This window comes from Enterobacter cloacae subsp. cloacae ATCC 13047 (assembly GCF_000025565.1).
GTDB classification, from domain to species: Bacteria; Pseudomonadota; Gammaproteobacteria; order Enterobacterales; family Enterobacteriaceae; genus Enterobacter; species Enterobacter cloacae.
On the sequence record NC_014121.1, the window covers coordinates 5052033 to 5282718 of the forward strand.

At 55.1% G+C, this 230686-nt stretch carries 195 protein-coding genes, 11 tRNA genes, 9 rRNA genes and 1 riboswitch (2 of these 216 only partly in view); of the genes, 76 read left to right on the forward strand and 139 right to left on the reverse strand.

Annotated features, from left to right (window positions below; translation table 11 throughout):
* The 4 genes in view from bcsB to bcsR are tightly spaced (at most 11 nt apart) and all read right to left on the reverse strand, a layout consistent with a single transcriptional unit that may run on beyond the window.
* Positions 1–1309: the 5' portion of a cellulose biosynthesis cyclic di-GMP-binding regulatory protein BcsB gene (gene bcsB, locus ECL_RS24555; RefSeq protein ID WP_013099217.1), read on the reverse strand. Its footprint begins 1115 nt before the window's first position; only the first 1309 of its 2424 coding nucleotides appear in the window; it begins with the start codon at positions 1307–1309; its stop codon lies off the left edge, out of view.
* A 10-nt stretch (positions 1310–1319) separates the two neighbouring features.
* Complete coding sequence (gene bcsA / locus ECL_RS24560) at positions 1320–3935, reverse strand: UDP-forming cellulose synthase catalytic subunit (protein WP_013099218.1); 2616 nt, start codon at positions 3933–3935, stop codon at positions 1320–1322.
* Positions 3932–4684, reverse strand: a complete 753-nt coding sequence (gene bcsQ / locus ECL_RS24565) for a cellulose biosynthesis protein BcsQ (RefSeq protein ID WP_013099219.1) — start codon at positions 4682–4684, stop codon at positions 3932–3934. The genes bcsA and bcsQ overlap by 4 nt, the downstream gene beginning before the upstream one ends.
* Positions 4685–4695: 11 nt before the next feature.
* On the reverse strand, positions 4696–4884 hold the full coding sequence (gene bcsR, locus ECL_RS24570; RefSeq protein WP_013099220.1) for a cellulose biosynthesis protein BcsR: 189 nt from the start codon (positions 4882–4884) through the stop codon (positions 4696–4698).
* A 173-nt stretch (positions 4885–5057) separates the two neighbouring features.
* On the opposite strand from bcsR, the gene bcsE reads away from it, so the two are divergent.
* From bcsE to bcsG, 3 genes are read left to right on the forward strand one after another with little or no spacing between them, the layout of a single operon-like run.
* Positions 5058–6620 (forward strand): cellulose biosynthesis c-di-GMP-binding protein BcsE, encoded by a 1563-nt coding sequence (bcsE, locus tag ECL_RS24575; RefSeq protein ID WP_013099221.1) that lies wholly within the window; start codon positions 5058–5060, stop codon positions 6618–6620.
* Positions 6614–6811 (forward strand): cellulose biosynthesis protein BcsF, encoded by a 198-nt coding sequence (gene bcsF, locus ECL_RS24580; RefSeq protein ID WP_028027931.1) that lies wholly within the window; start codon positions 6614–6616, stop codon positions 6809–6811. Before bcsE ends, bcsF begins: the two co-directional genes overlap by 7 nt.
* A complete protein-coding gene (bcsG, locus tag ECL_RS24585; RefSeq protein WP_013099223.1) occupies positions 6804–8483 on the forward strand; it encodes a cellulose biosynthesis protein BcsG in 1680 nt (559 codons plus the stop codon). The genes bcsF and bcsG overlap by 8 nt, the downstream gene beginning before the upstream one ends.
* A 101-nt stretch (positions 8484–8584) precedes the next feature.
* Here the strand turns inward: bcsG and birA are convergent, their stop codons facing one another.
* From birA to pepQ, 11 genes are all read right to left on the reverse strand, one after another.
* Positions 8585–9547 carry a bifunctional biotin--[acetyl-CoA-carboxylase] ligase/biotin operon repressor BirA gene (gene birA, locus ECL_RS24590; protein WP_013099224.1) on the reverse strand — a complete coding sequence of 321 codons (963 nt, stop codon included), beginning with the start codon at positions 9545–9547 and terminating at the stop codon, positions 8585–8587.
* Complete coding sequence (gene murB / locus ECL_RS24595) at positions 9544–10572, reverse strand: UDP-N-acetylmuramate dehydrogenase (protein ID WP_013099225.1); 1029 nt, start codon at positions 10570–10572, stop codon at positions 9544–9546. Before murB ends, birA begins: the two co-directional genes overlap by 4 nt.
* 126 nt (positions 10573–10698) lie before the next feature.
* A 5S ribosomal RNA gene (gene rrf, locus ECL_RS24600) occupies positions 10699–10814 on the reverse strand.
* 64 nt (positions 10815–10878) lie between these two features.
* Positions 10879–13783, reverse strand: a 23S ribosomal RNA gene (locus ECL_RS24605).
* A 172-nt stretch (positions 13784–13955) separates the two neighbouring features.
* Positions 13956–14031, reverse strand: a tRNA-Ala gene (locus tag ECL_RS24610).
* Positions 14032–14067: 36 nt separating this feature from the next.
* A tRNA-Ile gene (locus ECL_RS24615) sits at positions 14068–14144 on the reverse strand.
* Between the two features lie 69 nt (positions 14145–14213).
* Positions 14214–15753 (reverse strand): 16S ribosomal RNA (locus tag ECL_RS24620).
* The 16S, 23S and 5S rRNA genes sit together here with 2 tRNA genes alongside, the layout of an rRNA operon.
* A gap of 355 nt (positions 15754–16108) precedes the next feature.
* Positions 16109–16654 carry a menaquinone-dependent protoporphyrinogen IX dehydrogenase gene (hemG, locus tag ECL_RS24625; RefSeq protein ID WP_013099226.1) on the reverse strand — a complete coding sequence of 182 codons (546 nt, stop codon included), beginning with the start codon at positions 16652–16654 and terminating at the stop codon, positions 16109–16111.
* Positions 16655–16664: 10 nt separating this feature from the next.
* Positions 16665–18116 (reverse strand): Trk system potassium transporter TrkH, encoded by a 1452-nt coding sequence (gene trkH / locus ECL_RS24630; RefSeq protein ID WP_013099227.1) that lies wholly within the window; start codon positions 18114–18116, stop codon positions 16665–16667.
* 40 nt (positions 18117–18156) lie between these two features.
* On the reverse strand, positions 18157–18771 hold the full coding sequence (locus ECL_RS24635; protein WP_013099228.1) for an IMPACT family protein: 615 nt from the start codon (positions 18769–18771) through the stop codon (positions 18157–18159).
* Positions 18771–20102 (reverse strand): Xaa-Pro dipeptidase, encoded by a 1332-nt coding sequence (pepQ, locus tag ECL_RS24640; RefSeq protein WP_013099229.1) that lies wholly within the window; start codon positions 20100–20102, stop codon positions 18771–18773. Before pepQ ends, ECL_RS24635 begins: the two co-directional genes overlap by 1 nt.
* 190 nt (positions 20103–20292) lie before the next feature.
* Between pepQ and fadB the strand changes: the two genes are divergently transcribed.
* Together fadB and fadA are read left to right on the forward strand one after the other, a co-directional pair.
* Positions 20293–22482 (forward strand): fatty acid oxidation complex subunit alpha FadB, encoded by a 2190-nt coding sequence (gene fadB / locus ECL_RS24645; protein WP_013099230.1) that lies wholly within the window; start codon positions 20293–20295, stop codon positions 22480–22482.
* A 9-nt stretch (positions 22483–22491) separates the two neighbouring features.
* Complete coding sequence (gene fadA / locus ECL_RS24650; RefSeq protein WP_013099231.1) at positions 22492–23655, forward strand: acetyl-CoA C-acyltransferase FadA; 1164 nt, start codon at positions 22492–22494, stop codon at positions 23653–23655.
* 161 nt (positions 23656–23816) lie between these two features.
* On the opposite strand, the gene fre is transcribed toward fadA, so the two are convergent.
* Positions 23817–24518, reverse strand: a complete 702-nt coding sequence (fre, locus tag ECL_RS24655; protein WP_013099232.1) for an NAD(P)H-flavin reductase — start codon at positions 24516–24518, stop codon at positions 23817–23819.
* 30 nt (positions 24519–24548) lie between these two features.
* A complete protein-coding gene (gene ubiD, locus ECL_RS24660; RefSeq protein ID WP_161496900.1) occupies positions 24549–26051 on the reverse strand; it encodes a 4-hydroxy-3-polyprenylbenzoate decarboxylase in 1503 nt (500 codons plus the stop codon).
* Positions 26052–26224: 173 nt separating this feature from the next.
* Between ubiD and rfaH the strand changes: the two genes are divergently transcribed.
* The gene (rfaH, locus tag ECL_RS24665; RefSeq protein ID WP_013099234.1) at positions 26225–26716 is read left to right on the forward strand and encodes a transcription/translation regulatory transformer protein RfaH; all 492 of its coding nucleotides are present in this window, start codon (positions 26225–26227) and stop codon (positions 26714–26716) included.
* Here rfaH and tatD read toward each other — a convergent pair.
* The 9 genes from tatD to udp form a co-directional block, all read right to left on the reverse strand.
* Positions 26713–27495 carry a 3'-5' ssDNA/RNA exonuclease TatD gene (gene tatD / locus ECL_RS24670; RefSeq protein ID WP_013099235.1) on the reverse strand — a complete coding sequence of 261 codons (783 nt, stop codon included), beginning with the start codon at positions 27493–27495 and terminating at the stop codon, positions 26713–26715. The genes rfaH and tatD overlap by 4 nt on opposite strands.
* Positions 27496–27536: 41 nt before the next feature.
* The gene (gene tatC / locus ECL_RS24675; protein WP_013099236.1) at positions 27537–28307 is read right to left on the reverse strand and encodes a Sec-independent protein translocase subunit TatC; all 771 of its coding nucleotides are present in this window, start codon (positions 28305–28307) and stop codon (positions 27537–27539) included.
* Between the two features lie 2 nt (positions 28308–28309).
* Positions 28310–28852: a Sec-independent protein translocase protein TatB gene (gene tatB / locus ECL_RS24680; RefSeq protein WP_013099237.1), complete on the reverse strand. Its 543-nt coding sequence runs from the start codon at positions 28850–28852 to the stop codon at positions 28310–28312.
* A gap of 3 nt (positions 28853–28855) precedes the next feature.
* Positions 28856–29110, reverse strand: a complete 255-nt coding sequence (gene tatA, locus ECL_RS24685; RefSeq protein ID WP_013099238.1) for a Sec-independent protein translocase subunit TatA — start codon at positions 29108–29110, stop codon at positions 28856–28858.
* Between the two features lie 76 nt (positions 29111–29186).
* Positions 29187–30827, reverse strand: coding sequence for a ubiquinone biosynthesis regulatory protein kinase UbiB (gene ubiB, locus ECL_RS24690; protein WP_013099239.1), 1641 nt, complete (start codon positions 30825–30827; stop codon positions 29187–29189).
* Positions 30824–31429: a ubiquinone biosynthesis protein UbiJ gene (gene ubiJ, locus ECL_RS24695; protein WP_013099240.1), complete on the reverse strand. Its 606-nt coding sequence runs from the start codon at positions 31427–31429 to the stop codon at positions 30824–30826. Before ubiJ ends, ubiB begins: the two co-directional genes overlap by 4 nt.
* 13 nt (positions 31430–31442) lie before the next feature.
* Complete coding sequence (ubiE, locus tag ECL_RS24700) at positions 31443–32198, reverse strand: bifunctional demethylmenaquinone methyltransferase/2-methoxy-6-polyprenyl-1,4-benzoquinol methylase UbiE (RefSeq protein WP_013099241.1); 756 nt, start codon at positions 32196–32198, stop codon at positions 31443–31445.
* A gap of 66 nt (positions 32199–32264) precedes the next feature.
* A complete protein-coding gene (rmuC, locus tag ECL_RS24705; RefSeq protein WP_013099242.1) occupies positions 32265–33722 on the reverse strand; it encodes a DNA recombination protein RmuC in 1458 nt (485 codons plus the stop codon).
* Between the two features lie 138 nt (positions 33723–33860).
* Positions 33861–34622: a uridine phosphorylase gene (gene udp, locus ECL_RS24710; protein WP_003860792.1), complete on the reverse strand. Its 762-nt coding sequence runs from the start codon at positions 34620–34622 to the stop codon at positions 33861–33863.
* Between the two features lie 255 nt (positions 34623–34877).
* Here udp and ECL_RS24715 point away from each other — a divergent pair, with 255 nt between their 5' ends.
* Positions 34878–35684 carry a dienelactone hydrolase family protein gene (locus tag ECL_RS24715; protein ID WP_013099243.1) on the forward strand — a complete coding sequence of 269 codons (807 nt, stop codon included), beginning with the start codon at positions 34878–34880 and terminating at the stop codon, positions 35682–35684.
* Between the two features lie 59 nt (positions 35685–35743).
* Here the strand turns inward: ECL_RS24715 and metE are convergent, their stop codons facing one another.
* Complete coding sequence (gene metE, locus ECL_RS24720; protein ID WP_013099244.1) at positions 35744–38005, reverse strand: 5-methyltetrahydropteroyltriglutamate--homocysteine S-methyltransferase; 2262 nt, start codon at positions 38003–38005, stop codon at positions 35744–35746.
* A 115-nt stretch (positions 38006–38120) separates the two neighbouring features.
* Here metE and metR point away from each other — a divergent pair, with 115 nt between their 5' ends.
* On the forward strand, positions 38121–39074 hold the full coding sequence (gene metR, locus ECL_RS24725) for an HTH-type transcriptional regulator MetR (protein ID WP_013099245.1): 954 nt from the start codon (positions 38121–38123) through the stop codon (positions 39072–39074).
* Here the strand turns inward: metR and ECL_RS24730 are convergent.
* The 3 genes from ECL_RS24730 to pldB form a co-directional block, all read right to left on the reverse strand.
* Positions 38962–39861, reverse strand: a complete 900-nt coding sequence (locus tag ECL_RS24730; RefSeq protein WP_013099246.1) for a carboxylate/amino acid/amine transporter — start codon at positions 39859–39861, stop codon at positions 38962–38964. The two genes, metR and ECL_RS24730, sit on opposite strands and share 113 nt — an antisense overlap.
* 82 nt (positions 39862–39943) lie before the next feature.
* Entirely contained in the window at positions 39944–40744 is an 801-nt protein-coding gene (yigL, locus tag ECL_RS24735) for a sugar/pyridoxal phosphate phosphatase YigL (protein ID WP_013099247.1), read from the reverse strand.
* 25 nt (positions 40745–40769) lie between these two features.
* Positions 40770–41762 (reverse strand): lysophospholipase L2, encoded by a 993-nt coding sequence (gene pldB / locus ECL_RS24740; RefSeq protein WP_013099248.1) that lies wholly within the window; start codon positions 41760–41762, stop codon positions 40770–40772.
* Between the two features lie 111 nt (positions 41763–41873).
* Between pldB and rhtB the strand changes: the two genes are divergently transcribed.
* Entirely contained in the window at positions 41874–42494 is a 621-nt protein-coding gene (gene rhtB, locus ECL_RS24745; protein WP_013099249.1) for a homoserine/homoserine lactone efflux protein, read from the forward strand.
* On the opposite strand, the gene rhtC is transcribed toward rhtB, so the two are convergent.
* The 3 genes from rhtC to pldA form a co-directional block, all read right to left on the reverse strand.
* A complete protein-coding gene (gene rhtC / locus ECL_RS24750) occupies positions 42491–43111 on the reverse strand; it encodes a threonine export protein RhtC (protein ID WP_014833703.1) in 621 nt (206 codons plus the stop codon). The two genes, rhtB and rhtC, sit on opposite strands and share 4 nt — an antisense overlap.
* Before the next feature lie 61 nt (positions 43112–43172).
* A complete protein-coding gene (gene recQ / locus ECL_RS24755) occupies positions 43173–45002 on the reverse strand; it encodes an ATP-dependent DNA helicase RecQ (RefSeq protein WP_029883130.1) in 1830 nt (609 codons plus the stop codon).
* Between the two features lie 90 nt (positions 45003–45092).
* Entirely contained in the window at positions 45093–45962 is an 870-nt protein-coding gene (gene pldA / locus ECL_RS24760; RefSeq protein ID WP_013099252.1) for a phospholipase A, read from the reverse strand.
* Positions 45963–46124: 162 nt separating this feature from the next.
* On the opposite strand from pldA, the gene yigI reads away from it, so the two are divergent.
* Together yigI and rarD are read left to right on the forward strand one after the other, a co-directional pair.
* Positions 46125–46592, forward strand: coding sequence for an acyl-CoA thioesterase YigI (gene yigI / locus ECL_RS24765; protein WP_013099253.1), 468 nt, complete (start codon positions 46125–46127; stop codon positions 46590–46592).
* Between the two features lie 51 nt (positions 46593–46643).
* A complete protein-coding gene (rarD, locus tag ECL_RS24770; RefSeq protein ID WP_013099254.1) occupies positions 46644–47540 on the forward strand; it encodes an EamA family transporter RarD in 897 nt (298 codons plus the stop codon).
* Between the two features lie 62 nt (positions 47541–47602).
* On the opposite strand, the gene corA is transcribed toward rarD, so the two are convergent.
* From corA to lptM, 8 genes are all read right to left on the reverse strand, one after another.
* A complete protein-coding gene (gene corA, locus ECL_RS24775) occupies positions 47603–48553 on the reverse strand; it encodes a magnesium/cobalt transporter CorA (protein WP_008501540.1) in 951 nt (316 codons plus the stop codon).
* A gap of 151 nt (positions 48554–48704) precedes the next feature.
* A complete protein-coding gene (gene ysgD / locus ECL_RS27815; RefSeq protein WP_212743980.1) occupies positions 48705–48761 on the reverse strand; it encodes a YsgD/CorL family protein in 57 nt (18 codons plus the stop codon).
* Between the two features lie 149 nt (positions 48762–48910).
* On the reverse strand, positions 48911–51073 hold the full coding sequence (gene uvrD / locus ECL_RS24780) for a DNA helicase II (RefSeq protein ID WP_013099255.1): 2163 nt from the start codon (positions 51071–51073) through the stop codon (positions 48911–48913).
* A gap of 108 nt (positions 51074–51181) precedes the next feature.
* Positions 51182–51898 carry a 5-amino-6-(5-phospho-D-ribitylamino)uracil phosphatase YigB gene (gene yigB, locus ECL_RS24785; RefSeq protein ID WP_013099256.1) on the reverse strand — a complete coding sequence of 239 codons (717 nt, stop codon included), beginning with the start codon at positions 51896–51898 and terminating at the stop codon, positions 51182–51184.
* Positions 51898–52800, reverse strand: a complete 903-nt coding sequence (xerC, locus tag ECL_RS24790) for a tyrosine recombinase XerC (protein WP_013099257.1) — start codon at positions 52798–52800, stop codon at positions 51898–51900. Before xerC ends, yigB begins: the two co-directional genes overlap by 1 nt.
* Positions 52797–53504, reverse strand: a complete 708-nt coding sequence (locus ECL_RS24795) for a DUF484 domain-containing protein (RefSeq protein WP_013099258.1) — start codon at positions 53502–53504, stop codon at positions 52797–52799. Before ECL_RS24795 ends, xerC begins: the two co-directional genes overlap by 4 nt.
* Entirely contained in the window at positions 53501–54325 is an 825-nt protein-coding gene (dapF, locus tag ECL_RS24800; protein ID WP_013099259.1) for a diaminopimelate epimerase, read from the reverse strand. The genes ECL_RS24795 and dapF overlap by 4 nt, the downstream gene beginning before the upstream one ends.
* 35 nt (positions 54326–54360) lie before the next feature.
* A complete protein-coding gene (gene lptM / locus ECL_RS24805) occupies positions 54361–54564 on the reverse strand; it encodes an LPS translocon maturation chaperone LptM (RefSeq protein ID WP_013099260.1) in 204 nt (67 codons plus the stop codon).
* A 135-nt stretch (positions 54565–54699) separates the two neighbouring features.
* Between lptM and cyaY the strand changes: the two genes are divergently transcribed.
* Positions 54700–55020: an iron donor protein CyaY gene (gene cyaY, locus ECL_RS24810; protein WP_013099261.1), complete on the forward strand. Its 321-nt coding sequence runs from the start codon at positions 54700–54702 to the stop codon at positions 55018–55020.
* A gap of 95 nt (positions 55021–55115) precedes the next feature.
* On the opposite strand, the gene cyaA is transcribed toward cyaY, so the two are convergent.
* On the reverse strand, positions 55116–57659 hold the full coding sequence (cyaA, locus tag ECL_RS24815; protein ID WP_013099262.1) for a class I adenylate cyclase: 2544 nt from the start codon (positions 57657–57659) through the stop codon (positions 55116–55118).
* 350 nt (positions 57660–58009) lie between these two features.
* Here cyaA and hemC point away from each other — a divergent pair, with 350 nt between their 5' ends.
* Genes hemC through hemY form a run of 4 tightly spaced genes read left to right on the forward strand, consistent with a single transcriptional unit; the run spans position 58010 to position 62108 of the window.
* Complete coding sequence (gene hemC / locus ECL_RS24820; RefSeq protein WP_013099264.1) at positions 58010–58951, forward strand: hydroxymethylbilane synthase; 942 nt, start codon at positions 58010–58012, stop codon at positions 58949–58951.
* Positions 58948–59688, forward strand: coding sequence for a uroporphyrinogen-III synthase (hemD, locus tag ECL_RS24825; RefSeq protein WP_029883127.1), 741 nt, complete (start codon positions 58948–58950; stop codon positions 59686–59688). The genes hemC and hemD overlap by 4 nt, the downstream gene beginning before the upstream one ends.
* Positions 59689–59709: 21 nt before the next feature.
* Complete coding sequence (hemX, locus tag ECL_RS24830; protein WP_044159144.1) at positions 59710–60906, forward strand: uroporphyrinogen-III C-methyltransferase; 1197 nt, start codon at positions 59710–59712, stop codon at positions 60904–60906.
* A gap of 2 nt (positions 60907–60908) precedes the next feature.
* Entirely contained in the window at positions 60909–62108 is a 1200-nt protein-coding gene (gene hemY, locus ECL_RS24835) for a protoheme IX biogenesis protein HemY (protein WP_013099267.1), read from the forward strand.
* A gap of 538 nt (positions 62109–62646) precedes the next feature.
* Here the strand turns inward: hemY and ECL_RS24840 are convergent.
* The 17 genes from ECL_RS24840 to trxA all read right to left on the reverse strand — a co-directional run bounded on the left by ECL_RS24840 (position 62647) and on the right by trxA (position 77797).
* Positions 62647–62723: transfer RNA gene (locus ECL_RS24840), tRNA-Pro, on the reverse strand.
* Between the two features lie 42 nt (positions 62724–62765).
* Positions 62766–62852: transfer RNA gene (locus ECL_RS24845), tRNA-Leu, on the reverse strand.
* Between the two features lie 20 nt (positions 62853–62872).
* A tRNA-His gene (locus tag ECL_RS24850) sits at positions 62873–62948 on the reverse strand.
* Positions 62949–63015: 67 nt separating this feature from the next.
* A tRNA-Arg gene (locus ECL_RS24855) sits at positions 63016–63092 on the reverse strand.
* Between the two features lie 102 nt (positions 63093–63194).
* The gene (thrP, locus tag ECL_RS24860) at positions 63195–64580 is read right to left on the reverse strand and encodes a bifunctional threonine/serine APC transporter ThrP (protein WP_013099268.1); all 1386 of its coding nucleotides are present in this window, start codon (positions 64578–64580) and stop codon (positions 63195–63197) included.
* A 197-nt stretch (positions 64581–64777) separates the two neighbouring features.
* Complete coding sequence (wecG, locus tag ECL_RS24865; protein ID WP_013099269.1) at positions 64778–65518, reverse strand: lipopolysaccharide N-acetylmannosaminouronosyltransferase; 741 nt, start codon at positions 65516–65518, stop codon at positions 64778–64780.
* Between the two features lie 12 nt (positions 65519–65530).
* Complete coding sequence (gene wzyE, locus ECL_RS24870) at positions 65531–66883, reverse strand: ECA oligosaccharide polymerase (RefSeq protein ID WP_013099270.1); 1353 nt, start codon at positions 66881–66883, stop codon at positions 65531–65533.
* Positions 66880–67959: a TDP-N-acetylfucosamine:lipid II N-acetylfucosaminyltransferase gene (locus ECL_RS24875; RefSeq protein WP_013099271.1), complete on the reverse strand. Its 1080-nt coding sequence runs from the start codon at positions 67957–67959 to the stop codon at positions 66880–66882. Before ECL_RS24875 ends, wzyE begins: the two co-directional genes overlap by 4 nt.
* Positions 67956–69206 carry a lipid III flippase WzxE gene (gene wzxE / locus ECL_RS24880; RefSeq protein WP_013099272.1) on the reverse strand — a complete coding sequence of 417 codons (1251 nt, stop codon included), beginning with the start codon at positions 69204–69206 and terminating at the stop codon, positions 67956–67958. Before wzxE ends, ECL_RS24875 begins: the two co-directional genes overlap by 4 nt.
* 1 nt (position 69207) lies before the next feature.
* Positions 69208–70338 carry a dTDP-4-amino-4,6-dideoxygalactose transaminase gene (rffA, locus tag ECL_RS24885; protein WP_013099273.1) on the reverse strand — a complete coding sequence of 377 codons (1131 nt, stop codon included), beginning with the start codon at positions 70336–70338 and terminating at the stop codon, positions 69208–69210.
* Between the two features lie 4 nt (positions 70339–70342).
* Positions 70343–71020, reverse strand: coding sequence for a dTDP-4-amino-4,6-dideoxy-D-galactose acyltransferase (gene rffC, locus ECL_RS24890; RefSeq protein ID WP_013099274.1), 678 nt, complete (start codon positions 71018–71020; stop codon positions 70343–70345).
* Entirely contained in the window at positions 71017–72279 is a 1263-nt protein-coding gene (wecC, locus tag ECL_RS24895) for a UDP-N-acetyl-D-mannosamine dehydrogenase (protein ID WP_013099275.1), read from the reverse strand. Before wecC ends, rffC begins: the two co-directional genes overlap by 4 nt.
* A complete protein-coding gene (wecB, locus tag ECL_RS24900; protein WP_038985275.1) occupies positions 72276–73406 on the reverse strand; it encodes a non-hydrolyzing UDP-N-acetylglucosamine 2-epimerase in 1131 nt (376 codons plus the stop codon). Before wecB ends, wecC begins: the two co-directional genes overlap by 4 nt.
* Positions 73407–73462: 56 nt before the next feature.
* The gene (gene wzzE / locus ECL_RS24905; RefSeq protein ID WP_013099277.1) at positions 73463–74509 is read right to left on the reverse strand and encodes an ECA polysaccharide chain length modulation protein; all 1047 of its coding nucleotides are present in this window, start codon (positions 74507–74509) and stop codon (positions 73463–73465) included.
* A 12-nt stretch (positions 74510–74521) separates the two neighbouring features.
* Positions 74522–75625, reverse strand: coding sequence for a UDP-N-acetylglucosamine--undecaprenyl-phosphate N-acetylglucosaminephosphotransferase (gene wecA / locus ECL_RS24910; RefSeq protein WP_013099278.1), 1104 nt, complete (start codon positions 75623–75625; stop codon positions 74522–74524).
* Between the two features lie 242 nt (positions 75626–75867).
* A complete protein-coding gene (gene rho / locus ECL_RS24915) occupies positions 75868–77127 on the reverse strand; it encodes a transcription termination factor Rho (protein ID WP_001054528.1) in 1260 nt (419 codons plus the stop codon).
* 340 nt (positions 77128–77467) lie between these two features.
* A complete protein-coding gene (gene trxA, locus ECL_RS24920) occupies positions 77468–77797 on the reverse strand; it encodes a thioredoxin TrxA (protein ID WP_004386384.1) in 330 nt (109 codons plus the stop codon).
* 144 nt (positions 77798–77941) lie between these two features.
* Between trxA and rhlB the strand changes: the two genes are divergently transcribed.
* Both rhlB and gppA read left to right on the forward strand, forming a co-directional pair.
* Positions 77942–79207 carry an ATP-dependent RNA helicase RhlB gene (rhlB, locus tag ECL_RS24925; RefSeq protein ID WP_013099279.1) on the forward strand — a complete coding sequence of 422 codons (1266 nt, stop codon included), beginning with the start codon at positions 77942–77944 and terminating at the stop codon, positions 79205–79207.
* A gap of 6 nt (positions 79208–79213) precedes the next feature.
* A complete protein-coding gene (gppA, locus tag ECL_RS24930) occupies positions 79214–80698 on the forward strand; it encodes a guanosine-5'-triphosphate,3'-diphosphate diphosphatase (protein WP_013099280.1) in 1485 nt (494 codons plus the stop codon).
* 51 nt (positions 80699–80749) lie between these two features.
* Here gppA and rep read toward each other — a convergent pair whose 3' ends face one another.
* Positions 80750–82774: a DNA helicase Rep gene (gene rep / locus ECL_RS24935; RefSeq protein ID WP_013099281.1), complete on the reverse strand. Its 2025-nt coding sequence runs from the start codon at positions 82772–82774 to the stop codon at positions 80750–80752.
* 85 nt (positions 82775–82859) lie between these two features.
* On the opposite strand from rep, the gene ppiC reads away from it, so the two are divergent.
* Complete coding sequence (gene ppiC, locus ECL_RS24940; protein ID WP_013099282.1) at positions 82860–83141, forward strand: peptidylprolyl isomerase PpiC; 282 nt, start codon at positions 82860–82862, stop codon at positions 83139–83141.
* Positions 83142–83226: 85 nt separating this feature from the next.
* Here the strand turns inward: ppiC and ilvC are convergent, their stop codons facing one another.
* Complete coding sequence (gene ilvC, locus ECL_RS24945; RefSeq protein WP_013099283.1) at positions 83227–84702, reverse strand: ketol-acid reductoisomerase; 1476 nt, start codon at positions 84700–84702, stop codon at positions 83227–83229.
* A 152-nt stretch (positions 84703–84854) separates the two neighbouring features.
* On the opposite strand from ilvC, the gene ilvY reads away from it, so the two are divergent.
* Positions 84855–85745 carry an HTH-type transcriptional activator IlvY gene (gene ilvY / locus ECL_RS24950; protein ID WP_013099284.1) on the forward strand — a complete coding sequence of 297 codons (891 nt, stop codon included), beginning with the start codon at positions 84855–84857 and terminating at the stop codon, positions 85743–85745.
* 45 nt (positions 85746–85790) lie between these two features.
* On the opposite strand, the gene ilvA is transcribed toward ilvY, so the two are convergent.
* The 7 genes from ilvA to ilvL all read right to left on the reverse strand — a co-directional run bounded on the left by ilvA (position 85791) and on the right by ilvL (position 92341).
* Entirely contained in the window at positions 85791–87335 is a 1545-nt protein-coding gene (gene ilvA, locus ECL_RS24955) for a threonine ammonia-lyase, biosynthetic (RefSeq protein WP_014833732.1), read from the reverse strand.
* A gap of 2 nt (positions 87336–87337) precedes the next feature.
* A complete protein-coding gene (gene ilvD / locus ECL_RS24960) occupies positions 87338–89188 on the reverse strand; it encodes a dihydroxy-acid dehydratase (RefSeq protein ID WP_013099286.1) in 1851 nt (616 codons plus the stop codon).
* A gap of 60 nt (positions 89189–89248) precedes the next feature.
* Positions 89249–90178 (reverse strand): branched-chain-amino-acid transaminase, encoded by a 930-nt coding sequence (gene ilvE / locus ECL_RS24965; protein WP_013099287.1) that lies wholly within the window; start codon positions 90176–90178, stop codon positions 89249–89251.
* 18 nt (positions 90179–90196) lie between these two features.
* On the reverse strand, positions 90197–90460 hold the full coding sequence (ilvM, locus tag ECL_RS24970) for an acetolactate synthase 2 small subunit (protein WP_003860184.1): 264 nt from the start codon (positions 90458–90460) through the stop codon (positions 90197–90199).
* Positions 90457–92103: an acetolactate synthase 2 catalytic subunit gene (gene ilvG / locus ECL_RS24975; RefSeq protein ID WP_013099288.1), complete on the reverse strand. Its 1647-nt coding sequence runs from the start codon at positions 92101–92103 to the stop codon at positions 90457–90459. Before ilvG ends, ilvM begins: the two co-directional genes overlap by 4 nt.
* 2 nt (positions 92104–92105) lie before the next feature.
* Positions 92106–92156 carry a peptide IlvX gene (ilvX, locus tag ECL_RS24980; RefSeq protein ID WP_102046757.1) on the reverse strand — a complete coding sequence of 17 codons (51 nt, stop codon included), beginning with the start codon at positions 92154–92156 and terminating at the stop codon, positions 92106–92108.
* Between the two features lie 86 nt (positions 92157–92242).
* Positions 92243–92341 carry an ilv operon leader peptide gene (gene ilvL / locus ECL_RS24985; RefSeq protein WP_023620831.1) on the reverse strand — a complete coding sequence of 33 codons (99 nt, stop codon included), beginning with the start codon at positions 92339–92341 and terminating at the stop codon, positions 92243–92245.
* A 341-nt stretch (positions 92342–92682) separates the two neighbouring features.
* Between ilvL and ECL_RS24990 the strand changes: the two genes are divergently transcribed.
* A complete protein-coding gene (locus ECL_RS24990) occupies positions 92683–94203 on the forward strand; it encodes a YifB family Mg chelatase-like AAA ATPase (protein ID WP_013099289.1) in 1521 nt (506 codons plus the stop codon).
* A gap of 32 nt (positions 94204–94235) precedes the next feature.
* Here the strand turns inward: ECL_RS24990 and ECL_RS24995 are convergent, their stop codons facing one another.
* Together ECL_RS24995 and ECL_RS25000 are read right to left on the reverse strand one after the other, a co-directional pair.
* Positions 94236–94574, reverse strand: coding sequence for a MaoP family protein (locus ECL_RS24995; protein WP_013099290.1), 339 nt, complete (start codon positions 94572–94574; stop codon positions 94236–94238).
* A gap of 178 nt (positions 94575–94752) precedes the next feature.
* Positions 94753–95960, reverse strand: a protein-coding gene (locus tag ECL_RS25000) for an IS3 family transposase (protein ID WP_087776199.1) whose coding sequence is annotated in 2 segments (ribosomal slippage) — positions 94753–95639 and positions 95639–95960 — 1209 coding nt in all. Because the reading frame shifts where the segments join, the coding sequence is not laid out codon by codon here.
* 87 nt (positions 95961–96047) lie between these two features.
* Between ECL_RS25000 and hdfR the strand changes: the two genes are divergently transcribed.
* Positions 96048–96866: an HTH-type transcriptional regulator HdfR gene (gene hdfR, locus ECL_RS25005; protein ID WP_044159155.1), complete on the forward strand. Its 819-nt coding sequence runs from the start codon at positions 96048–96050 to the stop codon at positions 96864–96866.
* A gap of 102 nt (positions 96867–96968) precedes the next feature.
* Here the strand turns inward: hdfR and ECL_RS25010 are convergent.
* From ECL_RS25010 to btuB, 9 genes are all read right to left on the reverse strand, one after another.
* Positions 96969–97044 (reverse strand) — tRNA-Trp (locus ECL_RS25010).
* Between the two features lie 53 nt (positions 97045–97097).
* Positions 97098–97174: transfer RNA gene (locus ECL_RS25015), tRNA-Asp, on the reverse strand.
* Positions 97175–97229: 55 nt separating this feature from the next.
* A 5S ribosomal RNA gene (gene rrf, locus ECL_RS25020) occupies positions 97230–97345 on the reverse strand.
* A 64-nt stretch (positions 97346–97409) separates the two neighbouring features.
* Positions 97410–100318: ribosomal RNA gene (locus tag ECL_RS25025) — 23S ribosomal RNA — on the reverse strand.
* Positions 100319–100490: 172 nt separating this feature from the next.
* Positions 100491–100566, reverse strand: a tRNA-Ala gene (locus tag ECL_RS25030).
* Between the two features lie 36 nt (positions 100567–100602).
* Positions 100603–100679: transfer RNA gene (locus ECL_RS25035), tRNA-Ile, on the reverse strand.
* 69 nt (positions 100680–100748) lie between these two features.
* Positions 100749–102296 (reverse strand): 16S ribosomal RNA (locus ECL_RS25040).
* Positions 102297–102653: 357 nt separating this feature from the next.
* Positions 102654–103505 (reverse strand): glutamate racemase, encoded by an 852-nt coding sequence (gene murI / locus ECL_RS25045; RefSeq protein WP_032618543.1) that lies wholly within the window; start codon positions 103503–103505, stop codon positions 102654–102656.
* Positions 103450–105303, reverse strand: coding sequence for a TonB-dependent vitamin B12 receptor BtuB (gene btuB / locus ECL_RS25050; RefSeq protein WP_013099293.1), 1854 nt, complete (start codon positions 105301–105303; stop codon positions 103450–103452). Before btuB ends, murI begins: the two co-directional genes overlap by 56 nt.
* A gap of 66 nt (positions 105304–105369) precedes the next feature.
* A riboswitch (cobalamin riboswitch) is annotated at positions 105370–105545 on the reverse strand.
* Positions 105546–105649: 104 nt separating this feature from the next.
* On the opposite strand from btuB, the gene trmA reads away from it, so the two are divergent.
* Positions 105650–106750 (forward strand): tRNA (uridine(54)-C5)-methyltransferase TrmA, encoded by a 1101-nt coding sequence (trmA, locus tag ECL_RS25055; protein ID WP_013099295.1) that lies wholly within the window; start codon positions 105650–105652, stop codon positions 106748–106750.
* A gap of 79 nt (positions 106751–106829) precedes the next feature.
* Here the strand turns inward: trmA and ECL_RS25060 are convergent, their stop codons facing one another.
* Positions 106830–107189, reverse strand: coding sequence for a YijD family membrane protein (locus tag ECL_RS25060; RefSeq protein WP_008501783.1), 360 nt, complete (start codon positions 107187–107189; stop codon positions 106830–106832).
* Positions 107190–107198: 9 nt separating this feature from the next.
* Positions 107199–107837, reverse strand: coding sequence for an HTH-type transcriptional repressor FabR (gene fabR / locus ECL_RS25065; protein WP_008501784.1), 639 nt, complete (start codon positions 107835–107837; stop codon positions 107199–107201).
* 196 nt (positions 107838–108033) lie between these two features.
* Between fabR and sthA the strand changes: the two genes are divergently transcribed.
* Positions 108034–109434 carry a Si-specific NAD(P)(+) transhydrogenase gene (gene sthA, locus ECL_RS25070; protein ID WP_014833741.1) on the forward strand — a complete coding sequence of 467 codons (1401 nt, stop codon included), beginning with the start codon at positions 108034–108036 and terminating at the stop codon, positions 109432–109434.
* Here the strand turns inward: sthA and oxyR are convergent.
* The 4 genes from oxyR to argC form a co-directional block, all read right to left on the reverse strand.
* A complete protein-coding gene (gene oxyR / locus ECL_RS25075; RefSeq protein ID WP_013099297.1) occupies positions 109417–110334 on the reverse strand; it encodes a DNA-binding transcriptional regulator OxyR in 918 nt (305 codons plus the stop codon). The genes sthA and oxyR overlap by 18 nt on opposite strands.
* A gap of 326 nt (positions 110335–110660) precedes the next feature.
* Positions 110661–112034 carry an argininosuccinate lyase gene (gene argH / locus ECL_RS25080; protein WP_013099298.1) on the reverse strand — a complete coding sequence of 458 codons (1374 nt, stop codon included), beginning with the start codon at positions 112032–112034 and terminating at the stop codon, positions 110661–110663.
* A 74-nt stretch (positions 112035–112108) separates the two neighbouring features.
* The gene (gene argB / locus ECL_RS25085) at positions 112109–112885 is read right to left on the reverse strand and encodes an acetylglutamate kinase (protein ID WP_020686923.1); all 777 of its coding nucleotides are present in this window, start codon (positions 112883–112885) and stop codon (positions 112109–112111) included.
* Positions 112886–112891: 6 nt separating this feature from the next.
* Positions 112892–113896: an N-acetyl-gamma-glutamyl-phosphate reductase gene (gene argC / locus ECL_RS25090; protein ID WP_013099300.1), complete on the reverse strand. Its 1005-nt coding sequence runs from the start codon at positions 113894–113896 to the stop codon at positions 112892–112894.
* A gap of 88 nt (positions 113897–113984) precedes the next feature.
* Here argC and argE point away from each other — a divergent pair, with 88 nt between their 5' ends.
* The 5 genes from argE to gldA all read left to right on the forward strand — a co-directional run bounded on the left by argE (position 113985) and on the right by gldA (position 120824).
* Positions 113985–115136: an acetylornithine deacetylase gene (gene argE, locus ECL_RS25095; protein ID WP_013099301.1), complete on the forward strand. Its 1152-nt coding sequence runs from the start codon at positions 113985–113987 to the stop codon at positions 115134–115136.
* Positions 115137–115407: 271 nt separating this feature from the next.
* Positions 115408–118059 (forward strand): phosphoenolpyruvate carboxylase, encoded by a 2652-nt coding sequence (gene ppc / locus ECL_RS25100; protein WP_013099302.1) that lies wholly within the window; start codon positions 115408–115410, stop codon positions 118057–118059.
* Positions 118060–118152: 93 nt separating this feature from the next.
* The gene (locus ECL_RS25105; protein ID WP_013099303.1) at positions 118153–118917 is read left to right on the forward strand and encodes a helix-turn-helix transcriptional regulator; all 765 of its coding nucleotides are present in this window, start codon (positions 118153–118155) and stop codon (positions 118915–118917) included.
* 128 nt (positions 118918–119045) lie between these two features.
* Complete coding sequence (gene fsa / locus ECL_RS25110) at positions 119046–119708, forward strand: fructose-6-phosphate aldolase (RefSeq protein ID WP_013099304.1); 663 nt, start codon at positions 119046–119048, stop codon at positions 119706–119708.
* 12 nt (positions 119709–119720) lie between these two features.
* Positions 119721–120824 (forward strand): bifunctional L-1,2-propanediol dehydrogenase/glycerol dehydrogenase, encoded by a 1104-nt coding sequence (gene gldA / locus ECL_RS25115; RefSeq protein ID WP_013099305.1) that lies wholly within the window; start codon positions 119721–119723, stop codon positions 120822–120824.
* 39 nt (positions 120825–120863) lie between these two features.
* Here the strand turns inward: gldA and katG are convergent, their stop codons facing one another.
* The 4 genes from katG to metB all read right to left on the reverse strand — a co-directional run bounded on the left by katG (position 120864) and on the right by metB (position 127900).
* Complete coding sequence (gene katG, locus ECL_RS25120; RefSeq protein WP_013099306.1) at positions 120864–123044, reverse strand: catalase/peroxidase HPI; 2181 nt, start codon at positions 123042–123044, stop codon at positions 120864–120866.
* A gap of 147 nt (positions 123045–123191) precedes the next feature.
* Positions 123192–124079 (reverse strand): methylenetetrahydrofolate reductase, encoded by an 888-nt coding sequence (gene metF / locus ECL_RS25125; protein WP_013099307.1) that lies wholly within the window; start codon positions 124077–124079, stop codon positions 123192–123194.
* A 225-nt stretch (positions 124080–124304) separates the two neighbouring features.
* Entirely contained in the window at positions 124305–126737 is a 2433-nt protein-coding gene (locus ECL_RS25130; RefSeq protein ID WP_013099308.1) for a bifunctional aspartate kinase/homoserine dehydrogenase II, read from the reverse strand.
* A gap of 2 nt (positions 126738–126739) precedes the next feature.
* Positions 126740–127900, reverse strand: a complete 1161-nt coding sequence (gene metB, locus ECL_RS25135; protein WP_013099309.1) for a cystathionine gamma-synthase — start codon at positions 127898–127900, stop codon at positions 126740–126742.
* A 276-nt stretch (positions 127901–128176) separates the two neighbouring features.
* Here metB and metJ point away from each other — a divergent pair, with 276 nt between their 5' ends.
* Entirely contained in the window at positions 128177–128494 is a 318-nt protein-coding gene (gene metJ / locus ECL_RS25140; protein ID WP_003862042.1) for a met regulon transcriptional regulator MetJ, read from the forward strand.
* A 48-nt stretch (positions 128495–128542) separates the two neighbouring features.
* Here metJ and rpmE read toward each other — a convergent pair whose 3' ends face one another.
* Complete coding sequence (gene rpmE, locus ECL_RS25145; RefSeq protein WP_003862040.1) at positions 128543–128755, reverse strand: 50S ribosomal protein L31; 213 nt, start codon at positions 128753–128755, stop codon at positions 128543–128545.
* Between the two features lie 200 nt (positions 128756–128955).
* Here rpmE and priA point away from each other — a divergent pair, with 200 nt between their 5' ends.
* The 7 genes from priA (at position 128956) to rraA (ending at position 136926) form a co-directional block, all read left to right on the forward strand.
* The gene (priA, locus tag ECL_RS25150; protein WP_013099310.1) at positions 128956–131151 is read left to right on the forward strand and encodes a primosomal protein N'; all 2196 of its coding nucleotides are present in this window, start codon (positions 128956–128958) and stop codon (positions 131149–131151) included.
* 119 nt (positions 131152–131270) lie between these two features.
* On the forward strand, positions 131271–132296 hold the full coding sequence (gene cytR, locus ECL_RS25155; RefSeq protein ID WP_013099311.1) for a DNA-binding transcriptional regulator CytR: 1026 nt from the start codon (positions 131271–131273) through the stop codon (positions 132294–132296).
* 93 nt (positions 132297–132389) lie between these two features.
* Positions 132390–133394, forward strand: coding sequence for a cell division protein FtsN (ftsN, locus tag ECL_RS25160; protein WP_013099312.1), 1005 nt, complete (start codon positions 132390–132392; stop codon positions 133392–133394).
* 94 nt (positions 133395–133488) lie between these two features.
* The gene (gene hslV / locus ECL_RS25165) at positions 133489–134019 is read left to right on the forward strand and encodes an ATP-dependent protease subunit HslV (RefSeq protein WP_008501802.1); all 531 of its coding nucleotides are present in this window, start codon (positions 133489–133491) and stop codon (positions 134017–134019) included.
* Positions 134020–134028: 9 nt separating this feature from the next.
* A complete protein-coding gene (hslU, locus tag ECL_RS25170; RefSeq protein ID WP_013099313.1) occupies positions 134029–135360 on the forward strand; it encodes an HslU--HslV peptidase ATPase subunit in 1332 nt (443 codons plus the stop codon).
* A gap of 67 nt (positions 135361–135427) precedes the next feature.
* Entirely contained in the window at positions 135428–136348 is a 921-nt protein-coding gene (gene menA / locus ECL_RS25175) for a 1,4-dihydroxy-2-naphthoate polyprenyltransferase (protein ID WP_013099314.1), read from the forward strand.
* A 92-nt stretch (positions 136349–136440) separates the two neighbouring features.
* Positions 136441–136926: a ribonuclease E activity regulator RraA gene (gene rraA, locus ECL_RS25180; protein WP_013099315.1), complete on the forward strand. Its 486-nt coding sequence runs from the start codon at positions 136441–136443 to the stop codon at positions 136924–136926.
* 584 nt (positions 136927–137510) lie between these two features.
* On the opposite strand, the gene zapB is transcribed toward rraA, so the two are convergent.
* Positions 137511–137750 (reverse strand): septal ring assembly protein ZapB, encoded by a 240-nt coding sequence (gene zapB, locus ECL_RS25185; RefSeq protein ID WP_013099316.1) that lies wholly within the window; start codon positions 137748–137750, stop codon positions 137511–137513.
* 398 nt (positions 137751–138148) lie between these two features.
* On the opposite strand from zapB, the gene ECL_RS25190 reads away from it, so the two are divergent.
* The 4 genes from ECL_RS25190 to fpr all read left to right on the forward strand — a co-directional run bounded on the left by ECL_RS25190 (position 138149) and on the right by fpr (position 142501).
* Positions 138149–138994, forward strand: a complete 846-nt coding sequence (locus ECL_RS25190) for an MIP/aquaporin family protein (protein ID WP_013099317.1) — start codon at positions 138149–138151, stop codon at positions 138992–138994.
* Positions 138995–139015: 21 nt separating this feature from the next.
* The gene (gene glpK, locus ECL_RS25195; protein ID WP_013099318.1) at positions 139016–140524 is read left to right on the forward strand and encodes a glycerol kinase GlpK; all 1509 of its coding nucleotides are present in this window, start codon (positions 139016–139018) and stop codon (positions 140522–140524) included.
* 123 nt (positions 140525–140647) lie between these two features.
* Positions 140648–141658, forward strand: a complete 1011-nt coding sequence (gene glpX / locus ECL_RS25200) for a class II fructose-bisphosphatase (RefSeq protein ID WP_013099319.1) — start codon at positions 140648–140650, stop codon at positions 141656–141658.
* 96 nt (positions 141659–141754) lie between these two features.
* On the forward strand, positions 141755–142501 hold the full coding sequence (gene fpr / locus ECL_RS25205) for a ferredoxin--NADP(+) reductase (protein WP_013099320.1): 747 nt from the start codon (positions 141755–141757) through the stop codon (positions 142499–142501).
* On the opposite strand, the gene ECL_RS25210 is transcribed toward fpr, so the two are convergent.
* Entirely contained in the window at positions 142502–142921 is a 420-nt protein-coding gene (locus tag ECL_RS25210) for a DUF805 domain-containing protein (RefSeq protein WP_013099321.1), read from the reverse strand.
* Positions 142922–143033: 112 nt separating this feature from the next.
* Between ECL_RS25210 and ECL_RS25215 the strand changes: the two genes are divergently transcribed.
* Together ECL_RS25215 and tpiA are read left to right on the forward strand one after the other, a co-directional pair.
* Positions 143034–143630, forward strand: coding sequence for a DUF1454 family protein (locus tag ECL_RS25215; RefSeq protein WP_013099322.1), 597 nt, complete (start codon positions 143034–143036; stop codon positions 143628–143630).
* 111 nt (positions 143631–143741) lie between these two features.
* Positions 143742–144509, forward strand: a complete 768-nt coding sequence (gene tpiA, locus ECL_RS25220) for a triose-phosphate isomerase (RefSeq protein ID WP_003862019.1) — start codon at positions 143742–143744, stop codon at positions 144507–144509.
* 47 nt (positions 144510–144556) lie between these two features.
* Here the strand turns inward: tpiA and ECL_RS25225 are convergent, their stop codons facing one another.
* The 6 genes from ECL_RS25225 to cpxP all read right to left on the reverse strand — a co-directional run bounded on the left by ECL_RS25225 (position 144557) and on the right by cpxP (position 150703).
* On the reverse strand, positions 144557–145861 hold the full coding sequence (locus tag ECL_RS25225) for an SLC13 family permease (protein ID WP_013099324.1): 1305 nt from the start codon (positions 145859–145861) through the stop codon (positions 144557–144559).
* A 73-nt stretch (positions 145862–145934) separates the two neighbouring features.
* A complete protein-coding gene (locus ECL_RS25230; RefSeq protein WP_020686902.1) occupies positions 145935–146678 on the reverse strand; it encodes a CDP-diacylglycerol diphosphatase in 744 nt (247 codons plus the stop codon).
* Positions 146679–146788: 110 nt separating this feature from the next.
* Positions 146789–147778: a sulfate ABC transporter substrate-binding protein gene (locus ECL_RS25235; RefSeq protein ID WP_013099326.1), complete on the reverse strand. Its 990-nt coding sequence runs from the start codon at positions 147776–147778 to the stop codon at positions 146789–146791.
* Positions 147779–148013: 235 nt separating this feature from the next.
* Complete coding sequence (gene pfkA / locus ECL_RS25240; RefSeq protein WP_013099327.1) at positions 148014–148976, reverse strand: 6-phosphofructokinase; 963 nt, start codon at positions 148974–148976, stop codon at positions 148014–148016.
* A 174-nt stretch (positions 148977–149150) separates the two neighbouring features.
* Entirely contained in the window at positions 149151–150044 is an 894-nt protein-coding gene (fieF, locus tag ECL_RS25245) for a CDF family cation-efflux transporter FieF (protein ID WP_013099328.1), read from the reverse strand.
* A gap of 152 nt (positions 150045–150196) precedes the next feature.
* Positions 150197–150703, reverse strand: coding sequence for a cell-envelope stress modulator CpxP (gene cpxP / locus ECL_RS25250; RefSeq protein ID WP_013099329.1), 507 nt, complete (start codon positions 150701–150703; stop codon positions 150197–150199).
* A gap of 150 nt (positions 150704–150853) precedes the next feature.
* Here cpxP and cpxR point away from each other — a divergent pair, with 150 nt between their 5' ends.
* Both cpxR and cpxA read left to right on the forward strand, forming a co-directional pair.
* Positions 150854–151552 carry an envelope stress response regulator transcription factor CpxR gene (gene cpxR / locus ECL_RS25255; RefSeq protein ID WP_044159097.1) on the forward strand — a complete coding sequence of 233 codons (699 nt, stop codon included), beginning with the start codon at positions 150854–150856 and terminating at the stop codon, positions 151550–151552.
* A complete protein-coding gene (gene cpxA / locus ECL_RS25260) occupies positions 151549–152922 on the forward strand; it encodes an envelope stress sensor histidine kinase CpxA (protein WP_013099331.1) in 1374 nt (457 codons plus the stop codon). The genes cpxR and cpxA overlap by 4 nt, the downstream gene beginning before the upstream one ends.
* Positions 152923–153020: 98 nt before the next feature.
* On the opposite strand, the gene yiiM is transcribed toward cpxA, so the two are convergent.
* Positions 153021–153695, reverse strand: a complete 675-nt coding sequence (gene yiiM, locus ECL_RS25265) for a 6-hydroxyaminopurine reductase (protein ID WP_013099332.1) — start codon at positions 153693–153695, stop codon at positions 153021–153023.
* A gap of 66 nt (positions 153696–153761) precedes the next feature.
* Positions 153762–154382, reverse strand: a complete 621-nt coding sequence (gene sodA / locus ECL_RS25270; RefSeq protein WP_003861999.1) for a superoxide dismutase [Mn] — start codon at positions 154380–154382, stop codon at positions 153762–153764.
* A 288-nt stretch (positions 154383–154670) separates the two neighbouring features.
* On the opposite strand from sodA, the gene rhaT reads away from it, so the two are divergent.
* Positions 154671–155705 (forward strand): L-rhamnose/proton symporter RhaT, encoded by a 1035-nt coding sequence (gene rhaT / locus ECL_RS25275; protein ID WP_013099333.1) that lies wholly within the window; start codon positions 154671–154673, stop codon positions 155703–155705.
* Here rhaT and rhaR read toward each other — a convergent pair whose 3' ends face one another.
* Together rhaR and rhaS are read right to left on the reverse strand one after the other, a co-directional pair.
* Positions 155706–156554, reverse strand: a complete 849-nt coding sequence (gene rhaR, locus ECL_RS25280; RefSeq protein WP_013099334.1) for an HTH-type transcriptional activator RhaR — start codon at positions 156552–156554, stop codon at positions 155706–155708.
* A gap of 73 nt (positions 156555–156627) precedes the next feature.
* Positions 156628–157464, reverse strand: coding sequence for an HTH-type transcriptional activator RhaS (rhaS, locus tag ECL_RS25285; RefSeq protein WP_013099335.1), 837 nt, complete (start codon positions 157462–157464; stop codon positions 156628–156630).
* A gap of 301 nt (positions 157465–157765) precedes the next feature.
* On the opposite strand from rhaS, the gene rhaB reads away from it, so the two are divergent.
* The 5 genes from rhaB (at position 157766) to rhaM (ending at position 162944) form a co-directional block, all read left to right on the forward strand.
* Positions 157766–159235 (forward strand): rhamnulokinase, encoded by a 1470-nt coding sequence (gene rhaB / locus ECL_RS25290; protein WP_013099337.1) that lies wholly within the window; start codon positions 157766–157768, stop codon positions 159233–159235.
* Complete coding sequence (gene rhaA / locus ECL_RS25295) at positions 159232–160491, forward strand: L-rhamnose isomerase (protein WP_013099338.1); 1260 nt, start codon at positions 159232–159234, stop codon at positions 160489–160491. The genes rhaB and rhaA overlap by 4 nt, the downstream gene beginning before the upstream one ends.
* Positions 160492–160607: 116 nt before the next feature.
* A complete protein-coding gene (gene rhaD, locus ECL_RS25300) occupies positions 160608–161438 on the forward strand; it encodes a rhamnulose-1-phosphate aldolase (RefSeq protein WP_013099339.1) in 831 nt (276 codons plus the stop codon).
* Between the two features lie 46 nt (positions 161439–161484).
* Positions 161485–162633: a lactaldehyde reductase gene (gene fucO, locus ECL_RS25305; protein ID WP_013099340.1), complete on the forward strand. Its 1149-nt coding sequence runs from the start codon at positions 161485–161487 to the stop codon at positions 162631–162633.
* On the forward strand, positions 162630–162944 hold the full coding sequence (rhaM, locus tag ECL_RS25310) for an L-rhamnose mutarotase (protein ID WP_013099341.1): 315 nt from the start codon (positions 162630–162632) through the stop codon (positions 162942–162944). Before fucO ends, rhaM begins: the two co-directional genes overlap by 4 nt.
* On the opposite strand, the gene ECL_RS25315 is transcribed toward rhaM, so the two are convergent.
* From ECL_RS25315 to ECL_RS25330, 4 genes are all read right to left on the reverse strand, one after another.
* On the reverse strand, positions 162932–164209 hold the full coding sequence (locus tag ECL_RS25315; protein ID WP_013099342.1) for an MFS transporter: 1278 nt from the start codon (positions 164207–164209) through the stop codon (positions 162932–162934). The two genes, rhaM and ECL_RS25315, sit on opposite strands and share 13 nt — an antisense overlap.
* Before the next feature lie 44 nt (positions 164210–164253).
* On the reverse strand, positions 164254–166377 hold the full coding sequence (locus ECL_RS25320; protein ID WP_044159123.1) for an alpha-galactosidase: 2124 nt from the start codon (positions 166375–166377) through the stop codon (positions 164254–164256).
* A gap of 104 nt (positions 166378–166481) precedes the next feature.
* A complete protein-coding gene (locus ECL_RS25325) occupies positions 166482–167576 on the reverse strand; it encodes a LacI family DNA-binding transcriptional regulator (RefSeq protein WP_255250413.1) in 1095 nt (364 codons plus the stop codon).
* Positions 167495–168043, reverse strand: coding sequence for a helix-turn-helix domain-containing protein (locus tag ECL_RS25330; RefSeq protein ID WP_013099345.1), 549 nt, complete (start codon positions 168041–168043; stop codon positions 167495–167497). Before ECL_RS25330 ends, ECL_RS25325 begins: the two co-directional genes overlap by 82 nt.
* Before the next feature lie 101 nt (positions 168044–168144).
* Between ECL_RS25330 and ECL_RS25335 the strand changes: the two genes are divergently transcribed.
* Both ECL_RS25335 and ECL_RS25340 read left to right on the forward strand, forming a co-directional pair.
* Complete coding sequence (locus tag ECL_RS25335) at positions 168145–168804, forward strand: AzlC family ABC transporter permease (RefSeq protein WP_013099346.1); 660 nt, start codon at positions 168145–168147, stop codon at positions 168802–168804.
* Complete coding sequence (locus tag ECL_RS25340) at positions 168804–169127, forward strand: AzlD domain-containing protein (protein ID WP_013099347.1); 324 nt, start codon at positions 168804–168806, stop codon at positions 169125–169127. The genes ECL_RS25335 and ECL_RS25340 overlap by 1 nt, the downstream gene beginning before the upstream one ends.
* Positions 169128–169166: 39 nt before the next feature.
* On the opposite strand, the gene ECL_RS25345 is transcribed toward ECL_RS25340, so the two are convergent.
* The 6 genes from ECL_RS25345 to fdhD all read right to left on the reverse strand — a co-directional run bounded on the left by ECL_RS25345 (position 169167) and on the right by fdhD (position 175224).
* Entirely contained in the window at positions 169167–169757 is a 591-nt protein-coding gene (locus ECL_RS25345; RefSeq protein WP_013099348.1) for a DUF1120 domain-containing protein, read from the reverse strand.
* Positions 169748–172177: a fimbrial biogenesis outer membrane usher protein gene (locus tag ECL_RS25350; RefSeq protein ID WP_013099349.1), complete on the reverse strand. Its 2430-nt coding sequence runs from the start codon at positions 172175–172177 to the stop codon at positions 169748–169750. The genes ECL_RS25345 and ECL_RS25350 overlap by 10 nt, the downstream gene beginning before the upstream one ends.
* A 20-nt stretch (positions 172178–172197) precedes the next feature.
* A complete protein-coding gene (locus ECL_RS25355) occupies positions 172198–172881 on the reverse strand; it encodes a fimbria/pilus chaperone family protein (RefSeq protein WP_013099350.1) in 684 nt (227 codons plus the stop codon).
* 74 nt (positions 172882–172955) lie between these two features.
* Positions 172956–173654, reverse strand: coding sequence for a DUF1120 domain-containing protein (locus ECL_RS25360; RefSeq protein WP_013099351.1), 699 nt, complete (start codon positions 173652–173654; stop codon positions 172956–172958).
* 406 nt (positions 173655–174060) lie between these two features.
* Positions 174061–174273 carry a YdgH/BhsA/McbA family protein gene (locus tag ECL_RS25365; RefSeq protein ID WP_013099352.1) on the reverse strand — a complete coding sequence of 71 codons (213 nt, stop codon included), beginning with the start codon at positions 174271–174273 and terminating at the stop codon, positions 174061–174063.
* Positions 174274–174387: 114 nt separating this feature from the next.
* Positions 174388–175224, reverse strand: a complete 837-nt coding sequence (gene fdhD / locus ECL_RS25370; protein ID WP_013099353.1) for a formate dehydrogenase accessory sulfurtransferase FdhD — start codon at positions 175222–175224, stop codon at positions 174388–174390.
* A 383-nt stretch (positions 175225–175607) separates the two neighbouring features.
* Between fdhD and fdnG the strand changes: the two genes are divergently transcribed.
* The 4 genes from fdnG to fdhE are packed head-to-tail and all read left to right on the forward strand — an operon-like array spanning position 175608 to position 181131.
* Positions 175608–178658, forward strand: a complete 3051-nt coding sequence (gene fdnG / locus ECL_RS25375) for a formate dehydrogenase-N subunit alpha (RefSeq protein ID WP_086527976.1) — start codon at positions 175608–175610, stop codon at positions 178656–178658.
* Positions 178659–178670: 12 nt separating this feature from the next.
* A complete protein-coding gene (fdxH, locus tag ECL_RS25380; protein WP_013099356.1) occupies positions 178671–179573 on the forward strand; it encodes a formate dehydrogenase subunit beta in 903 nt (300 codons plus the stop codon).
* Entirely contained in the window at positions 179570–180205 is a 636-nt protein-coding gene (gene fdoI, locus ECL_RS25385) for a formate dehydrogenase cytochrome b556 subunit (protein ID WP_013099357.1), read from the forward strand. The genes fdxH and fdoI overlap by 4 nt, the downstream gene beginning before the upstream one ends.
* Positions 180202–181131, forward strand: coding sequence for a formate dehydrogenase accessory protein FdhE (gene fdhE / locus ECL_RS25390; protein WP_013099358.1), 930 nt, complete (start codon positions 180202–180204; stop codon positions 181129–181131). Before fdoI ends, fdhE begins: the two co-directional genes overlap by 4 nt.
* 42 nt (positions 181132–181173) lie before the next feature.
* Here the strand turns inward: fdhE and ECL_RS25395 are convergent, their stop codons facing one another.
* The gene (locus ECL_RS25395; protein ID WP_013099359.1) at positions 181174–181464 is read right to left on the reverse strand and encodes a helix-turn-helix domain-containing protein; all 291 of its coding nucleotides are present in this window, start codon (positions 181462–181464) and stop codon (positions 181174–181176) included.
* Positions 181465–181776, reverse strand: a complete 312-nt coding sequence (locus ECL_RS25400) for a hypothetical protein (RefSeq protein ID WP_013099360.1) — start codon at positions 181774–181776, stop codon at positions 181465–181467.
* Positions 181777–182005: 229 nt separating this feature from the next.
* On the opposite strand from ECL_RS25400, the gene ECL_RS25405 reads away from it, so the two are divergent.
* Positions 182006–182923 (forward strand): alpha/beta hydrolase, encoded by a 918-nt coding sequence (locus ECL_RS25405; protein WP_013099361.1) that lies wholly within the window; start codon positions 182006–182008, stop codon positions 182921–182923.
* Between the two features lie 12 nt (positions 182924–182935).
* Here ECL_RS25405 and fabY read toward each other — a convergent pair whose 3' ends face one another.
* From fabY to ECL_RS25435, 6 genes are all read right to left on the reverse strand, one after another.
* The gene (gene fabY, locus ECL_RS25410) at positions 182936–183877 is read right to left on the reverse strand and encodes a fatty acid biosynthesis protein FabY (protein WP_013099362.1); all 942 of its coding nucleotides are present in this window, start codon (positions 183875–183877) and stop codon (positions 182936–182938) included.
* A gap of 44 nt (positions 183878–183921) precedes the next feature.
* Complete coding sequence (dtd, locus tag ECL_RS25415; RefSeq protein ID WP_013099363.1) at positions 183922–184359, reverse strand: D-aminoacyl-tRNA deacylase; 438 nt, start codon at positions 184357–184359, stop codon at positions 183922–183924.
* Positions 184356–185237 carry a virulence factor BrkB family protein gene (locus tag ECL_RS25420; protein WP_013099364.1) on the reverse strand — a complete coding sequence of 294 codons (882 nt, stop codon included), beginning with the start codon at positions 185235–185237 and terminating at the stop codon, positions 184356–184358. Before ECL_RS25420 ends, dtd begins: the two co-directional genes overlap by 4 nt.
* On the reverse strand, positions 185231–185830 hold the full coding sequence (yihX, locus tag ECL_RS25425) for a glucose-1-phosphatase (protein WP_013099365.1): 600 nt from the start codon (positions 185828–185830) through the stop codon (positions 185231–185233). The genes ECL_RS25420 and yihX overlap by 7 nt, the downstream gene beginning before the upstream one ends.
* Positions 185831–185949: 119 nt before the next feature.
* On the reverse strand, positions 185950–186750 hold the full coding sequence (locus ECL_RS25430) for a DeoR/GlpR family DNA-binding transcription regulator (protein ID WP_013099366.1): 801 nt from the start codon (positions 186748–186750) through the stop codon (positions 185950–185952).
* Between the two features lie 34 nt (positions 186751–186784).
* The gene (locus ECL_RS25435; RefSeq protein WP_044159133.1) at positions 186785–187681 is read right to left on the reverse strand and encodes a sugar kinase; all 897 of its coding nucleotides are present in this window, start codon (positions 187679–187681) and stop codon (positions 186785–186787) included.
* Between the two features lie 155 nt (positions 187682–187836).
* On the opposite strand from ECL_RS25435, the gene yihU reads away from it, so the two are divergent.
* The 7 genes from yihU to ompL all read left to right on the forward strand — a co-directional run bounded on the left by yihU (position 187837) and on the right by ompL (position 196574).
* Positions 187837–188727 (forward strand): sulfolactaldehyde 3-reductase, encoded by an 891-nt coding sequence (gene yihU / locus ECL_RS25440; protein WP_013099368.1) that lies wholly within the window; start codon positions 187837–187839, stop codon positions 188725–188727.
* 17 nt (positions 188728–188744) lie between these two features.
* Positions 188745–189620, forward strand: a complete 876-nt coding sequence (gene yihT, locus ECL_RS25445) for a sulfofructosephosphate aldolase (protein ID WP_044159140.1) — start codon at positions 188745–188747, stop codon at positions 189618–189620.
* A gap of 14 nt (positions 189621–189634) precedes the next feature.
* The gene (gene yihS / locus ECL_RS25450) at positions 189635–190876 is read left to right on the forward strand and encodes a sulfoquinovose isomerase (protein WP_013099370.1); all 1242 of its coding nucleotides are present in this window, start codon (positions 189635–189637) and stop codon (positions 190874–190876) included.
* A gap of 17 nt (positions 190877–190893) precedes the next feature.
* On the forward strand, positions 190894–192918 hold the full coding sequence (locus tag ECL_RS25455) for an alpha-glucosidase (RefSeq protein ID WP_013099371.1): 2025 nt from the start codon (positions 190894–190896) through the stop codon (positions 192916–192918).
* 45 nt (positions 192919–192963) lie between these two features.
* The gene (locus ECL_RS25460; RefSeq protein ID WP_013099372.1) at positions 192964–194346 is read left to right on the forward strand and encodes an MFS transporter; all 1383 of its coding nucleotides are present in this window, start codon (positions 192964–192966) and stop codon (positions 194344–194346) included.
* Between the two features lie 42 nt (positions 194347–194388).
* Complete coding sequence (locus ECL_RS25465) at positions 194389–195813, forward strand: MFS transporter (protein WP_044159142.1); 1425 nt, start codon at positions 194389–194391, stop codon at positions 195811–195813.
* Between the two features lie 74 nt (positions 195814–195887).
* Positions 195888–196574, forward strand: a complete 687-nt coding sequence (gene ompL, locus ECL_RS25470; RefSeq protein ID WP_013099374.1) for a porin OmpL — start codon at positions 195888–195890, stop codon at positions 196572–196574.
* An 80-nt stretch (positions 196575–196654) separates the two neighbouring features.
* Here ompL and typA read toward each other — a convergent pair whose 3' ends face one another.
* Positions 196655–198478: a ribosome-dependent GTPase TypA gene (gene typA, locus ECL_RS25475; protein ID WP_013099375.1), complete on the reverse strand. Its 1824-nt coding sequence runs from the start codon at positions 198476–198478 to the stop codon at positions 196655–196657.
* A gap of 386 nt (positions 198479–198864) precedes the next feature.
* Here typA and glnA point away from each other — a divergent pair, with 386 nt between their 5' ends.
* The 4 genes from glnA (at position 198865) to ECL_RS25495 (ending at position 203154) form a co-directional block, all read left to right on the forward strand.
* Positions 198865–200274, forward strand: coding sequence for a glutamate--ammonia ligase (gene glnA / locus ECL_RS25480; protein WP_013099376.1), 1410 nt, complete (start codon positions 198865–198867; stop codon positions 200272–200274).
* Between the two features lie 185 nt (positions 200275–200459).
* Positions 200460–201509 carry a nitrogen regulation protein NR(II) gene (gene glnL / locus ECL_RS25485; RefSeq protein WP_008501857.1) on the forward strand — a complete coding sequence of 350 codons (1050 nt, stop codon included), beginning with the start codon at positions 200460–200462 and terminating at the stop codon, positions 201507–201509.
* An 11-nt stretch (positions 201510–201520) separates the two neighbouring features.
* Positions 201521–202933, forward strand: a complete 1413-nt coding sequence (gene glnG / locus ECL_RS25490) for a nitrogen regulation protein NR(I) (protein ID WP_013099377.1) — start codon at positions 201521–201523, stop codon at positions 202931–202933.
* 110 nt (positions 202934–203043) lie between these two features.
* A complete protein-coding gene (locus ECL_RS25495) occupies positions 203044–203154 on the forward strand; it encodes a YshB family small membrane protein (RefSeq protein WP_032618432.1) in 111 nt (36 codons plus the stop codon).
* A gap of 67 nt (positions 203155–203221) precedes the next feature.
* On the opposite strand, the gene hemN is transcribed toward ECL_RS25495, so the two are convergent.
* A complete protein-coding gene (gene hemN / locus ECL_RS25500) occupies positions 203222–204595 on the reverse strand; it encodes an oxygen-independent coproporphyrinogen III oxidase (protein ID WP_013099379.1) in 1374 nt (457 codons plus the stop codon).
* Positions 204596–204783: 188 nt separating this feature from the next.
* Entirely contained in the window at positions 204784–205299 is a 516-nt protein-coding gene (yihI, locus tag ECL_RS25505; RefSeq protein ID WP_013099380.1) for a Der GTPase-activating protein YihI, read from the reverse strand.
* Positions 205300–205878: 579 nt separating this feature from the next.
* Here yihI and yihA point away from each other — a divergent pair.
* Positions 205879–206508, forward strand: a complete 630-nt coding sequence (gene yihA / locus ECL_RS25510) for a ribosome biogenesis GTP-binding protein YihA/YsxC (protein ID WP_013099382.1) — start codon at positions 205879–205881, stop codon at positions 206506–206508.
* A gap of 98 nt (positions 206509–206606) precedes the next feature.
* Here yihA and spfP read toward each other — a convergent pair whose 3' ends face one another.
* A complete protein-coding gene (gene spfP / locus ECL_RS28065; protein WP_071892919.1) occupies positions 206607–206654 on the reverse strand; it encodes a small protein SpfP in 48 nt (15 codons plus the stop codon).
* 166 nt (positions 206655–206820) lie between these two features.
* Entirely contained in the window at positions 206821–209613 is a 2793-nt protein-coding gene (gene polA, locus ECL_RS25515) for a DNA polymerase I (protein WP_013099383.1), read from the reverse strand.
* A 439-nt stretch (positions 209614–210052) separates the two neighbouring features.
* On the opposite strand from polA, the gene ECL_RS25520 reads away from it, so the two are divergent.
* Positions 210053–210961, forward strand: coding sequence for an acyltransferase (locus tag ECL_RS25520; protein WP_013099384.1), 909 nt, complete (start codon positions 210053–210055; stop codon positions 210959–210961).
* Between the two features lie 23 nt (positions 210962–210984).
* On the opposite strand, the gene dsbA is transcribed toward ECL_RS25520, so the two are convergent.
* The 3 genes from dsbA to ECL_RS25535 all read right to left on the reverse strand — a co-directional run bounded on the left by dsbA (position 210985) and on the right by ECL_RS25535 (position 212967).
* Entirely contained in the window at positions 210985–211608 is a 624-nt protein-coding gene (gene dsbA / locus ECL_RS25525; RefSeq protein WP_013099385.1) for a thiol:disulfide interchange protein DsbA, read from the reverse strand.
* A 27-nt stretch (positions 211609–211635) separates the two neighbouring features.
* Positions 211636–212622, reverse strand: coding sequence for a serine/threonine protein kinase (locus ECL_RS25530; RefSeq protein ID WP_013099386.1), 987 nt, complete (start codon positions 212620–212622; stop codon positions 211636–211638).
* Positions 212623–212697: 75 nt separating this feature from the next.
* The gene (locus ECL_RS25535) at positions 212698–212967 is read right to left on the reverse strand and encodes a YihD family protein (protein WP_013099387.1); all 270 of its coding nucleotides are present in this window, start codon (positions 212965–212967) and stop codon (positions 212698–212700) included.
* Positions 212968–213035: 68 nt separating this feature from the next.
* Between ECL_RS25535 and mobA the strand changes: the two genes are divergently transcribed.
* Entirely contained in the window at positions 213036–213620 is a 585-nt protein-coding gene (mobA, locus tag ECL_RS25540; protein ID WP_013099388.1) for a molybdenum cofactor guanylyltransferase MobA, read from the forward strand.
* Positions 213617–214120: a molybdopterin-guanine dinucleotide biosynthesis protein MobB gene (mobB, locus tag ECL_RS25545; RefSeq protein WP_013099389.1), complete on the forward strand. Its 504-nt coding sequence runs from the start codon at positions 213617–213619 to the stop codon at positions 214118–214120. Before mobA ends, mobB begins: the two co-directional genes overlap by 4 nt.
* 79 nt (positions 214121–214199) lie before the next feature.
* Here the strand turns inward: mobB and rrf (ECL_RS25550) are convergent.
* The 4 genes from rrf (ECL_RS25550) to ECL_RS25565 form a co-directional block, all read right to left on the reverse strand.
* Positions 214200–214315, reverse strand: a 5S ribosomal RNA gene (gene rrf, locus ECL_RS25550).
* Positions 214316–214380: 65 nt separating this feature from the next.
* Positions 214381–217284: ribosomal RNA gene (locus tag ECL_RS25555) — 23S ribosomal RNA — on the reverse strand.
* A gap of 183 nt (positions 217285–217467) precedes the next feature.
* Positions 217468–217543 (reverse strand) — tRNA-Glu (locus ECL_RS25560).
* A gap of 84 nt (positions 217544–217627) precedes the next feature.
* Positions 217628–219167: ribosomal RNA gene (locus ECL_RS25565) — 16S ribosomal RNA — on the reverse strand.
* Between the two features lie 454 nt (positions 219168–219621).
* On the opposite strand from ECL_RS25565, the gene ECL_RS25570 reads away from it, so the two are divergent.
* On the forward strand, positions 219622–220329 hold the full coding sequence (locus ECL_RS25570; RefSeq protein WP_013099390.1) for a FadR/GntR family transcriptional regulator: 708 nt from the start codon (positions 219622–219624) through the stop codon (positions 220327–220329).
* Positions 220326–221759: a multidrug transporter subunit MdtD gene (gene mdtD / locus ECL_RS25575; RefSeq protein WP_013099391.1), complete on the forward strand. Its 1434-nt coding sequence runs from the start codon at positions 220326–220328 to the stop codon at positions 221757–221759. Before ECL_RS25570 ends, mdtD begins: the two co-directional genes overlap by 4 nt.
* On the opposite strand, the gene rbsR is transcribed toward mdtD, so the two are convergent.
* The 7 genes from rbsR to kup form a co-directional block, all read right to left on the reverse strand.
* Positions 221725–222717 carry a ribose operon transcriptional repressor RbsR gene (gene rbsR, locus ECL_RS25580; protein WP_013099392.1) on the reverse strand — a complete coding sequence of 331 codons (993 nt, stop codon included), beginning with the start codon at positions 222715–222717 and terminating at the stop codon, positions 221725–221727. The genes mdtD and rbsR overlap by 35 nt on opposite strands.
* A gap of 3 nt (positions 222718–222720) precedes the next feature.
* Positions 222721–223650 (reverse strand): ribokinase, encoded by a 930-nt coding sequence (gene rbsK / locus ECL_RS25585; protein WP_038982504.1) that lies wholly within the window; start codon positions 223648–223650, stop codon positions 222721–222723.
* Positions 223651–223757: 107 nt separating this feature from the next.
* A complete protein-coding gene (gene rbsB, locus ECL_RS25590; protein WP_013099394.1) occupies positions 223758–224648 on the reverse strand; it encodes a ribose ABC transporter substrate-binding protein RbsB in 891 nt (296 codons plus the stop codon).
* A 27-nt stretch (positions 224649–224675) separates the two neighbouring features.
* Entirely contained in the window at positions 224676–225641 is a 966-nt protein-coding gene (rbsC, locus tag ECL_RS25595) for a ribose ABC transporter permease (protein WP_013099395.1), read from the reverse strand.
* A 4-nt stretch (positions 225642–225645) separates the two neighbouring features.
* A complete protein-coding gene (gene rbsA, locus ECL_RS25600) occupies positions 225646–227151 on the reverse strand; it encodes a ribose ABC transporter ATP-binding protein RbsA (RefSeq protein ID WP_013099396.1) in 1506 nt (501 codons plus the stop codon).
* Between the two features lie 7 nt (positions 227152–227158).
* The gene (rbsD, locus tag ECL_RS25605) at positions 227159–227578 is read right to left on the reverse strand and encodes a D-ribose pyranase (protein ID WP_013099397.1); all 420 of its coding nucleotides are present in this window, start codon (positions 227576–227578) and stop codon (positions 227159–227161) included.
* A gap of 194 nt (positions 227579–227772) precedes the next feature.
* The gene (gene kup / locus ECL_RS25610; protein WP_013099398.1) at positions 227773–229641 is read right to left on the reverse strand and encodes a low affinity potassium transporter Kup; all 1869 of its coding nucleotides are present in this window, start codon (positions 229639–229641) and stop codon (positions 227773–227775) included.
* Positions 229642–229864: 223 nt separating this feature from the next.
* Between kup and ravA the strand changes: the two genes are divergently transcribed.
* Positions 229865–230686: the 5' portion of an ATPase RavA gene (ravA, locus tag ECL_RS25615; protein WP_013099399.1), read on the forward strand. 675 nt of this gene lie beyond the right edge of the window; 822 of the gene's 1497 nt are visible here — the first part of the coding sequence; the start codon lies at positions 229865–229867; its stop codon lies beyond the right edge, outside the window.

Genomic DNA, 230686 nt, shown 5'->3' on the forward strand with positions numbered 1-230686 from the left:
CGGTGGTGCGCAGCAGATACAGGTCCGGCGGCAGGTTCAGCGACAGGCTGACAGGAGACGGCTCAATCCCTGTCGACTGCAGCTGCTCTTCATAGGTTTTCAGCTCGCCGAAGGTGACGGCGCGGTCGGTACGTACCCAGTTTGGCGCGTCATAAGGTTTACGTGCCAGCAGCGGCTTGACCTCATCGACAATTACGCTGCTGCCGCGGAACAGGATATTCCCCTGCGCAATCGCTTTTGCCGCCTGCACCAGGTCTTTCTCATCACGCCCGAAAACCACCAGCAGCTTCACATACGGGTTATCCGGGTGGCTTATCATCTCAATGGTCGGCGCTTTGACATCCGGGTGCTCACGCAGGAAAGCAGGACGCTTCGCGTTGGTCGCAAAGATGATGGCATTTCTGTCAGGGATCTTGTCATACATAACCGGGAAGTTCTGCCCGCGCCAGCCGGAACGGGAGCCGAACCAGGAGGCCACGATGGTCGCTGCCAGTTGCTCCGTGACGTCCGGTGAGGACGCAAAGACCATCGGCAGGTTTAACGGGCGATTATCACGCGGATCGAAGAACGGCACCGGGAACGCGGAGAGATCGTTTTTCAGCGCCAGCGACTGGTAGGTCATCTGCAGCGATGAGTTACGCCCGACATCCATCCACAGCGTGTTGCTGGCCGGGTTTTCGCAGACGTCACGGTAATGGCCCACGAATTCCAGACGGATACGGTTAAAGTCGGTGATAAACAGCGGGTTGATCGGCACCTGAGCCAGGGTTTTCTTACCCAACTGCTCTTTGGTGACCGGCAGCACGTCCATCAGCTCGTCATTCAGGTAGACCTTCAGCTGAGACTGGGTCGGCAGCAGCGAAGGAGAAGGGGTATATTCCAGGTTCAGCACCGCCTTCGACACAACCTCATCGCTGCGCATACCAAACTCAACGCCGCCTTTAGGATTGACGCCGCGCAGCACCATGCTGCCCGGAGGCGGCGCAATTTGCGCAAAGGTGAGCTTCACGTCCCGCGACGGGGCATTCTCCGTGACAACAGGCGCATTAGCCCCCGGAACACCCGGCATCACCTGTCCCACAACCTGTGCGTCGGCCGGCAGGGTATTTCCCGCTGTCGGCTGGTTGGGAACGACGTTTTCTGTTTGACCGGGCGCCGCGGTGACTACCGGTTCGGTCGCTTGCGACACCACAGGCACCGTAGGAGCTGGCGTGGCCGTGGCGTTATCAGGCGCTGCGTTAGCCATTGTTGCAGGGAGCGTACTCATCCCCATTGCCACTGCACATAACCAGGAAAGTTTTGTTTTCATCGCGTTATCATCATTGTTGAGCCATAACCGGGTCCGCCTGCTTCGCCTCATCCCGCTCAGGACGACGAGGAATGAACGACACGACCCAGGAAACCAGCGAAGTAAGTGACCGGAAAATTATTTTCACCGACGACGGGGCAAATTCTGCAAGGTGACGATAGCCACGGAACCCCAGCTTCAGAATATCCAGCAGGCTTTCCAGAGGTTTATCTTCCGGGAAGCTGTCCTGCCAGAGAGCCCACGTATCCGCGCGGGCAAACGTACACTGCACAAAATCAATATGTTGCTTCCTGGTCAGCGGCATCAGCTGCAGACCCACTTCATTGCCTGCCACACGCACAACCTGTGTCGGGAAGACATACTCCTGCTGGCCACGCTTAAGCAACAGGTTAACCTTCTGCCCTTCCAGCACCTTCGCCTGACCGTTGATTTTGATACCCAGACCACCGTCGGAGAAGTCATGAACGGTACAGGAGAAGAGATGACCATCTTCACGGGCTAACGCCGCAGGCATGCTGATTTCAACACGATGCGCGCGACGTACCTGCTTGCTCTCCACTGATACCGCCACTGCGCCGCCAAGGATAATCAGGTTGTAAAATACCCATGCCATACTGACGAACACCGTCAGGATTTCGTTTTCCGGACCGTAGAAGTAGCGCCAGATACCGGCAATCACCCCCACAATGTTCAGCAGCACCAGGAAGATGTACGGACGGGAGATCACCCAGTCGACATACTCCTCTTCCACCAGGCCACCCTTCGCGGTGACGTTAAACTTGCCTTTATGCGGGTTAATCAGCGCGACCATCGTTGGCGGCGCGATGTACCAGGCCAGCACCGTTTCGTAGATTTCACTCCAGAATGAGTGGCGATACTTGCCCTGAATCTTCGAGTTGGTCAGGCTCGCGTGGATCATGTGCGGCAGAACAAACAGCGCAATCATCAGCGCGGGCGCGTAGATGATATAGGCGTGAAGAAGCAGGAACGCCAGCGGCGCGGTCAGGAAGATCAGCCGCGGAATACCGGATAAGAAGTGGAACATGGCGTTGACATAGCACAGACGTTGCGCCAGCTTGAGGCCTTTACCCAACAGCGGGTTATCAAGACGGAAAATTTGTACCATCCCGCGCGCCCAGCGAATACGCTGGCCGATATGCGCCGACAGGGATTCCGTCGCCAGACCGGCCGCCTGAGGGATACGCATATAGGCCGAGGTATAGCCGCGACGGTGCAGGCGTAGCGAGGTATGGGCATCTTCAGTGACCGTTTCAACCGCGATGCCGCCAATTTCATCCAGCGGTTTACGGCGGATAACCGCACAGGAACCGCAGAAGAAGGTCGCATCCCACATGTCGTTGCCGTCCTGCACCAGGCCATAGAACAGCGTGCCTTCGTTCGGGGTCTTACGGAAACGGCCGAGGTTACGTTCAAACGGATCCGGCGAGAAGAAATGGTGCGGCGTCTGCATCATCGCCAGCGCTTTCTCTTTCAGGAACCAGCCCATCGTCATCTGCAGGAACGAGCGCGTCGGCACGTGGTCGCAGTCAAAGATGGAGACAAACTCCCCTGTCGCATACTTCAGCGCGTTGTTGATGTTCCCGGCTTTGGCATGTTCGTGAGAGGTACGGGCGATATACTCAACGCCCACCTCTTGCGCGAACTCACGGAACGCGGCCCGACCGCCGTCATCCAGGATCCAGATTTTGAGCTTATCTTTGGGCCAGTCGATACCCAGCGCGGCGTAAATGGTATTTTTCACCACGCTCAGATCTTCGTTATAGGTCGGCACAAAGAGATCGACAGTCGGCCACTGCGACGTATCTTTTGGCAGCGGAACCGGCTGGCGGTTGAGCGGCCAGATCACCTGGAAATAGCCCAACACCAGCACGATCCAGGCGTACGTTTCAGCAAACAGCAGCACCAGACCGCATACCAGACTGACCGGGTCATCCCAGTTCAGCGTTGAGGTATAACGCCACCAGATATAGCGGCAGGAGACGGTCAGTGATAACACAATCAACATCAGGGCGGAGAAGCGCCCCGGTATACGCCGCACCAGCAGCGCCACGCCCCACAGCAGGATCAGGAAAGTGAACTGCGCCAGCGGGTTAAAGGGTTGCGTGATACAGACCAGCGCCAGAATGAGCGAGAAGACAACAATCACGCCCAGAATAAAACGCCGTAAACCCGGATGCAGATGCCCGAGTTCTTTATGGTTATCCAGATGGCTGGTCTTATCGCCCACGCGGTCAGGCAGCCTGTCCAGCCACTGATGATAGCGTTCGCGTAAAAGCTGGACCCGGCTGAAGCTGCGCCAGTGCGGCGTCTTTTTCTCCTGCCGCGGCGACGTAACCACCAGCCAGATGGCCTGAATGATGTACCGCGCCGGATCTAACGGCCGTGGACGGTCAGGATTAATGTGCGGATACAATTCACTGTGTCGCGCACGAATGCGCTGCCAGCGGGGGTGCTCGAGGGGGATGAACATCCAGGCCAGAATCATCCAGAAACAGCCGAACGCGGCGCTAAATGCCGAGGCACCATGCCGGCGATAATGCCGGTAATGGTCGCTTAAACGCGAACTGACCGGCGGGATGAGTAACCAGCTGGCGAGTCGACTCATACCGTACCCCTGGCAGGATCCGCCTCTTGGGCGAAGTGCAGCAGACACCAGTTCGCCAGCGTCAGGATCTCTTCTGCCGCCAGCGAATCACTACGATACTCGCCAAGTGGCTGTTTGGAGGCGAGGCATTCCGCCATCCCCTCATCACGATGGATCACAATCGGCAGCAGACGACGCTGGCTTTGCAGCCAGACCTGATACAGATCGTCCTGGATCTGGCTGCCAATGCGTAAATCGTTAATCAGGATATGGCTATTCTGTGGCAACCCCTGCTGATGTAGACGGATATGGCAATTGGCATCGACGTTCACAATGGAGAGCACGTGGTCGCACTGGGCAATCAGCTGTCGGGTCAGCGTGCCGGCACCGTGCGGCAGATCCAGCAGGATCCACTGATAATGGCCTTTTTCTTTGAGGCTCTGCAGCGCGAGTGTGAATTGCGAAAATAAACGCTGATAGGCGGCTTCATTCTCACGCTCTGTCGTGGTCAGTTGACCAAACGGCAGGAGATCGAGCTGGGAGGTGTAACGCAGACCCGCATCACGCCAGTCTTTATCATCAAGCAACGCGCGGGCCCAACCCTCTGTACGGGTAAAGTCGACGTTAAATGACATACGCAGCAAATTGTCGGCGCAGGCGTCAATCACCAGCACCGATTCACCTAAAAGCTGTAATGACCACGCCAGCGCCGCGGTAACGGATGTTGTACCCACTCCACCACGGACGCCCTGTAATCCGAGTATGGCCATCAATGGCTCCCTTATTGTTGTTGGGTAAATTCAGCTAATAACGGCCAACGTTTAATAGCCGCAGCCAACTGTTCCCGCTGGGAAATATCGGTGTAATCTATTTCAGGTAAAGAAAAGGCCTGCGTCAGCGCCAGAAAATCGTTTTGGAATGTGTAACCCAGGGTAGAATCGACTGGGGTTCCGGGTTCGTTATTATCCATTTTTTTCCATCCCTTTGAGTATCGTTTTACTCTCTGAAGTCGCGAGGCTTCCTGCCCTGTGAAATTTCATTTACATGCTAAATCTGATGCTCTTTAATTTCAATGTTAGGTTTATTTCTACGCTTTCGCTAGTAAACTGATATACAGATAAATTAGACGAAAAGAGGGACACCGTGGACTCCATATTTTCTATTGGCATCCAGTCATTATGGGACGAATTGCGCCACATGCCAGTCGGAGGAGTCTGGTGGGTTAATTCGGATCGTAATGAAGATGCTATCAGTCTGGTAAACCAGACAATTGCCGCGCAGGGTAAGGACTGCCGGGTCGCTGTCATTAGTATGGGCGAAGACCCGAAGCAAATTATTACGCTTGAGCGAGACCGCGGTCCACAGACGGTACGCTTGTTTTCCATGCCGTCGGAAGTAGATAGTCTATACTATTTGTCCCGCGACATTCAGTGTTCCATCAATCCAGACCGCTTTTTATTGATTCTTAAATGTTCACATAATGCCCTGCAAAATATCCCGACGGAGAAACTGCTGCAGTGGCTGGAAAAAATCAATAAATGGGCAAAATTTCAAAATTGCACGCTATTGATAATCAATCCCGGCAGTAATAACGACAAGCTGTTCTCACTTTTAATGGCGGAGTATCGCTCGCTATTCGGCCTGGCGAGTCTGCGCGACCAGGCGGGCAGCTATCTCTACGATATTGCATTCTGGTGTAATGAAAAAGGCGTGAGCGCCAGACAGCAACTTACGCTTAAACATATTGACGGCGAGTGGCACCTTGCCCAGCAAGAAGAAACCGTGGTGCAACCGCGCAGCGATGAAAAACGGATCCTGAGCCATATTGCGGTACTGGAGGGGGCGCCCGCGCTGTCTGAAAACTGGTCCCTGTTTGAGTCCAATGAAGCGCTTTTTCATGAAGCCCGCACGACGCAGGCGGCAACCCTTGTTTTCTCGCTGATGCAGAACAACCAGATTGAAATGCTGGCACGACAAATTCATACCTTACGTCGTCAACGCGGCAGCGCGTTAAAAATTGTGGTACGCGAAAACAATACCAGCCTGCGTGCCACGGACGAACGTCTGCTTTTGGGCTGTGGCGCAAACATGGTTATCCCGTGGAATGCCCCTCTGTCACGCTGCCTGACGCTTATCGAAAGTGTCCAGGGGCAGCAGTTCAACCGCCACGTACCGGAAGATATTTCCACGCTGCTTTCCATGACGCAGCCGATGAAACTGCGTGGTTATCAGAAATGGGATACCTTCTGCGATGCCGTTGGCAACATGATGAACAACACGCTGCTTCCTGCAGACGGGAAAGGGGTAATGGTTGCCCTGCGTCCTGTACCGGGGATCCGCGTGGAACAGGCGCTCACCTTATGCCGCCCGAACCGTACCGGGGACATCATGACGATTGGCGACAACCGCCTGGTACTGTTTTTGTCTTTTTGTCGGGTAAACGATCTCGATACCGCGCTGAACCATATCTTCCCGCTGCCTACCGGGGATATTTTCTCAAACCGTATGATTTGGTTCGAAGACAATCTGATCAGCGCTGAGCTGGTGCAGATGCGTGCCCTCGCGCCTGAAAACTGGGTGAAACCGCTACCTGTCACGAGCGATATCAAACCGATCCTCAATGCACGGCATGACGGCCATATCTGGCGTCGGGTTCCGGAACCCCTTCGCTTATTAACTGAGAATGGGGAGAACGCACCATCATGAATATCAGCGATATCATTCAACTGGTTGTATTCTGTGCGCTGATCTTTTTCCCGCTTGGTTATTATGCACGCCATTCACTGCGTCGTATTCGCGATACGGCCAGAATGGCGTTTGGCAAACCTCGCTATGTCAAACCAGCCGGAACACTGACACGGGCAACACACGTCAAGGCAGACCGAAAACATGACTAACTCAACTTATACCGCTTCGTCACCATCGCCTCTGTGGCAATACTGGCGCGGCCTTTCCGGCTGGAACTTCTACTTTCTGGTGAAGTTTGGTCTGCTGTGGGCTGGCTATCTGAACTTCCATCCTCTGCTGAACCTGGTGTTTATGGCCTTCCTGCTGATGCCGCTGCCCAATATCAGGCTGCATCGCTTGCGTCACTGGGTTGCCATCCCGCTGGGTTTTGCGCTGTTCTGGCATGATACCTGGCTGCCGGGGCCGGACAGCATCATGAGTCAGGGTTCGCAGGTCGCCGGGTTTAGCGCCAGCTATATCCTCGACCTGACCGAGCGCTTTATTAACTGGCAGATGATTGGCGCGGTCTTTGTGCTGCTGGTTGCCTGGCTGTTTCTGTCACAGTGGATCCGCGTCACGGTGTTTGTCGTTGCCATTATGATTTGGCTGAACGTTCTGACGCTGGCTGGGCCAAGTTTTTCCCTGTGGCCTGCCGGTCAACCGACCAGCACGGTGACCACCACCGGAGGAAGCGCGGCAGCAACCGTTGCCACGGCTGGCGACACGCCGGTGGTGGGCGATATTCCAGCGCAGACCGCACCGCCGACCTCAACCAACCTGAATGCCTGGCTTTCCAGCTTCTACACCGCGGAAGATAAGCGTCAGACTAAATTCCCGGATGCACTCCCGGCGGATGCTCAGCCGTTTGAACTGCTGGTAATTAACATCTGCTCCCTCTCCTGGGCTGACGTTGATGCGGCTGGTTTAATGTCGCACCCGCTGTGGTCGCATTTCGATATCCAGTTTAAAGACTTTAACTCTGCCACCTCGTACAGCGGCCCGGCGGCCATCCGCCTGCTGCGAGCAAGCTGCGGCCAGCCATCGCACAAGAATTTGTATCAGCCCGCTGGCAACCAGTGTTATCTGTTCGATAACCTGGCGAAACTGGGCTTTACGCAGCACCTGATGCTGGGGCATAACGGTCAGTTCGGTAACTTCCTGAAAGAGGTACGTGAAGAAGGGGGTATGCAGGCACCGCTGATGGATCAAACCGGGCTGCCGGTCACGCTGCTGGGCTTCGACGGCTCGCCAGTCTATGACGATACCGCCGTGCTACAGCGCTGGCTGCAGACCATTGAAAAAGACAGCAATCCGCGCAGCGCCACGTTCTATAACACCCTGCCCCTTCACGACGGTAACCACTTCCCGGGCGTGAGCAAAACGGCGGATTACAAAGTGCGTGCGCAGAAGTTCTTTGATGAGCTGGATGCGTTCTTCACTGAGCTGGAAAAATCTGGCCGTAAAGTGATGGTGGTTGTCGTTCCGGAGCACGGTGGGGCGCTGAAAGGCGACAGAATGCAGGTTTCCGGCCTGCGCGATATCCCCAGCCCGTCCATTACCAACGTGCCTGCCGGGATTAAATTCTTTGGTATGAAGGCACCGCATCAGGGCGCGCCGATTGAGATCACTCAGCCAGTCAGCTATCTGGCCATCTCTGAGCTCGTGGCCCGCGCGGTCGATGGTAAGCTGTTTGTGGAAGATAGCGTGAACTGGGATCAGCTCACCAGCAATCTGCCGCAAACCGCGGAAGTGTCAGAGAATGCGAATGCGGTTGTCATTCAGTACCAGAACAAACCGTACGTTCGCCTGAACGGCGGAGACTGGGTACCTTATCCGCAGTAAGTTCTCCAGACCCTCTTCCCCTCGGGGAGAGGGAATGATTGTTCCGCGAGCCAGACGAGCATTTTCAGGCTCGCGGAATATCCTGTAGGGCGCATACTCATTTATTCAGCGCTGCGCAGGGAGATCTCACCGCCCACCCAGGGCTTGATGACGCCATCCTGCTCCAGGAGCAGGGCACCCTGTGCATCAATGCCGCGAGAGATACCGTAGATCTCCTTATCACCAATCAGCAGTTTCACCGGTCGGTTGATAAAGTTATCGAGTTTTTCCCAACGAGACAGGAACGATGCCAGCCCTTCCTGTTCAAAGAGAGACAGGGAGGTACGCAGCTCTTTAATCATACGCACGGCAAGCGTGTTGCGATCGATGGTGATCCCCGCTTCCTGCAGGTTGGTCCACGCCTGATTCACCACATCGCTTTGCACATTTCTCATTACCATATTGAGACCGGCACCAATGACAATTTGCGCCGCATCGCCAGTTTTTCCCGTCAGTTCGACCAGGATGCCGGCAAGCTTACGATCGTTCAGGTAAAGGTCGTTTGGCCATTTTACCCGTACTTTATCCGCGCCAAGCTCGTGCAGAACTTCCGCCATAACGATACCAATCACCAGACTCAGACCCACTGCGGCGGCAGGCCCCTGCTCAAGGCGCCAGTACATGGAAAGATAGAGGTTTGCGCCAAACGGTGAGAACCATTTACGCCCGCGACGGCCGCGCCCGGCCTGCTGGTACTCTGCAACGCAGGCATCCCCTGATTCCAGCTCGCCTATCCGCTCCAGCAGGTACTGGTTTGTCGAATCGATGACCGGCAATACGGCCACGTTACCCTGCCCTATCTGGCTGCGGATGAGTTCTTCGTTCAGGAGCTGAATGGGCTCCGGCAGGCTGTAGCCTTTTCCGGGCACGGTGAAGACATCAACCCCCCAGTCGCGGAGGGTCTGAATATGTTTATTAATGGCAGCACGGCTCATGCCCAGCTGCTCGCCTAATTGCTCGCCAGAATGAAACTCACCGTCGGCCAGGATGCCAATCAGGGTTAACGGGATGGTATTGTCCTTCACGCGATAGTCTCCACAGCATTCACTTCACCCGTACGACCAATGAAGCGGACTTCCGGCTCCAGCCAGACGTTAAATTTCTCACCCACTTGCTGACGCACATGGTGCGCCAGTTGCACCACGTCGTCGCTGGTCGCATCGTGTTGATTAATCAGCACCAGAGCCTGCTGGCGGTGAACCGCTGCGCCGCCCACGGTAGTACCTTTTAACTGGCACTGATCGATAAGCCACCCTGCGGCCAGCTTCACGCTGCCATCCGCCTGCGGGTAATGCGGGGCAGTAGGCCATTTAGCCAGCAATGCTTTCGCGTTTTCGCTGCTTATGACCGGGTTTTTGAAGAAACTGCCGGCATTTCCGTTTATTTTGGGATCGGGCAGTTTGGTCATGCGCATATGGCAAACCGAGTCAAACACATCGCGAGGGGAGACGGTTGCCGGATCGAGGCGCGTTAAATCACCATAGGTCAGCACCGGCTGCCAGGTTTTGGACAGACGCAGGCCCACAGCGACAATGACGTAGCGATCCTGATATTCATGTTTGAAGATGCTGTCACGGTAGCCAAAACGGCACTGCTCTGCCGTTAAACGCTGAGCCGTACCGGTCGCCAGCTCAATGCAGTCGACATAGTCGCACACGTGTTTGAGTTCGATGCCATACGCACCGATATTTTGAATGGGCGATGATCCCGCACAGCCCGGGATGAGAGCCAGGTTTTCCAGTCCCGGCATCCCTTTTTCGAGGGTATATTGCACCAGTTGATGCCAGTTTTCGCCGGCACCTACGCGCAAACGCCAGCTATCGGCGCACTCTTCGACCTCAATTCCCATGATGCGGTTAATAATGACCGTCCCGGCAAAATCATCGAGAAACAGGACATTGCTGCCTTCGCCCAGAATCAGTACGGGTTCGTTGTTTTCTGTTGCGCGTTGCCATGCATCCAGCAGTTGCTGGGCCGTATCGGCGCGTACAATGTGATTAGCATTCCGTTGAATACCAAAGGTATTCCAGGGCTTAAGGGAGTGGTTCATAGGCGCTATCCTGATGCAAAAACGCAGGTAGTTTACCGTATAAGCAGTACGTTGTGGGGGATTAGTTTGTGCAACGCAGAAACGCAAAAAGGCCATCCTTTCGGATGGCCTCTTCACTTATTTGATGCCTGGCAGTTCCCTACTCTCACATGGGGAGACCCCACACTACCATCGGCGCTACGGCGTTTCACTTCTGAGTTCGGCATGGGGTCAGGTGGGACCGCCGCGCTAAAGCCGCCAGGCAAATTCTGTTAATCTGTATCAGGCTGAAAATCTGTCTCTTCGCCAAAACATCTTCGGCGTTGTAAGGTTAAGCCTCACGGTTCATTAGTATCGGTTAGCTCAACGCATCGCTGCGCTTACACACCCGACCTATCAACGTCGTCGTCTTCAACGTTCCTTCAGGAGACTTTAAGTCTCAGGGAGAACTCATCTCGGGGCAAGTTTCGTGCTTAGATGCTTTCAGCACTTATCTCTTCCGCATTTAGCTACCGGGCAGTGCCATTGGCATGACAACCCGAACACCAGTGATGCGTCCACTCCGGTCCTCTCGTACTAGGAGCAGCCCCCCTCAATTCTCCAGCGCCCACGGCAGATAGGGACCGAACTGTCTCACGACGTTCTAAACCCAGCTCGCGTACCACTTTAAATGGCGAACAGCCATACCCTTGGGACCTACTTCAGCCCCAGGATGTGATGAGCCGACATCGAGGTGCCAAACACCGCCGTCGATATGAACTCTTGGGCGGTATCAGCCTGTTATCCCCGGAGTACCTTTTATCCGTTGAGCGATGGCCCTTCCATTCAGAACCACCGGATCACTATGACCTGCTTTCGCACCTGCTCGAGCCGTCACTCTCGCAGTCAAGCTAGCTTATGCCATTGCACTAACCTCCTGATGTCCGACCAGGATTAGCTAACCTTCGTGCTCCTCCGTTACTCTTTGGGAGGAGACCGCCCCAGTCAAACTACCCACCAGACACTGTCCGCAACCCGGATTACGGGTCTACGTTAGAACACCAGCCATTAAAGGGTGGTATTTCAAGGATGGCTCCACGCAGACTGGCGTCCACGCTTCAAAGCCTCCCACCTATCCTACACATCAAGGACCAGTGTTCAGTGTCAAGCTATAGTAAAGGTTCACGGGGTCTTTCCGTCTTGCCGCGGGTACACTGCATCTTCACAGCGAGTTCAATTTCACTGAGTCTCGGGTGGAGACAGCCTGGCCATCATTACGCCATTCGTGCAGGTCGGAACTTACCCGACAAGGAATTTCGCTACCTTAGGACCGTTATAGTTACGGCCGCCGTTTACCGGGGCTTCGATCAAGAGCTTCGCGTTACCGCTAACCCCATCAATTAACCTTCCGGCACCGGGCAGGCGTCACACCGTATACGTCCACTTTCGTGTTTGCACAGTGCTGTGTTTTTAATAAACAGTTGCAGCCAGCTGGTATCTTCGACTGATTTCAGCTCCACCCGCAGGGGCTTCACCTACATATCAGCGTGCCTTCTCCCGAAGTTACGGCACCATTTTGCCTAGTTCCTTCACCCGAGTTCTCTCAAGCGCCTTGGTATTCTCTACCTGACCACCTGTGTCGGTTTGGGGTACGATTTCGTGTTACCTGATGCTTAGAGGCTTTTCCTGGAAGCAGGGCATTTGTTACTTCAGCACCGTAGTGCCTCGTCATCACACCTCAGCGTTAAAAGGTACCGGATTTACCTGGAACCTCCGCCTACATGCTTAAACCGGGACAACCGTCGCCCGGCTAACATAGCCTTCTCCGTCCCCCCTTCGCAGTAACACCAAGTACAGGAATATTAACCTGTTTCCCATCGACTACGCCTTTCGGCCTCGCCTTAGGGGTCGACTCACCCTGCCCCGATTAACGTTGGACAGGAACCCTTGGTCTTCCGGCGAGCGGGCTTTTCACCCGCTTTATCGTTACTTATGTCAGCATTCGCACTTCTGATACCTCCAGCAACCCTCACAGGCCACCTTCAACGGCTTACAGAACGCTCCCCTACCCAACAACGCATAAGCGTCGCTGCCGCAGCTTCGGTGCATGGTTTAGCCCCGTTACATCTTCCGCGCAGGCCGACTCGACCAGTGAGCTATTACGCTTTCTTTAAATGATGGCTGCTTCTAAGCCAACATCCTGGCTGTCTGGGCCTTCCCACATCGTTTCCCACTTAACCATGACTTTGGGACCTTAGCTGGCGGTCTGGGTTGTTTCCCTCTTCACGACGGACGTTAGCACCCGCCGTGTGTCTCCCGTGATAACATTCTTCGGTATTCGTAGTTTGCATCGGGTTGGTAAGCCGGGATGGCCCCCTAGCCGAAACAGTGCTCTACCCCCGAAGATGAGTTCACGAGGCGCTACCTAAATAGCTTTCGGGGAGAACCAGCTATCTCCCGGTTTGATTGGCCTTTCACCCCCAGCCACAGGTCATCCGCTAATTTTTCAACATTAGTCGGTTCGGTCCTCCAGTTAGTGTTACCCAACCTTCAACCTGCCCATGGCTAGATCACCGGGTTTCGGGTCTATACCCTGCAACTTAACGCCCAGTTAAGACTCGGTTTCCCTTCGGCTCCCCTATACGGTTAACCTTGCTACAGAATATAAGTCGCTGACCCATTATACAAAAGGTACGCAGTCACACCACGAAGGTGCTCCCACTGCTTGTACGTACACGGTTTCAGGTTCTTTTTCACTCCCCTCGCCGGGGTTCTTTTCGCCTTTCCCTCACGGTACTGGTTCACTATCGGTCAGTCAGGAGTATTTAGCCTTGGAGGATGGTCCCCCCATATTCAGACAGGATACCACGTGTCCCGCCCTACTCTTCGAGTTCACAGCCTGTGTGTTTTCGTGTACGGGACTTTCACCCTGTACCGTGCGACTTTCCAGACGCTTCCACTAACACACAAGCTGATTCAGACTCTGGGCTGCTCCCCGTTCGCTCGCCGCTACTGGGGGAATCTCGGTTGATTTCTTTTCCTCGGGGTACTTAGATGTTTCAGTTCCCCCGGTTCGCCTCGTTAACCTATGTATTCAGTTAACGATAGTGCAACGGATTGCACTGGGTTTCCCCATTCGGACATCGCCGGGTCAAGGGTTCATATCACCTCGCCGGCGCTTTTCGCAGATTAGCACGTCCTTCATCGCCTCTGACTGCCAGGGCATCCACCGTGTACGCTTAGTCGCTTAACCTCACAACCCGAAGATGTTTCACTTCATGATTGCGAAAATTTGAGAGACTCGAACACACCATTAAAGATGTGTCGTTTCAATTTTCAGCTTGATCCAGATTTTTAAAGAGCAAAACTTCGCAGTGCACCTTTTCAGGTTCACTCTGAAGTTTTCTTGTGTTCGCAATAAAAGATGGTGGAGCTATGCGGGATCGAACCGCAGACCTCCTGCGTGCAAAGCAGGCGCTCTCCCAGCTGAGCTATAGCCCCATCGTTTGCAACCTCTTCAAATTTGCTGTGCAAATTTGGTAGGCCTGAGTGGACTTGAACCACCGACCTCACCCTTATCAGGGGTGCGCTCTAACCACCTGAGCTACAAGCCTGTAGAGGTTTTTACTGCTGTTTTTCATCAGACAATCTGTGTGAGCACTACAAAGGCAGGTTCTTTAAGGTAAGGAGGTGATCCAACCGCAGGTTCCCCTACGGTTACCTTGTTACGACTTCACCCCAGTCATGAATCACAAAGTGGTAAGCGCCCTCCCGAAGGTTAAGCTACCTACTTCTTTTGCAACCCACTCCCATGGTGTGACGGGCGGTGTGTACAAGGCCCGGGAACGTATTCACCGTAGCATTCTGATCTACGATTACTAGCGATTCCGACTTCATGGAGTCGAGTTGCAGACTCCAATCCGGACTACGACGCACTTTATGAGGTCCGCTTGCTCTCGCGAGGTCGCTTCTCTTTGTATGCGCCATTGTAGCACGTGTGTAGCCCTGGTCGTAAGGGCCATGATGACTTGACGTCATCCCCACCTTCCTCCAGTTTATCACTGGCAGTCTCCTTTGAGTTCCCGGCCGGACCGCTGGCAACAAAGGATAAGGGGTGCGCTCGTTGCGGGACTTAACCCAACATTTCACAACACGAGCTGACGACAGCCATGCAGCACCTGTCTCACAGTTCCCGAAGGCACCAATCCATCTCTGGAAAGTTCTGTGGATGTCAAGACCAGGTAAGGTTCTTCGCGTTGCATCGAATTAAACCACATGCTCCACCGCTTGTGCGGGCCCCCGTCAATTCATTTGAGTTTTAACCTTGCGGCCGTACTCCCCAGGCGGTCGATTTAACGCGTTAGCTCCGGAAGCCACGCCTCAAGGGCACAACCTCCAAATCGACATCGTTTACGGCGTGGACTACCAGGGTATCTAATCCTGTTTGCTCCCCACGCTTTCGCACCTGAGCGTCAGTCTTTGTCCAGGGGGCCGCCTTCGCCACCGGTATTCCTCCAGATCTCTACGCATTTCACCGCTACACCTGGAATTCTACCCCCCTCTACAAGACTCCAGCCTGCCAGTTTCGAATGCAGTTCCCAGGTTGAGCCCGGGGATTTCACATCCGACTTGACAGACCGCCTGCGTGCGCTTTACGCCCAGTAATTCCGATTAACGCTTGCACCCTCCGTATTACCGCGGCTGCTGGCACGGAGTTAGCCGGTGCTTCTTCTGCGGGTAACGTCAATTGCTGCGGTTATTAACCACAACACCTTCCTCCCCGCTGAAAGTACTTTACAACCCGAAGGCCTTCTTCATACACGCGGCATGGCTGCATCAGGCTTGCGCCCATTGTGCAATATTCCCCACTGCTGCCTCCCGTAGGAGTCTGGACCGTGTCTCAGTTCCAGTGTGGCTGGTCATCCTCTCAGACCAGCTAGGGATCGTCGCCTAGGTGAGCCGTTACCCCACCTACTAGCTAATCCCATCTGGGCACATCTGATGGCAAGAGGCCCGAAGGTCCCCCTCTTTGGTCTTGCGACATTATGCGGTATTAGCTACCGTTTCCAGTAGTTATCCCCCTCCATCAGGCAGTTTCCCAGACATTACTCACCCGTCCGCCACTCGTCACCCGAGAGCAAGCTCTCTGTGCTACCGTTCGACTTGCATGTGTTAGGCCTGCCGCCAGCGTTCAATCTGAGCCATGATCAAACTCTTCAATTTAAAAGTTTGATGCTCAATGAATTAAACTTCGTAATGAATTACGTGTTCACTCGTTGAGACTTGGTATTCATTTTTCGTCTTGCGACGTTAAGAATCCATGTCACTTTGAGTGCCCACACAGATTGTCTGATAAATTGTTAAAGAGCAGTGCCGCTTCGTTTTCGCTGCGGCGCGGGGTGTGCATATTACGCCTTCCCGCTTCAGAGTCAAGTGTTTAATTTGCTTTTCTCTGCTGACCCGGCGGCGTGTGTGCCGTTGTTCCGTGTCAGTGGAGGCGCATTATAGGGAGTTATTCTGAAGTGACAAGCACAAAATACAAAAAACTTTTCGTTCGCTCACTTTTCAAACTCCACGCTTAAATACGCCGCGATTCGGGTGATAAATGCGCGATTTCCCGGGCAAAACTGCTCACCTGCGTCCAGTCGGTATAAACCACTTCTTTACGCGTATCGGTTTCACCGCCGGTCATTTTCATAATCAGCCGAATCATAAAGCGGTCATACCAGCGATAGCGGGGATAACGCAGCGCCCCTGCAAAGACGGCACACAGGTCTGGCTGCCACGGCGAATTCAGCAAAAACTTGCGCGTGTAGCTGTTGGTCTGCGGTGTACGTTTTTCAGGTTTGCGGGCCACCAGATTGACCGAGTAGAACGCCCCGGGCAGCTTATTGAGCGCTGCCGTATGCTTTTTCACAAAGCGATCCAGCGCAGGATGGAAATGCCCGTAACGGATAGACGCCCCAATCACCACGCGGTCGTAATCCTGCCAGGCGATTTGCTCCGTACGGTTCAGGTTCACCACATCAGAGTAAATGCCCAGCTCTTGTAGTTCAGAAGCCAGATAAGAGGCAATCTCACGCGTTTGCCCGTCTCGCGTAGAGAATAGAATAAGTGTTTTCACCGACGACTCCTTACTCGCGCCAGAATGTTGGGGTGAACAGCACCAGCAGCGTAAAGACCTCAAGACGCCCAAACAGCATATTGGCGATTAGGATCCATTTCGCGACCGGGTTCATACTGGCAAAGTTATCCGCCACGACCCCCAGGCCAGGCCCGAGGTTATTAAGTGTTGCCACAACGGACGCAAAGGCAGAGAAATCATCCACCCCCGTCGCGATGATTGCCAGCATACTGACGATAAAGACCAGGGCATACGCCGAGAAGAATCCCCACACCGCTTCGAGAATACGTTCCGGCAGGGCACGGTTGCCCAGCTTGATGCTATAGACTGCATTCGGGTGAACCAGGCGTTTTAATTCACGGTTCCCCTGCTTGAAGAGCAGCAGAATACGAATCACCTTCAGGCCACCGCCCGTCGACCCTGCGCAACCACCAATAAATGCCGAGCACAGCAGCAGCACAGGCAGGAACAGCGGCCAGCGCGCAATGCTGTCCGTGGTAAAACCTGCGGTTGTCGCCATCGACACCACCTGGAAGAACGCCTGGTTTAGCGTGGTCAACGCCGAGTTATAGACATCATGGAACCAGAGCACCAGCGTACAGATGACCACCAGCGTGAGCTGGACGCCAATAAACATACGGAACTCCGGGTCGCGCCAGTACACCTTCAGGCTACGTCCGCTGAGTAATGAGAAGTGTAGACCGTAGTTACAGCCGGAGATCAGCAGGAAAATAGCAATAATGGTGTTGATCGTTGGACTATCAAAGTAGCCCACGCTGGCATCGTGGGTAGAGAACCCGCCGATGGCGATTGTCGCGAAGCTGTGCCCGATGGCATCGAACGCGGGCATACCGGCAAACCACAGCGCCAGCGCACAGGCAACGGTCAGTAAAACATAAATCAGCCACAGGGTCTTCGCCGTCTCGGCAATACGCGGGCGCATCTTGTTATCTTTCAGTGGCCCCGGCATTTCTGCCCTGTACAACTGCATGCCCCCGACGCCCAGGATAGGAAGGATGGCAACCGCCAGAACAATGATCCCCATACCACCGAACCATTGCAGCATCTGGCGATAAAAGAGAATGGCGTGGGGTAATGAATCCAGCCCAACCAGCGTAGTCGCGCCGGTAGTCGTTAAGCCGGAGAAGGATTCAAAAAAGGCATCCGTGATGCTCAGATTGGGCTGTTCAGAGAAGATAAAGGGCAGCGAACCGACGCTTCCCAGCACCGTCCAGAACAGCACCACAATCAGAAACCCTTCACGTGATTTCAGCTCACCTTTCTGACGACGGTTTGGCCACCACAGCAGCGAGCCAATCGCCAGCGCAACAAAGAAGGTCTGGGTAAATGCCCGCCCCGCGCCGTCCCGGTAGATAAGCGCCACCAGTCCTGGGAGAATCATTGTCCCGGAAAAAAGTATGACCAGCAGTCCAACGATTCGGGTTATGGCACGAAAATGCATCTCTGCCGCTTCCTTTGGTATTCAAAAAGTGAGGTGGGGATTATTCTTCAATCGGCAGCAATTGCAACGAACCGCGACTAAAATCCGCCAGTTTTGCCGAAAAAGCAGCCTGTTCAGCCTGAGGAAGCGCCACGCGCAATTGCACCATTGCCTGGTAATCACTGTGTGCAATCACACCGTTAAACTGTTTAAGCAGCGCTTCGACACCCGATAGCTGGGCGTAGTCGCACAACAAAGTATATTCGGTGAGTGGCGTTTTGCGGGTGGTGACCAACATATTAAGCGCCTGCTGTACGCCCCCGCCATACGCTTTCACCAGCCCACCGGTACCTAATAGAATGCCGCCGTAGTAGCGAACAACCACGGCGGTGATTTCACCCACGCCACTGCCCATGAGCTGGGAAAGCATAGGTTTGCCGGCAGTACCCGCCGGTTCACCGTCATCAGAAAAACCCAGCTGCTGCGAATCGTCTGGCGGCCCGGCGACCCACGCCACGCAGTGGTGACGGGCGTCGGGATGCGCAGCGCGGACAGACTCAACAAACGCCTTTGCCGCCTCTACGCCATCGGTGTGTGCCAGCAGCGTAATAAAGCGGCTTTTCTTGATTTCTTCAACAAAGGTGACCGGCTCAGCCGGTATCAGCCAGCTTTCCATCAGGCCAGCTTCAGGTCTCGCGTCATATTCTCGATACCGTTCTCATGAATCACGACGTTATCTTCGATACGAATACCGCCAAACGGTTTCAGCGCGTCAATTTTTTCCCAGTTGAAGTGCTTGCTGAACTGACCTTCGCGCCATGGCGCTAACAGCGATTCGATAAAGTAGATCCCCGGCTCGATGGTCAGCACCATGCGCGGCTCAAGGATACGCGTGCAGCGCAGGTAAGGATATTTAGACGGCGCGGCGAGGTGCGTGCCGGTATCATCCTGCATAAAGCCCGCAACATCATGAACCTGCAGACCCAGCGGGTGGCCTATACCGTGCGGCATAAAGGGTCCGGTCAGATCGTTTTCGACCATCGCCTCTTCGCTCATGTCTTTCACGATCTGGTGTTTACGCAGCAGTTTAGCGATGCGCTGATGGAACTGGATATGGTAATCCACATAGCTGGTTCCGGCTTTCATGGTGCTGATAAGCGCCAGTTGCTCATCGTTAACGTCTTTAATCAGATGCGCAAAATCGGTATCCGCATTGGCCGCCCAGGTACGGGTCAAGTCAGCCGCGTAGCCGTTGTACTCTGCGCCTGCGTCCAGCAGGAAGCTGCGCATCTCAGACGGCACATGGTGATCCAGTTTGGTGTAATGCAGCACAGAGGCATGCTCATTCAGAGCGACGATGTTGCTGTAAGGCACATCGGTGTCACGGTGACCGGTCGCGGTGAGGTACGCCTGATTGATATCGAACTCGCTCATACCGGACTGGAAGGCTTCATGCGCTGCACGGTGACCATTCACCGCCGTTTTTTGCGCTTCACGCATGCAGTAAAGTTCGTAGTCGGTTTTATACGCGCGGTAATAGTGCAGGAAATCCAGCACTCCTTTCGGGTTGAGTTTGTCCGCCGGGATATCCAGACCCAGCGCACGCTCCGGGACCGGGCCAATGTAGGCAATATTGCCACGCGCGGCAGGCAACTGGCTGCCAATACCGTCGGCTTTTGGTAAAGCCATGACGTCCACTTCTTCTGTCCAGAAGCTGGTCGGCAGCGGCTCAACGTTGTGCCAGTAATCCACAGGCAGATAGAACCACAGTTTCGGCTTGTTCACGCCATCCACCAGCAACCAGCAATTTGGCACCTGTGTTACCGGCACCCAGGCTTTAAACTGCGGGTTAACCTTAAACGGATACGCATGGTCATCCAGGAAGGTATTCATCAGCTCGCCCGAGTGGATTAACAGCGCATCCAGCTTAAAGCGGGCAAGTACATCACGGGTACGTTCCTGTAGGGTAACGATATGATTTTTATAAAGCGAAGCCAGTGAGTCCATCATTCTTCCTTTCGTTTTTTTGACCTCAAGTCCTCGCATCTTAGCACACCTGTCTCCGGCTGCGTGATTTCCACCGACCGTGATCAATGCAGCAATTTCTTAATGAGTAATTTGCATTTTATTAACATAAATCCCACACTCCGACTCATCTGGTATGACCAGATCCACTTGCTGGATTCAGGAGACTGACATGCTCTACAAAGGCGACACCCTGTACCTCAACTGGCTGGAAGATGGCATTGCCGAACTGGTGTTCGATGCCCCCGGCTCAGTCAACAAGCTCGATACCGCGACGGTGGCCAGTCTTGGCCAGGCGCTGGATGTACTTGAAAAGCAAACTGATTTAAAGGGGCTGCTGCTGCGCTCGAACAAAGCGGCCTTTATTGTTGGTGCCGATATCACCGAATTTCTTTCACTGTTCCTGGTGCCTGAAGAACAGCTGAGCCAGTGGCTGCACTTTGCCAACAGCGTCTTTAATCGTCTGGAAGATCTGCCTGTCCCGACCCTTTCCGCCGTTAACGGCTACGCGCTGGGCGGCGGCTGTGAATGCGTGCTGGCCACCGACTACCGCCTCGCCACGCCGGATCTGCGCATCGGCCTGCCGGAAACCAAACTGGGCATTATGCCGGGCTTTGGCGGCTCCGTACGTATGCCGCGTATGCTGGGTGCCGACAGCGCGCTGGAAATTATTGCCGCAGGTAAAGATGTTGGCGCAGAGCAGGCGCAAAAAATCGGCCTGGTTGATGGCGTCGTGAAGCCAGAAAAACTGATTGAAGGCTCCCTCGCCATTCTGCGTCAGGCCATTAACGGCGATCTCGACTGGAAGGCCAAACGCCAGCCGAAACTGGAGCCGTTAAAGCTCAGCAAGATTGAAGCAGCCATGAGTTTCACCATCGCCAAGGGCATGGTGATGCAGACGGCGGGTAAACACTACCCGGCGCCGATCACTGCGGTGAAAACCATCGAAGCCGCAGCCCGCTTTGGCCGTGACGAAGCCCTGAAACTCGAAAACCAGAGCTTTGTCCCGCTGGCACATACCAATGAAGCCCGCGCGCTGGTGGGTATCTTCCTCAACGATCAGTTCGTAAAAGGCAAAGCAAAACAGCTGACGAAAAACGTTGAGACGCCAAAACATGCGGCGGTACTTGGCGCTGGCATTATGGGCGGTGGCATCGCTTACCAGTCCGCCTGGAAGGGCGTGCCGGTGGTGATGAAAGACATCAGCGAGAAATCCCTGACGCTGGGGATGACCGAAGCGGCCAAGCTGCTTAATAAACAGCTGGAACGCGGCAAAATTGACGGTCTGAAACTCTCAGGCGTGATCTCTACTATCCAGCCCGTACTGGAATACACCGGTTTTGACCGCGTCGATGTGGTGGTTGAGGCCGTGGTAGAGAACCCGAAAGTGAAGAAAGCGGTGCTGGCCGAAACGGAAGAGAAAGTGCGTCCGGAGACCGTACTGGCCTCTAACACCTCGACGATTCCGATTAGCGAGCTGGCAAGCGTCCTGAAGCGCCCGGAAAACTTCTGCGGAATGCATTTCTTCAATCCGGTGCATCGCATGCCATTGGTCGAAGTGATCCGCGGCGAAAAAACCTCTGACGACACCATCGCAAAAGTGGTGGCGTGGGCCAGTAAGATGGGCAAAACCCCGATTGTGGTCAACGACTGCCCGGGCTTCTTCGTCAACCGCGTACTGTTCCCTTACTTCGCTGGTTTCAGCCAGCTGCTGCGCGACGGCGCGGACTTCCGCAAAGTCGACAAAGTGATGGAAAAACAGTTCGGCTGGCCGATGGGGCCGGCGTATCTGCTGGATGTGGTTGGCATTGATACCGCGCATCACGCGCAAGCGGTTATGGCGGCGGGCTTCCCACAGCGCATGCAGAAAGATTATCGCGATGCGATTGACGCCCTGTTTGACGCCAACCGCTTTGGTCAGAAAAACGGTCTGGGCTTCTGGCGCTATAAAGAAGACAGCAAAGGCAAACCGAAGAAAGAAGAAGATCCGGCGGTGGATAGCCTGCTGGCCGGGGTTAGCCAACCAAAACGTGACTTCACGGACGATGAAATCATCGCCCGGATGATGATTCCGATGATCAACGAAGTGGTGCGTTGCCTGGAAGAAGGCATTATCGCCAGTCCGGCAGAAGCCGATATGGCGCTGGTCTATGGCCTGGGCTTCCCTCCGTTCCACGGCGGCGCGTTCCGCTGGCTGGATACGCTCGGCAGCGCCCGCTATCTCGATATGGTGCAGCAGTATCAGCACCTCGGCCCGCTGTATGACGTGCCGGAAGGGCTGCGTAATAAAGCGCGCCATAACGAATCCTATTACCCAGCAGTTGAGCCAGCCCGTCCGGTTGGCGAGCTGAAAACGGCTTAAGGAGTCACAATGGAAAAGGTTGTCATTGTTGATGCGATTCGCACCCCGATGGGCCGTTCAAAAGGCGGCGCATTCCGTAACGTGCGCGCAGAGGATCTCTCAGCGCACCTGATGCGTAGCCTGCTGGCGCGTAATCCGGCGCTGGACCCGGCTGCGCTCGACGATATCTACTGGGGCTGTGTGCAACAGACGCTTGAGCAGGGCTTCAACATCGCCCGCAATGCTTCGCTGCTGGCGGAGATCCCACATTCGGTGCCGGCAGTTACCGTCAACCGTCTGTGCGGCTCCTCAATGCAGGCACTGCATGATGCGGCGCGTATGATCATGACCGGTGACGCGCAGGCCTGCCTGGTCGGCGGCGTGGAGCACATGGGCCATGTGCCAATGAGCCACGGGGTCGATTTCCACCCGGGCATGAGCCGTAACGTGGCGAAAGCCGCAGGAATGATGGGCCTGACCGCTGAAATGCTGTCCCACCTGCACGGAATTAGCCGTGAAATGCAGGATACCTTCGCCGCGCGTTCTCATGCTCGTGCATGGGCCGCCACGCAATCCGGCGCGTTTAAGAATGAGATCATCCCGACCGGCGGCCATGATGCAGATGGCGTTCTGAAGCAGTTCAGCTACGACGAAGTGATCCGCCCGGAAACCACCGTTGAAGCGCTATCCACCCTGCGCCCGGCGTTTGACCCGGTCACCGGTACGGTCACGGCAGGTACCTCGTCGGCGCTGTCTGACGGAGCGGCCGCGATGCTGGTAATGAGCGAAAGCCGCGCCCGCGAGCTGGGGTTAACGCCTCGCGCCCGGGTGCGCTCAATGGCGGTGGTAGGCTGCGATCCTTCTATCATGGGTTACGGCCCGGTTCCGGCCTCGAAGCTGGCGCTGAAGAAAGCGGGATTGACCACCAGTGATATCGACGTGTTCGAGATGAACGAAGCCTTCGCCGCGCAGATCCTGCCGTGCATTAAAGATCTGGGGCTGATGGAGCAGATCGACGAGAAAATTAACCTCAACGGCGGCGCGATCGCCCTCGGTCACCCGCTGGGCTGCTCCGGGGCGCGTATCAGCACAACGCTGATTAACCTGATGGAACGCAAAGACGCGCAGTTTGGTCTGGCAACGATGTGTATTGGGTTGGGTCAGGGTATCGCAACGGTGTTTGAGAGAGTGTAAGGCTATAACGTAGGCCCGATAAGCATCGCGCCATCGGGCTTTTGCCGGGAGGCGCTGCGCTTTCCCGGCCTACGAGAGGTACCTCGCCGCAAGTAACACCATTTGCGAAGAGAGACAGTTTAGTTGCCGTTCTTCCCGCCTGTCAGGGGCGGGTTTTTTATTTAGATAAACGCAAAAGCATCGCCAAACAGACGATCTTCACGCGCATCACGTTCGTTACAGAACAGGTCACGGGCAATTTTCGCCATCTCAAAGCGGCCAGCGATATAGATATCGTGCCCTGCCAGCGTGCCATGATCCTGCAGTACCGCCGTCAGCACTGTGCCGCTACGCCCACGCCAGCCCTCTTCCGGCTGCTCAACCACCGGTTCAACACGCAGGTTGGGATGGTTAACGCTCAGCGCTTCAAGCTCAGAGAGATCGTAGAGATGTTTCTCTTCGCGGCCACCCCAGTAGATAGTGATATCACGGTTCGGGTTACGCGCCAGGGCCGTCAACAGAATAGAGCGCACGTAGGAGAAGCCTGTTCCACCGGCAATCAGGATCAGCGGACGGTCTTCATCGTCACGCAGCCATGCATCACCGTGGGGAATATCCACCACGATCTCGCGCTCTTTTAGAATGCGGTCCATGACGGCCATTGCATACAGGTTAAGCTCTGACGCACCAATATGAAGCTCAATAAATTCCTGCTCCGCTGGCGTTGAGGCCATAGAGAAAGGACGCTTATCACGTTCATCCATCACGACCATCAGGTACTGACCAGCACGGAAAGAGAATGCCGCTTCAGGCACTAAACGGACGCGATATACGGTGTCGGTGATAGCATCTACCGAGGTCACTTTACAGCTTAAGGTTGTCATTCGCTCTCTCTGTCGGGAAGTCTATAGGGCTTAACGGTCAGCCTGCGGTTTACCGTTATTCATTATGGCCAGTTCGTCCCAGATCGCGTCAATTCGCGCGGTCACAGCAGGATCTTTCTTGATCGGGCGACCCCATTCACGGTCGGTTTCGCCAGGCCATTTATTTGTGGCATCCAGTCCCATTTTTGAGCCAAGACCGGAGACCGGCGAGGCAAAATCCAGATAATCTATCGGCGTGTTTTCCACTAACACCGTATCGCGCGCCGGATCCATTCGCGTGGTAATGGCCCAGATAACATCATTCCAGTCGCGGGCGTTAACGTCATCATCGCAGACAATCACAAATTTGGTATACATAAACTGGCGCAGGAAAGACCATACGCCCATCATCACGCGTTTAGCGTGACCAGGATACTGCTTCTTCATTGTAACCACCGCCAGGCGATACGAGCATCCTTCCGGCGGCAGATAGAAATCAACAATTTCCGGGAACTGCTTTTGCAGGATCGGCACAAACACCTCATTCAGCGCCACGCCCAGTACTGCAGGTTCATCCGGTGGACGTCCGGTATAGGTGGAGTGATAAATCGCATCTTCACGCTGGGTAATGTGCGTGACGGTAAACACCGGGAAGTTATCCACTTCGTTATAATAGCCCGTGTGGTCGCCGTACGGACCTTCGGGTGCCAGCTCGCCCTGTTCAATGTAACCTTCCAGGACAATCTCTGCACTCGCGGGCACTTCGAGGTCGTTAGAGATACACTTCACGACTTCCGTTTTGGTGCCACGCAGCAGTCCTGCAAAGGCATATTCAGAGAGTGTATCCGGCACTGGCGTTACCGCGCCCAGAATGGTGGCGGGGTCGGCACCTAACGCAACAGAGACCGGAAAACGCTCGCCCGGGTGTGCAGCGCACCACTCCTGGAAATCCAGCGCGCCGCCGCGATGCGACAGCCAGCGCATGATGAGCTTATTCTTGCCAATCAGCTGCTGGCGGTAAATACCCAGATTTTGACGCTCTTTATGCGGCCCGCGTGTGACGGTGAGCCCCCACGTAATGAGTGGCGCGGCATCTTCAGGCCAGCACTGCATGATCGGGATTTTGGTCAGATCTACCGCATCCCCTTCCAGCACTTTCTGCTGGCACGGCGCGCCGCGCAGACGTTTGGTTGGCATGTTCAGCACCTGCTTAAACTGCGGCAGCTTGTCGAACAGATCGCGGAAGCCTTTCGGTGGCTCCGGCTCTTTCAGAAACGCCAGCAGTTTACCCACTTCACGTAACGCCGTGACGTCCTCCTGGCCCATGCCCAACGCCACACGGCGAGGGGTTCCAAACAGGTTGCACAGCACCGGCATTGAATAACCCTTCGGGTTTTCAAACAGAAGCGCCGGGCCACCGGCACGCAGGGTGCGGTCAGCAATTTCTGTCATTTCCAGATAAGGATCGACAGGAAGCGTAATGCGTTTGAGTTCGCCCTGCTTTTCCAGCAGCGTCAGGAAGTCGCGGAGATCGTGGTATTTCATGCAGTTAATCATGGCCTCTCTGTAAGCGCTTCATTATACGGCGTAAGCCTGCGTGATGCTGTAATTTTGTTAAATTAGCGTGAACTTCTGCATCCTGTTCCCTTTTCGGCCATTATAATCAACTTAGCGATCCCGCCAGGGTTTTGATATGCTTGCGCCCGAAACTAAGGGAAAGAGTGATTATGCAGGCCTGGTATTTACTGTATTGCAAACGCGGGCAACTTCAGCGCGCGCAGGAACATTTAGAACGTCAGTCTGTAAATTGCCTGACACCCGTGATCACGCTTGAAAAAATGCAGCGCGGGAAGCGCACAACCGTCAGTGAGCCGCTATTTCCGAACTATTTGTTCGTGGAATTCGACCCAGAAGTGATCCACACCACCACCATCAGCGCCACGCGCGGCGTCAGCCATTTTGTTCGTTTTGGTGCGCACCCGGCAACGGTGCCGTCGACGGTGATCCATCAGCTTTCGGTTTATCAACAACCTGAAGATATTACCGACCCGGAAACCCCGTACGCGGGAGACAGTGTCGTCATCACCGAAGGTGCCTTCGAAGGCCTGCAGGCGATTTTCGCCGAGCCGGACGGTGAAGCACGCTCCATGTTATTGCTCAATCTGCTTAATAAGCAGGTGCTACAGAGCGTGAAAAACACCGACTTCCGCAAAGTTTAAAAATCAATGCCAAACAGGCGACGCACGTTGTCATCCGTCTGCGCAGATAACCCGTGCGGATCCTCTCCGCGCCACTGCGCCACGCTCGTGACAATATGCCCCAGCCATGCCGGTTCGTTACGTCGCGATGCCGGTTTTGGTTTCATATCACGCGGCAATAAATAAGGCGCGTCGGTTTCGAGGAGCAACCGGTCGGCCGGGATCACCGGCAACAGTTCGCGAAGCTCCAGCCCGCGGCGTTCATCGCACACCCAGCCGGTAATCCCCAAATAAAGCCCACGATCCAGACAGTCCAGCGCCTCCTGACGTGAACCGGTAAAACAGTGCAGCACCGCGCCTGGCAGTTTATCCAGCCAGGGATCCAGCAGCGCGAGGAAGCGCTCATGCGCGTCGCGACAGTGCATAAACACCGGCATTTCAAGCTCGGCCGCCAGGGCAAGTTGCGCCGTAAACGCTTTTTCCTGCTCGGCAGGGGTGGAAAAATTGCGGTTGAAATCGAGCCCACATTCCCCGATAGCCACCACTTCGGCAGTTTTCGCCAGCCTGTGAATGATATCAGCGCTCTCCGACGTCCACTGGCTGCTGTCATGAGGATGCACGCCCGCGGTAGACCAGCAACGGTCGTAGCGTTGGGCCAGCTGTTGCGCCTGCTCGCTTTCATGCAGGTTGGTGCCTGTCAGCAACAATCCTTTTACGCCAGCGGCAAACGCGCGCGCCACGACGTCGTCGCGATCTTTGGCAAACTGTGAACTGGTCAGGTTAAGTCCAATATCAAACATGCAATTCCCCATATGACAACCGCCCTGACGGGCGGCTGGTTTTACTCTTCAGTGCTCTTTTCAGAGACGTCGTCTTCGTCCTCTGACCGACGCCCTTTCCCCACATAGAAACGTGAGAAGAAGACGCCTACCTCAAACAGACAGTACATCGGTATGGCCAGCAGCGTTTGCGAGAAGACATCGGGCGGCGTCAGCAGCATGCCGACCACAAATGCGCCGACCAGAATATACGGACGCTTTTTACGCAGGTCTTCTGGTGTGGTTACACCCACCCAGCAAAGCAGCACAATCGCAACCGGCACTTCGAACGCCACGCCGAATGCCATAAACAGCGCCATCACAAAGCTGAGGTAGCTGGCAATATCGGTCGACACCTGTACCCCTTCCGGCGCGGTATGCGTCAGGAAGCCAAAGGCCAGCGGGAAGACAACAAAATAGGCAAACGCCATGCCGATATAGAACAGCAGCGAGCTGGAGACCAGCAGTGGGATCACCAGTTTGCGTTCATGCTTATACAGAGCGGGCGCCACAAACGCCCAGATCTGATACAGCAGGATGGGTGCAGAAGCGATCAACGATACCCAGAACGTGAGCTTAATGGGCGTAAAGAACGGCGAAGCAACGTCCGTCGCGATCATCGTTGCGCCCAGCGGCATCTGCTTTATCAGCGGCGCGGAGACAACCTGGTAGATGTCGTTGGCGAAATAAACCAGGCATAAGAAAATAACGAAAACCGCAATAATGCAGTTTAACAGGCGCTTACGCAGCTCAATGAGGTGCGTAATGAGCGGTTGAGTATCATCTACTGCCATGTTTACGCTTTATCACTCGACGAGGGGGATGATTCGGTAACAGGCACGGCGGGCTTTGCTTCAGCCGCGTTGACCACAGGGTCTTCCGGCTGCGCCTGTTTTTTCAGTTCAGGTTCCTGCGGCGTATGTTCAGGCGCGGTGGCCTGATGCTCCGCGCTGGCAGGCGTTACGCCCTCGCGCTGCGCTTCACTATTTTTCACCACCGGGTTATGGATGGTGTTCGCTTCATCGCTCGCTTTTTCAGGATCGTTAACGCTGTAGGAGCGCTTCATGGATTCTGCCGCTTCGCGCAGTTCATCCATGGAGGCTTTCAGTTCCGGCGTCAGGTTATCCATGCTCGCCTTCTCAACCTTTTTCAGGCTTTCCTGAAACTCCTGCAGCTTAAGTTCCTGCGCCAGCTCGTTCTGTACGGTGGATGCCAGCGAACGAAGCGCACGCACCCACCCCACAACCGTTTTTACTGCAACGGGTAAACGCTGTGGCCCCAGCACGATGAGGCCAATCACAAAGACCAGCAGCAGCTCACTAAAACCAATGTCGAACACGACTTACACCTGCTCTTTATCGTGGCGTTTAGCGTCTTCCTTTTTGGCATCTTCTTGCTTGTCGGAGATGGATTTAGCAGTAAAGTCAGCGTCCTGGCTGGTTTTATCCTGCTTGCTCTCATCATCGCTCATTGCTTTCTTGAAGCCTTTGATAGACGCGCCCAGATCGGAACCGATAGAACCGAGCTTTTTGGTGCCAAACAGCAGCACGACGATGACGGCAATAATGACTAATTGCCAGATACTGATACCACCCATACATATTCCTCAGAGATAGATGATTAATTAGTCAGACCGCATTATACGTATGCGACCTGGTGATAGCGATGCCTGTTCAGCGCGTCTTTCTCCAGCCAACGAACCAGACCACTATTCCGGCAACCATTAGCCAGGCGGGCATCATCTGCCAGTCCGGACGGTTGATTAACAACAACGTACCACTGAGCAGCAGGGTTGCGCCAATGCCAAACAGATAGCGAGACTGGCCCTGGCGTACGCGGTTCGACTGAAGCTCGTGGGCGATTTTATCCATGCTGAGCTGAAGGTTCTTGCTCTGACGCAAACTGTCATACACCAGTTCAGGAAGTTCCGGCATTTTTTCAACCCAGAACGGGGCTTTCTCTTTGAAAGCCCGCACCAGAGCCGGAATGCCAACCTGATCCTTAATCCAGGATTCCAGGAACGGTTTCGCGGTCTTCCACAAGTCTAACTGAGGATAGAGCTGTCGACCTACACCTTCAACGTAAAGTAATGTTTTCTGAAGTAAAACAAGCTGTGGCTGCACTTCCATATTGAAGCGGCGAGCGGTGTTAAACAGATTCAGCAACACGTGACCGAACGAGATTTCTGCTAGCGGTTTTTCAAAAATCGGTTCACAGACGGTACGGATGGCAAACTCAAACTCTTCGACATTGGTGTCCGGCGGAACCCAACCTGAGTCAACGTGCAGTTCAGCCACTTTACGGTAGTCACGATTAAAGAAGGCGATAAAATTCTCCGCCAGATAACGCTTATCTTCTTTATTGAGCGAGCCGACAATACCGCAATCAATGCCGATATATTGCGGGTCGTCCGGATGCTCATAGCTCACAAAGATATTGCCCGGATGCATGTCTGCGTGGAAAAAGCTGTCGCGGAAGACCTGAGTAAAGAAGACCTGTACGCCACGTTCGGCCAGCAGCTTCATGTTCGTTCCCTGTTTCTCCAGGGCCACGACATCCGAGACGGGAATACCGTAAATACGTTCCATGACCATCATGTTCTGGCTGCAGTAGTCAGAATAGACTTCAGGAACATACAGCATCGGGCTGTTTTCAAAATTGCGCCGTAGCTGAATGGCGTTTGCCGATTCGCGCAGCAGGTTTAGTTCATCGATCAGCGTTTTTTCATATTCCCGTACCACTTCCAGCGGGCGCAGGCGGCGTCCGTCAGGGAGCAGACGCGGAACCCAGCGCGCCAGACGATAGATAAGCTTCATGTCCGCTTTGATGATCGGCAGAATATCCGGGCGGATAACTTTGATAACGACTTCTTTGCCATTCTCTTTCAGACGCGCGGTATGCACCTGGGCAATGGAGGCAGAAGCCAGCGGCTGAATGTCGAAATCGTCGAACCAGGTCTCAACAGGAATATTGCCCATCGCCTCTTCGATCTGTTTTTTCGCGCGCACGCCGTCAAACGGGGCCACGCGATCCTGCAGCAGTGCCAGCTGATCGGCAATCTGGGGCGGGAAAAGATCGCGACGGGTCGAGAGCATTTGGCCGAACTTAATCCATACCGGGCCCAGCTCCTGTAGCGCCAGACGCAGGCGTTCACCCAGTGGCTGTCCTTTGTGGCGATTAGGCATCCAGAACAACATCCGCCGCCAGATACGAAGCGGCAGCGTGATACGCATTTTGGGGATAAGCTCGTCGAGCCCGTAACTCAAAAAGGTGTGGACGATAAAATAGAGGCGCCGAATTTCACCAGGCGTCATTTGCCCTCCAGTTTTTCCAGCCGTTTGGTTAACGCATCAACCGCACGTTCAACAGCCGCAGTCTCTTCCGCGAACCAGGCTACTTCCAGCTGTCCGGGGGCCATACGCCACTCTTCGGTCAGCACCTCTGCCGCATAACGCTGCTGACGTTGCAGGCTTTTACGCAGGAAGGCGGTACCACCATGCAGGGCTTTGCCGATCCCTTCCGCTGCAATGTCGCCAATAAATGGGGCAAGCAGTTCCGCCGGGTCGAACTCGGCCAGATCGCTGAGCGCAACGAAATTTTGTACAACCTGAATGTCGCCTTCCACTTCCAGCTCACCGCTTCGGATCAGCGCCGTCAGTTGCTGGCGGTCACGCAGTTTTGGCAGCACGCTCATGCGCGTGATGACAGAGCAGTCGGCGTCTCCTTCCCACTCCCCCAGAACATCAAGCTGGCGTTCGCTGAAGACCAGCACAAGCGGCGTCGAGAACTCTTTTAAAACGATCCGCAATACCTTCCCGTTAAGTCGCTGCCGCGCGGCTTTTAGCGCTGGCGCACGATAGAGAAAGGCATTCAGTACATTCTCGATGCCTGCGGTGACTAAGGGTTTAAAGGGCACAGGACACCTCCACTCAGAACTTATAACCGCGATGCAGTGCGACGACACCCGCCGTCATGTTGAAATACTCAACGTTTTCAAACGCCGCATCCTGCATCATGGCCTTCAGGGTGTCCTGATCCGGGTGCATGCGAATGGATTCCGCCAGATAGCGGTAGCTTTCTGCGTCGTTTGCCACCAGTTCGCCAATACGCGGCAGAACATGGAATGAATAGGCGTCGTAGGCTTTGCTCAGTGGCTCGATAATCGGTTTGGAGAACTCAAGCACCAGCAGACGTCCGCCCGGCTTCAGCACGCGATACATTGAGCGCAGCGCTTTTTCTTTATCGGTGACGTTACGCAGGCCAAAAGAGATAGTGATGCAGTCAAAGGTATTGTCCGGGAACGGCAGCGCCTCGGCGTTTGCCTGCACATATTCCACATTCCCCACCACGCCGATGTTACGCAGCTTCTCACGCCCCATTTTCAGCATGGAGTCGTTAATATCAGCCAGAACAACACGCCCGGTTTCACCCACCAGACGGGAGAATTTCGCGGTCAAATCGCCCGTGCCGCCGGCAAGGTCCAGTACCGTTTGTCCACGACGCACACCGCTACAGTCGATGGTGAAGCGCTTCCACAAGCGATGAATGCCGAATGACATCAAGTCATTCATCACATCGTACTTCGCCGCCACGGAATGAAATACGTGGGCCACCATGTCAGCTTTCTGCGCTTTGGCGACAGTCTGAAAGCCAAAGTGCGTTGTGTCTTGTGAATCGTCAACCATCTCAGAGCCTGCTTATCAGTAAAATGTTCGTGAAGTGTAACAGATTGGGCGCGTTTGCCCTACGTTTCAACCACCACGTAAGAAACGCGCCAGATGCGGGTCTGGCGATAACTCTGCCGCTAACTCGTTGTCTTCACTGTCTCTCTTTTGTCCATCAGCGCCTTCGCGCAGGCGAAACTCTTCGTCCTGTGCCGTGGCTTGCTCAACCAGTTCCGGATTAATCTCGCGTTTAACCTCCACCCCCAGGCCGCGGAAGGCTTCGGCTTGCGCCAGCAGATTACCCCGCCCGGAGGCGAGTTTTTTCATCGCCTGGCGGTAGTTGTCCTGCGCGCGGTCCAGGCTTTGCCCGACCGAGGACATATCATCCACAAATAGGCGCATTTTGTCGTACAGCTTGCTGGCGCGATCGGCAATCTGCTGCGCGTTGCGGCTCTGATGTTCATAGCGCCACAGGTTGGCAATGGTGCGTAACGCCACCAGCAGCGTGGTGGGGCTGACCAGCATAATGTTGTTTTTCAGCGCTTCAGTTATCAGTTCCGGCTGTCTGTCGAGTGCCAGCAGAAAAGCAGGCTCTACCGGGATAAACATCAGAACATAGTCAAGCGAGCGCAAACCCGGCAACTGCTGATAGTCTTTTCTGCCCAGCAGACGAATATGGTTCCGCACGGAGGCAATGTGCTCCTGCAACGCCGATTCGCGGGTGTAGTCATCCTCCGCGTTGAAGTAACGCTCATAGGCCACCAGCGTCATTTTGGCATCAATCACCACATCTTTACCCTGCGGCAGACGCACGATGACATCTGGCTGCATTCGCGAGCGGGCATCGTTTTCTATGCTGACCTGGGTTTCGTATTCATACCCTTCGCGCAGTCCAGAGGCTTCCAGCACCCGCGTGAGGACGACTTCACCCCAGTTACCCTGCGTTTTGTTATCCCCTTTCAGGGCGCGGGTCAGGTTGACCGCTTCCTGCGCCATTTGTGCATTCAACTGCTGCAGATTACGAATTTCGTGTGCCAGGGTGTGCCGCTCGCGGGCCTCCTGACCAAAGCTGTCCTGCACCTGACGACGGAAACCGTCCAGTTGCTCACGCAGAGGCGTCAGGAGACTGTTCAGACTCTGGCGGTTTTGTTCGTCAACGCGGCGGTTGCTGTGCTCAAAAATGCGGTTCGCGAGATTCTCAAACTGTTCGCTGAGGCGCTGCTCGCTGTTCATCATCTGGCGGATTTTGTCTTCCGCATGCAGCTGAGTGGATTCCAGGCGGGTCGTGACTTCACGGAGATCGGCTTCCAGTGAGGTGTTGATATCACGCAGATTGCGCAGTTCGTTGTTGAGTAACTCGCACTCGTCTCGCCAGTGTTCACTCAGCGCAAGTTGCTGTTTTGTCGCGCTTAACTCGGCGACTATCTCTTCACGCTCTGCCAGCTGATCGGCCTTTTGCTGCGCGTGCTGATAGCTGGAAATCAGCCAGCCTATCGCCACGCCCGCGAGCGCAATCACCGCGTAAATCAGAATTGAGAGATCCACAATGCCCCCTGCATCAACGTATTACCGCACAAAATAAGATTGTGCTGTATAAACGTCCAGTTTGAAAGGGTTTTCCTGCGAGGCGCTACGCAAAAAATAAAGGCCGAACGTGTCGGCCTTTGATGTCAGAAGAGAGGATTAGATCAGACGACGGGCCGCTTCAACCACGATTTTTACCGCATGACTTTCGGTTTGTTTCATGGTTTCGGCGTTCGGGATTTCCTGCTGGGTACGGTTGACGATTACCCCCGCCACCATACCGGCACGCAGACCCTGGCTTGCGCACATGGTCAGCAGCGTTGCAGATTCCATTTCATAGTTCATCACGCCCATAGACTGCCACTCTTCCATAGAGCCTTTAAAACGGCTCACCACACGGCCAGAGAAGGTGTCGTAACGCTCCTGACCCGGGTAGAAGGTGTCCGACGAGGCGGTTACGCCCACGTGCGTGGTTGCGCCAACGGATTTCGCTGCTTCAACCAGCGCCGTCGTACATTCAAAATCGGCAACCGCCGGGAATTCCATTGGTGCAAAGTGCAGACTCGCCCCATCCAGACGCACGGACGCGGTAGTCACCAATACATCACCCACGTTGATATGCGGCTGGATCGCACCGGTCGTCCCGATACGCAGGAACGTCCGGATGCCCAGCTGCGCCAGTTCTTCAACGGCAATGGAGGTAGACGGGCCACCGATACCGGTAGAGCACACAATCACGGCCTTACCATCCAGTTCTGCACGCCAGGTGGTGAATTCACGATGGGCTGCCAGCTTAACCGGCTTATCCATCAGCGCGGCGATCTTTTCCACACGCTCAGGATCGCCCGGGACGATAGCGAGCGTAGCCCCTTGTAAATCGTTTTTGGTGAGGCCGAGATGAAAAACATCAGACTTAGACATAGGTGACTCCTCTGTGGGTCGGTTAGTCAGAAGAAGTAAAACGGTACTTTACAGAAGCGATACGCATAATTTCGTGACACATCTCACCATGAATGAAAATGATTGCAGTAGATTTCCATAAAAAAGTGATTTACATCACATTAACAAGTTATATCGTGGTGTGCTGCACAAAAGATAGACCGTTTAAGGCACTGTGGGTTGTTAACCTGGTGTCTATATTTACCTTTGCGCTAACTCATTGGTACGGAGAATGCCATGACTGAAAAAACCGGTTTTGCACCTGCTGCGGCTCCGCATGCCTCAACCATCGTCTCAACGCCTGAAGACGCCATTACGGCGGGAGAGACCTCCATTCCCTCGCAGGGGGAAAATATGCCTGCTTACCACGCGCGACCAGCATCGGCAGACGGTCCGCTGCCGATCGTGATTGTGGTTCAGGAAATTTTCGGCGTTCATGAACATATTCGCGACCTCTGCCGCCGACTGGCGCTGGAAGGTTACCTGGCCGTTGCGCCAGAGCTCTATTTCCGTCAGGGCGATCCGAACGACTACAGCGATATCCCAACGCTTTTGAGCAATCTGGTCAGTAAAGTGCCGGATGCACAGGTGTTGGCCGATCTGGATCATGTTGCCAACTGGGCGGCGCGTAACGGCGGTGATGCGCATCGACTGATGATAACGGGGTTCTGCTGGGGCGGACGCATTAGCTGGCTGTATGCCGCGCACAATCCGCAGCTGAAAGCTGCTGTGGCCTGGTACGGTAAACTGGTGGGCGAAAAAACGCTGAACTCGCCAAAACATCCGGTTGATATCGCCACAGACTTAAATGCCCCGGTGCTGGGACTGTACGGTGGTCAGGACACGGGTATTCCGCTCGACACGGTAGAGACCATGCGCCATGCGCTACGCGCGGCGAATGCAAAGGCAGACATTGTCGTGTACCCGGATGCCGGACACGCGTTTAATGCCGATTATCGTCCGAGCTATCACGCGGAATCAGCCAAAGATGGCTGGCAGCGGATGCTGGCGTGGTTTAGCCAGTACGGCGGCAAGAAAGCGTAAACATAAAAGCCCGGTGGCGGCGATGCCTTACCGGGCTACATAATGGGATCGACTCTGTCTTAACCCTGACGCAAATTCTGCGCCGCTTTCACCATATTCGCCAGCGCCGCGCGGGTTTCAGGCCAGCCGCGGGTTTTCAGACCGCAGTCCGGGTTCACCCACAGGCGCTCTGCCGGAATGCGTTGGGCGGCTTTCTTCAGCAGGGCTTCGATCCACTCCACGCTCGGCACGTTCGGGGAGTGAATGTCATATACGCCCGGCCCGATTTCGTTCGGGTAATCGAACTCTTCGAACGACTCCAGCAGTTCCATATCTGAACGCGAGGTCTCGATGGTGATCACGTCGGCATCCAGTGCGGCAATGGAATCCATGATGTCGTTAAATTCGCAGTAACACATGTGGGTGTGGATCTGGGTGTCGTCCTTCGCCACTGCGGCATTGATGCGGAACGCTTCCACACCCCACTGCAGGTAGGCGTCCCAGTCGCTGCGACGCAGCGGTAATCCCTCGCGCAGGGCCGGTTCGTCAATCTGGATGATGCCAATGCCCGCCGCTTCCAGATCCGCCACTTCATCGCGCAGCGCCAGCGCAATTTGCTTCGCGATGGTTTCACGGGTCACGTCCTCACGCGGGAAGGACCAGCAAAGAATGGTCACCGGACCGGTCAACATGCCTTTTACCGGCTTGTCGGTCAGGGACTGGGCATATTTAGCCCATTCGACGGTGATCGGGTGCGGACGGCTAACGTCACCGATCACCACCGGTGGTTTTACACAGCGGGAACCATAGCTCTGTACCCAGCCGTTTTGGGTAAAGACGAAACCGTCCAGATGTTCACCGAAGTACTCCACCATGTCGTTACGCTCTGCCTCCCCGTGAACCAGCACATCCAGGCCTAAGCGCTCCTGCTCCACAATCGCCTGTTTGATATGTTCCGCGATGCCGGTGCGGTAGTTGGCCGCATCAAGGTTGCCCTTTTTGAAGTCCAGGCGCAGGCTGCGGATCTCGGTAGTTTGCGGGAAGGAACCGATGGTGGTGGTTGGCCACGCAGGCAAGTTGAAACGGGCGCGCTGGGCTTCTGCACGCACTTCATACGGGCTTTGACGCTGGCTGTCCTGCGCGGTGATAGCCGCCAGACGTTTTTCCACCGCCGGGTTGTGAACGCGAGACGAATGACGACGGGCCTGAATCGGAGCGCTCCATTCGGTAATCGCCGCCGTGTCACCGCTGTTCAGGGCGTCACGCAGCAGAGCCAGCTCTTCACATTTCTGCAAGGCAAAGGCAAACCAGCTTTTCACTTCCGCATCCAGGCGGGTTTCAACGCTGAGATCGATAGGGCTGTGCAGCAGTGAACACGAAGAGGCCACCCATAGCTCACGTTTGCCGACGATGTCCTTAATCTGAGCATATTTTTCTGTCAGATCGGCGCGCCAGACGTTACGACCGTTCACCAGCCCGGCAGAGAGCAGCCACTCCGCTGGCAGGCGCTTGTGCAGTTCTGCAACATCATCTTTTCCATGCACCAGGTCAACGTGCAGGCCCTGCACTGGCAATTTGGTGATGGTGCCGAGGTTCGGCGTCACACCTTCAAAGTAGGTGGTAAGCAGCAGCTTCACCTGCCCGGTCAGTGCATCGTAAGCCGGTTTGAAGGCATCGAGCCACGCTTGCGGCAGTTCGAGCACCAGCGCCGGTTCGTCGATTTGCACCCACTGAATACCGCGTTTGCCCAGCTCAATCAGCACCTGTTTGTAGACCGGCAGGATATCCTTCAGCAGGCTCAGACGATCGAACGGCTCGCCTTTGACTTTTCCTAACCACAGGTAGGTCACTGGCCCCAGCAGCACCGGTTTCACCTGGTGCCCCAGCGCCAGCGCTTCGTCCACTTCATCCAGCAACTGGGTCCAGGTCAGTTTGAACTGCTGACCTTTAACAAACTCCGGCACCATATAGTGATAGTTGGTGTTAAACCACTTGGTCATTTCCGCCGCTGCCGCTGGCTCACCGGTTGGCGCACGGCCACGGCCGATGCGGAACAGCGTGTCGATATCTACCGATCCATCGTTGTTCTGATGACGAGCCGGGACATTGCCAAGCAGCAGGCTGGTCGTCAGAACATGGTCGTACCAGGCGAAATCGCCCACCGGCAGCAGGTCTACGCCCGCCTGTTTTTGCTGCTCCCAGTGGCGGGCACGCAGTTCGCGGCCCACTGCCAGCAGCTCTTCACGCGTGGTGTTTCCTGCCCAGTAGCTTTCTTGTGCTTTTTTTAGCTCGCGACGAAGGCCAACGCGAGGGAAACCGAGAGTGTGATTGCGGATTGTCATGTCATGCCCCTTGTGAAATTCGTTATTTAGACGTCCAGATGTTTACACATCTATAATTGGCAGGTACTGTATATTCCTCAAGCGCAAAATGTTCATGGCGAAGTGAAGGACTTTCATGATCGAGATAAAACACCTGAAAACGCTACAAGCGTTGCGAAACTGCGGTTCTCTCGCGGCGGCGGCGGCCTCACTGCACCAGACTCAGTCCGCCCTTTCTCACCAGTTCAGCGATCTGGAACAACGTCTCGGCTTTCGTCTTTTTGTGCGTAAGAGCCAGCCGCTGCGCTTTACTCCCCAGGGCGAGATCCTCCTGCAGCTGGCAAATCAGGTGCTGCCGCAAATTGCCAGCGCGCTTCAGTCCTGCAATGAGCCGCAGCAAACTAAATTGCGTATCGCCATTGAGTGCCACAGCTGTATTCAGTGGCTGACCCCCGCGCTTGAGAACTTCCGCCAGAAGTGGCCGCAGGTAGAAATGGACTTTACCTCCGGCGTGACGTTTGACCCGCAGCCGTCACTCCAGCAGGGCGAGCTGGATCTGGTGATGACGTCAGACATTCTGCCGCGTAGCGGCCTGCATTATTCGCCAATGTTCGATTATGAGGTGCGTCTGGTGCTGGCACCGGATCATCCGCTGGCCAGCAAGACGCGTATCACCCCGGAAGACCTGGCGACTGAAACGCTGCTGATATACCCGGTGCAGCGCAGTCGCCTGGATATCTGGCGCCATTTCCTGCAGCCGGCGGGCATCAGCCCACAGCTGAAAAGCGTGGATAATACGTTGCTGTTGATTCAGATGGTTGCCGCCAGAATGGGCATCGCGGCGCTGCCGCACTGGGTGGTAGAGAGTTTTGAACGCCAGGGCCTGGTGGTCACCAAAACCCTGGGAGAAGGACTGTGGAGCCGGCTGTACGCCGCCGTGCGCGATGGCGAGCAGCGTCAGCCGATCACGGAAGCGTTTATTCGCTCAACGCGGAACCACGCGTGCGACCATCTTCCGTTTGTGCGGAGCGCGGAGCGACCCAACGGCGATGTACCCACAGCGAAGCCAGGATCACCGCTCCCCCAATAAGGAAACTCGGCCAGTGGGGCTGTTGCTGCCAGATAGCAAGGTTTACCAGTAGCCCCGCGGGCACGTGCACGTTGTTCATGATGCCCAGCGTACCGGCGTCTACCTGAGTTGCGCCATAGTTCCACATGAAGTACCCCAGCCCCGAGGCCACCACGCCCAGCCAGACCAGAATGCCCCACTGCACGGTAGTGGTAGGTAATTTTTGCGGGTTACCCAGCATAAACCAGGCTGCGACCGCGACCACCGCCGCCCCCATATAGAACCAGGCAAACGCGTTGTGCTGCGGCATCGGGCGGGTTTCCATCAGGCGCTTGTAGCCCACCATACCAATAGCGAAGCTGATGTTTGCTAACTGCACGAACATCAGGCCGGTCCAGAAGTGATCGCTCACTTTTTCGTAGCGAATAATCGCCGCGCCAATCACCGCCAGCGCCGCGCTCAACAGATAGCCCCAACGCAGACGACGCCTGCTGAGCAGGTCGTAAATCAGCGTGATATAGAGCGGCGTCAGCACCGTAAAGAGCAGGAACTCCGAGACGGACAAGTAGATATACGCCCGAAAGCTAAACAGATACATGATGCCGAGCTGCATCGCCCCCACCAGCATATACAGCAAAACGGTTTGCAGGGATTGTCCGCGCGTACGCAAAAAGGGCAGGAACACCAGCGCCGCCAGCCCCACGCGCATCAGCACCGAGAAATAGCTGTCGACCGATCCGGCAAGGTATTCGCCAATCAGGCTAAAGGAGAAGGCCCACAGGATAGTGGTGATAATGAGTAGCGCCACAATGCTTGTCTCTCAGAAAGAAGGAGAGGCATTGTAGCGAACTCTTTAGTTGACAACTGAGCAATAAACAACCAAATGAAGATTATTCAAGGAACAGCTTGCGCAGATATTTTGGTACCGCATTGTCTGCGTTGGTGCCGATCACTTCCAGCTCCGGGTGCAGGTCTTTCAGGCGCTGGTGCGCGTTCTGCATGATGCAGCCTTTACCCGCCATCGAGAGCATCTCAGCATCGTTCATGCCATCACCAAAGGCGATACAGTCTTTCAGCTCAAAGCCCATGCGTTTGGCCACCGCTTCCAGAGCGTGCCCCTTGGAAACGCCACCCGCCATCACTTCCAGGCAGGTCAGCGTGGAGAAACTTACGTTGACGCGATCGCCCCAGCGGGCGTTGATCGCCTGCTCCAGCGGCAGCAGTTCTTCGTGACTTTCGCAGGTAAAGAAGACTTTGCTGATCCCTTCCGGCTCGAGCAGACCTGGCTCATACAGGGAGTAGTTAAACACCGCTTCTTTGAAGAAGCGCATCTCTTCCGGACGGTGGCGGTTCATGAACCAGTCATCGTCGCGGTAAACGTTCGTGACGATAGCCGGATTATTGTGCACCACACCGAACAGATCGGCGGCAATATCGCGATCCAGGTTGTGGGTAAAGATCAGATTGCCATCGGTGTCGTGAACGCGCGCACCGTTGGAGGTGATCATGTACGATTTAATCTCAAGATTATCGCGGATCTGCCCCACATCCACGTGGTGGCGCCCGGTGGCAAACACAAAGTGCACGCCACGGGCAGTCAGCAGCTTTAAGGTCTCTTTCGCGTACGGCGACAGGGTGTGGTCGGGGGAAAGCAGCGTGCCATCTAAATCAGATGCAACAACCTGGTACATAGGAAAATTTAACCTCAATAGAAAATCAGTTATGCCGGTCGAAAAACTCGACGATGGCGTTAAGCGCGACTGAGCGCATAGCGTCCTTTTCAAAAAGGATCTCATGGTACGCGCCGTTGATGACCAGAGGTTTACCCCCTTCACAAGGGTGACCGGCGGCAGCGCGCAGTTCACAAAAACGGTCATGCATGCGGTTATCCACCACACGCTCTTCTTCAGCCTGAATCAGGAGTGTCGGCGTGTCATCATCACCAACACCCGCCAGAACCTGCTCCCCTGCATGTATCCCCTCCCGCACCCAGTGCCAGGTGGGGCCGCCAACGCGCAAGCGAGGCTCATCGGCATAGAAGCGCAGGTTGCGGCGATAACGCTGACGGCTATGGGTTAAGACGTTGAGGGCAAACGGCAAAGCCCGCCAGCGCCCTGTTCCGATGGCGTAGCCTTCACGAATGCGCTGATGGCCCTCAGCCCAGTCGAGAAGATGGCGCACCATCCAGTCCGGAAAACGTATCACAATGCCATACATCGGCGCGGTCAGCGCAATGGCATCGCACTGGTGATCGTAGCGCTGCAAAAAGAGCGTAGAGATCGCGCCGCCCATGGAGTGCGCAAGAATATAGCGCTTACGCCACGGGCCGGGCTGCACTTCCTGCTGCCAGAAGGCGGCAAGATCGTCGACATAATCACTGAAGTTATCTACATGGCCGCGATGGGTATCTGGCAACATTCGACCAGAAAGCCCCTGCCCGCGATGATCGATAATTAACACGTCAAAACCCAGATGGAACAGGTCGTACGCCAGCTCGGCATATTTGATGTAGCTTTCGATACGCCCGGGGCAGACCACAATCACCCGGTCATTTTTTTCATCACGGAAACGAACAAAGCGTACCGGGATATTCCCGACGCCCGTAAACTCATCTTCCTCACGCTGACGCCAGAAATCGGTCAGCGGCCCCATGGAGAAAGCAGCAAATGCGTTTTCTCGTGTTTCCCAGTCCTTTTTCTGCTGCAACATCGGGTTTCCACCCCCCGTCATTCAGGGAATATCGTTTTTTTCGTAACTGGTCACAAAATGACTCAACAATAGCGTATTGTGGCATAAAAACAGACGATTCGGGAGTTTCAAATGACCTTCGAGTGGTGGTTCGCTTACCTGCTGACATCCATCATCCTCAGCCTGTCACCGGGTTCGGGGGCAATTAATACCATGACAACCTCCATTAACCACGGTTATCGCGGGGCGGCAGCATCCATTGCCGGTTTGCAAACCGGACTGGGGATTCACATTGTGCTGGTGGGCGTGGGTTTAGGGACGCTCTTCTCCCGCTCGGTGCTGGCATTTGAAGTGCTGAAATGGGCCGGTGCGGCGTATCTGATTTGGCTCGGCATTCAGCAGTGGCGCGCAGCAGGCTCAATTGACCTCAACACTCTTGCCCGGACGCAAACGCGCGGTCGCCTGTTTAAGCGGGCGGTGTTTGTGAATCTGACCAACCCAAAAAGCATCGTTTTTCTGGCTGCCCTGTTCCCGCAGTTTATCGTCCCGCATCAGCCGCAGGTCATGCAGTATGTAGTCCTGGGCGTGACCACCATTGTTGTCGATATTATTGTGATGATTGGCTACGCGACGCTGGCGCAGCGGATTGCAGCATGGATTAAAGGGCCTAAGCAAATGAAGGCCCTGAACAAAGTGTTTGGTTCGCTGTTTATGCTGGTTGGCGCGCTGCTTGCGTCAGCGCGTCATGCTTAGCGAGAGATAATAAGATGAATACCAAAGCCGGCGAACAGCGCACCGGCGAAGCCGTCAATCCATTTCGCGATGCGCTGATAACCACGGCGCATCGCCGGTAAGGCAAACAGGCTGGCAACAACGGTGAACCACGCAAACGTCTCAACCACGATCAGCAGGAAGATACCCCAGCGTGCACCCGCCCCCACGCTGTCGCCCACGAACAGGGAGAAGACGGAACCGAAATAGATAATCGCTTTCGGGTTCGCCAGGTTGGTCAGCAGCCCTTTCACAAAGCTACGGCCGCCCGTTGCCAGCTCAACTTTTGGCTCTTGCGGTTTTTTCTCTTCTTTCTTCAGCGCCCCGCGCAGCATCTGGTAGCCCATCCAGCACAGGTACAGACCGCCACCGACCATGATGATGTTATGCAGCCACGCCATCTTCGCCAGGATGAGGTTCAGGCCAAGCAGCGCCACGGCCGCCCAGACCATAACACCCATAGTGATACCCAACACCCCCATCATTGCTTCTTTGCGGGAGCGGCTGACGGCGGTTTGTGACACGAAGAAAAAGTCAGGGCCCGGGCTCATCAGCGCAACAATGTGCACCAACGCCACGGTAAGAAATAGCATTAACATAATTCGCTCGCGGGGAAATAATTCAGTGAGTCATCATCCTGGCACTTTTTTGCGCGGCTGACTACTCCTCATCATCACCATCGACATGTGAACGGATGAGCGCCATGAATTCTTTACCAAAGCGCTCCAGCTTGCGCGTGCCCACGCCGTTGACGCTCAGCATTTCGCTGGCGCTGAGCGGCATCTGCTCGGCCATCTCGATCAGCGTCGCGTCGTTGAAGACCACATATGGCGGAATGTTCTCTTCATCGGCAATCGCTTTACGCAGCTTACGCAGTTTGGCAAACAGCTTGCGGTCGTAGTTGCCGCCGTAGGATTTCTGCATCACCCGCGGTTTCAGGGCCACTACGCGCGGCACGGCGAGCTTGAGTTCAACATCCCCTCGCAGCACCGGGCGCGCGGCTTCGGTGAGCTGAAGCGCGGAGTGCTGGGCGATGTTCTGTGTGGCAAAACCGAGGTGAATCAACTGACGAATAATGCTGACCCAATGCTCGTGGCTCTGGTCTTTGCCAATACCGTAGACAGGTAGCTTATCGTGGCCCATGTCGCGGATACGCTGGTTATTGGCGCCGCGCAGCACTTCCACCACGTAGCCCATCCCGAAGCGCTGATTAACACGGTATATGGTCGAAAGTGCCTTACGCGCGTCCATCAGGCCATCGTACTGCTTTGGCGGGTCGAGACAGATATCGCAGTTGCCGCACGGCTCCTGACGCCCTTCACCAAAGTAGTTGAGCAGCACCAGACGGCGGCAGGTCTGCGCTTCCGCAAACGCGCCCATGGCGTTGAGTTTGTGACGCTCGATATCCTGCAGCTGTCCCTGCGGTTTCTCTTCAAGGCAGCGGCGCAGCCACGCCATATCGGCCGGATCGTAAAACAGCATCGCCTCCGCAGGCAGGCCATCACGGCCGGCGCGGCCGGTTTCCTGGTAGTAGGATTCGATATTTCGCGGAATGTCGAAGTGCACCACAAAGCGGACGTTGGGCTTGTTAATGCCCATGCCGAACGCCACCGTCGCCACCACAATCTGCAGGTCATCACGCTGGAATTTTTCCTGCACGTCGGCGCGGATGTGGTTTTCTAACCCGGCATGATAGGCCGCCGCGCTAAAGCCGCGGTTTTGCAGACGCGCAGCGGTGTCTTCCACCTTCGCGCGGCTGTTGCAGTAGATGATGCCTGACTTGCCGCGTTGCTCCTGCACATAGCGCAGAAGCTGATCCAGCGGCTTGAATTTTTCCATCAGCATATAGCGGATGTTCGGGCGGTCGAAGCTGCTGACCTGGATCAGCGGGTCGTTCAGCCCCAGCAGGCGGACGATATCCAGCCGCGTGGTGTCATCTGCCGTGGCGGTCAGCGCCATAAACGGCAGTTCAGGGAAGCGCTGACGCAGCTGACCAAGTGCCGCATATTCCGGGCGGAAATCGTGGCCCCACTGCGAGATACAGTGTGCTTCATCAACGGCCAGCAGAACGGGATTCCAGTGCGCCAGATGGTCGAGGAAGTTATCCAGCATCAACCGTTCTGGTGCGATATACAGCAAGCGAACCTGTCCGGTACGGCAACCGGCCATCACCTCTTGCTGCTGCTCGCGGGTTTGCGTGGAGTTAAGACAGGCCGCCGCCACGCCGTTGGCGAGCAGCTGGTCAACCTGGTCTTTCATCAGAGAAATCAGCGGCGATACCACGACCGTCAGGCCATTAAGTACCAGCGCGGGCACCTGATAGCAGAGCGATTTACCGCCACCGGTCGGCATTACCACCAGGCAATCACGGCCTTCCAGCACGGTTTCAATGATGGTTTCCTGGCCAGGACGGAACTGCTGGTAGCCAAAGGTTTCATGCAAAACCTGTTTAGCCAGCGACTCCTGATTCAATACTTCCGCCTGCGCCACGTTAACCCCATATGCCAGAAATGAAACAGGCGCTATTTTCAGCGCCTGAGAGAGAAACTTCAACGTTTAACGCAAAAACATTCGAGCGTCTTAGAAAATATCGTTCAGCATCACGCCGACACCCACGCGGGTCTGATTGAAGTTGTAATCGATGAGCGACTCGCCGTAACCGCTGTAGACCTGCGTATAAATACGCACGTGTTTGGTCATCGGGTAGCTTAAGCCCACTTCTGCGCCGCCGTAACCGGTGTTCCAGTTGTACTGGCCCCTGGCGCTCAGCACCGCATCACCCAGCTGATAGCCAATCCTGAGCTGATAGTAGCCCATATATTTGGTGATATCCGGGTTGTCATCGGTGCTGCCCACCACGTACCACGGCTTCACTTCCACCATCATATTACCGTTTTGCGCCATCAGGCGCGTATAGGCGCGGTTCCAGCTACGTGAGGTTGGATCGGAACGGCCGTTGGAGTCATGGTTGAAGCCCACTTCAACGTCACGCAATGTCCAGCCTGCAAACTCATAATCCGTGGCGAACCCCAGGAACAGCTGTGGCTCATAGTTGGTTTCACGGAACGGTGAAGATTCACCGCTGTTGGAAAGCTGCCACCAGGATTTCTGGGTATAAGACGCACCGAGAACCGAATTCGGCCCCAGAATGCCGCGCCAGAACGGAAATGCGAGGCTGAGCTGATATTTCACCTCATCTTTGCGCGCATTCTCAGCCCAGTCATAGGAGCGAATCGCCTCTTTGTTGAGATCGCTGGTCCAGGTATAGAGCACATAGTTGGTGTCGTACGGGTAGAGCGTGAAGGGATTATCATGCTCCTGCAGCAGGTTAGCGATAATGCTACCGCGAACTGCTGGCGTATCATGCACCTCTTTGACTGTCGCTTCCTGCGCATAGGCTGTGAGGGGCAGCGCAACCGCTGCCAGTAACCCTGCCAGATACGTCCGCATCGGTGGTGTTCTCCTGCAAAATGTTAAATGATCTGAATCGTTATATGGCGCACATTCTACAGACTTCTGCAGCAACTGCTGCATCCTCGTTTCTGAAAGTGGCATTCTTGCCTGTCCGGGCATAAAATCAACATTTTATTAACATTAAGGATGTGATGTCTCATGTCAGCCATGCTAACCGCCGAAGAAGCGTTAAAACTCGTGGGCGAGATTTTTGTTTACCATATGCCGTTTAACCGCGCGCTGGGACTGGAACTGGAGCGTTACGAAAAAGACTTTGCCCAGCTCAGTTTTAACAACCAGCCGATGATGGTAGGCAACTGGGCACAGAGCATTTTACATGGCGGAGTGATTGCCTCCGCGCTGGACGTGGCTGCAGGGCTGGTATGTGTTGGCAGCACCCTGACCCGCCATGACACCATCAACGAAGACGAGCTGCGTCAGCGCTTATCCCGCATGGGTACCATCGATTTACGCGTCGATTATCTGCGTCCCGGGCGCGGAAACCGCTTCACCTGCAGCAGCAGCCTGCTCCGTGCGGGTAATAAGGTTGCCGTGGCGCGTGTTGAACTGCATAACGAAGAACAACTTTATATCGCCAGCGCAACCGCCACTTATATGGTGGGTTGAAGCTGAAAAATCGGGTAAAGTTAATTCACTTTTTTGTCACGGATTTTCCCGATGGATGCTAAACAGACGCGGCAGGGCGTGTTACTCGCCCTTGCCGCTTATTTTATTTGGGGTGTCGCACCCGCCTACTTTAAATTTATCGCTTACGTACCGGCTGATGAGATCCTCACTCACCGCGTCATCTGGTCCTTCTTCTTCATGATCGCGCTGATGAGCGTTAGTCGTCAGTGGTCTGGCGTCAAAACGCTGCTACAAATCCCGAAGAAGATCTTCCTGCTGGCACTCTCGGCAGTACTGATTGGCGGAAACTGGCTGCTGTTTATCTGGGCGGTGAATAACCATCACATGCTCGAAGCGAGTCTGGGCTACTTTATTAACCCGCTGGTGAATATTGTGCTGGGGATGATTTTCCTCGGCGAGCGCTTCCGCCGGATGCAGTGGCTGGCGGTGATCCTCGCCTTCTGCGGCGTGCTGATTCAGCTGTGGACCTTCGGTTCACTGCCTGTTATTGCGCTGGGGCTGGCGTTCAGCTTTGCGTTCTACGGGCTGGTGCGCAAGAAGATTGCCGTGGAAGCGCAAACCGGCATGCTGTTTGAAACCCTGTGGCTGTTGCCGGTGGCCGCTATCTATCTGTTCGGCATTGCCGACAGCCCGACCAGCCACATGGGCAGCAACCCGTGGTCCCTGAATGTAATGCTGATGGCCGCAGGCGTGGTGACGACTATCCCACTGCTCTGCTTTACCGGTGCGGCAACGCGCCTGCGTCTGTCCACGCTGGGCTTTTTCCAGTACATCGGCCCGACGCTGATGTTCCTGCTGGCGGTGGTGTTTTACGGCGAAGTGCCGGGTGCGGATAAGATGGTGACGTTCGCGTTTATCTGGGTGGCGCTGGCGATTTTTGTCGCTGATGCGATTTATACCCAGCGCCGGGTGCGTAAAGGGCTGTGATTTTCCCCTCTCCCTTTGGGAGAGGGAATTCGATCGTAGGGCGGGTACCACCCGCCAGATTTTTACAGCCAGTTGCGACGCTTGAAATAGAGATACGGCGCCAGCCCGGCGAGGATCATAAAGATAATCGCCCCCGGATAGCCGAAGCTCCACTTCAGCTCTGGCATAAACTCAAAGTTCATCCCATAGCTGGATGCCACCAGCGTCGGCGGCAGGAACACCACGGATACCACCGAGAAGATCTTGATAATGCGGTTCTGCTCGATGTTGATAAAGCCCATCGCCGCCTGCATCAGGAAGTTGACCTTCTGGAACAGTGATTCGTTGTGCGGCAGCAGGGATTCGATATCGCGCAGGATCTCACGCGCCTGTTCCAGCTGGCCGCCCGGCAGACGCGCCTTGCGCACCAAGAAGTTCAGCGCGCGCTGGGTATCCATCAGACACAGACGCACCTTCCAGCCGATATCTTCCAGCTCCGCCAGCGTGGAGAGCGCTTCGTCGTATTCATCGCCCTGATGGCCTTCCATGATGACGCGGCTCAGTTTTTCCAGATCGCTGTAGATGTTTTCAATCTCATCCGCCAGTTGCTCAATTTTGGTTTCGAACAGATCGAGCAGCAATTCGTAAGCATTGCCGTCCACCATCGCCTGGCTGCGGGCGCGCATGCGATAGAGACGAAACGCCGGCAGTTCGCGCTCGCGCAGGGTAAACAGGCGACCGTCGCGAATGGTAAATGCCACGGTGGAGTTCCCCGCGTGGTCTTCGGCATCTTCAAAGAAGAAGAAGGAGTGAATGTGCAGGCCGTCTTCGTCTTCAAAAAAACGTGCGGATGCTTCGATGTCTTCCAGTTCCGGGCGAGTGGCCAGACTCTGCCCCAACTCAGATTGTACGCGCAGGCGTTCATCGTCGTCCGGCTCGACCAGATCCACCCATACGGCATCAATGAGGGGCTGTGACTCTTCGGCTTCAAGCCGAGTCAGTCGGTTATTTTCGAGTTGAAATGCGCTCAACATGACCGGGACTCCCAATGCAAAAAATATCGGACAGTTCGGTGGGCACACAGAAACAAATTGGGTTTCAGACCATTAAACAGCCTGACTCAGCGCGACGGGAATAATGCAGGTCGCTGACAACCACTAAGGCCATCAGCAAGAGGAGATAGCCTTAGGAGTTGTTCCTGGATGACAGGGAATTGAGCCAGTATCTACTGGGTGTGTCCAAGGCGAATGTCCTCTTAGCGTAATCGTGCGCGCATGTTACGCCAGCAGCAACTGTGGCGTCAACACGCAACGAAACGCTGAAGGGCATTAATTGACCTTCAACGTATAAGGCTAGCAGATTATTACAAAATAATGATATTTTTCTGAAAGTTACACTGCTTCCAGCTTGGCATACGCGGCCACCAGCCATTTGATCCCCTGCCCCTGGAACGCCACCTGCAGGCGACTGTGCTCGCCGCTGCCTTCCAGATTGACGATGGTGCCTTCGCCAAACTTCGAATGGCGCACGCGCTGGCCCAGCTTGTAGCCAGTGTCGGTTTCCGCAATCGGCGAGCCCATCCGCTGATGGCTGACCGGGCGGCTGATACTGGCACGCAGACGAACTTCTTCGACACACTCTTCCGGCAATTCGCCGATAAAGCGCGACGGACGGTGATAGACCTCTTTACCGTACAAACGGCGGGTTTCAGCGTAGGTCAGCGTCAGCTTCTGCATCGCTCGCGTCACGCCTACGTAAGCCAGACGGCGTTCCTCTTCCAGACGCCCGCCTTCATCCAGCGACATCTGGCTCGGGAACATGCCCTCTTCCATGCCGACGATAAACACCTGCGGGAATTCGAGGCCTTTGGCAGAGTGCAGGGTCATCAGTTGAACCGCATCCTGCCAGGTATCCGCCTGCCCTTCGCCCGCTTCCAGCGCGGCGTGAGAAAGGAACGCCTGCAGCGGCATCAGGTCTTCGTCTTCTTCGTTGTAGCTGAACTGGCGCGTTGCCGTCACCAGTTCCTCTAAGTTCTCAATACGGGTCTGGCCCTTCTCGCCTTTTTCCTGCTCGTACATGGTGCGCAGGCCGGAGTCTTTGATCACCCGGTCAGTCTGCACGTGTAGCGGCATGTCGGCGGTTTCCTGCGCCAGCGCGTCAATTAATTCCAGGAAGCGCTGCAGCGCGCTGGCGGCGCGTCCGGCGAGGGCTTTTTCCTGCAACAGCTCGCGGCACGCCTGCCAGAGCGTAAGCTGACGATCGCGCGAAGCCTGACGCACCACGTCCAGCGTTCGGTCACCAATGCCGCGGGTTGGCGTATTCACCACACGTTCAAACGCCGCATCGTCGTTTCGGTTAGCGATCAGGCGCAGATACGAGAGCGCGTCTTTGATCTCCTGACGTTCGAAGAAGCGCATGCCGCCGTAGATACGGTACGGCATGCTCACCTGCAGCAGCGCCTCTTCCAGGACGCGCGACTGGGCGTTGCTGCGGTAGAGAATGGCACACTGTTCCAGCGCGCCACCGTTGTCCTGCCAGGTTTTGATGCGGTTCACCACGAAACGTGCTTCGTCGAGCTCGTTGAAGGCGCAGTAAATCGAAATCGGCTCACCGTCGACCCCATCGGTCCACAGCTTTTTACCCAGGCGCCCGTTGTTGTTTTCAATCAGGGCGTTGGCCGCGCTGAGGATATTGCTGGTCGAGCGGTAGTTCTGCTCCAGACGGATAGTTTCGGCGCCGGGGAAGTCGTTGAGGAAGCGCTGAATGTTTTCCACCTGCGCGCCACGCCAGCCGTAGATGGACTGGTCATCATCGCCTACGATCATCACCTTGCCGGTATCCCCGGCCAGCAGGCGGATCCAGGCGTACTGGATGTTGTTGGTATCCTGGAATTCGTCCACCAGGATGTTGGTGAAGCGTTCACGGTAGTGCTGCAGGATATGCGGTTTGTTCAGCCACAGCTCGTGGGCGCGCAGCAACAGTTCGGCAAAGTCCACCAGCCCGGCGCGGTCACACGCTTCCTGATAGGCCTTGTAAACGTTCTGCCAGGTCTGCTCCACCGGGTTGCCAAAGCTCTGAATATGATGCGGGCGCAACCCTTCGTCTTTCTGGCCGTTGATGTACCACATCGCCTGACGTGGCGGCCACTGTTTCTCGTCGAGATTCATCGCCTTAATCAGGCGTTTCAGCAGACGGAGCTGGTCTTCGCTGTCGAGGATCTGGAAATCCTGCGGCAGATTGGCGTCCATATGGTGCGCACGCAGCAGACGGTGCGCCAGACCGTGGAAGGTGCCGACCCACATGCCGCCCTGGCTGGTGCCCATCAGTTGGGCGATACGGTGGCGCATCTCCGCCGCCGCCTTGTTGGTGAACGTGACCGCCATGATGGAGTACGGAGAGCAGTTTTCCACGCTCTGCAGCCAGGCGATACGGTGAACCAGCACGCGCGTCTTACCACTGCCCGCCCCAGCCAGCACCAGCAGGTTGGTACGCGAGGCGGCAACCGCGTCACGCTGTTTGTCATTAAGGCTGTCGAGCAGGTAAGAAACGTCCATTGGCACCGTCACATAGTATTCAGGAACACAGCAAAGCGCCCGGTGGCGCTTTGCTTACCGGGCCTACAACTGCTAAAACCCTGGTAATTTATACAATATTACTGGTGATTATATCAGCGTCGTGAGGGATGCCAACCGTGAAATTTCCAGGTGCGGCAGAAGACGGCTGTCCGGGGCGATCATCAGGTCCGTCTTTTCTGGCTTGATCCAGCAGGCCTGCATACCGCAGCGGATGGCACCCGCTACGTCTGTGGTCAGGTCATCACCCACATGCAACATTTCGCCGAGCGGCAGGTTCAGCTTCTCCGCCGCCAGATGATACATATCGTTAAACGGCTTCGAGCGCCCGTGCGGACCCGCCCGCAGCACAAATTCAAAGTAATCCCCCAGACCAAACAGCTCCGGCTGCGCATTGCCATTGGTGATTGCGACCAGCGGCCATTTTTCTGCCAGTTTTGCCAGGGTGTCGTGCGTTTCCTGCGGCACGTCGATACGGCTGCGCCATTTGGCGAAGTTTTCCATTGCGGCTTCAGCCCCGACGGCCGCATCCTGTGCGCTCAGCCCAGCGTTGAGCATTGCCTGCTCCACCGCACGGCGACGCCATTCGGTTACATCGTGATAAATATCCGGCTCGGTCTCACGCAGGGACTGACGCAGCAGCTGAAAGTCCTTGTTCTGCATCGTCTTCAGCGCCGGATGGTAGTTCTGAACAAACGCCAGTGACTCCTGCTCAGTTCGCAGGATCACTTCACGGTTGTCATAAAGGGTGTCATCAAGATCAAAAGTCAGGGCTGAGATGTGACCCAGTGGGCGGTAAAAACGCATTATTTCCCCCGTTTGGCGCGTGGATGCGCCGCGTCATACACCGACGCAAGGTGTTGAAAGTCTAAGTGGGTATAGATTTGGGTGGTGGAGAGATTCGCGTGACCGAGCAGCTCCTGCACGCCACGCAGATCGCCACTCGATTCCAGCATATGGGTGGCAAAAGAGTGGCGCAGCTTGTGCGGATGGACGTGGCTGTTCAACCCCTGCTTAATGCCCCACTCTGCAAAGCGTTTCTGCACGTTACGCGCCGAGATCCGCTTGCCGAGTTTCGACAGGAACAGCGCATCCTCCTCGGCGCCAAACAGCCCGCGCAGATCCAGCCAGTGCTCAATCCACGAGACGGCATTACGGCCAATCGGCAGGCGGCGCTCTTTGCTGCCCTTACCCATCACCCACACTTCACCGGACTCCAGATCGAGATGTTTTAAATCGAGATTAACCAGTTCGGAAAGACGCAGACCCGCACCGTACATGACCTCCAGCATCGCGCGATCGCGCACGGCCAGCGGGTCGTTGAGGTCAATATCCAGCAGGCGGTTTACATCGTCGACGTCGATATTTTTCGGCAGGTGACGCGGGGCTTTCGGCGTGGCGATGCCTTTCGCCGGGTTGGCTTTTAAGCCGCCCTGGCTCACCAGCCAGTCGAAGAAACTGCGCAGCGCAGAAAGCCTGAGCGCCAGACTCGCCGGGCTTAGGTTTTTTTTACGGCTACGCACAACAAACCCACGGACGGTTGCAGCGTCACATTGTTGCCAGCTTTTCAGGCCGATCTCATCGGCAATCTGCATGATGGCATCAAGCTGACGCTGATAGTTCAGCAGCGTAATGGGGCTTAGCTGACGTTCAACGCCCAGGTAGCGCAGAAAGCGCGAGACGTCAGTCGCGAGCAGGGCGTCCGTCATACACGTTCAATCCAGCGCTCCAGCAGCTCAGGCAGCATCAGGGCGATCTCCTGCAGCAGCTGCGTGCCTTGTCCCTGCTCGTAATGATGCGCGTCGCGGCTGGTAAATAACATCACCCCCAGATCGCCATCACGCCCCATCATCGACATCGCCACCGAACCTATCGCTTTCGCCTCCGGCAGTACCACCAGCAGTTCCGGCCCGTTAAGCGGCCCAAGATAGTGATGTTCGTGGCCCAGACGCTGAATACGCAGGGGTTCAAACGCCTGGCGACTCAACGCCAGATGGGTAAAACCGGACGGCGCGCCAATGCGCCAGCGGTCAGGGAAAAGACGAATCGTTGCGCCAGCCAGCCCCAGTTCACGCGCCCAGCGGTGGAAACGGCTGAGAAATTCTTCAAGGCTGTGCGCCGAGGCCAGACGCGCCTGCAGATGCAGAAGACGATAGAACAGGCTTTCGTTCGTGTTGGCCTGCTCCATCAGCAACGTCATGTTCTCTTCAAGCTGATTGATGTGGTTGCGCGAGCGTGCCATGTGCCATTCGACCAGCGACACGGTCCCGCGAACCGGATGCGGCACACGCATCGCTTCGACGACGCGTGCATTGCGAATAAAAAACTCAGGATTGCGCAGCAGATAATCAACAACAGCCCTGTCGTCCAGTTCCGTCACCGTTTCCTGCAGTTCTTCCCCTGGTTGTTTCATAGATGGATAAACCCGTCATAGACATGTGCCGCCGGGCCAGTCATATACAGTGGATGACCCGGTCCTTTCCAGGCGATATCAAGACGACCGCCTGGTAACTCCACGCGAACCTCTTCGGCCAGTAACCCCTGAGAGATGCCGACGGCCACCGCAGCACAGGCACCGCTTCCGCAAGCCTGCGTTTCGCCCGCGCCGCGCTCGTACACGCGCAGACGGATATGCTCACGCTTCACCACCTGCATAAAACCGATATTCGCCCGTTCCGGGAAACGTTCATGGCTTTCCAGCACCGGACCCAGGGTTTCAACCGCGGCCGTTTCCACGTTATCGACTTGAATCACACAGTGTGGGTTACCCATCGAGACGACGCCACATAATACTGTCTGCTCGGCCGCACGCATAATATAGGTCTTTTCCGCTTTGTTTGCGCGAAACGGCACCGCAGAAGGTTCGAAGTTTGGCTCGCCCATGTTCACGCGCACCAGCTCGTCATCGGTAACGCTGAGCACCATGCGGCCATTCGCCGTGCTGACACGGATATCGCGTTTGTTGGTCAACCCTTTCAGGCGGACAAAGCGGGCAAAACAGCGCGCGCCGTTGCCGCACTGATTCACCTCGCTGCCATCCGCATTGAAAATACGGTAGTGGAAATCGAGGTCGGGATCGTACGGCGGTTCAACCACCAGCAGCTGATCGAACCCCACGCCCAGGTGTCGATCCGCCAGGCGGCGGATCAGTTCCGGGGAGAAAAAGACATTCTGCGTTACCGCGTCGACGACCATAAAATCGTTACCAAGGCCATGCATTTTAGAGAACTGCATCATTTGCTCCATTGCGCGGGTACAGAACGTGATCGTCAGAGATTAACCTGAGTCGGGCCACCGTTGTTGCCACGATCGTTAGTGTCTGGCGTAGATGACTCAATGCCGCTGTTTACAGGTTTCGTCGGAGGCGGCGCGGTTTTATCCGCTGGCGGGAAGTACAGCGGCCCCTTCAGTCCACAGCCAGTCAGACTAAACAGCGTGATGAGAACGGCAAGCGTTCGGAAAGCGTTTTTCATTATAAAGTTGCCCGTAAGTTCAAATCTGTTTCTATCATCGCAGGAGAAGACACAAAAGCAAGAGTTTGCCGCTTTCCTGCAACGGGAATTATTTAGGGTTATACTGCCGGCATCACGAAAAACAGGAACAAAACCATGAACGACAGTGAATTCCATCGCCTTGCCGACACCCTGTGGATGACCATTGAAGAGCGCCTGGACGACTGGGAAGGCGACAGCGATATCGATTGTGAAATCAACGGCGGTATCCTGACCCTCAGTTTCGAAAACGGCAGCAAAATTATTATTAACCGCCAGGAGCCGCTTCACCAGGTATGGCTGGCGGCCAGACAGGGTGGCTACCATTTCGATCTGAAAGGGGATGAATGGGTTTGTGACCGTAGCGGCGAAACCTTCTGGGATCTGCTGGAGCAGGCTGCAACCGCGCAGGCGGGTGAAGATGTGAGTTTCAGGTAGTTTTGTTGCCCGGTGGCGCTGTGCTTACCCGGCCTACAGATTCGAGCTGTTGTAGGCCCGGTAAGGCGTAGCCGCCACCGGGCGAGCGAAAAGCATCACGAGAAATACTGCTGCAACAGCGGTGCGGTATCCTGATTCGCAGGCACGGCAGGCGTGACGGCCTGAGTACGGAACGGAATCACCTGCGCACGGCCATCGACATTCACAATCTGGTAGAACTGCGGCAGGTTGAAGTTGATGAAGCTGGAGCCGTAGGTGAAGCGGTCGTGTGATGAGGAGTAGAAGCGGCTAACGTCACGCACCAGCTCCTCTTTACTGCCTTCGCAGTGGTGATACACCTCTGCGCGGTTGGTCTCATCAAGAATATAGATGTTGAAACCGGCATCGTCTCCCGACTCTTCAAAGAAGAACTGGATAATCCCTTCACTGGCAAATCCATCCACCACCTGCGGCAACTTGACGTGGTTGGTCTCCACCTGAACCGACAGACCATGCAGTTTGTTGTGCGAAATCGCGCCGTAAAACTCAATGGCGTTCTCCAGCTTCTGCACCGACACGTTCAGGCGTTCGAAGAACAGACCCCAGGTTTGCCCTGAAACACGCAGCGCTTTAAAGCGACCGGTTTCCTGACGGGTACTGGAAAGACGCAGCTCAATACACTCTGAAACTAACTGCTGCACGCGGGTACGAATCAAACCACGCAGGTGCTGGCTGTAGCAGAACACTTCCACGCTGTCCGGCGGCGCGGCATCCTGGTGCATCTTACCGAGAATGGTTTTCAACGCTTCGATCATCGCCTGCTCGCCGTTGAAGTGCAGCGTACGCACTTCGTTCCACGAGTTGCGGTACAGCAGATCCACGCTGCCGACCAGGCAATTTTGCTGCTCGCCAAAGCTGAAGACGTCCAGCTTGCGGAAGTCAAAATGCACGACCTGATTGCGGAAGGCCGCCGTCGGGTCATATTCCAGGTTGACGATAATCGCCAGATGGCGAATTTCACACGGGCTGTAGAGCGCTTTTGGCGTGGGTGCCGGCAGACGCAGCGGGAAGTGATGGGAGACATCTGCCACCATCTCCTGCAGTTTGGCTAAATCGACCACCTCGTTGCCTTTGATAAACAGGCGTGTGCGCGAGGTCAGCAGGCCGTTAAACCAGGCCCAGGCCACCAGCTTGTTCAGGTAGCGGTTATACTCCAGCGGCTGATGGCTAATGATTGAATCCATGCTTGGGGCACGGTTATACAGATACCACCCGGTGCGGTTCGCGCGGCCCGGCGGCACATAGATAAAGGTCAGGTTTGGCTCTGACAGATCGGGCGAAATTTGCGGGTTAACCAGAGTGACTTTGCCCGGCAGCGCTTCAAACGCGGCATACAGTTTGCGGGTCAAAACCCCGATGTCCTGCGGGCTGGCGGACACGCTGAGATTGTTACGGCGCGCAAAGCGGATCAGGTTACGGTAGCTTTGCATCATCGCATCAAGCAGTTCGTTGTGCGCTTCACGCACCTGATCGATTTTCCAGTTGGCGCGATTGTCGAGCATGGAGAGACGCTCTTCGCCCCATCCCCACTCTTTGACGAGCTGAGAAACCACTTCACGACGCCAGCCCACGCAGGCGCGTTCGCGGCTCAATTTCTCACAAACTTTGAGATAGAAACATCGACGCACCAGGTCGAGACGCGTGGTGTCATCAATGGCTTTCAGGTATTCGGTAACGCGTTCCAGCATCATGCAGTAGGCATCAAGCCCAAAGGAGACAATCTCCCCGTCGTGCAGACGCTGCTTGATATCTTTCGCCAGCAGGCGTGGGGTTGGGTATTCCCAGGAATAGGCTTCGAGCAACAGCGTTTTCAGCACCGCTTTGTACGGTGAGTCGATGCTCTTATAAAGCTGCCAGAGGCTCGCGCCAAAGTACTCTTCGGCTGACAGGGAGCTCAGGCCGCCCAAATCCAGCCATTCGTTTGGCGTCAGTACGCCCTGCGCGTAGAGCGACATCACGTAATCATCGTAATGCTCTTCTTCTTCGCACGGGACCATATTCCACAGAATACGCTTCCCGGCCAGACGCACTGCCGTACGGTAAAATTCGTCCAGCAATAAGATGTGCTGCGTGGAGCCGCAGTCCTCACCACCCAGACTGCCGCTTTCGTTATGGCGGAAACGGTTTTCATCAATCAGGAAGAAGCTCACTTCCACGCCAAGCGATGCCGCCCAGCTTTCCAGCAGGCTACATTTACGCTGCAGCAACTGACGCTCTTCGTTATCGAGCCAGGATTGATGGCAGACCCAGATGTCCAGGTCAGACGAACAGCTTTGCCCTACCGAAGAGGTGCTCCCCATGGAGTAAACGCCGGTGATAGGCAGTTCACCTTTCGGGGATTCCTGCGGCGGCATGCCACGGTAGAGTTCAAGTTCGTTGAGATAATGCTGTTGGGTTTCATCAGGCGTGAAAAGGCAAATGCCCTTGGGAACGTTACCGTCAAGGTAACCCGGCATCAGCGGATGGTGATAGTGCAATAATGTCGGCAGCAGACTGTATACCTGCTGGAAAGCAGGGCCCATGGCAGCAAGCGCGCGATCCACACGCAGTTGATTGATGGCATCCAGTCTCTGTTTCAGAGTCTCAATATAGAGGTACAAGACGTATCGCCTGATGTTTCCGGGTGTCGCAAGCTATTCAAAAACCAAAATATCAGCGAGCCCGCAGTATTTCAAAAAGATAACCGTTACCCTTTTTCGCCCTTATCATTATGCTGGTACCGACGAAAAAATGGTCTAAAACGTGATCAATTTAACACCTTGCCGATTGACCGTAAAGAAAGTTGCGCTACATACAAAGTGTAGCACCGTTCTGTACGTGTAAATTCCTTAATACGGCTGTGGCTGACGAGAACTCCCGCCCTGTCCCTCTCTTCTTCATCACCGTAAAACTGCCATCCCAGAGTCAACAATGTTAGGATGGTTAGCGATTGATAATGACGGTAACAAGCATGTTAGACAATGTTTTGAGAATTGCCACACGCCAAAGCCCTCTTGCGCTCTGGCAGGCACATTATGTTAAGCAGCGCCTGGAAGCCTGCCACAGCGGCTTGCGCGTCGAGCTGGTGCCCATGGTCACGCGCGGCGATGTGATCCTTGATACGCCGCTGGCGAAAGTGGGCGGCAAAGGCTTGTTTGTCAAAGAACTGGAACTGGCATTGCTTGAGAACCGCGCCGATATCGCCGTGCATTCGATGAAAGACGTGCCCGTCGAGTTCCCGGAAGGGCTGGGGCTGGTGACCATTTGCGAGCGCGAGGATCCGCGCGATGCGTTTGTCTCTAACCAGTTTGACTCGCTTGATGCGTTGCCCAAAGGCAGCGTGGTTGGCACGTCCAGTTTACGCCGCCAGTGTCAGTTGGCTGAACGCCGTCCGGATCTGATCATACGCTCGCTGCGCGGTAACGTTGGCACGCGTCTGGGCAAGCTGGATAACGGCGATTACGATGCCATTATCCTCGCGGTAGCAGGTCTTAAGCGTCTGGGGCTGGAGTCACGCATTCGCGTCGCATTGCCACCAGAGCTCTCTTTGCCGGCCGTGGGACAGGGCGCTGTAGGTATTGAGTGCCGTCTGGATGACAGGCGTACCCGTGAACTGCTTGCGCCGCTGAATCATGACGAGACGGCCATTCGCGTCAAAGCCGAGCGTGCGATGAATACCCGCCTTGAAGGGGGGTGCCAGGTGCCGATTGGCAGCTATGCTGAATTAATTAACGGTGAACTGTGGCTGCGTGCGCTGGTTGGCGCGCCGGACGGTTCGCAGATGGTACGCGGTGAGCGCCGCGGTAAACCGCAAGATGCTGAGCAGCTTGGCATTTCGCTGGCGGAAGAGTTACTGGATAACGGTGCCCGCGAGATTCTGGCTGTCGTTTACGATGGAGAGCCCCCTGCATGAGTATTCTCGTCACCCGCCCTTCTCCCGCAGGAGAGCAGTTAGTGAGCCGTCTGCGCGCACTGGGGCAGGTGGCCTGGAGTTTTCCGCTTATTGAATTCTCCCCGGGTCGGGAGCTGTCCGCGCTCGCCGACCATATGAATACCCTTCAGGAAGGCGACCTGCTGTTTGCCTTGTCGCAACATGCCGTGGAATTTGCCCATGCGCAGCTACAACAGCAGGGACTGAACTGGCCTACCGCGCCACGCTATTTCGCGATTGGCCGTTCCACCGCCCTGGCGCTGCATACCGTAAGTGGAGCAGACGTACGTTACCCGTTAGATCGGGAAACCAGCGAAGTCTTGCTACAATTACCTGAATTACAAACCCTAATCGGAAAACGTGCGCTGATTTTACGCGGTAACGGCGGACGCGAACTGTTAGGCGAAACGCTGCGTGAACGCGGAGCTGACGTCACGTTTTGCGAATGTTATCAACGCTGTGCAAAACATTACGATGGTGCACAAGAGGCGATGCGCTGGCATACGCGCGGCATTACAACGCTGGTGGTGACCAGCGGCGAAATGCTGCAGCAACTCTGGTCGCTGGTGCCGCTTTGGTATCGTGAAAACTGGTTACTCCACTGTCGGCTTTTGGTCGTCAGTGAGCGTCTGGCGAACCTCGCCCGGGAACTGGGCTGGCAAGATATTCGGATCGCTGATAACGCCGACAACGATGCGCTGCTGCGCGCATTACAATAACTCTCATAATGGGATGCCATAATGACGGAACACGACAAATCCTCCGCCGTGGTTGAAGAGACCAGGGAGACTGTGGACATGACGCCACAGTCAGAAACGACTGAGAAAACCGTTGAGAAGAAAAACGGCAGCAACAAGACCAGCCTTGCGCTGAGCGCGATTGCCATCGCCATTGCGCTGGCAGCAGGCGTCAGCCTCTACGGTCTGGTGAAACAGCAAAGCACCAATCAGACGGCAACCAGCGACGCGCTGGTTAATCAGCTCGCTGCGCTGCAAAAAGCGCAGGAGACACAAAAAACCGAGCTGGAAGGCGTCATCAAACAGCAGGCCGCCGCGCTTGCCGATGCGAACAGCAAACAGGAAGAGCTAACCAAACAGCTGGACGAAGTGCAGCAAAAAGTGGCCTCCATTTCCGGTACCGATGCCAAAACATGGCTGCTTTCTCAGGCCGATTTTCTGGTGAAACTGGCCGGGCGTAAGCTCTGGAGCGATCAGGATGTCACCACCGCCGCCGCTCTGCTGAAAAGCGCAGATGCGAGCCTGGCGGACATGAACGATCCAAGCCTCATCACTGCACGTCGCGCCATTACCGAAGACATCGCCAGCCTCTCCGCCGTTTCTCAGGTGGATTATGACGGCATCATCCTCAAGGTAAATCAGCTCTCGAACCAGATTGATAACCTGCAGCTGGCAGATAACAACGACGACGATTCTCCCATGGATTCCGACGGCACCGAACTGTCCAGCTCCCTGAGCGAGTGGCGTGTAAACCTGCAAAAAAGCTGGCAGAACTTTATGGACAGCTTCATCACCATTCGTCGCCGTGATGAAACCGCCGTGCCGCTGTTAGCGCCGAACCAGGATATCTACCTGCGTGAGAACATTCGTTCCCGTCTGCTGGTCGCGGCCCAGGCCGTGCCACGTCATCAGGAAGAGACCTACAAACAGGCGCTGGATAACGTCTCCACATGGGTACGTGCTTACTACGATACCGATGATGCCACCACCACGGCGTTCCTCGATGACATCGACAAACTGAGTCAGCAGAACATCACCATGAACGTGCCGGATAAACTGGCCAGCCAGCCGATTCTGGAAAAGCTGATGCAAACGCGCGTACGTAACCTGCTGGCACAGCCGGGCGTTCCGGCTGAGCAGACGGGTGAACCTGCACCAGCCGCCGCGCCCGCGCCTGAAAGCGCCCCACAAGGAGAGTAACGATGCTTAAAGTACTCTTACTCTTTATCCTGCTGATCGCCGGGATCGTCCTTGGGCCGATGCTTGCCGGTCACCAGGGATACGTGTTGATCCAGACCGACAATTACAACATCGAAACCAGCGTAACGGGTCTGGTGATCATTCTGATCCTGGGCGTTGTGGTGCTGCTGGCGCTGGAGTGGATCCTGCGCCGTATTTTCCGCACCGGTGCCCATACCCGTGGCTGGTTCGTTGGCCGCAAGCGCCGTCGCGCCCGTAAGCAGACCGAGCAGGCGCTGATTAAGCTCGCCGAGGGCGACTATCAGCAGGTGGAAAAGCTGATGTCCAAAAACGCCGATCACGCCGAACAACCCGTCGTGAACTATCTGTTGGCTGCTGAAGCAGCTCAACAGCGTGGTGACGAGGCCCGTGCAAATCAGCATCTGGAGCGCGCATCGGAGATGGCGTCCGACAACCAGATCCCGGTTGAGATCACTCGCGTTCGCCTGCAGCTGGCACGTAATGAAAACCATGCGGCTCGCCACGGCGTTGACCGTCTGCTGGAAATCACTCCTCGCCACCCTGAAGTGCTGCGCCTTGCCGAGCAGGCCTATATCCGTACCGGTGCCTGGGGTTCACTGCTGGACATTATTCCTTCGATGGCGAAAGCCGACGTGGGTGATGATGAACATCGTGACGAACTCCAGCGCATGGCGTGGATTGGTTTGATGGATCAGGCGCGTGCCGATCTGGGCAGCGATGGTCTGAAAACCTGGTGGAAGAATCAGAGCCGCAAAACACGTCAGCAGGTTCCTCTGCAGGTGGCAATGGCGGAACACCTGATTGAATGTGACGATCATGACACGGCTCAGGAGATCCTCCTCGACGGTCTGAAGCGCCAGTACGACGATCGTCTGGTCATGGTGATCCCGCGTCTGAAAACCAACAACCCTGAGCAAATCGAAAAAGTGCTGCGTCAACAGATCAAAACCGTTGGCGATCGTCCGCTGCTCTGGAGCACGCTGGGCCAGTCGCTGATGAAACACGGTGAATGGCAGGAGGCGAGCCTCGCCTTCCGTGCGGCGTTAAAACAGCGCCCGGACGCGTTTGACTATGCGTGGCTTGCCGATACGCTCGACAAGCAGCATAAACCGGAAGAAGCTGCCGCCATGCGGCGCGACGGGCTTCTGCTAACGCTACAGAACAACGGAACGCAGCAGTAATTATCAAGGAGGCCAGACGGCCTCCTTTTTTAGGCATAAAAAAACGCCTGCTATAAGAGCAGGCGTTAAAACAGGTCTGTAAGACAACATATTTGGTGCTTCACTCAACGTTATGCCCATGGTGTCTGATGAGGCCGAAGCGACATCTGTCAGTGGACGATAAGCACCGTAAATGGCTCTGCATCATTCCTGAGTTTATGAGGCACGAAGGCGAACATAAGAGATGGAATGAGCATCTACACGTATATTATTGCACGTTACATGCCAACGTTACACGAAGAAATTTTACATCGCGCAACATTTTAAGATAAAAGGAATTTCTGCTGCTAAGACCCGTCTGACGCACCATAAGATATCGGTAAAAGCGCAGAAGTGTCGTCAGAAAGAGACGGTTAAGACGCTGATGAAATATTATTTTAGTTTTCAATTAATTAAGTGTCGCTGGTTCGCGACAACAGGAAACGCGTATGTCGGGGAATGGATACAGAGGTGAAAAGCCGCAGAAAACAAAAAACCCCGCCGAAGCGGGGTTCAAAATTGGTCGGCGAGAGAGGATTCGAACCTCCGACCCACTGGTCCCAAACCAGTTGCGCTACCAAGCTGCGCTACTCGCCGATGTACTGCTTTTTGAATTTTTAGTTCAATTCATTAAAGTCGTGGTGCGAGGGGGGGGACTTGAACCCCCACGTCCGTAAGAACACTAACACCTGAAGCTAGCGCGTCTACCAATTCCGCCACCTTCGCAATTCACAACTCTTCAATAATGGGGTGGCTAATGGGATTCGAACCCACGACAACTGGAATCACAATCCAGGGCTCTACCAACTGAGCTATAGCCACCACTGTATTCTTTCACGCGGTACTGACTACTTCTCAGACCACCGCAGCTCTAGCGCCGGGACTAAAATGGCGCGCCCGACAGGATTCGAACCTGAGACCTCTGCCTCCGGAGGGCAGCGCTCTATCCAGCTGAGCTACGGGCGCTTAGCGCCGTTGCGGGGCTGGATATTACGTACCTCCGACCCCGCTGTCTAGTGCTTTTTTGAAAAAAATGCGCGTTTGGTTATGGTTTGCACATTTTGCCGCTTATTCCTCCACTTTCTGCGTGGTGACGCGGCGCCCCAGCCCAAATAGCTTATAGGCTGCAGTGACTGCCGCCAGGAAGATCATCCCGACAAACAGCGACATGCGGGTATCATCATTAAAGTACATCCCGATTAATACGCAAATCAGGAACGCCATCGTCAAATAGTTCGCATACGGGAACAGAATCGAGCGGAACGGATGGCTGGCAATCGCCTGTTTATGCGCATGGCGGAAACGCAGCTGGCTGATCAGAATAACGAACCACGGCACCATCCCCGGCAGCACGCTGGCGCTGTAGACATAAACAAATACGCGCTGCGGATTTGGAATAATGTAGTTCAGGCATGAGCCAATCAGCAGGATGGCAATCGACACCGCCACACCCGCAACAGGCACACCCGCGCGGGACACTTTACTCATTGCCGCAGGCAATTGGTTATTCTTCGAAAGCGCATAGAGCATACGACCGCAGCTGTACATTCCGCTGTTACAGCCAGACAACGCCGCCGTCAGGACGACAAAGTTGATGATACCTGCCGCCGCCGTAATACCAATCTTCGCGAATGTTAAGACAAACGGGCTGCCTGTCGTGCCGATCTCATTCCACGGGAAGATGGTCACGATAACGAAGATCGCCCCCACATAGAAAATCAGGATACGCCACAGCACCTTACCCACTGCACTACGCAGCGTGACCTGCGGGTTCTTCGCTTCACCGGCTGTAATACCGATAAGCTCAACGCCCTGATAGGACGCGACAACGATACACAGCGCCGTCAGGAAGCCTTTCCAGCCACCAGCGAAGAAGCCGCCGTGTTCGGTCAGGTTACCGAAGCCAATCGCGTGACCACCGTTGCCAAAGCCGAAGAAGATGACGCCGAGTCCAACCACAATCATCACGATGATGGTGGTGACTTTAATCATCGCAAACCAGAACTCGATTTCACCATAAAGGCGAACGGCTGCCAGGTTTGCCATTGCCACCAGCCCCACAGCAATCAGCGCCGGTATCCACTGGACCATATCCGGGAACCAGAACTGCACATACACCCCGATTGCGGTAATCTCCGAGATACCCACCGCCATCCACATAAACCAGTATGACCAGGCCGTCAGATAGCCGAAGAACGGGCTCATGTAGCGGTGCGCATAGACGGCGAAAGAGCCGGTCACTGGCTCCAGGAAGAGCATTTCGCCCATTGAACGCATGATGAAGAAAACGAACAGGCCAGCAATAATATATGCCAGCAGAACGGATGGCCCAGCCCATTTGAGCGTGCTTGCAGAGCCCATAAACAGGCCCACACCAATAGTGCCGCCCAGCGCTATCAGTTCAATATGACGAGCTTCCAGCCCACGCTGTAGCTCCGGTTTTTTCTCTGCCATAGATCCTCGGTTGTGTTTGCTGTTTCCCGGCTTAATACCAGGTATTGTTTTTTAGGGGTACTAAAATACGGAGCGAATGGTTTCTTAAATTCTGCAAAATGGCAAACAATGCATTAAAAAAATAAATGCATTGCACAGTTTCGCAGCAGTTTTGCAGGGGAGTTGCAGCGCGAACAGCATATCGCGCTACATTTTGATTACATTTTTCCGGTGTAGTGCCAGGCGAGATAACGCAGCAGACGGAGCTGGCGTTTAATACGTGTTGGTTGCGACAGCAGGCGGTACAGCCACTCCAGTCCCAGGTTTTGCCATACCTTCGGCGCACGTTTTACATGGCCAGTGAAGACGTCATAGGTCCCGCCGACGCCCATATAGAGGGCATCCGGGCAAACCAGACGGCAATCACGCATCAAAATTTCCTGGCGCGGTGAGCCCATCGCCACGGTGACAATTTTCGCCCCGCTGTCGCGCACGCGGTCAAAAAGCGCCTGCCGATCCTCTGGTTTAAAATAGCCGTCCTGACTACCCACAATATTAACATTCCACTGACGCCGCAGCTTCTGCTCGGTCTGCGCCAGGACCTCAGGCTTACCGCCAATAAGAAATACGGGCGTGCCTTCTGCCCCTGCACGTGCCATCAACTGTTCCCAGAGATCGGCCCCCGCGACGCGTGAAACATTAGCACCAGGAAACTTTTTGCGGATCGAGCGTACCACGCTGATACCGTCCGCGTATTTAAACTCGGCGGCCTCGATCAGACTTCTGACTTCAGCGTTATCTTCTACCGCCAGCATTTTCTCCGCATTGATGGCGACCAGCGTACCGGATTTCATCTGGCCACCCGCAAAGAGAAAATCCAGCGCGTGTTGCATATCGCGCCAGCCAATAAGCTGCAGGCCACGCAGCGCGTAGCGCGGTGCAGAGGTTGTGTCGGTCATGACTATCCTTACTCAGACTTGCGACAGCGTTCTGCTGCCGTGTGGCTCGTGCTTATGCACAAGCCCTGCACTGTCAAACAACCAGTACAGCAGTTTGGCCAGCAGCAGGCAGACGCCGAAAACGACCATGAAGAAAACCACGCGCGAGACGAAGGAATCCAGCCCCTCGCGCGCCAGAACGATCATATTGAAAATGGCACCAAAGCAGAAACTGTGCAAAATGGCGGCCTTGTAGCGGTTAGTCTCTTCGTTGCCGAGCACATAGAGCCAGTCAAACCATTTGATAATCAGCCCTACCACAACCGCGCCCGGCAGAATAAACCAGCTTCCGCCCATGACCACCAGCGAACCAATCAGCGTAGGGGAAATGGCCAGACCTGAATGGTTGTTCAGCACTTCCCAGGTGAAGTAGTTCGCTGTGTTGAGCACGGCACCCGGGCGGTCAGGCCACAGCCACGACGGGATAAACACATAGAAGTCACGCACAATGGGCGCCAGCCCCTGGAAATCGATTTTGTCGTAGTTTTGCAGCAGTAAAGCGAGGTTTTCCCACGGCGAGAAGGTGTCGCGTGTGAGATACAGGAAGGTGTAAAACGCTTCGTCACCGGCCACGTTTAGTCCATAGCGCTTAAGGGCCAGCCAGAACATCCCCACAATGCCAAACACGCCCGCTGCCGCCAGCATCCACAGGGAGATCCATCCGCGAATGATGCCGATAAACAGGAAGATCGCAAAGGCGATAATAATGTTGGCGCGCGTCCCACCCACAATCATGTAGGTCAGGAAACCAAAGGCGACCGTGCTCACCAGGAAGAAGAGCCAGGCCTTACTGTCCTGGCGCAGGAAAAAGATCACCAGCATTGCCGGGATGAAGAAATAGAAGAAGCGCTTAAGCGCCACGCCCGAAACTTCGGCAGAAAAAATCTGACTGTAGGAGTGCAGCTTAAACAGCAAAAAGCCGTTATGCATGAAGAAGATCCCCACGCTGACCAACGCGATGGTCATCAGCATTACCCACGTCAGATGGGTCTCTACCCGGTTCATGGTGAACAGCGGACGACGCGGCACACTCGCTTTCACCGCACGCAGACGCGTTTTATAGGTGACGTAGTACACCGCATAGAAGCAGGTCGCCGACAAGAGTGCCTGGAGCAGGATTTCCGGCGGCGCGACGCTCACGTCAAAACGGAAAACCAGAATACTGGTCAGCGGAAAACCGAAGAAGAAGGTCAGAAGAAACAGTAACGAGAAGAAGACGTTAAAGTTAAAACGCACGCGGCGGAACTCAAACCAGGTCAGAGTGGCGATAAATAGCGTGCTCAGAAGCCATACCACTAACAAGCCGCTGAATTGCAACTGGCTCATGCGTTGTCTCCTGAAGCGATACGCAGCGCACGATGCCACGGCGTAAGATAGTTCGGACTAAAGAAATCGATGGTACTTTTATCCACCAGCGCCAGTTGACGCTGAGCTTCACGTACCACCTCCACGTTTAGGGTATCCGTGGTGAACAGCACCGGAATGTGTTGTTCAGCCATATCCTGCCAGAACGGATTATCGCGATTAAGCACACAGGGAACGCCTGCCTGAATCAGCAGGCACAGCGTGCCAATTCCCTGCTGGCGGGCAAAGATGAAATAGCCGAGATCGCACTGGCGAAGCAGCGCAAGATATTCATCAAATTCCAGCTTATCGCGCAGGATGTTCACATTCTCCGGGCTAAACAATCCCAGAGCCTGCTGACGAACGTCGTTGATGTAAGCATCATTATTGGCCGGATAGCCCATCGGCACAACGACATTTACCGTGTCGCCAAACTGCTGATGTACCGCCTTCAGCGCAGCAATATGCTCATTGCTGCGATCGCCAGAGTTACCCACCAGGATCGTCAGCTTACCCTCACGCGGCGTATCGTTTGCCATGTTATTCAGCGCCGGGTTCATGCGTGTCGGGAAATAGAGCAGCTCACCGCGAACGTTGGGGTGCTGTTTCGCGAAGTAATTGAGATCGCCACGGGTGGCGAAAACACAGCCAACCCGCCCCTGCGCCATACGCCGTAGCGGGTAGAAGAGTCGGAACTTCCAGCCGCGGGAGACTTCATAGAGATCGGCTCCCCAGATATGCCAGCTGCACTGGGAAGGTTTAATCCCGCCGCTCAGGAGAGCCAGCCACAGACCGGTATTAAATTGTCCATGGAAGAAGAAGCGCTGCTCACGATCCGCTTTCGCTTTCGCGACAACTGCCTTCGCCAGGGCGGCTTTATCCGGCCAGAAGGTAAGCGTCAGCGCCGGACACATCTCGCTCAGCCCCCTGTCCTGGCCTGCAACCATAAACTCGCGTGCATCGGGATTGCCCGGGGCCAGCTCATCGTTGAAGAACCGTAAAACGGTCTGGTTATGGTGTGGGATATCCGATCCCAGTATGTGAATCAGTGCAGTCATGCGCGTTTACGCCAAAGTAAAAATACGCCGCAACAGGCAGCGAAATAAACGATATAGGTTGCCATATAGGCCTGAGCCGCCCCCAGTGCACCGTGTGCCGGGATCAGCCAGTGTGAGAACGCCGTCAGGAGCGTAAACTGGCTTATCTCTGCCAGGATATACAAACGCAGCGAGGCTTTCGCAATCACCAGATACCCGAATACGTAAGCGCCTACTTTCAGTACATCCCCCACCAGCTGCCAGGCAAACAGATCGCGCATGGCGATGAATTTCGCCGAAAAGAGCAGCCAGATGGCGACATCGCGCAATAACCACACGGTAAAACTGGCCGCCGCCACGGCGGGAAGTACAAAACGCAGCGAGCGGGTAATCTCGCGGGTAATATCCTGTCGGGAGCTCAGACGCGATAAGGTTGGCAGCAACCAGACGCTAAAGGAAGCCGTTATAAATTGGAGGTAGGCGTCAGAAATGCTGCTTACGCCCTGCCAAATTCCCACCTCATCCCAGCTGTAATGCGCCGCCAGCAGGTTTCGCATCATCACGTAAGCCACCGGCAGCGTTACGGAGGTAATAAGCGCCATCAGGGTAAATTTACCCAGTTGACCCGCCAGCACCTTGTCCCACTGCGGTTTCAGGTAGCTTAAGGGGATAACGCCACGACGCATCAGCATAAATGCCGCCGGAACGACCACTAACGCAGGTACCAGCGCCAGACCCAGCAGCGCGCCTTCATACCCGCCCAGGCGATAGCAGAAGTAATAGGCGATAACACCTATAACGCTGCCCAGGATCAGCGCAAGCGCGTTCCCGGCTGCATCACGAAATCCTTTCATCAGCGCCAGTAGCAGGTTAGCCCACGCGATTCCCATCTGAACCAGAGCGACCAGACGCACCAGCCCTTCATAATGCGTGTGTCCAAACAGCCCCTGGCTAATGGGGGCCGCCGCCAGCAGAAACACCGCGGCCAGCAGAGTAGAGAAACCTAACACCATCGCCGACGATGTGCCGACGACTTTGCGCAGCTGCGCTGCGTCATCCTGATGCTGTGCAACGTATTTCGTAACGCCGTTGAAGATCCCGGCGCCGGCCAATACCCCAAGGACGGTGACAAGCTGGCGGAAATTGCCCGCCAGACCCACCCCAGAAGGGCCGAATGAGACGGCCAACAGCTTGACGACCAGCAGCCCGGCGCCAATTTTGACAAGCGTGGACGCGGCGGTCCACACCGATGCTTTTGCCAGAGACATATCAGCCGAAATAGCTCAGAAGGGTATTAATCACCGTACGCTGGTTAACCGGCGCGAGGTTGTAGAACAGTGGTAAGCGAAGCAAACGCTCACTTTCTTTCGTGGTATAGCGGTCTTCACCCGCGAATGTCCCGAACGCTTCACCGGCCGGGCTGGAGTGCAGCGGAATGTAGTGGAACACCGCCATAATCTCAGCCTCTTTCAGCCAGGCAATCAGCTTGCTGCGATCGTCGTTATCGCGCAGTTTGATATAGAACATATGGGCATTGTGGACGCAGTCTGCCGGAATGGTCGGCAGCGCAATACGCCCGACTTTTGCCAGCGGTGCCAGCGCGTCGTAATAGGTCTGCCACAGGGACAAACGCTGCAGGTTAATGCGCTCTGCCGCCTCCAGCTGTGCCCACAGATACGCCGCCTGCAGATCCGCCATCAGATAGCTTGAGCCAATATCGCGCCAGGTATACTTATCAACCTGGCCACGGAAGAACTGGCTGCGGTTGGTGCCTTTTTCGCGGATCACTTCCGCACGCTCAACCAGCGCGCGGTCGTTAATCAGCGTCGCGCCACCTTCACCACCTGCGGTGTAGTTTTTGGTTTCGTGGAAGCTAAAGCAGCCGATGTGGCCGATGGTGCCGAGCGCGCGTCCTTTGTAGGTGGACATCACGCCCTGAGCGGCATCTTCCACCACAAACAGGTTATGCTTTTTCGCGATCGCCATAATGGTGTCCATTTCACAGGCCACGCCCGCGTAATGGACCGGAACAATCGCCCGCGTTTTATCAGTGATCGCCGCTTCAATCAGCGTTTCATCGATATTCATGGTGTCCGGACGAATATCCACAAAGACGATTTTCGCCCCGCGTAACACAAACGCGTTTGCCGTGGAGACGAAGGTGTAGCTCGGCATAATGACTTCATCACCGGGCTGAATATCCAGCAACAGCGCAGCCATTTCCAGCGACGCCGTACAGGAAGGGGTCAGCAGCACTTTAGCGCTGTGAAAACGCTGTTCCATCCACTGCTGGCAGCGACGGGTAAACCCACCATCACCGCAGAGTTTGCCGCTGCCCATAGCAGACTGCATATAGTCGAGTTCGGTTCCCACGACGGGTGGTGCGTTAAATGGAATCATCTTGTCACCTGTATAACCAGTAGGCGGTGGCGTCGATGTTGGCACCACTCGCAATATAACGTTTAAGCGCAGCGGTGTTGCCCATCTGGGTTGCCACCCGCAGCGTCGAGACCTGTTGCTGCTGCGCCCAGTGTAGCGCCGCCTGCATGAGTTTCTCGCCCATACCCCGGCCGGCTAATAAGCCGATACGCGCCTCGCGCTCGTTGAGCTTGCGAAGCGAAACAAAACCCTGGATCTGGCCGTCCGCCGCGCGGAACACCAGACAAACATGATCGAACGTCCCTTTTACCGCATTCTCAATCCACTGGGCATAGAAACGTCCGCTGTCCTCAGGTGCATACCAGGGGGCACGAAAGCGGCTGCGGGCAAACGCCTGCGCCGCCATTTCGCGCAGCACCGGGATATCCTGCTTAGCGGCAACCTCCGCACCTGGCGCCTCATGCCGGGTTAGCGTAATGGCAAGATCGACTTCGCCTTCCACCAGCTGAAAACCGTGTTGCTGAAACGCATCAAGCAGGTCGGCGCGGTCCGCCGGGATCTTCGCCTGTACCCGCTGCCAGACGCGAAAGTCGGCGTCGGTCAGTGCCGGTGCAGTTTCGCGCAGACGCAGAATGGCTGAAGGCAGGCCAAAAAAATGGCTCTCCCACTCAAGGGACTCAAGCGTCCCGTTCAGGTTGCTCAACGCCAGACACCTTTGGTATCAACAATGTAACGCTGCTGTACGGCATCAGCGGGGGTCGCTTTAAACTCTTTATGATCCACCAGCAGCACCAGTACGTCCGCCGTGGCCAGCGCGTCATCCAGCGCGGTAAGCGTGCAGTTCCCCGCCAGTTTTGCCGGCAGTTCATGAATATTCGGCTCGACTACCAGCGTTTCGCCCGTGTGCCATTGGGCAATCATCTCAGCAATTTCCATCGCCGGGCTTTCGCGCAGATCGTCGATGTTAGGTTTGAATGCCAGGCCAAAACAGGCAATTTTCAGTTCGCTGGCCCGTTTGCCACTCTCAGCCAGACAATCTGCCACCGTGGTTTTAACCTGGTTGAGAACCCAGTGTGGCTTGCTGTCGTTAACTTCGCGCGCGGTGCGGATCAGGCGTGCCTGATCGGGGTTTTGCGCCACGATAAACCATGGATCGACGGCGATACAGTGACCGCCCACGCCCGGGCCTGGCTGCAGAATGTTAACGCGCGGATGACGATTCGCCAGGCTGATTAATTCCCAGACGTTAATCCCCTGATCGGCACAAATGAGCGACAGTTCGTTGGCAAAAGCGATGTTCACGTCGCGGAAGCTGTTTTCCGTCAGTTTGCACATTTCTGCGGTACGGGAGTTCGTCACCACGCATTCGCCTTCGAGGAAAATCTTGTACAGCGCGCTGGCACGAGCGGAACAAACAGGCGTCATCCCGCCAATCACGCGGTCGTTTTTAATCAGTTCGACCATCACCTGCCCCGGCAGCACGCGCTCCGGACAGTAGGCAATATTGATATCGGCCTGCTCTCCCGCCTGCTGCGGGAAGCTTAAATCCGGCCGGGCTTCTGCCAGCCACTGTGCCATCTGCTCGGTTGCGCCAACCGGAGAAGTGGACTCCAGGATCACTAGCGCCCCTTTCTTGAGCACAGGTGCAATAGATTTCGCAGCGGCCTCGACGTAGACCATGTCGGGTTCATGGTCGCCTTTGAATGGCGTCGGCACAGCAATGAGATAAGCATCGGCTTCAACCGGCGTGGTACTGGCGCGCAGGTATCCCCCATCAACGGCCTCTTTGACCACGCGGTCGAGATCGGGCTCCACAATATGGATTTCGCCACGGTTAATGGTTTCCACCGCGCGCGCATTGATGTCCACGCCTACAACCTGTTTTTGACGAGAGGCAAATGCTGCCGCAGTAGGCAAGCCAATATAGCCAAGACCAATGACAGAGATGGTAGTAAAACTCATAGCGATACCCGATTGTGTTTAAGTGCATGCAAAATACGGCCACAAGCCAGCCCATCACCGTACGGGTTATGGGCCCGGCTCATCGCCTGATACGCTTCTTCGTCGTGCAGCAGGTGTGTCACTTCATCGACGATACGCTGCTTATCCGTGCCGACCAGACGCACCGTGCCCGCTTTTACCGCCTCCGGGCGCTCGGTGGTTTCACGCATTACCAGCACCGGCTTGCCGAGTGAAGGTGCTTCTTCCTGAATACCGCCTGAATCAGTGAGGATCAGCCAGGCATGATTCATAAGCCAGACAAACGGCATGTAGTCCTGCGGCTCAATCAGAAGGACATTTTCAACATGTCCCAGAATGCGGTTGACCGGCTCGCTGACGTTAGGGTTGAGATGCACCGGATAGACAATCTGCACATCTTCGTTTTGCGCGGCGATTTCAGCCAACGCATGACAGATTTGCTCGAAACCCCGGCCAAAGCTTTCACGACGGTGGCCGGTCACCAGAATGGTTTTTTTGCCGTTGTTCAGGAACGGGTAACGCGCAGCGAGTTCTGCCTGAAGTTCATTGTTAGCCAGCACACGGTCACGCACCCAAATCAGGGCATCAATAACCGTATTGCCGGTCACAAAGATTTTATTGTCGGCGATATTTTCACACAGCAAGTTCTGGCGCGAATTTTCGGTGGGTGCAAAGTGGTACATCGCCAGATGCCCGGTAAGCGTGCGGTTGGCTTCTTCCGGCCACGGCGAGTAAAGATTGCCGGTGCGTAGGCCCGCTTCAACGTGGCCGACAGGAATACGTTGATAAAACGCAGCCATGCTGGCCGCCACAGTAGTGGTGGTGTCGCCATGCACCAACACAACATCCGGCTTAAAGGATTCCAGAATGGGCTTAAGCTCTTGCAAGATACGGCAGGTAATCTCCGTTAATCCCTGCCCCGGCTTCATAATATTCAGATCGTAGTCCGGGACGATGGAAAAGAGCGTTAAAACCTGATCGAGCATCTCCCGGTGTTGCGCCGTAACGCACACTTTCGCTTCAATATCAGGATCGCTGGCCAGCGCATGCACCAGAGGCGCCATCTTGATGGCCTCCGGCCTGGTACCAAATACGGTAAGTACTTTCACATCGATTCTCTTCGATTAGGCGATGAAGGCCGTGGCCTTCATCGTCAATGGCGTTCTTAATTTGTGCGACGACGTGTTAACGCCACGCCAGCGCCCGTCAGTGCGCCTACAATCCCCCACATGATCATCAGGAATGCACGACGTGGGCTATCGCGTTTTACAGGTTCTTCAGGCGTTCGCAAATAACGATAGGTCTGAAAACGCGGGTCCAGCGTTGGACCTACATTCAGGGTGTTGAGCATGGCGCGGTTTTGATCGTAGTCGAGGTCAAAATCAGGGCCAACGGCCTGCAGGTTTTCCAGACGAGCCTGCAGCATCGGACGACCAAGCAGGAACATTTCAGAATCAGGCAGTTCATCCGCCGGAACGTCCGTTTCGCTGCGAGAAATATTGTGCTGTTCCGCAATTTTGAGTGCCTGTTCAATGTTATGAACACGGCGGGAGAATATGGCTTTAGCCACCTCTTCCTGACGTTTTACCTGCGCTTTCATCTGGATGGTACGGGCCGCCCAGGCGCCTTTCAGTTCTTCATTAAGATGACTTGCGGCGCGCTGGCTGGCAAAAGCGACATACTGGCGCAACAGGTTATTGGCATCCGGCGCCGTCTCTGCAATCAGTTTGACGCTGTCATTAAGATTACGCAGCGCATCGCCCGGCATAAACTGAATATTGTTAATCAGGTCATCCAGCAGCGCGGCATCGGCTTTGCTGTTGCCCACCATGCGTTGCTTGTAATAATCCGTCTGGCTCCAGAAATCACGACGCGTGTCCCAGGAGGCCAGCTGCATGACAAACTCTTTATACGCCTCATCCATGACGGAAGCCTGATCGGGCGTCGCCAGATTTGCCTTGATATCCAGGTTGCGCAGGAACTGCTGCTGGGAATAGTATCCCCCCAACATGTTAACAGTGGGTTTGTCAGTTATCGCCGTTGCACTCCATTCCTGTTTTGCAAAAAAGGTATACGCGAGTGCAACTAATGCGAAGCCCAGTGCAATGCCTGCAATCCACAGTTTTCCGGCCCATAAAGTGCGAAACAAGCCACGTATATCCAGCTCATTCTCGGTCATCTCTGATTTTGCTCCCACCAACGGTTGAGTCATCACAATCCCAGTTTATTTAGTTAAAGTTGGATTATTACCACTATTTCGGCGCATCCTGCGTTTTACACGCTTAATGAAACGAGCGACTTTCCATGCGCGTTTAATGCAATAGCCATACAGAGAAAACGCTAGCAAGAACAGTACCAACATAACCCACTCAGGTACAAACTGTGCGTATTCAGCTGCCACACCAATTCCCGCCAGAATAGCAGCAGCCAGTGTAATAAGCACAAATGCCTGACGGGAAGTGAACCCGGCTCGCATGATTAAATGATGAATATGCTGGCGGTCAGCGGAGAACGGACTCATCCCTTTACGCAATCGGCGATACATAATCGCAACCATATCCATCAATGGGATGGCAATGATCCATAACGCGGTTACCGGGCTAATGGGATGGACTTTACCTTGTGTGGTTTCCAGCAAGATCCAGATGATTGTAAAGCCGATCAGAGTGCTACCGGCATCACCCATAAACACTTTATATCGGCGGCCTAACGCTCCCAGATTTAATAAGATATAAGGAAGGATGGCCGCGATCATGGCAAAACACCACATGGCCAGGCTGTATTGACCGTCAAACCATAAAATGAAACCGATAGCAGCAAATGAGACGCAGGACAATCCACCGAGCAAGCCATCTATGCCGTCCACCATGTTGAATGCGTTTATTGCAACCCATACAGCAAATAGTGTCAGGAAATAGCCAAACGGGCCCAGTAACATCTCCCACGACCCAAAAATATAGCCGAGGCTGCTTAGATGAAGCTTTGCGAACACCATCATAGCAATGCCGACCGCGGCCTGAACGATAGCGCGAATTTTGACACTGATGTCGTAACGATCGTCGAGCGCCCCAACCAAAACCAACACCGTCGCACACATCAGGTACAACTTAACATGCGGAACATAGTAGTCAGCAATGGTGAAGGTGAAGCAAAGGCCAGCAAAAACAGAGATTCCCCCTACAAGAGGGATCATCCCCTGATGGCGCTTCCGGAAGTTGGGTTTATCCACTAACCCCAGATATTTCGCCACCTTACGTGCAAAAAACAGAAAGCAGGTGGTGAATAAAAAAATACTGGTTAGTTCAGTAAACGTATCAAGTAGGTCCACAATGGATGTTCTCAACAAATGTTAGTCGCGGAAGTATAACCATGAAGGCGCAAAGCCTGAAGGCATAAAGCAAACCTCTAACAACCCCATTTGTTTATTATTCAGACAATTAATGTTTTTACTGTGCCAATAGTCTTAATTGTCGCACCGACCGGTCAAAATTGGGAGTGTGTGGTAATAGCGTATAGTCCATAAAAGAAAAACGCCACGTAAAAACGTGGCGTTCACTGGCTTTATTTGCGTTACGAGCGCTTCATCATGTCGAAGAAATCGTCGTTGGTTTTGGTCATCGCCAGTTTGTTAATGAGGAATTCCATTGCGTCGATTTCACCCATCGGATGAATGATTTTGCGCAGGATCCACATTTTCTGCAGCTCTTCCTGAGTGGTGAGCAGCTCTTCCTTACGGGTACCGGAACGGTTGTAGTCGATAGCCGGGAAGACACGTTTTTCTGCAATCTTACGAGAGAGGTGCAGTTCCATGTTACCTGTCCCTTTAAACTCTTCGTAGATCACTTCGTCCATTTTGGAGCCGGTATCGATAAGAGCCGTCGCGATGATGGTCAGGCTACCGCCCTCTTCCACATTACGTGCAGCACCGAAGAAGCGCTTCGGACGATGCAGGGCGTTGGCATCCACACCACCGGTCAGTACTTTACCGGAAGCCGGAACCACGGTGTTGTAGGCACGCGCCAGACGGGTGATGGAGTCGAGCAGAATGATAACGTCTTTCTTGTGCTCAACCAGGCGTTTCGCCTTCTCAATAACCATTTCCGCAACCTGAACGTGACGGGATGCTGGCTCGTCAAAGGTCGACGCCACTACTTCACCTTTCACCAGACGCTGCATCTCGGTCACTTCTTCCGGACGTTCGTCAATCAGCAGTACCATCAGCACACAGTCAGGGTGGTTGTAGGCAATGCTCTGCGCGATGTTCTGCAGCAGCATGGTTTTACCCGCTTTTGGCGGTGCCACAATCAGACCACGTTGACCACGACCAATTGGCGAAGCCAGATCCAGCACGCGCGCGGTTAAGTCTTCGGTAGAACCGTTACCACGCTCCATACGCAGACGAGAGTTCGCGTGCAGCGGCGTTAAGTTCTCGAAGAGGATCTTGTTACGCGAGTTTTCCGGTTTGTCGTAGTTAACTTCGTTAACTTTCAACAGCGCAAAGTAGCGTTCACCCTCTTTTGGAGGACGAATCTTACCTGAAATGGTGTCACCAGTGCGGAGGTTGAAACGGCGGATTTGGCTGGGGGATACGTAGATGTCGTCAGGGCCGGCGAGGTAGGAGCTGTCTGCAGAGCGGAGGAAACCAAATCCGTCTTGCAATATCTCCAGCACACCGTCGCCAAAGATATCTTCGCCACTCTTAGCGTGCTGCTTCAGGATGGCGAAAATGATGTCCTGCTTGCGCATACGAGCCTGGTTTTCCAGTCCCATATTTTCGCCGAGAGTGATCAGCTCAGAAACCGGCGTATTCTTTAATTCGGTAAGATTCATAATGGTGTGGGTTCTTAAACTCGGGGTGATTCTCGAACTTAATGTTGTGAATGGTATGGCAGGGTCATCCATGCCTGTTTAGCGGCCATCAACTCATGTCTGTTCGCTGTCTGGTCACAGGGAAAGAACGCAGATCTGAAACGACAAGACGGATTGAGTGACAAGCCCGGAATTTAGCCACTTCACGCACTGTTTATGTTAACAACGGGAAGTTTCGGGTAAAACAAGATTCAAACAACAAGATATGTTTAAAACGAAGTCATAGCTAACTTAGCACGACTTAAGCCGGGCGTCCAGAGTTGCACATCATTTTGGCCTCTGGACGCGCAGCGGAGAAACCTTACGCCAGGTTAGCGTCGAGGAACTCTTTCAGTTGACCTTTGGACAGTGCGCCCACTTTGGTCGCCGCCACTTCGCCGTTTTTAAACAGCAGCAGGGTCGGGATGCCACGGATGCCGTATTTTGGCGCGGTACCCGGGTTCTGGTCGATGTTCAGCTTGGCAACGGTCAGTTTGCCCTGATATTCGTCAGCGATCTCATCCAGAATCGGGGCGATCATTTTGCAAGGACCACACCATTCAGCCCAGAAATCGACGAGGGTCAGCCCGTCAGCCTTAAGTACGTCCGTGTCAAAACTGTCGTCAGTCAGGTGAATAATTTTATCGCTCATATATAACTCCACAGGAATAAGCCTGGTGCGTTGGTTTCGCCTTCATCAACGACGTGTTGATGTCGCATTAACCAACTAAAGGTTGACTTTATTTCACCGGATACGCTTTCGTAAAGCAATAGTAAGCTGATATTCTACCACACTATGAGCAAAACACATTTAACAGAACAGAAGTTTTCCGACTTCGCCCTGCACCCAAAAGTGATTGAAGCCCTTGAAAATAAAGGGTTTCATAACTGCACGCCCATTCAGGCTCTCGCCCTGCCGCTGACGCTGGCCGGTCGTGACGTAGCAGGGCAGGCGCAAACCGGTACTGGCAAAACGATGGCGTTTTTAACGTCAACGTTTCACTATTTACTTTCTCATCCAGCGATTGCAGACCGCAAAGTTAACCAGCCGCGCGCGCTTATCATGGCTCCGACGCGAGAACTGGCGGTACAGATCCACGCAGACGCTGAACCTCTGACGCAGGCGACCGGCCTGAAGATTGGCCTGGCTTACGGCGGCGATGGCTACGATAAGCAGCTGAAAGTGCTGGAAAGCGGCGTGGATATCCTGATCGGTACCACTGGCCGTCTTATCGATTATGCAAAACAGAATCACATTAACCTCGGCGCAATCCAGGTTGTGGTGCTGGATGAAGCCGACCGCATGTACGATCTGGGCTTTATCAAAGACATCCGCTGGCTGTTCCGTCGCATGCCCCCAGCGAACCAGCGTCTGAACATGCTGTTCTCCGCTACCCTTTCTTATCGCGTACGCGAGCTGGCGTTCGAGCAGATGAACAACGCCGAATATGTGGAAGTGGAGCCGGAGCAGAAAACAGGTCACCGCATTAAAGAAGAGCTCTTCTATCCTTCCAATGAAGAGAAAATGCGCCTGCTGCAAACGCTGATCGAAGAAGAGTGGCCAGATCGCGCCATTATCTTCGCGAACACCAAACACCGCTGTGAAGATATTTGGGGCCATCTGGCTGCGGATGGTCACCGTGTGGGTCTGCTGACCGGCGATGTGGCACAGAAAAAACGCCTGCGTATTCTCGACGAATTTACCCGTGGCGATCTCGATATTCTGGTCGCAACCGACGTGGCCGCGCGTGGTCTGCATATACCCGCCGTCACGCACGTCTTCAACTATGACCTGCCGGATGACTGCGAAGACTACGTACACCGCATTGGTCGTACCGGTCGTGCAGGCGCAAGCGGTCACTCCATTAGCCTTGCGTGTGAAGAATATGCGCTGAATCTCCCGGCGATTGAGGCCTACATTGGTCACTCTATTCCACAGAGTAAATACAATCCGGATGCGCTGTTAAGCGAACTGCCGCCGCCTAAGCGCCTTACCCGCGCCCGCTCCGGCAATGGCCCGCGTCGTTCTGGCGCACCGCGTAATCGTCGTCGTTCAGGTTAAGAAAATATGCTCAGCTCCACCTCGCTTTATGCGGCAATTGATCTCGGTTCGAATAGTTTTCATATGCTGGTTGTGCGCGAGGTGGCGGGAAGCATACAAACGCTGACGCGCATTAAGCGCAAGGTCCGCCTCGCGGCGGGCCTGAGCAGCGATAATTATCTCTCTCCCGAAGCCATGGAACGTGGCTGGCAGTGTCTGCGTCTCTTTGCCGAACGCCTGCAGGATATCCCCCATTCGCAAATTACCGTTGTCGCCACCGCGACGCTACGCCTGGCAGTAAACGCCGTGGATTTTATTGCCAAAGCGCAGGAAATTCTCGGGTGCCCGGTTCAGGTTATCAGCGGTGAAGAAGAAGCACGTCTGATCTATCAGGGTGTTGCGCACACGACGGGCGGCGACGATCGCCGTCTGGTCGTCGATATCGGGGGTGCCAGCACCGAGCTCGTCACCGGCACGGGCGCGCAGGCGACTTCGCTGTTCAGCCTGTCGATGGGCTGTGTGACCTGGCTTGAGCGCTACTTTGCCGATCGAAATCTGGGTAAAGAAAACTTCGACGAAGCGGAAAATGCCGCCCGCGAGGTGTTACGTCCGGTGATGGACGAACTGCGCTATCACGGCTGGAAAGTCTGCGTGGGTGCGTCAGGTACCGTGCAGGCGTTGCAGGAAATCATGATGGCCCAGGGGATGGACGAGCGGATCACGCTTACCAAGCTCCAGCAGTTAAAACAGCGCGCGATTCAATGTGGTCGCCTGGAAGAGCTGGAAATAGAAGGCCTGACGCTGGAACGCGCGCTGGTCTTCCCGAGCGGCCTGGCCATTTTGATCGCCATTTTTACCGAGCTGAACATCCAGTGTATGACGCTGGCCGGTGGTGCGCTGCGTGAAGGGCTGGTCTACGGAATGCTGCATCTTTCGGTTGATCAGGACATCCGCACCCGAACCCTGCGTAACGTACAGCGTCGCTTTATTGTCGATACCGATCAAGCGCAACGGGTAGGTCAGCTGGCATCACTGTTTGCCGATCAGGTAAAAAATAGCTGGGATATTGACCCGTTGAGCCGCGATCTGCTGCTAAGTGCCTGCGCGCTGCATGAAATTGGGCTGAGCGTCGAGTATAAGCAGGCGCCGCTGCACGCAGCCTGGCTGGTGCGTAATCTCGATCTGCCGGGCTACACGCCGGCACAAAAGAAACTGCTGGCAACGTTACTGCTGAACCAAACCAACGCCGTTGACCTCTCCTCGTTACATCAGCAAAACGCCGTGCCGCCGCGCGTGGCCGAGCATCTGTGCCGCCTGCTGCGTCTGGCAATTCTGTTTGCCAGCCGACGTCGCGATGATTTGCTGCCCAATATTCATCTGGTGGCGGATGACGAAAGACTGTCTCTGACGCTGCCGGAAAACTGGATTGATAATCACCCGCTTGGGGCAGAGATGATTGAGCAGGAGTGCCAGTGGCAGAGCTATGTCCACTGGGCGCTTGAAGTGAAGTAACACGCTGTGCATTGCCGGGCGGCGGCTTCGCCTGACCCGGCCTGCAAATTCTTATCCCTTCTCTTTGGCTTTAGCCAGCATGGCGCGAATGTTGGCGACGTTAGCCTGACCTTTGTGCATTCGTTCTTCAGCGGTAATCACCTTGCGCTCCTGCTCCCAGATCAGGTCATCCTGCGGCAACTCCAGCAGGAAACGGCTCGGCTCAGGGCGAACCAGCTCGCCATACTGACGGCGCTCTTTACACAGCGTGAACGTTAGTTCTTTCTGTGCGCGGGTAATGCCCACGTAGGCCAGACGACGCTCTTCATCGACGTTATCTTCATCAATGCTGCTCTGGTGCGGCAGTAAGCCCTCTTCCATGCCGACCAGGTAAACATACGGAAACTCCAGCCCTTTAGACGCATGCAGCGTCATCAGCTGAACCTGATCGGCTTCCTCTTCGCTCTCACCGCGCTCCATCATGTCGCGTAGCGTAAAGCGGGTAACGACCTGGGTCAGGGTCATCGGCTCGTCGATTTCTGAGCCTTCCAGCATTTCCGTCATCCAGCTGAATAGCTGGTTAACGTTTTTCATGCGCATCTCTGCCGCCTTCGGGCTGGCAGAGGTTTCATACAGCCAGGACTCGTAGTCGATGCCGTGGATCAGATCGCGAACGGCGGCAACCGGTTCGCGCTCCGCCAGACGCTGGACTTCGCCAAGCCAGTGGGTAAAGCGGGTTAAGGAATCATAACCGCGCCCGGTTAACGTCTGGCTCAGCCCCATATCGAAGCTGGCGGTGAACAGGCTTTTGTTGCGCGTCATCGCCCATTCACCGAGCTTTTGCAGCGTCGCCGGGCCGATTTCACGTTTCGGCGTGTTCACGATACGCAGAAAGGCGCTGTCGTCATCCGGGTTGGTGAGCACACGCAGATAGGCCAGCAGATCTTTGATTTCAGGGCGCGAGAAGAAGGAGGTTCCGCCGGAAATTTTGTACGGGATGCGGTTCTGCATCAGCATCTTTTCAAAGACGCGCGACTGGTGGTTGCCGCGATAGAGGATCGCGTAATCTTTATATTCCGTTTTATTGACGAAGTGGTGCGCAATTAGCTCGCCCGTCACGCGCTCCGCTTCATGCTCTTCATTATTAGCACTGAGTACTTTGAGCTCCGTACCATAGCCAAGTTCCGAGAAAAGGCGTTTTTCGAAGACGTGCGGGTTATTGGCAATCAGGATATTTGCCGCTTTCAGGATGCGCCCGGATGAGCGGTAGTTCTGTTCCAGCTTGATCACCTGCAGCGCCGGAAAATCTTTGCTCAGCAGCACCAGGTTTTGTGGGCGCGCACCGCGCCAGGAGTAGATAGACTGGTCATCATCGCCTACCACGGTGAAACGCGCGCGCTGTCCCACCAGCAGCTTCACCAGCTCATACTGGCTGGTGTTGGTGTCCTGGTATTCATCCACCAGCAGATAGCGGATTTTGTTCTGCCAGCGTTCACGCACCTCTTCATTACGCTGCAACAGCAGCGTGGGCAGTAGGATCAGATCGTCAAAATCCAGCACGTTACACGCTTTCATATGTGCATCGTACAGACCGTAGCAGTGAGCGAAGATCCGATCCCGCTCACCTTTGGCGCTTGCCGCCGCCTGAGCGGGGGTCATCAGATCGTTTTTCCAGTTGGAGATCGTCGAGATCAGCTGCTGCAACAGCACTTTGTCATCTTCGATCAGCCCCTCGGTAAGCTCTTTAAGCAATGCCACCTGATCGGTGTCGTCGAAGAGCGAGAAGTTAGACTTCATCCCCAGCGCCGCGTATTCACGTTTGATGATATCCAGCCCCAGCGTGTGGAACGTGGAGATCATCAGGCCTCGCGCCTCTTTACGCCCCAGCGTCTGGCCGACACGCTCTTTCATTTCGCGCGCCGCTTTGTTGGTAAAGGTCACCGCAGCGATATGCCGGGCCTGATAGCCGCAGCCGCGGATCAGGTGGGCGATTTTGTTCGTGATCACACGCGTTTTGCCGGAGCCAGCCCCCGCCAGCACCAGACACGGTCCGGTGACAAATTCGACAGCTTGTTGTTGTCCGGGGTTTAAACGCATAAATGATCACTCAATGAAAGTCAGGAGGGGAGAATAACAGCGTGGTAGTATAGCGAGCCTAATCCATACCACTCAAGGCACGATCATGGCAAAAACAGCAGCAGCACTGCATATCCTTGTTAAAGAAGAGAAACTGGCTCTGGATCTTCTGGAGCAGCTCAAAAACGGCGCCGACTTCGGCAAGCTGGCGAAGAAGCACTCCATTTGCCCGTCAGGCAAACGCGGCGGTGACTTAGGTGAATTCCGTCAGGGTCAGATGGTTCCGGCGTTCGACAAAGTGGTCTTCTCCTGCCCGGTACTGGAGCCGACTGGCCCACTGCATACGCAGTTCGGCTATCACGTGATCAAGGTCCTCTATCGCAAATAAAAAGCCGGGTGGCGGCTGCGCCTTACCCGGCCTACGTCTTAGCGTTTTGTAGGTCGGGTAAGCGAAGCGTCACCCGACAAGGTTGTTAACCCGCTACCGCGATACGTTTCATATCGGTCATGTAGCCACGCAGTTTGTGACCTACTTTCTCGATCTGGTGGCTGCGAATCGCTTCGTTCACATCGCGCAGTTGCGCGTTGTCTACCGCACCTTCCGCAATGGCTTTGCCCAGATCGCCCGGTTGCAGGGTGGTCATGAACTCTTTCAGCAGCGGTACGCATGCATAAGAGAACAGGTAGTTGCCGTACTCAGCGGTATCGGAGATAACCACGTTCATTTCGTACAGACGCTTACGGGCGATGGTGTTCGCGATCAGCGGCAGCTCGTGCAGTGATTCGTAGTACGCAGACTCTTCGATGATGCCGGAATCCACCATGGTTTCGAACGCCAGCTCAACACCTGCTTTCACCATCGCGATCATCAGTACGCCTTTGTCGAAGTACTCTTGCTCGCCGATTTTACCTTCATACTGTGGCGCAGTTTCGAACGCGGTCTTACCGGTCTCTTCACGCCAGGTCAGCAGTTTCTTATCATCATTCGCCCAGTCAGCCATCATGCCGGAAGAGAACTCGCCGGAGATGATGTCGTCCATATGTTTCTGGAACAGCGGCGCCATAATGGTTTTCAGTTGTTCGGACAGCGCGAAAGCACGCAGTTTCGCCGGGTTGGACAGACGATCCATCATCAGCGTGATACCGCCCTGCTTCAGCGCTTCGGTGATGGTTTCCCAGCCGAACTGAATCAGTTTTTCTGCGTATGCCGGGTCGGTACCCTCTTCCACCAGCTTATCGAAGCACAGCAGTGAACCGGCCTGCAGCATGCCGCACAGAATGGTCTGCTCGCCCATCAGGTCAGATTTCACTTCAGCCACGAAGGAAGATTCCAGAACGCCCGCACGGTGGCCACCGGTAGCCGCTGCCCATGCTTTAGCGATCGCCATCCCTTCGCCTTTCGGATCGTTTTCCGGGTGAACCGCGATCAGCGTCGGCACGCCGAAGCCACGCTTGTACTCTTCACGCACTTCTGTACCCGGACACTTCGGAGCCACCATCACTACGGTGATGTCTTTACGGATCTGCTCGCCCACTTCAACGATGTTGAAGCCGTGAGAGTAACCCAGCGCCGCGCCGTCTTTCATCAGCGGCTGAACGGAGCGCACAACATCAGAGTGCTGTTTGTCTGGCGTCAGGTTAACAACCAGATCCGCCTGCGGGATCAGCTCTTCGTAGGTACCCACTTTGAAGCCGTTTTCGGTCGCTTTACGCCAGGAAGCGCGTTTTTCAGCAATTGCTTCTTTGCGCAGGGCGTAAGAGATATCCAGCCCGGAGTCACGCATGTTCAGGCCCTGGTTCAGACCCTGCGCGCCACAGCCGACGATGACCACTTTTTTACCCTGAAGGTAGCTCGCGCCATCAGCAAATTCATCGCGCGCCATGAAGCGGCATTTGCCCAGCTGCGCCAGCTGCTGGCGCAAGTTCAGTGTATTAAAGTAGTTAGCCATGGGTGATACCTCGTGATGTTGTGTGTCTTATTGTTCGGTTCGCGTTTCAGCGAGAATGTACCCACATTACAACAGGAAATTTATTGCGGAAATTGATATATTCACAACGTCACGTTGCAATATCTGCAATGTAAAAAGGGGGAGTGGAATCCGTGGATTTACGCGATCTGAAAATGTTCCTGCATCTGGCGGAAAGCCGCCATTTTGGCCGTAGCGCCCGGGCCATGCACGTCAGCCCGTCCACGCTTTCGCGCCAGATCCAGCGCCTTGAAGAGGACCTCGGCCAGCCGCTGTTTGTGCGTGATAATCGCACCGTTACCCTCACGGAAGCGGGCGAAGAGCTGCGGGTCTTTGCTCAGCAGACGTTGCTGCAGTATCAGCAGCTACGACACGCCATCGATCAGAAAGGGCCGTCTTTATCCGGCGAGCTGCATATTTTCTGTTCCGTAACGGCCGCCTATAGCCATCTTCCCCCTATCCTTGACCGTTTCCGCGCGGAGCATCCCTCGGTTGAAATTAAGCTCACCACCGGCGATGCCGCGGATGCTATGGAAAAAGTCGTCACAGGCGAAGCCGATCTGGCCATTGCCGGGAAGCCCGAAACCCTGCCGGGCGCGGTGGCGTTCTCCATGCTGGAGAATCTGGCGGTGGTGCTGATCGCCCCGGCGCTACCCTGCCCGGTGCGTAATCAGGTGTCGGTGGAAAAGCCGGACTGGTCATCGGTGCCGTTTATCATGGCCGATCAGGGTCCGGTGCGACGCCGTATCGAACTCTGGTTCCGTCGTCAGAAAATCAGTAATCCGTCGATTTACGCGACGGTGGGTGGACACGAGGCGATGGTCTCGATGGTGGCGCTTGGCTGCGGCGTGGCGCTGCTGCCGGAAGTGGTGCTGGAAAACAGCCCGGAACCGGTGCGAAATCGCGTGATGATTCTGGAGCGCAGCGACGAAAAGACACCGTTCGAGCTTGGCGTGTGTGCACAAAAAAAGCGGCTGCATGAGCCGCTTATTGATGCGTTCTGGAAGATATTGCCGAACCATTAAAGTCGGGTGGCGCTACGCTTACCCGACCTACACGCAGACCTCCCCTTAGCCCGCGAGGAAGAAACGGAACGCCGGGTTGTGGGTTTCATCATGGCACTCATAGCCCAGCTCGTTCAGACGCGTTTCGAAATCCGGCTCGTGCTCGGCCAGTTCAAACGCGGCCAGCACGCGGCCATAGTCGGTGCCATGGCTGCGGTAGTGGAACAGAGAGATGTTCCAGTGCGTGCCCAGCGTATGCAGGAACTTCAGCAACGCGCCCGGGGATTCCGGGAACTCAAAGCTGTAAAGACGTTCTTTAAGCGGCTTCGACGGACGACCGCCGACCATATAACGTACGTGCAGCTTCGCCATCTCATCGTCAGAGAGATCGACCACGCTGTAGCCGCCTTCGTGCAGCAGGTTGAGGATCTCTTTGCGCTCTTCCAGACCGCGGCTTAAACGCACGCCGACAAAAATACAGGCGTCTTTCGCATCGGCAAAACGGTAGTTGAACTCCGTTACCGAACGGCCACCAAGCAGCTGACAGAACTTCAGGAAGCTGCCCTTCTCTTCCGGAATGGTCACCGCCAGCAGGGCCTCACGTTGCTCGCCCAGCTCGCAGCGTTCAGAAACGTAACGCAGACCGTGGAAGTTGACGTTAGCACCCGAGAGCACGTGCGCCAGGCGCTCGCCGCGAATGTTGTGCTGGGCAATGTATTTTTTCATTCCAGCCAATGCCAGCGCGCCGGACGGTTCCGCCACCGCACGCACATCCTCGAAGAGATCTTTCATCGCCGCACAGATCGCATCGCTGTCGACGGTGACGATGTCGTCAAGATACTCCTGGCACAGACGGAAGGTTTCGTCGCCAATACGTTTCACGGCCACGCCTTCGGCAAACAGCCCAACGCGCGGAAGATCGACCGGATGACCCGCATCCAGCGCGGCCTTCAGGCAGGCTGAATCTTCCGCTTCCACGGCAATCACTTTGATCTGCGGCATCAGCTGTTTGATCAGCACCGCCACGCCTGCAGCTAAGCCACCGCCGCCCACCGGAACGAAAACACGGTCAAGATGGGCATCCTGCTGCAGCAGTTCCAGCGCCAGGGTACCTTGTCCTGCAATCACCATCGGATGGTCGAACGGTGGTACCCAGGTAAAGCCCTGCTGCTGCGCCAACTCGATCGCTTTGGCTTTTGCTTCGTCAAAGTTAGCGCCGTGGAGCAGCACTTCGCCGCCGAAGCCACGCACCGCATCCACTTTGATGTCTGCCGTGGCAACCGGCATCACGATCAGCGCTTTCAACCCCAAACGGGCAGACGAGAACGCCACACCCTGCGCGTGGTTGCCCGCCGACGCGGTAATCACGCCGCGTGCTTTTTGCTCGTCGGTCAACCCGGCCATCATCGCGTAGGCCCCGCGCAGCTTGAAGCTGTGCACCGGCTGACGATCTTCGCGCTTCACCAGAATCACGTTGTCGAGGCGGGAAGAGAGTTTTTCCATTTTCTGCAGCGGGGTGACCTGCACCGCTTCATAGACCGGCGCGCGTAGCACTGCCCGGAGATATTCCGCCCCCTCAGGGGCGGCGGATAAGGGTTGTGACTCGGCCATCATTAGCCCCCAAGTTTCGATTTATCGCGTACCGCGCCTTTGTCTGCACTGGTCGCAAGGCTCGCGTAAGCGCGCAGGGCGAAGGAGACTTCACGCTGGCGGTCCTTCGGCGTCCAGGCTTTATCGCCGCGCGCTTCCTGTGCTTCACGACGAGCCGCGATCTCTTGATCGCTCAGCTTGAGCTGGATCCCGCGATTCGGAATGTCGATTTCAATCAGGTCACCGTCTTCGATGATCGCAATGTTGCCGCCGCTCGCTGCTTCCGGTGATACGTGGCCGATGGAGAGGCCGGACGTACCGCCCGAGAAACGTCCGTCGGTGATCAACGCACAGGCTTTACCGAGGCCCATCGATTTCAGGAAGGTGGTTGGGTAGAGCATCTCCTGCATGCCTGGACCGCCTTTCGGCCCTTCGTAACGGATGACCACCACGTCGCCTTCCACAACTTTGCCGCCCAGGATGGCGTCTACCGCCTCGTCCTGGCTTTCGTACACTTTGGCCGGGCCGGTGAATTTGAGGATGCTGTCATCCACGCCCGCGGTTTTTACGATACAGCCGTTTTCCGCAAAGTTGCCGTACAGCACGGCCAGACCGCCGTCTTTACTGTAGGCGTGCTCCAGCGAACGGATGCAGCCTTCGGCGCGGTCATCATCCAGGGTGTCCCAGCGACAATCCTGAGAGAAGGCCTGCGTGGTACGAATACCGGCCGGACCCGCGCGGAACATGTTTTTCACCGCCTCATCCTGAGTCAGCATCACGTCATATTTATCCAGCGTCTGCGGCAACGTCAGACCGAGAACGTTCTTCACATCGCGGTTCAGCAGCCCGGCGCGATCCAGCTCGCCAAGAATACCGATGACGCCACCCGCACGGTGTACGTCTTCCATGTGGTATTTCTGGGTGCTTGGCGCGACTTTACACAGTTGCGGCACTTTGCGGGACAGCTTATCGATATCGCTCATGGTGAAGTCGATTTCCGCTTCCTGCGCCGCAGCCAGCAGGTGCAAAACGGTGTTAGTAGAACCGCCCATGGCGATATCCAGCGTCATGGCATTTTCGAACGCCGCCTTGCTGGCGATGTTACGCGGCAGCGCGCTGGCATCGTCCTGCTCGTAGTAACGTTTGGTCAGTTCAACAATGCGCTTACCGGCGTTGAGGAACAGCGCTTTACGGTCAGCGTGCGTCGCCAGAAGCGAACCGTTACCCGGCTGAGAGAGGCCCAGTGCTTCGGTCAGACAGTTCATGGAGTTGGCGGTGAACATCCCGGAACAGGAGCCGCAGGTTGGGCACGCGGAGCGTTCCACCTGGTTGCTCTGCTCGTCAGACACTTTTGGATCCGCGCCCTGGATCATCGCATCGACCAGGTCGAGCTTGATGATTTTGTCAGAAAGCTTGGTCTTGCCCGCTTCCATAGGACCACCGGAGACGAAAATTACCGGAATGTTCAGACGCAGGGAAGCCATCAGCATCCCCGGGGTGATTTTGTCGCAGTTGGAGATACAGACCATGGCATCCGCACAGTGAGCGTTAACCATGTATTCCACCGAGTCGGCAATCAGCTCGCGCGACGGCAGTGAATAGAGCATACCCCCGTGCCCCATCGCGATACCGTCATCCACCGCAATGGTGTTGAATTCTTTCGCCACACCGCCCGCAGCTTCAATTTGCTCAGCAACCAGTTTGCCGAGATCGCGCAGGTGCACATGGCCCGGCACAAACTGGGTGAAGGAGTTCACCACGGCGATGATAGGTTTACCGAAATCAGCGTCGGTCATCCCGGTGGCGCGCCACAGTGCGCGGGCACCCGCCATGTTACGGCCGTGGGTGGTGGTGGCGGAACGATACTTAGGCATGCTTTATTTACTCCCGTCTGACTATTAAATGGGACGGTGCGTGCCGTCCCATATTTATGCTTATTGATTAACCTGATCCAACCAGCCGTATTTATCTTCTGTTTCGCCGGTGAAGAGGCCGAAGAAGGCTTGCTGAATACGTTTGGTAACCGGGCCACAGCGGCCTGCGCCCACCTGAATACCGTCTACACTGCGAACCGGCGTGATCTCAGCCGCCGTACCGGACATAAAGACTTCATCGGCCAGATACAGGGATTCGCGGGACAGAACCTGTTCACGCACTTCGATACCCAGATCTTTCGCCAGCTTAATGATGGCGTCACGGGTAATACCCGGCAGGGCTGAAGAGGTAAACGGCGGGGTGAACAGGATACCGTCTTTCACTTCAAACAGGTTTTCACCTGCGCCTTCAGAGATATAACCGTTCACATCCAGCGCGATGCCTTCCTGATAGCCGTGGCGGCGCGCTTCGCTGCCGACCAGCAGTGAGGAGAGGTAGTTACCGCCCGCCTTGGCCGCAGTTGGGATGGTATTAGGCGCCACGCGGTTCCAGGACGAGACCATTGCGTCGATCCCTTGCTCCAGCGCTTCTGCACCCAGGTACGCCCCCCACGGGAACGCAGCAATGATCACGTCTGTGGTGTAACCGGCTGGCGGGTTTACGCCCATGCCCACGTCACCCACGAAGACCAGCGGACGAATATAGGCGCTGGTCAGGTTGTTCTTACGAATCACCTCGCGGCAGGCTTCCATCAGCTCATCAACGCTCTGAGAAACCGGGAAACGATAAATTTTGGCTGAGTCATGCAGACGCTGCATATGTTCACGATGACGGAACACCACTGGCCCTTTGTGAGAGTCGTAGCAACGGATGCCTTCAAACACAGACGTACCGTAGTGCAGCGCATGGGACATCACGTGGACCTTCGCATCCTCCCAACGAACCATCTCACCATTGAACCAAATGTAATCAGCTTTTTTTGTCGTCATTTTCTCTTCCTGTCACGCTCAGGCGCGGATTTGTTGTGATGTGGTTGTGCTCTGGCAGATGGCAACATGGGCAACATCCACCAGCTTTGATAATTGACTAAACAGTAAGTCGACCGGGCGCGGGCTGGCAACGGTTAATTCGATACTGATGTTTTGGGCGTCAGTGGCCGTCTCCATATTCATAGAGCAAATCTGAAAGCCACGATGACGGACTACGCGCAAAACGCGTTCTAATGTCTCTGGATTGAAGCGAGCCTGAACGGCGACCTGATGTTGCATCATGATAATTTCTCCAGCATTTGTGAGTTACTGGCACCTGGCGGTACCAACGGCCAGACGTTCTCAAGCTCGTCGATTGAGACATGAAGCAGGTAAGGCCCTTCGCTTGACAGCATGGTGTCGAGTGCCGCTTCAACCTGGTCTTTACGGGTGATGTGCTGTCCAGGAATGCCAAAGGCGCTGGCCAGAGTGAGGAAATCGGGGTTATCAGTCAGGGTGGTTTCGCTGTAGCGCTCCTCGAAGAACAGCTGCTGCCACTGGCGCACCATCCCTAAACGCTGGTTATCGAGCAACACGATCTTCAGCGGCAATTGTTTACGCTTAACGGTGCCCAACTCCTGAACGTTCATCATGAAGGAGCCGTCACCGGAGATACAAATGACCGTATCGTTTGGACGCGCAACCTGAGCACCCACCGCGGCAGGCAGGCCGAAGCCCATCGTGCCTAATCCGCTGGAGGTGATGAAGTTTTCCGGGCGGGTGTAGGTCATGTGCTGCGCAGACCACATCTGGTGCTGGCCGACATCGGTCGTCACTACGCTGTCTGCCGGTTTACGATCAGACAACTGCTTCAACAACAGCGGCGCATAGATGGCCTCACCCGGATGGTCGTAACGCCAGGCGTGCTCGGCACGCATTTCAGCCGTGTGCTGGCGCCACTCGCCGATATTCAAAGGCTGCTGTAACGCCGGCAGCAACGTGTTGAGATCGCCCTGCAGCGCAACATGCGCCTGACGCAGTTTGTTCATTTCCGCCGGGTCGATATCCATATGGATAACTTTGGCGTTTGGCGCGAAGGTATTCAGCTTGCCGGTCACGCGATCGTCAAAACGGGCACCGACGGCAATCAGCAAATCACACTCCTGCACCGCCAGGTTTGCCGCTTTGGTGCCGTGCATCCCCAGCATGCCCAGGTAGTATGGGTAGTCAGCATCCACTGCGCCCAACCCTTTCAGCGTGCAGGTGACAGGCATTTGCGTTACCGCGATAAATTCGCGCAGGGCCGGAACTGCCTGTGCCATGCCAACGCCGCCGCCGACGTACAACATCGGCTGGGCTGCCTGCGCCAGCATCCGACGCGCCTCTTCGACTTCCGCATGTGGGAACGCGTCGTCACTTTCAACGGTGGAGAAGTGCGGTTCCAGCTCGCCGAGTGCGACCTGAATATCTTTCGGGATATCCACCAGAACCGGGCCAGGACGGCCAGAGCTGGCAATACGGAACGCTTCCGCCATCACGCCTGGCAGTTCTTCGAGGGACTGCACGAGGAAGCTGTGTTTGGTGCAGGCCAGCGACAAGCCGAGCACATCGACTTCCTGGAAGGCATCGGTACCGATGAAGGGTGAGGCCACCTGGCCGGTGATCGCCACCACGGGAACGGAATCGAGCAGCGCGTCAGCCAGACCGGTGATCAGGTTTGTGGCGCCCGGTCCAGACGTTGCCATGCAGACGCCCGTTTTACCGGTGGCACGTGCATAGCCAATGGCCGCCATGGCTGCGCCCTGCTCGTGTCGGCACAAGAGGTGTTCCACGCCGCCGTCATACAGTGCATCGTAAATCGGCATAATTGCGCCTCCCGGATAACCAAAGACGGTTTCGACTCCCTGTGCGCGCAACGCATGTACTACCCACTGTGCCCCATTCATAGTTAGTTCCCCGTCATAAATCGGGAGAAACAGAATTTTGTGCTATTTGTCATTCTCTGCTCCTCGTTTAAGTTTTTTAGTCATAAAAAAACCCCCGGACCTTTCGGTGCGGGGGTCTTAGTTCGTTAAGGCTTGATTTCTAAGCCTTTCCTCGTCCAAGTGCAGCCCCGCACGGTGGGATAATAATCACCACCACGCTAATCACGACCAGGCTAATCACTAGTAGAAGGGCTGTCATTTTCAGTTCTTTGTGCATCTTGTTCGAAGGAATGCCTAAAGAGTTATCACAGTTATCAAACCAAACACAAGATTTATTTATGACGGATTTGATTAGCAGGCAAATCATATTCCTGAAAAGCTTTGTTTTATATAAGGAAATTAGAGAGTGAATATTTTTCATTTTTTTGGCGTGTTTTAGCGCTCTGCAACGTTCCGTCCTTCTCTTTGCGAGATAGCTTCCGAATGAGTGAAATAGTTACACTATGTCGCTAAAAAGCAGGAATGAGCGTCGTAAATCAGCCAACTGACGCTCAACAGGCAAAATCAATACTGACATAGTGACTCACTGAGGAGGTGCTTATGTCACTGTCAGTTGTTTACACGCGCGCGGCTATCGGAGTAAAGGCACCGCTTATTTCTGTGGAGGTTCATCTGAGTAATGGGCTCCCTGGGCTAACGCTTGTCGGCTTGCCAGAAACCACGGTCAAAGAAGCCAGAGATCGGGTTCGCAGCGCAATTATCAATAGCGGTTATACCTTCCCCGCAAAGAAGATTACGATCAATCTTGCCCCCGCGGATCTGCCCAAGGAGGGCGGACGATACGATTTACCTATCGCTATTGCGCTTCTCGCAGCCTCTGAGCAGCTCAACACAGCGAGGCTAGGCTCGTACGAGTTCATTGGCGAACTGGCGCTTACAGGCGCGTTAAGAGGCGTTCCTGGCGCCATCTCTGGTGCGCTGGAAGCCATTCATGCTGGTCGACAAATTATTGTAGCCAATGAAAATGCCTCAGAAGTGAGCCTGATTGCCGAGAAAGGGTGCCTGGTCGCGGGGCATTTGCAGGAAGTCTGCGCGCACCTTGAAGGCCGACATACGCTCTCCGAGCCAGAGGAAACCGGAGATATCCTGCCTGAAAGCCCGGACGACCTCAGCGATATTATCGGGCAGGAGCAGGGGAAGCGGGCACTGGAGATCACCGCAGCCGGAGGACATAACCTGTTGCTGATTGGCCCGCCGGGAACAGGGAAAACCATGCTGGCGAGCAGGCTGAGCGGGTTATTGCCACCACTCAATAATCATGAAGCACTTGAAAGCGCAGCGATATTTAGCCTGGTGAGCTCTGCATCATTGCAAAAACAGTGGCGACGACGCCCTTTTCGCTCTCCCCATCACAGTGCCTCCCTGACGGCCATGGTCGGAGGGGGCTCCATTCCGGGGCCGGGAGAGATCTCGCTGGCACACAATGGCATCCTGTTCCTTGATGAACTGCCTGAGTTTGAACGCCGCGTACTGGATGCCCTGCGGGAACCTATCGAATCTGGCGAGATCCATATCTCCCGCACGCGCGCCAAAATAAGCTACCCGGCACAGTTCCAGCTGGTTGCCGCCATGAACCCCAGCCCATCAGGCCATTATCAGGGAAATCATAATCGCTGCACGCCTGAGCAGACGCTGCGCTATCTGGGGAAGCTGTCAGGCCCTTTCCTCGATCGTTTTGATTTATCCCTGGAGATCCCATTACCGCCCCCTGGTTTGCTCAGCCAGACAACGATACGCGGTGAGAGCACAGCGAAGGTTCGCGAACGGGTTATCGCCTCACAGGCCCGACAGTACGCTCGTCAACATAAGCTGAATGCGCGTCTGGATAATGCTGAGATTCGGCAGTTTTGCCATCTTAAGGCTGAGGATGCCTGCTGGCTTGAAGAGACATTGACGCGATTTGGGCTCTCGATCCGTGCATGGCAGCGCCTGCTGAAAGTGGCTCGCACTATTGCCGATGTGGAAGGAGACCCAGAGATTGAAAGACACCATCTGCAGGAAGCGCTGAGCTATCGCGCCATAGATCGGTTGTTGCTGCACCTGCAAAAATTACTGGCATAAAAAAAGGAGCCGAAGCTCCTTTTCTCATCAACTTAGTCGTCAGACTCGGTGTAGTCTTCAGCACCTTCCATCTGCGGCTTACCGCCAGACAGCGTATGGAAACGCTTTGGACGCTTGATGCGTGCCATGTACTTGATCCATACACGTTCTGCTTCAGACTGCGGCTCACGCTCACCGCGACAAACAGCAACAAACTGTTTTTCGTCTTCAGTCGCAGGCTCACGTTTACCCAGATCCAGCTCGTTAAAGGCATAACCATGACGCTCAAGCAATTGCGCCTCTTTGATGGTGAAATCGCCGTGACGAGAGAACCCGCGTGGATAATTTTTATTGTCGAAAAAACGATTAGTCGTCGTAAAGCTTTCCGCCATCCTACACGCTCCTAATTCTTTGGCCGAGCTATTTATGGCGCGGAGTATTAGTTACGCTTGACAGAGTGTAAAACAAAACATTTAAATCATAACGACAAATAATTTTGTGGAGAAAGATGTGGATACGGAATTGCTAAAAACTGATCTTGACCCGCCATTTCCGGACAGCTTTTGTATCTTAAGTTAACGATGCCCGCTGCCGCCGGTATTCTCTCGGAGAGTGATATCCCAGCGCACTATGCGGGTGATTTTCATTGTAATGCGTGAACGCCGCTGCAAGGTTTCGCAGGGCTGTTCTCACATCCGGTTTCGGCATGAACGCGATATAGTCTTCCTTCATCGTCTTCACGAACCGTTCGGCCATGCCATTGCTCTGCGGGCTGCTCACCGCTGTTGTACATGGCTCCAGATTCAGCTCTTTGGCGAACCTCCGCGTTTCATGCGCGGTATATGCTGAACCGTTGTCCGTCAGCCACTGCACCGCTGTGTCGGGCAGCCTGTCGCCGAAGCGCTTTTCCACCGACCTCAGCATCACATCCTGCACGGTCGAACTGTCATAGCCTCCCGTGCTTGCTGCCCAGTCTATGGCCTCACGGTCGCAGCAGTCCAGCGCGAACGTTACCCGCAGTTTTTCGCCGTTGTCGCAGCCGAACTCGAAGCCATCTGAACACCAGCGCATATCGCTTTCTGCCACCGCTATCTTGCCCTTATGTTCACGCTTCGGTCGCTCTGGTTTGTGATGCAACAACAACAGGTTATGCTCGCTCATTATCCTGTAAAGCCGTTTGGCATTCACAGGTGGCTGTCCCTCTGTGCGACGTTGCTTGCGCAGGATGCCCCACACGCGTCGATAACCATAACTCGGCATATCGCTGATAATGTTGAGGATAGCCGACAGTATTTCTGCGTCTGCTTCTTCATTACGCCGGTTACAGCGCCTGTCCTGCCAGTCGGCAGAACGGTTAATCCGCAGTGACAGTTGCGCACGCGACACGCCCATGGTCCGGCTGACCATGGCTATTCCCCGTCCTTTGGCAACAAGGGCGCGTGCGCTATCCATTTTCGCGACTGACCGTACTCCACGGCTTCTTTCAGGATCTCAACTTCCATCGTCTTCTTGCCCAGAAGGCGCTGAAGCTCCCGGACCTGCTTCAGAGCAGCAGTAAGCTCAGAAGCAGGAACGACTTCCTCTCCAGCCGCAACGGCGGTGAGGCTGCCTTCCTGATATTGCTTCTTCCACTTAAACAGCAGGCTGGGCTGGATACCATGCAGGCGGGCGACATGGGAGACATTCATACCCGGCTCCATCGTCTGCTGGATAATGGCGATCTTCTCCTGAGGAGTTTTACGTTTACGGACTTCTTGCCCTAACAGGATCCCGGTCATCTCAAAATTGGTGTTAGTGTTAGACATATATTCAAGCCTATCTCTTATCTGGAGATACAGCTACTGTCTGGTGTTTCAGGGGGCTACATCACGGAATTGCTAAAAACTTTCCTTGAAGTGAGCAGGACACGCCACTTCGGGCGAGCAGCTGAAGCCCTCTATCTGACGCAGTCAGCGGTCAGTTTTCGTATTCGACAGCTGGAAAATCAATTGGGTGTGAATCTATTTACCCGTCACCGCAACAATATCCGCTTAACGCCGGCCGGTGAGAAACTGCTCCCGTATGCAGAAACGTTGATGAATACCTGGCAGGCGGCCCGTAAAGAGGTGGCTCATACGTCCAGGCACAATGAGTTCTCGATCGGGGCCAGCGCCTCCCTGTGGGAATGTATGCTCAGCCAGTGGCTTTCGCGGTTATACCATTCGCATGGGCATTTGCAATTTGAGGCCAGAATTGCGCAACGGCAGTCGCTGGTTAAGCAACTTCACGAGCGCCAGCTTGATCTGCTGATCACCACTGAAGCCCCCAAGATGGACGAATTTAGCAGCCAGATTGTTGGGCAGTTTGGTCTGGCTCTGTATGCGTCTGAGCCTGCGATGATGAAGTCCGATCTAACCTATCTGCGGCTTGAATGGGGCCCCGATTTTCAACAGCATGAAACCGGTTTGATCGCCCCTGACGATGTTCCACAGTTAACAACCAGCTCAGCGGAGATCGCCTGCCAACAGCTTTCCTTGCTAAAGGGCTGCACGTGGTTACCCGTTTGCTGGGCAGACAGTAAACCGGGACTCCATACCGTACTGGATTCCACTACGCTTTCCAGGCCGCTGTATGCAATCTGGCTGCAGAACAGCGATAAGCAATCGCAGATAAAAGATCTATTAAAAATCAATATTATGGAATGATTTACCAGCCAGCATACTGGCTGGCTGCAGTTTTTGATTAGGAAGGGATTTTGGCCATGTTGAAGGCAAAAAAAATCCTTTGCCGAAGCAAAGGATTCTATATGGCAGGGGCGGAGAGACTCGAACTCGCGACACCCGGTTTTGGAGACCGGTGCTCTACCAACTGAGCTACGCCCCTAAAGTTTTTTGCCATTAAGCCTGCCTTATCGGCAGGCTTAATGTCTTAATAAGTGGCGGAACGGACGGGACTCGAACCCGCGACCCCCTGCGTGACAGGCAGGTATTCTAACCGACTGAACTACCGCTCCACCGAAGACTGCTGTAACCACCGGATTGATGCACCGGCTTACTACTTAATTTGATGCCTGGCAGTTCCCTACTCTCACATGGGGAGACCCCACACTACCATCGGCGCTACGGCGTTTCACTTCTGAGTTCGGCATGGGGTCAGGTGGGACCACCGCGCTAAAGCCGCCAGGCAAATTCTGTTAATCTGTATCAGGCTGAAAATCTGTCTCTTCGCCAAAACATCTTGGGCGTTGTAAGGTTAAGCCTCACGGTTCATTAGTATCGGTTAGCTCAACGCATCGCTGCGCTTACACACCCGACCTATCAACGTCGTCGTCTTCAACGTTCCTTCAGGAGACTTTAAGTCTCAGGGAGAACTCATCTCGGGGCAAGTTTCGTGCTTAGATGCTTTCAGCACTTATCTCTTCCGCATTTAGCTACCGGGCAGTGCCATTGGCATGACAACCCGAACACCAGTGATGCGTCCACTCCGGTCCTCTCGTACTAGGAGCAGCCCCCCTCAATTCTCCAGCGCCCACGGCAGATAGGGACCGAACTGTCTCACGACGTTCTAAACCCAGCTCGCGTACCACTTTAAATGGCGAACAGCCATACCCTTGGGACCTACTTCAGCCCCAGGATGTGATGAGCCGACATCGAGGTGCCAAACACCGCCGTCGATATGAACTCTTGGGCGGTATCAGCCTGTTATCCCCGGAGTACCTTTTATCCGTTGAGCGATGGCCCTTCCATTCAGAACCACCGGATCACTATGACCTGCTTTCGCACCTGCTCGAGCCGTCACTCTCGCAGTCAAGCTAGCTTATGCCATTGCACTAACCTCCTGATGTCCGACCAGGATTAGCTAACCTTCGTGCTCCTCCGTTACTCTTTGGGAGGAGACCGCCCCAGTCAAACTACCCACCAGACACTGTCCGCAACCCGGATTACGGGTCTACGTTAGAACACCAGCCATTAAAGGGTGGTATTTCAAGGATGGCTCCACGCAGACTGGCGTCCACGCTTCAAAGCCTCCCACCTATCCTACACATCAAGGACCAGTGTTCAGTGTCAAGCTATAGTAAAGGTTCACGGGGTCTTTCCGTCTTGCCGCGGGTACACTGCATCTTCACAGCGAGTTCAATTTCACTGAGTCTCGGGTGGAGACAGCCTGGCCATCATTACGCCATTCGTGCAGGTCGGAACTTACCCGACAAGGAATTTCGCTACCTTAGGACCGTTATAGTTACGGCCGCCGTTTACCGGGGCTTCGATCAAGAGCTTCGCGTTACCGCTAACCCCATCAATTAACCTTCCGGCACCGGGCAGGCGTCACACCGTATACGTCCACTTTCGTGTTTGCACAGTGCTGTGTTTTTAATAAACAGTTGCAGCCAGCTGGTATCTTCGACTGATTTCAGCTCCACCCGCAGGGGCTTCACCTACATATCAGCGTGCCTTCTCCCGAAGTTACGGCACCATTTTGCCTAGTTCCTTCACCCGAGTTCTCTCAAGCGCCTTGGTATTCTCTACCTGACCACCTGTGTCGGTTTGGGGTACGATTTCGTGTTACCTGATGCTTAGAGGCTTTTCCTGGAAGCAGGGCATTTGTTACTTCAGCACCGTAGTGCCTCGTCATCACACCTCAGCGTTAAAAGGTACCGGATTTACCTGGAACCTCCGCCTACATGCTTAAACCGGGACAACCGTCGCCCGGCTAACATAGCCTTCTCCGTCCCCCCTTCGCAGTAACACCAAGTACAGGAATATTAACCTGTTTCCCATCGACTACGCCTTTCGGCCTCGCCTTAGGGGTCGACTCACCCTGCCCCGATTAACGTTGGACAGGAACCCTTGGTCTTCCGGCGAGCGGGCTTTTCACCCGCTTTATCGTTACTTATGTCAGCATTCGCACTTCTGATACCTCCAGCAACCCTCACAGGCCACCTTCAACGGCTTACAGAACGCTCCCCTACCCAACAACGCATAAGCGTCGCTGCCGCAGCTTCGGTGCATGGTTTAGCCCCGTTACATCTTCCGCGCAGGCCGACTCGACCAGTGAGCTATTACGCTTTCTTTAAATGATGGCTGCTTCTAAGCCAACATCCTGGCTGTCTGGGCCTTCCCACATCGTTTCCCACTTAACCATGACTTTGGGACCTTAGCTGGCGGTCTGGGTTGTTTCCCTCTTCACGACGGACGTTAGCACCCGCCGTGTGTCTCCCGTGATAACATTCTTCGGTATTCGTAGTTTGCATCGGGTTGGTAAGCCGGGATGGCCCCCTAGCCGAAACAGTGCTCTACCCCCGAAGATGAGTTCACGAGGCGCTACCTAAATAGCTTTCGGGGAGAACCAGCTATCTCCCGGTTTGATTGGCCTTTCACCCCCAGCCACAGGTCATCCGCTAATTTTTCAACATTAGTCGGTTCGGTCCTCCAGTTAGTGTTACCCAACCTTCAACCTGCCCATGGCTAGATCACCGGGTTTCGGGTCTATACCCTGCAACTTAACGCCCAGTTAAGACTCGGTTTCCCTTCGGCTCCCCTATACGGTTAACCTTGCTACAGAATATAAGTCGCTGACCCATTATACAAAAGGTACGCAGTCACACCACGAAGGTGCTCCCACTGCTTGTACGTACACGGTTTCAGGTTCTTTTTCACTCCCCTCGCCGGGGTTCTTTTCGCCTTTTCCCTCACGGTACTGGTTCACTATCGGTCAGTCAGGAGTATTTAGCCTTGGAGGATGGTCCCCCCATATTCAGACAGGATACCACGTGTCCCGCCCTACTCTTCGAGTTCACAGCCTGTGTGTTTTCGTGTACGGGACTTTCACCCTGTACCCGTGCGACTTTTCCAGACGCTTCCACTAACACACAAGCTGATTCAGACTCTGGGCTGCTCCCCGTTCGCTCGCCCGCTACTGGGGGAATTTCGGTTGATTTCTTTTCCTCGGGGTACTTAGATGTTTCAGTTCCCCCGGTTCGCCTCGTTAACCTATGTATTCAGTTAACGATAGTGCAACGGATTGCACTGGGTTTCCCCATTCGGACATCGCCGGGTCAAGGGTTCATATCACCTCGCCGGCGCTTTTCGCAGATTAGCACGTCCTTCATCGCCTCTGACTGCCAGGGCATCCACCGTGTACGCTTAGTCGCTTAACCTCACAACCCGAAGATGTTTCACTTCATGATTGCGAAAATTTGAGAGACTCGAACACACCATTAAAGATGTGTCGTTTCAATTTTCAGCTTGATCCAGATTTTTAAAGAGCAAAACTTCGCAGTGCACCTTTTCAGGTTCACTCTGAAGTTTTCTTGTGTTCGCAATAAAAGATGGTGGAGCTATGCGGGATCGAACCGCAGACCTCCTGCGTGCAAAGCAGGCGCTCTCCCAGCTGAGCTATAGCCCCATCGTTTGCAACCTCTTCAAATTTGCTGTGCAAATTTGGTAGGCCTGAGTGGACTTGAACCACCGACCTCACCCTTATCAGGGGTGCGCTCTAACCACCTGAGCTACAAGCCTGTAGAGGTTTTTACTGCTGTTTTTCATCAGACAATCTGTGTGAGCACTACAAAGGCAGGTTCTTTAAGGTAAGGAGGTGATCCAACCGCAGGTTCCCCTACGGTTACCTTGTTACGACTTCACCCCAGTCATGAATCACAAAGTGGTAAGCGCCCTCCCGAAGGTTAAGCTACCTACTTCTTTTGCAACCCACTCCCATGGTGTGACGGGCGGTGTGTACAAGGCCCGGGAACGTATTCACCGTAGCATTCTGATCTACGATTACTAGCGATTCCGACTTCATGGAGTCGAGTTGCAGACTCCAATCCGGACTACGACGCACTTTATGAAGGTCCGCTTGCTCTCGCGAGGTCGCTTCTCTTTGTATGCGCCATTGTAGCACGTGTGTAGCCCTGGTCGTAAGGGCCATGATGACTTGACGTCATCCCCACCCTTCCTCCAGTTTATCACTGGCAGTCTCCTTTGAAGTTCCCCGGCCGGACCGCTGGCAAACAAAGGATAAGGGTTGCGCTCGTTGCGGGACTTAACCCAACATTTCACAACACGAGCTGACGACAGCCATGCAGCACCTGTCTCACAGTTCCCGAAGGCACCAATCCATCTCTGGAAAGTTCTGTGGATGTCAAGACCAGGTAAGGTTCTTCGCGTTGCATCGAATTAAACCACATGCTCCACCGCTTGTGCGGGCCCCCGTCAATTCATTTGAGTTTTAACCTTGCGGCCGTACTCCCCAGGCGGTCGATTTAACGCGTTAGCTCCGGAAGCCACGCCTCAAGGGCACAACCTCCAAATCGACATCGTTTACGGCGTGGACTACCAGGGTATCTAATCCTGTTTGCTCCCCACGCTTTCGCACCTGAGCGTCAGTCTTTGTCCAGGGGGCCGCCTTCGCCACCGGTATTCCTCCAGATCTCTACGCATTTCACCGCTACACCTGGAATTCTACCCCCCTCTACAAGACTCCAGCCTGCCAGTTTCGAATGCAGTTCCCAGGTTGAGCCCGGGGATTTCACATCCGACTTGACAGACCGCCTGCGTGCGCTTTACGCCCAGTAATTCCGATTAACGCTTGCACCCTCCGTATTACCGCGGCTGCTGGCACGGAGTTAGCCGGTGCTTCTTCTGCGGGTAACGTCAATTGCTGCGGTTATTAACCACAACACCTTCCTCCCCGCTGAAAGTACTTTACAACCCGAAGGCCTTCTTCATACACGCGGCATGGCTGCATCAGGCTTGCGCCCATTGTGCAATATTCCCCACTGCTGCCTCCCGTAGGAGTCTGGACCGTGTCTCAGTTCCAGTGTGGCTGGTCATCCTCTCAGACCAGCTAGGGATCGTCGCCTAGGTGAGCCGTTACCCCACCTACTAGCTAATCCCATCTGGGCACATCTGATGGCAAGAGGCCCGAAGGTCCCCCTCTTTGGTCTTGCGACGTTATGCGGTATTAGCTACCGTTTCCAGTAGTTATCCCCCTCCATCAGGCAGTTTCCCAGACATTACTCCACCCGTCCGCCACTCGTCACCCGAGAGCAAGCTCTCTGTCGCTACCGTTCGACTTGCATGTGTTTAGGCCTGCCGCCAGCGTTCAATCTGAGCCATGATCAAACTCTTCAATTTAAAAGTTTGATGCTCAATGAATTAAACTTCGTAATGAATTACGTGTTCACTCGTTGAGACTTGGTATTCATTTTTCGTCTTGCGACGTTAAGAATCCATGTCACTTTGAGTGCCCACACAGATTGTCTGATAAATTGTTAAAGAGCAGTGCCGCTTCGTTTTCGCTGCGGCGCGGGGTGTGCATATTACGCCTTCCCGCTTCAGAGTCAAGTGTTTAATTTGCTTTTCTCTGCTGACCCGGCGGCGTGTGTGCCGTTGTTCCGTGTCAGTGGAGGCGCATTATAGGGAGTTCTCAGACGTTGACAACCCCTCTTTAAAAAAAAACGTTCAACCGTCTCTTTTTTGCTCAAAACCGTGCTACAGCGCGAGTTTTTCGAGCGTTTCAAACCCATAACGGCGCAAAACGGGTAAAAGTTGTTCAGTCTCGTTTGTTAGTGCCATACAAAACGCGATATTCGCATCGGCAGATTTGGCATCCGGCGCTTCATGTTCCAGCAGCCAGGCAGTACGACGGGCAATAGCCGCACCGGAATCCACCAGACGCGTCCCCTCCGGCAGTACTTCTAACAATTCTTCCTGTAAGAGCGGGAAATGAGTGCAGCCCAGAACGACGGTATCCGGCGGTTCAGGCATACGCAGCCACGGGCGAAGAATACGACGCAGCTCCTCAAGTGGCACCGTCTTGCCATGCAGCTTCGCTTCAGCCATCTCCACCAGCTCTGCCGAACCGAGCATCGCGATCTGACATTCATTGGCAAAACGATCGATCAATTCACGCGTATAAGGACGCTTCACCGTGCCGCGCGTAGCCAGCAGACCCACAATACCATTCGCAGTCAGGCGCGCAGCAGGCTTTATTGCGGGAACCACGCCCACAACCGGGAACTGAAATTTTGCGCGCAAGGCTGGCAGCGATACCGTGCTTGCCGTATTACAGGCGATGACCGCCAGCGCCAGAGGATAACGCTGCTGTACCGCGGTGACGATTTCAACGACACGCTCAACAATAAAGTCCTCGCTCTTCTCCCCATAAGGGAAAGCGACGTTATCGAAGGCGTAGATATAATGGAGATCCGGCAGGAGATGCCGAATCTCATCATAGACCGAAAGCCCACCGACGCCGGAATCAAATACCAGCACGGTGGGACGCGGATTAGAAGGTGTAGCTGCCAGACAAGGTGTATTCCCGTCCTGCAGTTTGGTAGCCATAAACTGTCTCGTAATCTTTATCGAACAGGTTGGCTATTTTACCACGAACTGTAAGGTGAGAGGTGACAGGATATGAAACTGCGACATCCCACAGGCTTACCCCGCCCATTTTCACGCGTTCTGACGCATACGTGTCTGGATCGATTGCGACATCATAGCGGGTGCCGAGGTAACGGTAAGCGAGGTTCCAGTCGAGATCCCATACCTGCCAGTCAAGTTGATACTTAACCTGCTGCTTAGAACGGCGGGCCAGCACTTCATGAGTTTTGGCGTTACGCGGGTCAACATAATCATAGGAGATCTGGTGTCCAACCGGTCCAGTTTCGAACTGTGCCGTCGCTTCCACACCTTTAATACGCGCTTCGTCAACGTTGTAGTACCGATACGTATGCGGATCGCTGCTGATCAGGTTATCAATATCATTACGATAACCGGTGATACGCCAGTTGACCGGTCCCGTCAGGCCTTCAAAGCCCCCTTCCCACTGTTTACTCTCCTCCGGTTTAAGGTCCGGATTGCCGTAAGAAGCGCTGTGGATCTGGCTCATCGTCGGTGCTTTAAAAGCGGTGCCGTAGGAGGCAATCACGCGATAGCCATCCACAAACTCCCACGCTGCGCTGGTTTGCCACGTGCCATGGTTGCCAAAGTTGGAGTTGTCGTCATTACGCGCCGCCGCTTCCAGCGTCACGCTGTTGAACTGCTGCATCGCAGACGCGAACACGCCGGTATTACGTTGCTCGTAACCTTTTTCCAGGTAACCGGTCCCGGCCTGCGTCTTCTGCTTTTGCCAGTCCAGGCCTGTACCGATATTGCCATGGCCAACTTCTATAGTGTTGAGCCATTGGGTGGTGTACTGCTTCACGTCATCCATGGTTGCGGAATCAGCGTAGCGCCCTTTCTTCGGATCATAGTTCTGATCTTTACTGCGGCCGTAACCCGCCACCAGCTGTGACTGGAAAATCCCCTGGCTGTAACGCAAACCGGTATCCCAGTTCTGGCTGTAAAGCTGACGAGTATCAGGTCGTCCATCCACCATAAAATTGGCGTCGTAATGATCGTAACCGTCATACGCGGTGCGGTTGTCATAACCAAAGCCACGGAAGAATCCGCTCACGCTGTCGGTAATTTGCTGTTCCACGGAGCCGTACAACGATTTACTCATAAAACCATCGCGGTCAGGCTGGCGCGGCGCATCCTGGGCAGCAATATCAAAGCCGCGGGTATAGGTGTAGTTACCCGCCATAGTGATTTTGGTTTTATTCAGCACCTGCTGGAAAGCGCCATCATAGGTCTGGTAGCCCTTAGAGCCGACGCCCGCTGAGATTTCCGCACCCGGCTTATCACGCCCGGTGATGATGTTAATCACGCCGCCAATCGCGTCGGAGCCATACAGCGCAGAACGCGGGCCACGGACGTATTCGATTCGCTGAATCAGCGAGGTTGGGATTTGGCTCAGATCGGGAACGTTGCTAATCCCGGCGCTGTTCAACGGTACACCGTCAATCAGGACCAGAACATGACGGGATTCAGTGCCGCGAATAAAGGTAGAAGAGGTGGCACCCAGGCCACCGCTTTGCGCGATATCTACGCCCGGCAGACGTGACATAATCTCCACAACGCTCTTTGCCTGCCAGCGCTCAATATCTTCACGCGTCACCACGGACGTCGGTGCCAGAACTGTTTTTGCCGGTTGTTCAAAACGATTTGCTGTCACCACCAACGAGTCAGCGCTATCCTGCGCCCAGCCCGAAAATGCCGTAACGGACAACGCCGTTAACAGCGATACTTTTTTAATCATTGTTAAAGCATCCACAATATAAGAAGGATGCCGCAGGCCTCATCTATAGCACGCGATGATGAAACCAAATGCGACGTGATCCCGGCAGGTCTTCGGGCTGGGTGGCGTTTTGTGGATGAAGACTTCCCATTTTCACAGTGTCTGCAACTCTCATCCCGCCAGTCTTTACCGCTGCGCGTCAGCTCCAGATTTACACTGGATTCCCTTTTCACTCTCAGGAGACCGGAAACAGAATGCTACAATTAGACACGTATAGATGTCCAGATAGCTATTAGCCATTAAATCTGGACATCCACTGCACAATCCCTACAATCCCCGCGTAATTCTTTATCACTCAGGACGCATCATGACCCCCGAACACCTCCCGACAGAACAGTACGACGCACAGCTGGCAGAGAAAGTTGTCCGCCTGCAAAGTATGATGACGCCTTTCAACGCGCCCGTTCCTGAGGTGTTCCGTTCCCCCGTCAGCCACTACCGTATGCGCGCCGAGTTCCGCATCTGGCACGATGGCGACGACCTGTATCACATCATTTTCGATCAGCAGACTAAATCCCGTATCCGGGTTAACAGCTTCCCGGCGGCGAGTGAGCTGATTAACCAGCTCATGACTCTGATGATTGACGGTGTGCGCAACAACCCGGTGCTGCGCCATAAGCTGTTCCAGATTGACTACCTGACCACCCAAAGCAATCAGGCCATTGTCTCTCTGCTGTACCACAAGGCGCTTAACGACGAGTGGCGCGAGCAGGCAGAAGCGCTGCGCGATGCGCTGCGGGCGCAAAACATCAACGTTCACCTGATTGGCCGCGCGACAAAAACCAAAATCATGCTGGATCAGGATTACATCGATGAGCGCCTGTCGGTGGCAGGAAAAGAGATGGTTTACCGTCAGGTAGAGAACAGCTTCACCCAACCTAACGCGGCGATGAACGTGCAAATGCTGGAGTGGGCGCTGAAAGCGACCGAAGGGTCAAAGGGCGATCTGCTTGAGCTGTACTGTGGGAATGGCAACTTCTCGCTGGCACTGGCGCGCAATTTCGAGCGCGTACTGGCAACGGAAATTGCCAAACCGTCCGTTGCGGCCGCGCAGTACAACATTGCCGCCAACCATATCGACAACGTGCAGATTATTCGTATGGCAGCAGAAGAGTTTACGCAGGCCATGAACGGCGTGCGCGAATTTAACCGTCTTGAGGGGATCGATCTGAAGGGCTATCAGTGCGAGACGATTTTTGTCGATCCGCCGCGCAGTGGCCTGGACAGCGAAACCGAGAAGATGGTGCAGGCATACCCGCGTATTTTGTACATTTCCTGTAACCCGGAAACGCTGTGCAAAAACCTGGAAACATTAAGCCAGACGCACAAGGTTGAACGTCTGGCGCTGTTCGATCAGTTCCCGTATACGCACCATATGGAGTGCGGTGTTTTACTTACCGCACGGTGATCTGTAGGCCGGATAAGCGTAGCGCCATCCGGCGTTTTTGGCAGGTGGCGCTTCGCTTACCTGCCCTACAAATAATTCCTTACTCTGGCAACTGGCTCTTGCGGCTGCGCATGCGAGAGCCAATCCAGAACACCAGCGCCACAGACAGAACAGCAGGGAAGAAGTTAGAGCCGATATCCGGGTACTCTGCGCGCACCACCGTGCTGTACAGCAACACACCCAGAATAAAGCAGGCAGCGGCCAGACCCGGTAACCCCACCGGCATGGTGCGGTTCAGATAACGCTGGTGCAGGCAGTAAACCGTCAGCACCAGGGCGATAAGCGGGAAAATCGAGAAAGGTACGATGGAGCTAAAAATAGCGGCAAACGTACCATTAATGGATAAGCCAGCGATCAATGCCAGCAACAGCGTCCCTTTATCCTGACCTGACTGTTTCATTACTCACCTTCACTCTTCGGTTTGATGTGCCAGTTTCTCTTGTTCACGGCGATACCAGTAGTACGCTCCTTTGGAAATCATCCTGAGCTGCAATACCAGTCGCTCTTCGAGTTGCTTACGTTGTTCAATGCTGACATCCAGCGCTTCGGCACCTGCACTGAAAACAATCGTCACCATCGCTTCAGCCTGTGCTTCGGTGAACGCACGCGGCATATGGTTTTCGAGTTCAAGATAGTCGGCAAGTTCCGCAATGAAATGCTGAATTTCACGCGCGACAGCGGCACGAAATGCGGCTGACGTTCCTGAACGCTCGCGCAGCAACAGGCGAAACGCGTTGGGGTTATTGCCGATAAATTCCATAAAGGTCGACACGGAGGTACGGATAACGCTACCGCCTTTCGCGATACGCTGCCGCGCCTGGCGCATCAGCTGGCGCAGCATGAGCCCACTCTCGTCGACCATGGTCAGACCCAGTTCATCCACATCACGGAAATGGCGATAGAAGGACGTTGGCGCAATCCCGGCCTCGCGTGCGACTTCACGCAGGCTCAAACTGGCAAAACTCCGCTCAGCACTCAGTTGACTGAATGCAGCTTCCACCAGCGAACGCCGGGTTTTCTCTTTTTGTTGTGCTCTTACGCCCATCACAATAGTTGAATCCTTCCAAAGGTCTGATGGCACTATACCAGAGAATAAAATTAATCTGTTTACCTGGCTTTGTGAATGATTGTTTACGCGCGCTTTGTGCTCCACTGCCGGAAAAAAGCACAACGATAATTGGGTTACCCTGGCAATGATGTTATGATTCTGTTGCTTTTATGTATAAGAACAGGTAAGCCTTGCCATGCCACATTCCTACGATTACGACGCAATAGTTATTGGTTCCGGCCCCGGCGGCGAAGGCGCTGCTATGGGTCTGGTAAAACAGGGAGCCAGAGTAGCGGTCATTGAGCGCTACCATAATGTTGGCGGCGGTTGCACCCACTGGGGCACCATCCCTTCCAAAGCCCTCCGCCACGCCGTTAGCCGCATTATTGAATTTAACCAGAACCCTCTTTACAGCGACCACTCCCGACTTCTTCGTTCCTCTTTTGCCGATATCCTGAATCACGCAGATACCGTTATTAACCAGCAGACACGCATGCGTCAGGGTTTTTACGAGCGTAACCATTGCGAAATTCTTCAGGGTAACGCGCATTTTGTGGATGAACATACGCTGGCGCTGGAGTGTCACGACGGTTCGGTTGAAACCCTCACCGCTGAAAAATTTGTTATCGCCTGTGGTTCCCGCCCGTATCATCCGGCAGACGTGGATTTCTCACACCCACGCATTTACGACAGCGATTCCATCCTCAGCCTGCACCATGAACCACGCCATGTGATTATCTATGGCGCGGGGGTGATCGGGTGTGAATATGCGTCTATCTTCCGCGGAATGGATGTCAAAGTTGATCTGATTAACACGCGCGACCGCCTGCTGGCTTTCCTGGATCAGGAGATGTCAGACTCGCTCTCCTACCACTTCTGGAACAGCGGTGTGGTGATTCGCCACAACGAAGAGTACGAGAAGATCGAAGGCTGCGACGACGGCGTGATCATGCATCTGAAGTCCGGCAAAAAGCTGAAAGCCGACTGCCTGCTGTATGCTAACGGCCGTACCGGTAACACCGATTCACTGGCGCTGGAAAACATCGGTCTGGAGACGGACAGCCGTGGTCAGTTGAAGGTTAACAGCATGTACCAGACTGCCCTGCCGCACGTTTACGCGGTCGGTGACGTGATTGGTTACCCGAGCCTCGCTTCCGCGGCCTATGACCAGGGGCGCATTGCGGCGCAGGCGCTGGTAAAAGGCGAAGCGACGGCGCATCTGATCGAAGACATTCCAACGGGGATTTACACCATTCCGGAAATCAGCTCCGTGGGGAAAACCGAGCAGCAGCTGACCTCCATGAAGGTGCCTTACGAGGTGGGTCGCGCCCAGTTTAAACATCTGGCACGGGCACAAATTGTTGGCATGAGCGTGGGAACGCTGAAGATCCTGTTCCATCGTGAGACGAAAGAGATCCTCGGTATTCACTGCTTTGGTGAACGCGCGGCGGAAATCATTCATATCGGCCAGGCGATAATGGAGCAAAAAGGTGGCGGTAACACCATTGAGTACTTCGTTAACACCACCTTTAACTACCCGACCATGGCGGAAGCCTATCGGGTTGCCGCGCTGAACGGTTTAAACCGCCTGTTTTAACGCGTTGTCAAAATGGCCATCCATCGCACCACGGATGGCCTCTGCCAGCTGCTCATAGCGGCTGCGCAGCGGTGACCCCGGACGATAAACCAGACCTATAGTACGACGTGGCTCTGGTTTAATGCACGGCAGGTAAACCACACCGTCACGTTTACGCTCGCGCGGCACGGCCAGCGCAGGCAGCAACGTAATACCACTTCCCGCCGCCACCATATTACGCAGCGTTTCCAGGCTGGTTGCGCGGAAATGGGTATCTTCATCCGCTCCCGCTTCAAAACAGAAGCCCATGGCCTGATCGCGCAGGCAGTGACCGTCTTCCAGCATCAGCAGCTTTTCACCGGCCAGATCGGCCATCGGCACGCGATCGCGGTTCGCCCACGAGTGATCTTCGTAGATCGCCAGCATCATCGGCTCGTCAAACAACGGCACTTCGATAAAGGCTTCGCTCTCTTTTACCAGCGCCAGAATGGCGCAGTCGAGCTTGCCGCTATCTAACTGTGCCAGCAGCTGATGGGTTTGCGCTTCATGCAGATACATTTCGAGTTTCGGGAACGTCTGGTGCAGCATCGGAATGATGTGCGGCAGAAGGTACGGACCAACGGTTGGGATCAGGCCAATATGCAGCGGGCCGGACATGGTCTCCCCTTGCTGACTTGCCATTTCCTTGAGCACTTTGACCTCGCGCAGCACGGTGCGCGCCTGATCCACCAGCAGCAAACCCGCCTGAGTGAACAGCACTTTACGACTGGTGCGCTCCAGCAGCATCACGCCCAGCTCATCTTCCAGCTTGCGGATCTGACCGCTCAGCGTAGGCTGGCTGACGTGGCAGGAATCTGCCGCACGGCGAAAGTGGCGATGCTCGGCTAACGCTACCAGGTATTCAAGATCACGAATATTCATTATTCATCCTCCGTCGCCACGATAGTTCATGGCGATAGATAGCATAGCAACGAACGATTATCCCTATCAAGCATTCTGTTGAATAATACACCACATAGACGAGGCGGCACGTGTTTGACCCTTGACGTCCCCGCACCGTCAGCGAGTTTCTCTCAAAACTCGAACAACTAAAGCCAACGTGAACTTTTGCGGACCCCGTGGTCCGCTTTTTTTTGCGTAAAAAAGCCCGGGGGTAAAAGCAAAATGGCAACCGAAGTTGCCATTTTTAGGGTTTGCTCCCTCTCCCTGTGGGAGAGGGCCGGGGTGAGGGCACCAGCCCGCACAAATCAAACCAACCGGTTTTTCGCGTCCGCAATCGCCTGCGCCACCTGCTTCGGCGACACACCGCCTTTCGCCGCACGCTTATCCAGGCATGACTGCAACGACAGAATCGGGTACACATCCTCCCCGATAACCGCACTGAATTTCTGCAGGTCGGCAAGCGCCAGCTCTTCCAGCGGTTTCCCCTGACGAATCGCTTCCACTACCGCTTCGCCCACAATGTGGTGCGCTTCACGGAACGGTACGCCTTTCGCCACCAGGTAATCCGCCAGTTCGGTCGCGTTTGCATAACCCTGCTGCGCCGCTTCCTGGCAACGAGAACGTTTCACCTGAATGCCGTCCAGCACCAGCGCGCCCATATGCAGGCAGTCCAGCCAGGTGTCGAGCGCGTCGAACAGCCCTTCTTTGTCTTCCTGCATATCTTTGTTGTACGCCAGCGGCAGCCCTTTCAGGGTCATCATCATGCCGGTCAGTGCGCCCTGTACGCGGCCACACTTCCCGCGGATCAGCTCCAGCGCATCCGGGTTTTTCTTCTGCGGCATCAGGGAAGAGCCGGACGTCACACGGTCAGACAACTCCACAAATCCGGCTTCGCCAGAGTTAAAGAAGATCAGGTCTTCGGCAAAGCGTGACAGGTGGACCATTCCGATAGAAGCATTCGACAGCAGTTCCAGCACGTGGTCACGGTCAGAGACGCTGTCCAGACTGTTACGGGTGGCAGACGCAAAGCCCAGCCAGCCTGCCAGCTGCTCGCGGTCAATTTCATATGCCGTACCCGCCAGCGCACCGCTGCCCAGCGGGCTGACGTCCAGGCGCTTCAGGGTATCCTGCAGGCGGCTTTCGTCACGCGCCAGCATCTCGACATAGGCCAGACACCAGTGCGCAAAGGTCACCGGCTGCGCGCGCTGCAAATGGGTATAACCCGGCATCACCGCGTCCTGGTTGTTCTGTGCCGTTTCCACCAGCGCGCTCCGCAGCTGACGGTTAGCCGCCAGCAGCTCCGCGACGGTATCTTTACACCACAGCTTCAGATCGGTAGCGACCTGGTCGTTACGGCTACGGCCGGTGTGTAGCTTTTTACCCAGCTGGCCAACTTTGTCGATCAGTTTGCCTTCTACCCAGCTGTGAATATCTTCGGCATCGCTTTGCAGAATTTGCTGCGGATCCAGACGCACTTCTTCCAGCAGATTATTGAGCGCCTCTTCCAGCTGCTGCTGCTCCTCTGCGGTCAGCACGCCCACCGTCACCAGCGCTTTGGACCAGGCCACAGAGCCGACGATATCCTGTTCGGCCAGGCGGTAGTCGAAGCGCAAAGAGTCGTTGAACTGTTTGAACCGTTGATCCGCTGCCTGTGTAAAACGCCCACCCCAAAGTGCCATAACATCGTTCCTTTATTCGTTAGTTCCGCCGGGTGGCGCTGCGCTTACCCGGCCTACGGTCATTCATTAATAACTTACGCTAAAATACGCGTGCCAATTGGCGTGCCGTTAAACAGCGCCGGAAGCTGCTCCGCGTGACGCCAGGAGGCGATATCCACCGGTCGACCGAGCGTACGGGCGGCATCCAGCGCGGCATTCACTTTGACGATCATCCCGTCGGTAATAATGCCCTGGGCGATCAGCTGTTCGGCTTTTGCCGCGGTCATTTCCGCAATGCGCTGGCCTTTGCCGTCCAGAATACCGCTCACATCGGAGAGCAGGATCAGGTCCGCGCCCAGCGTTGCCGCCAGTGCCGTCGCCGCCTGGTCCGCATTCACGTTCATCAGCTCACCCTCTTCGGTCACCCCGATAGAGCTCACCACCGGCAGGAAACCGCCTTCCAGCAGCGTGTTAATCAGCTTAGGCGAACCTGGCTGCGCCAGTCCAACGTGGCCGAGTTCTTCATCGAGCTGGGTCACTTTTACGCTGTCACCGTCGCCCAGATAGAGGCCAACGGAGGCAATGTGGTGTTTCTTCGCCCAGGACAACAGAGTCTTATTCGCCGTACCTGCCAGCGCACCGGTGATGATGTCAATCTGGTCGGCAGGCGTCACGCGCAGGCCGTTTTTCTTTTTCACCGGCAGGTTGAGCCCTTTCATCAGCTCATCCACTACGCAGCCGCCGCCGTGCACAATCACCAGCGGACGCTGGTGTGATTCGCGATAGTTAACCAGCGCGGTAAACAGACGCTCCAGCGCTTCTTCGCTGTCCAGCAGTACACCACCGAGTTTGATAATTAATGGGTTCATCATCACACCTTAAATAAGAGCCTGCGTTTCCGGGAAACCGAAACGAATATTTGCACACTGCATTGCCTGAGCGGCAGCGCCTTTGAGTAAGTTATCTTCTGCTGCCACCACGATCAGATGCTCGCCCTGCACGGCATAGCCGATGTCGCAGAACGGCAGGCCAACCACGTTTTTCAGCGCGGGCACGCCTTTGTCGTAGAGACGCACCAACGGTTTATCCGCATACGCCTGAGTAAAGGCCTCGCTCACCTGGTCTTTGGTCACGCCCGGTTTCAGGCGGCAGGTAATGGTTTCGAGGATCCCACGCGGGAAGCTGCCCAGGTGCGGTGTAAAGATGACATTGGCCCCCAGATGGGTGGTGATTTCCGGATGATGGCGGTGATTAAACACGCCATACGGCTGCAGGCTGACTTCACAGAAGCTGTTAGAAATAGCAGCCTTGCGTCCGGCACCGCTGACACCACTGGTGGCGTTGATCACCGGCCACTGGTTCAGATCCAGCAGGCCTGCGTCGATCAGCGGCTTCAGAGAAAGCTGTGCGGCCGTCGGGTAGCAGCCCGGCACGGCAATCAGATCCGCTTCTTTCAGCTTGTCTGCGCTCCACTCCGCCAGCCCATACACGGCTTTTGCAAGCAGGTCCGGGTGCTGATGGGTAAAGCCATAATATTTTTCATAGAACGCGCCGTCGTTAACACGGAACGCGCCGGAGAGGTCGAACACCACGCAACCGGCCGCCAGGAATTGCGGCGCCAGGTCGTGACTGACCTCGTGCGCGGTGGCCAAAAACACCACGTCGACGCCGTCAGTGAACTCGCTGATGTCAGACATTGGCTGCAGTGGCAAATCGACAATGCCCAAAAGCCACGGATGCAAATCGGAAATTAACTTTCCTGCATCATTGCTTTGCGCTGACACGGTCAAAGCGGTTATGGTCATATGTGGATGGCGATTCACGTAGCTTACAAGCTCTGCGCCCGCATAACCGCTAGCGCCTACAATCAGCGTATTCAACATCGGGTTCCTTTATGCTCAACGTTAATGTATTTTTATTCACATTTATTGCATGAATATTGATACTATCACGACCTAAGGTGTGTCAACAATGAAAATGAACTTACCGCCATTTATCGAGATTTACCGCGCCCTGATTGCCACACCCTCCATCAGCGCGACCGAAGAAGCGCTGGATCAGAGCAATGAGTCTTTAATCAATCTGCTGGCGGGTTGGTTTAGCGATCTTGGCTTTAACGTTGAGGTTCAGCCCGTACCTGGAACACGCCATAAATTTAACCTGCTCGCCAGCACCGGACACGGCGCAGGCGGACTGCTGCTGGCCGGTCATACCGACACGGTGCCGTTTGACGATGGCCGCTGGACCCGCGACCCGTTTACCCTGACCGAGCATGACAACAAGCTTTACGGCCTTGGCACCGCCGACATGAAAGGCTTCTTCGCCTTTATCCTTGACGCGCTGCGTGACGTGGACGTGACAAAACTGAAAAAGCCGCTCTACATACTGGCGACCGCCGATGAAGAGACCAGCATGGCGGGGGCGCGTTACTTCTCAGAAAACACATCGATTCGCCCGGATTGCGCCATCATCGGTGAGCCAACGTCATTACAACCGATCCGTGCTCATAAAGGCCATATTTCCACGGCAGTGCGCGTGATGGGCCAGTCTGGCCACTCCAGCGATCCGGCGCGTGGCGTGAACGCCATTGAACTGATGCACGACGCCATCGGCCGCATCATGACTCTGCGCGACGAACTGAAAGAGCGGTATCACTACGACGCCTTCACCGTGCCGTATCCAACGCTGAACCTCGGGAGCCTGCACGGTGGCGATGCCTCTAACCGTATCTGCGCCTGCTGTGAGCTGCACATGGATATCCGTCCGCTGCCGGGCATGACGCTGAGCGATCTCGACGGCTTGCTGACCGAAGCGCTGGCCCCGGTGAGTGAACGCTGGCCTGGCCGCCTGACGGTGTCTGAACTGCATCCACCGATCCCGGGTTATGAATGTCCACCGGATCATCAGCTGGTTGAAGTGGTGGAAAAACTGCTCGGCGAGAAAACCGACGTGGTGAACTACTGCACCGAAGCGCCGTTTATTCAGACGCTGTGCCCCACGCTGGTACTTGGCCCAGGCTCCATCAACCAGGCGCACCAGCCGGATGAATACCTGGAAACCCGCTTCATCAAGCCCACCCGCGAACTGATTACCCAGGTCGTGCATCACTTCTGCTGGCATTAAAACCGCACCGATTAGTCCCCTCTCCCGGTGGGAGAGGGTTAGGGTGAGGGCAACAAATCCCGCGATCTCCGTCACATTCCCATAAGCATCTCTTATCTGACGCAATGCGAATTAAATTTCGTAAATTGCCCGCATTTATTCGTTTGCTGAACCGTTTTCGCAGCAATTGACGACGGGGGTTTTACGTGGCTTTATAAAGGGAGATGACAAAATAATGTCCAGAAGATTTTCGCATGGGCATAAACAAAAATGATGGGGTGACTGGGTTTTTATGAACGAACAATATTCCGCGTTGCGTAGTAATGTCAGTATGCTCGGCAAAGTGCTTGGAGATACCATCAAAGATGCGTTGGGGGAAAACATCCTCGACCGCGTTGAAACCATCCGCAAGCTGTCTAAATCTTCCCGTGCCGGTAACGAAGCGAGTCGTCAGGAGCTGCTCACTACCTTGCAGAACCTCTCTAACGATGAGCTGCTGCCCGTTGCACGCGCATTCAGCCAGTTCCTGAACCTGGCAAACACGGCTGAGCAATACCATAGCATTTCGCCAAACGGCGAAGCTGCCAGCAACCCGGAAGTCATTGCCCGTACGCTTCGTAAACTCAAAGACCAGCCAAACCTCAACGAAGCCACCATTAAAAAAGCGGTGGAGTCCCTTTCGCTGGAGCTGGTGCTGACCGCCCACCCAACCGAAATCACCCGTCGTACCCTGATCCACAAAATGGTTGAAGTGAACAACTGTCTGAAGCAGTTGGATAACAAAGACATTGCCGACTACGAACGTAACCAGCTGATGCGCCGTCTGCGCCAGCTGATTGCGCAGTCCTGGCACACCGATGAAATTCGTAAGCATCGCCCAAGCCCGGTAGACGAGGCCAAATGGGGCTTTGCGGTGGTGGAAAACAGCCTGTGGGAAGGGGTGCCGAACTACCTGCGTGAGCTGAACGAACAGCTGGAAGCAAACCTGGGCTACCGCCTGCCAGTAGATTTTGTCCCGGTACGCTTTACCTCCTGGATGGGCGGTGACCGCGACGGTAACCCGAACGTGACGGCGGAAATCACCCGCCACGTGCTGCTGCTGAGCCGCTGGAAAGCCACCGATCTGTTCCTGAAAGACATTCAGGTGCTGATCTCCGAGCTGTCGATGGTGGAAGCAACGCCAGAACTGCGCGCGCTGGCCGGTGAAGAAGGTGCCAGCGAGCCGTATCGTTTCCTGATGAAAAAACTGCGTAGCCAGCTGATGGCGACCCAGGCCTGGCTGGAAGCACGCCTGAAAGGCCAGCGCCTGCCGAAGCCGGAAGGTCTGCTGAGCCAGAACGAACAGCTCTGGGAACCGCTATACGCCTGCTATAAATCACTACAGGCCTGCGGGATGGGCATCATCGCCAATGGCGAACTGCTCGACACCCTGCGCCGCGTGAAGTGTTTTGGCGTGCCGCTGGTGCGTATCGACGTGCGTCAGGAGAGCACCCGCCATACCGAAGCGCTGGGCGAACTGACCCGTTATCTTGGCATTGGCGACTACGAAAGCTGGTCTGAAGCCGACAAACAGGCCTTCCTGATCCGCGAGCTGAACTCCAAGCGTCCTCTGCTGCCGCGCAACTGGGAGCCAAGCAACGAAACCCGCGAAGTGCTCAACACCTGTAAAGCGATCGTGGATGCGCCAAAAGGATCGGTCGCCGCCTATGTAATCTCGATGGCGAAAACCCCGTCCGACGTGCTGGCCGTTCACCTGCTGCTGAAAGAAGCCGGTATCGACTATGCCCTGCCGGTCGCCCCGCTGTTTGAAACCCTCGACGACCTGAACAACGCCAATGATGTAATGACCCAGCTGCTGAACATCGACTGGTATCGCGGCTTTATTCAGGGCAAACAGATGGTGATGATCGGCTATTCCGACTCCGCAAAAGATGCGGGCGTGATGGCGGCATCCTGGGCGCAGTATCAGGCGCAGGACGCGCTGATCAAAACCTGCGAGAAAGCCGGTATTGAGCTGACGCTATTCCACGGTCGCGGTGGTTCCATTGGCCGTGGCGGTGCGCCTGCGCACGCGGCGCTGCTCTCTCAGCCGCCAGGAAGCCTGAAAGGCGGGCTGCGCGTGACCGAACAGGGCGAGATGATCCGCTTCAAATACGGCCTGCCGGAAGTGACCATCAGCAGCCTGTCGCTCTATACCAGTGCGATTCTCGAAGCAAACCTGCTGCCACCGCCGGAGCCGAAAGAATCCTGGTGCCGCATTATGGATGAGCTGTCTGACATCTCATGCGACCTGTACCGCGGCTACGTGCGTGAAAACAAAGACTTCGTACCTTACTTCCGCTCTGCTACGCCAGAGCAGGAGCTGGGCAAACTGCCGCTGGGTTCACGTCCGGCCAAGCGTCGTCCGACCGGCGGCGTGGAGTCTCTGCGTGCAATCCCGTGGATCTTCGCCTGGACGCAGAACCGTCTGATGCTGCCAGCCTGGCTGGGTGCCGGTGCGGCGCTGCAGAAGGTGGTTGAAGATGGCAAACAGAACGAACTGGAAACCATGTGCCGCGACTGGCCATTCTTCTCTACCCGTCTGGGTATGCTGGAGATGGTCTTCTCGAAAGCTGACCTGTGGCTGGCGGAATACTACGATCAGCGCCTGGTGAAACCAGAGCTGTGGGCGCTGGGTAAAGAGCTGCGCGAACTGCTGGAAGGCGACATCAAAGTGGTGCTGGATATCGCCAACGACTCCCATCTGATGGCCGATCTGCCGTGGATTGCCGAGTCTATCCAGCTGCGTAACATCTATACCGACCCACTGAACGTCCTGCAGGCGGAGCTGCTGCACCGTTCGCGTCTGGCGGAAGAGGAAGGTAAAGATCCGGATCCACGCGTTGAACAAGCGCTGATGGTGACGATTGCGGGCGTTGCAGCGGGTATGCGTAACACCGGCTAATGCTCACTGCCCGGCGGCGCTTCGCTTGCCGGGCCTACGACAGGTAGGCCGGGTAAGCGTTAGCGCCACCCGGCACATTTCGGTAGTCTCCTGATGCATTCCGATATCACCCGAATTTTGACAGAGCTGGTTAACCGCACGTTATCGCTGGGTCAGATCCATTTCTCAGCCAGGGCTGAGCAGTCCCCCCGAACAGCGCCCTGCCTCGTTATTACCCTGAATAATTCCTGTGAGGCGATATTTTCCTCATCCGGGCACATGACTCATCACCCGGCTAACTTCCTAAGAATCAACTTCGGTAAGCAGCAAATGGCCATTGAGTTACAGCGTGAGAACGTGCCTGCGCAGCAGGTCCAGGTCGCCCGGCGTGGCCCGCGAACCGGTGCGTTTCTCCTCCAGACACTAGCCGAATTACAGATGCAACCGGATGAACAAGACACCGCGAGGCTGGTGGTACTGAGTCTGCTCAGCCACTGCCGGGATCTTTTTGGCAGCGACATTCGCACCGCCAACCGCAGCCGCGCGCTCTTCGAAGCGATTCGTAGCTATATCGACGAACATCACGTCTCTTTGTTAACGCGTGAATCGGTGGCGCAGGCGTTCTACATCTCCCCAAACTATCTTTCCCATCTCTTTCAGAAAGTTGGCAGTGTCGGATTCAATGAATACCTGACCCAAACCCGACTTGAACATGCCCGACAGTTGCTTAAAGGCTACGATCTCAAAATCAAGGATATCGCCGCACGATGCGGTTTTATGGACAGCAACTACTTCTGCCGCCTGTTTCGCAAACACACCGAACGTTCTCCTTCCGAATATCGCCGCCAGTATCACAGCCAGTTAACCGCCAAAAAATAGCACTGTGATCGGCATCGCACATCGCTAAGCACATTACATTTGTCCAGTATTTGGCAAAATTGACCTGTATATCCCGCCTGCCGCCCCGCCTTATCCTTAAATCAATCTTTCTGACTTAAGGAAAAATAATGGAACTGTATCTCGATACCGCCAACGTGGCAGAAGTAGAACGCCTTGCGCGCGTTTTCCCCCTTGCAGGCGTCACCACCAATCCGAGCATCATTGCCGCCAGCCGTGAGTCAATCTGGGAGGTGCTGCCGCGCCTGCAAAGCGCCATTGGTCCGAAAGGCAGGCTGTTCGCCCAGACAATGAGCCGCGACGCAGAAGGCATGGTGGCCGAAGCCAAACGCCTGAGCAATGCTATCCCGGATATCGTGGTGAAAATCCCGGTCACAGCCCAGGGGCTTATCGCCATTAAGGCGCTAAAAACAGCGGGCATCACTACGCTGGGTACCGCCGTGTACAGCGCCGCGCAAGGCCTGCTGGCCGCGCTGGCCGGGGCAAAATATGTCGCGCCATACGTAAACCGCGTGGATGCCCAGGGCGGGGACGGTATTCGCATGGTTCAGGAGCTGCAATCCCTGCTGGAACAGCATGCACCGGAGAGCAAGGTGCTGGCAGCCAGCTTCAAAACCCCACGCCAGGCGCTGGACTGCCTGCTCGCCGGATGTGAAGCAATCACGCTTCCCTTAGATATAGCGCAACAAATGCTCGGCACGCCGGCGGTAGAGTCAGCAATAGAGAAGTTCGAGCAGGACTGGAAAAACGCGTTTGGTAACCTCAACCTCTAAGGGAGATATGTTATGGACCGTATCATTCAATCGCCGGGGAAATATATCCAGGGCGCTGATGTTCTCACCCGTCTCGGCGACTATCTGAAACCTCTGGCTACACGCTGGCTGGTTGTTGGCGATAAATTTGTGCTGGGTTTTGCCGAAGAGACCCTGCGCCAGAGTTTTAAAAATGCAGAGCTACATGCAGAAATCGCGCCGTTTGGCGGCGAATGTTCGCAAAATGAGATCGATCGTCTGAAAAAACTGGCCGACAGTGCGGACTGCATGGCGGTGCTGGGCATTGGTGGCGGTAAAACGCTGGATACCGCCAAAGCGCTGGCACATTTTATGGACGTGCCGGTCGCTATCGCCCCGACTATCGCCTCCACCGATGCCCCGTGCAGCGCCCTTTCTGTGATTTACACCGACAGCGGCGAATTCGAACGCTATCTGATGCTGCCGCATAACCCCAATATGGTGATTGTCGACACCAAAGTGGTGGCTGGTGCGCCGCCGCGTCTGCTGGCCGCCGGGATTGGTGATGCCCTTGCCACCTGGTTTGAAGCACGCGCCTGCTCGCGCAGCGGCGCGACCACCATGGCGGGCGGCAAGTGCACGCAGGCCGCGTTAGCGCTTGCCGAGCTGTGCTACAACACGCTGATTGAAGAGGGCGAGAAAGCGATGCTGGCCGCCGAGCAGCACGTAGTAACCCCGGCGCTGGAACGCATTATCGAAGCCAATACCTATCTGAGCGGCGTAGGGTTTGAAAGCGGCGGGCTGGCGGCAGCGCATGCCATTCACAACGGGATGACGGCAGTGCCGGATGCGCATCACTTCTACCACGGTGAAAAAGTGGCGTTTGGTACGCTGACGCAACTGGTGCTGGAAAACGCGCCGGTTGAGGAGATCGAAACCGTCGCGGCGCTTTGCCACAGCGTTGGATTGCCGATCACGCTGGCGCAGCTGAATATCAAAGAAGACATTCCGGCCAAAATGCGCCTGATTGCCGAAGCGTCTTGCGCTGAGGGAGAGACCATTCACAACATGCCGGGTGGCGTGTCGCCGGATCAGGTTTACGCGGCACTGCTGGTTGCCGACCAGTATGGACAGCGTTTCCTGCAGGAGTGGGAGTAATAAAAAAGCCGGGTGCGCTACGCGTACCCGGCTCAATGATTATTTCACGTCAAAACGGTCCAGATCCATCACCTTCGCCCACGCTGCAACGAAGTCGCGAACGAACTTCTCGTGAGCATCACTGCTGGCGTACACCTCTGCCAGCGCGCGAAGGACAGCGTTAGAGCCGAAGACCAGGTCAGCGCGAGTGGCAGTGTATTTCACTTCACCGCTGGTGCGATCGCTTCCGGCAAACAGCTCGTTCGATTCATCGGTCGCCTTCCACTGGGTGTTCATATCCAGCAGGTTCACGAAGAAGTCATTGCTCAGCACACCTTCGCGGTTGGTGAACACACCATTTTTACTGCCGTCGAAATTTGCACCCAGTACGCGCAGGCCGCCGATCAGCACCGTCATTTCTGGTGCGGTTAACGTCAACTGCTGGGCTTTATCAATCAGCAGCGATTCGGTGGTGGAGACATCAACCTGCGCACGATAGTTACGGAAACCGTCAGCAATCGGTTCAAGCAGGTTAAACATATCGATATCCGTCTGATCCTGACGTGCATCCACACGGCCCGGCGTGAACGGTACGGTGACGTAAACGCCTGCCGCTTTCGCCGCCTGCTCAACGCCTACCACACCCGCGAGCACGATAATATCGGCCAGTGAGGCTTTATTGGTGGTGCGCTGAATAGCTTCCAGAGCAGGCAATGCACGTACGGCTGCGGCGTTAACATCCCAGTTGCGCTGAGGCGCAAGCGCCAGACGCGCACCGTTGGCACCGCCACGCTTGTCGCCGCCGCGGAAGGTTGAGGCTGACGCCCATGCCACGGAAATCAGTTCGCTCACGGAGAGCCCGGATGCTGCAATTTCCGCCTTCAGGCTCTCAATGTCCTCTTTGGTCGGATTGAATACTGCCTCCGGCAGCGGATCCTGCCAGATCAGATCTTCTTTCGGCACTTCCGGGCCAAGATAACGCGATTTTGGCCCCATATCGCGGTGGGTCAGTTTGAACCACGCGCGGGCGAAGGCTTCGTTGAAAGCCTGCGGATCGTTCAGGAAGCGACGGGAAATTTTTTCGAATTCCGGGTCAAAACGCAGCGTCAGGTCGGTAACCAGCATAGTCGGTTTGCGTTTTTTCGACGGGTCGAACGGGTCTGGCATGATCTCAGGCGCGTCCACGGCTTCAAACTGAATCGCACCGGCCGGGCTACGGGTTTGTACCCATTCGTATTTGAACAGGTTCTCGAAGAAGTAATTGCTCCACTGGGTCGGGGTTTGTGACCAGATGACTTCCAGACCGGAAGTAATGGCGTCAGCGCCAATACCGGTACCGTGCGTGCTGGCCCAGCCCAGGCCCTGCGCTTCAATCGGAGACGCTTCCGGGTCTGTGCCAACGTGCGTTGCTTCACCCGCACCATGAGTTTTACCGAGCGTATGCCCCCCGGCAATCAGCGCCACGGTCTCTTCGTCGTTCATTCCCATGTTACCGAAGGTGGCGCGAATGGCTGCCGCCGCGGACAGCGGTTCACCGCTGGCGTTTGGTCCTTCCGGGTTAACGTAGATCAGCCCCATTTCAGTGGCCGCCAGCGGACGTTTCGCCAGCGCTTCCGGGTCACGATGGGTCAGCCAGGCTTTTTCATCCCCCCAGTTAACGTCGAGATCCGGTTCCCAGACATCTTCACGCCCGGCACCAAAACCAAAGGTGCGGAAGCCGGAGTTTTCCAGCGCCACGTTACCCGCAAGAATAAACAGGTCGGCCCAGGAGATTTTTTGACCATATTTTTGCTTGATCGGCCACAGCAGACGGCGAGCTTTATCCAGACTGACGTTATCTGGCCAGGAGTTCAGCGGCGCAAAGCGCTGTTGACCGCGTCCGGCACCGCCGCGTCCGTCAACGGAGCGATAGGTTCCCGCACCGTGCCAGGCCATGCGAATAAACAGGCCCGCATAGCTGCCCCAGTCGGCAGGCCACCACGGTTGAGAGTCGGTTAAGAGTGCTTTGAGATCGCACTTGAGGGCGGAGTAATCCAGCTTGCTAAATTCTTTGCGGTAGTCGAAGTCTTCACCCAGAGGGTTCGAACGATTGGAATGTTGGTTAAGAAGATCGATGCGGAGTTGTTTTGGCCACCAGTCGCGGCTGCCTGTACCTGCCCCCGCGCTGTGATCGACGCCGCCCTGGTGGAACGGGCATTTGCCGACTGATGCCGCTTTATTGCTCTCGTCTGACGTGCTCATCGCTATGCTCCCTTTTACAGTGTTACCGTTACGATATACACCACTAGCAATAAGATATAGTTGAATTAATCCACAGATTCGATAGCTAATACCTTTTAACTTTTAGCCAGACTAAAAAGCCCTCCATTCAGGAGGGCTTGATGTTTATTACGCCGGGCGAACACCGAGCGTATGACAAATGGCGTAGCTCATTTCCGCGCGGTTCAGCGTGTAGAAGTGGAAATCTTTTACCCCTTCCCGACTTAAAATTTTCACCATGTCCATTGCGATATTGGCACCCACCAGCTTGCGCGTTTCCGGATCATCGTCCAGCCCTTCGTACATTTTGGACATCCACAGCGGAATGCGTACGTTGGTCATATCGGCAAATTTCTTCGCCTGTTTGAAGTTAGAGACCGGCAGAATACCCGGGATGATTTCCACGTCGATACCCGCAGAAACGCAGCGGTCGCGGAAGCGCAGGTAGCTTTCCACATCAAAGAAGAACTGAGTAATGGCCCGGTTCGCACCGGCATCCACTTTACGCTTCAGGTTAAGGAGGTCGGCCTGAGCGCTTTTCGCTTCCGGATGCACTTCCGGGTACGCCGCCACGGAGATATCAAAATCGGCAACGTCTTTCAGCAGCGCGACCAGATCCGCCGCATACATTTCCGGCTTACCGCTACCCGGCGGCAGGTCGCCGCGCAGGGCGACGATATGACGAATCCCGTTATTCCAGTAATCCTGGGCGATAGCACGCAGCTCGTCACCGGTGGCGTCGATACAGGTCAGATGCGGCGCCGCTTCCAGACCGGTTCTGTCTTTAATGCCTTTAATAATGCTGTGCGTACGGTCACGCTCGCCGGAGTTCGCGCCGTAGGTCACGGAGACAAATTTCGGTTTCAGGCTGCTCAGGCGATCGATAGAGCTCCAGAGGGTTTGCTCCATTTCACTGGTGCGCGGCGGGAAAAATTCAAAAGAGACGTTAATCTGGCCGTTTACTTCGGCCAGGCTCTGATTCAGGGCTTCCCGCTGGTTGGCGTGAAAAAAGCTCATACCTTACCTCTATCTTTCGCGTGTCGTTGTTTGTTGTGTTGTGAACTTCTATACGTTTAGACGTCCAGATGTAAAAATGACGGAAAAGCGGAGTGACGTCAACAGAAATAATCAACAATAACGGTGAGGAATGCTCAGGGAAGATGAAGGAAATTCATGATGGGGTGAGTGCGGTTGCTTGCCCTCACCCTGGCCCTCTCCCACCGGGAGAGGGAACATGCGGGATTACAGCAACTTAGCGAGACGATTGATGTCCGACTGGATCGCCCCGGCGGTGACATCGCGCCCTGCACCCGGGCCACGGATCACCAGTGGGTTATCGCGGTACCAGCGGCTTTCGATTGCAAAGACGTTATCGCAAGGCAGCATCGCCGCCAGCGGATGTTCACGACGCACCGCCTCAACCCCCACACGCGCTTTACCGTTGGCCTCGAAACGCGCCACATAGCGCAGCACCAGCCCCATCTCGTTTGCGGCTTCCAGACGTTGCAGCATCTGCTCGTTCAGTTCATCACCGTTTTCAAAGAAGTGGTCAATGGATCCTTCCTCGCAGCCTGCCGGCACCAGCGACTCGACGCGAACAGCGCCGGGTTCAATGTCATAACCGGCTTCACGCGCCAGGATCACCAGCTTACGCATCACATCTTTACCGGAGAGATCGACGCGGGGATCGGGTTCGGTTAGCCCCTGCTGCCACGCCTGATCCACCAGGTCAGTGAACGGTACGGTGCCATCAAACTGCAGGAACAGCCAGGAGAGCGTACCGGAGAAAATACCGCTCAGCGCCAGAATGCTGTCGCCGCTTTCAATCAGATCGCGCACGGTATGGTTAACCGGCAGACCCGCGCCTACGGTGGCGTTATAGAGCCAGTGACGACCGGTTTTTTCGAACGCATCGTGGATCTGACGGTACTTATCGGTGCTGCTTGCCCCCGCCAGTTTATTCGCACTGATGACGTGGAAACCGTGGCTGGCGAAATCAAGATACTGATCGGCAAGCTGTTCGCTGGCAGTAACGTCCAGCACCACCAGATCGTCATACGGGTGCGCGCGCATCCACAGGAACAGCGCCTCTTCGTCTTGTTCAACCGCTTCATCATTAAAGAAGGCAAGCGCGCGGCTGGCATCCAGCCCCTCGTAGTTCAACAGACTGCGGCGGCTGTCCACCACCCCGGCGAGGATAAATTCAAAGCCGGTACGTGCTGAGAGCGTGACCTGCTCGCGCGCGAACAGCTCCAGCCAGCGAGAACCGATGTTGCCTTTACCGAACAACACCAGGCCGATGCGTTTTTCCGCACGGAACAGAGAGGTATGCAGACCCTGAATCAGGCTCTCAGTTGGTCCTTTACGCAGGACGGCAACGAGGCTGATGCCCTCTTCCGACTGCCAGGTAAATTCAACCGGTTGCCCTTTCAGCTGTTGCCAGAAGCGGTGGCAGTGCAGTGGGTTACGGGTGACGCCCGCGCCCACCATCGCCACCAGCGCTAGCCCCTGACGCAGACGAAGCTCGCCCGGCAGGCCCGCTTCATCCAGAATTTTTAGCGCGCTGTCCGCCACTTCGGCGGTGTAGCAGAACTGCAACAGTTGACGGTCGTTATGTACGCCAACCGCCAGCGGACGCACCTGAGCACGTTTGAGGATCGTGTCGATATCTTTATGCGCCAGTTTGAAGTCCTGGCCCGCCGGGACCTGGAACTCAATCAGGCAGATGTCGTCGTGGCTGGTGACAATACGCGCCCCCGTACCGGATGCCAGCACGCGTTCGATGCGCGTGGAGCCCTGATCCGGGGTGTAACTGCAGCGCAACTGCAAATCGATATCGCTGCCGGAAACCGGCTGCAGCGTACGCGCGTGCAGAACCGGCGCGGCCAGACGTGCCAGCTCGCTGGCTTCATCCAGGCGCAGCAGCGGCAGCAGGCAGGCGTCTTTCACCTTACGTGGATCAGCGCTGTAAACACCGGCGACGTCACTCCAGATGGTGACGCGGGACACGCCCGCCAGGGCACCGATCTGCGTCGCCGAGTAGTCAGAGCCGTTACGCCCCAACAGCACGGTTTCCCCGGCATTGCTGCGGCTGATAAAGCCGGTCACCACAATGCGTTTACCCGGATGCTGTACCAGCAACTGTTGCAGCAGCGGGTAGGATAGACCTTCGTCCACCTGTGGCTGTGCGGCGCGTTCGGCACGCAGGAAATCACGCGCGTCGAGCCAGGCAGCCTCAACGCCCAGATGTTGCAGCACGGCGGCCATCAGGCGCGCAGACCACACTTCACCGTGCCCCACCACTTCGGCGTACACCGCATCGGTAATACCGCTGTCCAGCAGGGCGGCCAGACGCTCAAGGTCATGCGTAAAAGCGCTAATCAGCCCATCCGCCACGTCTGCAGGCAGCAAACCGGCAATCAGCTCACTCTGGTAACGGCGTAAGGACTGTTGCACCTGATGCGCAGAGAGGCGATCGGTCTGGCTCAATTTCAGCCAGCTAATCAGCTGGTTGGTGGTGCTGCCCGCCGCGGAGACAACCATCATGTCACCCGGCTGTGAATACTCTGTCATGATCCCTGCAACGCGCAGGTAACACTTCACATCAGCAAGACTACTACCACCAAACTTGTGCAGTTGACGACCCTTCGCCCCTGCCTGCGCTATCACACTCATGATTACCCCTTGGCTGCGACCCGGAAGCCATTTTCCAGATCGGCAATTAAATCTTCAGAATCTTCAATACCGGTTGAGATCCGCAGCAGCGTCTCAGAAATCCCGGCGGCGGCACGTGCCTCTGGTGCCATACCTGCGTGCGTCATGGTCGCAGCGTGGGAGATCAAACTTTCAACCCCACCTAACGATTCCGCCAGCGTAAACAATGACAGCCCGCTCAGGAAGCGACGCAGCGTTTGCTCGTCACCGTCCAGTTCAAAACTTAACATCGCGCCAAACCCTTTCTGCTGACGCGCGGCAATCTCGTGCCCCTGGTTTTCAGGCAGCGACGGGTGATAAAGCTTCTTCACCAGCGGCTGCGTTTTCAGGAAATCGACAATCGCCTGGGCATTGCGCTGTGCCACCTCCATACGCGGCGACAGCGTGCGAATCCCGCGTAACAGCAGATAGCTGTCGAAGGCCCCGGCGGTGACGCCAATGTTATTGGCCCACCATGCCAGTTCGGTGACAACGTCGGGATCTTTTGCAATCACCACGCCTGCGACGACATCAGAATGACCGTTCAGATATTTAGTGCATGAATGCAATACCAGATCTGCACCCAGCGCCAGTGGGTTCTGAAGGGCCGGACTGAGGAACGTATTATCCACTACACTTATCGCTCCCGCATCCCTTGTGAGCTGACAAATTTTCGCAATATCGACAACGCGCAACAATGGATTGCTTGGACTTTCCACCAGCACCAGCTTCGGCTTCTCTGCCAGCGCCTGTTTCAGCGCCTGTTCGTCATTTTGATCGACAAACAGTACCCGGTAACAGCCGCGTTTTGCCAGGCTATCAAACAGACGATAGCTGCCGCCGTAACAGTCGTGCGGCGCAACCAGCAGATCGCCCGGCTTCAGGAACACGGTAGTCACCAGATGAATGGCAGACATGCCGGTATTGGTTAATACTGCCCCTGCGCCACCTTCCAGTTCCGCCAGTGCGCGCTGGGTAACATCACGCGTAGGGTTGCCACGACGCGAGTAGTCATGCGCACGGGGTTCATTAAATCCGGTGAAATTATAGGTACTGGAAAGATGAATCGGCGGGACAACACAGCCGTACTGCTCGTCATCATTCAATCCGCTACGCACTGCGATGGTGGCCTGTTTACGCGTCATGGTGAAGGCTTCCTGGCTAATTAGGTGAAAAGTCAGGCACCAGAGTAAACATTGAAAGTATGGACGTCAATACATCTGGACATCTAAACTTCTTTGCGTATAGATTGAGCAATGCGCAAATAGCCGTTAAAATTATATGCTTTAGTGCACGCTGCAGCGGCAATATCCGTGCCACGGTATCGTCTCTACGGTAAACTACGCAGGTTTACGGTTCAAAACCGACGGTTACAGGTTTTGCACCTTTAGATTAATGACTGAGAGGATTAAAGGTATCTCATGGCTGAATGGAGCGGCGAATATATCAGCCCATACGCTGAGCACGGTAAGAAGAGTGAGCAAGTAAAGAAAATTACGGTTTCCATTCCTCTGAAGGTGTTGAAGATCCTCACCGATGAACGTACGCGTCGTCAGGTGAACAACCTGCGCCACGCAACCAACAGCGAACTGCTGTGCGAAGCGTTTCTGCATGCGTTTACCGGCCAACCGTTGCCGAACGATGACGACCTGCGCAAAGAGCGTAGCGACGAAATCCCGGAAGAGGCGAAGGTGATCATGCGTGAACTGGGTATCGACCCGGAGACGTGGGAATACTGATAAGCGGATACAAAAAAGGCACCTTGCGGTGCCTTTTTTTCGGGAAACTTATTTAGCGCCCGGGATGCTGAAACGCTTGTTGAAGCGGTCAACACGGCCACCGGTTGCAACGTCACGCTGCTTACCAGTGTAGAACGGGTGGCATTTGCCGCACACGTCCAGGTTCAGATCGTGACCCACGGTAGAGCGGATCTGGATAGAGTTACCGCAAGAGCAGTTTGCAGTAATCATTTCGTATTTCGGGTGAATATCTTTTTTCATGGGAGAACCTCAGTTAAGGCCGCGTCGCTCTTCCAGCCCTAACGCCAGACACCACGCGATGTTGAATGTAAGTTCTTTGGCGTAAAGTACACCAAAGGCGGCGAATCATACAGAATTTGACCAACGTATGCAAACTGATCCGCACGCCGCTTTCACTAATGTGTATACTAACGCGCCACTTTTCAAGTCAGGAAGATTCGATGCCCGTCGCTCACGTTGCCCTGCCCGTTCCGCTTCCCCGCACGTTTGACTATCTGCTGCCCGACAGCATGAGCGTTAAAGCGGGCTGTCGCGTGACCGTGCCCTTTGGCAAACAGCAGCGCGTAGGGATCGTCGTCTCCGTCAGCGACAAGAGCGAATTGCCGCTTAACGAACTGAAATCGGTCGTTGAGGTGCTCGACAGCGAGCCCGTTTACTCCACCAGCACCTGGCGACTGCTACTATGGGCGGCGGATTATTATCATCATCCGATTGGCGATGTTCTGTTCCACGCTTTACCGATTATGCTGCGCCAGGGCAAAAGCGCCAGCCACGCGCCAATGTGGTACTGGTTTGCGACCGAACAGGGCCAGGCGGTGGACATTAACAGCCTGAAGCGCTCCCAGAAACAACAGCAGGCGCTGGCCGCCCTGCGTCAGGGGAAAATCTGGCGCCATCAGGTCGATGAGCTGGAAGTCAGCGAAACCGCGCTCCAGGCACTACGAAAAAAAGGGCTGAGCGAACTGGCAAGCGAGGCTCCGGCCCTGTATGACTGGCGGGAGCGATTTTCCGTCTCGGGCGATCGCCTGCGCCTGAACACCGAGCAGGCCACCGCCGTGGGGGCGATCCACAGTGCCTCCGGCCATTTCTCCGCCTGGCTACTGGCCGGGGTCACCGGTTCCGGCAAGACAGAAGTCTATCTCAGTGTGCTGGAAAACGTGCTCGCGCAGGGCAAACAGGCGCTGGTGATGGTGCCGGAAATTGGCCTGACGCCGCAAACCATCGCGCGCTTTCGCGAGCGGTTTAATGCGCCAGTTGAGGTGCTGCACTCTGGCCTGAATGACAGCGAACGCCTCAGCGCCTGGCTGAAAGCGAAAAACGGCGAAGCGGCGATCGTGATTGGCACCCGTTCATCACTGTTTACACCGTTCAAAAATCTTGGCGTCATCGTCATTGATGAAGAACACGACAGCTCTTATAAGCAGCAGGAAGGCTGGCGGTATCACGCCCGCGATTTGGCCGTCTATCGCGCGCACAGCGAGCAAATCCCCATTATTCTGGGCTCTGCTACCCCGGCGCTCGAAACGCTGCATAATGTTCGTCAGCGTAAATACCATATGCTGCGCCTGACGCGTCGCGCGGGGAATGCGCGTCCGGCCATTCAACACGTGCTGGATCTGAAAGGTCAGCAGGTGCAGGCGGGGTTAGCACCTGCCCTTATCACCCGGATGCGTCAGCATTTGCAGGCGGGCAATCAGGTTATTTTGTTCCTCAACAGACGCGGCTTTGCCCCGGCACTGCTGTGTCACGACTGCGGCTGGATCGCAGAATGCCCGCGCTGCGACCACTACTACACCTTCCATCAGGCCCAGCGCCATTTGCGCTGCCACCACTGCGACAGCCAGCGCCCGGTGCCGCGTCAGTGCCCGTCGTGCGGGTCAACGCACATCGTGCCGGTCGGTCTGGGCACTGAACAGCTGGAACAGGCCCTGGAGCCGTTCTTCCCGGATGTGCCCATTTCCCGAATCGACAGGGACACCACCAGCCGTAAAGGGGCGCTGGAACAGCAGCTGGCAGAAGTGCATCGCGGTGGCGCGCGCATCCTGATTGGCACCCAGATGCTGGCCAAAGGTCATCATTTCCCGGACGTGACGCTGGTTGCCCTGCTGGATGTCGATGGCGCACTGTTCTCTGCCGATTTCCGCTCAGCCGAGCGTTTTGCCCAGCTTTATACCCAGGTGGCCGGACGCGCGGGACGCGCCGGGAAACAGGGCGAAGTGGTACTGCAAACGCACCATCCTGAGCATCCGTTGCTGCAAACCCTGCTGCACAAAGGCTATGACGCGTTTGCCGAGCAGGCGCTGGCTGAACGCCAGACCATGCAACTTCCCCCGTGGACCAGCCACGTGCTCATCCGCGCGGAAGATCATAACATCCAGCAGGCGCCGCTTTTCCTGCAGCAGTTGAGAAACCTTCTGCAGGCCAGCCCGCTGGTTGATAATCAACTATGGATTTTAGGGCCGGTTCCGGCGCTGGCCCCCAAGCGCGGCGGACGTTTTCGCTGGCAGATTTTGCTGCAACACCCTTCGCGCATCCGTTTACAGCACATCGTCAGCGGCACGCTGGCCTTGATCAACACCCTGCCAGAAGCGCGCAAAGTGAAGTGGGTGCTTGACGTTGATCCCATCGAAGGCTGAAGCCGGATCGAAAAATTTAACGTCCCTCACACTTTTTATGAAAATTCTGTAACCGATTCCATTAACTATCTGTAAAAATGGTGGCGTCAGAAGTTCGGTGTTCAGGCGAGGAGAAGACGTTGAAGTCCAGGAAAGAGGTTGCCACGGCGACCATGAAAGACGTTGCCCAGAAAGCACAAGTCTCTACGGCAACCGTGTCCCGCGCATTAATGAACCCGGATAAAGTCTCTCAGGCGACCCGCAACCGGGTAGAACAGGCCGCGCTGGAAGTGGGGTATTTCCCACAGGCGATGGGGCGTAACGTTAAACGTAATGAGTCGCGGACCATCCTGGTGATTGTGCCGGACATCTGCGATCCCTTCTTCAGCGAAATTATTCGCGGCATCGAAGTGACCGCTGCGGAGCAAGGGTATCTGGTGCTCATTGGCGACTGCGCGCACCAGAATCAGCAGGAAAAAACCTTTATCGACCTCATTATCACCAAGCAGATCGACGGCATGCTGCTGCTTGGTTCGCGCCTGCCGTTTGATGCCAGCATTGAAGAGCAGCGCAATTTACCGCCGATGGTAATGGCCAACGAATTTGCGCCGGAGCTGGAACTGCCAACGGTGCATATTGATAACCTGACCGCCGCGTTCAACGCCGTTAACTACCTGCAGGAGCTGGGGCATAAACGGATTGGCTGCATTGCCGGGCCAGAAGAGATGCCGCTGTGTCACTATCGCCTGCAGGGCTATGTTCAGGCGCTTCGCCGAACCGGCGTGACGGTTGATCCGCACTACATTGCGCGCGGTAATTTTTCCTTCGAAGCCGGTGGTCAGGCGCTGGAAAAACTACTGGCGTTGCCTGAGCCGCCTACCGCAGTGTTCTGCCACAGCGACGTGATGGCGCTGGGGGCATTATCGTATGCGAAACGCCGCGGCCTGCGCATACCGAAAGATTTGTCGATTATCGGTTTCGATAATATTTCGCTTTCAGAATTTTGCGATCCCCCGCTCTCAACCGTTTCGCAGCCACGCTACGACATTGGCCGTGAAGCGATGCTTCTTTTGCTCGATCAGTTGCAGGGTCAAACAGTTAGCAGCGGATCGAGGTTGCTGGACTGCGAACTGATTATTCGTGGTTCTACCCAGGCATTGACTTAAAGTAAATGTCTTTAGGACACCCTTATCTGGTCAAAGCCCCGCCGCTTAAGTAACATGGCGGACTGACGAACGAATAAATACAGCGAAACGATAGTGGCACAACGAGATTATGTACGTCGCGGCCAGCCGGCACCTTCGCGACGCAAAAAGAGTAGCGCAAAGAAAAAGCAACGTAACCTGCCTGCTGTCTCGCCAGCAATGGTCGCTATTGCTGCGGCGGTACTGGTGGCCTTCATCGGCGGCCTGTACTTTATCACGCACCATAAAAAAGAAGAGGCTGAGGCCCTTCAGGGCAACAAAGTGGTTGGAAATGGTCTGCCACCGAAGCCTGAAGAGCGCTGGCGCTATATTAAAGAGCTGGAAAGCCGTCAGCCTGGCGTGCGTGCGCCGACCGAGCCATCCGCCGGTGGCGAGGTGAAAAATGCCGATCAGCTAACGGACGAACAGCGTCAGTTGCTGGCACAGATGCAGGCCGATATGCGCCAGCAGCCTACGCAGCTGAATGAAGTGCCGTGGAATGAACAAACGCCGGCTCAGCGTCAGCAAACGCTGCAACTGCAGCGCCAGCGTCAGGCACAGATTCAGCAGCAGCAACAACAACAGCAGCAGTGGACGCAAAACCAGCCGGTACAGCAGCCTAAAGCGCAGCCGCGCGTGACGGAACAGCCGTACCAGCAGCCGCAAACGCGAACGGCGCAGTCTCAGCCTGCTCAGCAGCCGAAGGCCCAGACGCAGAAGCAAACGGCTCAACCGTATCAGGATCTGCTGCAGACGCCTGCGCATACCACCGCGCAGCAGCCGAAAACACAGCAGGCCGCACCGGTCACCAAAGAGACCGAGGCACCGAAGCAGACGGCTGAGAAGAAAGACGAACGTCGCTGGATGGTGCAGTGCGGTTCGTTCAAAGGTGCCGAGCAGGCCGAAACGGTCCGCGCTCAGCTGGCATTTGAAGGATTTGACTCGCGCATTACCACCAATAACGGCTGGAATCGCGTGGTGATTGGCCCGGTCAAAGGCAAAGAAAATGCCGATGGCACCATTTCTCGTTTGAAAGTCGCCGGTCACACAAACTGCATCCGACTTGCTTCCGGGGGTTGAAACCCCCAAATTCCCCCCCATCTATCTTTCTATTCAGCCCTGAGCACAGGCTCAGGGCTTCTGTTTCCCGATTCTGTAACCAGGGGGTCTGCTCGTGACAACAATAGTAAGTGTACGCCGTAACGGCCACGTGGTAATCGCCGGTGATGGCCAGGCCACGCTGGGTAATACCGTAATGAAAGGCAACGTGAAAAAAGTCCGTCGTTTATACAACGACAAAGTGATCGCCGGTTTTGCAGGCGGCACGGCTGATGCTTTCACGCTGTTTGAACTGTTTGAACGTAAACTGGAAATGCACCAGGGTCATCTGGTGAAAGCCGCCGTGGAGCTGGCGAAAGACTGGCGAACCGACCGCATGCTGCGCAAACTCGAAGCGCTGCTGGCCGTGGCCGATGAAACCGCATCGCTGATCATCACCGGTAACGGTGACGTCATTCAGCCAGAAAACGACCTGATTGCCATCGGCTCTGGCGGCCCTTATGCCCAGGCTGCGGCTCGCGCACTGTTGGAGAATACCGACATGAATGCGCGTGATATCGCGGTGAAGGCGTTGGATATTGCGGGTGATATCTGCATCTATACCAACCACAACCACACCATCGAAGAATTGACCTCTAAAGCGTAAGGATCTCCCATGTCTGAAATGACCCCACGCGAAATTGTCAGCGAACTGGACAAACATATTATCGGCCAGGATAACGCCAAGCGTTCCGTGGCTATTGCTCTGCGCAACCGCTGGCGCCGCATGCAGCTTGACGAAGAGCTGCGCCATGAAGTGACGCCAAAAAACATTCTGATGATCGGCCCAACCGGTGTCGGTAAAACCGAAATCGCTCGCCGTCTGGCGAAACTGGCTAACGCGCCGTTCATCAAAGTTGAAGCCACTAAGTTCACCGAAGTGGGCTATGTAGGTAAAGAAGTTGACTCTATTATCCGCGATCTGACCGACTCGGCAATCAAGATGGTTCGCGTTCAGGCGATCGAGAAAAACCGCTATCGCGCGGAAGAGATGGCTGAAGAACGTATTCTTGACGTGCTGATCCCGCCGGCGAAAAACAACTGGGGCCAGGCTGAACAGCAGGCTGAGCCGTCTGCGGCACGTCAGGCATTCCGCAAAAAGCTGCGCGAAGGCCAGCTGGATGACAAAGAGATTGAGATCGATCTCGCCGCCGCGCCAATGGGTGTGGAAATCATGGCACCTCCTGGCATGGAAGAGATGACCAGCCAGCTGCAGTCCATGTTCCAGAACCTGGGCGGTCAGAAACAGAAAGCGCGTAAGCTGAAAATCAAAGATGCGATGAAGCTGCTGATTGAAGAAGAAGCAGCAAAGCTGGTGAACCCGGAAGAGCTGAAGCAGGATGCGATCGACGCGGTTGAGCAGCACGGTATCGTGTTTATCGACGAAATCGATAAGATCTGTAAGCGCGGTAACGCGTCCGGCCCGGACGTCTCCCGTGAAGGCGTGCAGCGCGACCTGCTGCCGCTGGTTGAAGGCTGCACCGTCTCCACCAAGCACGGGATGGTCAAAACGGACCACATCCTGTTTATCGCATCCGGTGCGTTCCAGATTGCCAGCCCGTCTGACCTGATCCCGGAACTGCAGGGTCGTCTGCCTATCCGCGTTGAGCTGCAGGCGCTGACCACTGAAGATTTCGAACGTATCCTGACCGAGCCAAACGCGTCTGTGACCGTACAGTACAAAGCGCTGATGGCGACCGAAGGCGTGAACATTGAGTTCACCGAAGACGGTATCAAACGCATCGCCCAGGCGGCCTGGCAGGTCAACGAAACCACCGAGAACATCGGTGCGCGTCGTCTGCACACGGTGCTGGAACGCCTGATGGAAGATATCTCTTATGATGCGAGCGACCTGAACGGTCAAACCATTACCATTGACGCAGAATATGTGGGTAAACACCTGGATGCGTTAGTGGCAGATGAAGATCTGAGCCGTTTTATCCTATAATCGCGGTTACTGCATTCTCATCACATTTAATGGGGGCTAATGCCCCCATTTTTTTGGCTTAATAACTATGACTGATATCAGCCGTACTCAGGCGTGGCTCGAAAGTCTGCGCCCTAAAACCCTTCCTCTGGCCTTTGCCGCGATTATCGTCGGTACCGTCCTTGCCTGGTGGCAGGGGTATTTCAATCCGCTGGTTGCCGTGCTGGCGCTGGTCACCGCCGGTTTGTTGCAGATCCTCTCTAATCTCGCCAACGACTACGGCGATGCGGTTAAAGGTAGCGATAAGCCTGACCGTATCGGCCCTCTGCGCGGGATGCAGAAAGGGGTGATTACGCAGGCACAGATGAAGCGCGCGTTGATTATCACCGTGGTACTGATTTGTTTATCCGGCCTGGCGCTGGTGACGGTCGCCTCGAAAACCACCAGTGATTTCATTGGTTTTCTGGTGCTGGGCCTGCTCGCTATTATCGCCGCCATTACCTATACCGTCGGCACGCGCCCTTACGGTTATATCGGCCTGGGTGATATTTCCGTGCTGGTATTTTTTGGCTGGCTGAGCGTGATGGGCAGCTGGTACTTACAGGCGCATACGCTTATTCCTGCCCTGTTCCTGCCCGCCACCGCCTGCGGTCTGCTGGCAACGGCGGTACTTAATATCAACAACCTGCGCGATATCGACAGCGACCGTGAGAACGGCAAAAACACGCTGGCCGTGCGTCTGGGGCCGGTTAACGCGCGTCGCTATCATGCCTGCCTGCTGATGGGCGCCCTGCTCTGCCTCGCACTGTTCAACCTGATCTCGCTGCATAGTCTCTGGGGCTGGCTGTTTGTGCTCGCCGCGCCGCTGCTGATTAAACAGGCCCGCTTTGTGATGCGTGAGCTCAGCCCGGCAGCCATGCCACCGATGCTTGAGCGCACGGTAAAAGGCGCATTGCTCACTAACCTGTTGTTCGTGATAGGGATTGTCCTGAGCCAGACGCTGAGTTAACTGACAAATATCAATTAACAATTGATGATTTTGCCAACAACGCATTTCGCACGATATAATGAACACATTCGCAGCAACAGAGCGTTAAACCTATGAAATACGATACCTCCGAGCTTTGTGACATCTACCAGGAAGATGTCAACGTCGTTGAACCGCTGTTCTCCAACTTTGGTGGACGGTCTTCGTTTGGCGGACAAATCATCACGGTGAAATGTTTCGAGGATAACGGGTTGCTGTACGATCTGCTCGAACAGAACGGTCGTGGTCGCGTGCTGCTGGTTGATGGCGGCGGCTCCGTACGTCGTGCATTGATTGACGCGGAACTGGCCGGAATTGCCGTGCAAAACGAATGGGAAGGCATTGTGGTCTACGGTTCAGTCCGCCAGGTGGACGATCTCGAAGACCTCGATATCGGCATTCAGGCGATTGCCGCCATTCCGGTAGGCGCCGCGGGTGAAGGCATTGGCGAAAGCGATATTCGCGTCAATTTCGGCGGCGTGACCTTCTTCTCCGGCGACCATCTCTATGCCGATAACACCGGCATTATCCTCTCCGAAGATCCGCTGGATATTGAGTAGTAAACAGTAAGCGAGCGCCATAAAAAAAACCGCCAACAGCAATGTGGCGGTTTTTTTGTCCCTCGGGATTCGCGGTCCGTTGGGAAGGCTTGCAGGCTAATACCAAGGATCTTCATCATACTCTCGTCCAAACCTTGGGCAACCCCTCAGAAGCTTTATAAAATCCTAATTCTTTATGAATACCTTAACACCACGGTTGCTGCTTATTATGATGCAGCGTCCCTTTCCGCCATCTCGCAAATGGGCATCGGTCCAGGGAAAGGTGTATTCACAACCGTAAAACAGGCTAATACCAGGGCTTGTGTCCACCGACTTATCACCGGTGGTGAACGGTGGAGCGGTTAGCTGCAGGGACCGCATAATGAAACGCTATTTATGTATCGCGTTCATTGTCGCCAGCGTACTCGTTGTGAAGAGTGATGAACCCAATGTGTTCTTTGCTTTTGCTACGACAGCGCAGGACAAGTAGTGTTAAGGCCGCCTTGGGCGGCCTTTTTTATGGTTATTACCCATTCGCGATAACCATAAAAAAGCCGGGTGGCGGCTTCGCCTTACCCGGCCTACTCAGTTCAATCCCAGGGGAATTAAACCTCTTCCATACGCCCCAGCAGCGCCTGCAGACGTTCCTGCCAGCCGTTCTGCTGTTCACGCAGCTGGTTGTTTTCGCGCTCCAGTTCTTCACGGCCGTGCTGAGCTGTCTGCACTTCTTGCGCCAGGCTGTTGTTCTTTTCTTTCAGCTCTTCAATTTCCATCTGCAGCAGCGTGATGGTGTCAATCGCCTGCTGTACTTTCGATTCCAGTTTTTCAAACACTTCTAAAGACATGATCCTACCTCTCCTGAATTGCAAGGCGACGCTTTAACGTAAACGCGCACAACATCTATGCCGATTGTATGAAGCCCCGTCGCCCCTGTCCAGCGACACACCGCGCAGATCGCGGTTTGCAACACTTTTCGGCCTCGTCCTGGTGCGTTCGCGGCAATTACCCCTAAGTTGTTAACTCATTAGTTAATGAAATGATTCAGCTCACACTCTCGCGCTGATGCAAAAATGCGCTTTATGGCGCGCAAACGCTCATTTTATTGACACAGACCACACATTTTGATTTCGATATTTCTCGTTTTTGCTCGTTAACGATAAATTAACACTATGTCTACAGGACATGATGGCTGTCACGGGCGGCCATGCTAACAATAAACATCAATCTCTTCAGGATTCCGATTATGAGTCAGACATCAACCTTAAAAGGCCAGTGCATTGCCGAGTTCCTTGGTACCGGGTTGTTGATATTCTTCGGAGTGGGCTGTGTTGCTGCACTGAAAGTGGCGGGTGCCAGTTTTGGTCAGTGGGAAATCAGTATTATCTGGGGTCTGGGTGTGGCAATGGCCATCTACCTGACTGCAGGGGTTTCTGGCGCACATCTTAACCCGGCGGTGACCATCGCACTGTGGCTGTTCGCGTGCTTCGACGGACGCAAAGTTGTTCCTTTCATTATTTCTCAATTTGCCGGCGCGTTTTGCGCAGCGGCGTTAGTTTACGGGCTTTATTACAATCTTTTCATCGACTTCGAACAGACGCATCATATGGTGCGCGGCAGCGTCGAAAGTCTGGATCTGGCAGGTATCTTCTCAACGTATCCAAACCCGCATATCAATTTTGTGCAGGCGTTCGCAGTTGAAATGGTGATTACCGCTATTCTGATGGGCGTTATCCTGGCGCTGACCGACGACGGAAACGGCATTCCGCGCGGTCCGCTGGCACCTCTGCTGATTGGCCTGCTGATTGCGGTGATCGGCGCATCCATGGGCCCGCTGACCGGCTTCGCGATGAACCCGGCGCGTGATATCGGACCAAAAGCGTTCGCCTTTATCGCTGGCTGGGGCGACGTGGCCTTCACCGGTGGCAAAGACATTCCTTACTTCCTGGTTCCGCTGTTTGCGCCGGTTGTCGGGGCTGCGCTGGGTGCGTTTAGCTATCGCAAATTAATTGGTCGCCACTTACCGTGCGACACCTGTGTGGACGAGGAGAAAGAGACGACTTCTACCGCACAACAAAAAGCTTCGCTGTAATCTGACTACGGGACTTACACCATGACCGAAAAAAAATATATCGTTGCGCTCGACCAGGGCACCACCAGCTCCCGCGCTGTCGTAATGGATCATGACGCGAACATTGTCAGCGTGTCACAGCGTGAATTTGAGCAAATCTATCCTCGTCCAGGCTGGGTAGAGCACGACCCGATGGAGATCTGGGCATCGCAAAGCTCCACGCTGGTCGAAGTGCTGGCGAAAGCCGATATCAGTTCTGACGAAATAGCCGCAATTGGTATTACCAACCAGCGTGAAACGACAATCGTCTGGGAACGTGAAACCGGGAAGCCAATTTATAACGCCATCGTCTGGCAGTGTCGTCGTACGTCAGAGATTTGCGAACAGCTGAAGCGCGACGGTATGGAAGAGTACGTCCGCAGCGCCACGGGCCTGGTGGTTGACCCGTATTTCTCGGGTACCAAAGTGAAGTGGATCCTTGACCACGTGGAAGGTTCACGTGAGCGTGCAAAACGCGGCGAACTGCTGTTCGGTACCGTCGATACCTGGCTTATCTGGAAGATGACCCAAGGTCGCGTTCACGTCACGGACTACACCAACGCCTCGCGTACCATGCTGTTCAACATCAACACGCTGGAATGGGATGACAAGATGCTGGACGCGCTGGATATTCCACGCGCTATGCTGCCAGAAGTACGTAAATCTTCTGAAGTTTACGGTCAGACCAACATCGGTGGTAAAGGCGGCACGCGTATTCCTATCGCCGGTATCGCCGGTGACCAGCAGGCGGCGCTGTTCGGCCAGCTGTGTGTTAAAGAAGGGATGGCGAAAAACACCTACGGTACCGGCTGCTTTATGCTGATGAATACCGGCGAGAAAGCGGTGAAATCAGAAAACGGTCTGCTGACCACCATCGCCTGCGGCCCACGCGGTGAAGTGAACTATGCGCTGGAAGGTGCGGTGTTCATGGCGGGTGCATCCATCCAGTGGCTGCGCGACGAAATGAAGCTTATCAGTGATGCGTTCGACTCCGAGTACTTCGCCACCAAAGTGAAGGATACCAACGGCGTGTACGTGGTACCTGCGTTTACCGGTCTGGGCGCACCGTACTGGGATCCGTATGCACGCGGCGCGATTTTCGGCCTGACGCGTGGCGTGAATTCTAACCACATTATTCGCGCCACCCTGGAATCTATCGCTTACCAGACGCGCGACGTACTGGAAGCGATGCAGGCTGACTCCGGCATCCGTCTGCACGCTCTGCGCGTGGATGGCGGTGCAGTCGCGAACAACTTCCTGATGCAGTTCCAGTCCGACATTCTGGGCACCCGCGTGGAACGCCCGGAAGTGCGCGAAGTGACCGCGCTGGGTGCGGCGTACCTTGCGGGTCTGGCGGTCGGCTTCTGGCAAAATCTGGACGAGCTGCAGGAAAAAGCGGTTATCGAACGTGAATTCCGCCCTGGCATCGAAACCACCGAGCGTAACTACCGCTACAGCGGCTGGAAGAAAGCGGTGAAACGCGCCCTGGCGTGGGAAGAGCACGAAGAGTAATCATACATTCCCTCTCCCCCGGGGAGAGGGTCAGGGTGAGGGGCTCCGGCTGTACCGGTCCCCTCGCCTCGCCCCACTCTGTGATAAACTTCGTGCAATTCCTTTTGATTGCACGAGTACCTCATGAAACGTGAACTTGCTATCGAGTTTTCCCGCGTTACCGAAGCCGCTGCTTTGGCAGGCTATAAATGGCTTGGCCGTGGCGACAAAAATACCGCCGACGGTGCGGCTGTCCATGCCATGCGCATTGTCCTCAATCAGGTCAATATTGACGGCACTATTGTGATCGGCGAAGGCGAGATCGACGAAGCGCCAATGCTCTACATCGGTGAAAAAGTGGGTACCGGCAAAGGCGATGCCGTGGATATCGCCGTCGACCCGATCGAAGGCACACGCATGACGGCGATGGGTCAGGCCAACGCGCTGGCCGTGCTGGCCGTGGGTGATAAAGGCTGCTTTCTCAACGCACCGGATATGTACATGGAAAAGCTGATTGTCGGTCCAGGCGCGAAAGGCGCCATCGACCTCAGCCTGCCGCTGGAAGAGAACCTGCGTAATGTCGCCAGCGCGCTGAACAAGCCGCTGAGCGAACTCACCGTCACCATTCTGGCGAAACCACGTCACGACGCTACCATCGCGCAGATGCAAAAGCTGGGCGTACGCGTGTTTGCCATCCCGGATGGCGACGTGGCGGCCTCCATTCTGACCTGCATGCCAGACAGTGAAGTGGATGTCCTGTACGGTATTGGCGGCGCGCCGGAAGGCGTGGTCTCTGCTGCGGTGATTCGCGCGCTGGATGGCGACATGCAGGCCCGCCTGCTGCCCCGTCATGAGGTCAAAGGCGACAACGAAGAGAATCGCCGCATTGGCGAAGATGAGCTGGCGCGCTGTGAGGCAATGGGTATCGAAGCCAATAAAGTCCTCGCACTTCACGAAATGGCCCGCAGCGACAACGTTGTTTTCTCCGCGACCGGCATCACCAAAGGCGATCTGCTGGATGGCATCACCCGCAAAGGCAACATGGCGACCACGGAAACGCTGCTGATCCGCGGCAAATCGCGCACCATTCGTCGCATTCAGTCAATTCACTATCTCGACCGTAAAGACCCGGACGTACAGACGCACATTCTGTAAAACCGTTTGATCGATAGAGCTTTCCGGCCCGAATGGGCTGGATATCTTCATCACAAATACGGAAGATAGATCCGAGAAACAGCACAGGAGAAGATCATGGCGGACTGGGTAACAGGTAAAGTCACTAAGATAAAATTCTGGACCGATGCGCTATTTAGTCTCACCGTGCACGCCCCCATCCATCCGTTTACGGCCGGACAGTTTGCCAAACTGGGGCTGGATATCGACGGCGAACGCGTGCAGCGCGCTTACTCGTACGTCAACGCGCCCGATAATCCGGATCTCGAGTTCTATCTGGTTACCGTCCCGGACGGCAAACTTAGCCCGCGCCTGGCGGCGCTTAAACCCGGTGATGATGTCCAGATTGTGAGTGACGCAGCAGGTTTCTTCGTGCTGGACGAAATTCCGGACTGCGAAACCCTGTGGATGCTGGCAACCGGCACGGCCATCGGCCCCTATCTCTCCATTCTGCAGTACGGCAAAGACCTGGAGCGGTTTAAAAACATCGTGCTGGTGCATGCCGCGCGTTACGCCGCAGACTTAAGCTATCTGCCGCAGATGCAGGAGCTGGAGCGGCAGTATGCCGGAAAGCTGAAAATCCAGACCGTGGTAAGCCGCGAAACGGCAGCAGGTTCGCTGACCGGCCGCGTGCCGGCATTAATTGAGAGTGGAGCCCTGGAAGAAGCCGTTGGCTTGCCGATGCGTGCCGAAACCAGCCACGTGATGCTGTGTGGTAACCCGCAGATGGTACGGGACACTCAGCAGCTTCTGAAAGATACCCGGCAGATGACGAAACACCTTCGCCGCCGACCGGGTCATATGACCGCCGAACACTACTGGTGATCAGTGGTATTTCACTTCAAGAGTGTCTTTACCGTATTTGTTTTCGCTCTGGGTGCCGATGAACGCACCCAGATCGATAACCATCATCACAAAGATAATGGTCGGTAGCAGTCTGCCCACCACCCAGGGGAGGATGGACGGAAGTATTGACCAGTTCCCGGCGACCAGCATCCACGCCAGAATAATCAGAAAAGCCCATGCACCGGAACGACCGCGATCGTGCAGGCGTTTCACCACCACGGCCGCGGTTGGCCACAGTAAACAAACCAGCGCAAACGCCGCGGTTTGCGTGCTCAGCCATGCGTTATAGGCCACAAAAAACAGAAGCAGCATGGCGATAATCCACGTCGCCATCCAGATCCAGAAATCACGGCGTCCAATACGCCCTTTGAATGAAAACAACCACTGCTGTATGGTCATGTAAGGTTCCTTATTATCATATCGTGCGCATTTTACCCTGGAGTTGTGACCTTTTGACAAGCCGACCAGATATCGATTTAATCATGAGCACTTACGGCCAGGGACAATGTTGATGAAAAATTCGGCACACCTTCTTTTCCTGTGTTTCGCGATGCTGAGCGCCGGTCTCCCCCTGCACGCCGCCGAACCCCCTGCTCCGACAACCGCGCCCTACCTTCTGGCGGGTGCACCATCGTTCGATCAGTCCATCAGTCAGTTTCGTGAAACGTTTAACAAAACCAATCCAACGCTGCCGCTGGATGAATTTCGCGCCATTGATGGCGCACGCGATACTCCAAACCTGACCCGTGCCGCCAGCAAGATTAACGAAAATCTGTACGCTTCCACTGCGCTGGAGCGCGGTACGCTAAAAATCAAAAGTATGCAGATCACCTGGCTGCCGATTCAGGGGCCAGAGCAGAAAGCCGCCAAGGCGAAGGCGCTGGAGTACATGAGCGCGGTGCTGCAGGCATTTACGCCCGCACTGACAAAAAAACAGAGCCAACAAAAGCTGCAAAAACTGCTGGTTACGGGTAAAAACAAGCGCTATTACACCGAAACCGAAGGCGCGGTGCGCTATGTGGTGGCCGATAACGGCGAAAAAGGCCTGACCTTCGCTGTTGAACCGATTAAGCTGGCACTATCTGACACACTCGGAGGGGCGAATTAATGACAAAAAGCAAAGCCTTTCGAGGGAAAATCTCTATACTGATTCACAGACCATGCTGCCCGTCAGGGTGGCCATATTCCTTAATTCGCTTATTTAGCGTGGAGAATTGAAATGCGACATCCTTTAGTGATGGGTAACTGGAAACTGAACGGCAGCCGCCACATGGTAAACGAACTGGTTGCGAACCTGCGTAAAGAGCTGGCTGGCGTGACTGGCTGCGCGGTTGCTATCGCTCCGCCGGATATGTACCTGGATCTGGCTAAACGTGCCGCTGACGGCAGCCACATCATTCTGGGCGCACAGAACGTTGACGTTAACCTGTCTGGCGCATTCACCGGTGAAACCTCCGCTGAAATGCTGAAAGATATCGGCGCCAAATACATCATCATCGGCCACTCTGAGCGTCGCACCTACCACAAAGAATCCGACGAGTTCATCGCGAAGAAATTTGCGGTGCTGAAAGAGCAGGGTCTGATCCCGGTTCTGTGCATCGGTGAAACCGAAGCAGAAAACGAAGCAGGCAAAACGGAAGAAGTGTGCGCACGTCAGATCGACGCTGTGCTGAAGACGCAGGGCGCGGCAGCATTCGAAGGCGCGGTTATCGCTTACGAGCCAGTCTGGGCGATCGGTACCGGCAAATCTGCAACCCCAGCGCAGGCTCAGGCGGTTCACAAATTCATCCGTGACCACATTGCTAAAGCCGACGCGAAAGTGGCAGAGCAGGTCATCATCCAGTACGGCGGTTCCGTAAATGCCTCTAACGCGGCAGAACTGTTCACCCAGCCAGACATCGATGGCGCGCTGGTTGGCGGTGCATCCCTGAAAGCTGACGCTTTCGCGGTAATCGTTAAAGCGGCAGAAGCGGCTAAGCAGGCGTAATGCTGTTGTGGCGGGTGGCGCTTGCGCTTACCCGCCCTACAAAATCGCTACAAACGACCTAAAACGCTAAACCACAGATAATCCAGCGGCAGCAGCACCAGATACGTGGCAATTGCCAGCGCCAGACAGAGCACCATCCCCGCCCTTGCAGGCACCTTTCCTAAGCCCATCGCCACCACTATCGGCGACGCCTGATACGGCAGCAGCGGCGTGGAATAGCCCAGCACCTGAATCATGATGACAGACAATAGCGGAAAGCCCGTCGCCTCTGAAAAATTCTGCGCCAGCGTGGTATAGAGCGCCGGAACACCGTTAGCCGTCATAATAAAGTTCAGTGCCGTGGTGATCCCGGTCAGCGCCAGGAAACTGGTGAACGGTCTGTCGGCGTCCAGCGGCATTATCTTCAGTAACGCCTCCCCCACCGCCGGACCGATACCGGTTTGCGTCACCACAATGGCCAAACCGAGGATGCCTGCCACATAAATACAGGTGCGCATATTCACCCCCGCCGAGAACTCTTCTCCGGTAATAAAACCTACGCGTGGCAGCATCACAATGACCGATGCCGCAAGTCCGGTCCATGCCGGCCCCACACCGTGCCAGCTCTCCGTCACCCACATTCCCAATACCACCGCCAGCAGCCAGGCAAGGCGTTTTTCATCTCGCCCCATCGGTTCAGCGGGTGCCAGATCCCTGGGCGGCTTCGGGCTGCCGGGGAATAACCAGCAGATTAAACCAATCAGAATCAACCCTTTGAGAATACCGAGCACGGGCGTGTGCAGCAGCAGATAAGGCACGTAGTTCAGATGAATGCCGTATGAGCCCTCTGCCGCACCGCTCATCACCAGATTAGGAACGTTGGCAGGCAGGATGGTGGCCGAAAGCTGGAAGGTGCCGAAACCAACGGCCAGCGCCAGGCCAAACCAGGCGCGCGACCCGTCGGCAATACCGGCACGTTTTGCCATCGCGGCCACGATGGGCATCAGCAGCGCGATACGCCCCATGTTCGACGGCATCACAAACGCCAGGGCATAACTCAGCAGAACCACGCTGGCCACCATTAGCACCCAGGAGTCGGTAAGCCGGGCGGAGAGCGCCCGTGCAGCCCTGTCAGCCAGACCGGTTTTCCGGATTGCCACACCAAGCACAAAGCCGCTGAACACCAGCCAGAAGGCAGACGAGGCAAAGCCGCCAAAAATGACCTCCGGCGGGGCAATTCTGGCGGTCATCGCTGCCGTGAAGAACAGCAGCGCGGTAATGAATTCCGGCAATAGCGACGTCGCCCATAACACAATGGTGACGCCGACGATCGCTGAGGGCACAAACAGAGGGTGGGTTAACCAGAGCGACATGCCTGTCTCCTGTCGTTTTTTTCAGCAAGTCTACGGCGACAGGCAGGACGAGTAAACGCTATTTATGGTGGGGTCACTTCAGGATATCGCATTGATGATCCTGCAATTCCTCAGCCGACGCGCGGTTAAGCATCAGCAGATTACGTTCGGTTGCCAGCAACACAAACGAGCCATCAGACTGCTGGGCCATCGCCAGCGCGAAGCGCCCCATATGGTCACGCGCTTCCGGCAGCTCTTCCGCCAGCATCATAAACGGACTCCGCTGCACCAGCTCGTTCTCCGTCACCCGGCGGGCGAGATATTCATGTCCTTCCAGTCCACCGGGAAGGGGCAGCCATTGGGTGCTGATTTGCCCCTGCGCGGCATTGAGCTTCTCGCGCACGTCCGGGCGCAGGCAGGAGATGTGGATATGGAAATGATTCTGCGTGCGGCCCGTGGGTGAGTTGATGGTCAATGAAATTGCGCTGTCTGGCACCTCGGATCCGTGCTTCATGCTCATAAAGCTACGGGCCTGCCATGCCAGCCAGAAGAAGTTCGGTGTTTGAGGCTTTGTCAGAAGCGGGCTTTCGGTGCCGTTGATGCGGTAGGTGGGCATCAATAAGTACTGCAGCGGACCGTTGCGATCCTTGAACACCACATAGCCCGCGTCAGGTTTCACCTGTGCACACGGCGCCGGATTGCGGTGCTGGATCTGATTCGGCACACACTGGTCCAGCACGATGTGACGCAACGCATTCGGATTACCTGCTTTCATCCAGTACACGCCACCCGCGGCAAGGGCGATAACAATCAGAATCAGTAAGATAATTTTTTTCACAATGCGTTCCCTGTTTTCGGTAGAGGCCAAAGAGTAACGCAAAATGATGACCAAATAAAAAACCCGGCGGATTTCTCACACCGGGTCACCGTGTCGTTCGTTACAAAGGCCTAGCGTTTGCTGATCTGATCGAATGTACCGCCGTTAGAGAAGTGGTCTTTCTGGGCTTTTGTCCAGCCGCCAAACTCATCATCAATGGTGAAGAGTTTCAGTTTCGGGAATACGCTGTCGTATTTCTTCGCAACCGCCGGATCGCGTGGGCGATAGAAGTTCTTCGCCGCAATTTCCTGGCCTTCCGGCGAATAGAGATACTTCAGGTAGGCTTCCGCCACCGCTTTGGTCCCTTTCTTATCGACCACTTTATCCACCACAGAAACGGTCGGCTCCGCGAGGATAGATTCGCTCGGGGTTACGATCTCGAATTTGTCTTTACCCAGTTCGTTGGTTGCCAGCAGGGCTTCGTTTTCCCAGGCAATCAGCACATCGCCAATGCCGCGCTCTACGAAGGTGTTGGTGGCGCCACGCGCGCCGGAGTCGAGCACTTCAACGTTTTTATACAGCGCTTTGACGAACTCCTGAGCCTTGGCCTGATCGCCATTGTTGTGATGCAGGGCATAGCCCCAGGCTGCCAGGTAATTCCAGCGTGCGCCGCCGGAGCTTTTCGGGTTCGGCGTGATGACCGATACGCCAGGTTTAACCAGGTCGTTCCAGTCATGGATCTGTTTCGGGTTGCCTTTACGCACCAGGAAAACGATGGTCGAAGTATATGGCGCGGAGTTATCCGGCAGGCGTTTGATCCAGTTTTTGTCGATGCGGCCACGTTCGGCAATTGCGTCCACATCGTAGGCCAGCGCCAGAGTCACCACATCCGCTTCAATGCCGTTGATGACGGAGGTCGCCTGCTTACCAGAGCCGCCGTGAGACTGGCGAACCACCACGTTGTCGCCCGTTTCCTGTTTCCAGTGTGCCGCAAAGGCTTTGTTGTACTGCTCGTACAGCTCACGCGTCGGGTCGTATGACACGTTCAGTAACTGGATGTCCTTAGCCAGAACGCTGGTCGATGCCAGCAATAATGTTAAACCCACGCCCCATTTATTCATCGCCCAGCTCTCATGTGTAGTGTTTTGATGAATGCAGCGTGCCAGAAACGGAATTGATGATTAAAGAATAAAAAAAGATTGGCTATAACTTTGAGGAATAAAAAAGTGGATGAGTGGCCTGATGCCCTCACCCCAACCCTCTCCCACGGGAGAGGGCGCAACCATAAAAAACGGTAACCCTGGGGTTACCGTTTTGCATTTACCTTGCCGCCACCCGGCACAATACAAACACCGATCAGTACAGTTTTTTCGCGCAGTCCAGCCAGTCACCTTTGAACGGACGCTTCATGTTTTCGATGGCGTCGATGATGTCATGGTGAACCAGTTTTTCGTTCTGAATACCGACGCAACGACCGCCGTGACCCTGCAGCAGCAGTTCAATGGCGTACGCACCCATGCGGGAAGCCAGGATACGGTCGTATGGACCCGGGGAACCACCACGCTGGATGTGACCCAGAACGGTCGCGCGGGTTTCGCGTTTGGTTTCTGCTTCGATGTACTTCGCCAGCTCATCAACGTCACAGATATGCTCGGTGATCGCGACGATGGCGTGTTTCTTACCTTTGGCGATACCGGCTTTGATTTCTGCAACCAGATCTTCACGGCTGAATTCCACTTCCGGAACCACGACGAACTCACAACCGCCCGCGATAGCCGCAGCCAGGGTCAGGTCACCACAGTAACGGCCCATCACTTCAACGATGGAGATACGCTGGTGAGAAGAAGAGGTGTCACGCAGACGGTCAATCGCTTCCACAACGGTACCCAGGGCGGTGAAGTAACCGATGGTGTAGTCAGTACCTTTGATGTCGTTGTCGATGGTGCCAGGCAGACCGATGCACGGGAAGCCCATTTCAGTCAGACGTTTTGCACCCATGTACGAACCATCACCACCGATAACAACCAGTGCGTCGAGGCCGCGTTTTTTCATGTTCTCGATAGCCACTTCACGCACGTGTTCGTCGCGGAATTCCGGGAAGCGCGCAGAACCGAGGAAAGTACCACCGCGGTTGATCATGTCAGATACGCTGTAACGGTCGAGCTGAACCATACGGTCTTCATACAGACCCAGATAACCATCATAGATACCAAAAACTTCCAGACCTTCCGTCAGCGCTGCACGAACAACCCCACGAATTGCCGCGTTCATGCCCGGCGCATCACCGCCGCTTGTCAACACACCGATTTTCTTAATCATGACTACCTCTGAACTTAGGAATGCAAAATTGAAATCTGTTGCCGGAAGAAACTTGTCGACCAACGAATACTGCAAATAGTATATCAACCACTTCCAGCTGAATTGATTCAGGTCAGACCAAATGGCGGTAATTTATACACAAAATGCTGGCCTGGCTCACTTTTTTACAACGAATTACGAAAGCCCAACATAACCGGGTACAACCGAGCAGGGATCCTGGTGAATAATGACGTCTGACCCAGGAAAACGCTGCAAAATCGCCTGCTCCACCTGCTCAGCAATAACGTGAGCCTGAACCAATGGCAGGTTGTCTTCCATTTCTATGTGAATCTGAATAAAGCGGGTCGGCCCTGACTGCCGCGTACGAAGATCGTGAGCACCACTGACACCCGGCCAGGAGGTCACGATAGTATAAATTTCATCGCGTTCTGCGTCGGGGAGCGCACGGTCAAGAAGCGATTGCACCGCGTCATACCCCATCCGCAAAGCGCTGTATAAAATATAGATGCCAATCCCTAACGCAAATAACGCATCGGCCCGATGCCAGCCATACCAGGCCAGACCGAGCGCAATAAGAATAGCGCCATTCATCATAACATCAGACTGATAATGAAGCATATCCGCCCGTACAGCCTGACTTTGCGTTTTTCGAACCACCCAGCGCTGGAACGTTACAAGAACAAGGGTGCATATAAGTGCAGCCACAGTCACCACCACGCCCACGCCGGGATCGTTCATGGGTGATGGCGAAACAAGATGCTGAATGCCGGTTAAAAACAGAAACAGCGCAGAGCCGGAAATAAACATACTTTGCGCCAGCGCCGCCAGCGATTCGGCTTTGCCGTGCCCGAAGGTGTGCTCTTCATCCGCCGGTTGCAGCGAGTAACGTACCACCAGCAGGTTGGTCAGCGAGGCGGCAATATCCATCAACGAGTCCACCAGCGCCGCCAGAATACTGACCGAGCCCGTGTACCACCACGCGAATATTTTGATGACCAGTAAGCTTGAGGCCACGACCGTCGCGGCAATGGCGGCCCGGCTGACCAGTCTTCCATAGGATTGATTCATAAATACTCCTGTCATGCCATGCCGCTAGTATAACGGAAGGTTACGGAGTCAAAGGATGAATAAACGGTTAACACATCAGAATGAAGGGCAAAAAAACCCCCACATCATGTGGGGGAAGACAGGGATGGTGTCTATGGCAAGGAAAACAGGGTTTACTGGTTACTACGGGTACTGCTATTGCTACTGAAAAGCGTCGTTTCTGAGCTTCGCTGCATCCGTGCAACCTTACGCAATTGGTCCATACGTTGCTGATGTTTCTGGTTCAAAACCGCTTGCTGCTCGGGCGACAACAGGTGGAACATCTGGTTGCGAACCTTCGCCATCTCTACCTGGCGGGCAACCTGCTCCTGTGCCATTTTTTCTGCCTGAGCACGTACAGCGTTTTCGTCAAAATTTTCTGCGGTGACAAGGCGATGCATTGTCTCCATTTCGCTAACATTAACAGGGGGCTGATCGTGTCGTGCCCTCTGCATCAGATCTCGCATCTGTTGACGCTGATGTTCGGTTAAACTTATGCCGTCAAACATATGGCTTTGGCTGCTGTGCTGCGCGATGCCCTCTTGTGAGGACGCGTTATCGCCGATGATAGCTACAGCGGCCTGGCTAAACGCACTGAACGCCAGCGTTGAGGCCATGACGGCAGCGGTAACTTTGCGCATCACTTGCTCCCAAAATCTTTCATGTCGCGATTCAACGAGAGACAGTCTACGATTCAGGCTGCAAACATGCGTCAGGGGGTGTAAAACAACGTAAAGTCATGGATTAGATAGCCTTGATGTCGTAATTTCTGCCTCGGAGGTATTTAAACAATGAATAAAATCCTGTTAGTTGATGATGACCGAGAGCTCACATCTCTTTTAAAGGAGTTGCTCAACATGGAAGGTTTCAACGTTCTGGTCGCCCATGATGGCGAGCAGGCGCTGAGTCTCCTTGACGACAGCATCGATCTACTTTTGCTCGACGTCATGATGCCGAAGAAAAACGGCATTGATACGCTGAAAGAGCTTCGCCAGACACACCAGACCCCCGTTATCATGCTGACCGCACGCGGCAGCGAACTAGACCGTGTACTCGGCCTTGAGCTGGGTGCGGATGACTATCTACCGAAGCCGTTCAACGACCGCGAACTGGTTGCCCGTATTCGCGCTATCCTGCGTCGTTCCCACTGGAGCGAACAGCAGCAGAATACTGACAACAGTTCACCGACGCTGGAAGTGGACTCCCTGAGCCTCAATCCGGGTCGTCAGGAAGCGAGCTTTGACGGTGAAACGCTGGAGCTGACCGGTACCGAGTTCACCCTGCTGTATCTGCTGGCACAGCACCTCGGCCAGGTGGTATCGCGTGAACACTTAAGCCAGGAAGTGCTGGGTAAACGCCTCACGCCGTTTGACCGCGCCATCGATATGCATATCTCGAACCTGCGCCGCAAACTGCCGGAGCGTAAAGACGGTCATCCGTGGTTTAAAACCCTGCGTGGTCGCGGCTATCTGATGGTTTCCGCTTCATGATAGGAAGCTTAACCGCCCGCATCTTCGCCATCTTCTGGCTGACGCTGGCACTGGTTTTAATGCTGGTTTTGATGTTGCCAAAACTCGACTCACGCCAGATGACGGAGCTTCTCGACAGCGAGCAACGTCAGGGCGTGATGATCGAGCAGCACGTAGAAGCCGAGCTGGCAAACGATCCGCCAAACGATTTGATGTGGTGGCGCAGGCTGTTTCGCGCTATCGACAAATGGGCACCTCCCGGACAACGCCTGCTGCTGGTGACCAGCGAAGGCCGCGTGATTGGCGCGGATCGCAATGAAATGCAGATCATCCGCAACTTTATTGGCCAGGCGGATAACGCCGATCATCCGCAGAAGAAAAAATATGGTCGGGTTGAGATGGTGGGCCCTTTCTCAGTCAGGGATGGGGAAGATAACTACCAGCTTTATTTGATTCGCCCGGCGAGCAATTCCCAGTCCGATTTTATCAACCTGCTGTTTGACCGTCCGCTTCTGCTGCTGATTGTGACGATGCTGGTCAGTTCACCGCTGTTGCTTTGGCTGGCGTGGAGCCTGGCAAAACCGGCGCGTAAGCTGAAAAACGCCGCCGACGAAGTGGCGCAGGGTAACCTGCGACAGCACCCTGAGCTGGAAGCCGGACCGCAGGAGTTTCTTGCCGCCGGGGCCAGTTTCAACCAGATGATCACCGCTCTTGAGCGCATGATGACCACGCAGCAGCGGCTGCTGTCGGATATCTCGCACGAACTGCGTACGCCGCTCACGCGGCTCCAGCTGGGCACCGCACTGCTGCGTCGCCGCAGCGGTGAGAGCAAAGAGCTGGAACGTATCGAAACCGAAGCCCAGCGTCTGGACAGCATGATCAACGATCTGCTGGTGATGTCGCGCAATCAGCAGAAAAACGCGCTGGTGAGCGAAACGGTGAAAGCCAATCAGCTGTGGCATGAAGTGTTAGACAACGCGGCGTTCGAAGCGGAACAGATGGGTAAATCGTTCACCGTCAACTTCCCGCCGGGGCCATGGCCGCTGTACGGTAACCCCAACACGCTGGAGAGCGCGCTGGAGAATATCGTGCGTAACGCCCTGCGCTACTCGCATACGAAGATTGAGGTGGCCTTCTCGGTGGATAAAGACGGTATCACCATCATTGTGGATGACGATGGTCCAGGCGTAAGCCCGGAAGATCGCGAGCAGATTTTCCGTCCGTTCTACCGCACCGACGAGGCGCGGGACCGTGAATCTGGCGGTACCGGGCTGGGTCTGGCGATTGTTGAAACCGCTATGCAGCAGCATCGCGGCTGGGTGAAAGCCGACGACAGTCCGTTGGGCGGGCTGCGGTTAACGCTGTGGCTACCGTTGTATAAGCGCGCGTAATCCCCTCACCCTAACCCTCTCCCCAAAGGGGAGAGGGGACTGCTCGGTGCGGTTTTTTCACCCTTGCCCCTTTGGGGAGAGGGCCGGGGTGAGGGGCACTATTTCCCCCACAATCTCCGCGAATTATCCTCAATCTGCCGACTAGTGCGGCGTTTCTGCATCGTTCTTGTCCAGCTGGTGGATAACCCTGCCGCCGACAACAGCCGATGATATTGCTCGTCATCAAACGGCATATGCCAGGCAATGGCACAGGCGTCATACACCGACACATCGCTCAGGCGCGACACCAGCTCCAGCGGCGCATCCGCAGACACCTGCCCCGCCAGCACCACCCGGTACAGCCAGCCGGTTTTGCCCGCGCTCTGCAGCCGTGCGGACATGTCGTTAATGCCAAAATGGAAGTTAAGCTTGAAGCATGGCGAGCGCGGTTGCGTTACCTGAATCAGGGCATCACCCCAGCGGAAAATATCACCAATGAAGACGTTCTTCTCCGTCAGCCCTTCGGTGGAGAGATTCTCACCGAACGCGGGGGCGACGAACAGGTCCGCCTGTTCAGGGAATTCGGTTATCCAGTATTGATAATGCTCGCGCGGATAGTGGCACAGCGCGCGTTCGGGCCCGCCGTGGATTTTCTTCTCGGCCTGCTCGTCGCCCGCAAGCCCGAGTTCGGTTAACGTCAGCTCTCCGTCGACCTGCACTTTGGCGATGGCGCTCGGGCGGCTGCCGTCGTATTCCCTTACCTTGCCTGTAAACACATTCACCGGGTAATGCATCTCTACTCCTTCAGATACAAAAAAAGCGAGTCAACAGACTCGCTTCTCACAGGCGTCAATGCAACCTTATTTTTTCGCGGCGAAACGCGCTGCAGCTTCGTCCCAGTTCACCACATCCCAGAAGGCTTTGATGTAGTCCGGGCGACGGTTCTGGAACTTCAGGTAGTAAGCGTGTTCCCACACGTCCAGACCCAGAATTGGGAAACCAGATGCGCCAGAAATCGCTTCACCCATCAGCGGGGAGTCCTGGTTTGCGGTAGAAACGACCGCCAGTTTGTCACCTTTCAGAACCAGCCACGCCCAGCCGGAGCCGAAACGGGTTGCAGCCGCTTTTTCGAATTCCGCTTTGAAGTTATCAACAGAACCGAAGTCGCGCTCGATAGCCGCTTTCAGGTCGCCCTGCAGGGTGGTACCGGTTTTCAGGCCTTTCCAGAACAGGCTGTGGTTAGCGTGGCCGCCCGCGTTGTTACGCAGTACGGTTTTCTTGTCCGCTGGCAGCTGATCCAGTTTAGTGATCAGCTCTTCAACAGGCAGGTTAGCGAACTCTGGCAGGCTTTCCAGCGCAGCATTCGCGTTGTTCACATAGGTCTGGTGGTGTTTAGTGTGATGGATTTCCATCGTCTGCTTGTCGAAATGCGGTTCCAGTGCGTCATAGGCATACGGCAGGGATGGCAGTGTATAACTCATAATCCTCTCCATTAGTGTCGGGCGGCACAGCTGTTAATGCCGCGTAAGCAGTTGGTTCATTATAGTTAATTAAATGATATTGAAAATGATTATCAATGCCGTAGTTTTTATAAGGTTATTTGGGTTTTGCCAAATGACAAAATTGTGAGTCTGCTCACCCGGTTAACGTGCTGATTGCCATCCAGAACCAAAGTGCGGCAACCTTCTGAAGGTTCCTGAACCGCCTAATTTTTACACTCATCAAGTCGGGGGGAAGCCACCGGCTATAAAAACGATGAGGACGTAAAAATGAATCATGCGATTACGATGGGTATCTTCTGGCATTTGATAGGCGCAGCCAGTGCAGCCTGTTTCTATGCCCCGTTCAAAAAGGTGAAAGGGTGGTCGTGGGAAACCATGTGGTCGGTTGGCGGTACCGTCTCCTGGCTGATTTTGCCGTGGACCATTAGCGCCATGCTGCTCCCGGATTTCTGGGGCTACTTCACCTCCTTCAGTGCCTCCACCCTGCTGCCGGTGTTTCTGTTCGGTGCGATGTGGGGCATCGGCAACATCAACTATGGCCTGACCATGCGCTACCTCGGGATGTCGATGGGTATCGGCATCGCAATTGGCATTACCCTGATCGTCGGCACGCTGATGACGCCCATTCTTAACGGCAATGTCGATGTGTTGCTCAACACCAAAGGCGGGCAGATGACGCTGCTGGGCGTGCTTGTCGCGGTGATCGGCGTGGGTATCGTCACCCGTGCGGGTCAGCTGAAAGAGCGCAAGATGGGCATCAAAGCCGAGGACTTTAACCTGAAGAAAGGGCTGCTGCTGGCAGTGATGTGCGGCATCTTCTCGGCGGGCATGTCGTTCGCCATGAACGCCGCAAAACCTATGCACGAAGCGGCCGCCGCGCTGGGCGTCGACCCGCTGTACGTGGCGCTGCCAAGCTACGTGGTGATCATGGGCGGCGGCGCGCTGGTAAACCTCGGCTTCTGCTTCATTCGTCTGGCAAAAGTGAAGGATCTGTCGGTAAAAGCCGATTTCTCACTGGCAAAATCCTTAATCATCACCAATGTGCTGCTGTCGATGCTGGGCGGCCTCATGTGGTATCTGCAGTTCTTTTTCTACGCCTGGGGTCACGCCAGCATTCCACCGCAGTACGACTACATAAGCTGGATGCTGCACATGAGCTTCTACGTACTGTGTGGCGGACTGGTTGGGCTGGTACTGAAGGAGTGGAATAACGCCGGGCGTCGTCCGGTGGGCGTCCTGAGCCTGGGCTGCGTGGTGATCATCATTGCCGCTAACATTGTCGGCCTCGGCATGGCGAACTGATTACGCTGCCTTTCGACTGCGATGACGCCACTGAACCGGCGTCATCCCCACCTCGCGGTTAAACACCACCGAAAAGTAATTACTGTCCTCAAACCCGCAGCGCATCGCCACCTCACTGACCATCAGCTCCGTATGCTGCAACAGATACTGGGCGTGGCAGATGCGCAACTGGCGCAGGTAGTGGTTCACCGTCATCCCCGTCTGGGTGCGGAACTGCTGGCGCAGCGCGCGCTCGCTGCACTGCTCCTGCTCGCAGAATTTTTCCAGCACGAAACTTTTGTTCAGGCTGCCCGCAAGCCGGGCGATCAGCTTGTCCAGCAGTGCTTCCTGAACGGTCGCGGAGGGGTTATCGGTAGCGTAACGATGGCGTTTGAGGGTCATGACCAGCTGGGCGAACAGCAGTTCCGCCATCGGGTTTGCCACCGGATCGTGCTTCTGGCTCTCCTGCTCCAGCTGGGAGATCGTCTGGCGCACCTGCGCCATGCCGCTGCTGCTCAAGCGCCAGTGGGGTTCGCCTCTGGCATTGAGAAAACCGGGGATATGGGCCGCCCAGTCGACGTTCAGTTTGAGCCTGTCCGGGCAGTAGATCACGTTCTGCAACACCAGATCGTTAACCGAGGCGTAGGCGTGTTTGTCTTCGGCGCGAATGTAAAACAGATCGCCACGCGTAATGCGGTAGGGCCTGTCATTGAGGATGTGTAAGCCGTTGCCGCGCCACACCAGCACCAGCTCACAAAATTCGTGGGTATGCTCGGCAAAGACATTTTGCGGGTAGCGGTCGGCCACCGCGACGGCCTGACTCGCGGAGGCAAAAAAATCATCTTTGCGAAGAATTAACTGAGCGGCCACACCACAACCTCTACGGTGAATAACCGGACATTATTAGCCTTTTTGCGGCAATAAAACGGTGATTGCCTTCGCGTTACTGAAGTGAAGCATCCTTCCCCTGACGGATATCGCGCGGCGACCAGCTAAACTCGCGGCGAAAAAGGGTCGAAAAGTGATTACTGTCGCCGAAACCGCAGCGATAGGCGATATCCGTGACGCTTTCATCGGTGTGACGTAAAAGATGACGCGCCTTAATCAGGCGCAGACGATTGAGGTAGCGCTGGGGCGTTAGCCCGGTGTGCTGCTTGAGCTGACGATGGAGCGTGCGTAACGACAGCGAAAAATCATCCGCCAGCGTTTCCCAGCACACATCCTCGGCGAAATGGTCCTCCAGCCAGGCCATCAGCTGGTTCAGCCGCGCGTCGTTATTTGCCAGCCCTTCCACCAGAGAGCTGCGACGCAGCAGCACCAGCAGCTGCATAAACAGCAGCTCGCGGGTGGCAATGGCATGGGTCTCCTGCCCGTCCTCGCTCTGCTCCAGTTGATTCACCAGCTGGCGCACCTGCTGCAACGTGGACTGATTCACCCGCCAGTGAGACGGGTAGTGCCCATCCTGCTCCTGAGGCAGGAGCTTGTTCAACCCCGACAGAAACTGGAACGCGTCCGGCGAACGATAGAGCACGTTGGTCAGGCACAGATTGTCGGTATGTTCATACAAATGCCTGTCGTGATCGCGCACGAAGCACACCATACCGCCGCTGATGGTGTACGGCTGGCCGTTAAAGACATGAATGCCTGTCCCATGCTCGACAATCACAATTTCATGAAAATCATGATGATGTTCAGGAAACGCAGCCTGCGGGAGCCGTGGCTCAATCGCGACCGGAGACGTTCCCGACGGGAAAAAATCGACGCTGTGCAGTACGGTCATAACGGCCCCCACCAATGAGAAAAGTTCTCAAAATAGTAATTAAGGCCTTCCACACTCACCTTAAATTTTTGACAGCAAACGTCGCAAAAGCTGTCCATTTTTCAAGAAACAGACGGAAAAATCGGGAAATGCGGTCAGCGTCACATTGCCCGAAAACCCCGCCCTGACTGGAAATTGTGAACTCCCTCACGTTCATCTTTGCTTTCTTGCCAGCGCGAGATTCGGGCTGTCAGTGACGAGAAGGTGGTCTTTTCTTCCCTTTTTTACACTCAGCACCAATGACTTAAGAAGGGACCTGACCATGACTTTTCGCCATTGTGTGGCTGTCGATTTAGGCGCATCCAGCGGCCGCGTAATGCTCGCCACCTGGGACTGCGGCAAGCGCACACTTACGCTTCGCGAAATGCACCGTTTCGCCAACTGCCTGCAAAAACTGGACGGTTTTGATACCTGGGATATTGATGCCCTGGAAGCGGAGATCCGCACCGGACTGAACAACGTCTGCAACGACGGCATTCGCATCGACAGCATTGGCATTGATACCTGGGGGGTGGACTACGTTCTGCTCGACAGCCACGGCGACCGCGTCGGCCTGCCCGTCTCGTATCGCGACAGCCGCACCGACGGGCTGATGACACAGGCCATCGCGCAGCTTGGCAAGGACAACATCTATGGCCGCAGCGGCATTCAGTTTCTGCCCTTTAACACGCTGTATCAGCTGCGCGCGCTGGTTGAGCAGCAGCCGGAGCTGGTCAAAAAGGTGGCGCACGCGCTGCTGATCCCGGACTACTTAAGCTACCGGCTGACCGGCAACATGAACTGGGAATACACCAACGCCACCACCACGCAGTTGGTCAACATTAACACCGACAGCTGGGATGAAATCCTGCTGGCCTGGACCGGCGCTTCGCCTTCCTGGTTCGGCACGCCGACCCATCCGGGTAACGTAATCGGTTACTGGATTTGCCCGCAGGGGAATGAAATCCCGGTGGTCGCCGTCGCCAGTCACGACACCGCCAGCGCGGTGATTACATCTCCGTTGGCCGGTAAAGACGCGGCCTATCTCTCTTCCGGCACCTGGTCGCTGATGGGCTTTGAGAGCAAAACGCCGTACACCAGCGACGCCGCGATGGCAGCAAACATCACTAACGAAGGCGGTGCCGAAGGCCGCTACCGCGTGCTGAAGAACATCATGGGGCTCTGGCTGCTCCAGAGGATGCTGAAAGAGCAACACATTGCCGACCTGCCTGCGCTTATCGCAGAGACCGAAAAGCTGAAGGCCTGTACGTTCCTGATCAACCCGAACGACGACCGCTTTATTAACCCGGTGCATATGAGCGCCGAAATCCAGGCCGCCTGTTTCGAAGCCGGTCAGCCGGTGCCTTCCCGTCCTGCCGAGCTGGCGCGCTGCATTTTTGACAGCCTGGCCCTGCTCTACGCGGATGTTCTGAGCGAGCTGGCGAGCCTTCGCGGCAAACCGTTCAGCCAGCTGCATATCGTGGGCGGCGGCTGCCAGAACCAGCTGCTGAACCAGCTCTGCGCCGATGCCTGCGGCATCACCGTGGTGGCGGGTCCGGTGGAGGCCTCAACGCTCGGCAACATCGGTATTCAACTGATGACTCTGGACGAACTTTCAGACGTCGACGAATTCCGTTCGGTGGTCACCGCAAATACCCGCCTGACCACCTTCATCCCTAATCCCTGCCATGAAATTGCCCGCTACCGGGCGCAGTTTCAGCAAAAACGACTGACTAAGGAGCTTTGCGCATGACCACTCAACTTGAACAAGCCTGGGACCTGGCTAAACAGCGTTTCGCCGCCGTCGGCGTGGATGTCGACGCGGCGCTGCGCCAGCTCGACCGTCTGCCGGTCTCCATGCACTGCTGGCAGGGCGATGACGTCGCCGGCTTCGAGAACCCGGGCGGTTCTCTGACGGGTGGCATTCAGGCGACGGGTAACTATCCGGGCAAAGCGCGCAACGCCACCGAACTGCGTGCGGATCTGGAACTGGCGCTGAGTCTGATCCCGGGGCCAAAACGCCTGAACCTGCACGCGATCTATCTGGAGTCCGACGAGCCGGTGGCGCGTAACGCAATCAAACCGGAGCACTTTAAAAACTGGGTGAAATGGGCCAAAGCCAACAAGCTGGTTCTGGACTTCAACCCGTCCTGCTTCTCGCACCCGCTGAGCGCGGACGGGTTTACCCTTGCGCATGCCAACGACGAGATCCGTCAGTTCTGGATCGACCACGTTAAAGCCTGCCGCCGCGTCTCGGCCTGGTTTGGCGAGCAGCTTGGCACGCCGTCGGTGATGAACATCTGGATCCCGGACGGCATGAAAGACATCACCGTCGACCGTCTCGCCCCGCGCCAGCGCCTGCTGGCCGCGCTGGATGAGGCCATCAGCGAAAAACTCAACCCGGCACACCACATCGACGCGGTGGAGAGCAAGCTGTTCGGCATTGGCGCGGAGAGTTATACCGTCGGCTCGAACGAGTTCTACATGGGTTACGCCACCAGCCGCCAGACCGCGTTGTGCCTGGACGCCGGTCACTTCCACCCCACAGAAGTGATCTCCGACAAAATCTCCGCCGCCATGCTCTTCGTGCCGCGCCTGCTGCTGCACGTCAGCCGTCCGGTGCGCTGGGACAGCGACCACGTGGTGCTGCTGGATGACGAAACCCAGGCGATTGCCAGCGAAATCATCCGTCATGACCTGTTTGACCGCGTGCACATTGGCCTCGACTTCTTTGACGCCTCTATCAACCGCATCGCGGCATGGGTGATCGGCACCCGCAATATGAAAAAAGCCCTGCTGCGTGCGCTGCTGGAGCCAACCGCAGCGCTGAAACAGCTGGAAGCAAACGGCGACTACACCGCGCGCCTGGCGCTGCTGGAAGAGCAGAAATCCCTGCCGTGGCAGGCCGTGTGGGAGATGTACTGCCAGCGTAACGACACGCCGGCAGGCATCCAGTGGCTGGAAAACGTGCGGGCGTATGAGAAAGACGTGTTAAGTCAGCGCGGGTAATTTTGCCCTCACCCTAACCCTCTCCCAAAGGGAGAGGGAACTTTTACCCCCTCTCCCTGTGGGAGAGGGCTGGGGTGAGGGATTTCACCTCACCGCGATAACTGGAAAAGAAAACTATGCAGACCATCACCACCTCCTGGTTCGTCCAGGGCATGATCAAAGCCACCTCCGATGCCTGGCTGAAGGGCTGGGACGAGCGTAACGGCGGCAACCTGACGCTGCGCCTGGACGACGCAGATATCGAACCCTACACCGCCGATTTCCACCAGAAGCCGCGCTATATTGCCCTGAACCAGCCCATGCCGCTGCTCGCCAATACGCCGTTTATCGTCACCGGATCCGGCAAGTTCTTCCGTAACGTCCAGCTTGATCCTGAGGCCAACCTTGGCGTGGTGAAAGTGGACAGCGACGGCGCGGGCTACCACATCCTGTGGGGCCTGACCGATGAGGCGGTACCCACCTCTGAACTGCCGGCGCACTTCCTCTCCCACTGCGAGCGCATTAAGGCGACCAACGGCAAAGACCGCGTGATCATGCACTGCCACGCCACCAACCTGATCGCCCTGACCTACGTGCTGGAAAACAGCTCTGACTTCATCACCCGCAAGCTGTGGGAAGGCAGCACCGAGTGTCTGGTGGTCTTCCCGGACGGGGTCGGCATTCTGCCGTGGATGGTACCGGGCACCGACGAAATCGGCCAGGCGACCGCCAGAGATATGCAAAAACATTCGCTGGTGCTGTGGCCGTTCCACGGCGTCTTCGGCAGCGGCCCTACGCTTGATGAAACCTTCGGCCTGATCGACACCGCCGAGAAATCCGCTGAAGTGCTGGTAAAGGTTTATTCCATGGGCGGTATGAAGCAAACCATTACCCGTGAAGAACTTATTGCGCTCGGCAAGCGCTTCGGCGTAACCCCGCTCCGTTCAGCGCTGGAAATATATGCATAAACCCTCGCTGACCGGACGGTCCGGGCGATAGTTAAGGAGAATTATCATGAGCTTTATGTTGGCACTGCCAAAAATCAGCCTGCACGGCGCGGGCGCTATTGGCGACATGGTCAGGTTGTTGGCGAACAAACGGTGGGGCAAAGCGTTGATTGTCACCGACGGCCAGCTGGTGAAGCTGGGCCTGCTGGACAGTCTGTTTACCGCGCTGGATGCGCACCAGATGTCATATCAGCTGTTTGACGCGGTCTTTCCCAACCCGACGGAGGCGCTGGTGCAAAAAGGCTATGCAGCATACCGGGACGCGGAATGTGATTATCTTATCGCCTTTGGTGGCGGCAGCCCGATTGATACCGCCAAAGCGATTAAAATCCTCACCGCCAATCCGGGTCCGTCCACCGATTATTCCGGCGTCGGCAAGGTGAAAAACCCGGGCGTGCCGCTGGTGGCGATTAACACCACCGCAGGCACGGCGGCGGAGATGACCAGCAACGCGGTGATTATTGACTCCGCGCGTCAGGTGAAAGAGGTGATCATCGACCCGAACATCATTCCGGATATCGCCGTGGATGATGCCAGCGTGATGCTGGATATTCCTGCGTCCGTCACTGCCGCAACGGGAATGGATGCGTTAACGCACGCCATTGAAGCCTATGTGTCCGTTGGCGCGCACCCGCTGACCGATGCCAACGCGCTGGAAGCAATTCGCCTGATTAACCTGTGGCTGCCCAAAGCGGTCGACGACGGTCATAACCTGGAAGCACGCGAGCAGATGGCGTTTGGTCAGTATCTGGCGGGCATGGCGTTTAACAGTGCTGGCCTCGGCCTCGTGCATGCCCTGGCGCACCAGCCGGGCGCGACGCACAATCTGCCGCACGGCGTGTGTAACGCCATCCTGCTGCCGATCATCGAAAACTTTAACCGCCCGAACGCCGTAGCACGGTTTGCTCGCGTGGCGCAGGCGATGGGCGTCGACACGCGCGGCATGAGCGACGAGGCGGCCAGCATGTCAGCGATTCAGGCGATTCGCGACCTGAGCGCCCGCGTCGGCATTCCGTCCGGCTTCAGCCAGCTTGGTGTCACTAAAGCCGATATCGAAGGCTGGCTGGATAAAGCCCTCGCCGACCCGTGCGCGCCATGCAACCCGCGCACCGCCAGCCGCGACGAGGTGCGCGAGCTGTATCTGGAGGCATTATGATCCGCAAAGCCTTTGTAATGCAGGTAAACCCGGACGCGCACGAGGAGTACGCGCGTCGCCACAACCCCATCTGGCCCGAGCTGGAAGCGGTGCTGAAGGACCACGGCGCGCACCACTACGCCATTTATCTCGACCGGGAACGTAACCTGCTGTTTGCCACCGTAGAGATTGAATCGGAGGAGCGCTGGAACGCGGTCGCGAATACCGACGTCTGCCAGCGCTGGTGGAAACACATGCGTGATGTTATGCCGTCGAACCCGGACAACAGCCCGGTGAGTACCGGGCTGGAAGAGGTGTTTTATCTGGACTGACTGGTTAACGCTGCCGCGCCCGCGGCAGCGGCTATCTCCTGCCTGCTGCTGAGCGTAAACGCCGACACCACCGTAATTGCCAGCACGAAGCAGCCCAGCATCAGATACGTCTCCTGGAAGCCGATCCGGTCATACATATTTCCGGCAAAGGCGGAGAGGAAAATGGCCGCTGACTGTTTGGCAAACTGAAAGCCAATCAGATAGATAGTGGCCGAGAGTCGCGTATCAAACACGCCGGTGATGTACTTGAAGGCTCCCACCAGCAGGAACGGGACCTCCAGCGCGTGCAGCATTTTCAGGGCGATGACCTCCACGGCGGTGGTGGCAAACGACGAGCCGATGATGCGCGTCGCCATAATCAACCCGGCGATCAGCAGCGTATTTTTCGCGCCAATGCGGTTAATGATCCACGGCGAGCAGAACATGATGATGGCGTTACAGATCTCCCCCGCCGTCGTAGCGAAACCAAAGGCGCGAGTGCCCTCCTGCGGCGTGGCGAAGAAGGTTTTGAAGAAGGTGGCGAACTGCTGATCAAAAACGTCATAGACGCAGGCTACGCCAATCACGTACAGAATAAACATCCACATTCTGCGCTGACGGAACAGGTTAAAGACCTTTTTCGCGGTGATCTGCGGCTGGTTGGCCCCCAGGGCATTCATCACCTGTGCTGTTTGATTGGGCTTCGGCTTTGCGACCACCAGCAGCAGCATCAGCAACAGCGCCGCCGCCGATCCCATCCAGAAAACGTATGACGGATCGATACCAAACAGGATGCCCCCCGTTGAGGCGCACAGCCCCCAGCCGAGGCAGCCAAACATGCGCGCCTTGCCATATTCAAAGGCGCTGTTGCGGCTCACGCGTTCGATATAGGCCTCAATCGCCCCGGACCCGGCCGAGAAAACAAAGCCGATATACAGCCCGCCGCTCAGCGCGCCCAGCCAGATGTTGGTTTTCAGCAGCGGCGCGAAGACGTACAGGAAGAAGGGCGCGAACAGAAAGAGCAGTACAGAGATAATCCACAGCAGATGCTTTTTCAGCCCCAGCTTGTCCGAAATCACCCCCAGCACTGGCTGGAAGGCGATAGCCGACAGCGAAATGCAGGAGAAAACAATGCCGGTATGGGTTTTGTTCAGGCCGATGATGTCCGACAGCCAGATAGGCAAGAACGGAAAACAGGTGGCCATGATGAAGAAGTAGAGAAAGAAGAACAGCCCGAAGATCCAGAAGTTAGGGTTGTCTTTGTGGGTACAGGTTGTTGTGTTCATTATTTTTATCCTCAACGGAGGGCCAGTTTCCCGGCCCGTCACCCTTACACGCGTTCCACACCAATCAGAATGGCGGTTTCCGGATCGAGAATCGGCAGCGCAATACCCGCCTGCATCAGCCACTCACCGCTCACCGTTTGCGGTGTCTCCATCCATGCCGGCAGCTTGCGCATGGTGTGCCCGCCCTCTCCCGTAATCTGAATATTCGGGTGATCGAGCAGCGAGATACGGTACTGCGCGCTGGCCTCCAGCCCCGGCATGCGCAGCGGCATCATCAGGGTGTAATCCGGCATCGCGAGCTGGCTGACGATAAACAGTCCCTGCGACTTGTCTTCGCTCACGATCCCCTGTGCCAGCGTGGTGGCGTCCGGCATATCCACGCGCCACTGGGTGCCGTGGTGGATCACCTCGCGCCACTGCTTGTGCAGCGCAGCGTAATGGCGATAACCTTCGCGCTCTTTCTCATCGACGGTGAGCGGATCCAGCTCCAGTCCCATATGGCCAAACAGCGCCGTCAGGCCGCGGAAGGCAATGCTGTGCTGGCGGAACGTCGCGTGGCATTTATGATGACCGATATGCGCGCCCATCACCTCCGGCGGGAAGAAGTAGCTCATGCCGCGCTGAATAGCGTTGCGCTCCAGCGCGTCGTTGTTGTCGGACGCCCAGAAGCGATGGCAGCGGGTCAGCACCTCGTAATCGATTCGTCCGCCACCGGAGGAGCAGGATTCAAATTCAATATGCGGGAAACGCTCGCCCAGCACATCTAAAAGTCGATAAAACTGGCGGGTCTGCGCGTCGGCGGCGGCTCTGCCGTTATGGCCAGGCTGCACCAGCTCGCGGTTCATATCCCATTTCACATAATCAACCGCATGCTCACCCAGCAGCCAGCTCATGCGCTCCACCAGGTAATCAAACGCTTGCGGAATGTTCAGGTTGAGCACCAGCTGATGACGTCCTGTGGCCTGCCGGTAGCCGGGCAACGCCAATACCCAGTCGGGGTGCGCGCGGTAGAGATCGGAATCCGGGTTGATCATCTCCGGTTCAATCCAGATGCCGAACTCCATCCCGAGGTTTTTGACATGGTCGATCACTGGCCGCAGGCCGTTCGGGTATTTTTTCTCATCCAGATACCAGTCACCCAGCGCAGCATGGTCGTCGTTGCGCCCTTTAAACCAGCCGTCGTCGATGATAAAGCGTTCCACACCCAGCGCGGCCGCCTCGTCAGCCATACGCATGATGTAGTTCGGATCATGGTTGAAGTAGATCCCCTCCCAGGTGTTGAGATGGACCGGACGCGGTTTGTTTTCCGGGAAACGGATGATGTTGTCGCGCAGGTAGCGGTGAAACTGCTGGCTCATGCCGTTCAGCCCGTGCGCGGAGTAGCTCGCATAAAGGCGTGGCGTCCAGAGCGTTTGTCCCTCTTCCAGCGCCATCTCTCCTGGCAGGTAGAGCGCTTCCGCTTGCAGATAGCGACGGCCATCGGTTTTGGCTTCAGCGCGAAGGCGATGGTTGCCGCTCCAGCCCAGATGCACACCCCAGACATCGCCGTCCATTTCGCTGAACGACGGCGTGCCTGAAATGAGCGCCGGGAAGTGTTCGTGAGACGTTCTACCCCGGCGGTTCTCAATCACAAAGCTGTCATGCTCCAGCATGACGCGGTGCGGCTGGAATTCACGGATCCAGCGGCCATGAAACGCCATCACCTCCCGGGCGCGCTCCGCCACGGGCAGCGTGACGGCAAAACGGTCCATCTGCCACGCCTGCGATTTCAGGTTGGTTACGCCGTGCCGCACGACCAGCACGCCGCTGGCGTCCAGCGCCAGCTCGCTGGTCAGGCGCAGGCCCGCGTGTTCATCTTCTGCCGTTATCGTCAGGGTTTGTCCCTGCTGCTGCACGTCGGTGGTGCTGAAAACCGGGGAACCATCCAGCCCCTGCCGGTGCCCCTCAATGCCGGGTGAACCAAACAGGCCGTGTCCAGGTTCAGCCATCAGCGTAACCGGGGAATCCACGTCGAGCCTGCCGTTAGCCACCGGGCGTTCGAGCGTAGCGGCATCCTGCGGCGAAAAGTGCTGAAGGTGCGGCCCCCAGTAGAGAATTTCGGCAAACGGGTGCGTTTTTATCACCACGTCCACCGTGTTGCTTACGAGTCGAAAAACGGAATCTTGCATCAGACATCTCCAGTCATCGGGATGTCCTGAGTGTTGATCCGAAACGTTTCGGATACAAACCAAAACGTTTCGGTTCTGTGATCGGCTTTGGAATTTTGCGTGGTTTACGCCGTCTGGCCTGGGGAGAATTCCGGCTGCCAGAGCACCTGTAGTGTGTCGATGTCGTCGCCGTTAATCAGCTGGCGCACCATATCGGCAATCTGTTTCCCGACGCCCTGACGGGTAGACTGGATCACCGCCGCCACGTCGATATCGACGATGCTGTCCTGGGGCAAACCGTCGTAGACCACCAGCGATACGGCATTCTCGCCGGTTAAACGACCAAGCTGTGCCAGCGCCATTGCCGCGCCGTCGCCGTGGGTATTGCAGTCGGTGATGATGGCCGTGGGGGGTTGCGGCAGAGAGAGCAGCTCTTTTGTTGTGGCGTAGCCGACCCGGCGGGAAGGCGGCATGGCGCGCAGCCACTCGCTGGACAGCCCGGCTTCACGCAGCGCATCCAGATACCCCTGGCGACGCTGGGTGATAAACGCCTGGTTGTTACTTTCGCCGAGCAAAGCAATACGCTGATGGCCTTTTTCGATCAGCCAGCGGGTGGCCTGATACGTACCGGCGTAGTTGTCGAAATCAAACCATGCATAGGGCTGCGGCAGCTGACTGCGTCCGAGAGCCAGAAAGGGGAACCCGGCAGCCTGAAGCTGCTCCAGGCGCGGATCGTGATCCAGCGTGTGCGCCACAATCAGCGCATCCACGCGACGGCTTTGCACCATGCGCATATAGCTGTGTTTATCGGCCAGATCGTCATCGGCAATCAGCAGGAGATCGATTTCATGTCGCGCAAGTTCGTGGCTAATTTCGCCGACCATGTCCATAAATACGCTGTTATTGAGCGGAACAGGATGTACCGGAAAAACCAGCCCCACCGCGTCGATCTTGCCCATCTTCAGACGACGGGCAAAGGTATTAGGACGATAGCCGCGTCGCTGGGCTTCCGCTTCCACGCGGGCGCGCGTCTCGCTGGAGACGTCGTCATATCCGTTGAGGGCACGACTGACGGTGGTAACCGAAAGCCCCAGTTCTTTGGCGATAGCTTTAAGCGACATGCGTTTCCGTTTCCTGGTTAATTTTGTTCCGCCACCAGTAGCGCGTAGGTGTCTGGCTCCAGGGCCTTGAAGATATGCGGTTCGTCGGCGGGATAGCAAATGTAATCCCCTGCCTCCAGCACCTCAGCGGCATCAAGCAGACCGACCAGCGCCCGGCCCTGGGTCACAATAATATGTTCAACTGACCCCGGTGAATGGGGCTGGGAAATACGATCGGCACCTGGCTGGGTGATGAGCAGGTAGACATCGCGCCGCGCACCCGGGGGACATGCCGCCAGCAGAATGGCTTCGTAATTGGCCTGCCCGGCGACCACTTTTGTGCCTTCACCGCGGCGGATCACCTGCGTGGTCGGCTGCTGCGGCTCCAGCAACCGTGCAAAGGGAATATCCAGCGCCACACATAGCGACCACAGCGTCTCAAGGCTGGGATTGCCATTGCCGGACTCCAGCTGCGAAAGTGTGGATTTGGCGATACCGGCACGGCGGGCAATTTCCGCCAGTGAAAGTCCGGTTCGCAGGCGTTCTCGCACCAGACTTTTGGCGATCACGCTGATTGGCTGCGTCATAAACGGCCTCTTGTTCTATAAATCGAACGATTCGTTCATCTTGTAAACCGAATCTGATCCGTTCATTATAATGGATACACGTTCGATATGGCTAAAATTGTATGAAACGTTCTCTCTCTTGCCTGAAAGGCGACACCATCAAAGCAATTATCCTCGTTTGCCTCGCCGTTGGCGTGGTGGGGATGTCATACGGCTCGCTGGCGATGGCCTACGGTTTCCCGCTGTGGGTACCGTTTGTACTGTCTATTACCGTGCTGGCGGGGGCCTCGGAGTTTATGTTTATCGGTATCGTGGCGAGCGGGGGTAACCCACTGGCGGCGGCCGCGGCCGGGCTGCTGGTGAACGCCCGCCATGTGCCGTTTGGCGTTACGGTGCGCGAGCTGGTGGGTAAACGCGGTTTAAGTTTTTTGGGCTGCCACATCATGAACGACGAAAGCGTGGTGTTTGGGCTGTCGCAAAAAACCCCGGAGCAGCGCAAAACGGCCTACTGGCTGTGCGGCCTGGGCGTTGCCATCCTCTGGCCGCTGGGTACCCTGCTGGGTGCCATGGTCGGAAAACTGTTGCCGGCCCCGGAAACCATCGGGCTGGACGCGGTATTTCCGGCCATTTTGCTGGCCTTAGTGGTTCCGGCGTTTAAAAACCGCACCACGCTTATCCGCGCCTGCAGCGGCGCCGCCCTGTCGCTGGCCGCCGTACCGTTCGCTCCGGTGGGCTTACCGGTACTGCTCTCTTTACTCGGTCTCGCCGCGAGGAAAAAATAATGGAAAACATGACCTTCTTTATCCTCGGTATCGCCATTCTGTCAGCAGGGACCTATCTGATGCGTCTTGGCGGGGCGAAACTGGGTAGCCGACTGGCGCTGTCCGAGCGATCTCAGGCGCTGCTGTCGGATGCGGCAACGGTGTTGCTGTTTTCCGTGGCGCTGGCGACCACCTTCTGTGAAGGGGAACATTTCGCCGGAATGGCGCGGGTGCTGGGCGTGGCGTTTGCGGTGTTTCTGGCCTGGCGAAAAATGCCGTTAATTGTGGTGATCGTGGCGGCGGCGGTCGTTACGGCGCTGCTGCGTCTGGCGGGCATGGCATAAAAAAGCCCGACAGCACGCGTCCGTCGGGCAAGGCGGCGTTTACTGCGCCGCGAGGGTAACGTAATTCACCGTCAGCATTTCTTCGAGCTCCGCCGTGTTGCCGATCCTGAACGCGTTATCGTTGAGATAAGTGACCACCGAGAGCATAACAACCAGCTGTTTTCCCGCCACCTCGCTGCCGTTCACCGCCACAAGCGACGTATCCGGTGGCAGCGTAACCTCCGCTGCACCCGCGGTGACCTGCGCCGCGCCGCGCGGCACGGCCGCCAGCTGCACGGCACCATTATCCATGCGGGCCTCTTTCGCCGTGATTTTCAGCACCCCGTTGTCGCTAAAGCGATACGCTTTATTTCCACGGGCCGGGCCGTCCACCTGCAGACGGATCTTGCGCGCGTCCGGGCAGATCACCGACACCTGGATCTCACGTTCTGACGAGGCATAACCCCGGTACGTTTTTCCGGCAATATCCGTGCTGACCTCGCGCATCGCCTCCCGACGTAGCAGACCATTATTGATACTCTTTACTGACGAAACCACCTGACACTCTTCTTCTGCCAGGACGAAGGGAGCATGGCTGAGGGCGACGCAGGCCAGCAGCAGTAAACACGTGCGACGAATAATCAGAGACATTTTCCGTTTATCTCCTCGTAGAATTGAGTGGGATCCGCTTCCGGCAAGGTGAAACTCAGCGTGCAACGGCCAGTATCCTGCTTCGCATACAGCGTCTGGCTGGCGGAAATATCATTCAGGAAAATGATGCCGTCTTCCGGTGCAGAGGTGATGTACTCCCCTTTCCCGTTCACGACAGAGACGCCTTTCGGTAACGGCGTGCCGTCCGCGCGCGTAATGTTCAGCAGCACGCGGCGCTGGCTCAGCGTGGTGAACTTCCAGTGAGCAAATGCTCCGTGGGAGGCCTTCAGCGACGCATGACCGTTGCTGACGTCCACATTGCCCGGCAGGCTTTGGGTATCTATTTCAACCGTACTTTCGCTGAACGGTGTCAGGGCGGGCACAACCGCTCTGCCCCATTTGTCCGTCCAGACGTTACCGCGCGGGGTACCTATCGCCACCCCGGCAACGGGCTTGTCCAGCGCCACAACCGCATAGGTATCTGTTACCGGATAAGGTGAGAAGGTGACGCCATCACCGTGCGCGACAATGCCGCCGCTCAGTGCGATCGAGGAGTTACGGTTACTTTCATTGTCACCGCCAATCCCCAACGCGAGCGTGGTGTAGTGCAGGTTACTGTTCAGCGAACCATCCCAGTTGGTTACGCTGTCATCGTGATCCTGAGAGACGCCCACCGTGTAGGTGTTTTCATCGTTAAATGACCCCATGGCGCGGGTCCCGTAAGAGGCTTTGCCCTCGTTTTCACGGTACCAGCTGTTGGTGGAAACGCCGGTGCGGCCCAGCGGCACAGAGACGTTCACATAAAACATATCGCTGTCGCTGGTGTACTTATCACCGTGGCTGATGTCTGATTCCCAGTTTACGCTGACGTTAAAATAGCGGAACGACCGCGACCATGACGAAATGATGCGGCGGCTGTCGTATTCGCTGTTCCAGGTCTGGTTGTTGTAATAGCTCAGAGAGAAACGGCCCAGCGTCGGGTTCGACCAGCTCACGCCAACGTTGGTGTCGTATTTCGTGGTCGAGTAGTCATCGTCATCGCTGTATAACTCCTGCATTTCACGATACTTCGGCGTACCGTAGCTCCCGCCAAGGGACAGGCCGAGCCCCCACGGTAAGGCGTAGCCGAGATCCAGCGTGGTTTTGTTACCGTCGGTTTGCGAGAGGTTATCAATGGAGCCGAGAAAACCCAGCGAGGCATACATATGCTGCATCGGCACGGTGTCAATGTTGGCGGAGAAACCGTAATAGTGGTTATCTGCCATCACCATGCCGGCGAGAAAGTTCATCCGGTTATTAATGGACCAGCCGTTTGATGCGGCGACAATCCACGGCTGCGTAAAGTTTGTCTCCATATCCTCTGCACGCCCGACGGCCAGTGAAAACCCCGGCGCGCGGCCCACGTGGTTGCTACGGAAGGTGCTGGCGGAAACCGTAAAATGGCTTTCGCTGCCGTCGGTTTCTGTCACCGTGACCTTTAAATCCGTGTTCAGGTTAGCAACCGGCACATCGCTTAAGGTGAACGGCCCGGCTGGCACCAGCGTGGAGAAGATCAGCTGTCCACCCTGGCGAATGTCCACGCGCGCCTGGGCGTTGCGGGCAATACCGCTCACCTCAATACCGCTGCTGTAGCCCGGCAGGAGAGCGTTATCCGGCATCATCTGTACGCCATAGATGCCGGGGATACTGAAGCGGCTGTTGGCGATGTTAATTTGCCCGCCCTGCACCATCACGCCGTAGTCGGTAAAGGTGCGTTGTGCGTAGGTGTAGAGCGATTCGCTCTCGAACGACATGTCGCTGCCGTCGCTGATAAACTGCGAACTGCGCACAATCCAGTCGCCTGCGTTAAAGCCAAATTCAAACGAAGACTGAAAACGATCGGACTTATCATCATCAAAGTCGTAATGGGTGCCAAACATGGAGTAGTTCAGCATAGCCGCGCGTCCGCCACGCACGTCAGCCACCTGGCGGCCACTTTCCGGGTTAATGGCCTCCGGCGGAACAACCAGTGAAATTTCGTCTACGTCTGGAGAAGTGACGACCGTTGCGTTTTTCCAGTACTGGTGAATTGAAGGGCACGTTTCACGCTTGAGTTTTTTATATAATCCGGCGGCGTCCAGAAATTCCCCATCAATACACGGAAGACCTTCATCATTAAATTTCACGGGCATAATGCCGCGCTTTTTGCCGTTAATAAGCACGGTGACATTATGGTAACCCGGCATGAATCGCGGGGCGACGGCATAATAGTCAGCAATAGCCGGATCGAGGCCATTCTCTTTTAACGCCTGGGTATCGAAAAACGCTCTTGCCAGCTCCATAGTGGGCGCTGCCGTTGGCAGAATCTCTGCACGAATTCCGAATGCCACCGCGCTCAGGCAAAATGCCAGCACGCCTGTTTTACAGGGGGAAATTTTCATGGCCACTCCGTCGGGTATTATTATTTTACTTCAGCAACGTAAGAACTGGCTTTATAGCCAAAGCGGGTAGCAGGGTACATTTCTACCTTGTTATTCTGCCCGGATATTTTGTTTTCTGACGTCGCTATCATCGTCTGGCCGGGAAGAATATAGCTTTTGTCAAATTTGACCTTAATTCGTGACGGTAATAATGTGGCGTTTTGCTCCATACGCACCACATAAGGCGTATCGTTTACCACCGTCAGGTTGCCATTTTTAATCTGCCAGCGCAGATCTTTCCACGGCTCCATATTCACGTCGAGACCCGCCGGGTGAATAATGACCGGGAGATTCTGGCTGAACACCATTTTCACTTTATTCTGCTCTCGTTGCGGAATAGTGGAAAAAATGACGCGTTTTAAGTGTTCTGTTTTTAATTTTTCCGCGCTGTCTTTTAAGACAAAGCGGACACGCTGCGTTTTACCGGCATTTACACGCACCACCGGTTGAGTAACAATAACACCGGGTGTGGGATCATCCGGTAAATCGACAATACGGGTATAAAGAAGCTGGGCGGTATCGTCGCTATTTTTCACATCCATGCTCGCTCCCCGCTCGTCTTCGTTAATCAACAGCAGGGAAGTATCTGGCACCATACCGGCGGCAAATGTCTGCAACGACGAAAGCAGGCAAACGCAGAGCAACGTTTTTTTAGAGAGAATCATAATATTAGTCCGTTAATATTGATGGAAACTGCTCCCCTAATCAGAGGAGCAGTGAATTATCAGCACTGTGATAATCAGAGGTAAACCAGCTCAACGTTGGTTAAACCGTCCAGCGTCACTTCATCCGTGACGTTTAAATCGTTGGTTGGGTTGATTGTGGCGCTCACAGCAACCTTAAAGTTGATCTTGCTTTCTGCAGAAGGCGCGCCACTCGTTTTATCTGAAGCAAAGGCATAAATTTCAGAATTGTCACTGTAAATTTGCATATAGTCGGCGCCTCTAACAACCCAGCCTTTTCCACCATCTATACTCGCCAATGGATAAAGCGGGTCCCCATTACTGTTAGTGTTTGCACCTTGAGTACGGAATAACGCTAATGCATAGGCACCAATTTTTTTATCGTTATACATTCCCAGACCAAACACAGTAGATGGCGAACCGGTAAAGCCATTACCCATTACGACTTTTTCAGTGGGTGAAGAGTCATCACGCGAATCGGTAAACTTCACAGCAACACGCGTGGCTTCTTCACAGGTAATGGCAACAGGAATTTCTTTCATTTCCGTCAGCGGGGTCATGCTGGTCGAGTTGAGTGAGGCAACCTTCATGGTACCAAAGTCAGCCACACCGCCACCGCTTGGGAAGGCTGGAGTGCATGAGGATGGAAGGATTTTACCTGTTACTTTAATATCAATGCTTTGTGCAGCCATAGCTGTATTAACCGACATGGCTAACGCTGTAACCAGCATTCCTTTTTTGATCAATGCGTTCATTCAATTTCCTTATTAAGGTGAAATACAAAAGAAAGCCAAATGCCAACATTTGGCCGAGGGTATCGATAAGCAATATTAATTGCCGGAAAATACCAGCATCAATAACCGCTATCAATTGTCTGACCCATCTTTAGGATTTAGACCTGAGGAATTCCTTAACTATTAAGATCAATTATTTGGAATATGAATGTAAATAGCGCCAGCGGCTTAAAAGCATTGAAGGGAATTATGTTATCGACAGTCTTATCAGACAAATTATTTAAGAGGGTTATTTAACGATAAGCGTTAAACAGGAATAACAATTGAGAAGAGGGGGGGAAGTATCGCCTTTGCAAGCGAGAAGCAGGATGGCTTTATGTTTACACCTGTCCCCGCTCCGAAGAGCAAGGGACAGTGGCAACACAACTTATTTGTTCAGTTCCGCGGTCATATGTACGCGGTTACCAGAGAATGCCTGAGTAATTTTGTAAGAGGACGCGCCCGCTTCCTGAGCCTGAGCGGCGATTTTCGCTTCTGCGCCATCCAGCGTGGAGGCGGAAGCGGTGACAGTCTGTGCAGCGAAAGAACCGAATGAAGCAGCCAGAGCGATTACAGCGACAAAAGTTTTGATGCTTTTCATGATATAAACCCTTTCGTTAAGTTGTTTTGATAAGGCACCGTGCCTTGATGAGATAAATACTAGACCTCATGACCGACAACTAAAAGCGGAAGGATTTGCTAATATCATTCAAAATTACTGATCAACAATTAAACGCTGAGGATGCGTGTAAACGGTAGCCCTTCCCGGTTTGCAGAAGCCGACCAGCGTCAGGTTACAACGCTCTGCCACCTCTACCGCCAGCGTCGTTGCCGCCGAGACCGCAAACAGGATTTCGACGCCGCACATCGCAGACTTTTGCACCATCTCGTAGCTGGCGCGGCTGGAAACCAGCGCTGCGCCGTGCTGCCAGAGATCGCTCTCCCGCGCCCGACGCCCCATCAGTTTATCCAGTGCCACATGACGTCCCACGTCTTCATGCCCACCGGCGATGTCGCCTGATGGCAGAACCCATGCCGCCGCATGCGTACAGCCGCTCAACTGACCAATGGGCTGCACGTCGTTGAGGTGGGCAAGCGCGTGGTCGAGGTTGGCCAGATTGAAGGTCTGCGTAAAGGGCAGCGGCGTGACCGGTTTGCCGATATCGTTCAGTTGCTCAACGCCACAGACGCCGCACCCTGTTCGCCCGGCCAACGCGCGACGACGCTCCTTCAGCCCCATAAAGCGACGACTGGAGAGTTCGATCTGCACTTCCAGACCGTTGCAGGCCTGAACCACATCCATGCCGTAAATGTCCTGCGGATGCGCAATGATGCCTTCCGAGAGCGAAAACCCGATGGCGAACAGTTCAAGATCTTTTGGCGACGCCATCATCACAACGTGCGAGATGCCGTTGTACACCAGGGCGACGGGAACTTCTTCCGCCAGAAAATCGGGCGTGGCGTGGGTAATGTGAGGGGGTCGATGCACCGACAGCTCCACAATGCCTGCTGGCAGCGGTGACGAGTGGGTAGCACGGTTTTGTTTAGACACAACGGTTTTCCTGAACAACCACGGAGGTGAGCCTGCTATTGCAGCATAAACCACAGGCCTTACGCATAGTATGGATCAACTTTTCAGCACCCAACCGCCTCAAGTTTACCTACTCATTCTGGAGAGGTGCAACCGGCGCCATGCTACACCCCTGTAACATGCGTGGTTAATAATGTGATTGATATCACACTTTATAATCAACACGGTGATAATACGTTCACTTTGTATTAACGCCATTGGAACAGGCGTACCGACATTGTGGTATTCTGGTGATATCCCCCGGAGAAATGAGGGATTAACGCAAATTTTTCTCCTTTGCGGTCATTATTCAACCGCGAAGTCAAAACTACATATGTAAGCAATGTCGAAACAAGGAGTGACCCATGCAGGTCAGCAGAAGGCAGTTCTTTAAGATCTGCGCTGGCGGTATGGCAGGCACCACGGCAGCGGCACTGGGCTTTGCGCCTGGCGTAGCGCTGGCGGAAACGCGGCAGTATAAACTGCTGCGCACCCGTGAAACCCGTAATACCTGTACGTACTGCTCTGTCGGTTGCGGGCTGTTAATGTATAGCCTCGGCGACGGTGCTAAAAACGCCAAAGCGTCTATCTTCCACATAGAAGGCGACCCGGACCATCCGGTCAACCGCGGCGCGCTGTGCCCGAAAGGGGCCGGTCTGGTGGACTTTATCCACTCCGAAAGCCGTCTGAAATTCCCGGAATATCGCGCGCCTGGCTCTGATAAATGGCAGCAAATCAGCTGGGAAGAAGCATTTGACCGCATCGCTAAACTGATTAAAGAAGACCGCGATGCCAACTTTATTGCGAAGAACGCCGACGGCGTGACGGTCAACCGCTGGCTCTCGACCGGGATGCTCTGTGCATCGGCTTCCAGTAACGAAACCGGCTATTTAACCCAGAAATTCACGCGCGCACTCGGTATGCTCGCGGTCGACAACCAGGCGCGTGTCTGACACGGACCAACGGTAGCAAGTCTTGCTCCAACATTTGGTCGCGGTGCGATGACCAACCACTGGGTCGACATCAAGAACGCCAACCTCATTGTGGTGATGGGCGGTAACGCCGCTGAAGCGCACCCTGTCGGGTTCCGCTGGGCGATGGAAGCCAAAATCCACAACGGTGCGAAACTGATTGTGATCGATCCCCGCTTTACGCGTACAGCGTCAGTGGCGGATTTCTACACCCCTATTCGTTCAGGTACTGACATCACTTTCCTGTCAGGCGTATTGCTGTACCTGATGACTAACGAAAAATACAACCGCGAATACACCGAAGCCTATACCAACGCCAGCCTGATCGTGCGTGAGGATTACCACTTCGAAGATGGCCTGTTCAGCGGTTACGACGCCGAAAAACGCAAGTACGACAAAACCAGCTGGAACTACGAGCTGGACGAGAACGGCTTTGCGAAGCGCGACACCACCCTGCAACACCCGCGCTGCGTGTGGAACCTGCTGAAAGAGCACGTTTCCCGCTATACGCCGGATGTTGTTGAGAACATCTGTGGTACGCCAAAGGCTGACTTCCTGAAGGTCTGCGAGCTTATCGCCGAAACCAGCGCGAAAGACAAAACCGCGTCGTTCCTGTATGCCCTCGGCTGGACGCAACACTCCATTGGTGCGCAGAACATCCGTACCATGGCGATGGTTCAGCTGCTGCTCGGCAACATGGGGATGGCAGGCGGCGGCGTGAACGCCCTGCGCGGTCACTCCAACATTCAGGGTCTGACCGACCTCGGCCTGCTGTCACAAAGCCTGACGGGTTATATGAACCTGCCAAGCGAGAAACAACCGGACCTGCAAACCTACCTGACGGCCAGCACGCCAAAACCGCTGCTTGAAGGCCAGGTGAACTACTGGGGCAACTATCCGAAGTTCTTCGTCTCGCTGATGAAAGCCTTCTACGGCGACAAAGCGACGGCGGAAAATAGCTGGGGCTTTGACTGGCTGCCGAAGTGGGACAAAGGTTACGACGTGCTGCAGTACTTCGAGATGATGCACCAGGGTCAGGTCAACGGCTACATTTGCCAGGGCTTTAACCCGGTCGCCTCGTTCCCGAACAAGAACAAGGTTGTCGAGTCGCTGTCGAAACTGAAGTTCCTGATTACCATCGACCCGCTCAACACCGAGACCTCTACCTTCTGGCAGAACCACGGTGAATCGAACGACGTCGATCCGTCAAAAATTCAGACCGAAGTGTTCCGTCTGCCATCAACCTGCTTCGCGGAAGAGAACGGTTCTATCGTCAACTCTGGCCGCTGGCTGCAGTGGCACTGGAAAGGTGCGGACGCCCCGGGCATCGCCATGAACGACGGCGAGATCCTGGCCGGTATCTTCTTACGCCTGCGTAAGATGTACGCGGCAGAAGGCGGCGCGAACCCGGAACCGGTTCTGAACATGACCTGGAACTACTCGACGCCGGAGAATCCATCCCCGGAAGAAGTGGCGATGGAGAGCAACGGTAAGGCGCTGGCGGACGTTATCGACCCGGCCACCGGTACCGTGCTGGCGAAGAAAGGCGATCAGCTCAGCACCTTCGCGCACCTGCGTGATGACGGCACCACCTCAAGCGGTTGCTGGATCTTTACCGGTAGCTGGACGCCGAAAGGCAACCAGATGGCCAACCGCGATAACGCTGACCCATCGGGCCTTGGCAATACGCTGGGCTGGGCTTGGGCATGGCCGCTGAACCGCCGCATCCTCTATAACCGTGCCTCCGCTGACCCGCAGGGCAACCCGTGGGATCCGAAGCGTCAGCTTCTGAAATGGGACGGCGCGAAATGGGGCGGCGTGGATATTCCGGACTACAGCACTGCCGCACCAGGCAGCGATGTCGGGCCGTTTATCATGCAGCCTGAAGGGATGGGACGCCTGTTTGCCATCGATAAAATGGCGGAAGGGCCGTTCCCGGAACACTATGAGCCGTTTGAAACGCCGCTGGGTACTAACCCGCTGCACCCGAACGTGGTCTCTAACCCGGCTGCCCGTATCTTTAAGGGCGACTTTGAAGCGCTGGGTAAAAAAGACAAGTTCCCGTACGTGGGCACCACTTACCGTCTGACCGAGCACTTCCACTACTGGACCAAGCACGCGCTGCTTAACGCCATCGCGCAGCCGGAACAGTTTGTGGAGATCGGCGAGAAGCTGGCGAACAAGCTCGGCATTGCCCATGGCGATACCGTGAAGGTCTCCTCCAACCGTGGCTATATCAAGGCCAAGGCGGTAGTGACCAAGCGTATTCGCACGCTGAACGTTCACGGTCAGCAGGTGGATACCATCGGTATTCCGATTCACTGGGGTTATGAGGGCGTGGCGAAGAAAGGTTTCATTGCGAACACCCTGACGCCATTCGTCGGTGATGCGAACACGCAGACGCCGGAGTTTAAGGCCTTCCTCGTGAACGTGGAAAAGGTGTAACGGAGACGACTTATGGCTTATCAATCTCAGGACATTATTCGTCGTTCCGCGACTAACGGTTTCACGCCCGCGCCTCAGGCGCGGGACCACCAGCAGGAAGTGGCGAAGCTTATCGACGTTACCACCTGTATCGGCTGTAAAGCCTGTCAGGTGGCCTGTTCAGAGTGGAACGACCTCCGTGACGAAGTGGGTCACAACGTCGGGGTGTACGACAACCCGGCCGACCTGACCGCCAAGTCCTGGACGGTAATGCGTTTCTCTGAAGTGGAGCAGAACGACAAACTGGAATGGCTTATCCGCAAAGATGGCTGTATGCACTGTGCGGATCCGGGCTGCCTGAAGGCGTGTCCGTCAGAAGGGGCTATCATTCAGTATGCCAACGGCATTGTCGACTTCCAGTCCGAGCAGTGCATCGGCTGCGGCTACTGCATCGCGGGCTGCCCGTTTGACGTGCCGCGACTGAACCCGGAAGACAACCGCGTCTACAAATGTACGCTGTGCGTTGACCGCGTGAACGTTGGCCAGGAGCCAGCCTGCGTGAAGACCTGTCCAACCGGCGCCATCCACTTTGGCTCCAAAGAGGATATGAAAACGCTGGCGGCCGAACGCGTGGGTGAACTGAAAACCCGTGGTTACGATAACGCTGGCCTGTACGATCCGGCCGGTGTGGGCGGTACGCACGTCATGTACGTGTTGCACCATGCCGACAAGCCGAATCTGTATCACGGCCTGTCGGAGAACCCGGAAATCAGCGCCACCGTGAAGTTCTGGAAAGGCATCTGGAAACCGCTGGCAGCGGTAGGCTTTGCTGCCACCTTCGCAGCGAGCATCTTCCACTACGTCGGCGTCGGTCCGAACCGCGCGGAAGAGGAAGACGACAACCTGCATGAAGAGAAAGACGAGGTGCGCAAATGAAAAAACGTGACACCATCGTGCGCTACACCGCGCCGGAACGCATCAACCACTGGGTCACCGCCTTCTGCTTTATGCTGGCGGCGATAAGCGGGCTGGGGTTCTTCTTCCCGTCCTTCAACTGGCTGATGCAGATACTGGGTACGCCACAGCTGGCGCGCATCCTTCACCCGTTCGTGGGTGTGGTGATGTTTGCCTCGTTTATCATCATGTTTTTCCGTTACTGGCACCATAACCTAATCAATCGGGATGATATCTTTTGGGCGAAGAATATTCGTAAGATCGTCGTCAACGAGGAAGTGGGTGACACCGGGCGTTATAACTTCGGCCAGAAGTGCGTATTCTGGGCGGCGATTATCTTCCTGGTCCTGTTGCTGGTGAGCGGCGTGATCATCTGGCGTCCGTACTTTGCGCCTGCTTTCTCAATCCCGGTGATCCGATTCGCGCTGATGCTGCATTCATTTGCCGCAGTGGCGTTAATTGTGGTTATCATGGTGCATATTTACGCCGCCCTCTGGGTGAAAGGCACCATTACCGCGATGGTGGAAGGATGGGTAACCAAAACGTGGGCGAAGAAACATCACCCGCGTTGGTACCGTGAAGTCCGCCAGAAACAGGAAAAGTCATCTGAATGAGTATTCGCATAATCCCGCAAGATGAGCTGGGGTCGAGCGAGAAACGCACGGCGGAATATATTCCGCCGTTGTTATTCCCCAGACTCAAGAACCTCTACAACCGCCGTGCAGAGCGCCTGCGCGAGCTGGCAGAGAACAACCCGCTGGGCGATTTTCTGCGTTTTGCCGCGCTGGTTGCCCATGCGCAGGAAGTGGTGCTGTACGACCACCCGCTGCAAATGGATCTGACTGCGCGCATCAAAGAAGCCAGTGAGCAGGGCAAGCCGCCGCTGGATATTCACGTCCTGCCGCGTGACAAGCACTGGCATAAGCTGCTGCATTCTCTGATTGCCGAGCTGAAGCCCGAGATGAGCGGCACCGCGCTGGCGGTCATTGAGAACCTGGAAAAAGCCTCCGATCAGGAGCTGGAAGAGATGGCGAGCGCGCTGTTTGCCTCTGACTTCTCGCTGGTCAGCAGCGATAAAGCGCCGTTTATCTGGGCTGCGCTGTCGCTCTACTGGGCGCAAATGGCCAGTCTGATCCCCGGTAAAGCGCGCGCCGAATACGGCGAAGCGCGCCAGTTCTGTCCGGTGTGTGGCTCAATGCCGGTCTCCAGCATGGTACAGATCGGCACCACCCAGGGGCTGCGCTACCTGCATTGCAACCTGTGTGAAACCGAGTGGCATGTGGTGCGCGTGAAGTGCAGCAACTGCGAGCAGACCCGCGATCTGAACTACTGGTCACTGGAAAATGAAGACGCGGCGTTAAAAGCCGAAAGTTGCGGCGATTGCGGTACGTATCTGAAGATTCTGTATCAGGAAAAAGACCCGAAAGTTGAAGCGGTGGCCGACGATCTCGCCTCGCTGATTCTGGACGCCAAAATGGAGCAGGAGGGCTTTGCCCGTAGCTCTATCAACCCGTTCCTGTTCCCGGGTGAAGGGGAGTAATCTCCCTCATTAGCCCGGCAAGCTACTTTGCTGTCGGGCTAATTAATCTGATAAAGCCGAAATAACGTGCTGTGGATCGTTCGCAATTGCACGCAACAATGCCTTTGCGGGACCGGTAGGCGAACGTCGTCCTTGTTCCCAGTTACGCAACGTATCAACGCTGACTGAGATTAAGTTCGCGAATTTACTTTGGGACAACCCAGACGCCTGACGAATTTCTTTGATTTTCATCGCATCGATTTGAAAGGTGCGCGACGGCTCGCGTTTCCCCCCGACAATGTCATCCATCTGAGCTATGCTTTGTGTTAATCGCTCAAACAGTGCCTTATCCATTTACCACCTCTCAATCATCTTTTTCAGAATGGCTTTTTCTCTCGCGGACAGGTCATCTTTGATCCCTTTGCGATAGATGAGCAGCAATCTGATTTCAAATTCGTGGGTACGATGAAAATAAATAACCCTTACTCCACCGCGCTTTCCCCTGCCTCCTGAAAGCCAACGAATCTTTCGCAGCCCCCCGGTATTCTGGATCAGATCGCCATAATCAGGTTGTGTTGCCAGGAACACCTGGAGCTTATGGTATTCGTCGTCATCCAGTAACGTTTTGACGTCTTCTGTGAAGATATCCGTTTCAATGAATAGCATAAATTATACGCCATTGGCTTAGAGTAACACATCTCAAATGTACGTCAATGACGTACCCCTATGTGAGGTACGTTATTGAGTTTTCAGTAATATATCCATTTATTTCATTGAGTGAAGTTGGTTTCTGCGAGCCTTTTTCCAAATCTCTGGATCTACTTAATTTGATTGTTTTCATCTGCCTTCATACAGGTTATAAGACTGTGCATACATACAGCAAAAGGACATCACCATGGCACTGGAAAAGGGTATTGATAGGCTTGTGCAGGATTTTATCGCTGCAGACCGACCTTGCGCGCGTAAGCAGAGTATTGATGACCGGAGAGCCGGATATGTAGCCAGCACTGTACTTGCCGGCGAGACCGAAACCCGCGTGCAGGTTGAAACGCTTGTCATTGATGGCCTTACCTTTCGGGTATTCTCGCCTCTCAATGTCTCTGAAACGTTACCCTGTGCCCTCTACTACCATGGCGGTTGTTTTGTCAGCGGTGGGTTTGCAACCCATGACAATCAGCTCCGCCAGCTGGCGTATTACGGTCAGTGTCGGGTGGTTGCGGTTCAGTACAGGCTGGCACCGGAGCATACCTTCCCCGCTGCGCATGATGATGCAGAGAGAGCGGCGGAGCTTGTCTGGCAACATGCAGAAAAAGTCGGTGTGGATAAAAACCGGATTACGCTTTGTGGTGACAGTGCAGGCGGCCATCTGGCGCTGGTCACCGCGCTGCGGCTCAAGGCTAAAACACAGTGGAATCCGGCCCAGCTTATCCTTATCTACCCTATGCTCGACGCCACAGCCAGCTTTGCAAGCTACACCCATAATGGGCAGGACTACGTTATCACGCGCGATACGCTGCTGAGTGGTTATGACATGTACCTGGCAGAGACAGACCGCCGGGACCCTGAAGCCAGCCCACTCTGGCGGGATGATTTCAACGGCCTGCCGCCGGTACACATTATTACCGCCGAGTACGATCCGCTATGCGACGAGGGTCAAGCGCTTTATCAACATATGACAGAACAAGGGGTTATTTGCACAGCGCAGCATTGGCTGGGTGTCATCCACGGCTTCTTCCAGCTTGGCGGCGTCAGTCCATCAGCGCGAGATGTTCTTCGGGACATCGCCTGGCGGATCAACTCCGCCCGGCGATAACATCGGGGAACCTTATTCCTCCTCGTTCCCTCCCTCTTCATACGCGCCAAACGGCTTCGCAGGCAGAACGATATAGGTGCCTTCAAACACCGCGCCTGGGGTTTCATCGCCAAAGAGTTCAACCTGCATCTGTACACGGGCTTTGCGGCCGCGCGCCAGGCGGTCGAGATCGCCCCCCAAAGAGCCGAGATCGGCCACGGCGCTCGGTTTACCGCTTATGGGGGCGCTGTAGCGAATATGGGCATCAGCCAGAATGATCGTGCCGCCAAGGTGGCGTTCACGCAGCATCAGCCAGATAAGCCCCCAGCCGGTGAGCGTGGCGAGCGAAAACAGGCTGCCGGCAAATAGCGTGTGGTGCGGGTTCTGGTTGCCGGTTTCCGGCATGGTGGTAATGAATTTTTGCCCGGTGTACTGCTGAATACGCACCCCCATCTTTTCACTCAGAGGGATGTGCTGATACCAGGCCTGCTGAAGCTGTCCGCACCAGTCCGCGCGGTGGAGAATATCATCCAGCGTGGCGATGGGTTTAATCATCAAAAAGTGGCGAATCGGCGTGGTTTGCGGGGTCGTAATTTCCCCCTGATTAACAAAACCGAGTTTGGCGAAGAACTCAACGGCATCTTCGCGGGCGCTACAGGTCACGCGTTTAACGCCTTCCTGACGGGCCACTGACTCCAGGGTCATGGCCATCAGCGTACCTAACCCTTTGTCCTGCACGGAGGGATGAACCGCCATAAAACGAATAGAGGCTTCGTTATCGGCATTAATATACAGACGCCCGACGGCAACGAGGTTACCCTCTTCGTCCATCACCATCTGATGATGTGCCATGGCGTCCCAGGCGTCGCGTTCAGACCCTTTAGGCTGATGTAATGGCTTGCGCAGCATTTCCCAGCGGAACTGGTAATAGGCTTCTAACTCTTCTTCCGTTTGCGGTACTCGAAGGTGATACATAGCTGTACTCTCTCTTGTTACCCGCGGCCACGCCGCCAGTTGGCTCATACCTGGAGCCAGAATGTGACGGGGCCATCGTTCACCAGCGATACCTGCATATCTGCAGCAAATCGTCCGGTTTGCGTATTCATTTCCTGTTGGCGACAACGCTCAACAAAGTACTCGTAAAGCGCTTCTGCCCGATCCGGGGCCGCACCTTTTGAGAAACTCGGGCGCATGCCGCGTTCGGTATCGGCGGCCAGCGTAAACTGTGAAACCACCAGCACGCTTCCGCCCGATTGCTGGACGTTAAGGTTCATCTTGCCTTCCGCATCACTAAAGATACGGTAGCCCAGCACGCGTTCACATAAGCGGTTGGCTTTTTGTTCGTCGTCATCCTTTTCGACACCTAACAACACTAAAAGTCCTGGGCCAATTTCACCCGTCACCTCTCCCTCCACGGTGACGCTGGCACGGGTTACGCGCTGTATCAATGCAATCATGGTTGGTCTGCTTCTTGTTGTTTTTCAGCTTCTGCTGCTTTTTTAAGTTCGCGGTATACGCCGAGAGTGACAGTTATTTCCGCACCAAGCAAGACGATACACCAGGTCCAGTAAACCCAGACAAACAAAATGGGGATCACCGCCAGTACGCCGTAAATGAGCTGATAGGAGGGGAACATGGTGATGTAAAGGGCAAACCCCTTTTTGCCCAGTTCGAAGAGTACCGCTGCCACCAGTGCGCCAACAACCGCATCACGGTTCGGCACGCGCGTGGTCGGCACCACACTGTAGAGCAGCCAGAAAGAGAGCCACGATAAAATCAGCGGGAAGATACGCAACACGTTATCAATGGCACCGTTGAGATCGCTGGCCCAGCGCAGGGAGAGCAGATAGGAGCTAATCGCCAGGCTCGCCCCCGCCAGCAGCGGGCCGAGAGTTAAAATCATCCAGTAAACAGCAAAGGAGTAGACCTTCGGACGGACTTTTTTACTCCGCCAGATCGTATTAAGCGCACTGTCGATGGAGTACATCAGCAGCAGCGCGGTGACGATAAGCCCGCACGCCCCCACTGCCGTCATCTTGCTGGAGTTTGCGACAAACTGTTCAATGTAGTTCTGGATCACATCGCCAGTGGCAGGAATAAAATTCGCAAAGACGAAGTGGCGCAGCTGCAGGCTGACCTCTGCAAACATGGGAAAAGCGGAAAAAAGGGCAAAAATAACCGCCACCAGCGGTACCAGGGAAAGCAACGACACGTAGGCGAGGTTACCCGCCAGCGTGGTCATGTTGTCCTCATCAATACGGTGCCAGAGGAGTTTTAGCCAGGCCCTGAGCGGGCGAGTATGGTGCGTGGCTTTTTGATGAACGGTTTTTAGCATAACTGCTTCGCAAAGTAGTTCGGTATCGTCTCTTTTCCGGTCACCAAAATTGACGTAATACCCAACTGGTTAGCTCCCTCTATATTATCGGCATTGTCATCGAAAAAGACCGCATCCGACGCGGAGAATCCTTCCGCTTGCAGTACCGCCTGATAAATTCGCGCTTCGGGTTTACGCATCCCCATCTCCTGCGAGAGGTAGATTTTATCTGCTGCAGCCTTAACTTCTGGATATTCCTCAGGCCAGAACGTGGTGTGCAGGCGGTTGGTGTTCGACAGCACGACGACCCGGTGACCCTGCTCGCGAAGTTTATGCATGATGTCGATAACCTCAGGGCGGATAGCGACAAATACAGCCTGCCAGCCGTGGGAGAACTGTTCGTAGCTTAACGGCAGATCCATTTCATGGCACAGACGTTCAGCAAACACTTCGTCGCTGATCTCACCCCGTTCATGCTGATGGAATGTCTCGCCCATGGCGAAACTCTGTTTTAACGTCGCCAGCGGGACACGGCTAAAATCGCTCCATGCGCCCAGCACCCGATTGAAATCGATATCGACGATTACATTTCCTAAGTCAAAGATATAAAGCATGTTTATCTCCTGCTCGCCGTGGAAAAGTAACTGTAGCGGGAAAGATAAGGTTTGGCTATGCGCCAGATTCAGCTTAAAGAAAGGAACGGCCCGAAGGGATTTTCGGGCCGTCAGAAAGGTTATCCAGCCTGCTGCTCTTCGCCTGTGCTGACTTCGACAACTTCTACCTTGCTGAATTTGAGATGATTATGTAGCGCAGAGCCGGGCAGTTCATCGGTAAAGAGCGCCGTTGCCTGCGCCACGTTGCCAATTTCCACGGCGGCAGAGGCGGTGTATTTCGTATGATCGGCCGCCAGTAAAATATGTCTGGCGTGAGCCATCATCGTTTTCACCACGCTGGCTTCATTAACGTCAAACTCCATCATCGCGCCGTCGTGTTCAATCGCCCCCACGCTGGTCACCAGATAATCCGCCCGAAAGCCAGACACGAACGCCGTCGCCGCCGGACCGATAATGCCGCCGTTATGTGGACGCAGCGTACCGCCGGGCACCATCACCTCAAAACGCGGATTTTTATAAAGGATGTGTGCCACCCGCAGACTGTTAGTGATGATACGCAGATGGTTATGGTTGAGCAGTGCACGGGCCACGTGCTCCACGGTCGTGCCAATGGTGATGAAAATAGTCGAACCATCAGGAATATAGTCTGCAATCGCTTCGGCAATCGCCCGCTTCTCTTCAGTCAGCGACACTTCGCGCTGCTCAAAGGCCGTGTTCACCACGCTGGATGCCCTGCCCGCACCGCCATGATGTCGCGTAATCAGTCCCTGTTCGCTCAACTTGCGGATATCCCGGCGCACGGTTTGCGTCGAGACGTCCAGCAGCTGCGCCAGTTCATCAATGTTCATATATCCGCGATCGGCTATCAGCGTCAGCAGCTGATCGTGACGCGGGTTGCCGGTCAGTTCGGTAAGGCTCATGGGCTGTCCTCTGAAAACCATCACGCCCCGCATTTTATACAAAAAGTGACAAAAAAGAGCGGGTTTGATCACAGTCGGGTATACCTGCGCGACCGCCGGGCTGAGTACATTTCAGCGCGGCGACGGCGCTGGCGAAACGCACGGCTTGCGCTGGAGATAACCGTTGCGCCAGGCTGACCGCCAGGGCACCGTGGAAAACATCCCCCGCCCCGGTGGTATCAACCACCTCGACCTCAAAACCCGGCTGATGGCACTGGACACCGTTCTCCAGCCAAAAGCAGCCGTCCCGGCCCTGCGTGACATAGACATGTCCATTTGTGAGCGTTTGTGCTTTTTTAAGCGCACCTTCCGTTTCCTCAAGATGGCTTACCCGACGCAGCCCCGGCGCGGAAAAGGCAGCATGATCGCTGAGGGCGATAAGTTCCGCGATGTCCTGAGGGGTTGTGTCCGCATCGAGCAACGTGGGGACGCCTTGCTGGCGGGCAAGGGTAAACGCCTGCTTCGCCCCTTCATGCCAGCGCACATCGGCTAAAACAATGTCCCATTGCGAGAAGTCGATGCCCTGCAGCCAGTCTGCCGCAGCGGGAAGATCGGGGCTGGGATAGTTCGCGATGATGCGTTCCCCGTTGCCGTCCACCAGCACCGCCGATTGTGACGAGCGGGCATCTTTCACTATGCGCGTGTAGCGGGTGTTCACCCCCAGGGATTCCAGCTCCGCAAGCAGCCTTCTGCCGGTATCGTCGTCACCCACCCGGCCAATAAAATCCACGGATGCCCCCAGTTTTGCCGCCGCCACCGCCGCAGTTGCCGCCGGGCCGCCGCCCACTTCCGTATAGTCTTTTGCGACATATTTCCCACCTTCTTTTGGTAAATCATCGAGATACCAGATGCGATCCAGCACGGTTATGCCGACACAAACGATGCGAGTCATGGTGCTTCCTTCTGCAATTTCTGATGCCTTCATTTTAATTTCATCAAATGTTTAAAAAGTGACCCCTGTCAATTTTTTGACTATAAATTACAAATACGATCAAAAACAGACAACATAAACGCGCAAAAATTGACACGATATGACAGGAGAGAGGCATGTCAGCAATCGCATTTATCGGTTTAGGGCAGATGGGCGCGCCAATGGCGAAGAATCTGTTGAAGCAAGGTCACCAGCTTCAGGTCTTTGATGTGAACCCGCAGGCGGTTCAGATCCTGGTGGAGAGCGGCGCGAAGGCGGCGGCAACGCCCGCGCAGGCCGCAACGGATGCCGAGTTCGTCATTACCATGCTGCCCAACGGCGACCTGGTGCGCAGCGTGTTGTTTGGCGAACATGGCGTTTGCGAAGGCTTATCTCGCGACGCGCTGGTGATCGATATGTCGACCATTCATCCCCTGCAAACCGACGCGTTGATCCGCGACATGGCCGGGCGTGGCTTCAGCCTGATGGACGTACCTGTCGGGCGCACCTCAGACCATGCCATCGCCGGCACGCTGCTCCTGCTGGCTGGCGGCACGGCCGAGCAGGTTGAGCGCGCCACCCCCGTCTTAATGGCGATGGGCAATGAGCTGATTAACGCCGGCGGGCCGGGCATGGGCATCCGCGTGAAGCTTATCAATAACTACATGAGCATTGCGCTAAACGCCTTGTCCGCCGAGGCGGCCGTGCTGTGTGAAGCGCTCGGCCTCTCCTTTGAGGTGGCGCTCAAGGTCATGAGCGGCACGCCTGCAGGTAAAGGCCATTTCACCACCTCCTGGCCGAACAAGGTGCTGAAAGGTGATCTTTCACCCGCCTTCATGATCGACCTTGCACATAAAGATCTGGGGATCGCCCTGGACGTGGCCAACCAGCTCCACGTTCCGATGCCGCTGGGCGCGGCTTCCCGCGAAGTTTACAACCAGGCACGCGCCGCCGGGCGCGGGCGCGAAGACTGGACAGCCATTCTTGAACAGGTTCGCGCATCTGCCGGGCTGAAAAAATCACACTGATACGAAAGGACTGAGGAATGACGATGTACACCCTGAAAGATATCACCCGACCTTCCGGCGGTTTTGCGATGCTGGCCGTCGATCAGCGCGAAGCGATGCGCCTGATGTTTGCCGCAGCAGGTGCGCCGGTGCCGGTCACTGACCAGCATCTGACGGATTTTAAGGTCAGTGCGGCGAAAATTCTGTCGCCGTACGCCTCTGCCATTCTCGTCGACCAGCAGTTCTGCTATCGCCAGATTGTGGAGCAGCAGGCCATAGCTAAAAGCTGCGCGCTGATTGTGGCGGCCGACGAGTTTATTCCAGGGAACGGTATTCCCGTCGACAGCGTGACGATCGACAAGAACGTCGACGCGCAGGCGGTCAAACGCGATGGCGGCAAGGCGCTGAAATTACTGGTGCTGTGGCGTAGCGATGAAGACGCGCAGCAGCGTCTTGAGATGGTGAAAGCATTTAACTCCCTGTGCCACGACAACGGCCTGCTGAGCATTATCGAGCCGGTGGTGCGTCCACCGCGTCGCGGCGCCGGGTTTAACCGCGAACAGGCGATTATCGATGCGGCCAAAGAGCTGGGTGACAGCGGTGCGGACCTCTACAAAGTGGAGATGCCGCTGTTGGGTAAAGGCACTCAGCAGCAACTGCTGGCGGCCTCGCAGAAGCTGAACGAGCACATCGCCATGCCGTGGGTGATCCTCTCCTCCGGCGTGGACGAAAAATTATTCCCGCGCGCCGTGAGCGTTGCCATGCAGGCGGGGGCATCAGGCTTTTTAGCCGGTCGCGCCGTCTGGTCATCGGTGATTGGCCTGCCGGACACCGGGCTGATGCTTCGCGATATTTCCGTACCTAAACTGCAGCGCCTGGGTGAGATCGTCGACGAAATGATGGCTCGCCGTTAAGAAAGGACCCGAACATGAAATGGTTTAACACCCTGAGCCATAACCGCTGGCTCGAACAAGAGACCGACCGCATTCTTGATTTCGGTAAAAACGCAGCCGTACCGACCGGCTTCGGCTGGCTGGGCAATAACGGGCAGGTTCGCAGCGATATGGGCACGCATCTGTGGATCACCGCCCGTATGCTGCACGTTTACGCGGTGGCGGCGAACATGGGTCGTCCCGGTGCGTATGCCCTGGTTGAGCACGGCATTAATGCCCTGAACGGCCCGCTGCGCGACAAACAGTACGGCGGCTGGTACGCCTGTGTTAACGATGAAGGCGTGGTGGATGCCTCCAAGCAGGGTTATCAGCACTTCTTCGTGCTGCTGGGCGCGGCGAGCGCCGTCACCACCGGACACCCGCAGGCGCGCAGGCTGCTGGACGACGCCATTGAGGTGATTGAGCGCTACTTCTGGAGCGAACAGGAGCAGATGTGCCTGGAGTCCTGGGATGAAGCGTTCAGCAAAACGGAAGATTACCGCGGTGGTAACGCCAACATGCACGCCGTGGAAGCCTTCCTCATCGTGTATGACGTAACCCACGATCGTAAATGGCTCGACCGCGCGCTGCGCATCGCCTCAGTGATTATTCACGACGTGGCGCGCAAAGGTGAGTATCGCGTTAACGAGCATTTCGATACCAACTGGAACCCGATCCGCGACTACAACATCGATAATCCCGCCCACCGTTTTCGCGCCTACGGCGGCACACCAGGGCACTGGATTGAGTGGGGCCGCCTGATGCTGCACCTGCGTGCCGCGCTGGAAGCCCGCTTCGAAACCCCACCGGCGTGGCTGCTGGAAGACGCAAAAGGACTGTTCCACGCCACCATCCGCGATGCCTGGGCGCCAGACGGAGCCGATGGGTTCGTCTACTCCGTTGGCTGGGACGGCAAGCCTATCGTGCGCGAACGCGTGCGCTGGCCGATCGTCGAGGCGATGGGCACTGCGTATGCGCTCTACACCGTAACCGGCGAGGCGCAGTACGAAGCCTGGTATCAGAAATGGTGGGATTACTGCATCAAATACCTGATGGATTACGAGAACGGATCCTGGTGGCAGGAGCTGGACACCAACAACGAAGTGACCACCAAAGTCTGGGACGGCAAGCAGGATATTTACCACCTGCTGCACTGCCTGGTGATCCCCCGCCTGCCGCTGGCTCCGGGCTTAGCCCCTGCCGTAGCCGCCGGATTACTGGATAGCCAGGCCAAATAATAAAGACGGAGTTTTCTATGCGTACCCTACACAATATTGATCTGAAAAATAACGAACATGGCTTCACCCTGCGCTGGCAGGACCGTCTGATTTTATCCCACTCCACCGATGAACCTTGCCTGTGGATCGGCGCGGGCGTTGCCGATATCGATATGTTTCGCGGCAACTTCAGCATCAAAGACAAGCTCAACGAAAAAATCGCCCTGACGGACGCGACCGTTACACAGCAAAGCGCAGGCTGGGCGATCCGCTTTACCCGTGGCGATGCGGTGAGCGCGACGCTGCTGGTGGGTGTGGATGCGGAAGGCCGTCTGGAACTGAAGCTGAAAAATGATGCCACCTGTCACAACCGCATCTGGCTGCGGCTGGCGGCCCAGCCTGAAGATCATATCTACGGCTGCGGCGAACAGTTCTCGTACTTTGATCTGCGCGGCAAGCCATTCCCGCTGTGGACCAGCGAACAGGGGGTGGGCCGCAATAAGCAGACCTACGTGACCTGGCAGGCCGACTGCAAAGAGAATGCGGGCGGCGATTATTACTGGACCTTCTTCCCCCAGCCTACCTTCGTGAGCACCCAGAAGTACTACTGCCACGTGGATAACAGCTGCTACATGAACTTCGACTTCAGCGCGCCGGATTTCCACGAACTGGCGTTCTGGGAAGATAACGCCACGCTGCGCTTCGAATGTGCAGAAACCTACGTCGATCTGCTGGAAAAACTCACCGGCCTGCTGGGGCGTCAGCCGGAGCTGCCGGACTGGGTTTACGACGGCGTGACGCTGGGCATTCAGGGCGGCACCGGGGTGTGTCAGCACAAGCTCGACGTCATGCGTCAGGGCGGGGTGAAGGTGAACGGCATCTGGGCGCAGGACTGGTCCGGCATCCGCATGACCTCCTTTGGCAAACGCGTGATGTGGAACTGGAAGTGGAACAGCGAGCTGTATCCGCAGCTTAATGAGCGTATTGCACAGTGGAAACAGGAAGGCGTGCAGTTCCTCTCTTATATCAACCCGTACGTCGCCAGCGACAAAGATCTCTGTGAAGAGGCGGCAAAACGCGGCTATCTGACCAAAAATGCCGACGGCAAGGACTACCACGTCGAGTTTGGCGAGTTTTACGCGGGCGTCATCGACCTGACCAACCCGGAAGCCTACGGCTGGTACAAAGAGGTGATCAAAAAGAACCTGATCGAACTGGGCTGCAGTGGCTGGATGGCCGATTTTGGCGAATATCTGCCAACCGATACCTTCCTGCACAACGGCGTCAGCGCGGAGATCATGCATAACGCCTGGCCTGCCCTGTGGGCCAAATGTAACTACGAGGCGCTGGAAGAGACCGGCAAGCTCGGCGAGATCCTGTTCTTCATGCGCGCGGGTTATACCGGCAGCCAGAAGCACTCGGTGATGATGTGGGCGGGAGATCAGAACGTCGACTGGAGCCTGGACGACGGTCTGGCGTCCGTCGTACCTGCTGCGCTGTCTCTGGCGATGACCGGTCACGGGCTACACCACAGCGACATCGGCGGCTATACCACCCTGTTCGAGATGAAACGCACCAAAGAGCTGTTGCTGCGCTGGTGCGATTTCAGCGCCTTTACGCCGATGATGCGTACCCACGAAGGTAACCGCCCGGGTGACAACTGGCAGTTCGACGGCGACGCCGAAACCATCGCGCACTTTGCACGTATGACCACCGTGTTCACCACCCTGAAGCCGTACATCAAAGCTGCGGTTGCGCTGAACGCGAAAAGTGGCCTGCCGGTGATGCGCCCGCTGTTCCTGCATTATGAAGACGACGCGCGCGCCTACACGCTGAAATACCAGTACCTGTTTGGCCGCGATCTGCTGGTGGCACCGGTTCATGAAGAGGGCCGCCACGACTGGACGCTCTATCTTCCGCAGGACAACTGGGTGAATGTGTGGACGGGTGAAACCTGCCAGGGCGGTGAGGTGACCGTTGCTGCCCCGCTCGGCAAACCGCCGGTTTTCTATCGCCAGCAAAGCGAATGGGCAGATCTGTTTAATACCTTACGTCATATCTGATAAGGCTCGCCCGCGGGGAAACCTGCGGGCAGACGGAGAACAATAATGAGTCAACATACTTCTGATCCGGCAACCCTACGCCTGCCGTTTAAAGAAAAACTCGCCTACGGGATGGGCGATCTCGGCTCTAACATCCTGCTGGATATCGGCACGCTGTATCTGCTGAAGTTTTATACCGACGTGCTGGGCCTGCCGGGTACCTACGGCGGGATCATCTTCCTGATTGCCAAATTCTTTACCGCCTTCACCGATATGGGTACCGGGATCATGCTCGACTCCCGGCGCAACATCGGCCCGAAAGGGAAATTCCGCCCGTTCGTGCTGTATGCCGCCTTCCCGGTGACCTTGCTGGCGATTGCCAACTTCGTCGGTACGCCGTTTGAAATCACCGGTAAAACGGTGATGGCAACGGTGCTGTTCATGCTGTACGGCCTGTTCTTCAGCATGATGAACTGCTCTTACGGCGCGATGGTGCCCGCCATCACCAAAAACCCGGACGAGCGCGCCTCGCTGGCCGCCTGGCGTCAGGGCGGCGCCACGCTTGGCCTGCTGCTCTGTACCGTCGGTTTTGTCCCGGTAATGAACCTGATTGAGGGCAACGATCAGCTTGGCTATATCTTTGCCGCCACGCTTTTCTCGCTGTTCGGGCTGTTCTTTATGTGGTGGTGCTACAAGGGCGTGACCGAGCGTTACGTCGAGACGCAGCCTGCTCATCCGGCGCAAAAACCGGGGCTGTTGCAGTCGTTTCGCGCCATTGCCGGAAACCGTCCGCTGTTTATCCTGTGCATCGCCAACCTCTGCACGCTGGGTGCCTTTAACGTCAAACTCGCCATCCAGGTTTACTACACGCAGTACGTGCTGAACGACCCGATCCTGCTGTCGTACATGGGTTTCTTCAGCATGGGCTGTATTTTTATCGGCGTCTTTATGATGCCCGGCGCGGTGCGGCGCTTCGGCAAGAAAAAAGTCTATATCGGCGGGCTGATGGTTTGGGTGGCGGGCGATCTGCTCAACTACTTCTTCGGCGGCGGCTCGGTGAGCTTTGTGGCGTTCTCCTGCCTGGCCTTCTTCGGCTCCGCGTTCGTGAACAGCCTGAACTGGGCGTTGGTATCCGATACCGTGGAATACGGCGAGTGGCGCACCGGCGTGCGATCTGAAGGAACGGTTTACACCGGCTTTACCTTCTTCAGGAAGGTATCTCAGGCACTGGCGGGCTTCTTCCCGGGGATCATGCTCACGCAAATTGGCTATGTGCCCAACGTGGTGCAATCCGCCGGAACGGTTGAAGGACTGCGGCAGCTGATTTTTATCTATCCGAGCCTGCTGGCGGTCATCACCATTGTGGCGATGGGCTGTTTCTACAATCTCAACGAGAAGATGTATGTGCGCATCGTGGAAGAGATCGAACTGCGTAAACGTACGGCATAAATGACGAGATAGAGCGCCCTGCGGGCGCTCTGAGGATCGACCATGACACATAACACTGATCCGTTAACCCTGAAATTGAGCCTGCGAGAGAAGTGCGCCTACGGGATGGGCGATTTTGGCTCGAATCTGATGCTGTGTATTGGCACGCTGTATCTGCTGAAGTTTTACACCGACGAACTGGGCATGCCCGCCTTCTATGGCGGCATTATTTTCCTGGTAGCGAAGTTTTTTACCGCGTTCACCGACATGCTGACCGGCGTGCTGCTGGACTCCCGGCGTAACATCGGCGCGAAGGGAAAATTCCGGCCATTCATTCTTTATGCCTCCGTCCCGGTGGCGCTGGTCGCGACGGCGCAGTTTATGGCCAACGACTTTAGCCTGACGGTGAAAACGGCGCTCGCCACCGTGCTCTTCATGATGTTTGGCCTCTGCTATAGCCTGATGAACTGCGCCTACGGTGCGATGGTCCCGGCCATTACCAAAAACCCGAACGAGCGCGCACAGCTTGCGGCGTGGCGTCAGGGCGGCGCAACCGTGGGGCTGTTGCTCTGCACCGTCGGCTTTATGCCCATTCAGGCGCTGTTCGTCAGCCAGCCCTCCCTCGGCTATCTGGTGGCGGCGCTGGTGTTCGTCACCGGCGGCCTGTTCTGCATGTGGTGGTGCTACAGCGGCGTGAAAGAGCGCTACGTGGAGCTTACGCCCGATCACCATAAGCCCGGCATTCTGAAATCATTCTGCGCGATTTTCCGCAATCCGCCGCTGCTGGTGCTGTGTATCGCCAACCTGTGTACCCTTGCCGCGTTTAACATCAAGCTGGCGATTCAGGTCTATTACACCCAGTACGTGCTAAACGATCTGCATTTGCTGTCGTGGATGGGCTTTTTCAGCATGGGATGCATTCTGATTGGCGTGTTTCTGGTGCCCGGTGCGGTGAAGCGCTTTGGCAAAAAACCGGTTTATCTGGGTGGGCTGGCGCTGTGGGCGGTGGGCGACGTGCTGAACTTCTTCTGGGGGACCAGTTCCCTGCTGTTCGTGCTGTTTTCCTGCATGGCCTTTTTCGGCACGGCGTTTGTGAACAGCCTGAACTGGGCGCTGGTACCGGATACCGTTGATTACGGCGAGTGGAAAACGGGCATTCGTGCTGAAGGGTCGGTTTATACCGGCTATACCTTCTCGCGCAAAATCTCTGCCGCCCTCGCCGGTTTTCTGCCTGGCATCATGCTGACCCAGATTGGCTACGTTCCCCATGCGGTGCAGAGCGCAGGTACGCTACTTGGTCTGCGTCAGCTTATTTTCCTCTGGCCGTGCGGCCTGGCCGTCGTTGCCGCCGTGACCATGGGGCTGTTTTATAAACTCAACGAAGCGCGCTTCGCCTTTATTATCGAGGAGATTGGAAAACGGAAAAAACAAACCGCGAATACCCCTGAGATAACCACCAACAATAAAGCGTCAGCAGTCACTTTATAACAATAAAACCGGCCACTATGTCCTTCCTGTTCATCAGGAGGGAGGCCTTTCTGTACCTGATACATGGACAAATTATGAAAAGAATCATTACTGTACTGATCGTGTCGTCTGTGTCCTGCCCGGTATTTGCCGGGGCTTATGTCGAAACCCGCGAAGCATATAATACGGCCTCTGAGCTACACGAGGTGATCCTGCGTGCAGGCTATAACTTCGATATGGGCGCGGGGCTGATGTTCACCAATGCCTATAACGTGGGGAAATGGGATGAGCTTAAGCACAGCTATAACGAAATAGAGGGGTGGTATCCGCTCTTTAAACCCACCGACAAGCTCACCTTCCAGCCCGGCGGATTGATTAACGACAGCAGCGCAGGATCGGGTGGTGCGGTCTATTTAGATACCAATTATAAATTTACGGACGGGTTCAACCTGACGTTCCGCTATCGCTATAACCATAACAATTACGATACGCCGGACTATAACGGGCAGATGGATAAGAACGATACGCATGAGTTTGCTAACTACTGGAATTTCAAAGTGACGGATGCGTTTTTTTATACCTTTGAACCGCACTTTTTCCAGCGGGTGAATGATTACCACAGCAAAAATGGCAAAGATCATCACTGGGAAATTACCAATAAATTCAGCTACAAGATCGACAAAAACTGGCTGCCATATCTTGAACTGCAGTGGCTGGACAGATGGAATGATTACAACCGGGAGCAGTACCGGATTCGCCTGGGATTGCGGTATTCGTTCTAATAAAAAAAAGCCGCTGAGCAATCAGCGGCTTTTTACTGCCGGGCGGCGCATGCGCTTACCCGGCTAACGGATTGACCGTATTACTCTTCTTTCGCACCGCGCATTGCACGTTTACGATCGTTCTCGGTCAGGTGACGTTTACGGATACGGATAGACAGTGGAGTCACTTCTACCAGTTCGTCGTCATCGATGAATTCCAGAGCCTGCTCCAGCGTCATCTTGATCGGTGGAACCAGAACCGTTGCTTCGTCAGTACCGGACGCACGCATGTTGGTCAGTTTCTTACCGGTCAGGCAGTTTACCGTCAGGTCGTTAGAACGACTGTGAATACCAATGATCTGGCCTTCATACACTTCAGCACCGTGACCCAGGAACAGCTTACCGCGATCCTGCAGACCGAACAGCGCAAACGCAACCGCTTTACCCTGACCGTTAGAGATCAGCACGCCGTTGTTACGCTGGCCCACTTCACCCGGACGTACGTCGTCGTAGTGGCTGAAGGTGGAGTACAGCAGACCGGTACCGGAAGTCATGGTCATGAACTCAGAACGGAAGCCGATCAGGCCACGGCTTGGGATCACGTAGTCGAGACGTACGCGGCCTTTGCCATCTGGATTCATGTTTTTCAGGTCGCCTTTACGCTCACCCAGAGCCTGCATCACAGAACCCTGGTGCTGCTCTTCAACGTCCAGCGTTACGTTTTCGAACGGCTCTTGTTTACGGCCGTCGATTTCGCGGAAGATAACTTTCGGACGGGAAACCGCCATCTCGAAACCTTCACGACGCATGTTTTCGATCAGAACAGACAGGTGCAGTTCACCACGACCGGATACGCGGAAGGCATCAGCGTCTTCCGTTTCTTCAACGCGCAGCGCAACGTTGTGCACCAGCTCTTTGTTCAGGCGGTCAAGGATCTGACGAGAGGTAACGAATTTACCTTCTTTACCACAGAACGGAGAGGTGTTGACGTTGAAGAACATGGTTACCGTTGGTTCATCAACAGACAGGGCTGGCAGCGCTTCCACGTTCTGCGGGTCGCAGATGGTGTCAGAGATGTTCAGCTCGCCCAGACCGGTGATCGCGATGATATCACCCGCTTCAGCCAGATCGCTGTCGATACGCTCCAGACCCAGGTGAGTCAGCACTTTGCCCACTTTACCGTTACGGGTTTTGCCTTCGCTATCGATGATAGTAACCTGCTGGTTCGGCTTCACTTTACCGCGTTTGATGCGGCCGATACCGATAACGCCAACGTAGTTGTTGTAGTCCAGCTGGGAGATCTGCATCTGCAGAGGACCATCAAGATCAACATCCGGAGCCGGTACGTGATCGACAATCGCCTGATACAGCGGGGTCATGTCTGCCGCCATATCTTCGTGATCCAGACCCGCAATACCATTCAACGCCGAAGCGTAGATGATAGGGAAGTCCAGCTGCTCGTCGGTCGCGTCAAGGTTCACGAACAGGTCAAACACCTGATCAACAACCCAGTCAGGACGTGCGCCAGGACGGTCAACCTTGTTGATAACAACAATAGGCTTCAGGCCATGGGCAAATGCTTTTTTGGTCACGAAACGCGTTTGCGGCATTGGGCCGTCAAAGGCGTCAACCACCAGCAGCACGGAATCCACCATGGACATCACGCGCTCAACTTCACCACCGAAGTCGGCGTGCCCTGGGGTATCAACGATGTTGATACGGTAGTCATTCCATTTGATAGCGGTGTTTTTCGCGAGGATGGTAATCCCACGCTCTTTCTCCAAATCGTTGGAGTCCATCACACGCTCTTGAGTTTCGGCACGTGCATCAAACGTACCGGATTGCTGCAGCAGCTTATCAACCAGGGTAGTTTTACCATGGTCAACGTGCGCGATGATGGCGATGTTACGCAAATTTTCGATCACAACTTTGCCTCAGGCATTAGAAATAGCGCGTTATTGTACACGGATTAATCGCACTACAAAACAGGATCACAAACATCCCCCGCAAACAAGTATTGCAGAGATGCTTTGTGATCGCTTTCACGGAGCGTAAAAAGGGCACTTTAACGAAAATTGCACCAATATGGTGCTCAGTGTTCACACTGAAGCACTATACTGGTGCAACATAACCATTGTGGTGCAGCACTTTTGCACTATGGTGCGCATGATAACGCCTTTTTGGGGTGTTTTAAAAGTTGGCACAGATTTCGCTTTATAAAAATACGGCAAAAAGATGGCCTCATAGCCACCTTGATAGAAGTTGAAGACCTCGTTACCACGACGACAATGACCAATCTGGAGAGTTAAGTATGTCCGCTGAACACGTTTTGACGATGCTGAACGAACATGAAGTGAAGTTTGTTGATCTGCGCTTCACCGATACTAAAGGTAAAGAACAGCACGTCACTATTCCTGCTCATCAGGTAAACGCCGAATTCTTTGAAGAAGGCAAAATGTTTGACGGCTCCTCCATTGGTGGCTGGAAAGGCATTAACGAATCTGACATGGTTCTGATGCCAGACGCGACCACGGCGGTCATTGATCCGTTCTTCGAAGAGCCAACCCTGATCATCCGTTGCGATATCCTCGAGCCAGGCACGCTGCAGGGCTACGACCGTGACCCACGCTCCATCGCTAAACGTGCAGAAGAGTACCTGCGTTCTACCGGCATCGCAGACACCGTTCTGTTCGGGCCAGAGCCAGAATTCTTCCTGTTCGATGACATTCGTTTCGGTGCCTCTATCTCTGGCTCCCACGTGGCTATCGACGACATCGAAGGTGCATGGAACTCCTCCACCAAATACGAAGGTGGTAACAAAGGTCACCGTCCTGGCGTGAAAGGCGGTTACTTCCCGGTTCCTCCGGTCGATTCTTCACAGGACATCCGTTCCACCATGTGTCTGGTGATGGAAGAGATGGGCCTGGTAGTTGAAGCTCACCACCACGAAGTGGCGACTGCTGGTCAGAACGAAGTGGCAACCCGCTTCAATACCATGACCAAAAAAGCGGACGAAATTCAGATCTACAAATACGTTGTGCACAACGTTGCACACCGTTTCGGTAAAACCGCGACCTTCATGCCAAAACCAATGTTTGGCGACAACGGTTCCGGTATGCACTGCCACATGTCCCTGTCCAAGAACGGTACCAACCTGTTCTCTGGTGACAAATATGCAGGTCTGTCTGAGCAGGCGCTGTACTACATTGGCGGCGTAATCAAACACGCTAAAGCGATCAACGCCCTGGCGAACCCAACCACCAACTCTTACAAGCGTCTGGTCCCAGGCTACGAAGCACCTGTTATGCTGGCTTACTCAGCGCGTAACCGTTCTGCTTCTATCCGTATCCCGGTGGTGGCTTCTCCTAAAGCGCGTCGTATCGAAGTGCGCTTCCCGGATCCAGCAGCTAACCCATACCTGTGCTTCGCAGCACTGCTGATGGCCGGTCTGGACGGTATCAAGAACAAGATCCACCCAGGCGAAGCGATGGACAAAAACCTGTATGACCTGCCGCCAGAAGAAGCGAAAGAGATCCCACAGGTTGCAGGCTCTCTGGAAGAAGCCCTGCAGGCACTGGACGCTGACCGCGAGTTCCTGACTGCGGGTGGCGTGTTCACTGACGACGCTATCGATGCCTACATCGCCCTGCGTACTGAAGAGAACGACCGCGTGCGCATGACTCCGCATCCGGTTGAATTCGAACTGTACTACAGCGTTTAAGTTACAACGGGTTTCGCGCCACCCTTCAGGCGCGGCCCCGAAAGCTTTTTTTTGTTGCCGTGGAAACTTTCAGCCCATCTCCGGATGGGCTTTTTTCTCCACCAACAACCTGATCTCACGCGCTTTTTACGACGAAAAAGCTATACTGCACTAAATTAGTGCAACCAACTCCAGGAGACTGCTGAATGGCAACTGGCACGCTGCCCGATGCTGGGCAGATCCTCAATTCGTTAATTAACAGCATTTTGCTGGTCGACGACGAGCTGGCTGTTCATTACGCCAACCCGGCGGCGCAGCAACTGCTCGCCCAAAGCGCACGCAAACTGTTTGGCACTCCGCTGCCAGAATTATTGAGCTATTTTTCGCTGAACATTGGCCTGATGCAGGAAAGTCTGCAGGCCGGTCAGGGGTTCACCGATAACGAAGTGACGCTGGTGATCGACGGGCGCTCGCATATTTTGTCGCTTACCGCGCAACGTCTTCCTGAAGGGCTGATCCTGCTCGAAATGGCGCCGATGGACAATCAGCGCCGACTGAGCCAGGAGCAACTTCAGCATGCGCAGCAAATTGCTGCCCGCGATCTGGTGCGGGGCCTGGCGCATGAAATCAAAAACCCACTGGGCGGATTACGCGGGGCGGCGCAGCTGTTAACCAAAGCGCTGCCGGACCCTGCGCTGGCGGAGTATACCAACGTCATCATTGAGCAGGCCGATCGTCTGCGTAACCTGGTTGACCGCCTGCTCGGGCCGCAACAGCCGGGTATGCACGTCACCGAAAGCATTCATAAAGTGGCTGAACGGGTGGTGAAGCTCGTCTCAATGGAGCTGCCGGAGAACGTTACGCTGGTGCGTGATTATGACCCCAGCCTGCCGGAACTGGCGCACGATCCGGACCAGATTGAGCAGGTCCTGCTGAATATTGTGCGTAATGCGCTGCAGGCTCTGGGACCGGAAGGCGGCGAAATCATTTTGCGTACCCGTACCGCATTCCAGCTCACCTTGCATGGCGTGCGCTATCGGCTGGCGGCACGCATCGACGTTGAGGACAACGGGCCGGGGATCCCATCTCATCTGCAGGACACCCTGTTCTACCCGATGGTCAGCGGTCGCGAAGGCGGTACCGGGCTGGGATTATCCATTGCCCGCAGTTTGATCGATCAACACTCTGGAAAAATTGAATTTACCAGTTGGCCGGGACATACCGAGTTTTCGGTTTTCCTGCCGATTAAAAAATAAAGGTGACGTTTATGCAACGAGGGATAGTCTGGGTAGTCGATGACGATAGCTCCATCCGTTGGGTGCTTGAACGCGCGCTCACAGGGGCGGGATTAAGCTGCACGACGTTTGAGAGCGGCAGCGAAGTGCTCGACGCACTCACCACCAAAACGCCGGATGTTCTGCTGTCGGATATTCGTATGCCGGGTATGGACGGGCTGGCGCTTTTAAAGCAGATCAAACAACGCCACCCTATGCTTCCGGTCATCATAATGACGGCACACTCCGATCTGGATGCCGCCGTTAGCGCCTATCAGCAAGGGGCATTCGACTACCTGCCCAAGCCATTTGATATCGACGAAGCGGTCGCGCTGGTTGAGCGCGCCATTAGCCATTACCAGGAGCAGCAACAGCCCCGTAATGCGCCCGATTTCGGCCCTACCACGGACATCATTGGCGAAGCACCGGCGATGCAGGATGTGTTTCGCATTATTGGCCGTCTGTCGCGTTCGTCCATCAGCGTATTGATTAATGGCGAATCGGGCACCGGTAAAGAGCTGGTCGCGCACGCCTTACATCGCCATAGCCCGCGGGCAAAAGCGCCGTTTATCGCCCTGAATATGGCGGCTATCCCGAAAGATTTGATTGAATCCGAACTGTTCGGCCATGAAAAAGGCGCCTTTACCGGGGCAAATACCATTCGTCAGGGCCGCTTCGAACAGGCTGACGGGGGGACATTATTCCTGGATGAAATTGGCGATATGCCGCTGGATGTTCAGACCCGTCTTCTGCGCGTGCTGGCCGACGGACAGTTTTATCGCGTGGGCGGGTATGCGCCGGTGAAAGTGGATGTACGCATTATTGCCGCGACACACCAGAACCTGGAGCAACGCGTGCAGGAGGGAAAATTCCGTGAGGATTTATTCCATCGCCTGAACGTCATCCGCGTCCATCTGCCGCCGCTACGTGAACGTCGCGAAGATATCCCTCGCCTGGCGCGTCACTTCCTGCAGGTCGCCGCGCGTGAACTGGGTGTCGAAGCCAAACAGCTTCACCCGGAAACCGATGCCGCCCTCACCCGCCTGGCCTGGCCGGGTAACGTGCGTCAACTGGAAAATACCTGTCGCTGGCTCACCGTCATGGCCGCCGGACAGGAGGTCTTGATTCAGGATCTGCCGGCCGAGCTGTTTGAAGCAACTGCCCCTGAAAGCAGTACGGGCCATGCGCTGCCGGACAGCTGGGCGACGCTGCTGGCGCAGTGGGCCGATCGCGCGCTGCGTTCCGGTCATCAAAATTTGCTCTCTGAGGCGCAGCCGGAGATGGAACGCACGCTGTTAACCACCGCGCTTCGTCATACGCAGGGCCATAAACAGGAAGCAGCCCGCCTGCTGGGATGGGGACGTAATACCCTGACGCGTAAGCTTAAAGAGCTTGGAATGGAGTAATCTTCACCGCTGTGTAAAGATTACTAATTGAGCGCAAATTGCCGTTATTTTGCGCTTTACTGTGTCGATGAGTTTTGTATGATCGTGCCCGGAAATTGGGGGTGAACATCATGCTGGAAACATTAGTACATATGCTCTCTAGCGGAGCCGCAGAAAGCCACACGCCGCAAACCGCAGTTGCTGCAGTGTTGTGTGCGGCGCTGGTTGGTCTGTTTAGCTAGCGGGTAAAAATGTAAAAGCCGGGTGGCGGCTTCGCCTTACCCGGCCTACGTTTCATGCTTTTGCGGCTTAAATCACCCGCGAGAACTGCTGCATACGCGCTTTCTGCCGAAGGTAAGCGTCAAAGCACATGCAGATATTACGAATCAATAAACGTCCTTTCGGCGTGACCTCAATCGCATTCTCCGACACATCCACCAGCCCGTCCTTCGCAAGCGGTGCCAGCAGCTTCAGGTCTTCTGCAAAATAATCGCTAAAGTGCAGATCCCACTGCGACTCAACGTCGCTGAAATCGAGACGGAAGTTGCAGATAAGCGCCTTAATCACATCACGACGAATGCAGTCGTCACGTGTTAACGCGATGCCGCGCCACAGCGCGTTGCCCTTTTCATCCACCTGCTGATAGTAGAGCTTCAACTCTTTCTGGTTTTGCGCGTAGCAATCGCCAATCATGCTGATGGCGGAAACGCCCATCCCCAGCAAATCGGTATCGCCCTGGGTGGTATAGCCCTGGAAATTACGGTGCAGTACCCCTTCGCGCTGAGCAACAGCCAGCTCGTCATCCGGACGGGCAAAGTGATCCATACCGATAAACTGATATCCGGTCTCGGTCAGCGAGGTAATGGTTTCCTGGAGAATATCCAGTTTCTGTTGAGCAGAAGGCAGATCGGCATCTTTGATTTTGCGCTGCGCGGCAAAGAGCGTCGGCAGATGCGCATAGTTAAACACGCTCAGGCGGTCCGGGTTAAGTTCAGCCACGCGTTTCAGCGTAAAAGCAAAGCTCTCCGGCGTCTGCTTTGGCAGGCCGTAAATCAGATCGATATTGGTTGAGGTGAAACCAATTTCACGCGCATGGTTGAGTAAGGCAAAGATAAATTCTTCGTCCTGCTCGCGGTTCACCAGACGCTGGACCTCTTTATTGAAGTCCTGAACGCCCATACTCAGGCGATTGAAGCCTTCGGCACGTAAATGATCCAGCACATCCAGCTCAATTTCACGCGGATCGACCTCGATCGAGATTTCGGCGTCGTCATTAAAATGGAAATTGCTGCGAAGAAGCGCCATCAAACGGCTGATCTGCGCTTTATTCAGATAGGTTGGCGTACCGCCGCCCCAGTGAAGCTGGCTGACATGACGGCCAGTAAACAACGGCGCGCGATGCAAAATTTCCTGCTCCAGCGCATCCAGATACTGATCGGCTTTATGCTGCTGACGGGTGACAATTTTATTGCAGCCGCAGAAATAGCAGAGCTTATGGCAGAACGGAATATGGACGTAGAGCGACAGCGGGCGTTCTGGATAGCGCGCGACGGCCTGCTGAAAATCACCCTCACCGAAGGCATCGGAGAACTCCAGCGCGGTGGGGTATGAGGTGTAACGCGGCCCGGAATAGTTATATTTCTGGATCAGGGCCAAATCCCAGTCGATAGATGGTACAGACATGCTCACTCCTTCCGTTGGTGTCGCGTTCGTATACGGCGGCCCGTTCTGGCCCCATTGCGGACCATCATTCGGGTGCGCAGCCACTTCTGTCGCCGCGACAACCGCCGTAGTTTAACGAATAACCACACCAGATAACATATAACCGGAAGGGTTATAAGCAGGACTATCGTTCCTGCCGGGTGCAAATGTTAGTTTCCACCCTTCAGAAGACGCATCATATCTTCCTGCTTTTCGTCTTCTTCTTCATCTTCGTCATCGTCGTATGACAGGCCCAGCTTCTGCATCAGTTCGTCGATGCGATCCAGTTTGGCATCCACCCAGGACTGCTCTTCAGCGGTCAGGGTTTCACCCTCTTCAAGACGTTCCAGCAGCGCGTCCAGGCGCTCATCGTTCTCCAGCAAATCCAGCTCAGCCTGCGGTGAAAGCATAGGTTTCTCGCTCTTTGGTTTGTGCTGCTTAGTGACCGGGGTGTCTGTCACGCCCAGTGGAATGGGAGTTTTACTGCCGATACGTGGATCTTTCTGCGGCTTATTTTTAGCAGAAGCGCCAGATGCACCGCCACCGTTTGCACGGCTACCCGCAGCATGACCGCGATGTTTTTTTTCGCGTTTGCGATCGCGCGCTTCCTGGTTCAGTTCTTCGCGCGTTTTGCGGCGTGCTTTGGCAGGGCGTTTCGCGCCCGCTGCGGAGGTCGGTTTTTTCATGATGTTTTATCTTTAAGTCGTTTTCTTCAGTATAGAATTGCGGCGAAATCTAGCAGAAAGCAAGCAAAGAAAAAAGGCGACAGAGCAATCTGTCGCCTTTTTTCCTGACTCATAACCCTTAACGGGTCAGACATTCCGTGTTTGCCTACAACAAACCCTGTTTATCCGTTGGCTGATACCGTCCGTGATACGGTTCCTTTTCCTGTTAAAACGCCTCCAGGCGCTGGTCATCCTGACAATCCTGCGTCTTCGCCTCCTGGCGCTCCTGACCCTTATCCCTAAGTCATTATCCTGTTGGCATCCCCGCCTTGACGCACACTTTACCTTGTTCATTTAAACTAACAAGCAACGAAAGGGTACAAAAACGGATTTTCAGATAATCACTCAATATTAATCTTATGATTTAAAACAGTTTGTATTTTTTTACACCTGCGATTTCTCTGAAATTTCTCATAACATCTATAGCCGATGTCTCACATCGGCCAGGGCTTAAGCCTACAGACCAGGTGCAATCAAAAAAGCCTTTTGCCTGCATTCAGGTATAATCCCCCGCAGATTACGATTTTTGGAGACGACCACGTGACTACCTGGAACTACCAACAGACGCATTTTGTCACCAGTGCGCCCGATATTCGCCACCTGCCCTCTGATACCGGCATCGAAGTGGCCTTTGCTGGCCGCTCGAATGCGGGGAAATCCAGCGCACTGAATACGCTGACCAATCAGAAGAACCTGGCGCGTACCTCAAAAACACCTGGCCGTACCCAGCTGATTAACCTGTTTGAAGTGGCCGAAGGCAAACGCCTGGTCGATTTACCGGGGTACGGTTACGCGCAGGTACCGGAAGAGATGAAGATCAAGTGGCAGCGCGCGCTGGGTGAATACCTGGAAAAGCGCATGTGCCTGAAAGGCCTGGTGGTGCTGATGGATATTCGCCACCCGCTGAAAGACCTTGATCAGCAGATGATCGACTGGGCTGTGGCAAGCGATATTGCCGTTCTGGTGCTGCTGACAAAAGCGGATAAGCTGGCGAGCGGCGCGCGTAAAGCGCAGGTGAATATGGTTCGTGAAGCGGTACTGGCATTCAACGGTGATGTGCAGGTTGAGGCGTTCTCCTCGCTGAAAAAGCAGGGTGTGGATAAGCTGCGTCAGAAGCTCGACAGCTGGTTCAGCGAGCTGGAGCCCGCAACAGAAGCGGAAGAAGGGTAATACCGGGCGCGGCCATGGCCGCGCTTTTTTTTGTCCGAAATTTCCTTTGCCGCAATAAAAAACGCCCCAGTCATTACTGACTGGGGCGGCTAAAATATTCAGCCAAATCCGATTACGTGAAGTAAAAGGTCTGAAAGATAGAACATCTTACCTCTGTACCCTACGCCGCTAACTCTACCCCTTTTTTTGCTGCAGAAAAAGCACTTTTTGTAGTTTTTTTTCATTCTTTACATAGGGAATTCTAATGATCGTCACAAAACGCACGTCGTTATGTTGCTAACTTACATAAAAAGCGCGTTATTCGCCGAACCATTAGTGAGCCTGATCCCAGTTTTCACCACTTCCCACTTCCACCAGCAACGGCACATCGAGTTTCATGCTGTTTTCCATCAGTTCGTGGATTGTCTTCGACACGCTATCGAGATCGTCTTTGTGCACTTCGAACACCAGTTCATCGTGTACCTGCATGATCATTTTCACGCGCGGTTTCTCTTTTTCCAGCCAGGCATCCACGGCGATCATCGCGCGCTTGATGATGTCAGCTGCGGTTCCCTGCATCGGGGCGTTGATTGCAGCACGTTCTGCCCCGGCACGGCGTGCCGCGTTGCTGGATTTAATGTCGGGTAAGTAGAGACGACGACCGTCCAGGGTTTCAACGTAGCCTTTTTCCTTCGCCTGCGCGCGGGTGCGTTCCATATATTCCAGTACGCCCGGATATCGCTCGAAGTAGAGATCCATATACTTCTGCGACTCTTTACGCGGAATATTGAGCTGGCGTGAAAGACCGAAGGCGCTCATGCCGTAAATCAGGCCGAAGTTGATTGCTTTCGCGCTGCGGCGTTGCTCGTTTGTCACGCTGTCCAGCGGCAGACCAAAGACTTCCGCAGCGGTTGCCCGGTGGATGTCCTTCCCTTCGGCAAAGGCCGTCAACAGGCCCTTATCACGCGAGAGGTGCGCCATAATGCGCAGCTCGATTTGCGAGTAATCAGCAGAAACAATCAGATAGTCATCAGGTGCAATAAACGCCTGACGAATGCGACGCCCTTCTTCATTTCGAACCGGAATGTTCTGCAGGTTTGGATCGGTCGAGGAGAGACGTCCGGTGGCCGCCACAGCCTGATGGTATGAAGTATGCACACGACCCGTTTTCGGGTTGATCATCAGCGGCAGCTTATCGGTGTAAGTCGATTTCAGCTTTGCCAGACCACGGTACTCCAGAATGACTTTGGGCAGCGGATAATCCAGCGCCAGCTCCTCCAGCACCTCTTCAGAGGTGGACGGTGCGCCGCCAGGGGTTTTCTTCAGCGGTTTGATCCCCTGCTTTTCAAACAGAATGGTTTGCAGCTGTTTTGGCGATGAGAGGTTAAACGGCTCACCGGCAAGCTCATGCGCCTTTTGCTCCAGTTCGGTCAGACGCTGGGCGAGTTCGCCCGAGTGGTTATGCAGTACCGTCGGATCGATTTTTACGCCGTTGCGCTCGATGCGTGAAAGAACAGGTACCAGCGGCATCTCAATGTTCTGAAACACATTCAGCGGCCCTTCGTGCTTCTGCAGTTTTGGCCACATCTTCAGGTGCAGCTGCAGCGTGACGTCGGCATCTTCTGCCGCATAGCGTCCCGCCTCTTCCAGCGCTATCTGGTTAAAGGTGAGTTGATTTTTGCCTTTACCGGCAATCTCTTCAAACGTGATGGTTTTGTGCTTCAACCAGCGGTCAGACAGGGAGTCCATATCATGACGACCTGCTACGCTGTCCAGAATGTAGGATTCCAGCATGGTATCAAACGCGATACCGCGCAACTCAATACCGTAGTTTTGCAGAATACCGCGGTCGTATTTGAGGTTTTGCCCCACCTTCAACGCGTTGTCGTCTTCCAGAATTGGCTTCAGCAGTTCCAGCACGCGTTCGCGAGAGAGTTGCTCCGGTGCGTCCAGGTAATCGTGCGCGACGGGAACATAGGCAGCGATACCCGGCTCTGTCGCAAATGACAGGCCCACCATATTGGCGGTAATGTTATCCAGGCTGTCGGTTTCCGTGTCGAAAGCAAAGACCGGTGCTTTTTTCAGTTTCTCGATCCAGGCAACCAGCTGTGTCTCTTCAAGAATGGTTTCGTAGTGCTCAAAAGAGAGCGCTGCGGCTTCTTCTTCAGCCTGATCGTCGGCATCAATGACAATCGTCTCTTTTGGCTTCGCAGCCGGTTTGGCGCCTTTTGCCTGCAGCCATTTACCGGCTTCCACGTCGGTGGTCCAGCGCTTAAATTCGTATTTCTTAAACAGGCTCAGCAGGTCATCCGCAGATGGTTGTTGCACCTCAAGCTGCTCACATCCCAGTTCCAGCTCAACATCGGTTTTAATCGTCGCCAGCTTATAGGAGAGATAAGCCACCTCTTTATTCTCTTCCAGCTTCCCGGCCATGGTTTTTGCGCCACGGAAGGAGAGCCCGGCGATTTTGTCAGACTCCGCATACAGCGTATCCAGCCCGCCCAGTCCCTGAAGGAGTGCCTGTGCCGTTTTTTCGCCAACGCCTGGCACGCCAGGGATGTTATCCGATGAGTCACCCATCAACGCGAGGAAATCGATAATCAACTCTGGCGGCACGCCATATTTTGCGACCACCTCTTCAGGGCCGAGGATGGTGTTGGTCATGGTGTTAATCAGGGTGATCCCTGGCGTCACCAGCTGCGCCATATCTTTATCACCAGTACTGATGAGAACCGGACGGCCCATTTTTTCGGCTTCACGCGCCAGGGTGCCAATGACGTCATCCGCTTCCACACCAGAAACCGCCAGCAGTGGCAGCCCCATCGCTTTCACCATCGCGTGCAGCGGCTCAATCTGCGCACGCAGATCGTCAGGCATTGGCGGACGGTGAGATTTGTAATGCTCAAACAACTCGTCGCGGAAAGTTTTGCCTTTCGCGTCAAAAACGACTGCCGCGTGGGTTGGCTGATACTGAAGGATCAGGCTACGCAGCATGTTAAGTACACCGTACATCGCGCCGGTGGGTTCTCCTGCGCTATTGGTCAGAGGAGGAAACGCATGATACGCCCGATACAGGTAAGAAGAGCCGTCGACGAGAATAAGAGGGTTTTCTGGGATCTGAACCATAATGTCCGTGCCTTTAATCAATTTATGACTAAAGGATGCCACAGAAGGATGAAAACATCAGTTATTAGCGCCTGATACAGGAAAAGATTTTACGATCGTGAGGATCGCTCGCAAAATTTAAACTGTGGATAAGTTTGTGAATACTTTCACTTCATATGACTAACAAAGGCAAAAAAAGCGTAAAGACACATAATTATAATCTATTTATCAATTAGTTATATACGGACAGTGATTTATATTGCTAGCTAATGAGAATATAGCATATGTGGATATATGCCCGGTTTGCTGCGTAATAGTAGTGAAATCTTCTGCAGCGAGATACTGTCTGTCAACTCTCCGTATGAAAGCCCCATTATTTTGTCTGATTTCTGATAAAATCAGCGCCCTGCACCGGATAGTCGGTCGCTAACTTACAGCTAACCATTTGAAAAAGCTCATCATGTCGAGATTGCTCGCTGCAATAACATTACTGTTAAGCATCATTTTAACTATTCTGGTAACGATCGCCTGTTCTGTACCGATCATCATCGCCGGGATAATTAAACTGCTGTTACCTTTGCCTACGGTTTGGCGAGCCGTGTCGGCGTTTTGTAATTTCATGATGTACTGCTGGTGCGAAGGGTTGGCCATCCTGCTGCGCCTGAATCCTCACCTGAAGTGGGACGTTGAGGGCCTGGAAAGACTCAACAAAAAGAACTGGTATCTGCTGATCTGTAATCATCACAGCTGGGCCGACATCGTGGTGTTATGTGTGCTGTTCCGTAAGCATATCCCGATGAACAAATACTTCCTGAAGCAACAGCTGGCCTGGGTACCGTTTATCGGCCTGGCCTGCTGGGCGCTGGATATGCCGTTTATGAAACGCTATTCGCGCAGCTATTTGATTCGCCACCCGGAGCGGCGTGGTAAGGATGTGGAAACGACGCGTCGTTCCTGCGAGAAGTTTCGCGCACATCCGACAACGATTGTGAATTTTGTCGAAGGCTCGCGGTTTACAGAAGAGAAGCGTCTTCAGACTCGCTCCCCTTATCAGAACCTGCTGCCCCCCAAGGCGGCGGGTATTGCCATGGCGCTTAACGTGCTGGGGGCACAGTTCGATAAATTACTGAACGTGACGCTCTGCTATCCGGAAAACGATAAGACGCCTTTCTTCGATATGCTCAGCGGCAAGCTGACGCGTATTGTGGTTCGTGTCGATCTGGTGCCAATTGATACCGAACTGCATGGGGATTACGTTAACGATAAGAACTTCAAACGTCGTTTCCAGCTTTGGCTTAATACGCTCTGGAAAGAGAAAGATGAGCAGATAGAGAACATCAAAGCTTCAAACAAAAACGCCGGTCATTGACCGGCGTTTTTATATCATTGGGTTTACTTCTTCTCGACCAGGTATTTCACGGTGTCTGCGTACTGCTGTACGAAGATATCCATGCTGCTGGTGTCCATGCCCTGCATGTTCAGCTGATATTTGCCGTTAACATACATCGCCGGAACGCCCTGGAGCTGCAGATCGGCTGCGGCTTTTTCCTGTTGAGCAACCAGCGATTTCACGACAAAGCTGTTCCATGCGGCGTCGTAGTCTTCACCTTTCACGCCTGCGTCAACGAACACTTTACGAATATCTGCTGCGGTCTGGACGGTCTGGGTTTTCTGCACCGCTTCAAACATAGGGGAGGTGATCTTATCTTCCACACCCAGCGCAATCGCAACCGCCCACGCCTGAGTCAGGTCTTTACCCAATGGGCCCAGGAACTCAACGTGGTATTTGGTCATTTTGGTGCCTTCCGGCAGCTTTTTCTTCACGTTGTCAGCAACATGCAGCACCTGCTCAAACTCATAGCAGTGTGGGCAATAGAACGAGAAGAACTCGAGAACCTGTGGCTCGCCAGCGACGGGCTTGTCCAGCGTGATGTACTGTTTGCCGTCGGTAAACTGTGCAGCAGAAGCGCTAAATGCCAGAATCATACCTGCCAGCGCCAGCCAAATTTTTTTCATGATTAACTCTCTCCTGGGTGTGTCCAATTAATACATCGGCGTTAGTTGCAGTGGGGGTTCCTGAAGAACCTTAACCTGCTCAGTAAATGTGGATATCTGGTTGCGCCAGTAATCCTCTCCGGTAAGCCACGGGAAATTACGAGGAAATGCGGGATCATCCCAACGCCTGATTAACCATGCGAGATAATAAACAAAACGCATCGCACGTAAAGGTTCTATCAGGGCAATTTCGTCTGAATTAAAAGGGCTAAACTCTTCATAGGCTTCAATAATCGTTTCAAGCTGCATACGTTGCTCGGCTTTGTCGCCGTTGAGCAACATCCACAAATCCTGCACTGCAGGCCCCATCCTCGCATCATCGAGGTCAACAAACAGAGGGCCATCGCGCCAGAGAATATTCCCGGCATGACAATCACCATGCAAACGCAGGACAGAAATATCATCGCGCCAGCAGGCTTTTACCGCCCCAATAAGTTTATCCGTCGCGCTGAGAAACGCGTCCTTTAACGCAGAGGGAATAAACGCTGAGGTTTCGAAGACCTGGCGGGGTTCAATAAGGTATTCCTGAATTCCGATAGTCGGGCGGGCAATAAACGACGTTTTGCGTCCCGTCTGGTGGATGCGCCCCAGATAGCGGGCGACCCACTCCATTTGGTCGATATTATCCGCTTCAAACTGGCGGCCACCCAGACTGGGAAATACGGCGTAATAGAACCCTTCGTGCGTAAGGAGCGTTTGGTTATTGAATTTTATCGGTGCGGCAACAGGAACTTCATCATTCAGTAAATCGTGAGCAAACTGATGCTCTTCCTGAATTTGTTCAGCGGACCAGCGCTTGGGGCGATAGAACTTAACAACGAAGCGCTGACGATCCTCGTCCTGGAATTGATAGACGCGGTTTTCGTAGCTATTTAGCGGGGTTAGCCCGGAATCCACCCGAATACCCTGCTCAAACAGCGCATCCATAATGGTATCCGGGTGTAATGTCTGGAAAGTAAAAGCCTGGTCGTTCATCCGATCATCCGGAAATTATACGAATGATTCAGGATATCATCTTGTGGCGATTTCGGTGCCGCCGCTTACAAGCTTTTACTCTTTAATTACGCCTCGGGCGCGCAGCAATGCGGTTTTAAAATCTTCCTCATAATCTTTCTGAATACCAGGAATAACAGCATCTTTGGCAGAGTCACGCATTTTGAGGTGATAGATCAGGATGTCGTCAGAAAGGTCTGTCAGTTCACCTTCAAAACCTGACTCTTTCGCCAGTTTCTGTAAAAATTGCATCAGATTCAGCTCTGGCTCTTTTTGCCAGGCTGGCTGGAGGAGTTCAATGACTTCATTCAGACGTTTACATTTCATGGTGGTGCTCCTTTCATTTAGAGTGACACGTTAGCAGGGTCAATCCCACAATAAAAGAGGCGATATTCGTGAATCCGGGTCAGGAAATCATCGGAGTGGTTCTGGCGGGTGGCAGAGCAACGCGCATGGCGGGAAAAGATAAGGGGCTTCAGCAGCTTAACGGTAAGCCACTTTGGCAGCATGTTGCTGACACGCTTGCAGATCAGGTTGCGGCAATGGCCATCAGTGCCAATCGCCATATCGATATTTATCAGCGCAGCGGATACCCCGTTTATCAGGATACTCTTGGGGATTACCCAGGACCGTTGGCCGGCATGCTCTCGGTCATGCAGCAGTCTGAGGCAGAGTGGTTTGTTTTCTGCCCGTGTGATACGCCATTTATTCCCTCCTGCCTTGTCGAGCGTCTCGTGCAATTTCGTGATGGTGCACCGGTTGTCTGGGTGCATGACGGTGAGCGCGACCATCCTGCTATTACGCTGATTCATAGATCATTAGTTCCAGCGCTGCAGGATTACCTGACGGCGGGAGAGCGAAGAGTCATGGTGTTTATGCGTCAGTCAGGCGGCCATTCCGTTGATTTTAGCGACTGGAAGTCTGCCTTTGTGAACGTGAATACGACGGAAGATTTACAGACCATGCAGGAGAAAAAATGACGCCTGTTTTAGCTATCGCCGCCTGGAGTGGTACCGGGAAAACGACGCTGCTTAAAAAGCTGATACCCGCACTTTGTGCCAGAGGCATCCGCCCAGGGCTGATTAAGCATACCCACCACAATATGGACGTCGATAAACCGGGTAAAGACAGCTATGAACTGCGTAAGGCAGGTGCCGCGCAAACCATGGTGGCAAGTCGTGAGCGGTGGGCATTGATGACGGAAACGCCCGATGAAGCACCACTGGATCTCGCGTATCTGGTCAGTCGGATGGATCACTCCACGCTTGATCTGGTGCTGGTTGAGGGGTTTAAGCATGAGGCCGTTGCAAAGATCCTGCTGTTCAGAAGCGATGCCGGGCATGATGTTAGCGAGTTAACGCTGGATGAGCATGTCATTGCGGTGGTCAGCGATGTCGCTCTCGATGTTGAGGTTCCGGTGCTGGATTTAAATGATGAGGATAGAATTGCTGAGTTTATTGTGGGGTGGGGTGCGGTCTGATGCCCTCTCCCGCAGGGTGAGGGAGAAAACAAAAGCAAAAAACCCCGCACCTTACGGTACGGGGTTCTTCTTATTTGATGCCTGGCAGTTCCCTACTCTCACATGGGGAGACCCCACACTACCATCGGCGCTACGGCGTTTCACTTCTGAGTTCGGCATGGGGTCAGGTGGGACCACCGCGCTAAAGCCGCCAGGCAAATTCTGTTAATCTGTATCAGGCTGAAAATCGTCTCTCTTCGCCAAAACATCTTCGGCGTTGTAAGGTTAAGCCTCACGGTTCATTAGTATCGGTTAGCTCAACGCATCGCTGCGCTTACACACCCGACCTATCAACGTCGTCGTCTTCAACGTTCCTTCAGGAGACTTTAAGTCTCAGGGAGAACTCATCTCGGGGCAAGTTTCGTGCTTAGATGCTTTCAGCACTTATCTCTTCCGCATTTAGCTACCGGGCAGTGCCATTGGCATGACAACCCGAACACCAGTGATGCGTCCACTCCGGTCCTCTCGTACTAGGAGCAGCCCCCCTCAATTCTCCAGCGCCCACGGCAGATAGGGACCGAACTGTCTCACGACGTTCTAAACCCAGCTCGCGTACCACTTTAAATGGCGAACAGCCATACCCTTGGGACCTACTTCAGCCCCAGGATGTGATGAGCCGACATCGAGGTGCCAAACACCGCCGTCGATATGAACTCTTGGGCGGTATCAGCCTGTTATCCCCGGAGTACCTTTTATCCGTTGAGCGATGGCCCTTCCATTCAGAACCACCGGATCACTATGACCTGCTTTCGCACCTGCTCGAGCCGTCACTCTCGCAGTCAAGCTAGCTTATGCCATTGCACTAACCTCCTGATGTCCGACCAGGATTAGCTAACCTTCGTGCTCCTCCGTTACTCTTTGGGAGGAGACCGCCCCAGTCAAACTACCCACCAGACACTGTCCGCAACCCGGATTACGGGTCTACGTTAGAACACCAGCCATTAAAGGGTGGTATTTCAAGGATGGCTCCACGCAGACTGGCGTCCACGCTTCAAAGCCTCCCACCTATCCTACACATCAAGGACCAGTGTTCAGTGTCAAGCTATAGTAAAGGTTCACGGGGTCTTTCCGTCTTGCCGCGGGTACACTGCATCTTCACAGCGAGTTCAATTTCACTGAGTCTCGGGTGGAGACAGCCTGGCCATCATTACGCCATTCGTGCAGGTCGGAACTTACCCGACAAGGAATTTCGCTACCTTAGGACCGTTATAGTTACGGCCGCCGTTTACCGGGGCTTCGATCAAGAGCTTCGCGTTACCGCTAACCCCATCAATTAACCTTCCGGCACCGGGCAGGCGTCACACCGTATACGTCCACTTTCGTGTTTGCACAGTGCTGTGTTTTTAATAAACAGTTGCAGCCAGCTGGTATCTTCGACTGATTTCAGCTCCACCCGCAGGGGCTTCACCTACATATCAGCGTGCCTTCTCCCGAAGTTACGGCACCATTTTGCCTAGTTCCTTCACCCGAGTTCTCTCAAGCGCCTTGGTATTCTCTACCTGACCACCTGTGTCGGTTTGGGGTACGATTTGATGTTACCTGATGCTTAGAGGCTTTTCCTGGAAGCAGGGCATTTGTTACTTCAGCACCGTAGTGCCTCGTCATCACACCTCAGCGTTAAAAGGTACCGGATTTACCTGGAACCTCCGCCTACATGCTTAAACCGGGACAACCGTCGCCCGGCTAACATAGCCTTCTCCGTCCCCCCTTCGCAGTAACACCAAGTACAGGAATATTAACCTGTTTCCCATCGACTACGCCTTTCGGCCTCGCCTTAGGGGTCGACTCACCCTGCCCCGATTAACGTTGGACAGGAACCCTTGGTCTTCCGGCGAGCGGGCTTTTCACCCGCTTTATCGTTACTTATGTCAGCATTCGCACTTCTGATACCTCCAGCAGCCCTCACAGACCACCTTCAACGGCTTACAGAACGCTCCCCTACCCAACAACGCATAAGCGTCGCTGCCGCAGCTTCGGTGCATGGTTTAGCCCCGTTACATCTTCCGCGCAGGCCGACTCGACCAGTGAGCTATTACGCTTTCTTTAAATGATGGCTGCTTCTAAGCCAACATCCTGGCTGTCTGGGCCTTCCCACATCGTTTCCCACTTAACCATGACTTTGGGACCTTAGCTGGCGGTCTGGGTTGTTTCCCTCTTCACGACGGACGTTAGCACCCGCCGTGTGTCTCCCGTGATAACATTCTTCGGTATTCGTAGTTTGCATCGGGTTGGTAAGCCGGGATGGCCCCCTAGCCGAAACAGTGCTCTACCCCCGAAGATGAGTTCACGAGGCGCTACCTAAATAGCTTTCGGGGAGAACCAGCTATCTCCCGGTTTGATTGGCCTTTCACCCCCAGCCACAGGTCATCCGCTAATTTTTCAACATTAGTCGGTTCGGTCCTCCAGTTAGTGTTACCCAACCTTCAACCTGCCCATGGCTAGATCACCGGGTTTCGGGTCTATACCCTGCAACTTAACGCCCAGTTAAGACTCGGTTTCCCTTCGGCTCCCCTATACGGTTAACCTTGCTACAGAATATAAGTCGCTGACCCATTATACAAAAGGTACGCAGTCACACCCGAAGGTGCTCCCACTGCTTGTACGTACACGGTTTCAGGTTCTTTTTCACTCCCCTCGCCGGGGTTCTTTTCGCCTTTCCCTCACGGTACTGGTTCACTATCGGTCAGTCAGGAGTATTTAGCCTTGGAGGATGGTCCCCCCATATTCAGACAGGATACCACGTGTCCCGCCCTACTCTTCGAGTTCACAGCCTGTGCATTTTCGTGTACGGGACTTTCACCCTGTACCGTGCGACTTTCCAGACGCTTCCACTAACACACAAGCTGATTCAGACTCTGGGCTGCTCCCCGTTCGCTCGCCGCTACTGGGGGAATCTCGGTTGATTTCTTTTCCTCGGGGTACTTAGATGTTTCAGTTCCCCCGGTTCGCCTCGTTAACCTATGTATTCAGTTAACGATAGTGCAACGGATTGCACTGGGTTTCCCCATTCGGACATCGCCGGGTCAAGGGTTCATATCACCTCGCCGGCGCTTTTCGCAGATTAGCACGTCCTTCATCGCCTCTGACTGCCAGGGCATCCACCGTGTACGCTTAGTCGCTTAACCTCACAACCCGAAGATGTTTCACTTCTGATTGCGAAAATTTGAGAGACTCGAACACACCATTAAAGATGTGTCGTTTCAATTTTCAGCTTGATCCAGATTTTTAAAGAGCAAATATCTCAAACATGACTCGCAAGTCAGTTTTGAGATATGACGGCAGGTGACTTTCACTCACGAACCAGCAAGTGGCGTCCCCTAGGGGATTCGAACCCCTGTTACCGCCGTGAAAGGGCGGTGTCCTGGGCCTCTAGACGAAGGGGACGTACAGTCTCAATCGCAAGACGCCTTGCTATTTACTTTTCATCAGACAATCTGTGTGAGCACTACAAAGGCAGGTTCTTTAAGGTAAGGAGGTGATCCAACCGCAGGTTCCCCTACGGTTACCTTGTTACGACTTCACCCCAGTCATGAATCACAAAGTGGTAAGCGCCCTCCCGAAGGTTAAGCTACCTACTTCTTTTGCAACCCACTCCCATGGTGTGACGGGCGGTGTGTACAAGGCCCGGGAACGTATTCACCGTAGCATTCTGATCTACGATTACTAGCGATTCCGACTTCATGGAGTCGAGTTGCAGACTCCAATCCGGACTACGACGCACTTTATGAGGTCCGCTTGCTCTCGCGAGGTCGCTTCTCTTTGTATGCGCCATTGTAGCACGTGTGTAGCCCTGGTCGTAAGGGCCATGATGACTTGACGTCATCCCCACCTTCCTCCAGTTTATCACTGGCAGTCTCCTTTGAGTTCCCGGCCGGACCGCTGGCAACAAAGGATAAGGGTTGCGCTCGTTGCGGGACTTAACCCAACATTTCACAACACGAGCTGACGACAGCCATGCAGCACCTGTCTCACAGTTCCCGAAGGCACCAATCCATCTCTGGAAAGTTCTGTGGATGTCAAGACCAGGTAAGGTTCTTCGCGTTGCATCGAATTAAACCACATGCTCCACCGCTTGTGCGGGCCCCCGTCAATTCATTTGAGTTTTAACCTTGCGGCCGTACTCCCCAGGCGGTCGATTTAACGCGTTAGCTCCGGAAGCCACGCCTCAAGGGCACAACCTCCAAATCGACATCGTTTACGGCGTGGACTACCAGGGTATCTAATCCTGTTTGCTCCCCACGCTTTCGCACCTGAGCGTCAGTCTTTGTCCAGGGGGCCGCCTTCGCCACCGGTATTCCTCCAGATCTCTACGCATTTCACCGCTACACCTGGAATTCTACCCCCCTCTACAAGACTCCAGCCTGCCAGTTTCGAATGCAGTTCCCAGGTTGAGCCCGGGGATTTCACATCCGACTTGACAGACCGCCTGCGTGCGCTTTACGCCCAGTAATTCCGATTAACGCTTGCACCCTCCGTATTACCGCGGCTGCTGGCACGGAGTTAGCCGGTGCTTCTTCTGCGGGTAACGTCAATTGCTGCGGTTATTAACCACAACACCTTCCTCCCCGCTGAAAGTACTTTACAACCCGAAGGCCTTCTTCATACACGCGGCATGGCTGCATCAGGCTTGCGCCCATTGTGCAATATTCCCCACTGCTGCCTCCCGTAGGAGTCTGGACCGTGTCTCAGTTCCAGTGTGGCTGGTCATCCTCTCAGACCAGCTAGGGATCGTCGCCTAGGTGAGCCGTTACCCCACCTACTAGCTAATCCCATCTGGGCACATCTGATGGCAAGAGGCCCGAAGGTCCCCCTCTTTGGTCTTGCGACGTTATGCGGTATTAGCTACCGTTTCCAGTAGTTATCCCCCTCCATCAGGCAGTTTCCCAGACATTACTCACCCGTCCGCCACTCGTCACCCGAGAGCAAGCTCTCTGTGCTACCGTTCGACTTGCATGTGTTAGGCCTGCCGCCAGCGTTCAATCTGAGCCATGATCAAACTCTTCAATTTAAAAGTTTGATGCTCAATGAATTAAACTTCGTAATGAATTACGTGTTCACTCTTGAGACTTGGTATTCATTTATTGTCCGAAGACATTAAGAATCCATGTCACTTTGAGTGCCCACACAGATTGTCTGATAAATTGTTAAAGAGCAGTGCCGCTTCGTTTTCGCTGCGGCGCGGGGTGTGCATATTACGCTTTCCCGCTTCAGAGTCAAGCGTTTAATTTGCTTTTCTCTGCTGACCCGGCGGCGTGTGTGCCGTTGTTCCGTGTCAGTGGAGGCGCATTATAGGGAGTTATTCTGAAGTGACAAGAGGAAATTTAAAAAAAGTTTCCGTCCGTGTTTTTTTTCACCAATAGCGATGAAATCAAGCTACAAAGTGTTCTATTTGATGTATCTGCAACCACAATCACATTCACGGTGGCATACTTATCGACAAGAATCATTAAGGAATAAAAGCAATGCCATTGAGCGCACAACAGCTGGCAGCCCAAAAAAACCTGTCTTATGTGCTGGCAGAAAAGCTGGCTCAGCTGATTTTAGCGGGTAAATATGCCCCGGGTAGCATCCTGCCGGGTGAAATGGAGCTGGGCGAGCAGTTTGGCGTGAGTCGTACCGCCGTTCGCGAAGCAGTGAAAACCTTAACAGCAAAAGGCATGGTGCTACCACGTCCGCGCATTGGCACGCGGGTGATGCCACAAAGCAACTGGAACTTCCTCGATCAGGAACTTCTCTCCTGGTGGATGACAGAAGACAACTTCAATCAGGTCGTCGATCACTTTCTGGTGATGCGCAGCAGTCTTGAGCCGCAGGCCTGCCTGCTTGCCGCCACGCTCGGGACAGCAGAACAAAAAGCCCAGCTCAACACCTTAATGGAAGAGATGGTGTTCCTGAAAAAGCACTTCAACCGCGAGCGCTGGGTTGAGGTCGATATGGCCTGGCATGAACATATCTATATGATGAGCGCCAATCCGTTCCTTACCTCTTTTGCTTCTTTATTCCATTCGGTGTACCACACCTACTTTACCTCTATTACTCAGGACGAAGTGGTGAAGCTGGATCTGCATCAGGCCATTGTCGATGCCATTCAGGAGAGCGACGGGCAACGAGCCCTGAGCGCTTGCCAGGCGTTACTGGCCGCGCCAACCCACCAGCAGGTGAATAAATGATAAAGAAAAAAGCACGCAGCATGGCCGGGCTGCCGTGGATTGCAGCCATGGCGTTCTTTATGCAGGCACTGGATGCCACCATCCTCAACACCGCACTTCCCGCCATTGCGCAAAGCCTTAACCGATCGCCGCTGGCGATGCAGTCCGCCATCATCAGTTACACCCTGACGGTTGCAATGTTGATCCCGGTGAGCGGCTGGCTGGCCGATCGCTTCGGCACCCGTCGCGTATTTATGTTGGCCGTAACGCTCTTTACGCTCGGTTCGCTGGCCTGTGCATTATCATCCTCTCTGACCGAACTGGTTATCTTCCGCGTCCTGCAGGGAATTGGCGGCGCGATGATGATGCCCGTGGCGCGCCTGGCACTTTTGCGCGCCTATCCGCGCAGTGAATTGCTTCCCGTGCTCAACTTCGTCACCATGCCCGGCCTGGTCGGTCCTATACTTGGCCCGGTGCTGGGCGGTGTGTTTGTCACCTGGGCCAGCTGGCACTGGATCTTCCTGATTAACATTCCAATTGGCGTAGCAGGGCTGCTGTATGCCCGCAAATATATGCCGAACTTCACCACGCCAAGACGCAGTTTCGATATGGGTGGTTTTTTCCTGTTTGGTCTGAGCCTGGTATTGTTCTCCAGCGGGATGGAGCTGTTTGGTGAGAAGATAGTGGCAACATGGCTTGCGCTGGCTGTCATTCTTGGCGGTATTTTGCTGTTCCTTCTTTATATACGTCATGCACGCCGTCACCCGACACCGCTGATCTCGCTGTCTCTCTTTAATACGCGCACTTTCTCGGTAGGTATCGCGGGGAATATTGCTTCGCGCCTGGGGACGGGCTGCGTACCGTTTTTGATGCCTCTGATGCTGCAGGTCGGTTTCGGCTATCCGGCCCTGATAGCCGGCTGCATGATGGCGCCCACGGCAATGGGCTCAATTCTGGCCAAATCAACCGTCACGCAGGTGCTGCGCTGGTTTGGCTATCGGAAGACACTGGTTGGCGTAACGGTCTTTATCGGGCTGATGATTGCGCAGTTCTCGCTACAATCTGCCTCGCTTCCCGTCTGGATGCTGATCCTGCCGCTGTTTGTGCTGGGTATGGCAATGTCAACGCAGTTCACGTCGATGAACACGATTACTCTCGCGGATCTGACTGACGACAACGCCAGTAGTGGCAACAGCGTGCTGGCGGTGACTCAACAGTTATCAATCAGCCTTGGGGTGGCTGTCAGTGCCGCGGTACTGCGGTTCTATGAAGGTTTTGACAGCGCGAACACCGTCGAGCAGTTCCACTATACCTTTATCACGATGGGCGTACTTACCGTCGTTTCAGCGCTGGTCTTTATGCTGTTAAAACCGAAAGATGGTCGAAACCTGATTAAAGAACGCCACAAAACAAAAGCTAAACCGAACCCCGTTCCATCAGAACAGGAGTAAGCTGCAGACGTTGCTGCTGCAGCGTGGGCTGCGCCATTCGGTGGATTAATACATCAATGGCCAGCTCACCCAGTTCATCTTTTGGCTGATGGATCGTGGTCAGCGGCGGGGTCATGTAGCTGGCCAGTTCGATATCATCGTAGCCAATCACCGCCATATCGTCAGGAATACGCAATCCCGCCTGGTACAACGCCTTATACGCCCCAAATGCCATGGCATCGTTGCCAATAAAGACGGCCTGCGGGCGCGGTGTCTGCGCCAGCAATGTCTGCATCGCCTCGAAACCGCCCTGAAATTCAAAATCGCCGGTGATACGGTAACCCTCCGGAACCGCGAGTCCCGCCCGAGCCATCGCGGAAAGGTACCCCTCCAGACGCAGACGCGCCGGGGTTTTATCCAGCGGGCCAGTAATGCAGGCGATGCGGGTATGGCCTTTGTCGATCAGATACTGGGTTGCCATATCTCCGCCCAGCAGGGAGTTATCCTGAATCAGATCGCTGGTCCCGTCGAACGGCGCCCAGTCCATCATCACTGTGGGGATAGACGGATAACGCTGAATGATCTCTTTCGAGGGTTGATGCGTTTCGGTACACAGCAGCAGTAACCCGTCGACGCGTTTTTGCATCAGCGTCTCCAGATTACGGTTCATACGCTGCTCATCCCCTTCGGTATTGCACAGCACCAGACTGTAGCCGCGTTCGAAGCAGCTGCGTTCCACCCCGCGGACAAGTTCAGAATAAAAGGGATTCGTACTGGCGGTGATCAGCATGCCAATGGTACGCGTCTGGTTGAGCTTCAGGCTGCGGGCCAGCGCAGACGGCGCATAGTTGAGATCTTTCACTGCGGCTTCGACTTTCTCCCGAATCGCCTCGCTGACGAAGCGATCGTTATTAATGACGTGGGAGACTGTCGACGTAGAAACGCCCGCCAGGCGGGCGACATCTTTCATTGTGGCCAAGCGTTACCCCTGCTGACTTAAGAATTCGTCGATCTCTTTACGCCACGGAACGGAGGGCTGGGCACCTTTGCGCGTGACGGCGATAGCCGCAGCAGCATGCGCAAAGCGGATAGCATCATCCATTCCCTTTCCTTCCAGCAGCGCTGTCACCAATGCTCCGTTAAACGTATCGCCTGCCGCGATAGTGTCAATCGCCTTGACCTTAAAGCCCGGCACGCGACGGCCTTCGCCGTTTACGCTTGCCCACACGCCGCGGCTACCGAGGGTAATGATAACGGTGCCGATGCCTTTATCGTGCAGCGCTTTCGCGGCACGTGCTGCGTCATCATCATTTTCAACACGAATGCCCGTCAGTTTTTCTGCTTCGGTTTCGTTCGGTGTAATGATGTCCACCCGCGCCAGCAGTTCGTCTGATAATACACGGGCAGGCGCAGGATTAAGTACGACAGTGGTATGATTTTGATGCGCAATGTCAGCGGCCGCCAGTACGCTTTCTACGGGCGATTCCAGCTGCATCAGTAACGCGTCGGCATTAGCGATAAGCTCGCGCTGTGCTTCAACGCGGTCCGTCGTAAGACGGGCATTCGCGCCTGCATGAATACCGATGACATTCTCACCTTCCGCGTTGACGAAAATCAGCGCCACGCCGGTCGATTCCCCTGCAACAACGCTGACTGGCGCAACATCGATGTTATCGCTGGCGAGCTGTTTACGCACGCGCTCACCGGTATCGTCATCACCTGTACAGGCGATAAACGCGATATTTGCCCCACTGCGTCCTGCTGCAACCGCCTGGTTGGCACCTTTACCGCCAAATGCCACCTGATAATGGTTGCCGGTGACGGTTTCGCCCGGCGTCGGGAAGGATTCAAGGTTAAGAATGTGATCGGCATTGATACTGCCAAGGACGACGAGGTTGCCTGCGGTTTTCATGGTTGAGCTGTCCATCTGAGAGCGCCACCGGTGTTACCCGGTGGCGTATGCCACACTTTTCTTTATTGGTGTCCCTCAGGCAGCCAGCGACTGCCTGAATCGCCTTTTTACTGCTTGATGACCAGTTTCAGGTCAACTGGATATTTAGCCTGAACTTTTTCGCCCTTCAGCACTTTGTCAGCAGTCTGCACGCCAGTCGCGCCGATCTGCTCAGGCAACTGAGCGATGGTCGCCGCCAGTTTGCCATCATTTACCGCTTTTTCTCCATCTGGTGTGCCGTCAAATCCGACAACCATCACATCAGATTTACCTGCAGTCTGCAGGGCACGCAGCGCGCCGAGCGCCATTTCGTCGTTCTGTGCGAACACCGCCTGCACGTCTGGGTGCGCGGTCAGCAGGTTCTGCATGACGTTCAGACCTTTAGTACGGTCGAAGTCAGCAGGCTGGCTGGCCAGGACGTTAAATTTGTGAGCCGCAACCGCCTGCTGGAAACCTTCGCCACGTTCGCGGGCTGCGGACGTACCGGCAATACCCTGCAGTTCGATAACTTTCGCGCCTTCACCTGCTTTCTTCGCGATGTAATCACCCGCGATTTTACCGCCCAGCACGTTATCAGACGCAATGTGGCTCACAACGTCGCCTTTCGTTGCCTGACGGTCCAGGGTGATCACCGGGATCTTTGCCTGGTTTGCCATCTTCACGGCGTTACCCACCGCGTCAGAATCGGTTGGGTTGATCAGCAGGATTTTGGTGCCGCGAACGGTTAAGTCCTGCACGTTAGCCAGCTCTTTCGCCGGGTTGTTCTGTGAATCCAGCACCACCAGGTTGTAGCCCAGTTTGTCGGCTTCTTTCTGTGCGCCATCCTTCAGGGAGACGAAGAACGGGTTGTTTAGCGTGGAGATAACCAGCGCGATGGTGTCTTTCGCCATAGCGTTAGCACTTACGGTTGCGCTCAGCGCGACAGCAGAAACCAGGGTAGCCAGTTTTTTCATGTTCATATCTAAGATGTCCTGTAGTGTCGTCAGTTACTGTTTTTTGTTGTCTACCAGGACCGCCAGCAAAATCACCACTGCTTTAACGATCATCTGGTAATAGGAGGAAACACCTAACAAATTCAAACCATTATTCAGGAAACCGAGAATCAGTGCGCCGATCAATGTCCCAACAATGCGACCTTTACCGCCCGCAAGACTCGTACCGCCCAGAACCACTGCCGCAATGGCATCCAGCTCATACCCCGTACCCGCCGTTGGCTGCGCGGAAGAGAGGCGCGCCACTTCGATGATGCCCGCCAGAGAGGCCAGCAAACCGCACAGTGAGTAAACGATAATTTTAACTTTGTTGACGCTGATACCGGACAGGCGCGTTGCCGCTTCGTTACCGCCCAGTGCATAAATATAGCGGCCCAGACGCGTGTGGTGCAGCATGTACCACGCCGCCAGGAAGACGATTGCCATGATCCAGACCGGCGTCGGGATACCCAGCGGGCGACCGATACCGAACCAGCCAAACAGATCGGCGTTGTCCGTAAAGCCGGTGTTAACCGGGCTGCCGTTGGTATACACCATGGTGACACCGCGCAGCAGCAGCATCATGACCAGCGTCGCAATAAACGCCTGAACACGACCTTTCGCCACAATAACCCCGGTGACAGCACCAATTGCCGCACCCAGCGCCAGCACAGCGGCAACGGCCACCAGCGCGTTGACCTCAATCCCGACGATTGAAGCAGCAACCGCACCGGTGAGCGCCAGCAGGGAACCGACGGACAGATCGATACCCGATGTCAGGATCACCAGCGTCATCCCGACCGCCATAATGGCGTTCACGGAGGTCTGCTGAAGAATGTTGAACAGGTTATTAACGGTGAAGAAATTGGGGCTCATGGTCGACACAATCGCGATCAGCACCAGCAGGGCAATCAGCGATTTTTGTTCCATCAGCCATGCCTTTGTGAAATAACGGCGACCAGAAACAGCCTGGGTAGTCATCTTCTTACTCCTGATTCACGCGATTAAGCTTGCCCACAGCGGCAGCCATCAGAACTTCCTGGGTGGCCTGCTCGCGAGTGAATTCACCGCCGAGATGCCCTTCATGCATGACGATAATGCGATCGCTCATGCCTAATACCTCTGGCATCTCGGAAGAGACCAGAATGATGCTCAGACCGTCGGCCTTGAACTGGTTAATCAGCTGATAGATCTCTTTTTTGGCCCCTACGTCCACGCCGCGGGTAGGTTCATCAAGGATCAACACTTTCGGGCGCGTCATCAGCCCGCGTGCAATCGCCACTTTCTGTTGATTACCGCCGGACAGCAGGCCAATCGCCTGTTCCATCGAGGGGGTTTTCACATTAAAGAGGCGGATAAAATCGCTGACTGCCTGCTGTTCATCTTTATGTTTCAGGCTGCCGCCGCTGCGGCTGAAATAGCGCAGGGCGGTAAGAGACATGTTCTCTTTCACCGACATGCCCAGCACTAAGCCGTCGCGCTTACGGTCTTCGGAGATATAAACAATACCATTCGCCAGGCCATCCTGCGGAGAGCGCGTCACCACTTCATGCCCGTCGAGAGTGACATAACCGCTGGATCGCGGCAGCGCACCGTACAGCACTTTCATCAGCTCGGTACGGCCAGCACCCATTAGCCCTGCCACGCCAAGAATTTCCCCTTTGCGCAGGGTAAAAGAGACATTATCCACGCCCGGGCCACAGAGATTATCCACCTTCAGGCGGATTTCACCCGGTGCTTTGTCGAGGTGCGGGTATTGATCTTCGAGCTTGCGTCCCACCATCATTTCGATAAGCGTATCTTCCGTCAGCGATGCCACTTCACGCTCGGCAATAAACTGCCCGTCGCGGAAGACGGTAACGTCGTCGCAGATCTCGAAAATCTCTTTCATACGGTGAGAGATATAGACAATTCCACGCCCCTGCGATTTCAGCTCGCGGATGACGCGGAACAGGGATTCGGTTTCGGTATCGGTCAGGGCGTCCGTCGGTTCATCCATAATGATGACCTTCGACTCAAAGCTCAGCACTTTCGCGATCTCCACCATCTGCTGGTCGCCAATGGAGAGTTCGCCCACCAGGCGGTGGCTTTTGAAGCGCAGGTTCAGCTTCGCCAGTAGCTTATCCGCTTCGGCATACATCGTTTTCCAGTCAATTTTGCCAAACCGGTTAACAAATTCGCGGCCGAGGAAAATGTTCTCCGCAATAGTGAGCTGCGGGATCAGGTTCAGTTCCTGGTGAATAATGCCGATCCCCGCTTCCTGCGAAGCTTTTGGACCGCTGAAGGTGGTCTCTTTACCCAGCCACAAAAGTGAACCGGCATCGCGTTGATAGATACCGGTCAGCACTTTCATCATGGTGGATTTGCCAGCGCCATTCTCGCCCACCAGCGCCATCACGCGTCCGGCATAAACGTTCAGCGCCGCGCCAGAAAGGGCTTTTACGCCCGGGAACGATTTATCGATCCCTTTAAGTTGCAGTAATGCGTCCATGATGGCCTCAGAAGGTGACGCCAGCACAGAGAATGATATTCGCATACGGGGAACACTCCCCGCTGCGAATCACCGCCTGACTGTCTGCGGTTTGTTGTTTGAACTGTTCGTGCGTTGTGTAACGAATTTCTATGGTGTTTCCCTGGTGTTGTTGCAGTTGCTCAATGTGATTGAGCAACGTTTCGTGGAGTTGCGGATTATGTTGTTTAATTTCCGTCGCGAGAATGGCCACCTCAACCTGCATCTCCGCGGTCACTACATCCAGTACCTGCATAAACGAGGGCACGCCCTGCGTTAACGCCATATCAATACGGGTTGTGTTGCGCGGAACCGGTAAGCCTGCATCGCAAACCACCAGCGTATCGGTATGCCCAAGACGGGAAATAACCGACGAGATTTCTGAGTTGAGAACCGTGCCTTTCTTCATTTTCTTGCTCCACTAGCGAAACGTTTCGCTGAAATCAGTTTAGTCTTAAGAGTGTTCAGAAAACCACCATGACGTAACAGAATTGTGATCGGTGTCGAAACGTTTCGCTAAGTGAAATGAGACGTAAATTTTGGCGGGAATATTGAGTATGAGTAGGCCGGGTAAGCGAAGCGCCACCCGGCATTTTAAGGAGCTTAAATCTCGACCTGGGTTCCCAGCTCGATCACGCGGTTAGGCGGGATCTCAAACTGGTCCGGCGCACGCAGGGCGTTTCGCTGCAGAATAAGGTACAGCTTGCCGCGCAGGCGCAAATACCACGGACGTTTACCGATAATCAGCGACTCATGCGACATAAAGAACGATGTTTCCATCATGCGGCAGCTTAAGCCTTCCAGACCGCAGCGGTGGAAGACCTCTTCCACGTTCGGCGTCTCACGCCAGCCGTAGCTCGCCACCACGCGCCAGAAGGTTGGCGACAGTTGTTCAATTTGAACACGGCGCACATTGTGAACATACGGTGCATCTTCGGTGCGCAGGGTCAGCAGGATAACCCGCTCATGCAGCACCTTGTTGTGCTTGAGGTTATGCATCAATGCGAACGGAATAACGTTCAACGCACGAGACATATACACCGCCGTGCCCGGTACGCGAACCGGTGGGGATTTCTCCAGCGAGGCAATCATCGCCTCCAGGGAGTTTCCGTGTTCATGCATACGACGCAGCAGACGGAAACGCTCGCTTTTCCACGTGGTCATCACAATGAACATCAACAGACCAAGCGTCAGCGGCAGCCAGCCGCCGGAGACAATCTTATCGAGGTTTGCCGAGAACAGCGGTACGTCGATGCACAGGAAGCCCACCAGAATCATCGCCACGAGGAACTTGTTCCAGTGCCAGTTTCGGTACGCCACCGTGGTGGAAAGAAGCGATGTCAGCACCATGGTGCCTGTTACCGCAATACCGTACGCCGCGGCCAGGTTGCTGGAGTGCTCAAAGCTGACGATCACGATCACCACAGCAAAATAGAGCAGCCAGTTAACAAACGGGATGTAGATCTGGCCCGATTCCATCTCTGAGGTATGGATGATACGCATGGGAGAGAGATACCCCAGACGCACAGCCTGGCGCGTCAGAGAGAACACGCCGGAAATGACCGCCTGAGAAGCGATAACGGTGGCCAGCGTGGCCAGAATAAGCATCGGCACCAGCGCCCAATCCGGGGCCAGCAGGAAGAAGGGGTTTTTAATCGCTTCCGGGTTTTTCAGCAGCAGCGCCCCCTGCCCGAAGTAGTTCAATACAAGCGATGGCAGGACAACTAAAAACCACGCCACGCGAATCGGCAGTTTGCCGAAGTGCCCCATATCTGCATACAGCGCTTCAACACCGGTAATAGAGAGCACAACGGCGCCGAGCGCCACGAAGGAAACGACTTTGTATTCAAGGAAGAAATGGATAGCCCAGTATGGGTTCAGCGCCTGCAGAACCTCCGGGTTGCCAATAACTCCGCGCAAACCGAGCGCCGCCAGAATCAGGAACCAGGCCAGCATAATCGGTGCGAACAGTTTCCCCACCAGCCCGGTACCGTGCTTCTGGATAATAAACAGCAACGTCAGAACGATTATCGCCAGCGGAACCACCCACGTATCAAGCTGCGGTGCGATAATCTCAAGCCCCTCAATCGCCGAAAGCACCGAGATAGCAGGCGTGATGACCACTTCCCCATAGAAGAAGCTGCCACCAATCAGGCCAATAATAACCAGTACCGACGTCATTCTGGCCGAGGTGTTGCGCCCCGCAAGGGACATCAGGGTCAGGATCCCCCCCTCACCTGCGTTATCTGCACGCATCACAAAGGAGAGGTATTTAACAGAAACCACCAGGATCAGCAGCCAGAAGATGAGGGACAGGAAGCCAAATACGGCATCGCGTTCAACACCAAAGCCAAACTGGCCGGACAGACATTCACGAAGCGTATAAAGCGGGCTGGTGCCGATATCACCGTAGACAACCCCGATCGCCGCAAGCGTAATTGCGGGTAATGATTGCTTATTATCAGTGCTCATAGACTAGTCTTTTCGTTTAAATAACAAATGTGTTCCTGTTCCCTTGGTCCACAAAAAGCGCACAGTATGCACGATTCGTTGCAAAATCGAACCCCTAAATGCAACCGCATTAATGTAGCGCAAAGAAAATTGCGCCGCACTTCAGCCTATTACCAGCCCTGACTGAAACGTCTATACTCGCTTCAATTAGCCGCCACGACGGCGAAAGGATGCAAAAACTATTATGGCTCACTCACATTTATTAGCAGAAAGAATTTCCCGTCTCAGCAGCGCACTGGAGAAAGGTCTTTTCGAACGCAGTCACGCCATCCGCCTCTGTTTACTGGCGGCGTTGAGCGGTGAAAGCGTATTTCTGCTTGGCCCGCCGGGCATTGCCAAAAGCCTGATTGCCCGTAGGCTGAAATTTGCCTTTCAGAATGCACGCGCCTTCGAATACCTAATGACCCGCTTTTCCACCCCTGAAGAGGTTTTCGGCCCGCTGTCTATCCAGGCGCTGAAAGATGAGGGGCGCTATCAACGCCTTACCGAGGGGTATCTGCCGGAAGCAGAGATTGTTTTTCTCGATGAGATCTGGAAAGCGGGACCGGCCATTCTGAATACCCTGCTCACGGCGATTAACGAACGTCGGTTCCGTAACGGCGCCAGCGAAGAAAAAATCCCGATGCGCCTGCTGGTGGCCGCCTCGAACGAACTTCCCGAAGCCGACAGCAGCCTTGAAGCGCTGTATGACCGCATGCTGATCCGCCTGTGGCTGGACAAAGTGCAGGATAAATCGAACTTCCGCTCCATGCTGACCAGCCAGCAGGATGAAAATGAAAACCCGGTAGCCGCTTCACTGCAGGTCACGGACGAGGAGTATCAGCAGTGGCAGGTGGATATCGGCAAAATCACACTGCCGGACGCGGTCTTTGAGCTGATCTACCAGCTCCGTCAGCAGCTTGATCTCCTTCCTTCTGCACCTTATGTTTCCGACCGTCGCTGGAAAAAAGCAATCCGTCTGCTGCAGGCCAGCGCCCTGTTCAGCGGGCGCGACGCGGTTGCCCCT

Coding starts and splice junctions, on each gene's coding strand:
- bcsA (WP_013099218.1), bottom strand. CDS start 3,935: ATGAGTCGACTCGCCAGCTGGTTACTCATCCCGCCGGTCAGTTCGCGT.
- bcsQ (WP_013099219.1), bottom strand. CDS start 4,684: ATGGCCATACTCGGATTACAGGGCGTCCGTGGTGGAGTGGGTACAACA.
- bcsR (WP_013099220.1), bottom strand. CDS start 4,884: ATGGATAATAACGAACCCGGAACCCCAGTCGATTCTACCCTGGGTTAC.
- bcsG (WP_013099223.1), top strand. CDS start 6,804: ATGACTAACTCAACTTATACCGCTTCGTCACCATCGCCTCTGTGGCAA.
- murB (WP_013099225.1), bottom strand. CDS start 10,572: ATGAACCACTCCCTTAAGCCCTGGAATACCTTTGGTATTCAACGGAAT.
- trkH (WP_013099227.1), bottom strand. CDS start 18,116: ATGCATTTTCGTGCCATAACCCGAATCGTTGGACTGCTGGTCATACTT.
- ECL_RS24635 (WP_013099228.1), bottom strand. CDS start 18,771: ATGGAAAGCTGGCTGATACCGGCTGAGCCGGTCACCTTTGTTGAAGAA.
- pepQ (WP_013099229.1), bottom strand. CDS start 20,102: ATGGACTCACTGGCTTCGCTTTATAAAAATCATATCGTTACCCTACAG.
- fadB (WP_013099230.1), top strand. CDS start 20,293: ATGCTCTACAAAGGCGACACCCTGTACCTCAACTGGCTGGAAGATGGC.
- fadA (WP_013099231.1), top strand. CDS start 22,492: ATGGAAAAGGTTGTCATTGTTGATGCGATTCGCACCCCGATGGGCCGT.
- fre (WP_013099232.1), bottom strand. CDS start 24,518: ATGACAACCTTAAGCTGTAAAGTGACCTCGGTAGATGCTATCACCGAC.
- rfaH (WP_013099234.1), top strand. CDS start 26,225: ATGCAGGCCTGGTATTTACTGTATTGCAAACGCGGGCAACTTCAGCGC.
- tatD (WP_013099235.1), bottom strand. CDS start 27,495: ATGTTTGATATTGGACTTAACCTGACCAGTTCACAGTTTGCCAAAGAT.
- tatC (WP_013099236.1), bottom strand. CDS start 28,307: ATGGCAGTAGATGATACTCAACCGCTCATTACGCACCTCATTGAGCTG.
- tatA (WP_013099238.1), bottom strand. CDS start 29,110: ATGGGTGGTATCAGTATCTGGCAATTAGTCATTATTGCCGTCATCGTC.
- ubiB (WP_013099239.1), bottom strand. CDS start 30,827: ATGACGCCTGGTGAAATTCGGCGCCTCTATTTTATCGTCCACACCTTT.
- ubiE (WP_013099241.1), bottom strand. CDS start 32,198: ATGGTTGACGATTCACAAGACACAACGCACTTTGGCTTTCAGACTGTC.
- udp (WP_003860792.1), bottom strand. CDS start 34,622: ATGTCTAAGTCTGATGTTTTTCATCTCGGCCTCACCAAAAACGATTTA.
- ECL_RS24715 (WP_013099243.1), top strand. CDS start 34,878: ATGACTGAAAAAACCGGTTTTGCACCTGCTGCGGCTCCGCATGCCTCA.
- metE (WP_013099244.1), bottom strand. CDS start 38,005: ATGACAATCCGCAATCACACTCTCGGTTTCCCTCGCGTTGGCCTTCGT.
- metR (WP_013099245.1), top strand. CDS start 38,121: ATGATCGAGATAAAACACCTGAAAACGCTACAAGCGTTGCGAAACTGC.
- yigL (WP_013099247.1), bottom strand. CDS start 40,744: ATGTACCAGGTTGTTGCATCTGATTTAGATGGCACGCTGCTTTCCCCC.
- pldB (WP_013099248.1), bottom strand. CDS start 41,762: ATGTTGCAGCAGAAAAAGGACTGGGAAACACGAGAAAACGCATTTGCT.
- rhtB (WP_013099249.1), top strand. CDS start 41,874: ATGACCTTCGAGTGGTGGTTCGCTTACCTGCTGACATCCATCATCCTC.
- rhtC (WP_014833703.1), bottom strand. CDS start 43,111: ATGTTAATGCTATTTCTTACCGTGGCGTTGGTGCACATTGTTGCGCTG.
- pldA (WP_013099252.1), bottom strand. CDS start 45,962: ATGCGGACGTATCTGGCAGGGTTACTGGCAGCGGTTGCGCTGCCCCTC.
- yigI (WP_013099253.1), top strand. CDS start 46,125: ATGTCAGCCATGCTAACCGCCGAAGAAGCGTTAAAACTCGTGGGCGAG.
- rarD (WP_013099254.1), top strand. CDS start 46,644: ATGGATGCTAAACAGACGCGGCAGGGCGTGTTACTCGCCCTTGCCGCT.
- corA (WP_008501540.1), bottom strand. CDS start 48,553: ATGTTGAGCGCATTTCAACTCGAAAATAACCGACTGACTCGGCTTGAA.
- uvrD (WP_013099255.1), bottom strand. CDS start 51,073: ATGGACGTTTCTTACCTGCTCGACAGCCTTAATGACAAACAGCGTGAC.
- yigB (WP_013099256.1), bottom strand. CDS start 51,898: ATGCGTTTTTACCGCCCACTGGGTCACATCTCAGCCCTGACTTTTGAT.
- xerC (WP_013099257.1), bottom strand. CDS start 52,800: ATGACGGACGCCCTGCTCGCGACTGACGTCTCGCGCTTTCTGCGCTAC.
- ECL_RS24795 (WP_013099258.1), bottom strand. CDS start 53,504: ATGAAACAACCAGGGGAAGAACTGCAGGAAACGGTGACGGAACTGGAC.
- dapF (WP_013099259.1), bottom strand. CDS start 54,325: ATGCAGTTCTCTAAAATGCATGGCCTTGGTAACGATTTTATGGTCGTC.
- lptM (WP_013099260.1), bottom strand. CDS start 54,564: ATGAAAAACGCTTTCCGAACGCTTGCCGTTCTCATCACGCTGTTTAGT.
- cyaY (WP_013099261.1), top strand. CDS start 54,700: ATGAACGACAGTGAATTCCATCGCCTTGCCGACACCCTGTGGATGACC.
- hemC (WP_013099264.1), top strand. CDS start 58,010: ATGTTAGACAATGTTTTGAGAATTGCCACACGCCAAAGCCCTCTTGCG.
- hemD (WP_029883127.1), top strand. CDS start 58,948: ATGAGTATTCTCGTCACCCGCCCTTCTCCCGCAGGAGAGCAGTTAGTG.
- hemX (WP_044159144.1), top strand. CDS start 59,710: ATGACGGAACACGACAAATCCTCCGCCGTGGTTGAAGAGACCAGGGAG.
- hemY (WP_013099267.1), top strand. CDS start 60,909: ATGCTTAAAGTACTCTTACTCTTTATCCTGCTGATCGCCGGGATCGTC.
- thrP (WP_013099268.1), bottom strand. CDS start 64,580: ATGGCAGAGAAAAAACCGGAGCTACAGCGTGGGCTGGAAGCTCGTCAT.
- wecG (WP_013099269.1), bottom strand. CDS start 65,518: ATGACCGACACAACCTCTGCACCGCGCTACGCGCTGCGTGGCCTGCAG.
- wzyE (WP_013099270.1), bottom strand. CDS start 66,883: ATGAGCCAGTTGCAATTCAGCGGCTTGTTAGTGGTATGGCTTCTGAGC.
- ECL_RS24875 (WP_013099271.1), bottom strand. CDS start 67,959: ATGACTGCACTGATTCACATACTGGGATCGGATATCCCACACCATAAC.
- wzxE (WP_013099272.1), bottom strand. CDS start 69,206: ATGTCTCTGGCAAAAGCATCGGTGTGGACCGCCGCGTCCACGCTTGTC.
- rffA (WP_013099273.1), bottom strand. CDS start 70,338: ATGATTCCATTTAACGCACCACCCGTCGTGGGAACCGAACTCGACTAT.
- wecC (WP_013099275.1), bottom strand. CDS start 72,279: ATGAGTTTTACTACCATCTCTGTCATTGGTCTTGGCTATATTGGCTTG.
- wzzE (WP_013099277.1), bottom strand. CDS start 74,509: ATGACTCAACCGTTGGTGGGAGCAAAATCAGAGATGACCGAGAATGAG.
- rho (WP_001054528.1), bottom strand. CDS start 77,127: ATGAATCTTACCGAATTAAAGAATACGCCGGTTTCTGAGCTGATCACT.
- trxA (WP_004386384.1), bottom strand. CDS start 77,797: ATGAGCGATAAAATTATTCACCTGACTGACGACAGTTTTGACACGGAC.
- rhlB (WP_013099279.1), top strand. CDS start 77,942: ATGAGCAAAACACATTTAACAGAACAGAAGTTTTCCGACTTCGCCCTG.
- gppA (WP_013099280.1), top strand. CDS start 79,214: ATGCTCAGCTCCACCTCGCTTTATGCGGCAATTGATCTCGGTTCGAAT.
- rep (WP_013099281.1), bottom strand. CDS start 82,774: ATGCGTTTAAACCCCGGACAACAACAAGCTGTCGAATTTGTCACCGGA.
- ppiC (WP_013099282.1), top strand. CDS start 82,860: ATGGCAAAAACAGCAGCAGCACTGCATATCCTTGTTAAAGAAGAGAAA.
- ilvC (WP_013099283.1), bottom strand. CDS start 84,702: ATGGCTAACTACTTTAATACACTGAACTTGCGCCAGCAGCTGGCGCAG.
- ilvA (WP_014833732.1), bottom strand. CDS start 87,335: ATGGCCGAGTCACAACCCTTATCCGCCGCCCCTGAGGGGGCGGAATAT.
- ilvD (WP_013099286.1), bottom strand. CDS start 89,188: ATGCCTAAGTATCGTTCCGCCACCACCACCCACGGCCGTAACATGGCG.
- ilvE (WP_013099287.1), bottom strand. CDS start 90,178: ATGACGACAAAAAAAGCTGATTACATTTGGTTCAATGGTGAGATGGTT.
- ilvM (WP_003860184.1), bottom strand. CDS start 90,460: ATGATGCAACATCAGGTCGCCGTTCAGGCTCGCTTCAATCCAGAGACA.
- ilvG (WP_013099288.1), bottom strand. CDS start 92,103: ATGAATGGGGCACAGTGGGTAGTACATGCGTTGCGCGCACAGGGAGTC.
- ilvL (WP_023620831.1), bottom strand. CDS start 92,341: ATGACAGCCCTTCTACTAGTGATTAGCCTGGTCGTGATTAGCGTGGTG.
- ECL_RS24990 (WP_013099289.1), top strand. CDS start 92,683: ATGTCACTGTCAGTTGTTTACACGCGCGCGGCTATCGGAGTAAAGGCA.
- ECL_RS24995 (WP_013099290.1), bottom strand. CDS start 94,574: ATGGCGGAAAGCTTTACGACGACTAATCGTTTTTTCGACAATAAAAAT.
- murI (WP_032618543.1), bottom strand. CDS start 103,505: ATGGCTACCAAACTGCAGGACGGGAATACACCTTGTCTGGCAGCTACA.
- btuB (WP_013099293.1), bottom strand. CDS start 105,303: ATGATTAAAAAAGTATCGCTGTTAACGGCGTTGTCCGTTACGGCATTT.
- trmA (WP_013099295.1), top strand. CDS start 105,650: ATGACCCCCGAACACCTCCCGACAGAACAGTACGACGCACAGCTGGCA.
- ECL_RS25060 (WP_008501783.1), bottom strand. CDS start 107,189: ATGAAACAGTCAGGTCAGGATAAAGGGACGCTGTTGCTGGCATTGATC.
- sthA (WP_014833741.1), top strand. CDS start 108,034: ATGCCACATTCCTACGATTACGACGCAATAGTTATTGGTTCCGGCCCC.
- oxyR (WP_013099297.1), bottom strand. CDS start 110,334: ATGAATATTCGTGATCTTGAATACCTGGTAGCGTTAGCCGAGCATCGC.
- argH (WP_013099298.1), bottom strand. CDS start 112,034: ATGGCACTTTGGGGTGGGCGTTTTACACAGGCAGCGGATCAACGGTTC.
- argB (WP_020686923.1), bottom strand. CDS start 112,885: ATGATGAACCCATTAATTATCAAACTCGGTGGTGTACTGCTGGACAGC.
- argC (WP_013099300.1), bottom strand. CDS start 113,896: ATGTTGAATACGCTGATTGTAGGCGCTAGCGGTTATGCGGGCGCAGAG.
- argE (WP_013099301.1), top strand. CDS start 113,985: ATGAAAATGAACTTACCGCCATTTATCGAGATTTACCGCGCCCTGATT.
- ppc (WP_013099302.1), top strand. CDS start 115,408: ATGAACGAACAATATTCCGCGTTGCGTAGTAATGTCAGTATGCTCGGC.
- ECL_RS25105 (WP_013099303.1), top strand. CDS start 118,153: ATGCATTCCGATATCACCCGAATTTTGACAGAGCTGGTTAACCGCACG.
- fsa (WP_013099304.1), top strand. CDS start 119,046: ATGGAACTGTATCTCGATACCGCCAACGTGGCAGAAGTAGAACGCCTT.
- gldA (WP_013099305.1), top strand. CDS start 119,721: ATGGACCGTATCATTCAATCGCCGGGGAAATATATCCAGGGCGCTGAT.
- katG (WP_013099306.1), bottom strand. CDS start 123,044: ATGAGCACGTCAGACGAGAGCAATAAAGCGGCATCAGTCGGCAAATGC.
- metF (WP_013099307.1), bottom strand. CDS start 124,079: ATGAGCTTTTTTCACGCCAACCAGCGGGAAGCCCTGAATCAGAGCCTG.
- ECL_RS25130 (WP_013099308.1), bottom strand. CDS start 126,737: ATGAGTGTGATAGCGCAGGCAGGGGCGAAGGGTCGTCAACTGCACAAG.
- metB (WP_013099309.1), bottom strand. CDS start 127,900: ATGACGCGTAAACAGGCCACCATCGCAGTGCGTAGCGGATTGAATGAT.
- metJ (WP_003862042.1), top strand. CDS start 128,177: ATGGCTGAATGGAGCGGCGAATATATCAGCCCATACGCTGAGCACGGT.
- rpmE (WP_003862040.1), bottom strand. CDS start 128,755: ATGAAAAAAGATATTCACCCGAAATACGAAATGATTACTGCAAACTGC.
- priA (WP_013099310.1), top strand. CDS start 128,956: ATGCCCGTCGCTCACGTTGCCCTGCCCGTTCCGCTTCCCCGCACGTTT.
- hslU (WP_013099313.1), top strand. CDS start 134,029: ATGTCTGAAATGACCCCACGCGAAATTGTCAGCGAACTGGACAAACAT.
- menA (WP_013099314.1), top strand. CDS start 135,428: ATGACTGATATCAGCCGTACTCAGGCGTGGCTCGAAAGTCTGCGCCCT.
- rraA (WP_013099315.1), top strand. CDS start 136,441: ATGAAATACGATACCTCCGAGCTTTGTGACATCTACCAGGAAGATGTC.
- zapB (WP_013099316.1), bottom strand. CDS start 137,750: ATGTCTTTAGAAGTGTTTGAAAAACTGGAATCGAAAGTACAGCAGGCG.
- ECL_RS25190 (WP_013099317.1), top strand. CDS start 138,149: ATGAGTCAGACATCAACCTTAAAAGGCCAGTGCATTGCCGAGTTCCTT.
- glpK (WP_013099318.1), top strand. CDS start 139,016: ATGACCGAAAAAAAATATATCGTTGCGCTCGACCAGGGCACCACCAGC.
- glpX (WP_013099319.1), top strand. CDS start 140,648: ATGAAACGTGAACTTGCTATCGAGTTTTCCCGCGTTACCGAAGCCGCT.
- fpr (WP_013099320.1), top strand. CDS start 141,755: ATGGCGGACTGGGTAACAGGTAAAGTCACTAAGATAAAATTCTGGACC.
- ECL_RS25210 (WP_013099321.1), bottom strand. CDS start 142,921: ATGACCATACAGCAGTGGTTGTTTTCATTCAAAGGGCGTATTGGACGC.
- ECL_RS25215 (WP_013099322.1), top strand. CDS start 143,034: ATGAAAAATTCGGCACACCTTCTTTTCCTGTGTTTCGCGATGCTGAGC.
- tpiA (WP_003862019.1), top strand. CDS start 143,742: ATGCGACATCCTTTAGTGATGGGTAACTGGAAACTGAACGGCAGCCGC.
- ECL_RS25225 (WP_013099324.1), bottom strand. CDS start 145,861: ATGTCGCTCTGGTTAACCCACCCTCTGTTTGTGCCCTCAGCGATCGTC.
- ECL_RS25235 (WP_013099326.1), bottom strand. CDS start 147,778: ATGAATAAATGGGGCGTGGGTTTAACATTATTGCTGGCATCGACCAGC.
- pfkA (WP_013099327.1), bottom strand. CDS start 148,976: ATGATTAAGAAAATCGGTGTGTTGACAAGCGGCGGTGATGCGCCGGGC.
- fieF (WP_013099328.1), bottom strand. CDS start 150,044: ATGAATCAATCCTATGGAAGACTGGTCAGCCGGGCCGCCATTGCCGCG.
- cpxP (WP_013099329.1), bottom strand. CDS start 150,703: ATGCGCAAAGTTACCGCTGCCGTCATGGCCTCAACGCTGGCGTTCAGT.
- cpxR (WP_044159097.1), top strand. CDS start 150,854: ATGAATAAAATCCTGTTAGTTGATGATGACCGAGAGCTCACATCTCTT.
- cpxA (WP_013099331.1), top strand. CDS start 151,549: ATGATAGGAAGCTTAACCGCCCGCATCTTCGCCATCTTCTGGCTGACG.
- yiiM (WP_013099332.1), bottom strand. CDS start 153,695: ATGCATTACCCGGTGAATGTGTTTACAGGCAAGGTAAGGGAATACGAC.
- sodA (WP_003861999.1), bottom strand. CDS start 154,382: ATGAGTTATACACTGCCATCCCTGCCGTATGCCTATGACGCACTGGAA.
- rhaT (WP_013099333.1), top strand. CDS start 154,671: ATGAATCATGCGATTACGATGGGTATCTTCTGGCATTTGATAGGCGCA.
- rhaS (WP_013099335.1), bottom strand. CDS start 157,464: ATGACCGTACTGCACAGCGTCGATTTTTTCCCGTCGGGAACGTCTCCG.
- rhaB (WP_013099337.1), top strand. CDS start 157,766: ATGACTTTTCGCCATTGTGTGGCTGTCGATTTAGGCGCATCCAGCGGC.
- rhaA (WP_013099338.1), top strand. CDS start 159,232: ATGACCACTCAACTTGAACAAGCCTGGGACCTGGCTAAACAGCGTTTC.
- rhaD (WP_013099339.1), top strand. CDS start 160,608: ATGCAGACCATCACCACCTCCTGGTTCGTCCAGGGCATGATCAAAGCC.
- fucO (WP_013099340.1), top strand. CDS start 161,485: ATGAGCTTTATGTTGGCACTGCCAAAAATCAGCCTGCACGGCGCGGGC.
- rhaM (WP_013099341.1), top strand. CDS start 162,630: ATGATCCGCAAAGCCTTTGTAATGCAGGTAAACCCGGACGCGCACGAG.
- ECL_RS25315 (WP_013099342.1), bottom strand. CDS start 164,209: ATGAACACAACAACCTGTACCCACAAAGACAACCCTAACTTCTGGATC.
- ECL_RS25320 (WP_044159123.1), bottom strand. CDS start 166,377: ATGCAAGATTCCGTTTTTCGACTCGTAAGCAACACGGTGGACGTGGTG.
- ECL_RS25330 (WP_013099345.1), bottom strand. CDS start 168,043: ATGACGCAGCCAATCAGCGTGATCGCCAAAAGTCTGGTGCGAGAACGC.
- ECL_RS25335 (WP_013099346.1), top strand. CDS start 168,145: ATGAAACGTTCTCTCTCTTGCCTGAAAGGCGACACCATCAAAGCAATT.
- ECL_RS25340 (WP_013099347.1), top strand. CDS start 168,804: ATGGAAAACATGACCTTCTTTATCCTCGGTATCGCCATTCTGTCAGCA.
- ECL_RS25345 (WP_013099348.1), bottom strand. CDS start 169,757: ATGTCTCTGATTATTCGTCGCACGTGTTTACTGCTGCTGGCCTGCGTC.
- ECL_RS25350 (WP_013099349.1), bottom strand. CDS start 172,177: ATGAAAATTTCCCCCTGTAAAACAGGCGTGCTGGCATTTTGCCTGAGC.
- ECL_RS25355 (WP_013099350.1), bottom strand. CDS start 172,881: ATGATTCTCTCTAAAAAAACGTTGCTCTGCGTTTGCCTGCTTTCGTCG.
- ECL_RS25360 (WP_013099351.1), bottom strand. CDS start 173,654: ATGAACGCATTGATCAAAAAAGGAATGCTGGTTACAGCGTTAGCCATG.
- ECL_RS25365 (WP_013099352.1), bottom strand. CDS start 174,273: ATGAAAAGCATCAAAACTTTTGTCGCTGTAATCGCTCTGGCTGCTTCA.
- fdxH (WP_013099356.1), top strand. CDS start 178,671: ATGGCTTATCAATCTCAGGACATTATTCGTCGTTCCGCGACTAACGGT.
- fdoI (WP_013099357.1), top strand. CDS start 179,570: ATGAAAAAACGTGACACCATCGTGCGCTACACCGCGCCGGAACGCATC.
- fdhE (WP_013099358.1), top strand. CDS start 180,202: ATGAGTATTCGCATAATCCCGCAAGATGAGCTGGGGTCGAGCGAGAAA.
- ECL_RS25395 (WP_013099359.1), bottom strand. CDS start 181,464: ATGGATAAGGCACTGTTTGAGCGATTAACACAAAGCATAGCTCAGATG.
- ECL_RS25400 (WP_013099360.1), bottom strand. CDS start 181,776: ATGCTATTCATTGAAACGGATATCTTCACAGAAGACGTCAAAACGTTA.
- ECL_RS25405 (WP_013099361.1), top strand. CDS start 182,006: ATGGCACTGGAAAAGGGTATTGATAGGCTTGTGCAGGATTTTATCGCT.
- fabY (WP_013099362.1), bottom strand. CDS start 183,877: ATGTATCACCTTCGAGTACCGCAAACGGAAGAAGAGTTAGAAGCCTAT.
- dtd (WP_013099363.1), bottom strand. CDS start 184,359: ATGATTGCATTGATACAGCGCGTAACCCGTGCCAGCGTCACCGTGGAG.
- ECL_RS25420 (WP_013099364.1), bottom strand. CDS start 185,237: ATGCTAAAAACCGTTCATCAAAAAGCCACGCACCATACTCGCCCGCTC.
- yihX (WP_013099365.1), bottom strand. CDS start 185,830: ATGCTTTATATCTTTGACTTAGGAAATGTAATCGTCGATATCGATTTC.
- ECL_RS25430 (WP_013099366.1), bottom strand. CDS start 186,750: ATGAGCCTTACCGAACTGACCGGCAACCCGCGTCACGATCAGCTGCTG.
- ECL_RS25435 (WP_044159133.1), bottom strand. CDS start 187,681: ATGACTCGCATCGTTTGTGTCGGCATAACCGTGCTGGATCGCATCTGG.
- yihU (WP_013099368.1), top strand. CDS start 187,837: ATGTCAGCAATCGCATTTATCGGTTTAGGGCAGATGGGCGCGCCAATG.
- yihT (WP_044159140.1), top strand. CDS start 188,745: ATGACGATGTACACCCTGAAAGATATCACCCGACCTTCCGGCGGTTTT.
- yihS (WP_013099370.1), top strand. CDS start 189,635: ATGAAATGGTTTAACACCCTGAGCCATAACCGCTGGCTCGAACAAGAG.
- ECL_RS25455 (WP_013099371.1), top strand. CDS start 190,894: ATGCGTACCCTACACAATATTGATCTGAAAAATAACGAACATGGCTTC.
- ECL_RS25460 (WP_013099372.1), top strand. CDS start 192,964: ATGAGTCAACATACTTCTGATCCGGCAACCCTACGCCTGCCGTTTAAA.
- ECL_RS25465 (WP_044159142.1), top strand. CDS start 194,389: ATGACACATAACACTGATCCGTTAACCCTGAAATTGAGCCTGCGAGAG.
- ompL (WP_013099374.1), top strand. CDS start 195,888: ATGAAAAGAATCATTACTGTACTGATCGTGTCGTCTGTGTCCTGCCCG.
- glnA (WP_013099376.1), top strand. CDS start 198,865: ATGTCCGCTGAACACGTTTTGACGATGCTGAACGAACATGAAGTGAAG.
- glnL (WP_008501857.1), top strand. CDS start 200,460: ATGGCAACTGGCACGCTGCCCGATGCTGGGCAGATCCTCAATTCGTTA.
- glnG (WP_013099377.1), top strand. CDS start 201,521: ATGCAACGAGGGATAGTCTGGGTAGTCGATGACGATAGCTCCATCCGT.
- ECL_RS25495 (WP_032618432.1), top strand. CDS start 203,044: ATGCTGGAAACATTAGTACATATGCTCTCTAGCGGAGCCGCAGAAAGC.
- hemN (WP_013099379.1), bottom strand. CDS start 204,595: ATGTCTGTACCATCTATCGACTGGGATTTGGCCCTGATCCAGAAATAT.
- yihI (WP_013099380.1), bottom strand. CDS start 205,299: ATGAAAAAACCGACCTCCGCAGCGGGCGCGAAACGCCCTGCCAAAGCA.
- polA (WP_013099383.1), bottom strand. CDS start 209,613: ATGGTTCAGATCCCAGAAAACCCTCTTATTCTCGTCGACGGCTCTTCT.
- ECL_RS25520 (WP_013099384.1), top strand. CDS start 210,053: ATGTCGAGATTGCTCGCTGCAATAACATTACTGTTAAGCATCATTTTA.
- dsbA (WP_013099385.1), bottom strand. CDS start 211,608: ATGAAAAAAATTTGGCTGGCGCTGGCAGGTATGATTCTGGCATTTAGC.
- ECL_RS25530 (WP_013099386.1), bottom strand. CDS start 212,622: ATGAACGACCAGGCTTTTACTTTCCAGACATTACACCCGGATACCATT.
- ECL_RS25535 (WP_013099387.1), bottom strand. CDS start 212,967: ATGAAATGTAAACGTCTGAATGAAGTCATTGAACTCCTCCAGCCAGCC.
- mobB (WP_013099389.1), top strand. CDS start 213,617: ATGACGCCTGTTTTAGCTATCGCCGCCTGGAGTGGTACCGGGAAAACG.
- ECL_RS25570 (WP_013099390.1), top strand. CDS start 219,622: ATGCCATTGAGCGCACAACAGCTGGCAGCCCAAAAAAACCTGTCTTAT.
- mdtD (WP_013099391.1), top strand. CDS start 220,326: ATGATAAAGAAAAAAGCACGCAGCATGGCCGGGCTGCCGTGGATTGCA.
- rbsK (WP_038982504.1), bottom strand. CDS start 223,650: ATGAAAACCGCAGGCAACCTCGTCGTCCTTGGCAGTATCAATGCCGAT.
- rbsB (WP_013099394.1), bottom strand. CDS start 224,648: ATGAACATGAAAAAACTGGCTACCCTGGTTTCTGCTGTCGCGCTGAGC.
- rbsC (WP_013099395.1), bottom strand. CDS start 225,641: ATGACTACCCAGGCTGTTTCTGGTCGCCGTTATTTCACAAAGGCATGG.
- rbsA (WP_013099396.1), bottom strand. CDS start 227,151: ATGGACGCATTACTGCAACTTAAAGGGATCGATAAATCGTTCCCGGGC.
- rbsD (WP_013099397.1), bottom strand. CDS start 227,578: ATGAAGAAAGGCACGGTTCTCAACTCAGAAATCTCGTCGGTTATTTCC.
- kup (WP_013099398.1), bottom strand. CDS start 229,641: ATGAGCACTGATAATAAGCAATCATTACCCGCAATTACGCTTGCGGCG.